Origin of the sequence: Breoghania corrubedonensis (assembly GCF_003053845.1) — a bacterium.
Taxonomy (GTDB): domain Bacteria; phylum Pseudomonadota; class Alphaproteobacteria; order Rhizobiales; family Stappiaceae; genus Breoghania; species Breoghania corrubedonensis.
On sequence record NZ_QAYG01000001.1, the window covers coordinates 56,209 to 286,894 of the forward strand.

The 230,686-nt window shown below is 64.2% G+C and carries 197 protein-coding genes, 5 tRNA genes, 2 pseudogenes and 1 riboswitch (2 of these 205 running past the window's edge); of the genes and pseudogenes, 96 read left to right on the forward strand and 108 right to left on the reverse strand.

Annotation, left to right across the window (positions count from 1 at the left end; genetic code table 11):
- From C8N35_RS00275 to C8N35_RS00375, 21 genes are all read right to left on the reverse strand, one after another.
- Positions 1 to 313, reverse strand: partial view of a GntR family transcriptional regulator gene (locus C8N35_RS00275; RefSeq protein ID WP_107987648.1) — the beginning only. It extends 443 nt beyond the left edge of the window; the window shows 313 of its 756 coding nt (coding positions 1–313); its start codon is at positions 311 to 313; the stop codon falls past the left edge of the window.
- Between the two features lie 630 nt (positions 314 to 943).
- Positions 944 to 1,675 carry an SDR family oxidoreductase gene (locus C8N35_RS00280; protein ID WP_107987649.1) on the reverse strand — a complete coding sequence of 244 codons (732 nt, stop codon included), beginning with the start codon at positions 1,673 to 1,675 and terminating at the stop codon, positions 944 to 946.
- A gap of 20 nt (positions 1,676 to 1,695) precedes the next feature.
- Positions 1,696 to 2,490, reverse strand: coding sequence for an alpha/beta fold hydrolase (locus tag C8N35_RS00285; RefSeq protein WP_107987650.1), 795 nt, complete (start codon positions 2,488 to 2,490; stop codon positions 1,696 to 1,698).
- Between the two features lie 7 nt (positions 2,491 to 2,497).
- Entirely contained in the window at positions 2,498 to 3,433 is a 936-nt protein-coding gene (gene nudC / locus C8N35_RS00290) for an NAD(+) diphosphatase (RefSeq protein ID WP_107987651.1), read from the reverse strand.
- Between the two features lies 1 nt (position 3,434).
- Positions 3,435 to 3,740 carry a YciI family protein gene (locus tag C8N35_RS00295; RefSeq protein WP_107987652.1) on the reverse strand — a complete coding sequence of 102 codons (306 nt, stop codon included), beginning with the start codon at positions 3,738 to 3,740 and terminating at the stop codon, positions 3,435 to 3,437.
- Positions 3,741 to 3,777: 37 nt separating this feature from the next.
- Entirely contained in the window at positions 3,778 to 4,731 is a 954-nt protein-coding gene (locus tag C8N35_RS00300) for a DMT family transporter (RefSeq protein WP_107987653.1), read from the reverse strand.
- Between the two features lie 2 nt (positions 4,732 to 4,733).
- Complete coding sequence (locus C8N35_RS00305) at positions 4,734 to 5,489, reverse strand: HAD family hydrolase (protein ID WP_107987654.1); 756 nt, start codon at positions 5,487 to 5,489, stop codon at positions 4,734 to 4,736.
- Positions 5,490 to 5,494: 5 nt separating this feature from the next.
- A complete protein-coding gene (locus C8N35_RS00310; RefSeq protein ID WP_107987655.1) occupies positions 5,495 to 6,406 on the reverse strand; it encodes a hypothetical protein in 912 nt (303 codons plus the stop codon).
- Positions 6,403 to 7,131, reverse strand: coding sequence for an AfsA-related hotdog domain-containing protein (locus tag C8N35_RS00315; RefSeq protein ID WP_107987656.1), 729 nt, complete (start codon positions 7,129 to 7,131; stop codon positions 6,403 to 6,405). Before C8N35_RS00315 ends, C8N35_RS00310 begins: the two co-directional genes overlap by 4 nt.
- Positions 7,132 to 7,143: 12 nt before the next feature.
- Positions 7,144 to 7,536, reverse strand: a complete 393-nt coding sequence (locus tag C8N35_RS00320; RefSeq protein ID WP_107987657.1) for a carboxymuconolactone decarboxylase family protein — start codon at positions 7,534 to 7,536, stop codon at positions 7,144 to 7,146.
- Complete coding sequence (locus C8N35_RS00325) at positions 7,533 to 8,183, reverse strand: hypothetical protein (RefSeq protein WP_107987658.1); 651 nt, start codon at positions 8,181 to 8,183, stop codon at positions 7,533 to 7,535. Before C8N35_RS00325 ends, C8N35_RS00320 begins: the two co-directional genes overlap by 4 nt.
- A gap of 75 nt (positions 8,184 to 8,258) precedes the next feature.
- Positions 8,259 to 8,534: an acyl carrier protein gene (locus C8N35_RS00330; protein WP_107987659.1), complete on the reverse strand. Its 276-nt coding sequence runs from the start codon at positions 8,532 to 8,534 to the stop codon at positions 8,259 to 8,261.
- Complete coding sequence (locus C8N35_RS00335; RefSeq protein ID WP_210203341.1) at positions 8,528 to 9,328, reverse strand: SDR family NAD(P)-dependent oxidoreductase; 801 nt, start codon at positions 9,326 to 9,328, stop codon at positions 8,528 to 8,530. The genes C8N35_RS00330 and C8N35_RS00335 overlap by 7 nt, the downstream gene beginning before the upstream one ends.
- Positions 9,328 to 10,662 (reverse strand): class I adenylate-forming enzyme family protein, encoded by a 1,335-nt coding sequence (locus C8N35_RS00340; RefSeq protein WP_342753471.1) that lies wholly within the window; start codon positions 10,660 to 10,662, stop codon positions 9,328 to 9,330. The genes C8N35_RS00335 and C8N35_RS00340 overlap by 1 nt, the downstream gene beginning before the upstream one ends.
- 546 nt (positions 10,663 to 11,208) lie before the next feature.
- A tRNA-Thr gene (locus tag C8N35_RS00345) sits at positions 11,209 to 11,319 on the reverse strand.
- A 327-nt stretch (positions 11,320 to 11,646) separates the two neighbouring features.
- Positions 11,647 to 11,901, reverse strand: a complete 255-nt coding sequence (locus tag C8N35_RS00350) for a hypothetical protein (RefSeq protein ID WP_146177319.1) — start codon at positions 11,899 to 11,901, stop codon at positions 11,647 to 11,649.
- A 125-nt stretch (positions 11,902 to 12,026) separates the two neighbouring features.
- On the reverse strand, positions 12,027 to 12,257 hold the full coding sequence (locus C8N35_RS00355; protein ID WP_107987662.1) for a hypothetical protein: 231 nt from the start codon (positions 12,255 to 12,257) through the stop codon (positions 12,027 to 12,029).
- A 6-nt stretch (positions 12,258 to 12,263) separates the two neighbouring features.
- Complete coding sequence (locus C8N35_RS00360) at positions 12,264 to 12,623, reverse strand: hypothetical protein (protein ID WP_107987663.1); 360 nt, start codon at positions 12,621 to 12,623, stop codon at positions 12,264 to 12,266.
- Between the two features lie 101 nt (positions 12,624 to 12,724).
- A complete protein-coding gene (locus tag C8N35_RS00365) occupies positions 12,725 to 13,288 on the reverse strand; it encodes a glycoside hydrolase family 108 protein (protein WP_107987664.1) in 564 nt (187 codons plus the stop codon).
- 81 nt (positions 13,289 to 13,369) lie between these two features.
- Positions 13,370 to 13,972 carry a DUF4376 domain-containing protein gene (locus C8N35_RS00370; protein WP_107987665.1) on the reverse strand — a complete coding sequence of 201 codons (603 nt, stop codon included), beginning with the start codon at positions 13,970 to 13,972 and terminating at the stop codon, positions 13,370 to 13,372.
- Positions 13,972 to 15,615, reverse strand: coding sequence for a hypothetical protein (locus C8N35_RS00375; protein WP_107987666.1), 1,644 nt, complete (start codon positions 15,613 to 15,615; stop codon positions 13,972 to 13,974). Before C8N35_RS00375 ends, C8N35_RS00370 begins: the two co-directional genes overlap by 1 nt.
- Before the next feature lie 133 nt (positions 15,616 to 15,748).
- Between C8N35_RS00375 and C8N35_RS00380 the strand changes: the two genes are divergently transcribed.
- Entirely contained in the window at positions 15,749 to 16,030 is a 282-nt protein-coding gene (locus C8N35_RS00380) for a type II toxin-antitoxin system RelE/ParE family toxin (protein WP_107988980.1), read from the forward strand.
- A 17-nt stretch (positions 16,031 to 16,047) separates the two neighbouring features.
- The gene (locus tag C8N35_RS00385) at positions 16,048 to 16,350 is read left to right on the forward strand and encodes a HigA family addiction module antitoxin (protein ID WP_107987667.1); all 303 of its coding nucleotides are present in this window, start codon (positions 16,048 to 16,050) and stop codon (positions 16,348 to 16,350) included.
- 45 nt (positions 16,351 to 16,395) lie between these two features.
- Here C8N35_RS00385 and C8N35_RS00390 read toward each other — a convergent pair whose 3' ends face one another.
- The gene (locus C8N35_RS00390) at positions 16,396 to 20,337 is read right to left on the reverse strand and encodes a hypothetical protein (RefSeq protein ID WP_107987668.1); all 3,942 of its coding nucleotides are present in this window, start codon (positions 20,335 to 20,337) and stop codon (positions 16,396 to 16,398) included.
- A 384-nt stretch (positions 20,338 to 20,721) separates the two neighbouring features.
- On the opposite strand from C8N35_RS00390, the gene C8N35_RS00395 reads away from it, so the two are divergent.
- The 6 genes and pseudogenes from C8N35_RS00395 to C8N35_RS00420 all read left to right on the forward strand — a co-directional run bounded on the left by C8N35_RS00395 (position 20,722) and on the right by C8N35_RS00420 (position 25,012).
- Entirely contained in the window at positions 20,722 to 21,015 is a 294-nt protein-coding gene (locus C8N35_RS00395) for a type II toxin-antitoxin system RelE/ParE family toxin (protein ID WP_107987669.1), read from the forward strand.
- Positions 21,015 to 21,332 (forward strand): addiction module antidote protein, encoded by a 318-nt coding sequence (locus C8N35_RS00400; protein WP_107987670.1) that lies wholly within the window; start codon positions 21,015 to 21,017, stop codon positions 21,330 to 21,332. The genes C8N35_RS00395 and C8N35_RS00400 overlap by 1 nt, the downstream gene beginning before the upstream one ends.
- A 58-nt stretch (positions 21,333 to 21,390) precedes the next feature.
- Positions 21,391 to 21,769 (forward strand): annotated as a pseudogene (locus tag C8N35_RS00405) (type II toxin-antitoxin system HicB family antitoxin).
- The gene (locus tag C8N35_RS00410; RefSeq protein WP_211200018.1) at positions 21,759 to 22,004 is read left to right on the forward strand and encodes a type II toxin-antitoxin system HicB family antitoxin; all 246 of its coding nucleotides are present in this window, start codon (positions 21,759 to 21,761) and stop codon (positions 22,002 to 22,004) included. The pseudogene C8N35_RS00405 and the gene C8N35_RS00410 overlap by 11 nt, the downstream one beginning before the upstream one ends.
- A gap of 103 nt (positions 22,005 to 22,107) precedes the next feature.
- A complete protein-coding gene (locus tag C8N35_RS00415) occupies positions 22,108 to 23,967 on the forward strand; it encodes a type II toxin-antitoxin system HipA family toxin (RefSeq protein ID WP_107987672.1) in 1,860 nt (619 codons plus the stop codon).
- 220 nt (positions 23,968 to 24,187) lie between these two features.
- The gene (locus tag C8N35_RS00420) at positions 24,188 to 25,012 is read left to right on the forward strand and encodes an IS5 family transposase (protein ID WP_107987673.1); all 825 of its coding nucleotides are present in this window, start codon (positions 24,188 to 24,190) and stop codon (positions 25,010 to 25,012) included.
- Positions 25,013 to 25,054: 42 nt separating this feature from the next.
- Here C8N35_RS00420 and C8N35_RS00425 read toward each other — a convergent pair whose 3' ends face one another.
- The 5 genes from C8N35_RS00425 to C8N35_RS00445 form a co-directional block, all read right to left on the reverse strand.
- Positions 25,055 to 26,137: a helix-turn-helix domain-containing protein gene (locus tag C8N35_RS00425; RefSeq protein ID WP_107987674.1), complete on the reverse strand. Its 1,083-nt coding sequence runs from the start codon at positions 26,135 to 26,137 to the stop codon at positions 25,055 to 25,057.
- Positions 26,138 to 26,141: 4 nt separating this feature from the next.
- Positions 26,142 to 26,786, reverse strand: a complete 645-nt coding sequence (locus C8N35_RS00430) for a hypothetical protein (RefSeq protein WP_107987675.1) — start codon at positions 26,784 to 26,786, stop codon at positions 26,142 to 26,144.
- 102 nt (positions 26,787 to 26,888) lie between these two features.
- Entirely contained in the window at positions 26,889 to 27,401 is a 513-nt protein-coding gene (nusG, locus tag C8N35_RS00435) for a transcription termination/antitermination protein NusG (RefSeq protein ID WP_107987676.1), read from the reverse strand.
- Between the two features lie 15 nt (positions 27,402 to 27,416).
- On the reverse strand, positions 27,417 to 27,716 hold the full coding sequence (locus C8N35_RS00440) for a hypothetical protein (RefSeq protein WP_107987677.1): 300 nt from the start codon (positions 27,714 to 27,716) through the stop codon (positions 27,417 to 27,419).
- A gap of 13 nt (positions 27,717 to 27,729) precedes the next feature.
- Positions 27,730 to 28,269, reverse strand: coding sequence for a hypothetical protein (locus C8N35_RS00445; RefSeq protein WP_107987678.1), 540 nt, complete (start codon positions 28,267 to 28,269; stop codon positions 27,730 to 27,732).
- Positions 28,270 to 28,571: 302 nt separating this feature from the next.
- Between C8N35_RS00445 and C8N35_RS00450 the strand changes: the two genes are divergently transcribed.
- Together C8N35_RS00450 and C8N35_RS00455 are read left to right on the forward strand one after the other, a co-directional pair.
- Positions 28,572 to 28,946, forward strand: coding sequence for an HNH endonuclease signature motif containing protein (locus C8N35_RS00450; RefSeq protein ID WP_107987679.1), 375 nt, complete (start codon positions 28,572 to 28,574; stop codon positions 28,944 to 28,946).
- A 231-nt stretch (positions 28,947 to 29,177) separates the two neighbouring features.
- The gene (locus tag C8N35_RS00455) at positions 29,178 to 30,239 is read left to right on the forward strand and encodes a site-specific integrase (protein ID WP_107987680.1); all 1,062 of its coding nucleotides are present in this window, start codon (positions 29,178 to 29,180) and stop codon (positions 30,237 to 30,239) included.
- Between the two features lie 4 nt (positions 30,240 to 30,243).
- Here the strand turns inward: C8N35_RS00455 and C8N35_RS00460 are convergent.
- Positions 30,244 to 30,318, reverse strand: a tRNA-Thr gene (locus C8N35_RS00460).
- Between the two features lie 320 nt (positions 30,319 to 30,638).
- On the opposite strand from C8N35_RS00460, the gene C8N35_RS00465 reads away from it, so the two are divergent.
- The 12 genes from C8N35_RS00465 to C8N35_RS00520 all read left to right on the forward strand — a co-directional run bounded on the left by C8N35_RS00465 (position 30,639) and on the right by C8N35_RS00520 (position 42,220).
- Complete coding sequence (locus C8N35_RS00465) at positions 30,639 to 30,884, forward strand: hypothetical protein (RefSeq protein ID WP_107987681.1); 246 nt, start codon at positions 30,639 to 30,641, stop codon at positions 30,882 to 30,884.
- Positions 30,885 to 31,191: 307 nt separating this feature from the next.
- Positions 31,192 to 32,484, forward strand: coding sequence for a UDP-N-acetylglucosamine 1-carboxyvinyltransferase (gene murA, locus C8N35_RS00470; protein ID WP_107987682.1), 1,293 nt, complete (start codon positions 31,192 to 31,194; stop codon positions 32,482 to 32,484).
- A gap of 120 nt (positions 32,485 to 32,604) precedes the next feature.
- Positions 32,605 to 33,045 carry a DUF2948 family protein gene (locus C8N35_RS00475; protein WP_107987683.1) on the forward strand — a complete coding sequence of 147 codons (441 nt, stop codon included), beginning with the start codon at positions 32,605 to 32,607 and terminating at the stop codon, positions 33,043 to 33,045.
- A 45-nt stretch (positions 33,046 to 33,090) separates the two neighbouring features.
- On the forward strand, positions 33,091 to 34,383 hold the full coding sequence (gene hisD / locus C8N35_RS00480; RefSeq protein WP_107987684.1) for a histidinol dehydrogenase: 1,293 nt from the start codon (positions 33,091 to 33,093) through the stop codon (positions 34,381 to 34,383).
- A gap of 175 nt (positions 34,384 to 34,558) precedes the next feature.
- Positions 34,559 to 35,062 carry a UPF0262 family protein gene (locus C8N35_RS00485; protein WP_107987685.1) on the forward strand — a complete coding sequence of 168 codons (504 nt, stop codon included), beginning with the start codon at positions 34,559 to 34,561 and terminating at the stop codon, positions 35,060 to 35,062.
- Positions 35,063 to 35,064: 2 nt separating this feature from the next.
- Positions 35,065 to 35,520: an arsenate-mycothiol transferase ArsC gene (locus C8N35_RS00490; protein ID WP_107987686.1), complete on the forward strand. Its 456-nt coding sequence runs from the start codon at positions 35,065 to 35,067 to the stop codon at positions 35,518 to 35,520.
- 314 nt (positions 35,521 to 35,834) lie between these two features.
- Complete coding sequence (gene infA, locus C8N35_RS00495) at positions 35,835 to 36,053, forward strand: translation initiation factor IF-1 (RefSeq protein ID WP_107987687.1); 219 nt, start codon at positions 35,835 to 35,837, stop codon at positions 36,051 to 36,053.
- A 56-nt stretch (positions 36,054 to 36,109) separates the two neighbouring features.
- Positions 36,110 to 36,745: a Maf-like protein gene (locus tag C8N35_RS00500; protein ID WP_107988981.1), complete on the forward strand. Its 636-nt coding sequence runs from the start codon at positions 36,110 to 36,112 to the stop codon at positions 36,743 to 36,745.
- Positions 36,746 to 36,864: 119 nt separating this feature from the next.
- Entirely contained in the window at positions 36,865 to 37,077 is a 213-nt protein-coding gene (gene yacG, locus C8N35_RS00505) for a DNA gyrase inhibitor YacG (RefSeq protein WP_107987688.1), read from the forward strand.
- A gap of 166 nt (positions 37,078 to 37,243) precedes the next feature.
- Entirely contained in the window at positions 37,244 to 38,629 is a 1,386-nt protein-coding gene (locus C8N35_RS00510; RefSeq protein WP_170121971.1) for a tetratricopeptide repeat protein, read from the forward strand.
- 55 nt (positions 38,630 to 38,684) lie between these two features.
- Positions 38,685 to 41,867 (forward strand): FecR family protein, encoded by a 3,183-nt coding sequence (locus C8N35_RS00515; RefSeq protein WP_107987690.1) that lies wholly within the window; start codon positions 38,685 to 38,687, stop codon positions 41,865 to 41,867.
- Between the two features lie 277 nt (positions 41,868 to 42,144).
- Positions 42,145 to 42,220: transfer RNA gene (locus tag C8N35_RS00520), tRNA-Phe, on the forward strand.
- Positions 42,221 to 42,946: 726 nt separating this feature from the next.
- Here C8N35_RS00520 and C8N35_RS00525 read toward each other — a convergent pair.
- A complete protein-coding gene (locus C8N35_RS00525; protein ID WP_107987691.1) occupies positions 42,947 to 44,278 on the reverse strand; it encodes a sodium-dependent transporter in 1,332 nt (443 codons plus the stop codon).
- Between the two features lie 810 nt (positions 44,279 to 45,088).
- On the opposite strand from C8N35_RS00525, the gene C8N35_RS00530 reads away from it, so the two are divergent.
- The 7 genes from C8N35_RS00530 (at position 45,089) to C8N35_RS00555 (ending at position 54,545) form a co-directional block, all read left to right on the forward strand.
- Positions 45,089 to 46,480 (forward strand): MATE family efflux transporter, encoded by a 1,392-nt coding sequence (locus tag C8N35_RS00530; RefSeq protein ID WP_107987692.1) that lies wholly within the window; start codon positions 45,089 to 45,091, stop codon positions 46,478 to 46,480.
- Positions 46,477 to 46,611, forward strand: coding sequence for a hypothetical protein (locus tag C8N35_RS24335; RefSeq protein WP_281261759.1), 135 nt, complete (start codon positions 46,477 to 46,479; stop codon positions 46,609 to 46,611). The genes C8N35_RS00530 and C8N35_RS24335 overlap by 4 nt, the downstream gene beginning before the upstream one ends.
- A gap of 126 nt (positions 46,612 to 46,737) precedes the next feature.
- A complete protein-coding gene (locus C8N35_RS00535; RefSeq protein WP_107987693.1) occupies positions 46,738 to 48,567 on the forward strand; it encodes a sensor histidine kinase in 1,830 nt (609 codons plus the stop codon).
- Positions 48,557 to 49,168 carry a response regulator transcription factor gene (locus C8N35_RS24340; protein ID WP_107987694.1) on the forward strand — a complete coding sequence of 204 codons (612 nt, stop codon included), beginning with the start codon at positions 48,557 to 48,559 and terminating at the stop codon, positions 49,166 to 49,168. The genes C8N35_RS00535 and C8N35_RS24340 overlap by 11 nt, the downstream gene beginning before the upstream one ends.
- A 414-nt stretch (positions 49,169 to 49,582) precedes the next feature.
- Positions 49,583 to 50,338 carry a sulfate reduction electron transfer complex DsrMKJOP subunit DsrO gene (gene dsrO / locus C8N35_RS00545; protein WP_107987695.1) on the forward strand — a complete coding sequence of 252 codons (756 nt, stop codon included), beginning with the start codon at positions 49,583 to 49,585 and terminating at the stop codon, positions 50,336 to 50,338.
- Entirely contained in the window at positions 50,338 to 51,456 is a 1,119-nt protein-coding gene (gene nrfD, locus C8N35_RS00550) for an NrfD/PsrC family molybdoenzyme membrane anchor subunit (RefSeq protein ID WP_107987696.1), read from the forward strand. Before dsrO ends, nrfD begins: the two co-directional genes overlap by 1 nt.
- A gap of 11 nt (positions 51,457 to 51,467) precedes the next feature.
- Positions 51,468 to 54,545 carry a molybdopterin dinucleotide binding domain-containing protein gene (locus C8N35_RS00555; RefSeq protein WP_107987697.1) on the forward strand — a complete coding sequence of 1,026 codons (3,078 nt, stop codon included), beginning with the start codon at positions 51,468 to 51,470 and terminating at the stop codon, positions 54,543 to 54,545.
- A 287-nt stretch (positions 54,546 to 54,832) separates the two neighbouring features.
- On the opposite strand, the gene C8N35_RS24120 is transcribed toward C8N35_RS00555, so the two are convergent.
- The 4 genes from C8N35_RS24120 to C8N35_RS00575 form a co-directional block, all read right to left on the reverse strand.
- Positions 54,833 to 56,173 carry a threonine/serine exporter family protein gene (locus tag C8N35_RS24120; RefSeq protein ID WP_245926606.1) on the reverse strand — a complete coding sequence of 447 codons (1,341 nt, stop codon included), beginning with the start codon at positions 56,171 to 56,173 and terminating at the stop codon, positions 54,833 to 54,835.
- A gap of 241 nt (positions 56,174 to 56,414) precedes the next feature.
- Positions 56,415 to 57,155: a sulfite exporter TauE/SafE family protein gene (locus tag C8N35_RS00565; RefSeq protein ID WP_107987698.1), complete on the reverse strand. Its 741-nt coding sequence runs from the start codon at positions 57,153 to 57,155 to the stop codon at positions 56,415 to 56,417.
- 287 nt (positions 57,156 to 57,442) lie between these two features.
- Complete coding sequence (locus C8N35_RS00570; RefSeq protein WP_107987699.1) at positions 57,443 to 58,066, reverse strand: bifunctional 4-hydroxy-2-oxoglutarate aldolase/2-dehydro-3-deoxy-phosphogluconate aldolase; 624 nt, start codon at positions 58,064 to 58,066, stop codon at positions 57,443 to 57,445.
- A 311-nt stretch (positions 58,067 to 58,377) separates the two neighbouring features.
- Entirely contained in the window at positions 58,378 to 58,869 is a 492-nt protein-coding gene (locus tag C8N35_RS00575; RefSeq protein WP_107988982.1) for a response regulator, read from the reverse strand.
- A gap of 173 nt (positions 58,870 to 59,042) precedes the next feature.
- On the opposite strand from C8N35_RS00575, the gene hemA reads away from it, so the two are divergent.
- Positions 59,043 to 60,323 (forward strand): 5-aminolevulinate synthase, encoded by a 1,281-nt coding sequence (hemA, locus tag C8N35_RS00580; RefSeq protein WP_107987700.1) that lies wholly within the window; start codon positions 59,043 to 59,045, stop codon positions 60,321 to 60,323.
- 433 nt (positions 60,324 to 60,756) lie between these two features.
- Here the strand turns inward: hemA and ccoS are convergent, their stop codons facing one another.
- The 8 genes from ccoS to ccoN all read right to left on the reverse strand — a co-directional run bounded on the left by ccoS (position 60,757) and on the right by ccoN (position 69,332).
- Entirely contained in the window at positions 60,757 to 60,939 is a 183-nt protein-coding gene (ccoS, locus tag C8N35_RS00585) for a cbb3-type cytochrome oxidase assembly protein CcoS (RefSeq protein ID WP_107987701.1), read from the reverse strand.
- A gap of 32 nt (positions 60,940 to 60,971) precedes the next feature.
- Entirely contained in the window at positions 60,972 to 63,167 is a 2,196-nt protein-coding gene (locus tag C8N35_RS00590) for a heavy metal translocating P-type ATPase (RefSeq protein WP_107988983.1), read from the reverse strand.
- A gap of 520 nt (positions 63,168 to 63,687) precedes the next feature.
- On the reverse strand, positions 63,688 to 64,215 hold the full coding sequence (locus C8N35_RS00595; RefSeq protein WP_107987702.1) for a FixH family protein: 528 nt from the start codon (positions 64,213 to 64,215) through the stop codon (positions 63,688 to 63,690).
- An 8-nt stretch (positions 64,216 to 64,223) separates the two neighbouring features.
- Entirely contained in the window at positions 64,224 to 65,684 is a 1,461-nt protein-coding gene (ccoG, locus tag C8N35_RS00600; RefSeq protein ID WP_210203344.1) for a cytochrome c oxidase accessory protein CcoG, read from the reverse strand.
- 239 nt (positions 65,685 to 65,923) lie between these two features.
- Positions 65,924 to 66,802 (reverse strand): cytochrome-c oxidase, cbb3-type subunit III, encoded by an 879-nt coding sequence (gene ccoP / locus C8N35_RS00605; RefSeq protein ID WP_107987703.1) that lies wholly within the window; start codon positions 66,800 to 66,802, stop codon positions 65,924 to 65,926.
- Positions 66,803 to 66,805: 3 nt separating this feature from the next.
- Positions 66,806 to 66,958: a cbb3-type cytochrome c oxidase subunit 3 gene (locus C8N35_RS00610; RefSeq protein WP_107987704.1), complete on the reverse strand. Its 153-nt coding sequence runs from the start codon at positions 66,956 to 66,958 to the stop codon at positions 66,806 to 66,808.
- A 12-nt stretch (positions 66,959 to 66,970) separates the two neighbouring features.
- On the reverse strand, positions 66,971 to 67,705 hold the full coding sequence (ccoO, locus tag C8N35_RS00615; RefSeq protein WP_107987705.1) for a cytochrome-c oxidase, cbb3-type subunit II: 735 nt from the start codon (positions 67,703 to 67,705) through the stop codon (positions 66,971 to 66,973).
- Between the two features lie 13 nt (positions 67,706 to 67,718).
- Entirely contained in the window at positions 67,719 to 69,332 is a 1,614-nt protein-coding gene (ccoN, locus tag C8N35_RS00620; RefSeq protein ID WP_428977093.1) for a cytochrome-c oxidase, cbb3-type subunit I, read from the reverse strand.
- A 941-nt stretch (positions 69,333 to 70,273) separates the two neighbouring features.
- Here ccoN and hemN point away from each other — a divergent pair.
- Positions 70,274 to 71,620 (forward strand): oxygen-independent coproporphyrinogen III oxidase, encoded by a 1,347-nt coding sequence (gene hemN / locus C8N35_RS00630; RefSeq protein WP_107987708.1) that lies wholly within the window; start codon positions 70,274 to 70,276, stop codon positions 71,618 to 71,620.
- Between the two features lie 127 nt (positions 71,621 to 71,747).
- Here hemN and C8N35_RS00635 read toward each other — a convergent pair whose 3' ends face one another.
- The 4 genes from C8N35_RS00635 to C8N35_RS00650 form a co-directional block, all read right to left on the reverse strand.
- Entirely contained in the window at positions 71,748 to 72,467 is a 720-nt protein-coding gene (locus tag C8N35_RS00635) for a Crp/Fnr family transcriptional regulator (RefSeq protein WP_107987709.1), read from the reverse strand.
- A gap of 348 nt (positions 72,468 to 72,815) precedes the next feature.
- Complete coding sequence (locus C8N35_RS00640; RefSeq protein ID WP_170121972.1) at positions 72,816 to 73,214, reverse strand: response regulator; 399 nt, start codon at positions 73,212 to 73,214, stop codon at positions 72,816 to 72,818.
- Positions 73,215 to 73,508: 294 nt separating this feature from the next.
- Positions 73,509 to 74,123, reverse strand: coding sequence for a response regulator transcription factor (locus C8N35_RS00645; protein ID WP_107987711.1), 615 nt, complete (start codon positions 74,121 to 74,123; stop codon positions 73,509 to 73,511).
- Positions 74,124 to 74,199: 76 nt separating this feature from the next.
- Positions 74,200 to 75,360, reverse strand: a complete 1,161-nt coding sequence (locus C8N35_RS00650; protein ID WP_210203345.1) for a two-component system sensor histidine kinase NtrB — start codon at positions 75,358 to 75,360, stop codon at positions 74,200 to 74,202.
- Between the two features lie 543 nt (positions 75,361 to 75,903).
- On the opposite strand from C8N35_RS00650, the gene C8N35_RS00655 reads away from it, so the two are divergent.
- Entirely contained in the window at positions 75,904 to 79,452 is a 3,549-nt protein-coding gene (locus tag C8N35_RS00655) for a NahK/ErcS family hybrid sensor histidine kinase/response regulator (RefSeq protein WP_107987712.1), read from the forward strand.
- A gap of 220 nt (positions 79,453 to 79,672) precedes the next feature.
- Here C8N35_RS00655 and C8N35_RS00660 read toward each other — a convergent pair whose 3' ends face one another.
- A complete protein-coding gene (locus C8N35_RS00660; RefSeq protein ID WP_107987713.1) occupies positions 79,673 to 80,338 on the reverse strand; it encodes a response regulator transcription factor in 666 nt (221 codons plus the stop codon).
- A gap of 627 nt (positions 80,339 to 80,965) precedes the next feature.
- Between C8N35_RS00660 and C8N35_RS00665 the strand changes: the two genes are divergently transcribed.
- The 3 genes from C8N35_RS00665 (at position 80,966) to C8N35_RS00675 (ending at position 84,931) form a co-directional block, all read left to right on the forward strand.
- Entirely contained in the window at positions 80,966 to 82,894 is a 1,929-nt protein-coding gene (locus C8N35_RS00665) for a VC_2705 family sodium/solute symporter (RefSeq protein WP_170121973.1), read from the forward strand.
- Between the two features lie 135 nt (positions 82,895 to 83,029).
- A complete protein-coding gene (locus C8N35_RS00670; RefSeq protein ID WP_107987715.1) occupies positions 83,030 to 83,989 on the forward strand; it encodes an alpha/beta hydrolase in 960 nt (319 codons plus the stop codon).
- Positions 83,990 to 84,061: 72 nt separating this feature from the next.
- Complete coding sequence (locus tag C8N35_RS00675) at positions 84,062 to 84,931, forward strand: thioesterase family protein (protein ID WP_107987716.1); 870 nt, start codon at positions 84,062 to 84,064, stop codon at positions 84,929 to 84,931.
- Positions 84,932 to 85,150: 219 nt separating this feature from the next.
- On the opposite strand, the gene C8N35_RS00680 is transcribed toward C8N35_RS00675, so the two are convergent.
- A complete protein-coding gene (locus tag C8N35_RS00680) occupies positions 85,151 to 85,771 on the reverse strand; it encodes a 2-hydroxychromene-2-carboxylate isomerase (protein ID WP_107987717.1) in 621 nt (206 codons plus the stop codon).
- Positions 85,772 to 85,922: 151 nt separating this feature from the next.
- On the reverse strand, positions 85,923 to 86,318 hold the full coding sequence (locus tag C8N35_RS00685) for a DUF6841 family protein (RefSeq protein WP_107987718.1): 396 nt from the start codon (positions 86,316 to 86,318) through the stop codon (positions 85,923 to 85,925).
- Between the two features lie 402 nt (positions 86,319 to 86,720).
- Here C8N35_RS00685 and C8N35_RS00690 point away from each other — a divergent pair, with 402 nt between their 5' ends.
- Together C8N35_RS00690 and pdeM are read left to right on the forward strand one after the other, a co-directional pair.
- Positions 86,721 to 89,252, forward strand: coding sequence for a ligase-associated DNA damage response DEXH box helicase (locus C8N35_RS00690; RefSeq protein ID WP_107987719.1), 2,532 nt, complete (start codon positions 86,721 to 86,723; stop codon positions 89,250 to 89,252).
- The gene (pdeM, locus tag C8N35_RS00695) at positions 89,249 to 89,974 is read left to right on the forward strand and encodes a ligase-associated DNA damage response endonuclease PdeM (protein WP_245926608.1); all 726 of its coding nucleotides are present in this window, start codon (positions 89,249 to 89,251) and stop codon (positions 89,972 to 89,974) included. Before C8N35_RS00690 ends, pdeM begins: the two co-directional genes overlap by 4 nt.
- 16 nt (positions 89,975 to 89,990) lie before the next feature.
- Here the strand turns inward: pdeM and C8N35_RS00700 are convergent, their stop codons facing one another.
- From C8N35_RS00700 to C8N35_RS00715, 4 genes are all read right to left on the reverse strand, one after another.
- Positions 89,991 to 90,788, reverse strand: a complete 798-nt coding sequence (locus tag C8N35_RS00700; protein ID WP_107987720.1) for a TIGR02186 family protein — start codon at positions 90,786 to 90,788, stop codon at positions 89,991 to 89,993.
- Positions 90,785 to 91,714 carry a sulfite exporter TauE/SafE family protein gene (locus tag C8N35_RS00705; protein WP_107987721.1) on the reverse strand — a complete coding sequence of 310 codons (930 nt, stop codon included), beginning with the start codon at positions 91,712 to 91,714 and terminating at the stop codon, positions 90,785 to 90,787. The genes C8N35_RS00700 and C8N35_RS00705 overlap by 4 nt, the downstream gene beginning before the upstream one ends.
- A 203-nt stretch (positions 91,715 to 91,917) precedes the next feature.
- A complete protein-coding gene (locus C8N35_RS00710) occupies positions 91,918 to 95,565 on the reverse strand; it encodes a peptidoglycan-binding protein (protein WP_107987722.1) in 3,648 nt (1,215 codons plus the stop codon).
- Entirely contained in the window at positions 95,537 to 96,367 is an 831-nt protein-coding gene (locus C8N35_RS00715; protein WP_107987723.1) for a hypothetical protein, read from the reverse strand. Before C8N35_RS00715 ends, C8N35_RS00710 begins: the two co-directional genes overlap by 29 nt.
- A 433-nt stretch (positions 96,368 to 96,800) precedes the next feature.
- Here C8N35_RS00715 and C8N35_RS00720 point away from each other — a divergent pair, with 433 nt between their 5' ends.
- The 6 genes from C8N35_RS00720 to C8N35_RS00745 all read left to right on the forward strand — a co-directional run bounded on the left by C8N35_RS00720 (position 96,801) and on the right by C8N35_RS00745 (position 104,791).
- Entirely contained in the window at positions 96,801 to 97,259 is a 459-nt protein-coding gene (locus C8N35_RS00720; protein WP_107987724.1) for a MerR family transcriptional regulator, read from the forward strand.
- Positions 97,260 to 97,436: 177 nt separating this feature from the next.
- The gene (locus tag C8N35_RS00725) at positions 97,437 to 99,233 is read left to right on the forward strand and encodes an acyl-CoA dehydrogenase C-terminal domain-containing protein (RefSeq protein ID WP_107987725.1); all 1,797 of its coding nucleotides are present in this window, start codon (positions 97,437 to 97,439) and stop codon (positions 99,231 to 99,233) included.
- Positions 99,234 to 99,794: 561 nt separating this feature from the next.
- Positions 99,795 to 100,919, forward strand: coding sequence for an acyl-CoA dehydrogenase family protein (locus C8N35_RS00730; protein WP_428977094.1), 1,125 nt, complete (start codon positions 99,795 to 99,797; stop codon positions 100,917 to 100,919).
- Between the two features lie 34 nt (positions 100,920 to 100,953).
- Positions 100,954 to 102,162 (forward strand): acetyl-CoA C-acetyltransferase, encoded by a 1,209-nt coding sequence (locus C8N35_RS00735; RefSeq protein WP_107987727.1) that lies wholly within the window; start codon positions 100,954 to 100,956, stop codon positions 102,160 to 102,162.
- 2 nt (positions 102,163 to 102,164) lie between these two features.
- The gene (locus C8N35_RS00740) at positions 102,165 to 102,548 is read left to right on the forward strand and encodes a cupin domain-containing protein (protein ID WP_107987728.1); all 384 of its coding nucleotides are present in this window, start codon (positions 102,165 to 102,167) and stop codon (positions 102,546 to 102,548) included.
- A 20-nt stretch (positions 102,549 to 102,568) separates the two neighbouring features.
- Positions 102,569 to 104,791 carry a 3-hydroxyacyl-CoA dehydrogenase NAD-binding domain-containing protein gene (locus C8N35_RS00745; RefSeq protein WP_107987729.1) on the forward strand — a complete coding sequence of 741 codons (2,223 nt, stop codon included), beginning with the start codon at positions 102,569 to 102,571 and terminating at the stop codon, positions 104,789 to 104,791.
- A 34-nt stretch (positions 104,792 to 104,825) separates the two neighbouring features.
- Here C8N35_RS00745 and C8N35_RS00750 read toward each other — a convergent pair whose 3' ends face one another.
- From C8N35_RS00750 to C8N35_RS00760, 3 genes are all read right to left on the reverse strand, one after another.
- The gene (locus tag C8N35_RS00750; protein ID WP_107987730.1) at positions 104,826 to 105,899 is read right to left on the reverse strand and encodes a glycosyltransferase family 2 protein; all 1,074 of its coding nucleotides are present in this window, start codon (positions 105,897 to 105,899) and stop codon (positions 104,826 to 104,828) included.
- The gene (locus tag C8N35_RS00755) at positions 105,893 to 106,507 is read right to left on the reverse strand and encodes a dTDP-4-dehydrorhamnose 3,5-epimerase family protein (protein WP_107987731.1); all 615 of its coding nucleotides are present in this window, start codon (positions 106,505 to 106,507) and stop codon (positions 105,893 to 105,895) included. The genes C8N35_RS00750 and C8N35_RS00755 overlap by 7 nt, the downstream gene beginning before the upstream one ends.
- 301 nt (positions 106,508 to 106,808) lie before the next feature.
- Positions 106,809 to 107,201: a hypothetical protein gene (locus tag C8N35_RS00760; protein WP_107987732.1), complete on the reverse strand. Its 393-nt coding sequence runs from the start codon at positions 107,199 to 107,201 to the stop codon at positions 106,809 to 106,811.
- Positions 107,202 to 107,768: 567 nt separating this feature from the next.
- Here C8N35_RS00760 and C8N35_RS00765 point away from each other — a divergent pair.
- On the forward strand, positions 107,769 to 108,047 hold the full coding sequence (locus tag C8N35_RS00765) for a DUF6460 domain-containing protein (RefSeq protein ID WP_107987733.1): 279 nt from the start codon (positions 107,769 to 107,771) through the stop codon (positions 108,045 to 108,047).
- A 7-nt stretch (positions 108,048 to 108,054) separates the two neighbouring features.
- Here C8N35_RS00765 and C8N35_RS00770 read toward each other — a convergent pair whose 3' ends face one another.
- A complete protein-coding gene (locus C8N35_RS00770) occupies positions 108,055 to 108,957 on the reverse strand; it encodes a histone deacetylase family protein (protein ID WP_107987734.1) in 903 nt (300 codons plus the stop codon).
- A gap of 199 nt (positions 108,958 to 109,156) precedes the next feature.
- Between C8N35_RS00770 and C8N35_RS00775 the strand changes: the two genes are divergently transcribed.
- On the forward strand, positions 109,157 to 110,488 hold the full coding sequence (locus C8N35_RS00775; protein ID WP_107987735.1) for an MATE family efflux transporter: 1,332 nt from the start codon (positions 109,157 to 109,159) through the stop codon (positions 110,486 to 110,488).
- Between the two features lie 47 nt (positions 110,489 to 110,535).
- Here the strand turns inward: C8N35_RS00775 and C8N35_RS00780 are convergent, their stop codons facing one another.
- Both C8N35_RS00780 and C8N35_RS00785 read right to left on the reverse strand, forming a co-directional pair.
- Positions 110,536 to 111,633 carry a quinone-dependent dihydroorotate dehydrogenase gene (locus C8N35_RS00780; protein ID WP_107987736.1) on the reverse strand — a complete coding sequence of 366 codons (1,098 nt, stop codon included), beginning with the start codon at positions 111,631 to 111,633 and terminating at the stop codon, positions 110,536 to 110,538.
- Complete coding sequence (locus C8N35_RS00785) at positions 111,630 to 111,974, reverse strand: DUF952 domain-containing protein (protein WP_428977081.1); 345 nt, start codon at positions 111,972 to 111,974, stop codon at positions 111,630 to 111,632. The genes C8N35_RS00780 and C8N35_RS00785 overlap by 4 nt, the downstream gene beginning before the upstream one ends.
- Before the next feature lie 331 nt (positions 111,975 to 112,305).
- On the opposite strand from C8N35_RS00785, the gene C8N35_RS00790 reads away from it, so the two are divergent.
- Positions 112,306 to 112,944 carry a S24 family peptidase gene (locus C8N35_RS00790; RefSeq protein ID WP_107987738.1) on the forward strand — a complete coding sequence of 213 codons (639 nt, stop codon included), beginning with the start codon at positions 112,306 to 112,308 and terminating at the stop codon, positions 112,942 to 112,944.
- Between the two features lie 36 nt (positions 112,945 to 112,980).
- Here the strand turns inward: C8N35_RS00790 and C8N35_RS00795 are convergent, their stop codons facing one another.
- The 3 genes from C8N35_RS00795 to C8N35_RS00805 form a co-directional block, all read right to left on the reverse strand.
- Positions 112,981 to 114,675 (reverse strand): methyl-accepting chemotaxis protein, encoded by a 1,695-nt coding sequence (locus tag C8N35_RS00795; RefSeq protein WP_107987739.1) that lies wholly within the window; start codon positions 114,673 to 114,675, stop codon positions 112,981 to 112,983.
- A 327-nt stretch (positions 114,676 to 115,002) separates the two neighbouring features.
- On the reverse strand, positions 115,003 to 115,743 hold the full coding sequence (locus C8N35_RS00800; RefSeq protein WP_107987740.1) for an SGNH/GDSL hydrolase family protein: 741 nt from the start codon (positions 115,741 to 115,743) through the stop codon (positions 115,003 to 115,005).
- 19 nt (positions 115,744 to 115,762) lie between these two features.
- On the reverse strand, positions 115,763 to 117,418 hold the full coding sequence (locus C8N35_RS00805) for a lysine--tRNA ligase (RefSeq protein WP_107987741.1): 1,656 nt from the start codon (positions 117,416 to 117,418) through the stop codon (positions 115,763 to 115,765).
- 204 nt (positions 117,419 to 117,622) lie between these two features.
- On the opposite strand from C8N35_RS00805, the gene C8N35_RS00810 reads away from it, so the two are divergent.
- Positions 117,623 to 118,036: a tellurite resistance TerB family protein gene (locus C8N35_RS00810; RefSeq protein ID WP_107987742.1), complete on the forward strand. Its 414-nt coding sequence runs from the start codon at positions 117,623 to 117,625 to the stop codon at positions 118,034 to 118,036.
- A 381-nt stretch (positions 118,037 to 118,417) separates the two neighbouring features.
- On the opposite strand, the gene C8N35_RS00815 is transcribed toward C8N35_RS00810, so the two are convergent.
- Complete coding sequence (locus tag C8N35_RS00815) at positions 118,418 to 119,866, reverse strand: TrkH family potassium uptake protein (RefSeq protein ID WP_107987743.1); 1,449 nt, start codon at positions 119,864 to 119,866, stop codon at positions 118,418 to 118,420.
- A 99-nt stretch (positions 119,867 to 119,965) separates the two neighbouring features.
- The gene (gene apaG, locus C8N35_RS00820) at positions 119,966 to 120,358 is read right to left on the reverse strand and encodes a Co2+/Mg2+ efflux protein ApaG (protein WP_107987744.1); all 393 of its coding nucleotides are present in this window, start codon (positions 120,356 to 120,358) and stop codon (positions 119,966 to 119,968) included.
- A 273-nt stretch (positions 120,359 to 120,631) separates the two neighbouring features.
- On the opposite strand from apaG, the gene C8N35_RS00825 reads away from it, so the two are divergent.
- Positions 120,632 to 121,240, forward strand: coding sequence for a CDP-alcohol phosphatidyltransferase family protein (locus C8N35_RS00825; RefSeq protein ID WP_107987745.1), 609 nt, complete (start codon positions 120,632 to 120,634; stop codon positions 121,238 to 121,240).
- A 55-nt stretch (positions 121,241 to 121,295) separates the two neighbouring features.
- Here the strand turns inward: C8N35_RS00825 and C8N35_RS00830 are convergent.
- Together C8N35_RS00830 and C8N35_RS00835 are read right to left on the reverse strand one after the other, a co-directional pair.
- Positions 121,296 to 122,129, reverse strand: a pseudogene (locus C8N35_RS00830) (lytic murein transglycosylase).
- Positions 122,130 to 122,221: 92 nt separating this feature from the next.
- Positions 122,222 to 123,406 carry an O-succinylhomoserine sulfhydrylase gene (locus C8N35_RS00835; protein WP_107987746.1) on the reverse strand — a complete coding sequence of 395 codons (1,185 nt, stop codon included), beginning with the start codon at positions 123,404 to 123,406 and terminating at the stop codon, positions 122,222 to 122,224.
- A gap of 42 nt (positions 123,407 to 123,448) precedes the next feature.
- Positions 123,449 to 123,528, reverse strand: a riboswitch (SAM riboswitch).
- A gap of 119 nt (positions 123,529 to 123,647) precedes the next feature.
- Between C8N35_RS00835 and C8N35_RS00840 the strand changes: the two genes are divergently transcribed.
- On the forward strand, positions 123,648 to 124,748 hold the full coding sequence (locus C8N35_RS00840; protein ID WP_107988987.1) for a 2'-deoxycytidine 5'-triphosphate deaminase: 1,101 nt from the start codon (positions 123,648 to 123,650) through the stop codon (positions 124,746 to 124,748).
- A gap of 272 nt (positions 124,749 to 125,020) precedes the next feature.
- Complete coding sequence (locus C8N35_RS00845) at positions 125,021 to 126,031, forward strand: YihY/virulence factor BrkB family protein (protein ID WP_245926610.1); 1,011 nt, start codon at positions 125,021 to 125,023, stop codon at positions 126,029 to 126,031.
- A gap of 79 nt (positions 126,032 to 126,110) precedes the next feature.
- Here the strand turns inward: C8N35_RS00845 and C8N35_RS00850 are convergent, their stop codons facing one another.
- Positions 126,111 to 126,914 (reverse strand): ion transporter, encoded by an 804-nt coding sequence (locus tag C8N35_RS00850; RefSeq protein WP_107987747.1) that lies wholly within the window; start codon positions 126,912 to 126,914, stop codon positions 126,111 to 126,113.
- 211 nt (positions 126,915 to 127,125) lie between these two features.
- Between C8N35_RS00850 and C8N35_RS00855 the strand changes: the two genes are divergently transcribed.
- A tRNA-Gly gene (locus C8N35_RS00855) sits at positions 127,126 to 127,199 on the forward strand.
- Here C8N35_RS00855 and C8N35_RS00860 read toward each other — a convergent pair.
- The gene (locus tag C8N35_RS00860; RefSeq protein ID WP_146177321.1) at positions 127,165 to 129,351 is read right to left on the reverse strand and encodes a glycosyltransferase; all 2,187 of its coding nucleotides are present in this window, start codon (positions 129,349 to 129,351) and stop codon (positions 127,165 to 127,167) included. The two genes, C8N35_RS00855 and C8N35_RS00860, sit on opposite strands and share 35 nt — an antisense overlap.
- A 181-nt stretch (positions 129,352 to 129,532) precedes the next feature.
- Between C8N35_RS00860 and C8N35_RS00865 the strand changes: the two genes are divergently transcribed.
- Entirely contained in the window at positions 129,533 to 130,420 is an 888-nt protein-coding gene (locus C8N35_RS00865) for a transporter substrate-binding domain-containing protein (RefSeq protein WP_107987749.1), read from the forward strand.
- Here the strand turns inward: C8N35_RS00865 and C8N35_RS00870 are convergent.
- Positions 130,407 to 131,201 (reverse strand): sterol desaturase family protein, encoded by a 795-nt coding sequence (locus C8N35_RS00870; RefSeq protein WP_107988989.1) that lies wholly within the window; start codon positions 131,199 to 131,201, stop codon positions 130,407 to 130,409. The genes C8N35_RS00865 and C8N35_RS00870 overlap by 14 nt on opposite strands.
- A gap of 263 nt (positions 131,202 to 131,464) precedes the next feature.
- On the opposite strand from C8N35_RS00870, the gene C8N35_RS00875 reads away from it, so the two are divergent.
- Entirely contained in the window at positions 131,465 to 132,109 is a 645-nt protein-coding gene (locus C8N35_RS00875) for an alpha/beta family hydrolase (RefSeq protein ID WP_107988990.1), read from the forward strand.
- 44 nt (positions 132,110 to 132,153) lie between these two features.
- Here C8N35_RS00875 and C8N35_RS00880 read toward each other — a convergent pair whose 3' ends face one another.
- From C8N35_RS00880 to C8N35_RS00900, 5 genes are all read right to left on the reverse strand, one after another.
- Complete coding sequence (locus C8N35_RS00880; protein WP_245926611.1) at positions 132,154 to 135,552, reverse strand: efflux RND transporter permease subunit; 3,399 nt, start codon at positions 135,550 to 135,552, stop codon at positions 132,154 to 132,156.
- Entirely contained in the window at positions 135,549 to 137,015 is a 1,467-nt protein-coding gene (locus tag C8N35_RS00885; RefSeq protein ID WP_107987750.1) for an efflux RND transporter periplasmic adaptor subunit, read from the reverse strand. Before C8N35_RS00885 ends, C8N35_RS00880 begins: the two co-directional genes overlap by 4 nt.
- Before the next feature lie 267 nt (positions 137,016 to 137,282).
- Complete coding sequence (locus C8N35_RS00890) at positions 137,283 to 138,302, reverse strand: Hsp33 family molecular chaperone (protein WP_107987751.1); 1,020 nt, start codon at positions 138,300 to 138,302, stop codon at positions 137,283 to 137,285.
- Positions 138,299 to 139,240 carry an ornithine carbamoyltransferase gene (gene argF, locus C8N35_RS00895; protein WP_107987752.1) on the reverse strand — a complete coding sequence of 314 codons (942 nt, stop codon included), beginning with the start codon at positions 139,238 to 139,240 and terminating at the stop codon, positions 138,299 to 138,301. The genes C8N35_RS00890 and argF overlap by 4 nt, the downstream gene beginning before the upstream one ends.
- Complete coding sequence (locus tag C8N35_RS00900) at positions 139,237 to 140,436, reverse strand: aspartate aminotransferase family protein (RefSeq protein WP_107987753.1); 1,200 nt, start codon at positions 140,434 to 140,436, stop codon at positions 139,237 to 139,239. The genes argF and C8N35_RS00900 overlap by 4 nt, the downstream gene beginning before the upstream one ends.
- Positions 140,437 to 140,804: 368 nt before the next feature.
- Between C8N35_RS00900 and C8N35_RS00905 the strand changes: the two genes are divergently transcribed.
- Positions 140,805 to 141,320 (forward strand): GcrA family cell cycle regulator, encoded by a 516-nt coding sequence (locus tag C8N35_RS00905; protein WP_107987754.1) that lies wholly within the window; start codon positions 140,805 to 140,807, stop codon positions 141,318 to 141,320.
- A gap of 432 nt (positions 141,321 to 141,752) precedes the next feature.
- On the opposite strand, the gene phoB is transcribed toward C8N35_RS00905, so the two are convergent.
- From phoB to C8N35_RS00940, 7 genes are all read right to left on the reverse strand, one after another.
- Positions 141,753 to 142,451, reverse strand: coding sequence for a phosphate regulon transcriptional regulator PhoB (gene phoB, locus C8N35_RS00910; RefSeq protein ID WP_107987755.1), 699 nt, complete (start codon positions 142,449 to 142,451; stop codon positions 141,753 to 141,755).
- Between the two features lie 46 nt (positions 142,452 to 142,497).
- A complete protein-coding gene (gene phoU, locus C8N35_RS00915; protein WP_107987756.1) occupies positions 142,498 to 143,211 on the reverse strand; it encodes a phosphate signaling complex protein PhoU in 714 nt (237 codons plus the stop codon).
- Positions 143,212 to 143,281: 70 nt separating this feature from the next.
- Positions 143,282 to 144,085 (reverse strand): phosphate ABC transporter ATP-binding protein PstB, encoded by an 804-nt coding sequence (gene pstB, locus C8N35_RS00920; protein ID WP_107988992.1) that lies wholly within the window; start codon positions 144,083 to 144,085, stop codon positions 143,282 to 143,284.
- Positions 144,086 to 144,191: 106 nt separating this feature from the next.
- Positions 144,192 to 145,523 (reverse strand): phosphate ABC transporter permease PstA, encoded by a 1,332-nt coding sequence (gene pstA, locus C8N35_RS00925; protein ID WP_107987757.1) that lies wholly within the window; start codon positions 145,521 to 145,523, stop codon positions 144,192 to 144,194.
- The gene (gene pstC, locus C8N35_RS00930; protein WP_107987758.1) at positions 145,520 to 147,007 is read right to left on the reverse strand and encodes a phosphate ABC transporter permease subunit PstC; all 1,488 of its coding nucleotides are present in this window, start codon (positions 147,005 to 147,007) and stop codon (positions 145,520 to 145,522) included. Before pstC ends, pstA begins: the two co-directional genes overlap by 4 nt.
- 116 nt (positions 147,008 to 147,123) lie before the next feature.
- Positions 147,124 to 148,158, reverse strand: a complete 1,035-nt coding sequence (locus C8N35_RS00935) for a substrate-binding domain-containing protein (RefSeq protein ID WP_107987759.1) — start codon at positions 148,156 to 148,158, stop codon at positions 147,124 to 147,126.
- A gap of 722 nt (positions 148,159 to 148,880) precedes the next feature.
- Positions 148,881 to 150,344, reverse strand: a complete 1,464-nt coding sequence (locus tag C8N35_RS00940) for an ATP-binding protein (protein WP_245926612.1) — start codon at positions 150,342 to 150,344, stop codon at positions 148,881 to 148,883.
- 355 nt (positions 150,345 to 150,699) lie between these two features.
- On the opposite strand from C8N35_RS00940, the gene ppk2 reads away from it, so the two are divergent.
- Positions 150,700 to 151,542: a polyphosphate kinase 2 gene (gene ppk2, locus C8N35_RS00945; protein WP_107987760.1), complete on the forward strand. Its 843-nt coding sequence runs from the start codon at positions 150,700 to 150,702 to the stop codon at positions 151,540 to 151,542.
- A gap of 14 nt (positions 151,543 to 151,556) precedes the next feature.
- On the opposite strand, the gene C8N35_RS00950 is transcribed toward ppk2, so the two are convergent.
- Positions 151,557 to 152,453, reverse strand: coding sequence for a LysR family transcriptional regulator (locus C8N35_RS00950; RefSeq protein WP_107987761.1), 897 nt, complete (start codon positions 152,451 to 152,453; stop codon positions 151,557 to 151,559).
- A 589-nt stretch (positions 152,454 to 153,042) separates the two neighbouring features.
- On the opposite strand from C8N35_RS00950, the gene C8N35_RS00955 reads away from it, so the two are divergent.
- The 3 genes from C8N35_RS00955 (at position 153,043) to C8N35_RS00965 (ending at position 156,765) form a co-directional block, all read left to right on the forward strand.
- Positions 153,043 to 154,014, forward strand: a complete 972-nt coding sequence (locus tag C8N35_RS00955) for a magnesium transporter CorA family protein (protein ID WP_146177322.1) — start codon at positions 153,043 to 153,045, stop codon at positions 154,012 to 154,014.
- Positions 154,015 to 154,134: 120 nt separating this feature from the next.
- A complete protein-coding gene (locus tag C8N35_RS00960; RefSeq protein WP_107987763.1) occupies positions 154,135 to 155,760 on the forward strand; it encodes a long-chain-fatty-acid--CoA ligase in 1,626 nt (541 codons plus the stop codon).
- 120 nt (positions 155,761 to 155,880) lie between these two features.
- Complete coding sequence (locus C8N35_RS00965) at positions 155,881 to 156,765, forward strand: DUF1499 domain-containing protein (protein ID WP_170121975.1); 885 nt, start codon at positions 155,881 to 155,883, stop codon at positions 156,763 to 156,765.
- A 106-nt stretch (positions 156,766 to 156,871) separates the two neighbouring features.
- Here C8N35_RS00965 and C8N35_RS00970 read toward each other — a convergent pair whose 3' ends face one another.
- The 3 genes from C8N35_RS00970 to pdxH all read right to left on the reverse strand — a co-directional run bounded on the left by C8N35_RS00970 (position 156,872) and on the right by pdxH (position 159,288).
- Positions 156,872 to 157,777, reverse strand: coding sequence for an MBL fold metallo-hydrolase (locus tag C8N35_RS00970; RefSeq protein WP_107988994.1), 906 nt, complete (start codon positions 157,775 to 157,777; stop codon positions 156,872 to 156,874).
- Between the two features lie 330 nt (positions 157,778 to 158,107).
- Positions 158,108 to 158,263 (reverse strand): hypothetical protein, encoded by a 156-nt coding sequence (locus tag C8N35_RS23785; RefSeq protein ID WP_170121976.1) that lies wholly within the window; start codon positions 158,261 to 158,263, stop codon positions 158,108 to 158,110.
- Between the two features lie 386 nt (positions 158,264 to 158,649).
- A complete protein-coding gene (gene pdxH / locus C8N35_RS00975; RefSeq protein ID WP_107987765.1) occupies positions 158,650 to 159,288 on the reverse strand; it encodes a pyridoxamine 5'-phosphate oxidase in 639 nt (212 codons plus the stop codon).
- Positions 159,289 to 159,310: 22 nt separating this feature from the next.
- Between pdxH and C8N35_RS00980 the strand changes: the two genes are divergently transcribed.
- Positions 159,311 to 159,796 (forward strand): RT0821/Lpp0805 family surface protein, encoded by a 486-nt coding sequence (locus tag C8N35_RS00980; RefSeq protein ID WP_107987766.1) that lies wholly within the window; start codon positions 159,311 to 159,313, stop codon positions 159,794 to 159,796.
- A gap of 217 nt (positions 159,797 to 160,013) precedes the next feature.
- Entirely contained in the window at positions 160,014 to 161,036 is a 1,023-nt protein-coding gene (locus tag C8N35_RS00985) for a DnaJ C-terminal domain-containing protein (protein ID WP_107987767.1), read from the forward strand.
- 306 nt (positions 161,037 to 161,342) lie between these two features.
- Here C8N35_RS00985 and C8N35_RS00990 read toward each other — a convergent pair whose 3' ends face one another.
- Genes C8N35_RS00990 through C8N35_RS01000 form a run of 3 tightly spaced genes read right to left on the reverse strand, consistent with a single transcriptional unit; the run spans position 161,343 to position 164,794 of the window.
- Positions 161,343 to 162,194, reverse strand: coding sequence for an SDR family oxidoreductase (locus C8N35_RS00990; RefSeq protein WP_107987768.1), 852 nt, complete (start codon positions 162,192 to 162,194; stop codon positions 161,343 to 161,345).
- A 14-nt stretch (positions 162,195 to 162,208) separates the two neighbouring features.
- A complete protein-coding gene (locus C8N35_RS00995) occupies positions 162,209 to 162,955 on the reverse strand; it encodes a crotonase/enoyl-CoA hydratase family protein (protein WP_107987769.1) in 747 nt (248 codons plus the stop codon).
- A 54-nt stretch (positions 162,956 to 163,009) separates the two neighbouring features.
- The gene (locus C8N35_RS01000; RefSeq protein WP_107987770.1) at positions 163,010 to 164,794 is read right to left on the reverse strand and encodes an acyl-CoA dehydrogenase family protein; all 1,785 of its coding nucleotides are present in this window, start codon (positions 164,792 to 164,794) and stop codon (positions 163,010 to 163,012) included.
- A 159-nt stretch (positions 164,795 to 164,953) separates the two neighbouring features.
- Here C8N35_RS01000 and C8N35_RS01005 point away from each other — a divergent pair, with 159 nt between their 5' ends.
- The 12 genes from C8N35_RS01005 (at position 164,954) to C8N35_RS01060 (ending at position 177,284) form a co-directional block, all read left to right on the forward strand.
- Positions 164,954 to 165,967, forward strand: coding sequence for an L-threonylcarbamoyladenylate synthase (locus tag C8N35_RS01005; protein ID WP_107987771.1), 1,014 nt, complete (start codon positions 164,954 to 164,956; stop codon positions 165,965 to 165,967).
- 422 nt (positions 165,968 to 166,389) lie between these two features.
- Positions 166,390 to 167,316, forward strand: coding sequence for a histone deacetylase family protein (locus tag C8N35_RS01015; RefSeq protein ID WP_210203346.1), 927 nt, complete (start codon positions 166,390 to 166,392; stop codon positions 167,314 to 167,316).
- 190 nt (positions 167,317 to 167,506) lie between these two features.
- Positions 167,507 to 167,758: an exodeoxyribonuclease VII small subunit gene (locus tag C8N35_RS01020; RefSeq protein ID WP_107987773.1), complete on the forward strand. Its 252-nt coding sequence runs from the start codon at positions 167,507 to 167,509 to the stop codon at positions 167,756 to 167,758.
- A gap of 513 nt (positions 167,759 to 168,271) precedes the next feature.
- Positions 168,272 to 170,188 carry a 1-deoxy-D-xylulose-5-phosphate synthase gene (gene dxs / locus C8N35_RS01025; protein ID WP_107987774.1) on the forward strand — a complete coding sequence of 639 codons (1,917 nt, stop codon included), beginning with the start codon at positions 168,272 to 168,274 and terminating at the stop codon, positions 170,186 to 170,188.
- A gap of 358 nt (positions 170,189 to 170,546) precedes the next feature.
- Positions 170,547 to 171,962 (forward strand): MFS transporter, encoded by a 1,416-nt coding sequence (locus C8N35_RS01030; protein WP_107987775.1) that lies wholly within the window; start codon positions 170,547 to 170,549, stop codon positions 171,960 to 171,962.
- A gap of 68 nt (positions 171,963 to 172,030) precedes the next feature.
- Entirely contained in the window at positions 172,031 to 172,435 is a 405-nt protein-coding gene (locus C8N35_RS01035) for a hypothetical protein (protein ID WP_107987776.1), read from the forward strand.
- 91 nt (positions 172,436 to 172,526) lie between these two features.
- Complete coding sequence (locus C8N35_RS01040; RefSeq protein ID WP_107987777.1) at positions 172,527 to 173,153, forward strand: copper chaperone PCu(A)C; 627 nt, start codon at positions 172,527 to 172,529, stop codon at positions 173,151 to 173,153.
- 4 nt (positions 173,154 to 173,157) lie between these two features.
- Positions 173,158 to 173,778, forward strand: coding sequence for an SCO family protein (locus C8N35_RS01045; RefSeq protein ID WP_107987778.1), 621 nt, complete (start codon positions 173,158 to 173,160; stop codon positions 173,776 to 173,778).
- A gap of 87 nt (positions 173,779 to 173,865) precedes the next feature.
- Positions 173,866 to 174,009, forward strand: coding sequence for a hypothetical protein (locus tag C8N35_RS23790; protein ID WP_170121977.1), 144 nt, complete (start codon positions 173,866 to 173,868; stop codon positions 174,007 to 174,009).
- Positions 174,010 to 174,038: 29 nt separating this feature from the next.
- Complete coding sequence (locus tag C8N35_RS01050; RefSeq protein ID WP_107987779.1) at positions 174,039 to 174,788, forward strand: TlyA family RNA methyltransferase; 750 nt, start codon at positions 174,039 to 174,041, stop codon at positions 174,786 to 174,788.
- Positions 174,789 to 174,952: 164 nt separating this feature from the next.
- Positions 174,953 to 176,182, forward strand: a complete 1,230-nt coding sequence (locus tag C8N35_RS01055; protein ID WP_107987780.1) for a class I SAM-dependent RNA methyltransferase — start codon at positions 174,953 to 174,955, stop codon at positions 176,180 to 176,182.
- Positions 176,183 to 176,219: 37 nt separating this feature from the next.
- The gene (locus C8N35_RS01060; protein ID WP_210203347.1) at positions 176,220 to 177,284 is read left to right on the forward strand and encodes a class I SAM-dependent methyltransferase; all 1,065 of its coding nucleotides are present in this window, start codon (positions 176,220 to 176,222) and stop codon (positions 177,282 to 177,284) included.
- Positions 177,285 to 177,525: 241 nt separating this feature from the next.
- Here C8N35_RS01060 and ald read toward each other — a convergent pair whose 3' ends face one another.
- Positions 177,526 to 178,644, reverse strand: a complete 1,119-nt coding sequence (ald, locus tag C8N35_RS01065; RefSeq protein ID WP_107987782.1) for an alanine dehydrogenase — start codon at positions 178,642 to 178,644, stop codon at positions 177,526 to 177,528.
- A gap of 141 nt (positions 178,645 to 178,785) precedes the next feature.
- Here ald and C8N35_RS01070 point away from each other — a divergent pair, with 141 nt between their 5' ends.
- Positions 178,786 to 179,244 carry an Lrp/AsnC family transcriptional regulator gene (locus C8N35_RS01070; RefSeq protein ID WP_107987783.1) on the forward strand — a complete coding sequence of 153 codons (459 nt, stop codon included), beginning with the start codon at positions 178,786 to 178,788 and terminating at the stop codon, positions 179,242 to 179,244.
- Between the two features lie 12 nt (positions 179,245 to 179,256).
- Here C8N35_RS01070 and C8N35_RS01075 read toward each other — a convergent pair whose 3' ends face one another.
- The 3 genes from C8N35_RS01075 to aroC all read right to left on the reverse strand — a co-directional run bounded on the left by C8N35_RS01075 (position 179,257) and on the right by aroC (position 182,565).
- Positions 179,257 to 179,796, reverse strand: a complete 540-nt coding sequence (locus C8N35_RS01075; protein ID WP_107987784.1) for a hypothetical protein — start codon at positions 179,794 to 179,796, stop codon at positions 179,257 to 179,259.
- A gap of 211 nt (positions 179,797 to 180,007) precedes the next feature.
- Positions 180,008 to 181,324 (reverse strand): 3,4-dihydroxy-2-butanone-4-phosphate synthase, encoded by a 1,317-nt coding sequence (ribB, locus tag C8N35_RS01080; RefSeq protein ID WP_107987785.1) that lies wholly within the window; start codon positions 181,322 to 181,324, stop codon positions 180,008 to 180,010.
- Between the two features lie 155 nt (positions 181,325 to 181,479).
- Complete coding sequence (gene aroC, locus C8N35_RS01085) at positions 181,480 to 182,565, reverse strand: chorismate synthase (protein ID WP_107987786.1); 1,086 nt, start codon at positions 182,563 to 182,565, stop codon at positions 181,480 to 181,482.
- A gap of 217 nt (positions 182,566 to 182,782) precedes the next feature.
- On the opposite strand from aroC, the gene C8N35_RS01090 reads away from it, so the two are divergent.
- Positions 182,783 to 184,267: a TrkH family potassium uptake protein gene (locus C8N35_RS01090; RefSeq protein WP_245926613.1), complete on the forward strand. Its 1,485-nt coding sequence runs from the start codon at positions 182,783 to 182,785 to the stop codon at positions 184,265 to 184,267.
- Between the two features lie 22 nt (positions 184,268 to 184,289).
- Here the strand turns inward: C8N35_RS01090 and C8N35_RS01095 are convergent, their stop codons facing one another.
- Positions 184,290 to 185,759, reverse strand: coding sequence for a TrkH family potassium uptake protein (locus C8N35_RS01095; protein ID WP_170121978.1), 1,470 nt, complete (start codon positions 185,757 to 185,759; stop codon positions 184,290 to 184,292).
- Between the two features lie 370 nt (positions 185,760 to 186,129).
- On the opposite strand from C8N35_RS01095, the gene C8N35_RS23795 reads away from it, so the two are divergent.
- Positions 186,130 to 186,387 (forward strand): DUF1344 domain-containing protein, encoded by a 258-nt coding sequence (locus tag C8N35_RS23795; protein ID WP_170121979.1) that lies wholly within the window; start codon positions 186,130 to 186,132, stop codon positions 186,385 to 186,387.
- Between the two features lie 24 nt (positions 186,388 to 186,411).
- Here C8N35_RS23795 and C8N35_RS01105 read toward each other — a convergent pair whose 3' ends face one another.
- From C8N35_RS01105 to fabI, 3 genes are all read right to left on the reverse strand, one after another.
- The gene (locus C8N35_RS01105; protein WP_107987789.1) at positions 186,412 to 187,005 is read right to left on the reverse strand and encodes a histidine phosphatase family protein; all 594 of its coding nucleotides are present in this window, start codon (positions 187,003 to 187,005) and stop codon (positions 186,412 to 186,414) included.
- A gap of 365 nt (positions 187,006 to 187,370) precedes the next feature.
- Entirely contained in the window at positions 187,371 to 189,563 is a 2,193-nt protein-coding gene (locus C8N35_RS01110) for a methyl-accepting chemotaxis protein (protein ID WP_107987790.1), read from the reverse strand.
- Positions 189,564 to 190,090: 527 nt separating this feature from the next.
- Complete coding sequence (fabI, locus tag C8N35_RS01115; protein WP_107987791.1) at positions 190,091 to 190,903, reverse strand: enoyl-ACP reductase FabI; 813 nt, start codon at positions 190,901 to 190,903, stop codon at positions 190,091 to 190,093.
- A gap of 197 nt (positions 190,904 to 191,100) precedes the next feature.
- On the opposite strand from fabI, the gene C8N35_RS01120 reads away from it, so the two are divergent.
- A complete protein-coding gene (locus C8N35_RS01120) occupies positions 191,101 to 192,531 on the forward strand; it encodes an FAD-binding oxidoreductase (RefSeq protein ID WP_107987792.1) in 1,431 nt (476 codons plus the stop codon).
- 104 nt (positions 192,532 to 192,635) lie between these two features.
- Here the strand turns inward: C8N35_RS01120 and C8N35_RS01125 are convergent, their stop codons facing one another.
- A complete protein-coding gene (locus C8N35_RS01125) occupies positions 192,636 to 193,481 on the reverse strand; it encodes a class I SAM-dependent methyltransferase (protein ID WP_107987793.1) in 846 nt (281 codons plus the stop codon).
- Between the two features lie 446 nt (positions 193,482 to 193,927).
- Between C8N35_RS01125 and C8N35_RS01130 the strand changes: the two genes are divergently transcribed.
- Both C8N35_RS01130 and acuI read left to right on the forward strand, forming a co-directional pair.
- Complete coding sequence (locus C8N35_RS01130) at positions 193,928 to 195,172, forward strand: MFS transporter (protein WP_245926614.1); 1,245 nt, start codon at positions 193,928 to 193,930, stop codon at positions 195,170 to 195,172.
- Positions 195,173 to 195,274: 102 nt separating this feature from the next.
- Positions 195,275 to 196,270, forward strand: coding sequence for an acrylyl-CoA reductase (NADPH) (gene acuI / locus C8N35_RS01135; RefSeq protein ID WP_281261760.1), 996 nt, complete (start codon positions 195,275 to 195,277; stop codon positions 196,268 to 196,270).
- A 41-nt stretch (positions 196,271 to 196,311) separates the two neighbouring features.
- Here the strand turns inward: acuI and C8N35_RS01140 are convergent, their stop codons facing one another.
- The 3 genes from C8N35_RS01140 to C8N35_RS01150 form a co-directional block, all read right to left on the reverse strand.
- Complete coding sequence (locus C8N35_RS01140; RefSeq protein WP_107987795.1) at positions 196,312 to 196,923, reverse strand: YfbR-like 5'-deoxynucleotidase; 612 nt, start codon at positions 196,921 to 196,923, stop codon at positions 196,312 to 196,314.
- A gap of 14 nt (positions 196,924 to 196,937) precedes the next feature.
- Positions 196,938 to 197,813: a CAF17-like 4Fe-4S cluster assembly/insertion protein YgfZ gene (ygfZ, locus tag C8N35_RS01145; RefSeq protein WP_107987796.1), complete on the reverse strand. Its 876-nt coding sequence runs from the start codon at positions 197,811 to 197,813 to the stop codon at positions 196,938 to 196,940.
- A gap of 153 nt (positions 197,814 to 197,966) precedes the next feature.
- On the reverse strand, positions 197,967 to 198,668 hold the full coding sequence (locus tag C8N35_RS01150; RefSeq protein WP_210203348.1) for a hypothetical protein: 702 nt from the start codon (positions 198,666 to 198,668) through the stop codon (positions 197,967 to 197,969).
- 350 nt (positions 198,669 to 199,018) lie between these two features.
- Between C8N35_RS01150 and C8N35_RS01160 the strand changes: the two genes are divergently transcribed.
- Complete coding sequence (locus C8N35_RS01160) at positions 199,019 to 199,657, forward strand: LysE family translocator (protein ID WP_210203349.1); 639 nt, start codon at positions 199,019 to 199,021, stop codon at positions 199,655 to 199,657.
- 82 nt (positions 199,658 to 199,739) lie between these two features.
- On the opposite strand, the gene C8N35_RS01165 is transcribed toward C8N35_RS01160, so the two are convergent.
- The 3 genes from C8N35_RS01165 to C8N35_RS01175 all read right to left on the reverse strand — a co-directional run bounded on the left by C8N35_RS01165 (position 199,740) and on the right by C8N35_RS01175 (position 201,349).
- Positions 199,740 to 200,018: a hypothetical protein gene (locus tag C8N35_RS01165; RefSeq protein ID WP_107987799.1), complete on the reverse strand. Its 279-nt coding sequence runs from the start codon at positions 200,016 to 200,018 to the stop codon at positions 199,740 to 199,742.
- A 303-nt stretch (positions 200,019 to 200,321) separates the two neighbouring features.
- The gene (locus tag C8N35_RS01170; protein WP_107988999.1) at positions 200,322 to 200,720 is read right to left on the reverse strand and encodes a TIGR02301 family protein; all 399 of its coding nucleotides are present in this window, start codon (positions 200,718 to 200,720) and stop codon (positions 200,322 to 200,324) included.
- 116 nt (positions 200,721 to 200,836) lie between these two features.
- Positions 200,837 to 201,349 carry a hypothetical protein gene (locus C8N35_RS01175; RefSeq protein ID WP_107987800.1) on the reverse strand — a complete coding sequence of 171 codons (513 nt, stop codon included), beginning with the start codon at positions 201,347 to 201,349 and terminating at the stop codon, positions 200,837 to 200,839.
- A 136-nt stretch (positions 201,350 to 201,485) separates the two neighbouring features.
- Here C8N35_RS01175 and C8N35_RS01180 point away from each other — a divergent pair, with 136 nt between their 5' ends.
- The 4 genes from C8N35_RS01180 to nadC all read left to right on the forward strand — a co-directional run bounded on the left by C8N35_RS01180 (position 201,486) and on the right by nadC (position 206,085).
- Complete coding sequence (locus tag C8N35_RS01180; protein ID WP_245926615.1) at positions 201,486 to 202,223, forward strand: SOS response-associated peptidase; 738 nt, start codon at positions 201,486 to 201,488, stop codon at positions 202,221 to 202,223.
- A 199-nt stretch (positions 202,224 to 202,422) separates the two neighbouring features.
- Positions 202,423 to 203,502 (forward strand): quinolinate synthase NadA, encoded by a 1,080-nt coding sequence (gene nadA / locus C8N35_RS01185; RefSeq protein WP_210203350.1) that lies wholly within the window; start codon positions 202,423 to 202,425, stop codon positions 203,500 to 203,502.
- A gap of 73 nt (positions 203,503 to 203,575) precedes the next feature.
- On the forward strand, positions 203,576 to 205,228 hold the full coding sequence (locus C8N35_RS01190; protein WP_107987803.1) for an L-aspartate oxidase: 1,653 nt from the start codon (positions 203,576 to 203,578) through the stop codon (positions 205,226 to 205,228).
- Complete coding sequence (nadC, locus tag C8N35_RS01195; protein ID WP_107987804.1) at positions 205,225 to 206,085, forward strand: carboxylating nicotinate-nucleotide diphosphorylase; 861 nt, start codon at positions 205,225 to 205,227, stop codon at positions 206,083 to 206,085. Before C8N35_RS01190 ends, nadC begins: the two co-directional genes overlap by 4 nt.
- Before the next feature lie 9 nt (positions 206,086 to 206,094).
- Here nadC and C8N35_RS01200 read toward each other — a convergent pair whose 3' ends face one another.
- The gene (locus C8N35_RS01200; protein WP_107987805.1) at positions 206,095 to 207,249 is read right to left on the reverse strand and encodes a GGDEF domain-containing protein; all 1,155 of its coding nucleotides are present in this window, start codon (positions 207,247 to 207,249) and stop codon (positions 206,095 to 206,097) included.
- Positions 207,250 to 207,501: 252 nt separating this feature from the next.
- Positions 207,502 to 208,689: a cell wall hydrolase gene (locus C8N35_RS01205; RefSeq protein ID WP_210203351.1), complete on the reverse strand. Its 1,188-nt coding sequence runs from the start codon at positions 208,687 to 208,689 to the stop codon at positions 207,502 to 207,504.
- 407 nt (positions 208,690 to 209,096) lie between these two features.
- Here C8N35_RS01205 and C8N35_RS01210 point away from each other — a divergent pair, with 407 nt between their 5' ends.
- The 3 genes from C8N35_RS01210 (at position 209,097) to C8N35_RS01220 (ending at position 211,861) form a co-directional block, all read left to right on the forward strand.
- The gene (locus C8N35_RS01210) at positions 209,097 to 209,948 is read left to right on the forward strand and encodes a S49 family peptidase (protein WP_107987806.1); all 852 of its coding nucleotides are present in this window, start codon (positions 209,097 to 209,099) and stop codon (positions 209,946 to 209,948) included.
- A gap of 18 nt (positions 209,949 to 209,966) precedes the next feature.
- Positions 209,967 to 210,164 carry a hypothetical protein gene (locus C8N35_RS01215; RefSeq protein WP_107987807.1) on the forward strand — a complete coding sequence of 66 codons (198 nt, stop codon included), beginning with the start codon at positions 209,967 to 209,969 and terminating at the stop codon, positions 210,162 to 210,164.
- Between the two features lie 737 nt (positions 210,165 to 210,901).
- Positions 210,902 to 211,861 carry a glycine--tRNA ligase subunit alpha gene (locus C8N35_RS01220; protein ID WP_107987808.1) on the forward strand — a complete coding sequence of 320 codons (960 nt, stop codon included), beginning with the start codon at positions 210,902 to 210,904 and terminating at the stop codon, positions 211,859 to 211,861.
- Positions 211,862 to 211,910: 49 nt separating this feature from the next.
- Here the strand turns inward: C8N35_RS01220 and C8N35_RS01225 are convergent, their stop codons facing one another.
- Positions 211,911 to 212,555 carry a YrbL family protein gene (locus tag C8N35_RS01225; protein ID WP_107987809.1) on the reverse strand — a complete coding sequence of 215 codons (645 nt, stop codon included), beginning with the start codon at positions 212,553 to 212,555 and terminating at the stop codon, positions 211,911 to 211,913.
- A 317-nt stretch (positions 212,556 to 212,872) separates the two neighbouring features.
- Here C8N35_RS01225 and C8N35_RS01230 point away from each other — a divergent pair, with 317 nt between their 5' ends.
- The gene (locus tag C8N35_RS01230) at positions 212,873 to 213,439 is read left to right on the forward strand and encodes a LemA family protein (protein ID WP_107987810.1); all 567 of its coding nucleotides are present in this window, start codon (positions 212,873 to 212,875) and stop codon (positions 213,437 to 213,439) included.
- 4 nt (positions 213,440 to 213,443) lie between these two features.
- A complete protein-coding gene (locus C8N35_RS01235; protein WP_107987811.1) occupies positions 213,444 to 215,462 on the forward strand; it encodes a DUF2207 domain-containing protein in 2,019 nt (672 codons plus the stop codon).
- 21 nt (positions 215,463 to 215,483) lie between these two features.
- Here C8N35_RS01235 and C8N35_RS01240 read toward each other — a convergent pair whose 3' ends face one another.
- Entirely contained in the window at positions 215,484 to 217,070 is a 1,587-nt protein-coding gene (locus C8N35_RS01240; RefSeq protein ID WP_170121981.1) for a putative bifunctional diguanylate cyclase/phosphodiesterase, read from the reverse strand.
- Between the two features lie 330 nt (positions 217,071 to 217,400).
- Between C8N35_RS01240 and glyS the strand changes: the two genes are divergently transcribed.
- On the forward strand, positions 217,401 to 219,479 hold the full coding sequence (gene glyS / locus C8N35_RS01245) for a glycine--tRNA ligase subunit beta (RefSeq protein WP_107987813.1): 2,079 nt from the start codon (positions 217,401 to 217,403) through the stop codon (positions 219,477 to 219,479).
- A 40-nt stretch (positions 219,480 to 219,519) separates the two neighbouring features.
- Here the strand turns inward: glyS and moaB are convergent, their stop codons facing one another.
- Entirely contained in the window at positions 219,520 to 220,077 is a 558-nt protein-coding gene (moaB, locus tag C8N35_RS01250; RefSeq protein WP_107987814.1) for a molybdenum cofactor biosynthesis protein B, read from the reverse strand.
- Positions 220,078 to 220,416: 339 nt separating this feature from the next.
- Between moaB and C8N35_RS01255 the strand changes: the two genes are divergently transcribed.
- Together C8N35_RS01255 and C8N35_RS01260 are read left to right on the forward strand one after the other, a co-directional pair.
- A complete protein-coding gene (locus C8N35_RS01255; protein WP_170121982.1) occupies positions 220,417 to 221,076 on the forward strand; it encodes a ceramidase domain-containing protein in 660 nt (219 codons plus the stop codon).
- Between the two features lie 131 nt (positions 221,077 to 221,207).
- On the forward strand, positions 221,208 to 223,517 hold the full coding sequence (locus C8N35_RS01260) for an NADP-dependent malic enzyme (protein ID WP_107987816.1): 2,310 nt from the start codon (positions 221,208 to 221,210) through the stop codon (positions 223,515 to 223,517).
- A 181-nt stretch (positions 223,518 to 223,698) separates the two neighbouring features.
- Here C8N35_RS01260 and C8N35_RS01265 read toward each other — a convergent pair whose 3' ends face one another.
- Positions 223,699 to 225,378, reverse strand: coding sequence for an electron transfer flavoprotein-ubiquinone oxidoreductase (locus tag C8N35_RS01265; RefSeq protein WP_107987817.1), 1,680 nt, complete (start codon positions 225,376 to 225,378; stop codon positions 223,699 to 223,701).
- 219 nt (positions 225,379 to 225,597) lie between these two features.
- Between C8N35_RS01265 and C8N35_RS01270 the strand changes: the two genes are divergently transcribed.
- From C8N35_RS01270 to C8N35_RS01290, 5 genes are all read left to right on the forward strand, one after another.
- A complete protein-coding gene (locus tag C8N35_RS01270; RefSeq protein ID WP_107987818.1) occupies positions 225,598 to 226,506 on the forward strand; it encodes a uracil-DNA glycosylase in 909 nt (302 codons plus the stop codon).
- Positions 226,507 to 226,773: 267 nt separating this feature from the next.
- Positions 226,774 to 226,840: transfer RNA gene (locus tag C8N35_RS01275), tRNA-Gln, on the forward strand.
- Between the two features lie 456 nt (positions 226,841 to 227,296).
- Complete coding sequence (locus tag C8N35_RS01280) at positions 227,297 to 228,442, forward strand: slipin family protein (protein WP_342753474.1); 1,146 nt, start codon at positions 227,297 to 227,299, stop codon at positions 228,440 to 228,442.
- A 232-nt stretch (positions 228,443 to 228,674) separates the two neighbouring features.
- Positions 228,675 to 229,697 carry an alcohol dehydrogenase AdhP gene (gene adhP / locus C8N35_RS01285; protein WP_107987819.1) on the forward strand — a complete coding sequence of 341 codons (1,023 nt, stop codon included), beginning with the start codon at positions 228,675 to 228,677 and terminating at the stop codon, positions 229,695 to 229,697.
- Positions 229,698 to 229,836: 139 nt separating this feature from the next.
- Positions 229,837 to 230,686: the 5' portion of an MBL fold metallo-hydrolase gene (locus C8N35_RS01290; RefSeq protein WP_107987820.1), read on the forward strand. It continues 152 nt past the right edge of the window; only the first 850 of its 1,002 coding nucleotides appear in the window; it begins with the start codon at positions 229,837 to 229,839; the stop codon falls past the right edge of the window.

Genomic DNA, 230,686 nt, shown 5'->3' on the forward strand with positions numbered 1-230,686 from the left:
GCAGGAAATGCAGGGAACTGACAGCCAGAGAGCCGCGCAGGACCAGCAAATCGGTCAATTCCTCATGGTCGATGGCCCGGTTTTGAAATCCGCGTCCGTTGAGCTGGATGATCAAGCCTTCGTAGAGCAACCGGTTCAAGGCCTCACGCACGGGCGTGACGGAGACGTTCAGGCGATGGGATACGGCCTCTATGAGGATCGGCTGCCCGGGCAGGATCTCATAGTTGATCACCATCTCCTTTAATCGCAAATAGGTCCGGTCGACTGCTTTCAAGGACCGCTTGTCGGGATCAGATTCAAGAATATATTTCATGTACTTATCCACCAAAAATAGCAGCTCCCCCGATTGACTGCGCCAATCGACATCGCCCGCGATCCGAGTTGCAGAGACCAGATCAAATTGATCGTCGCGTGCTCAATTGCACGACCTGACACACTCGGTCTTGAGACGATCTAATAAACATATACCAAGCTGCTGCACTGCAACAAGATGCATAAAGGCCGAGCCGGCCGCATGACGACAGCCGTTGGCATCGCCCGTTCTACCGCGTGCCGCCGCACGGGCGTGTAGAGGAGACGTCGGCTTCGGGTTAAGCGCTGAGGGCACTCGTGCCCCTCCCCCTACGGCGGATGTCCGCATGTCGCCGACCTGCCGGCAGGTTCAGATCCGCGCGACGTCGGGAACAGGATGGGGGCGCCGCTGCAACCGTGTCGATTGCGACAAGGCCGGCCCCGACATTATCGAGGGGAGCACGCCAAGAGGCGGCACGGCCGGCTTGCACGAGCGCGCAAGTTGGCCCGGCGCCTTGAATGCGTGCGTATTCTCGGCAGTCAACCGTCATCACCGGAGCCCGGACCGCGACGGCTCCCTCGCCCCGAGACTTTTCCCGGAAGCCCCCGCGCTCTCTCGCGGAGCGCGGAGCGTTTGCGGGCCGTAAGGCGCCTATTGCAGGCGCCAGGCTTCGAGCGTCAGGCTGGAAACCAGCGCATTCGGCGAGGTCGACAGCATGTAGCGCAGCGCCGCAACCACGTCGACGGGTTGCAGCATGATCGCGCACTGCTCGTCGGTGAAGGTCACATGGTCCTTCATCGCCTCGCGGAACGGCGTATCCACGATGCCGACGATCAGGCTGGAGACCTTGATGCCGCTCGATGCGACATCGGCCCTCAGTGAGGCGGTGAAGCCCTCGACCGCATGCTTCGACGTGGAATAGGCCATCATCTTGGCGTTGCCGCGCACGCCCCAGATCGAAGACACGTTGACGATGCAGCCGGCCCCCGCCTCCTTCATCGCGGGCACGACGGCACGCGCGGCGAGGAAGTAACCCTTCACGTTGGTCGACATGACGCGGTCCCACTCCTCTTCCGGGCAGGTCAGAACGCCGCCGAAGCGGTTGATGCCCGCCAGGTTGACCAGCATGTCGATCCGTCCGAACCGCGCCAGCGCCTCGGACGCGGCGGCTTCCACCGCCTTGCCATCCGTCACGTCATGGGCCTGCAACAGAATGCGCGCGTCATCCCAGCCGCCTTTCGCGGCCTTGGCCCGCAGCCCCTCCAGGTCGGCGCTCTGCAGCACCAGACTGGCCCCCTCGTCGTAGAGACATTGGCTCAAAGCGGCGCCGATACCACCGCCCGCGCCCGTGATCAGGACGATCTTTCCGCTCAGTTCGCTCATGGTTTCCTCGCCTTGTCGCTTCACGCCGCAACCTGGGGAGCGGGCATGTATTCGACGAGAAAATCCTCCATCGCCGCCGCCAGCACCCTGGGCTGCTCGAAATTGGGGATATGCGCGGCTGAGGACAGCTGGATCAATCGGCCGCGCCGGGCCTCAGCCAGCTCCCGGCAAGCCGCAAGCGGCGTCGAGACGTCCGTGTCGCCGACAAGGACGAGCGTTGGCACGCGGGTGTTTTCGGGCTGTCGAAGGTCGGCCCCGGCCAGAGCCTCGGCACAGCCGGCAAAGCCCTCGATGGACGTGCGGCGCAGCATCTGACGCAACCCGTCCGCCTCCACCGTGTCCAGAAAGGCCGGGGTGACCCATCGTGACACGATGCCCTCGACCATGTGGTCGAGACCGCGCTCGCGCACCTCCCTCGCCCGTTCGATCCAGGCTTGCGGCGAGGCGGTGATCAGCGAGGTATCGACAAGGATCATGGACAGGAGCCGGTCCGGCGCCAGGTCGGCGAGCCTCTGGGCGATCATGCCGCCGATCGATACGCCCGCCACAGAGAAGTCGCCGATACCCAGTTTGCCGGTGATCTTCAGGACATCGTGGGCCAGATCGTCCAGAGAAAAGGGAGACGATCCCGCTTCGCTCAGCCCATGGCCGCGCATGTCGAGGCGCAGCAACCGGTAGCGGCGCTTAAGCGCGGCGAGCTGCGGATCCCAAAGATGCAGGCTGGTTCCAAGCGAATGCAGCAGGACCAGTGTCGGCGCGCCGTCGGGCCCCTGGAGATCGACATGAAACGTCAGGTCATCGGTTTTCACGAACATCGCGGTATCACCTCTGGTTGGGGGTAGCGGAGGAGCGCGCCAGCCAGTCGCGGGCGAGCTGATGGGCAAGCGAAATCGCGCCCGGCATCCGCAGCTGTCCGTTTTGCTCCGCACGGTCCAGCATCTCGCCGATCTCTGCGCGCCGGAACCAGCGCACCTCGGCGATCTCGGCGTCGTCGGCGCGTGCGGCCTCCCGGTCGGCGACGTGGCCGATGAACCCGACGGTGACAGCGTGGGGAAACGGCCAGGGCTGCGAGAAGCGGTAATCAAGTGCCGTCAAGGAGACATTGGCTTCCTCAAGGGTTTCGCGCCGCGCCGCCTGTTCCAGCGTCTCCCCCGGCTCGGCGAAGCCGGCAAAGCCGCTGTAGAACCCTTCGGGAAAGCGCGGCTGACGGCCGAGCAGACACCAGTCACCATCGACCGGCAGCGTCATCACCACCAGATCGAGCCGGGGAAAGTGCTCCTGGCCGCACCCCTCGGCCACGCAACGCCGGGCAACGCCGTTTTCGCCGAGAACCGTCGGTGCGCCGCAGATCGGGCAATGCCGGGCCCGGCGATGCCAGTTCAACAGAGCCGCCGCGCGTGCGGCCAACGCCGCCTCGTGAGGAGGAAGCTGGGGGCCGAGCTGGTGCAGACCGACCGCCATGATCCCCTCGACCTCTCCGCCATCGGGTTGCAAGCCGGTACCGAGCAGATGGGCCTGCACACTGGCCTCCTGCGCACGGCTGACAGTGACGGAAATTTCAGGCGGCGGGGCTGGCATCGCAAGCTCCGGCTCCGTCACGAGCCGGGGACCGGATGGCGTGCGCCGCACGAGTGGCGCAATACCTCCGCCCTGGGGGACGAAATAGAGCGATGCGACCACCTCCCGGCCGGCATCCGCGGTCTCTTTGCCGGCGCCACCGCCGGCAAAGATTATGTCGAGAAGAGCAGCGGCCATCATGTCAGCCGACCTCGGCCGCCGTCGAGATCGTCTCGCGCGACATCTTGAAGGCCGAGATCTTGACCTTGGTCCACACACCCGATGTCACGAACGGATCGGATTGCATCTGCTTTTCGACCTGCTCGCGCGTGTCGGCTTCGAAAACCAGCAGACTGCCGGTGCTCTTCTGCCCGTCGTCCGAGATCAGCGGTCCAGCCATGACCATCCGGATCGGCGTGGCATTGAGGTGCTGCGAATGCGCCGAGGAATTCTGGCTTCGCTGTTCGGCGACATCGTCGCCATCTTCACACCAAACGGCCCAATACATGAACTTACTCCCTTTCGTTCGCTGGGGGGCTCCGGGATTATTCCGTAGCACGGGATACTTCGGCTTCCGTGGCAGCCGGCACTTCAACCGAGGGCCCGCTCAGCACCGACCAGAACTTCTTCAAGGCGCCGGAGGATATCATCACACCGGTGATGACGACGACGCCGGCAATGATCTGTTCGACCGTCACCTCCTGGCCGAAAGCGAAGGAGCCTAACACCGCGAAGACCGGCACCAGATGGAAAAACAGGGCCGTGTCGGCGACGCCGATGGCATGGAAGCCGCGGTTCCAGAAAATGTAAGCCAGCACGGAGCCGCAGGCGCCCATGAAGATCAGCGCGGCCCAGATTTCCCAGGAAAGCTGAAGCGTCATCGCGCCCGGCTCGCGCCAGACGGCCAGCACCAGCAGGATCAATCCGCCCATGATGGTGGTGATGCCGGTTGTCGTCAGCGGGGTGCTCTGCTTGACCCAGCGCTTGTTGATGATGCCATAGAGCGCCATGCTGACATTGCCGCCGATGATGAGCAGGTCGCCGACATTGGCTTCGGTCATTCCGCCCCTGGAGCCGAACATGATCAACGCGGCCACGCCTATGAAGCTGATCGTGGTACCGACCTTGTGGTTGCGGCTGATCGGTTCGCCCAGAAAGATGCGCGCGATCAGCGCGGTGACCAGCGGATTGGTCGCCATGATCAGGGCGCCATTGGTGGGTGAGGTGAACTGCATTCCAAAGAAGAAGAAGGCATTGAAGCCGACCACGCCGGCGATCGCCATGCCGAGGAAGGCCCAGAAGTTGCGCGCAAGCGTCGCCGTCCATCCCTTCTGCATGAACAGCAGCAACACGGCCATCAGCACCGCGGCGATACCGAAGCGCATGGCCGCGGTCGTCAGCGGCGGCAGCGAACTGACCGTCAGATGAGCGGCGTTGAAGGTAAGCCCCCAGAACAGGGCGGAGCAGACGAGTTCGAAATAAATCAGCAAATGTCGCATGGTCACAATCCTGAATGATGGTCAAATGGGTCGATATCCGGCTCGATGAAGCCCCAGCCGCGTTCTTCGGCCATTTCCTTCATCAAGGGGTCGCTGGAGACGATATGCGGATGCCCGACTTCCTCGAGCAGCGGCAGATCCGATACGTGATCGCCATAGGCCCAGCACGCCGACGCGTCGGCGCGACGTTCGGCCAGCAGGGCGCGGGCCGCGAACGCCTTGCCGGCTCCGATCATTTGCGGCGGCAGGATCTTGCCGGTGTATTGACCGCCGACGATCTCAAGGCGGGTGGCGAGGATGTGATCCACCGCAAGCTCCTCCGCGATCGGAGCCAGAAGCTCGATGAAGGAGCCGGACACCAGAACAATCGCGGTGCCCTGGCGTTGATGTTCGCGAAGGATTTCGAGCGTGGCCGGAATGTAGATGCCTCCGGGCATCGCCTTCATCTGCTCGAACCAGCGCGCGACGAGCGAGCGGGTCTGTTCCTCGCTCCGGCCGGCGAAACGGCTGTAGTAAAGGGCATTGATGAATTCGCGCGAACGGCCATGTTCGACATAGCGCGTCATCCGGCTCATGAAGCGGCGGTGACGAAGTCCGCCGATCAGGCTTGCGAGAGGTCCCGCATTCCAGCTCCAGAACGCGTCGAACGAGAACATCGACTTGAATTTCACAAGCGTTTCATCGACGTCGAAAAATGCGAACCGCTCACCGATGGCGGTCGCCGTCTCAAGCGACGGAGGGGTGGTCGGGCAGTCCATCGGGCTCAACTCCTCCCCGCGCGGGTGACGAACTCGCCGAAGCCGGGGACCGGCAGCTTCAGCTGGGCATGGACGTCGCCGCCGAGCCCGAACAGGCCGATCGCCCCGCCGTGGCTCATCTGGTAGCTCATCCACAGCAGAATGACGTTGATGACCCGGTTGCGCTTCGTGCCGTCGGGCGCATCCGTTTCGGGAAAGGGATCGGGCAGACGCGCCTGAAAGGAACCGTTGCCGTCACGGTCGGTGATCATGACATTGGGTATGCCGAGCGGGCCCGGACGGGTGGGCGCCTGAGGGTCGAAATCGCGCTCGCGCAGGCTCATGATCGTGTAGAGCGAATTCGGGATCAGCCCCGTGCAGTCCATCTCGAACAGGGCCGAACTGCCGTCGCCATCCACCGTGACCTGCAGGTTGCCTCTGGCCGCGATCCATTCGCCGAGCGTGATCGGGGTCTGCCGCTGCAATCCGTCCTCAGGCCGCAGGTCCGGTATCGGAACGGCGTGCAGCGGATAGCTCGGCCGTGCGCGCATGGCATGCGCGCTCGCCTGATCGGGTGCGAAACGGATCGTGTAGTTGTTTGTCGGAAGCGGGATCGGCAAGGTGCAGAGCGCCATCGCCGCGTCCTCGCGCGTAAGGTTGTCAAGATCAAGCTCGCGGCGGATCCGATAGGGCGCATTGTCCCCGAAGGGCGGCACCGGGCTGTCGGCGGCGACGATCGCCGCCCCCCATTCCGCCGCCGTACCGTGCGCGTGGTGAATTTCGATGTCCACCGGGCCCTCGCCCTTATCGGCCGCCCGCCCCCGGTTGATCCGGCCGATCACGACGAAGTCGCCGTCCTCGTTCATCAGTTCGCTCGGCGGATAGGTCGGCCCCTGGGTCGTGAGGGCGAGTTCGTAACTGCGCAACGTCGCCATCATTCCGCCTCCACCAGCTCCGCCTCGCCAACCGAAAGGAATGCCTCGACGGCCGCCCGGGCCGCAAAGGTCTCCTGGCGATCGTTGATGCGTTCGTCGATGACCCGGTATCTGGCCTCGATCGTCGCCGCGGTCCGGTCCACCTGGGTGACAACGACGCGAACATGGAACACCGACTGCATCGGCGCGCGCGAAACCTCGAGCAACTCAAGCGACAATTCCGCGGGCAGCGGAAAGAGGAAGCTCTCGAAGCTCGAGTTCACACTTTCCAGCACGAAGCGGGTGGGCCGGTCATGGTTCAACAGGAAGGCTTCCGACACGGCCGTCCACGTCTGCCGCGCCGCCTCGATCAGCGCCAGTCCCTGGATGTGCTGACCTGTCTGGTGATCCGCAATCACCTCGTTTTCGTCATCGAGCAGCAGATCGGCGACGAAGCGATCCGCCTCGATGCGGCGCGGAGGGGAGATCATGATGTTCTTGGCGACCCTCTTGTGGGTCAGCGCATGATCCGCGCGCTGTGGCGTCGTGCCGGCCATCGCACATGAGGGCACGACGGTCCCAAGTTCCTCCACTTCCTCCGGCGAGAGGCCCTGGCCCAGGCAGACCCGCTTTTCGACCGGGGCGCCGAGCCGGGTCGTCGCCATGAAGTCGGACAGGCAGAAGACCTCCGGGTTGCGTGCGAAGTTGTCGAAACGGTCCCCGACCAGGATTGCGACATCTTTAGCCATGGTGACGCTCCTTCAATGGGTGTCGGCGGCGGCGGCCTCGGCTTCCGCGCAGACGCGACGCACGACGGCCATCGCGTTGAGCGCGGCCGGGAAACCGGAATAGGCGGCCACGTGGTGAATGATCTCGGTGAGCTCTTCGCGCGTCAGGCCCGCTCTCAGACCGCCGCGCACGTGAATCTCGAGCTGCGGCAACGCAAAACCCATGGCCGCGAGCGCCGAAATGGTGACGATCTGGCGGGTTCGCAGATCGAGTTGCGGGCGCGTGTAGACATCCCCGAAAATGAACTCGACGAGTTGCTCGCCGAAGGCGGGCGCGAATTCGCTCAGCTTGTCGATGACGGCGACGCCATCGGGACCGTTCAGGGCGGTAAGCGCCGCCAGGCCGCGTTCGTAGCGCTCGCTCATGCCGCCACCTCCAGAAGGTCCGCGAAGGCATCGGGTCGCGCGAAGATGCGGCAATCGAGACCGGCCGGACCGCCGGCGATATAGCGCTGGCCGGCCTGTTTGAGGATGTCGGTATAGGACGGCGTCTGGTAGGCGCCCCTGTAGATGGCGGGGTTCACGGAAAAGCCGACGACGAACATCACCCCGGGCCGGGTGCTCATCACCGACTGGTATGAGCGGAAGTCGTCGATCTCGGGCCGCTCGCGCAGATCGGCATAGATCGTGCGCTCGCGCCATGCCCGGTATTCGGAATAGAGCGGTGGCGGCACCTCGATATGGCGCATCTCGACCATCGGCGCCGCCGTGATCGCGCCCTCGCCGGGAACCAGATCCTCGACATGGGCAAGGATTTCGTGACGCCATTCGCCGGCCAGATTCGCGACCGCGGCGCGTTCGGCGTCGGCTCGCTCGGCGAGGACGCCACCGAGCGTGTCGAGGCTTTCGAAGGCGGTGAGTTCCATGACGACATCGTCATCGAGCGCGGCGAAAGTGGCGTGCGCGCGCGAACCGGTACGATCGCGCCCGGCAAGCCGGTTGGCGAGTTCCAGTTTTTGGCCGGATTGCACCGGGACATGAGAATAAAGGAGATATTGCGCGGGACTGGTCATGTTTCCCCTCGTCGGGCTGGCGTGTTGAGCAGGTTTTCGGGGCGCCGGTTTCGCGGCGGCTGGCTCAGGCCTGGCTCAGGCGGTGGCCGGTTCGCAGGTCATGGCGCTGTAGGCGCGCGTCAGATCGGCGATGCTGCGCATGTCGACAATGGAGAAGCGCGTGAGGAAGGGATCGACCTTGAAGTCGTCTTCCAGCGCGATGAAGAGCCCGGCCATTTCCAGCGAATCCAGGCCCAGTCCGTCCGCCAGCGGCTTGTCGGCGGCCAGCCCCTCGGCGGGCTTGTTGCTGGCGAGCAGGATCTGCCTGACGTGCTCGGTGATCCTGTGTTCGATTTCGGTCGCGGTCAGCATGTGTAACCTCCGTCAACAATGAGCGTTTGTCCGGTAATGAAGGCTGAGGCATCCGAGGCCAGGAACATCACCGCATCGGCGACCTGTTCCACGTCCGAAAGCCGGTGCAGTGGCGTGCGGCGGGCGATCCGATCACGCCGGCTCTCGTTGAGCGAGGCCACCAGATCGGTGGCGAAAAAGCCCGGAACGATGGAATTCACCCGGATGTTCAAGGGTCCGAGCTCGCGCGCCATCGAGCGGGTGAACCCGTCCAGTCCGGCCTTGCTGGCGGTGTAGATCGACACTCCCTGGTGGCCGCGCACCGAATTGATCGAGGAGATGTTGATCACCGCACCGCGGCGGTGACGCATCATCGCCTTCACGCATGCCTTGGTGAGCAGGATCGGGCCGGTCAGGTTGACGGCGATCAGCCTTTCGATGTCGCTCTCGCCGGTCATCGCGAGCAGCCCTTCCACCAGCATGCCGGCATTGTTCACCAGCAAGTCGATCCGGCCGAAACGTTCGATGCTGAGCGTCGCGAATTCACGCAGCTGGTCAGCCGAGGCCATGTCGGCGGGATGCCAGAACAAGCGCTCGTCCAGCTCGCCCGCATCCACTCCGATATCCGACGCGGCGACATCGGGCGGCCCGCTGCGGCTGAAGGTGGCGACGTTCCAGCCCTGGCGAAGAAGCCGGCGCACGACCGTGGCGCCGAGCCCGCGGCTGCCGCCGCTGACGACGGCGGTTTGCCCTTTCGCGGCGGCGAGCGCGGCGGTGGACATGTCTCGTGGCAGGGAGGGGGCCGGCATCTGCATCAAACCGCCCTCACCTTCTTCAACCGATCGGAATGCATCGGCCGATCGGTCAGTTCGACCACGACCGGAACCTTGAACGGCTCCAATCGCGTCCCACAATGCGCGCGCACCCGCTCTCGCAGCGTGGCAGCAGGTTCCGGCTCGCTCAGCCGCAGCACGGCACGCACAACCATGCCGGTGATCGCGCTCGGCTTGCCGGAAACGGTCGCTTCGACGACGCCCTCCATTTCCAGCAGGACGCTCTCGACCTCGTTGGGATAGACCTTCTCGCCGCCGACATTGATCAGTTCGGACTTGCGGCCGAGCACCTTGATGTAGTCGCCGTCGATCTCGACCGCGTCCTGGGTGTTGAAGAAGCCGTCATCGTCAAAGGGAGCGGGCGCGTTGAGGTAGCCCAACATCGCCATGTCGGATTTGATCCAGAGGATTCCGTCGAGGATCTTGTGCTCGAAGCCGCGGCTGCCAAGCTTCATCCACAATGAGGAATCGTCCTTCGACATGGTGGGCAGAATGCCGACTTCGGAAAGACCGTAAGTCTGTTTCAGACGGATACCGGGAAGGGTTTCGCAGAGCTTCTTCAATGTCTGCGGCGGCATCGGTTCGGTGCCGTAGGTGATCAGCTTGAGCGCGCTCAGATCGCGCCGGGCGAGTTCGCCCGAAAGGAGGCTCATGGTCAGGAAAGTCGGCGTCGTGGGCAACGTGTCGGCGCCATAGGTCTCGATCGCGGAGAACACCGCCTGCGGCGTGCGTTCCGCCGTGGTGACGACGCAGCCGCCGTGAACCAGCGTGTTCATCAGCGTGTTGATGCCGCCGATATGGTCGAGCGACAGAAAGCCCAGCGTGCGGCGCGGACGCAGCTTGCTGCGGTCGTAATTGGCCAGCAGCTTCGCGAAATCGAGCACCGAAGCCTTGCTGCGCCCCGTGGTGCCGGAGGAAAACAGCACCAGTCCCGGGGCCGCCGCGTCGCGCAGTCTCTGATAGAGAGGATGCCCGGAAATCCGGGCTGTGCGCCGGACCGTGCCATCGCCCAGGATTTGACATTCGACCTCGGCGAAATCCAGAAATTCGGCGCGCTTGGCCTCGGGCCCCGCCGGCAGCGGAACGATGATGCTGCGATTTTCGATCAACGCCACAAGCAAGGCGCATGTCTCGGGCGTATAGACCCCGTCGAAAGCGACCACCTCGCCCGGACGAACCGAATTCGCGGACAAGAAATGCGCCTGCCTGTCAAGCAATTCGGCAAATTCTCTGTAATCGATGGCCCTGTCATGGAAAATTATGACCGGATGATTTTCAAATTCAGTGATAATTTCATGTATATTCATGTTGGCCATAAATAAGCCTCCAATATGATGTAAACATATTGCATCACAAGCTCCGATAGTCCCGTATATTCGAAAATATATTTTCGGAATATTTTCCAGCAGACGACAGACATCGCCCTCTACTTCCAGCGCGGGCGCTGCAATGGGAGGAAGATCACAAAGACGGCGTCCGCGGGCGGGCGTCAGCGTTGGACAGTCGCACGAAGGCGGAGCCGGGAAACCGGGCTGCTCGCAAGCGGGGCCTTGATGGGATGAGAGATCGCTCAGGCGGCGAATGATGGCTTGCTGTCAGCCAGACCTGTCGTCCCCGCAGCCCGTTTGGAGGCGTGCCGGTCCAGGCGTGTCCGCGACCCGCGGATATCAGGAAGAACAACGGCCGGCATGAGAACGGCCGGGCGGTGCCTCGGACAACAGCCAGCAAGCAACAGAGCAGCCTGCCGCCCCGGTGTCACACGCGGCAACCTGCACATTTCCGGACAACGCCAGGCAGAGCACGAGTCACAAATGAAATCGCAGGCAAGGACCGGACTGTCTTTACGATTGTGCGGGAAATGATGGTGCTGCCAGAGAGATTCGAACTCTCGACCTCTCCCTTACCAAGGGAGTTCCTAGAAATGAGCCTGACAAATATAAACCATAAAAAGACGAATAAATTCATATAGATACATGGAGATCCGGCGGGGAGGAATTTCCCTCTATATGCAGTTTTATGCGGAACATATCAGGAGCATACTGAGAACGCGCAAGCCAGCGCGGACAAAACCGGGACAATTTGTTCCATCTATATTCCTACCAACGGTACCCCGCCGACGTCGGAAAACACCCTGAACGCTGCCTTGCGGAGGCTTAGGTTCACCAAGGCCCTTCACCGTCCCCGCTCCGCCTCGATGCGCTCCACGGCCGCCCGCAGGTACTTCAAATCCGACCGGAGTTCCATGAGCAACTCACCTGGCTCACGCGATCCACCTGCCGTTCGCGCTCCTCCTTCTCCCCCTATTTCACCGCCCCCTTGAACCCCGCCCACACAGCCGCGATAACCGCTGTCATCGCGGCCGTCACGAACACGGTGATCATCCTGCCCTTCATGGCTTCGGCGCCTTTCCGGGCCTGTCGCAGGAACAGCATGTCGGCCTGACTGGCGCGCAGGTCGTCAACGTCGATACCCGCGCGCCGCAGCGCTTCGCCCGTCCCTTCCCGGCTCGCCTCTTTCACCAGTTGCCGCATGGCTGCTAAATCGGCCTCATTCATTCCGCGCATCCCCACACAGACTTTCGATTGCTGCGTTCAGCCCGGCGATCTGGCGCCGGGTCTCTCTCGTGTCGTTTCGCGAATAGCGGATCGGCTGCAACACACCGCCGCAGGCATCGGAGACGTCAGTCTCGAAGGTTCGGGTCGCTGTCGTCTGGCACCCCGCCAGAAGCATCAAACCGAGCAATGGCGGCAGCAGACGCAGCCTCGGCCTTGTTCGCGGCATCTTTCGACGCCTCCAGTTGGGCCGCTATCGCCTCCGCCGCCCCGGCATCGAGGAGTTGCCTGTCTCCAAGAAACCCCACGAACTTCCGAAGCAGCGAGAGCGCGGCCAGGATGATCTTGAGCCACGTCATGAGCAGTTAGACGGCCGGGGACGAGCCGGCATCCTCGCCGTTGCCCTTGTTGAGAGCGGCGTTCGCTGCATAGGCGTTGCCGATGGTCGCCACCGCGTCGGCATTGGTGTTCTTGCCGAAGTTGAGGGCCAGGAAATTCAGCACCGCCAGCACATAGCCCCACCACCGGTTATCGCTCTTGGTGGCGGTCGCCGCCGTGATGGCGTTGGCGACCAGAACGAGCGAGGCGAGCACGCTCCAGATCGTCGCCGCGTTGTCGGACCAGAAGCCCGTCACGGTGGAAATCCAGGCGGTATCCGCAGCGAAGGCCGAACCGGAGGTGAGCGCCAGACCGGCAAGGCCGAGAACCACAGAGAAAATGCGCATATCAGTCTCCATCGTCCCTGATCGAGCACAACAAGGCCGCGGCCAGCCAGGGACCAACCGGCGCGGAAAAGGACTGATTGTCGGAAAGGACAGAGCCCGGCTTATCGGGATGCGGCACGGGCGAGCAGGATCGCGCGATCCAGAACGCCGGTATCGCCCGGCTGGAAGCGGGCGCGATAACCTTCGACGCGGTGCGTCCAGCCTCGCCCGAAGGTGGCAAAGGTGGATAGCCGGTGCAGGAATGACATGCGCCGCTTGCAGACGGCAGTGATCAAGGCTTCCGGATCGGCAGTACGGGCAGCGGCAAGCGTGATGTTGCCGATGATCCCGTCTGCGCGCACGCCGATAGCCCGCTGGAGCGTCTTGACCGCCCGGCGCACGCCGGAGTTCACGGCGAAATCGAACACCGCGAAATCCACCCCCGGGGGCACACTGTCGCCCCTGATCGCCTCCCAGTACTGACCACGATAGATCGAGGCGACCTCGTCGGCCGTGATGTGGCTGACGCTTTGCGGGCGCAGTCCCAGGCGTTTGCGATAGGCGGTATAGACGCGCTGCGTAATGCCCCGGTTCGTAGCGCCGCCGGGGTCTTTCGGGTGGTTGATATAGCCGCCCTCGTAGGCCAGCACCCATTCCAGGCACTGGCGGTAGTTCTGAAAGGACATGGGTAATCCTCATACATGCAGGCACAAAAAAGCCCGCTTGGGAGCGGGCAGCGAATGTTCTGATTTTCAGTACTGGTAAGGTCAGCCGCCTCTCGCAGCTTCAAACGCCGCATCGACGGCCTCGCGCGTCGTCACGTCGCCGGCCTTGATCGCAGCCGAGACGGTTTCTTCCGCCGCAAAGCACGCTGCGACATGGGCGAGCACCGCGTCCGACAGCGCGACAATCGCCGCCGCATCGAGGGCGAACCAGCCGTTGAGCGCCTTCCATGTGGTGGAGAACCCGGCTTCCGCGCCAGCCTTCACACGCGCCGCCAGGATCTTGCCTTGACTGTCGCGATCGGTGGCGATTTCCATCGTGTCGACAACGAGCCCGCCGGTTTCCGCATCGAAGCGGATGGACGCGAGATAAGCCTTGAGCTCGTCGGCAGACGGCGCTGGCGCCGGTGGCGCGCTCCACGTCCCGTCATCGCTGCGGACGTATCCGGCGAACACGTCGTCCTCGACCTCCTGCCAGCCATCCGCGATCACCCCGACGACAGCGGCGCGCGCCGGTTGCAGGATGATGGTCTCTCCGTCCGCGTCCGTCTCCGCGATCTCCTCCACCGCCTCTTGCGGCGCCACGGACCACACCGGAACCTTACTGATCGTGCGGGCGATGCCGTCAATGACCAGGGCGTATTTCATCAGGCGATCCTCCGGAAAATGACCTCGGCGAATGTCTCCGGTCCGCCATGCCCAACCGCCACGCCAAGGGCCTGGTCGGCGTTGGTGTTGACGTATTGCTGGAACTCGACCGATGCGGCGGAGGCGAGCACGAAACGCCCGATCACACACAACGTGCCTGCATTGGCTTCTTTTGATCTGGCGTAGTAGGCGGAGCCCTCGCAAAGCGTGACGTCATGCGTCACGTCCTGAAGACGCAACTGCGTGGAACTCGTCGCATAGGTGGCCGCAACGCCGTGAACGAGATACGTGCCGGCGGGAAGCGTCACCCGGTTTTCCGCAAGGCTCGCGGATGGGATGTTGTTCGCCTCGATCGTCTGCAACGGCCGCGCGAACCAGACCTTCGTCGCGTCCGCATAGCCGCCGGCCTCCCCGCTCGGCCGCTCGTCGCGGACCCACAGGATCGCGTCACGCGCCGCGTTGACATAGGCCGTGTTCGCCGCCCGCAGGGAGTTGTCGCCCAGGGTTTGCGTTGGAACCTGGAGCTCCGAATAGACGCGCATGACGGAGCTCGCGCGGTCCACGCCGAAGATCGTCGCCGAGGCGGTTCCGTCGTCATGATAGGAGGACAGGGAGAGATTGGAGCCCGCATCGTCTCCCGTCTCAGGGGTCGCGTTGGCGTGCAAAGACCAGCGGTTGATGCCGCCCGTTAGCCAGCGGAACATCGCGCTCCAGCCGGACGGGGCGTCCGCGTCAATGAAGGCGCTGCCCTTCTCCGAAATCGCCCGCACGCGGGTATTGCCGGCCGATCGGCGCAAGATGAGATCGCCGCCGGCCGAAATCGTCCCGCCGACGGACCAGTTGCCGGCGACGCCAGTGGTTGGGGCCTTATTCTGGTCAAGCACTTCCAGCGCCGCTTGCACGTTGGTGGAACCGATCCCGCCGACAGACGCGACCGAGATAAGCCTTGCCGGCGCCCCCACCGCGCTTTCCGCCTGTTCAGCAAACTTCTGTGCGTCTTGCCGTGCGGCGATCGCCTTTTCTTCCGCCGCTTCAGCTCCGCGTCGGGCCGTCAAAGCCCCCGCCGCGTCGGCCGCCGCATTGCGTTCCGATTGCGCCGCGGCTCTGGCGGAGCCCGCCGAGGAAGTCATGTGGCCCGCAAGAGTTTCCGGATCATAGGCGACCGTCTCAAGGCGTTGGTTCGCCCCCATTCGCGCGACATGCCCCTTCGGCCAGCTCGTCGGCACTTCCAGCACGGGGAGATCCCCTTGCTGAGTGGCCGGGACCGCGATCGATCGGGAGGCACGCGCCTCAACCGCCTGAATGCTCAGCGCCATCTTGTCGAGCGCATTGGAAATGACGGCCGTATCGAGTTTCGATCCGTCGAACGCGTAGCCCTGCGCATAGTCGCTGACGAGCGCGATTGTCAGATAGCAGCCGGCGGGGAGAAGCGACGGATCGAAATGGATCGCGCCGGTGGAGAAGGCGCCGCCGCTCACGGTGAACTGGTCCCCGTGCGTCCAGACTGTATTCCGTCCCTGGGCATCCGTCGCGATGACGGACAGATCGCCGGCATCGTGGAACACAAAGTCGATCTGGGCGGAGCCGGTCACACCGTCGCCCATGACCTGAACCCGTCCCGTCCTGAACGCGGGAATTGTCATGTCTGTTTTCCTGATTGGATGAAGAGCAGTAGGAAGTCAGCAGGCTCGCCCCAGACCCGCTGTATCGCCGCATGATACTTTTTGTTTGACTTCGGTGTGTATCACGCTATGATACATTTCATCAGAGGCGATGATGATACGGTCATTCAAGGACAAGACGACGGAGCGAATTGCAGAAGGTAAAGCTCCAAAGGGCTTCCCTTCAAACTTGGTTCGCTCGGCTGTGCGCAAACTCACAATCCTGGAGAATGCCACGGACCTCAATGATCTGCGGTCCCCGCCGGGAAACCGCCTGGAGGCTCTTCGCGGCGACCGGGAAGGGCAGCACTCCATTCGAATTAACGATCAATGGCGGATCTGTTTCGTCTGGGCAGAGGGCAATGCCCACGATGTCCAGATCGTCGATTATCACTAGGACCAAGGAGAACCGAAATGGCTGCCGTTCTTCCTCCGGTTCATCCCGGAGAAATCCTTCGCGAGGAATACCTTGTTCCGCTTGGCCTGAGTGCCGGTGCGCTCGCTCGCAAGATCGGCGTCCCCCGCACGCGTATTGAGCGCGTTGTGAAGGAGGAAACCGCGATCACGACTGACACGGCGTTGAGGTTAGCCGCACTCTTCCACACGTCGCCGCAATTCTGGATGAACCTTCAGACCAGCTACGATCTCAAGATTGCCGAGAAGAAGCTGGCCGGCGAGTTGCACCGGATCGAGACGGAAGAGCGCCTTGCATCCTGATGGCAAAAACCGTTTGGATTGCTCCACCTGCCCTATTGAGCGAGTTCATTCCACCGCGTTTTCAAGCGCGGGTCTGACCTCAGTATTCAGCAGCGTGCGTGCTCCGGGCAGCGTGCCGCCGGGCACAAGGCGAAGCATCGCCTTCGCCCCCTGCCTGTTGACCTCGCCCCTTGCCACCTGTGAGGCGATCGTCACCAGATCCTGGACGAGCCCCACACTCGGCCCGAAAAGGGCGCCCATGGAATTGCGTGAGGCGTAGCGCGAAACCGTGCCGCCCGTGTCCCGATCGCCGGCCGCTGTCTGCAACGCCGACGTGATCGTGAGCGGGACCGGCCCCACATGACTCACGCCGATCTTGTCCATGGTGTTGGAGATCTGAAACGGGATCGCCAGCAGCCCGGAGCGATCGAGGCCGTTGACGATCCACTCGCCCGGATTGTCCAGCAGCCGCTCGGCCCGGTCGTCGTCGCCGCGCTCCTTGTACTTCGCCCACGAGACGAGCATGCCCAGCGCGGTCGAGAACACCATCTGTTCGGCCAGCCGGTGCGGGCGCTCCTGCAAGCCGGCAATCAACACGCGCTGATGGCTGGCAAGGGCGAAGGACTGGAACTGCGTGACGACCTTGCCCCAGTTGGAATGCGTCCACAGAGGTGTATCGGCCACGCCCTTTGTGACGATCGTCCGATCGACATCCTTGTTCAACGCCGCGGCAAAGGCCCGGCGCGCGACACCATCGTCCCAGGCTTCGACATTGGCGCCGTAGACGTTCTTCTCCCGCACGCCGTGCGAACGAAACTGCGCGGCAACTCGGTGCATCATCTCCTCATCGAAACCCAGATAGGCCATATAGGCCCGCTCTTCTCTCGACATGGCGCCGGGCCGGAGCGCGTTCCGCATGATCCGGTTTTGCGTCATTACCGACGCCATGGTCTTCATGGTGTCGTTCCACGCGCCCAGAAAGGTCAGCCGCGAAAACACGTTGGAGGAATTGGAGAGAAACCGCTCGAACGTGGAGCCGTAGGCATACGGGTCCGTCAGTTCCGCCAATTGCGCCAGCCGCGTCTGCAGCACGGTTTCCGTAACCGCCCCGAGAGCCCGCGCATCGGCCCGGGAGATCTTCGCCGCCTTGAGGCGCGAGACAAGAATGGGCAGCCCGTCCCGCATCGTGGCGCGCACGCCGTGCACGGCGACGGAACGCGACAGGTCCGACAGGCTGGAGAGCGCCACACCGCCCAACAGCCGCATGTAATTGAACGTCAGCGCGGCCCGCGTCAGCCTCCCCCAGTTGGAATTTTGTTCGGCTGAGCGATATGTGCCCCGGATCATGTCGCGAAACGCCGAGAGGTTGAGTTCGTCCCGCTCGAACGCCTTCGTCAGTCTCTTGCGCTCTGCTTCCGTCTTCGCCGCATTGAGCCTCTGATGATATTCATCCTTCAGCGCCTGGAACTGGTCGCGCATGTCGGCCCGGCCAAACTTCGCGGTCAACTCCACCTCGGCCCCGACCGTTCGCGCGTATTGGCGGGTGATGGCGTCCATGTCGTTGACGAGGAAGCCTTCGAGTTCCACGTCGGGGATATGGAGGGTGCGGCCCTTGAGCGGGCCCCGCGTTGCCGGGGTGAGCCATTGCGGCATATCCCCCTGACCGTTGCCCGTGACGTTGTCATAAACCGAGTTGACGATCTCGTTCACGTACTCGTTGAAATCTTCCGGCGAAATGAAATCCAGATCGTCCCCGGCATCCTTGGGCAAATAGGGCTTCAGCTTCTCGACTTTGGCCTCGCCTTTGATAACTCGCCCATCGACACCATTCTTATCGTGCCGGAGCGCACGCAGCTCGGCCGCGATTTCCGGCGTGACCTTGCCTGCGGGAACGGCCTCCAGCTCCTCGATACGCTTGCCCAAACGCGATTGCCGGGCCTTCACCTGCCCCAGCCCTTTCCGGGCGTCGGCATAGTCAACCAGGATAGACACGCGCCGGGAGCCATTGGCGTACTGGCGCACCTCGTTGATCCGCGCTTCAAGCTCGTTCAACTCGTCCGCCAGCTTGTCGGCAGACGCGCCGGCAATTGTCTGTTCTTTAGCGACATCGTCGGTCAGCCGGTCGAAATCCTCCAGGTCGCGGTTCATCGCGGCAATGCGCTTGTCGAGATCCGTTAGCTGATGTTCCGCCCTGACCGCATTGTCGAGGTATTGGCCGACCTCTTTCACACTCGCATTCGGGGACAGCCCGATACTGTCGAGCCAATGCTCGACATTCTGTTCCAGCGCATCCCGAGCCGCCTCTTCCGCCAGTTCATCGCCCTCGCGCAGAGGATTGCCGCCCAACTCGTCCCGGATCGCGGCCAGCACCTCGTCTCGATCGACATAGCCGCTGTCTGGGTCGGACATGCGCGCAAGCAACGGGTCTTCGCCCGCCACGAGATTGTCGATATCGCGCAAGCCCGCCTCCTTGCGCAGAAGGCCCGGCACGGTCTTGTGGGTTACCCCCATATGGCGCAATTCGGCTGCCAGATCGGAATCGGCGCGCACGCCGCCATGCGCCTTCAGGATGCCGAGGATCGGGTACCGGGCGCGCGACGGGCGCGCGCGGCCAACCCGCGCCACATCCTTCATGATCGCGTCGTCATGGCGCATGGACTTCGCCACGTCGAGCACCGAGCGCGGGACTCGATCTTGCAGCACGTCGAACCGCTTGCCCTCCTCCTTGCGGATCAAATCGACCTTTCGTGCGCGCGCGGACTTCCGCTTCGCCAGACGGCCTTCCACGTTCTTCAGGCGCGTGTGAGCGCGCGCAAGCTCGTCATCGAGATCGGTGGCCTTGTTGATGGTCCGCGCGATGCGGATTTCCTCCTGCCGGTCCTGCGCACTGCGAACGGCACCCGAAACATGCCTTCGCACGATCGCCTTGAACTCGGCCGCACGGGCGATGATCTTTGGCCGGTCATAGACACGCGTCAGGTAACTGAGAGCGGTGTCGAGGTGCAGGTTTTCGGGCAGGATGCGCAATTCCTGCATGCGTTTCAGGAGAGGATCAAAGATCTTCTGACGCGCCAGTTGCGCGGCTTGCGTCACGAACTCGTTGCCGTTCGGGTCGGCATCACCACGCCGGGCAGCATAGGCGACGGCCTGCGTGAACTCGCGGCGCCGGCCCTTCCATTGCCCGGCCTTGCGTGCCGCCCGGTAGAGCTTCTTTTCACCGCGCAGATACTCGGCAACCGCGCCGCGCTCATAGTACTTCACCAGGTTCTCGACACTCGCCCCGGTGGACGAGATGTCGCCGCCGTGCGTCAGATCACTGCCGAGCGACCGGCCTTCCATGTTCATTTTCGTGTAGATCGGATTGTCCACGAGACGGGCGTAGGCCGCCCGCGTCGTCTGAAACGGGCTGAACATGGTCTCCACGCCGGGGTTGATCCGGGCCGCAGCCGTTGCGCGCGCAACTGCCTGGGCGGCTTTTGAGCCCCCTACCCCCAGATCCTCAAGCGTGGCCCGTCCGGCCTCCTCAACGGCGGCGGCACCGGCCGAGCGCATCCTGGCTATGACGGCATTGGAAGCCGCGACCGGATCCGCAACCTCTCCCGTCAGGTCCTTCACCAGCTGATCGCCGGCACGCTGGAATTCGCCATGCGACAGCCACCGCGCGGCGCCAGCCCCCAGAAGCCCGCCGAGGATTACCGAACCGCCGATATTGGTCATGCTTTCCGAGGCCGACCGCAAATCCTGCGTGGACTGCAAACCGGCCTCCTGAACAGCGGCGCCAACGCCGGCCGCACCGCTCGCCATGAGCGCGGTTTTCGTCGCGGAGTACCCGAGCTTGCCGCTGCGAACGATGGCGCCGCCGGGGATCAACATGGTGGGATCCAGCACGGCCGCCAGCAGGTCGCCCGTCAGGCTGCCGGCCCAGCCGCTCGCGGCCAGTCGCCTGTTGCGCGCCTCTTCCGCGTCCAGCTGCACCACCTTGGCCCGCGCTTCCTCCACGTTGAACACGTCGTCAAAGGCATCGGGATGGGCTTGCGTCGCCTCGCGGATATCCGGATCGTCGTCAAGGAAGACGTTGTATTCCGGGTCGATCCTGTCGGAGACGCCCCAATGGTAATAGACGCTCGCTCCAGCCGATCCGATATTGTTGTCCCGGATGGGGAAGATAACTCAGGGCGCATTCCCCCTCGCGGCTGGCTCCGCATTCACTGCGTCAAACGGCTATCGCCTGCCAGCGCGACCGGGGCACGAACGCGTCAGCCCTGCAAATCACGAGAACAAAATAGGAATTTAAAGTGATCATGTCAAGAACTGCGGTATAAGAGGAGGTTCTGCCACACCAGCCTGTAGACGCCACTTGCCATGCCAAAACATGTAACTTATATTTCACACATGATCGATGTTCGTCAGCATCCCGAATTCAAAAAGTGGCTTGCGAAGCTCAAGGACCGCTCGGCGATCGCCCGCATTGATGCCCGAATTCGGAAACTGTCGCTCGGCAATTTGGGAGACGTCAAACCCGTTGGCGAAGGCGTAAGCGAAAGCCGGATCCATTACGGCCCAGGCTATCGCCTGTATTTCGTAAAGGCCGGCGAGACATTTATCGTTCTGCTCTGCGGTGGCGACAAGTCAACTCAGTCCGCCGACATCGCGAAGGCAAAACAGCTGAAGAAGGAGCTGGACTGATGGATATGAGAAAAATCGATGCTCTTGAAAAATGGGACGTTCAAAACCGCCTCAACACGCCTGAAGATATCGCCGCCTATCTGGAGGCTGTCTTTGAGGACGGCGACCCCAAGCTCATGACAGCCGCCCTGGGCGATATCGCCAAGTCCAAGGGGATGGCCAACGTTGCACGAGAAGCAGGCGTTACCCGCGAAGCGCTCTATCGAGCCCTCAGCAAGACCGGGGACCCGCGTCTATCAACTCTCCTAGGCGTAATGAAGGCCCTAGGTCTGGAAATCAGCGTGAAGCCCTCCACGAGGAACCCTGAAGCAGCATAAGCACGAAAGACCTTGTCGCGCTTGCACTCAAGGCGTGCAAAACGGGAGCGGTTAGACAATGCAGCTCTATTTCGCTCTTGTCCATCAGGACGAAGGAAGCGCCTTCGGCATTCAGTTTCCGGATCTCCCGGGCTGCTTTTCCGCAGCCGATTCCGAGGAAGACTTGATCACGAATGCGCAAGAGGCCCTGGCACTGTACCTTGAGGACGAGGCAGCGCCTCAGGCTAGGTCCGTCATCGAGATCAACAATGATCCAGAGGTCAAAGCCGAACTGGCAAAGGGCGCTTTCCTTATCGCCGTGCCGTGGCTCACGCTGTCAGGCCGGACAAAAAAGGCAAACATCACCCTGGATGCGGGCCTACTCGATGCTATTGAGGAAGCTGACGCGCTCAGCCTATCTTGCAGACCTTGCGCGGCGTGATCTGAATGCAGCGTGAAGCCCACAACGAGGAACCCCGAGGCAGCATGACCTACAAGGGCTACTCCGCTCACATCGAGTATGACGAAGACGGTATCCTGTTCAGTCAGATAGCCGGCACTCGCGACGGCGTCGGCTTCCATGCCGAGAATGTCGAGACACTGCGGGCAAGCTTCCGTGAAGCCGTGGATGACTATATCGAAACGTGCGGCCGGATCGGGAAGGATCCACAGAGGCCCGTTCCGGCGGAATGAGCGTCCGCAAGATGGGCAGAGAATTCTAACTTTCGCGTATGTGAGATACGGGAAAGTTAGAATTCATTGACACAAGGGTCTCAAAATTCTAACTTTCGCGTATATGAAATACGGGAAAGTTAGAAAATTGCTCTATCTCGTTGGTGAAAACCTCGACAAGGCCCGCGCCCACTATCAGGCCGAAACCGGCAAGGTCGTACAACTCATGCGCGGCATCTATGTCGATGCTGACACCGATGCCGATGCGGATGTTCTCCGCCATGCCATCAGGATCGCCCGCTATCTCTATCCGCGCGCCTACCTCTCCGCAGCCAGTGCCGTCCTTCTCGCCCCGACGCGCGATGGCCGGCTCTTCATCAGCGGGCCGCGCAATCAGCGCACCCGGATAAGAACCCTGGAAATCATCCAGAACGCGGCGCCGGATCATCCCGCCACCTCCACCGCCACCATCGATGACGGCATGGGGGAGTTCCAGGTCAATGTATCATCCATTCGCCAGCGCTTCCTCGAAGCCTTTCGCCAGCGCAGCGAACATGCCGCCTCGATCGATGACGCGATGAGAGCCGACATGTCGCGGCGGCTGATTGCCGAATATGGCGATGCAAAAGCCGCCGCCGACGCGCTCTGGGCGCTTGCGCGTGAGAACCAATGGTACCGAGAAGGCGAGCAGGCCGAGCGCCACTTGCTGCACACCCCGGCAATACACGAAGTACGAAACGCGGCCGCACTTGATTTCATCGTCGCCTGGCACGGAACACACATCGGGCATCTTCTGTATGACGGCTTTGAATGGCGCTGGAAGCAGGATGAAGGGTTCGACCTTCCGCTGATTCAGCAGCGCGTGCCTGGCAAATTGCCCCCCTTCATTCTCTCTCTCTTGCCCGAAGGGTGGCTGGAACGCGTCCTCAAGGGCAATGACGAGCGCACCATTTTGCGCTCCGGCAAGCGCTATATGTCAAACATCACCATCAGCAACAAGGCGGGCGAATTGAACGCATTGCCGGCCGATATTCTGGTCAACCGGCTGGCAAACTTTGAAGAGGATGGCATCTTCACCGGCACCTATGCTGGGCCGAAGCGCGACGATATCGAGCAGAGTTTCGAAGAGAAGCTCGCGCGTCTTTACGCCAGTCCCGACACGCCGCGTCTCTCCGGCGTGCAAATCAAGGCTCCGATGTTCCTCGGCGATGACGGAGCGCTCGTTCCCAGTACCGGGCTGCCATTCACGCATATTCTCAAACCCGCAGGAACAAGCGGATTTCAGGCCCTGCCCGTGATCGAATATCTTGCCATGGCGCTTGGCCCTTATGCCGGGCTTGAGGTCCCGGCGACAGCGTTGACCAGCATGCCGGACGGCATGCCGCCTGCGTTGATTATCGAGCGGTTCGATATCCGCACCTCCGCCGACGACAAACGGCGACTTGTCCTCGAAGATCTATGCTCCGTCCTCGATCTCCCACCCGAAGCGAAGTATGACGGCACGATCGAACGACTTGCACGCGCAGTGCGGCCACTGTCGAGCGATCCAGAAGCCGATCTGCTGCTCGTGCTCAAGCGGGCATTGTTCGCATGGCTTATCGCTGACGGAGACATGCACCTGAAGAATCTCGCGCTGCTCAAGATCGCGCAGCCGGATGCATGCACCTTTGAGACCGTGCGGCTTGCGCCGCTCTATGATGCTGTAACCACGGTCGTGTTTCCCGGCCTCGAACACGACCGCATGGCACTGAAGATCAACGGCAAGGATGATCGCCTGCGTCGCGCCGACTTTCTCAAGATGGCAGCGACCGCAGGTCTGTCCGCGTCAGCCGCGAACCGGGCGATTGACGAGGCGCTTGCGGGCCTGAGCGAAGGCGTCGAGGAAATCAAAATTCCCGACCTGCCGGGTATTGACGACGAAATCGGAGGCAAGGCAGAGAGAATGCTTGCCATCTGCAGCGAGCGGATTGGCAATTTTGCCTGACTGTGATCTCCCGCGAACTCCTCGTCAGACCCCGCCCCCCTGCCATAGCCCCCCCCTATACGTCTCCATCAAATTGAAAAATGCATGGGGGGGTAACGTCATGCGGGATCTCAGGTAGTCTTGGTGTTCAAATCATGGCGACGGGCACGCTGTTAGAGGCTGTTTGGAAAATCGGCGTTCAGGGGTTTCGCGGCGTTCGATGTTATGATTCAAGCTCTTGATGTGGACAGAGCAGAGCCGTGGGCGAATGGTCAAGATCGCCAAAAAGACCAAACGTTACCCTTCCGATCTGACGGACGAGGAATGGGAGCAGATCGCGCCGCTGATGCCCAAGCCCGGCCGTCGCGGGCGTCCGCGTGAGGTTGATTTCCGGGAGGTCATCAACGCCGTGCGCTACCTGGTGCGCTCGGGCTGTGGCTGGCGAATGCTGCCGATCCACTTCGGCCCCTGGCAGACCGTCTACGGCTGGTTCCGCGAACTGGCGCGCCGCTTCCTGTTCCAGACGATCCACGATGTGGCGCTGATGGTCGACCGCGAGCGTTCGGGGCGCGAGGCGAGCCCCACGGCGGGCGTGATCGACAGCCAGTCCGTCAAGGCGCCGCACGCAGAAACAAGGGGGTACGACGCGGGCAAGAAGATCGTTGGGCGCAAGCGCCACATCGCCGTTGACACCGACGGGCGGCTGCTAATGGTCAATCTCACCCCCGCCGACATCTCCGACAGCGCCGGCGCCCAAATGGTCCTCGATGCCATCCGCAAGCGCTGGCCATGGGTGAAGCATCTGTTCGCCGACGGCGCCTACGACCGGCTTAAGCTGATGGACAAGGCGGCCTATCTGGACTTCGTCGTCGAGATCATCCGCCGTTCCGGCGATCAGAAGGGCTTCCAGGTCCTGCCGCGCCGCTGGGTGGTGGAACGCACCTTCGGCTGGATGATCCGCTGGCGCCGCCTCGTGCGAGACTACGAGAAGCGCATCGACGTCTCACATGCCATGATCCTCATCGCAATGGGCGGCAACCTAATCCGAAGAAATGCACATCCGTGAATTTCAAAACGGACTCTTAGATTGAACCATCCCATTGCTATATCAATGTGTTTTTACCTCTTTTAATGTATGCGTCCACTGTTGCTTCTTTGGCATATCGCCGGCTAACTGGAATATCAACCGTTCGACTTCATCGTAGGGAAGGTTTATTTTCTTCGCTAAATCTTCCTTTGTAAGGTGTCTCGCCCAAAGATCTGATAAAATCTTTTGCCAAATAAGAGATTTTTCACGCTCCATCCCCACCTTTTCGCCAGTTCTGTAACCAAGTTTTCCAAGCTCTATGCACAGCGATCGGTATTGCCAGTCAGACAACAAGCCGATTTGGTGGAGCCGAACAGTCAATGCCATTGCCGAAACCTTCCACCGTTTCTTTGCTTCGACAATACGCCGCGCACTAATAAGGCGGCGGGGGATAGCGGCCCGCACATCATGCTCCGGCATTAAGAAAGCGGAAGAGAACCTATTTGCCTCGACCTCAGCTGACTTTGTTGGCTTCGGACCACCATGCTTATGAAGCACCAAATGGCCGAGCTCATGCCCACAGTCAAAAATCGTGTGCTCTGCTGTCTTATAAGTATTTAAAAATACAAATGGATGTCCATCTCTCCAAAACGAATACGCATCTACGTTCGAATTATCTTCCTCAAGAGAAAGAACGCGAATCCCCTTAGACTCGAGGAGATGAAGAACATTGCCAATCGGGCGTTCACCAAGCCCCCAATGTTGGCGTACTGCCCGCGCCGCACTCTCCGCATCAATTTGCCCGCCGAACTCTGGTAAATCCGGATTTGGGAGCTGATATATGCCTTCTATGAGATCGTAAAGTTCCAGCCCCAGTGACCCGGCCCAAAGTGCTGCGTTTTTTTGTTTGGCGCTCATCTTTTTTAGGCTTCGGAAGCTCACAGTATCTGGGTCCAGCTCCTCAGGCGTTTCTCTGTAAAAGAAATCGATCGGATAATTTAAAGCTAGCGCTATTTGGTATACAGTTTCGCTGTCAGGCTGCTTAGTTTGCCCACTTTCAAGACGCGAGATCGTGATAGCTGTCAGCTTGGCCTTCTCGGCTAGCTGAATACCAGTAAGCCCTCGGCGCTCTCGCGCCAAAGTTAAACGCTTCCTATTAAACATGATCTTATTCGCTACGTCTGCGAACCTGCACATCAAAATCATCAACCGGCTGGTCAAGCGGGCCAGATGGAAGCACTTCCTGTGCATCCAAGTCCGCACCGTCCGACACAAACACTCTCTCAATGAAACCGGTGAATTTCTTGTCCTCAATCACAGGGCGAGACACTTCAACAGCCCCGCGATCATCAACCATGATGAAATGAACTGCCGTTCCTGCCTTAGGAGCTCGAATCTTCTTGGGAGTAGAAATGCCGTAGAATTCAAATAGATTCCCCTGACACTCTCGCTCCACTCCCGCCCCCTTTTCCGATCGCGGCTTGGGGTCAATTAGGCGAGAACATGCAACGTCCACATTTTGGAAAACAATCTTGGTATTCTTTTGTGGATTTATGATGGCTTCTATTCCGCCTTCACGGGAAATATCCCAATACTGGCCCAAAAACTGAACGCGCATCTCCAACACGCCATAATGATAGGCGAAAGTGCCGGGCGCGTTGACCGCCATGAGCGGACTACAGTCAATCCTCTGAACGTAAGCCGCATCGCGAACGGCCAGGATGCCCTCTCGGGTGAGATTGTTTTCTGTTAGAAAACTCGCCACCTCATCCGGGTCATCAAGGATTCTGCCTTCAACCAGCTCAGGCCGCATTTGGAATCACCATGTTAATTTTAGCCACCACATTTGTGGCGCAGAAAATTAACAAGGTCAAGCTGCGCGATCAATTATAGACCATATTCACTTTCCCCATAGCTAAGCCGCCTTCTCCACCCCCTCAAAGTCCACCACCACCCGCAAGCCCGTCTCCAGCGACACGCCGATTGTCTTGCTGTTCACGACTTCCACCGTCGCCTCCTGCCCATCCAGCCATCCCGAGCGGATGACGACCCGTTCCCCGATCTCGAACTGCACCCGCTGACGGGCTTTGCGGAAATCGAACATGCCCATGTCCTGGGCGACCTGAAGCGCTTCGACGCGATCCGCGCGGATCTCGACCGGCCGCCCGTGCGCCGCGATGAACTGCGCAACGCCATCGCATTTGCGCGCCGCTCCGAACGCCAGATCATCCGCCGGGAACGCCACGAACACGTATCCGCTGAACAGCGGCATCTCGATATCCTTCGTCCGCCTCTTGCCGCAAATCACCCGCTTGCGGCGAACCCGCTGCATCGGGCAGAAGGCTTCAATTCCGGCCTCTGCGAGTGAGACAATCGCCCGACGCTCGCAGCGCGGATTGGACTGGATGACGTACCAGCGCTTTTCCATGCTTCCCCCTGCCCCCTATGCCGCCCACTCGATACGCCGGCCCATTTCCTCAAAGCGTTGCGCGTTGAAGTGCGCTTCGACCTCTGAGAATGCGGGCGCCGCGTCGTCGTGCATGCGGCCATCGCGCAGGATCTCGATTGCCCGGTCCCGGTGATGATGGAGAGCCCGCCGAAGGAACTCCTCGTCGGCCGCACGGGCTTTCAGCCGCCGCTCGGCATCGCCGGCCAACCAGAGGAATTCCTGCCTCTCATCAAGCGGCTTCGGCTCTGCGTAGCTGCGCCCGTCGATGTACGGCCCTGTTTGTTTGCTGGTCATCTGTGAGCCTTTCTCAAGCGATCATGCGCGGCTGAAACGGGATGATTTCGGATTTGGGCTTCGAGCGCTCAGCGATGATCGACCGGACCTCGGCAACGAGTTCCGGCGGGATCGCGCAGCCCGGCTTGCCCGGTTCTGGACCGAGCTTGTCGGCTGGCCACGATCGGACGCCCGTCAGGGCCTCGAAGACCACGCGCTTGATGCTCTGAGCGGTGTAGGTGCGGCCGTTGAGGGTGACGGCTGCGACTTCGGGCTTGGGCGCCAATCCCGCGTAATCCTGCCAGCGGCGATCAGTAATCCAATTGCTGGCCCGCTTGATGAAGCGCGGCTCGCGACCGCAGCATTCCTCGGCATAGGCTTTCGCCCCAGCGAGGATTTCCTGTTCGCTGAACCCGGCATGGATAGCGCGCCACCAGTTTTTGAACGCCTGCTCCTTCGAGCCGCCCTGCTGGGGAGGAAATGCGTTCCAGAACGTCAGGAAGCCATCGGTGTATTCCTCTGGCGGCTTCGGCGTTCCCGGTTTGCGTGTTTTGGGCTTTTCAGAAACGACCACTGTCTCGCCCCCCGCTTGGGGGGTAAGGGGGGTACTATCTGGTTCTGGTTCTGTATGGTCAGACCGTGGAGATTCTAACCCATTGTTTTTATTGGGTCTCGAACGATTTTCGCGCTGCTTTTCCTGAAATTTCCCGAGACTTTCAAGCTCTTCATCGGCCCGATGATTTCCGAGATAGCCGTCCCTGACCTCAATTTTCCCGGAACCGACCAGCCGGTCGCGAAGCCCATTCCACTTCTTGACGCTGCAACCGAGAAGCCCCGCGATGTAGCGGGCATCAAGCGCAACGCGGGAATGGCGGCATGAGCCGGCGGGAGTTCACAAAGCCGACCAAGCGCGAGGCGCTGCATCGCTCCAAGGGCAAATGCGAGGCGGTCGGCACATGGTACGGACTGCCGGCCGGCCAGCGCTGCGGGCGTGACCTCGCCTATGGTGTCGAGTTCGATCACATCGATCTGGACGCCAACAGCAAGGATAACAGCCTCGCCAATTGCGCCGCCGTCTGCCCGGCCTGTCACCGCTTCAAGACGACCCGGCACGACATTCCGCTGGCGGCAAAGACCGTCCGCCAGCAGGACAAGAACCACGGCATCAGGACGCGCAAGGGCCCCGCCATTCCGGGCAGCCGCGCGTCCGGCTGGAAGCGGAAGATGAACGGGGAAATGGTGAGACGATGAAAAGCCAAGGCAGGGCAACGAAAGAATGACCAGGGATGCACATCACCTGCCACGAACGCTTGAACTCGGCAGGACACCAGCACAATGGGTAGAAACTTTTTCGGAACAGGGCATCAAAATTTCAGAGCGTACCTTGCGCGAACAGGCACGCAAGCTGGGTGCCTACTTTACCCTTGGTCACACCGTGATCCTGACCAACGAACATATCGATCGTATCTTTGAGGCTAAGCAATGCCGCTCAAACTCTTCCAAAGAGGCAATAAATGGTGGATCAGAGGCCGTGTTGACGGCGTTGACGGTTACCTCAAGCGAAGCCTTGGCACATCTGACTGCGCAGTCGCAGAAGCAAAGAAGGCGGAAATCGAAAGGCGTGCGCGGCAACGCGCAATCCTTGGCGACGATGCACCAACAGAAGCGGACGAACTAACGTTCGCCGCCGCGATCATGCTCTACAAGGCAAAGCCGGCAGAGGCCAAATTCCTGATAAAGGTTGTTCCCCACATCGGCGGGATGAAAGTCAAGGCCATCAAGCCGACGTTGATCCGCAACCTTGGGGCAACAATCTATCCCAAAGCTTCCGTTGATACATGGCGCCGACAAGTGGTCACACCGATATGCGCTGTGATCAACAACGCTCACCAATTGGGCAAAGCGAATCCAATCCGGGTCAAGACATACACCAGCCAGGAACGCACCGCCCAGGATGAAGCGCGCGGTAAGCAGAGCCGGCAGGCAAAGACACCCGGCTCATGGGAATGGCTGCTTGCATTCCAGCTGGAGGCAAACCGCTATCTCAGCGCAATGGCGCTTTTTATGTTTACGACCGGCGCTCGCGTCTCGCAGGCTATCGGCGTCAAGCCTAGCGATTTGGACTTTGAAAAGGGCCGCATCTGGATGCCGGCAGCAAAAGGCCATCCGGCACAATGGGTATCGCTTATGCCGGAAATGGTCGAGACGCTGAAGAAACTTCCCGCGCGCAATGGACGTGTCTTCGGATACCAACAGCGCTGGGGCGTTTACAAGGCTTGGAAGTCAGCATGCGCACGAGCTGGTATTGAATACCTCCCCCCACACTCAGCCGGACGCCATGGCTTCGGGACGGAATTGATCGTTCGTCAGGGATTGGATCCACGCACGGTTGCCGATCAAGGGCGCTGGTCTAGTCCGCACGTGCTCCTCGACACTTACACGCATTCCGAGAATGGCACTCTATCTGTCAGGAGCGCTTTTGCACGTGGACGGGGCGCCGCTATGGACAAAACCGGGACAAGCCCAAAACAGAAAAAGTGCTAAGTTATGGTGCTGCCAGAGAGATTCGAACTCTCGACCTCTCCCTTACCAAGGGAGTGCTCTACCCCTGAGCTACGGCAGCACTCTTGTCACATCGGACCCCGGTCTTTCGAAGAAGAACTCTTTCGAAGATCGGTGCGCGGGGTGCGCGTCGCGGGTGAGGCCCGCAAGTCCATCGGACGCGGCGCTTTTGCCATAGGAGGACGGTGGGCGCAAGAGGGCATGGAGCTTCTATGTGCTTTTCCATAAGTCTGTTGATGAATCTGTTCTCCCTCCCGCGCGCCGGCCCACCGCAAAGAGCCCAGACACCCCACCGCCACTGCCGCCCGGCAGGAGCCCTTTTCAGCACAGTTCAGCCGTTTTTCGTTTCCACCCCACCCGTTTGTCCGATAAGAAACCAGCATGAGCGATCCTGACGATACGACACGCGCGCCCTCCTCTTCCCTCAGCGCGAACGATCCTGCGGGAGACCTGAAGAACCCGGGACAGGACAAGCCCCGGCAGGACAAGCGCGTTGCCCGCGAGGAACGGCTGGCCGAGGCGTTGCGCGCCAATCTCAAGCGACGCAAGCAGCAACAGCGCGGTCGGCGCACCGCCGCGACAGATAACGATGATGCCAGGGAAAACGAGACCGACGGCGATTCGTAAGGCGGCCAACGGATCGTTCCGCCGCCCGGCACCGAATGCGCCGGGCGTTCCGGCCAAGCATCGGCCGCCCGGATCTGGCCGGAACACGGGCCGCACAGGGGGACAAGCGGGGCAGCCGCAATGCCTTGTCTCGGCCACAAGCTTGGGCTAGAGCAGCCCTCAACGGGACGGGCCACACCATGAAAGGGCCCTCGGCGTGCGCAAATCGCGCGCTCATCACCAGACCCGCCGTTCGCCTGCCCCGTGCTTGCGCGTTTTTTCGCGGCCGGGCCCGAGCCGGACGGCGTGACGCATATCGGGGCCTTGAATGGACAAGATCAGGATCGTCGGCGGCCATCAACTCAATGGCAGCCTGCCCATCTCCGGCGCAAAGAACGCGGCGCTGCCGCTGATGATCGCCAGCCTGCTCACCGACGAGACGCTGACGCTGGAAAACGTGCCGCGGCTGCGCGACGTCGCCCAGCTTACCCACATCCTGTCGAATCACGGCGTCGACTATTCGGTCAACGGCAAGCGCGTCGGCGAGGACGCGATGACCGGCCAGACCGTGCATCTGAACGCCTCCACCATCGTCGACACCACCGCGCCCTACGAACTGGTCTCGACCATGCGGGCGAGTTTCTGGGTTATCGGGCCGCTTCTGGCGCGCATGGGCCAGGCGCGGGTTTCGCTGCCCGGCGGCTGTGCCATCGGCACGAGGCCGGTCGATTTCTTCATCGACGGGCTGCGGGCACTGGGCGCAGATATCGAGATCGAGGGCGGTTACGTGAACGCGCGTGCCGACAAGGGCCTGATCGGCAACCGGGTGGCCTTTCCGAAGGTTTCCGTCGGCGCGACCCATGTGGTGATGATGGCCGCTGCGCTTGCGCGCGGCGAAACGGTGATCGAGAACGCCGCCCGCGAACCGGAAATCGCCGATCTGGCGGAATGCCTCATCGGCATGGGCGCGAAGATCGAGGGTGCGGGCACCGAGACCATCCACATCCAGGGCGTCGACCGGCTGACCGGCCACACCCACCGCGTCGTTCCCGATCGCATCGAAACCGGCACCTATGCCATGGCGGTCGCGATGACCGGCGGCGATGTGATGCTGGAGGGCGCGCGTGCCGATCTGCTGGAAAGCGCGCTTGAGACATTGCGCGGCACGGGCGCGGAAATCACCGCGACCAATTCCGGTATTCGCGTGAAGCGCAACGGATCCGGCATCGCCCCGGTCGATGTGAGGACCGAGCCGTTTCCCGGCTTTCCCACCGACCTGCAGGCCCAGTTCATGGCGCTGATGACGCGCGCCAAGGGCACCTCGCGCATCACCGAGACAATCTTCGAAAACCGCTTCATGCATGTGCAGGAGCTGGCCCGTCTCGGCGCCGATATCCATCTCGACGGACAGGTCGCGACGGTGACCGGGGTGGAGACGCTGAACGGTGCCCCCGTCATGGCGACGGATCTGCGCGCCTCCGTCTCGCTGGTCATCGCGGGTCTTGCCGCACAGGGCGAGACGACGGTCAACCGCGTCTATCACCTCGATCGCGGCTTCGAGCGGCTTGAGGAAAAGCTGCGCCGCTGTGGCGCCGAGATCGAGCGTATCGCCGCGTCGTGAGCATACGTCGCGCCGGCGCAATACCGCAGACCGTTGCGCTGGAGCCTCGGAGCGACTACCTCTAGCGCGGCGGGCCGCTGACGGCCTGTCGCGTGCGTTCCGTCAAACAGTCATGGTCCGATGTCCGACTTGAAGCTTGTCGCTCTTGACGGCGACGATCTCGCCGTCCTTTCCGCCCATGTGCAGGATGCCGTCCTGAAGATCGGTGATCTGCGCTGGCTCGGTTCTGAAAACCGGTTCGTCCTCGCCATGAACCGCTTCGTGCGCGAAGGCGCGCGCGAGGGCGCGAAGGCGTTCGAGCGCCGGCGCGCCGCGCTCCATTTCGACAGGGTGGAAAAGGTCGCCGTGACGGGTCTGCGTCAGGATGCGAAAGACGCCGTTCTGGTCCTGCTCGCCATTCGGTTCGAGGAAACCGAGGCGCCGGCCGGCCGCATCCTGCTGGATTTCGCAGGCGGCGGGAAGATCCGGCTCGATGTGGAATGCATCGAAGCGCAGCTGGCAGACCTGGGAGCCGCATGGGCGACCCGGAGCGCCCCCAGACACGACCTCGACGAGGCCTGACAAAGCGCCTTGGCGCGCCCCTATCCATTCAGGAGTACACACGCTGTGGCCATCCGCCTGACGTCGGCCGACGAGGATTTCGAACGCCGCTTTTGCGAACTGCTCGCCGCCAAACGCGAGGTTTCCCAAGACGTTGACGATACCGTGCGCGCCATCATCGCGGATGTGCGCAAGCGCGGCGATGCGGCCGTGAAGGACTACACCCTGCGCTTCGACCGGCTCGATCTGGACAAGACCGGCATCGCCATCAGCGTCGCGGAAGTCGATGCCGCCGTGGCCGAAGTGGACGAAGAGACGATGCGGGCGCTGGAGCTCGCGCGCGACCGCATCTGGGCCCACCACGCCCGCCAGATGCCCGAAGACGACCGCTACACCGATCCGATCGGCGTGGAACTCGGTTCCAAGTGGACGGCGGTCGCCTCCGTCGGGCTCTATGTGCCCGGCGGCACGGCTTCCTATCCCAGTTCCGTGCTGATGAACGCGGTTCCGGCCAAGGTCGCGGGCGTGGAACGCATCGTCATGGTGGTGCCGAGCCCCGACGGCGCGCTCAATCCGCTGGTTCTGGCCGCCGCCCGGCTTGCCGGCGTGTCCGAGATCTATCGCATCGGCGGGGCACAGGCCGTCGCCGCGCTCGCCTACGGCACCGAGACGATTTCTCCCGTGGCGAAGATCGTCGGTCCCGGCAATGCCTTCGTTGCGGCTGCAAAGCGCCAGGTGTTCGGCACGGTCGGCATCGACATGATCGCCGGGCCTTCGGAAGTGCTGGTGGTGGCCGACAGCGAGAACGATCCCGACTGGCTGGCGATCGATCTGCTCGCCCAGGCCGAGCACGACGCCTCGGCGCAGTCGATCCTGATCACGGACTCGCCCGACCTCGCGGCAAGCGTGGAACAGGCTGTCGACCGGCAGCTCTCCACCCTGCCGAGGCGCGACATCGCGGGAGCGAGCTGGCGCGACTTTGGAGCAACCATTGTCGTGCGCGACCTGGCCGAGGCCGTGCCGCTGACCGACAGGATCGCGCCCGAGCATCTGGAACTGGCGGTGGCCGATCCGGAAAGCATGCTGGACAAGGTGCGCAACGCCGGCGCGGTGTTCCTTGGCCGGTATACGCCCGAGGCTGTCGGAGATTATGTGGGCGGCACCAATCACGTGCTGCCGACGGCACGCTCCGCGCGGTTTTCCTCCGGGCTTTCGGTGCTCGACTTCGTCAAGCGCACCTCGATCCTGAAATGCTCGGCCGAAACGTTGCGCCAGATCGGACCGGCCGCCATCAGGCTTGCCGAGGAAGAAGGGCTCGATGCGCACGGCCGCTCGGTCGCGGTGCGGCTCAACCTGTAGGTGCCGGCATCGCAGCCGGCTTGATCGAGACACCGTCGCCCCCGATTATGGGGCCTTGCGTGTCGAAAACGCACTGGATTGCACCGGTACGTTCGCAATAGGCTCACGCAGGCTTGGCTTCCGGCCCTGACGCGCAAGGTGCCGCCAGGACCGGCCGTAGCGTGACAGGATTGGCATGACCGAAGAGTGCGCGCAGGAAGAACGTCAGGAGCGAGCCCGCCTCAGTGAGGTGAGGCTCGACGAGACGTCGATCGAGCGGTCCTCGCCCGACATCGAACATGAGCGCGCGGTCGCGATCTTCGACCTGATCGATGACAATTATTTCGAACCGGTCGGCGACGAGGCCGGCGGGCCCTATCACCTGACGCTGGCAGTCATCGAAAAGCGGCTGCATTTCACCGTAACACGGGAGAATGGCGACGCGGTTGTCACCCACGTTCTGTCGCTGGGGCCTTTCCGCCGGATCCTGAAGGACTATTTCCTGATCTGCGAGAGCTACTACGCCGCCATCCGAACCGCCACGCCAAGCCAGATCGAAGCAATCGACATGGGCCGGCGCGGGGTACACGACGAAGGGTCGGTACTGCTGGCGGAGCGACTGACGGGCAAGATCGAGGTCAACCACCAAACGGCGCGCCGGCTGTTCACACTTATCTGCGCGCTCTACCGGAAAGGCTGAAGATGGTGGTGACGCCGGAGCCGTTGCCCAGCGCCATCCTCTTCGTCTGCGGCATGAATGCCGTTCGCTCGCCCATGGCCGCGGCGATCGCGAAGCAGCTCTTTCCCCAGCGCATCTACATCGCCTCCGCCGGCGTGCGCAAAGGCGAGCGCGATCCCTTTGTCGACGCTGTGCTGGCGGAGATCGGACTCGACATCGACAGCCATGAGCCCCATACGGTCAAGGAACTGGAAGACACGAATTTCGATCTGGTGGTTTCGCTGGCTCCCGAGGCCCATCACTGGGCGCTGGAACTGACGCGGACGGAATCACTTGATGTGGAATACTGGCCGACAGCCGATCCGACCGTGGCCACAGGCAGCCGGGAACAGATTCTCGACGCCTATCGCGCGGTGCGCGACCAGCTCGTTGCGCGGATCAAGAAACGCCTGAACTGGCGGCCGACACCGGCCGGCTAGACCATGACGGGCTGACGGAAATCGGGGCGGAAATCGGGGCGAAAACCGGCACAGGAAGGAAGCGAACGGATACACGAGGGATATAGCGGGCGCCGGCCCTGCACGCGTTGCAATGCCGCATTGCTTGAGCAATGTTTATGGCCTGTTCACTTTCCCCATTCAATCCGCTAGGTTCGCGCGCACAAATGCGCTCCAGGGTCGTTCATCGAACCTCGGACGCGCCAACAAAATTGCTTCTTGCAGATCTCGACGAGAACGCCGGTTTCCACTTTTTGCCGGATCTGCACGATCGAACAGGAGAGCCAGGAAACCGCATGGCGAAAGAAGAAGTCTTGGAATTTCCGGGTACGGTCACGGAACTTCTGCCCAACGCGACGTTTCGCGTGAAGCTTGAAAACGACCACGAGATCATTGCCCACACCGCTGGCCGCATGCGCAAGAACCGCATCCGCGTTCTCGCCGGCGACCGCGTGCTCGTCGAAATGACGCCCTACGACCTGACCAAGGGTCGCATCACCTATCGTTTCAAATAAGGTTCGCCCGAAGGCCGCCTCAGTGCGGCCTTTCGCGGCCATGACGGTTGCTGCCGATGACGGATCGCAAAAAGCTCGTTCTCGCATCCGGGTCGCCGCGGCGGCTGGCACTGCTTGAACAGGTCGGCATCAAGCCGGATTATCTGCTTCCCGCCGATATCGACGAAGCGCCAACCCGGGGAGAGACGCCGCGCGCGCTCGCCAACCGGCTTGCGCGCACAAAGGCGGAAGTTGTCCGTCGTTCGCTCGAGGTGGATGCCGACTACGAGGGGGCCATCGTGCTCGCCGCCGATACGGTGGTCGCGGTCGGTCGCCGCATCCTGCCCAAGGCGGAGCTGCGCGACGAGGCGGAAAGCTGCCTGAGACTGCTGTCGGGTCGCGCGCATCGCGTCTATACGGGCGTGTGCGTGGCAACGGCGGGCGGCGGCACGCGCACCAGGCTGGTTGAAACGCGGGTGCGGTTCAAGCGGCTCTCGGAAGCCGAGATCGAGGACTACCTCGCCTCCGGCGAATGGCGCGGAAAGGCGGGCGGCTACGCCATACAGGGCATGGCGGGCGCCTTCGTGGTAAAGCTCGTGGGCTCCCATACCAATGTCGTGGGCCTGCCGGTCTACGAAACGGTTTCGATGCTCGCCGGAGCGGACTATCCGGTACGGCAAAACTGGGCCGATACCCTGGCCCTCACCGAATAGGGGCCGTCGCGATGCCGCGCGCCTCGGGACCGTTCCAGGGGAGCAGCGCATCGCGTGCCCTCTGACCATCAGGCCACAGGGGTACGCACCCCGCAAAACGTCACCAGAGCGAAGAACGCATGACAACCAACCAGAACGACGATGGCCGCGAGGATATGCCCCGGCCGCCGCGCCCCTGTCCCAATTGCAGCAAGCTCTCGATCGAAAAGTACTACCCGTTCTGCTCGAAGCGGTGTGCCGACGTCGACCTCAACCGGTGGTTATCCGGCGGCTATGCCATCCCCGCTGTCGAACTTGACGATGTCGATACCGACGATACGGATACCATATAAAACAGCGGTTTAACCGCTGGCGTTGCCTATTGGCCATGCAACCTGTGTCCGCGAAGACACAAATCGACACAACTTGGCATATATATAAATTCCCTAGCGTCATCCCGATTGACTCTTTGCGCGGCTCATTGGCCTCATGGATGCGTTCCAGCGCAACGAGGTGACCATGATGCAACGGCTAGGGGCGGCCGCGGCAAAGGTTCTATTTCTGGGCATGTTCGCGGCCGGGGTCCTTTGCCTTCCCGCCCTGCCCGTTAATGCGCAATCACCTCAGGCCAACGCACCGAAAATGGGGGATGCCGGCGATCTGGAAGTCCGGCGCCAGCAATTGCTGCGGGCGATGCTGGCCGAACCGGACAATCTCGACATCGCCTTCTCCTATGCGGCGCTTTCCGCAAGGGCCGGCGACTTCGAAGCCGCCATTTCCACGCTGGAACGCATGCTGATCTACGCCCCGGGCCTGCCGCGCGTGCAGCTGGAACTCGGCGTCCTCTATTATCGCCTCGGCGCCTTCGACGTGGCGAAGCAATATTTCGACGCCGCCGTTTCCGCACCCGACGTGCCGCGCGAGGTGCGCGAACGCGTCAACATCTATCAGGCCGGGATCGCGCAGGCGCAGGCGCCCGCCAAGTTCTCCGCCGCCGTCATCGTCGGCGCGCGCTGGCAATCCAATGCCAATGCCGCGCCGGGCGATCGCTCCGTAACGCTGAACGGGCTCGATTTCCTTCTCAACGAAAGCGCTGTCAGCCAGTCTGATTTCAATGCCTACCTGGCCACCACCGCCCATGTTTCCTACGATCTGGCCCGCCAGGGCGACCTGCTGGAAGCGGACCTCCTGTTTTACGGCGCGCGTTACGCGGAGTTGAGCCGCCTTCATACCGAGATCGCCGAGGTAACCGTCGGGCCGTCATTCAACATGGCGCGGTTCGGCTGGGACGAGGCGCGGCTCGGCGTCTATGCCATTCTCGGCGGGGTGCGTCTTGATGAGGCCAACTATTCCGGCACACTCGGCGCCGGCGCACGCCTCGCCTGGCTTCCCCGCATCCGCTCCAGGCTGGAGAGCAAGAGCGAGTTCCGCCGCCGCTGGTTCAACGACAGCCCGACCTATCCGAGCGTTTCCGACCGCAACGGCTACCGGATTTCCAGCCAGCTCGCCTACACCTATTTCCTGACCGCCGGCCTGGCCGTGCGCGGCGCCGTGTCGGGTGCGCGCGAAGACACCAAAACCGACGCTGAGGACTATTTCGAAGCCGGTGTCAGCGCCGGGCTGCGCAAGACATTCGCGTCTCCCCTCAAGGTGGTTGAGCAGGCCTGGTTCGTCGATCTCGACGCCGGCTATGTCGCGCGCTGGTACGACGTGCCCGACAGCGCGATCAATGCCGCCGACTCTCAAAAAGACGACGAATACTGGCTGCGCAGCACGCTGACGGTGCCCGTCGCCGAGGACTGGGCGCTGATGATGACGGGCGAATACCGCCGCGCCGTTTCCAACTATCCCACGGACGACTACGCCAACGGCTCGGTGAGTGTGTCAGTCATGAAGAAGTTCTGAGCGGCGCCCCCCGGTGGAGGCCGGAGGGAACCGCCATGCACGGGAGTGAAATGTGATGAGACCAGCAACCATCCCCACGACCCGGGCGCGCTCCACGGCGCTTTACCCGCTCGCTTCATGCGGCGCGAATGCGAGCATACGCGTCGCGGCGACGGCATTGGTCGGTCTTGCACTTTCCGTCGGCTTCCCGGCCCTTGGAGCACCCGAGGTCGGCGTGACGGCCGCCGTCAACCCGAATGCGCGCGGCACACCGCCGGGTGCTTCCCCCCGCACGCTGGTTCTGGGCGACACCATCATCCACCGCGAGCGCATCCAGACGCAGGGGGCGGGCCTTGTCCAGGTGCTGCTGGTCGACGGCTCCACCTTCACGGTCGGGCCCAACTCCGATCTCGTCATCGACGAATTCGTCTACGACCCGGCCGCCGGCAGCGGAAAACTGGTCGCGAGCTTTTCCAGGGGCGTTGCCCGCTTCGTCGGCGGACGCCTCTCCAAGAAACCGGGCGGCGTTTCCGTCAAGACCCCGGTCGGCACGATTGGCATTCGCGGCGGCATCGCCAACATCAACATGTCGGGTGACACCCCCACCTTCTCGCTGATCTTCGGCGACGAGCTGACCTTTGACGGACCGAACGGCGCGCATGGGCGGATCTTCGCGCGCGGCTACACGATGGAGCCGGGCGGGGGCGACGTGCTGGTGCGCCGCACCCGGCCGCAGGATCTTGGCCGCGTGCAGAGCCAGCTCGTCAGCCGTCCGGGCCAGTCCGGCGGAGCGCACCGCAAGCCCGGCGATGGCGATGTTGCCAAGGGCGTTTCCCGGAACAATTCCGGGCTCGGCTATTCCGCCACCACGCCGCCGCCGAAGCCGAACGTGGTCCTGGCCTCGCGGGCCAACGATGTCGATACCGGCGGCAACGAGACGAACGAAGCCAACAAGGACACGATCAAGCCGCGCATGCCAACCCCGCTCGGCCCCGCGCTCTTTCGCGTGCTGAGCGCAGGGACGAGCTATGTGGTGGGCGGCGCAACGACCTCCGGGGCCGGTACGGCCGATCTTCGCGCAAGCGCCACCACGGTGAGCGATCCGGGACATGACGGCCTTCTGGGGGGCGGCAGCGACACGGACAGGACGCTGACGGTCAACCTGTTCGAGGGGGCGATCTATTCCGGGCTCGGCACGGGAACGGTCGCGACCGCCGCGATCGAGCTCGATGGTGCGTCCTACACGATCCCCGTGGGCCTTGCCGATATCGGCATGGAGCCCTCGACGGGGAGCGCCTTCTGGTTCGTCACGGGACGTTCGGTGGAGGTAGACCCCGCCCCCTGGGCAGCCAATAGCGATACCTTTGCGGGAACCCTGCCGTCGCAGGCGTTCTCGTCCGCAGACGGCATCACCCATGCGGGCTTTCTGTGGAGCGGGCCGCAGCAATTCACATTCGCCGCCCTGTTTCCCGAACAGACCGTGGGCCGCAGCACCGCAAAGCCGGGATCGGCGACAGGCGGGACCTCGGGCCTGAGCTATCTCGACGGCGGAAACCCGATCTATTTCCTGAGCGGAAAGGAAACGGATTTCTCGCAATATTACACTCAGGACGAGGAGGATGCGCATATCCGCACCTACGCGCTTTCCGGCGATCCGCGCGAGATGCTGAACCAGGCGCGTTACGGCACCGACCCGTACGAAAGCAATCTCTTCATGGTGTCGAAGACGACCGTCGACGCGCTGGGAGACGACTTCCTGCGGAAGGTGCATACAAGCGGTCTGATCGTGGTGGAGCCGGACGACATCGCCACCAATAACCCGAAATTCCTGGATGTCTCTTTCCTGATCGATGGAACCGGCGTGACGCAGCAGGCCGCCGCGTCGGTCATCGCCGGCGACATCGCGCAGGAAGACGGCGAAGGCGCATGGAGGCTCACCGGCACGCGGCGCGGCAGCGTGCGGGCGGCGGAAACGGCGGCGACCGCTTCCGCCGGCAGCTTCTCGTCGCTCGCCAACGGCGCGGGCGCGCATATCTTCGGGACGGATGCCGACAATATCGTCCTCGGCTACGACGCCGCCAGTAACGGCGCCTTCGGCGACAGCTCGGCCGATCCCGCAGCCTCTCTCAACGAAGCTTTCGGGACCATCCACGTGGCGAGCCTGAAGACGAAGGCGCTCAAGTCCGACTACGACGCCTATCGCGGCACGGGCACGCTGCTGGGCTATGGCGCCGGCGTACTGGAGAGCAGCGTGACGACGGACGCCACAGCCTTCACCGGAATCGATCCGCTTGATCTCGTCGTCCAGTTCGATGCGACGAACAACACCGTCGGCGCAGAGATTGGTATCCTGGATGCCGGTCTCGCGACCCAGTTTGTCAACACCGCCGGAGGCGGCAGTCCGGAATTCACCGGCATCGGGTCATTCGAATTCGCCTTCGGCCAAGGTGTTCAGTATGAAATCGCGGAGGACACCAATACGCTGAACGGCGGCAACGCCTATATCGACAACGATACCTATGCGGCGGTCGAAAACCCCAATACATCTCGCAACCGACTGAACTACTGGGACACTGATAACTATCTGAACGACACGTCGTATACGCAATCGACCGATTCCGCGTCGCAGAATTACTTCTTTTCCGCGAATGCGGTGTCCGGCGCCGACGCAGCGCTCTTTCACAGCGCCGACAATCCGGGCGCACCGCAAAAGTGCGCCTGCGCCTTCATGCACTGGGGCTACTGGGGCGCGCGGCTGGAAAGCGGCGCGACGGGGGACGATCCGATCGACTTCGGCAGCGACGACAAGCGCCGCGACTACTTCCACCTTGCGACGTGGGTTGCCGGCGACCTGCCGAGCGCGGCCTCCATCAGGGATCTGGGCGACACCTCCGCGACCTATACCGGTCATGCCGTGGGCAACGTCGTCAACACCGCCGGCGGTATCACGTCGAAGTACCTGGCATCCGGCTCGCTGGAGGTGAACTGGAACTTCGCGGCGCGCAACGGAGCCCTTTCCATCAATGACTTCGATGGAGGCCGGTTCTCCGCAACCACCGCGATCGCGGACACCGTGCTCGACGACACGGCGATCAACCGCTTCCAGGGAACGAACACCGCCGGGGGCGCGACATTCACCGCGCACGGCTCCTTCGCCGCAGGCCCGAGCGACGTGGCGGCCGGGGTGCTGGGGGCCTTCTCCTACACCGAGACGAGCGGGGACTACCAGGCGGCCGGTACATTCATGGGCCAGCGCTGACCAGCACCGCGTGAGGCCGGACCGAATCGGCGCTTTTGCGGACTCGCGGCCCCCTTTCCACAGCCTGCCAACAGGCAAGAGAGGCGGCACAAACCTTTCATGTGACATGGAAAATGGCTGTGGCCGGGAAATGGAGCGCGCCGGGATGGCAGGTTTTCGCGGGGCGGCGACGCGAAGGCTTGGAAAATCGCAAGAGCCGGCTGGACAGGCGCGAACGGGTTCTCTATAAAACGCCCACTTTCAGGGCTCCGCCGATTGGCGATCCGGCCCGGGAGAGGCCCAGGTAGCTCAGTTGGTAGAGCAGCGGATTGAAAATCCGCGTGTCGGTGGTTCGATTCCGCCCCTGGGCACCATACATCCCCTTGATAAGTCTAGTTTTCTCGTCTTGCATCATTGCGCAAGCCCCCGGGTTTGACAGCTCTTTCCCGTCCGGTTTGACGACCTTCATTCTGCGGCTGTTCACTTCGGTGGTTCATCCCCGCGCATGCGGGGAACACTCTTCCCAGAGAGAATTGGATTCATTGCATATTTTCAAAGACCGGGCGCGTACCGCCAATTCAGGAGCAAGATGCCTCACCCCAATACGGGCGAACTGCGATGGGCTTCAAGATGCCAGATGTCTCCGACATCCGCCGCTCCACTTCACATGACGCATTATCGTAACCTGCAGCCGGGCATGCCGTCCACGCGATCCCTGTTAGAGAATGCCGGTCCCCGGACATCGATTCCAGGACTGGCACCATTTGCCTTTCCCAGACAGTCCAGCAAAGTCCGACAGAGCCCGAAAAGCCTCTGATTTCACTCGATTTTCCCGGATCTTGCGTCCGAAGGCGTGCGGTTCCGTCCACTGTCATCCGGAAATTTTGCTGGTATCGAGCCTCAGGCACCAACGCCGATACCAACAAATGCCCTCGACAACACGCAAATCCGCCAAATCAAGGCCCACCCCCAAGCCGCAAAAACGGAGCGACGGCGGCGGCCTTTTTTCTCCTCGTCCAACCGACCGGCTCCCGCCTCTGGCGCCTCTCCTCATTGGGGAGCCGGGTCGCGGCCGCCCTCCCGGTGCGGCCGCGACCTCCTTACATCAGGCCATTGATGAGGATCGCCAGGATCGCCAGCGGGGCAACGAAGCGCAGGATGAAGATCCACAGCGTCAAGAGGATGCCGGGATGCTCGCCATCCATCGTCACCTCGTCGGCGGCCCGCGGCCCCATCACCCAGCCGACGAAGATCGCCAGCATCAGGCCGGAGATCGGCAGCATGATGTTGGAGGTCAGGAAATCGAGCAGATCGAGGAAGCTCATGCCGAACAGCTTGAAGTCGGCCCAGACGCCTTGCGACAGCGAGGACGGGATGCCAAGCAGGAAGGTGACGGAACCGATGGCGATGGTCGTGGGCGCGCGCGCGAAACCGCGGTCGCGGAACAAGGCCACGAGCGGCTCGAGCAGCGAGACCGACGAGGTCAGCGCCGCGATCAGCAGCAGAACGAAAAAGGCAGGTCCGAAGATCGCGCCGCCAGGCATTGCCTGGAACACCGTCGGCAAGGTGATGAAGGTCAGTGCGGGGCCGGCCTTCGGGTCGAGGCCGAAGGCAAAGACCGCCGGCAGGATGGCGAGACCGGCCAGCACCGCAACCAGCGTGTCGAGGGAGACGATGTACCAGGCCGAGCGGCCGATGCGGGTCTCACGGTCGATATACGAGCCGTAAGTCAGCATCGCCGACATGCCGATGGAGAGCGAGAAGAAGGCCTGACCAAGGGCTGCCATGAAGACGCTGCCGTTGATCTTGGAAAAATCCGGCGACAGGAAGAAGTCCACGCCGGCTTGTGCGCCCGGCAGGGTGAGCGAACGCGCGACAAGGGCGAGCAGGATCACGAACAGAAGCGGCATCAGGATCTTGCTGACCCGCTCGATGCCGGAGGCGACGCCCTTCAGCACCACAAACACGGTAAGCGCGACAAACACCGCCTGATAGATCAACGGCTGCCAGGGGTCGGAGATGAAGTCGGCGAAGGAGTTTCCGATCCCGCCAATGTCAAGCCCGGTGAAGGCTCCGTCGGCGGACTTGATCACATATGCGATCGTCCAGCCGGCAATGACGGAATAGAAGGACAGGATCAGGAAGGCGACCGAAAGGCCGATTGCGCCGACCACGGTCCACCCCCGGTGGCCGAGCACCTGGAAGGCCGACAGAGCATCGCTCTGGCTGGCACGGCCGACGGCGACCTCAGCCAGCAGCAGGGACAGGCCGAGGGTGAAGACGATCGCCAGATAGAGCAGGAGGAAAGCGGCTCCGCCGTTCTCGCCGGTGATGTAGGGAAACTTCCAGATATTGCCGAGGCCGACGGCGGAGCCGGCAGCGGCGACGATAAATCCGATGCGGGAATGCCACTTTTCTCGCGGAGCGTTCATGAATCGATCCTGTGGGCTTTTGGCGTGCCGAACGGCCCTGTTGGAGCCGAAACGGATGTAGTGGTGTGAATTGGCGCCGGCACAGGGAAAAGATCATCACGTAACCGGCTCGCGCTGGCGGACTAGAAACCCGGTCCGGGACCGAAAGTCGATGACCGAAAGCGAAAAAAATCGCCAATCTGCAATTTTAAGAGGCTTTTTTGTAAGATTGCGACGATTGGAAGCGGCCGTGCCGCAACTTTCCAACAGCCCCCCCGTCTGTTTGAGCTGTGCGAGAGGTCGGGTGCGGAAGGGAACCCGGCACCATTTGCCCTTCCCAAACTGTCCGGCGAAGTCCGGCAGAGCCCTAAAAGTACATGATTTTGCTTGGGTTTCCGGATTTGGCGCCCGAAGGGGTGCGGTTCCTTCCGCCAGAACGGTTCATCCCTGCGCGTGCGGGGAACATTCTTCTCGCAAGAGACCTGGATTCATTGCATATTTTCGAGAACGGGGCGGGCTCCGCCGATTCTGGCGCATGACGCCTCGCCCCAATTCGGGCAGACCGAGGGGACTGTAGAATGCCTCAACGCACCTGATGTCACCGGCGTGGACCGATGCTGCATACCGGTCGCCGTGCCGGCGCCAGACAACGGTTGACCCGATAGCCCCCTTTCGCCTATGAGCTGCGGCCTAGGTTCCGGCACCTGCCGCCTGCGGACGCAAGTCACGGTGAAGCCCGGATCTGCCAGGACGACCTCACCCTCGAAGCATTTCGCGCGGTGGCAACGCAGGCTCCATCCATCTCGAAATGCCTCGCAAGAGGAGTGAGCGATGTCTATGGGGCATGCTGCACAACACGCTAATCCTTTTCTGACCGCCCCTGTCGGGCGGCTGTTTCTTTCCAACGCCGTTCCCATGGCCGTGGTCATGTCGATGGGCGGCATTCTTGCTGTCGTCGATGGTATTTTCGTCGGCCACTTCATCGGCTCCGACGCACTCGCGGCCGTAAGTCTGGCCTTTCCGGTGGTCATGGTGCTTTCGGCGCTGACGACGCTTGCCGGCGGCGGCATGTCGAGCCTGATGGCGCGGCATCTGGGGGCCGGAGAGCGCGCGGCCGCCGGACGCGTCTTTGCCGGGGCGCATGGGCTCGTGCTGGCGATCTCCGTCGCTCTCGCCGTGCTGTGGGCGGTGGTCGGTACCGCGCTCGTCCAGTCCATGGCCGCCGGCAACGCGGACGTCGCCGACCAGGCGCAGGACTACCTGCGGATCATGATCCTTGGCGCGCCGGCGCAACTGGTGCTCGGCCTGCATGCCGACGCCCTGCGCAACGAGGGACGGGCCGGTCTGGTTGCCGTGCTCTCCGTTCTGGTCAATCTGTTCAACATCGGCGCGAACTGGCTGGCAATCGTTGTGCTTGGTCTGGGAATTTCCGGCTCCGCTCTCGGCGCGGTCGCGGCGCAAGCGCTTGGACTGGCGCTGGTTCTTGGCGTGAGGGGACGCAGCAGGAAGCTCCTGCCGCTGTCCGTCTTGCGCAAGCACAGCTGGCTTGAGGCGTGGTCGCGGATCGTTCGCCTTGGCCTGCCGCTGTGCCTCAGTTTCATCGGCATCGCCGTGGTCGCCAGCGCCGTCATGCTGTCGCTGCGGCTTCGGGCCGGGGCGGAATATGCCGCCCTGATCGCTGCCTATGGCGTGGTGACCCGGCTTCTGGGCTTTGCCTTCCTGCCGCAAATGGCAATCGCGCTGGCAACGCAGAGCATTGCCGGCAACAATGCCGGCGCGGGGCGCAACGACAGGGCGCAGGCCGGGTTGCGGCTGGCAATCGGGGCCGCTTTCCTGTGGTGCCTTACGGTGGTTGTGGTGGGCGTGTTTGCGGGAAGCACCCTCGGCGGCTGGTTCAGCAACGACCCCGCGGTGATCTATGCCGTGGCGAAGATACTGCGGCCGATGATGCTTCTCTACGCATCGTCCGGCCCTGTCCTTGTGCTGGCGCTGTATTTCCAGGCTCTCGGTCAGCCGGGGCGAACGGCGGCGCTGACTCTGGTGAAACCGTGGCTGCTGACGCCCTTGATCATATTGACGCTTTCCGCCGTTTTCGGGGTGCGGGGCATCTGGTTCGCCTTCCCGATGGCGGACGCGATCATTCTGACACTCGCCGTGATGATCGGACGCAACGCGCTGCGTATCGATGGCGCGCGGACCTTCGAAGCGGAGAAATCCGCATGACCATTGATGATGTGAAGGCTCAGGCCAAAGCGTTGCGCGCGACGCTTCAGGCGCAGGAAACAGCGATCCGCCGTTCGCCCGTTTGTTCCTTCAAACGGTTGGGCAATGCCTGGGGCACGCGGCGGCCTTGAGACGCGTGCGCCTGAAGGGCCTTTCGTGATATTGCGGTGATGTCGCACAGGCCGTGCGCTTCCTCAAAGCCGACGCGGCGTTTCGCGGCTATCGTGCCGCAGCCGTTTCCCTCTCAATGAGCCGAAATGAACGCCCTTCGCCCGCTCCTTCTCCTGCTCTTGCTGCTTGCCTGGCCGGGACACTTGCGGGCGGCTCCGGCAGAGGCCCCTGCCCCGCTGAAGGTCGGCGTGCTCAACTACATGGGCGAGCGCCAGGCCATTGCCACATGGGCCGACACGATCGCCGTGCTGAACGAGGCCCTGCCCGGGCAGACGTTCGAACTCGTCGCCCTCACAATCCCGGAAATGACCAAGGCTCTGGCGAAGGGCGAGCTCGCCTTCATCATCACCAATCCCGGCCAGTACGCGGTTCTTGAATACGGCTACAAGGTCAGCCGGATCGCCACTTTGGAAAACGGGCCGCCGGTCGCCTCGGCGGTCTTCACCGCTTCGCCCGACATCGCCTCCCTTGCCGATCTCGCCGGCAAGCGGCTTGCCATCAACTCCGTGAACGCCTTCGGCGGCTTCCAGCTGGTGTGGCGGGAACTGCATGCGCTCGGCATCGACCCGCCCGACGGGGTGCGGCTGATGGAGATGGGCAATCCCATGTCCAATGTGGCGGAGGCGGTTCTTGCCGGGAAGGCGGATGCCGGCGTTCTCAGGGGCTGCCTGCTGGAGAGCCTGCAGGCGCAGGCGCCAGACCGCTACGGCGCGCTGCGCGTCATCGGCCTTCGCGAGCAGAGCGAGGTTGCCTGCAAGCTTTCAAGCCGCATCTATCCCAACTGGCCGTTTGCCAAGACAAAGGCCACCGATCCGGCGCTCGCCAAGAAGGTGGCGCAGGTGCTGCTTTCCATTCCCGACGGCGAAGGCCACCGGACATGGACGGTGCCGCTCGACTACCAGCCGGTGCTGGAGGTGTTCCGGGAACTGAGGATAGGCCCCTATGCCCGCACCGGGCGGATCAGCGTGCGCGAATTCTTTGATGATTACCGCGACTGGTTCATCATTGCCGGCGTCGGGCTGTTGTGCTGGGGGCTCTATTTCGTGCGCGTCGAAACGCTGGTGCGCAACCGCACCAGAGCGCTGGCGCAGGCCAACGAAACGCTGCTGCACGAGATGGCCGAGCGCAAGAAGGCGGAAACCAGCGCGCAGCAGCGCCAGCGGGAGCTGGAGCACGTCGCCCGCCTGTCGATCCTCGGCGAAATGGCAACCGCGATCGCCCACGAGCTCAACCAGCCGCTCGGCGCCATCGCCACCTATGGCCAGGGCTGCCTGCTCAGGATCGACAAGGGCACGTTCACGAAGGACGACATGCGCCTGGCGGCCGGGCAGATCGTGGAACAAGCCCAGCGGGCGGCGAAGGTCGTCCAGCGCATCCGCGCCTTCGTGCGCAAGCACCAGAGCGAGCCGGAGGATGTGGACCTCAACCGGCTGGTGGAGGACTGCCAGGTGGTGTTCGGCGCCACGACCTCGCGCGCGGGGATCGCGGTCGAGATCGCGCTTGCCCCCGACCTGCCGATGGTTCTCGCCGACCGGGTGCAGATCGAGCAAGTGGTGTTCAATCTGGTGCAGAACGCGGTCGATGCGCTGAAGGCGCAGGAGGCGGGCAGGACATGCCTGATCCGGATCACGACCACATGGCAGGGGGCGGGCGCGGAGCTTTGCGTGGAGGATACGGCCGGCGGGTTGAGCGACGCGGTTCTGGCGCGTTTCGCCGAGCCGTTCCTGACCACGAAGACCGAAGGCATCGGCCTGGGGCTGGCGCTCAGCCGGTCGATCATGGAGGCCCACGGCGGCCGGCTCTGGGCCGAACGCGTGGCCGGGGGGAGAACGCGCGTTTCCTTCTGGCTGCCGGCGGCGGACGCGGCAGCCCGCGCCGTCGCCGCCTGCAAAGATGGAGAAACCGATGGCGGCTAGCGCAACCATCTACATCGTCGACGACGATCAGGCGGCGCGCGACGGGCTCGCCTTCATGCTCGGCTCGCTCGGGTTGGAGATCCTGAGCTTTGCCGCGCCGGAGACCTTCCTCGCCGAATTCGACGCGGACGTCAGAGGCTGCTGCCTCTTCGACATGCGCATGCCGGGCATGACCGGGCTTGAACTGCTGGACGAGATGAACCGGCGCGGGTGCCTGCTGCCTGTCATCTTCATCACCGGGCACGGCGACGTGCCGCTGACGGTGCGCGCGATGCGGGCGGGTGCCTACGACTTCGTGGAAAAGCCGGTCAACGGCATGGACCTCCTGGAGCGCATCAACGAGGCGCTGCGGCTTTGCGACAGGCGCCAGGCGGAGCAGCGGGCGAAGACGGACGTGGGCTCGCTGGTTGCGAGCCTGACCCCGCGCGAGCGGGAGGTGGCGCGCGCGGTGATGGCCGGCAAGCAGAACAAGATGATCGCCTTCGAGCTCGGCATCTCCATGAAGACCGTGGAGATCCACCGCCACAACGCCATGGAAAAGCTGAACGCCGGCTCGGCGGCGGAATTCGTGCGCAAGCTGATGGAGGCCGGGTGGACGTGACGCTTGCGGGATAAGGGCGGCCCCGTCCGCTCGATTCTGCCCACCATTCGATGTCATCCCCGCGAAAGCGGGGACCCAGTAACCTTTGCCGTTTGCGGTATTGGCCGGGGAGAAAAACCGTCGTGATCGGCCATCCCGCCAAGCCCCGATATCCCGATTACCGGGTCCCGGCTCTCCGCTTGCGCGTCGGCCGGGATGACATCGAGGGAGGCGGGAGAGCTGCGGCTACTTAAGCTGCGGCGGCCGCTTCAGCTCCGGCGGCTGCCGCGGCAACTTCGGCTGCTTCGGCTGACACCACACGCCTTTCCGCCCAAACCTCGGGGTAAACCCCTAATCCGTTAGGGGTGAGAGCCGATTATCTCCTTCGCGCCACCGATCTAGCCTGACACCTGACCGAAATGGGGATCAGATGTCATGGCTACGAACCGACGTGACTTTCTAAGGTCGATCGGCACGGTGACCATGGGGGCCGCCGCCAGTGTGGCGGGTGCCTCCTCGCCCGCCCGTTCTGCCACGGACACCGCTGGCGCTGCAGCCGCAAAGGGGCCGCATCACGGCATGGTCGTGGACTTGCGCAAATGTATCGGCTGCCAGGCCTGCACCGTTGCCTGCATCATGGAAAACGACGTGCCGGAGGGCGCGTTCCGCACCCATGTGTCGGTCTACGAGATCGTGCGCGAAGGCAAGGATCCGGCCATGGCGATGCTGCCGCGGCTGTGCAACCACTGCGACGAGCCGGCCTGCGTGCCCGTCTGCCCGGTGGGCGCGACCTTCAAGCAGGAAGGCACCGGCGAGGTTCTGGTCGATGCCAGCCGCTGCGTGGGCTGCGGCTACTGCGTGCAGGCGTGTCCCTACGATGCGCGCTTCATCAACGAGGAAACCCAGGTCGCGGACAAGTGCACCTTCTGCTTCCACCGCACGTCTGCCGGCCTGCTGCCGGCCTGCGTTGAAACCTGCGTCGGCGGCGCGCGCAATTTCGGCGATCTGAACGATCCCGACAGCGTGGTCTCCAAGCTTCTGGCGGAAAACGCCGTCGCGGTGCTGAGGCCGGAAATGAAGACCCATCCCAATGTCTTCTACATCGGCCTCGATCAGGCGCTGTCGGGGCGGGTTACCGGCGAGGCCGCCTATCACCCGCCGTTCACCCAGCTGGAAGAGGAGAACGCGTGATGGACCTCCAGATCCACGAACTCGTCGGCGCCAACCATGCCGCCGTGTGGCAGCCCTGGGCCGTGCAGTATTTCTTCCTGATCGCAACCAGCGCCACCGCCCTTTTCTTCACGCTGCCGGCCTTCGTGTTGCGGCGCGAAAACCGCCTGCCGCTGGCCCGGCTCGCCATGCTGACGGCAGTGACGACCGGCATCACCGCCCCCATTGCCCTTCTGGCCGACCTGCACGAGCCCAACCGGTTCTGGCATTTCTACGCCTATTTCCAGCCCTCTTCCTGGATGGCCTGGGGCGCCTGGATCGTTCCCTCCTATGTGGCGGCCCTGATCCTCTATGCCTGGGCCGCCTACCGGCCGCAGCTTGCGGAGCTTTCTGAAGGACACTGGCGGTTCGCCTGGCTGTTCCGGCTCCTGAGCCTCAAGGGCAGCGGCAATGCCTTCACGCCCGCGATCGGCGTGGCCGCGGCCCTGCTCGCCCTCGCCGTCATGACCTACACGGGGGCGGAGGTCTTCGTGGTGCGGGCCCGGCCCTTGTGGAACACCCCGCTGCTGCCGCTCCAGTTCCTGGCGACAGGTTTCGTCGCGAGCATCGGCGTCATGCTGGTCCTCAATGCCCTGATGTTGCGGGAGCGGACCATGGAGACGTACCTGAACCGCGCGCTAGTGGCGGCGCTCGCCGTCGTCGGGCTCATCGGCGCGATCTGGTTCGCGCTCGGGCTCACCGGCATCGATCCGGTCATCGCCGAGGCCCTGCAATCGGTCGCGGGCTATCCTGTCTGGCGGCATGTCGCGCTGTGGGCGGTACTCGCCGTTGCCTGTCCCTTCACCATCGCGCTTCTGAAGCCGTCCGGCACAGGGCTCCTCACCGGCCTCATCGCCGTGCACGCGGCCTGGATGTTCCGCTGGACCGTGTTCATGGGCGGACAGTCGGTGCCCAAGGTCGGCAGCGGCCTCTATGACGCGCTGCTGCCGCACGGGCTCGACAGCCTGATGGGCGTGATCGGAACCTTCGGCCTGTGGATATTCCTGATCATCGCCTTCACCACCTTCATCCCCTGGACCCGGGCCGGCACGCCAGAGCGGCACGCCGCCCCCGCCCGCCGCGCAGCCAGCCAGAGCTGAGGAGAAACGCCATGACCTCCCGCCGTACCATTCTCAAGGGTGCTGCCGCCGTCGGCTCGCTGGCTGCCTTCGCAGCCGGATATGCGGAAACAGGCAGGAAGCTCGTCAGCGGCGCCTGGGCCGGCGAGAAGCCGCGCAAGGACCTGACGGGCAACGCGCCGGAACCGGAATACCGGATCGATCCGGCAACGGGCGAGGTGATCCTCAACCCCGACCAGCAGCTCAGCTACGCCCAGTGCATCGGCTGCACCACCCAGTGCGGGGTGCGTGTGCGCATCGACAAGCGGACGGGCAAGGTGCTGCGCGTGGCGGGCAATCCCTACAGCCCGATGAGCACGGACCCCTACCTTCCCTTCGAGACCTCCGTGCGCGACAGCTTCAAGGCGATGGCGCAGGTGGGCGAAAAGGACGGCATGAAGTTCCGCTCCACCGCCTGCGGGCGCGGCAACGCGGTGCTGCAGCAGGTGGACAATCCGCGCCGCGTGCTGAAGCCGCTGAAGCGCGTCGGCCCGCGCGGCAGCGGACAATGGCAGACGATCTCCTTCGACCAGCTCGTCCGGGAAGTGGTCGAGGGCGGCGATCTCTTCGGCGAGGGCAAGGTCGCGGGGCTGAGGGAAATCCGCGACCTGAAGACGCCGATCGACCCGCAAGCGCCCGAGTTCGGCCCGCGCGCCAACCGGCTTGCGCTGATGAACTGCGTCAATGACGGGCGCGACGGGCTGGTGCTCAGGTGGCTGAAGCAGGGCTTCGGCTCCAACAACTTCGTGCGCCACGGCTCCTATTGTGGCGGCGCCTACCGCTCCGGTTCCGGCGCCATGTTTGGCGACTTCAAGGCCATGCCGCATGCCAAGCCCGATTTCGCAGAGGCGGAGTTCATCCTGTTCGTCGGCACCGCACCCGGCAATGCGGGCAATCCGTTCAAGCGGGTCGGCAATCTGGTGGCGTCCGCACGCGCCGACGGCAAGCTGAAATACGTCGTCGTCGATCCGGTCCTCAACAATTCGCAAAGCGAGGCTTCCGGCGAGCGGGTGGACTGGCTGCCGATCCGGCCCGCGACCGACGGCGCGCTCGCCATGGCGCTGATGCGCTGGATGTTCGAGAACGACCGCATCAACACCGATTACCTCGCCCAGCCGAGCCAGAAGGCGGCGGAAAAGGCCGGCGAGGCGAGCTGGACCAACGCCACGCATCTCGTCATCACCGAGCCGGACCATCCGCGCCACGGCCATTTCCTGCATGCCTCCGACATAGGGCTTGCCTTTGACGGCGAGGCCTATGGCGAAGGCGATCCGGTTCTGGTCGCAGGCGATGAAGGCCCCGTGGTTCCGGACGAGGCCCCTGCCCCGCTGTTCTTCGACGATGTGGTCGAGATGCCGGCCGGCGCCGTCCGCGTGGCGACTTCCCTGTCGCTGCTGCGCGCAGAGGCGCTGTCGCGTTCGATGGCCGACTACGCCAACATCACCGGCATTCCCGAGGCGCGGCTGGTGGCACTCGCCACGGAGCTCACCGCTCACGGGCGCAAGGCGGCGGTCAATTCGCACGGCGGCATGATGAACGGTTCGGGCTTCTACAACGCCTATGCGCTGATGATGCTGAACACGCTCATCGGCAACCTGAACCTCAAGGGCGGCACGATGGTTTCGGGCGGCTGGTATCCGGACCAGAAGGGCCCGCGCTACGACCTCGCCAAGTTCCCCGGCATGGTCAAGGCCAAGGGCGTACCCATCGGCCGCAACATTCCCTTCGAAAAGACCTCGGAATTCAAGCGCAAGAAGGCGGCCGGCAAGCCCTATACCGCCGACGGCCCGTGGTATCCGAACGCGCCGGGGCTGGCGACGGAATGGATTTCGACCGCCGTCAACGGCTATCCGTACGCCCTTGAGGCGCTGATCTTTCGCAACACCAATCCGGTCTACGGCATTCCCGGCATCGAGCACCTGATGGACCGGCTGAAGGACCCGAAGGTGATCCCGCTGATCATCTCCATCGACCCGTTCATCAACGAAAGCGGGGCGATCGCCGACTATATCGTGCCGGATTCGGTGATGTACGAGACATGGGGCTTCACCCAGCCGTGGGGCGGTGTGGCCACCAAGGCGACCACCGCGCGCTGGCCGGTGATCCCTTCAAAGGCCGACAAGACCCCGGACGGCCAGCCCATCGGCCTGGAGAGCTTCCTCATCGCCACGGCCAAAGCCATGAACCTGCCGGGCTTCGGCGATGCGGCCATTCCGGATGCGGATGGCAAGCTCCATCCGCTCAACCGGGCGGAGGACTGGTTCCTGCGCGGGGCCGCGAACGTTGCCTATGTGGGCGGCAGCCCGGTGAATGACGCCAGCGACGACGACATTGCCCTGTCCGGCGTGAGCCGGATCGTGGAGGACCTGAAGGCGGTTCTCACCGAGGAGGAATGGCGCAAGGCCGCCACGATCTACGCCAAGGGCGGGCGCTACGAGAATATCGACAAGTCCTACAAGGGCGAGAAGGCCGCCCATCCGTTCAAGGCGCCGATGTTTGTCTACAACGAGACGCTGGGCACGTTCCGCCAGGCGACGACCGGCCGGAAGATGCCGGGGACGCCGGCCTGGCGCGAGCCGGAATTCACCAATGGCGACAAGGTCAGCGCGCACTATCCGGCGGCCGACTGGCCCGTGCAGGTCGTCAGCTTCAAGTCGCCGTTGCAGAACTCCTACTCCATCGGCGCGCCGGCGCTTCGCCGGATCGTGGCCAGCAACCCGGCCCTGGTCGGGACCGGTCTCGCCGCACAAAACGGACTGAAAACCGGAGACCGGGTGCGGCTGACGACACCGGGGGGAAGCCTGGAGACCGTGGTGGTGGTGCGCGACGGGGTGGCTCCGGGCGTGGTCGCGATCATGCACGGCTTCGGCCACCGGGCCTTCGGCGCCAGCGAGATCCGCATCGACGATCAGGTCTGGGAGGCCGACGAAGGCATCGGCGCCGGGGTGCTCTTGAACGATATCGGAATGCTGGACCCCACCCGCACGACGAACCCGGGCGTGTGGGTCGATCCGGTCTCCGGCACGGCCGTGCGTCATGGTCTGCCGGCAAGGCTGACCCGGATCGCGTGAGGAGACATGACAGGGCCGCGCGACACCTGCGCGGCCCTGCCGGCATCGAGGCCATGCCGCAGGTCGAAGCCCCTGATTTCATAGTTTTGCTTCTGTTTTTCGCTTTTCTGCGGGCGATTAGAATTTTCAGAAGCCGTTCAAACGAAATGGCGGATTTCCGCGGTTCCGGTTTTGAATGCAAAGTTATCGTTTTCGAAAATGCAAATGCGCGCGCAGCAAGCGACCGGCGCGGCTATGGCGGGCGGCAGGTGCGCGTCGGGCGACATTATCCCCGGCCTGCCGGCGGTTTATCCCCGCTTCGCGGCGGGAGCCAGCCTTTCGGGAAATTCGGGACGGCGGAACAGCGAGGCGACGATGGTGAGCCCCGCGCCGATCGCCCCGGTGGTGAAGATCACGCGCAGGCCGCTCTGGATCACGGTGAGCAGCAACAGCTCCGAACCGGCCGGATCGAGATGCGTCGTCAACGTGAACAGGCCGAAGATCCATTGCGCGGCCGCGCTGCCGGGGACCATCGGAATGCAGCCGGCCACCGCCAGCGCCTTGCCGGCCTGACAGATGTTGAGGGGAAGCAGGCCGACCACCTCCACGACCAGCGCGACGGCGACGGCGGCACTGAAACAGGCGGCCTCCAGCGACCAGCCGGCCTCCAGCCCCAGCGTGCGCACGCCAAGCGCGATGGCGCCCGCCACACCGGCACACAAGAGATTGCCGTAGCCGAAATTGAACAGAACCCCGAAGCCGGCCGCGGCGATGGCGCCGAACAGCATCTGATGAACGATGCCATAATGGAGCGCATGCACCGCCAGATCGGTGTTGCCAAGCAGGAGCCGCGTGAACCCGACGCCAACGGTGAGAAACACCAGCACCATGGCGACGCTGACCGCCCGCGCGCTGCCCAGCGTGGGGAACCCCTCCATGATATCGCTTTGCGCGTTGATCGCGGGCACACCGGGAACCAGCATCAGCACCGCCGCGCTCATGGCGATGGCGATGGTCGTGCTGCCCAGTCCCGGCGCCAGAACGCCGGCCAGGGCGGAGGAGACGAAGGCGACCAGCGCTGTCATGACGAAGGAATTGACGTCGTGACGCCTCAGACGCAGGCGCAGCCATTGGCCGAGCGTGCCGGCCAGAAGGACAGGCGTGAAGGCCTGCGTGTCTATGCCCAGAAGCTCGCCAAACGCCGCGCACGCAATGCCGGCGGCAAGGCAGACCAGCAAGGGATGGTAGCGCGGCGTGGCGGAAGCCGTCTCGTGAAACGCCTCGACCGTCTCGCGCGGGGTCATGCCGCCATGGCTCACGCGCACGCAGACCTTTCGCAGCGCATGGTTGAGCCGCATGTTCACGCCGTGCTCGCGTACCCCGAGCATGCGGGTGATGGTGCGCGGGCCGGAACCGACCGTGACGGCAATGGAGGCGAAACCGACGCGGATATCGGTCAGGTCCGCCCCGAGACCGCCCGCGATCATGGTCATGCCCTGACGCACGACCCCCGCCTTCGCGCCCGTGGACAGCAGCATCTGCCCCGCTTCCAGCGCGGCCAGCGCAATCGGCTCAAGTTCCAAACGTTTCGACCCCGCCGGGTCCTGATCCTGCGAGGTCGACATCGCAAAAGCCTCAAGTGTTCTCATATTATTGTTTTCGGTGCGATTTTTCGTCTCCCGGGCAAGATTGCCCAGGCGAGAAACGCACCAGTTGCAGTCTGGTCCGGTGACACGCGCAACTTATTTCGCTTGGGCGGTTTGTCGAAGTGGGGTGTCTACATAGGAGCAATGCTCCGCGAGCAGGGCTCACACTGTTTCGACCCTTCATCCATGCAGCAAAGCAGGGCTGCGGTGGGCGGGAATGGCGGAAACCGCAAGGGAAACCGCTTCACACAAGCCCGGCCGCGACAAGCTTGATCGCCAGGATTCCCAGCAGGATCAGGATGATGCGGTCGAACACCGCAGGCGAGAGGGCGCGGGCCAGACGGGTTCCCAGCGGCATGGCGGACAATACCGGCACGACCGCCACCGTGCTGATGAGAATCAGTTTCCAGCTCAACAACCCGGCAGCGGCGAGCGCGGGTATCTGCACGACGACGAAAAGCAGGAACAGCGTGGAGATGGTGGGAATGAACACCGCGCGCTCGAGCCGCATGGCGTTGAGATAGGTGATGGAGACCGGCGCGGAGATGCCGGAGGCGCCCTGCAGGACGCCCGCGATGATGCCGGCGGGAGCAGCACTCGCGGTTCCAGCCCGCTCGCCCAGCTGCCAGTGCGGGTGCAGCAGACGGAAGCCGATATAGATCAGCACGACGACGCCGACCCCGACCTGCAACGTCTGCGCCGAAAGCGCGGCCAGCGCCCAGGTGCCGGCCGCAACGCCAATGACGCCGCCGGCAAGGAACAGCTTCACGAACGGTCTTCTGGGGAGAAAGCTGCGGTATTTCCAGATCTGCCAGGCGTTGGTGAAGAGGTTCGGGATCAGCAGGATGATCACCGCGGTCTTGACGTCGAAGAACATGGCGAGCGCCGGCACGGCGATGACCGGCGTTCCCGCGCCCGTCGCACCCTTCAAGAGCCCGCCTGCCGCAAGGCAGAGGAAGATCACGACGAGTTCGGTGACGGGCATGGACCACCTTGGCGGCAAAAGGGCGGGGGCCGGCGCATACCGGCAGGTGAGAGACGTGCGGTATCAGCAGTAAAGTCTGCCCCGGTCGCATGCAAGAATATGCAATCGCCGACCGTCATCCCGGGCGCGTCGGGCTCAGGTCTTCGCGTCGGGCTCCGGGCTCTTGCTTGTACCTCGCGCTCAAGGCCTCTCTTTCCGTCATCACCCGGCACCCGCTCATCTCGTGTTCGGCGCCCCGGCGGGACGGATGACCTGCGGGTGGCGGCTCGCTCCGGCGCCTCGCCCTGTCAGGCAACCGCGTCCAGCGCCTGACGGGCGGCGGCGCGCACGGCCTCGGCGTCACCGGCGGCGAGCGCCTTTTCATCGACAAGCTTGCCGCCCATGCCGACACAGACCGCGCCCGCATCGAGATAGCTTTTCGCATTGTCGGCGGAGATGCCGCCGGTCGGCATCAGCGCGATATCGGGATAGACGGACCGGATCGCCTTGAGGAAGGCCGGACCGCCGAGCTGGGCGGCGGGGAAGAGCTTCACCCCGGAGGCGCCCATCTCGTGAGCCTCAAGCACCTCGCTCGGCGTGGCGGCGCCCAGAAAGAAAGGCAGAGCCAGATCGCGCGCGACATCGGCGACGCGCGGTCGCAGCGCGGGCGAGACGAGGAAGGCCGCCCCGGCGCCCGCCATGCGCTTCGCCTGTTCGTCGGAAAGCACCGTGCCCGCGCCGATGGTGACGCCCGGACGGCCCGCGAAACGTTCGATGACCGCTTCCGCGTCCGGCACGGTCAGCGTCATTTCGATGATCGGAAAGCCGGCCTCGGCCAGGCATTCGACCGCGAATTCGGCCGTCTTGCGCGTGGCCGTGCGGACGACGGGGACAATACGGGCACGAGCGAATTCGTCGAGGTGGAGAGGCATGCGCTTTTCCTTGATCGAGATCTGCGCAGCCGGTTTAACGCCTATTCGGTGAGATTTGAAGACTTGGCCCGCGCTCGAGGCGCGCGCCTTGGCGGAAAACAAGGAAAGGGGCGGCCACGGTCTCAGGGGGGAGGACACCGGCCGCCGCAAGTCGGTACAAATATCTTTTCTAATTATTGCGTCGCGCTTGCGGACGTTTCCTACTCTAGCACCATGCCCGCGAAAACAGATCACGACAATTACGCATAAGTGGAAGACTTCGCGCATGTACGCGCCAATTCTCAAGATATTAATACGTACAAAATAACGGATCAGGAAGCGCTGGCGGCGTTGGTATCCTGCCAGATCTTCTGGCGATTGCGGATTTCGCGCGGGGCCGGACCGAAATATGTCGGCGTCTTGACGAAATCGCGCGGATGCAGGATCACCGCGGAGACGCGCTGGTAAAGTGCCTTGGCGGAAATCGGCTTGGAGAGCAGCTCGTGGATGCCAAGGCGGCGCGCCTCGATGATGCGGCTGCGCTCGGTGTGGCCCGTCACCATGATGATCGGAATATAGGCGAACGGATTCTGCGGGGTCCGGATCATGCGCACCATGTCCGCGCCGTCGAGAATCGGCATGACCCAGTCCAGAATGAGGATGTCGGGATTCGCGCGCTCCATCGCCTCCAGCCCGGAGGCGCCATCTTCGGCTTCGACAATCCTGCGTGCGCCGAACCCTTGCAGCATGGTGCGCAAGATCGTACGCATGTAAGCGCTGTCTTCAACCAGCAGAAAGGTGAGCGAAGCCAGATCGAGACTCACCGCCAAGGTCCTCCGTATCCGGCGTCGTTGTCACATAAAAAGGTGAACGGAGCGTTAGGCCTGTCGCACAGGTCCGTACAAAACCGAAACTGACCCTACGCGACAAAGTGACATTCGACATGTCGGGAGAACCGCGCTAAGTTTCACCTTAGAATGAATAAAAGGACGGACGAATGGACTATCAGGCCATTTTCGAGACCGCCGTCGACGCGTTGCGGGATGAGAAACGCTATCGTGTTTTCGCCGATCTGGAACGAATTGCCGGAAAATTTCCGCATGCCATCTGGCGCGCGGAAAACGGCCTGGAGCGCGAGATCACCGTTTGGTGCTCCAACGACTATCTGGGTATGGGGCAGAACCCCAAGGTCCTCGAGGCGCTGAAGACCACCGCCGAGCGAATGGGCGCGGGCGCAGGGGGCACGCGCAACATATCCGGCAACACTCATCCGCTGGTTCAGCTGGAAAAGGAACTCGCCGAGCTGCACGGCAAGGAAGCGGCGCTGGTGTTCACCTCCGGCTTCGTCTCCAACGAGGCGGCGATTTCCACGATCGCCAAGCTTCTGCCGGACTGCCTGATCCTGTCCGACCAGCTCAACCACGCGTCGATGATCGCGGGCGTGAAGAACTCGGGCATGCACAAGCAGGTCTGGCGCCACAACGACCTCGAACATCTGGAAGAGTTGTTGAAGGCCGCCGGCACCGAGCGCGCCAAGCTGATCGTGTTCGAATCGGTCTACTCGATGGACGGCGACATCGCCCCGATCGAGGCGATCTGCGATCTCGCCGACAAGTACAACGCGATGACCTATATCGACGAAGTGCACGCGGTGGGCATGTACGGCGAACACGGCGCCGGGATCTGCGAGCGCGACGGCGTGATGGAGCGTCTCGACGTGATCGAGGGCACGCTCGCCAAGGCCTTCGGCGTGATGGGCGGCTATATCGCCGGCTCCACGGCGCTGGTCGATGCGGTGCGCTCCTATGCGCCGGGCTTCATCTTCACCACCTCCATCCCGCCGGGACTGGCGGCGGCCGCGCACACCGCCATCAGCCATCTGCGCGGATCCTGCGCGGAGCGCGAGGCGCAGCAGCGTCAGGCCCAGCGCACCAAGGACGTGCTCAGGGCAGCCGGGTTGCCGGTGATGCCGTCGGAGACGCATATCGTGCCGATTCTGGTGGGCGATCCGGAAAAGTGCAAGCGGGCCAGCGACATCCTGCTCGCCGACCACGGCATCTACATCCAGCCGATCAACTACCCGACCGTTCCGCGCGGCACGGAGCGGCTCCGCGTCACGCCGACGCCGTTCCACAACGACGCGCTGATCGCGCATCTGCGCGATGCGCTGGCCGACGTGTGGCAGCGCCTGGAACTGCCGCTCGGCACCGCCTCCGAAGACGTGACGGCGCGGGCGGAAAATCTCGAGCAGAACATCTTCACCGCCTCGGGCGGCTGACGCGCTTCACGACTTGAAGTGGGAGAGGAAAAGGTCCGTGCCTTCGGCGCGGGCCTTTTTCGTTTTCGATGTTGAGAGCGGGGTGAACGTGAGGGGGCTCGGATTGCCGGACGTTTTCGGGATGCCGCTCGCCCCGGATGCTCTCTCTCCGTCATCACCCGGCTTTGTCCGGGTGATGACGGAGAGAGAGAGCCCTTGAGCGCGACGCGAAGACCCTATCCCGGCTCGCAGTGACGCTTCGCAGATCCGGGATCGACCCTCGGTGCGTGATGATCGAGGTCCCGGGTCTGCACAGCACTGACGTGCTGCGGCGCGCGCGGGATGACGCTGTAAAGACTTGCTGAAATGACACGGTGAAATTGGGCGAAACATCGCTGGACGGCAGTTGCAGCCGGGATTCCGGGGCGACTTCGCGGCCTCGTGCCCCGCCCCCCTACTCCGCCCCGGCGCTCTTTTCCGGCCGCTGGTCCGGCGGCAGGTCGTCGTCGGACAGGACGCGCCACTTGGCGCCTTCCAGGTCGTCGTACTGGCCGCTTTTCAGCGACCACAGGAAGCCCACGAGGCCGAGGCCGCCCAGAAACAGCGCGATCGGGATGAGATAGATCAGAACGTCCATGACTGCGTTACCTATCCACCTTGCGCCAAAGGTCAATCCGCCTTGCCAAAGCGCAGCCGCAGCGAATTGGCGGTCACGATGATCGAGGATGCCGACATGGCGAGCGCGGCGAGCAACGGCGTCACGAAGCCGGCGATGGCGAACGGCACCGCGATGCAGTTGTAGGCCGCCGCAAGCACCAGATTCTGCCGCATCGCGACATGGGCGCGATGCGCCGTCCTGAGCGCCGCCGGCACAGCGGCGAGGCTTTCGCCCAGAAACACCGCATCGGCCGCCGCCTGGCTCAGATGGACCGCGGAGACCGGCGACATGGAGACATGGGCAGCCGCCAGAGCGGGCGCGTCGTTGAGGCCGTCGCCCACCATCAGCACCTTGCGGCCCTCGGCCTTCAGCGCCTCCAGCCGGGCGATCTTGCCGCGCGGATCGAGGCGGGCGGCATAATCGGCAACGCCAAGCTCGTCGGCGACCATGGCGACCGCCGCCTGGTGATCACCGGACAGGATCTCGACATGCAGTCCGCGCCGCTTCAGATCGGCGACGACGGAAACGGCATCCGGGCGCAGCGCCTGACGCACGGCGAAGAGCACGGGCGCCGCCCCCGCGCGCGCCAGCACGATAAGCGACGCATCGGGATGCAGCGCGAGCGCCGCCGCTGCCGCATCTTCGGCGACGTCGCAGAATTTCGGGCTGCCGAGCCGGCATTCCACGCCATCGACGGTCGCCTTGACGCCGGAGCCGGCCGCCTCGCGCGCACCCGTGACGGGATCGCGCGCACCGCTTGCCCGCGCAAGGGCTGCGGCGAGCGGATGGCGGCTTGCAAGCGCCAGCCGTCCGGCAAGCTCCAGATCCTCCGCGCGCACCTCATCGGCGTTGGCGAGGGCCGCGTCGGGCAAGGTCAGCGTGCCGGTCTTGTCGAAGACAACGGTGTCGACGGTCGCGAAGCGTTCCAGGGCATCGCCGGAATTCAGCAGCACGCCCTTGTTGAAGAGAATGCCGCTGGCCACGACCTGCACGGCGGGAATGGCAAGCCCCAGCGCACATGGGCAGGTGATGATCAGCACGGAAATCGCGATGACCAGCGAGGGCTGCCAACCGATGCCGGCGATGAGCCAGCCGATGAAGGCGAGAGCGGCGGCGGTGTGGACGAGCGGCGCGTAAAGGGCTGCGGCGCGGTCGGCCAGGCGGATGTAGCGGGATTTCGCCTGCGAGGCGGTTTCCAGAAGCCGGGTGACTTCATCAAGCAGCGTGCCCTTGGCAGCCGCCGTCACCCGCACCTTGAGGACGCCGGCGGCATTCAGCGTGCCGGCATGGACGCGGTCGCCGAGGCCGACATCGGCAAGCCGCGTCTCGCCCGTCACCAGGCTCTGGTCGATCTCGGAGGTTCCCTCCTCGATCACACCGTCGACGGAGACGCGCTCGCCGGCGGCGACCAGCACCAGCATGCCGGGTTCCACCTGCGACAGCGGGACATCGCCAGTCGAGCCGTCGGGGCGGATAAGGCGGGCGGTTTCGGCGCGAAGCGCGGCGAGGTTTTCGGCGAAAGAGCGCGTGCGCCGGCGCATGTTCTGGTCGAGATAGCGGCCGATCAGCAGGAAGAACAGCAGCATGACGGCGCTGTCGAAATAGACGTCCTCGGCGTGCTGGATGGTTTGCAGCATCGACATCGCGACGGCGAGCGTCACGCCGATGGAGATCGGCACATCCATGTTGAGCGAGCGCGCCTTCAGCGCCGCCCAGGCGCTGACGAAGAACGGCCGGCCGGCATAGGCGACCACGGGAAGCGCGATCAGCGCCGACAGCCAGTGGAAGAAATCGCGGGTTTCCGGCGTGATATCGGTGACATTGCCCGACCAGACCGAAACCGACAGCAGCATGATATTCATGCCGCCGAAGCCGGCCACGGCGAGTGCCCGCAGAAGGTGCCGGCTGGCGGCATCGTCGCGTCCGCGCATTTCGCCGGGATCGAAGGGATGGGCCTTGAAGCCGAGAGATTCCAGCTTGTCCACCACAGCGCCGGCATTGGTGGCGTCGGGCTGCCAGTCGACGGCAAGACGGTGGGTCGTCAGGTTGAGACGGGCATTCTCGACACCGGGAAGCCGGCCCAGCCCCTTCTCGATGCGCGCCATGCAGGCGGCGCAGTGGATGCCTTCCACGGCGAGCTCGATATGGGATGCCCCGCTCGGGGCCTTGGTGACGAAGGCGCTCCAGTCTCGCGAATGCACGTTCATGGCGTCATGGTCCCGGAAACGATCCGCTTGAGCGATCGTGATGGTATTTTCGCGGTTGCGCAACGGACACGTCCTTCGCCCCTCAGCGACACGGACGCGCGGCATACTCCGCCCCCCTCCTTCGTCATTGCCCGGCGCAGTCCGGGCAATCCATTGGCACCCGCGTCGCGCCCGGGGACCTCGGTGGATCCCCCGGACGAAGCCGGGGGATGACGGAGGAGAAATCGAGCCTCGGCGGCGGCTCTCTCCTGTTGTCATCCCCGGCTTCCGCCGTCATTGCCCGGCGTCCGCCGCTTGCGCCCCTCTCCCCCCTTGCGGGGGAGATGTCGGCAAAGCCGACAGAGGGGGGTAACGCCGCTTGCTCCGAACCTGCCGCTTTACCCCCCTCTGTCACGCATTCGCGTGACATCTCCCCCACAAGGGGGGAGAGGGGAGCGTGTCGCCTGCGCTCGGTGTCCGTTGCGCTTTGAACATTCCGGCGAGCGGGCGAACCACCGAGGCGCCGCCGTCCCCTCCCCGCCTATTCGTCCTTCAGAAACAGCCGGTTGCGCGAGCGGAAGACGATGCCTTCGCTGCCTGCACCTTCAAGATGCAGATCCCACTGGCCGGGCTCCAGATCATCCAGCGTGCCGACATAGATACCGGTTTCGCGCTCCGCCAGCGTCAATGTGCGGTCTTCGGCGCGGTGTGTCGGGCGCTCCAGCCGGGCGGTGAAGACGAGACCGGACACGGGGGCGCCGGCCTTGTCCCTCGCCACGACCCGCATCGCCCCGTGGCCGCCGCTGTCGCGGTCGATATGCGCATTCACCTGCCAGCCGCGCGCCGCCTGCCGGGCCGCCTCGTCGAGAACGCCCTGGTAGGCCTGACCGGCCTTGTAGGAGCTTTCGACTTCAAGTCCCGTCCAGCTCGACAGCGCGTAGTAGATGAAAGCGCCGTTGGCGGCGAAGATGACGAGGAAGAAGCCGACCAGCCAGGCGAGGACACCACGGCCGGTCAGCCGCTTTTCAGGCTTTGCATCTGGGATCATGGGATGTGCGATCGTGCTCACGTCGGTTTTCACTCCGCCTTGAAATAGTCGTCCGCGCGCGCCGTGTCACCCGTGCGGGTGTCGACAATGCGGAAGGTGATCGGCGTGGACTTCGGCATGTCCGCGCCCAGCGGCGAGAACAGCAACACGCGGAATTCGCGGGTGCGGTCCGGACCGACGGAAACGATCGGATAGCCGCCGACCTCGCCTTCCGCGCCCACCACCTCGATGCGGGTTCCGAAGGGCATGTGCTCCAGACCGAAGACGAAGTCGCGGGCCAGCGGACGCTTATTGAGGATGCGTATCGTGTAGCCGTTGCGGGTCGTTCCGTCGGACTGCTTGACGTAGATCGGGTTGCGGTCGTGCAGGACGTTGATGCCTTCGAAGGAGCGGGTCACCAGCGCGTAGAGCATGACCGCGCCGATGATGGCGATGAGCGCCGCGTAGACGATCGTGCGCGGCCGCAGAAGCTGGTAGTGCGCCGGCCGTCCTTCCGAGCGTTCCTGCACGTTCTGGTCGTTGTCGTAGCCGATCAGCCCCTTGGGCTTGCCGATCTTCTCCATGACGGCGTCGCAGGCATCGATGCACAGACCGCACTGAATGCAGTCGAGCTGGGTGCCTTTGCGGATGTCGACGCCGGTCGGACAGGAATGCAGACACTGGTAGCAGTCGACGCAATCACCCGCTTTCAGGCCTTCCGCCTGGCGCTTCAACCCCTGCTTGAGCGAGCCGCGCGGCTCGCCGCGATCCCAGCGGTAGGTGACGTTGAGCGCGTATTCATCGGTAAGCGCGGCCTGGATGCGCGGCCACGGGCACATGAAGACGCAGACCTGCTCGCGCATGTGGCCGGCGAGCGCGTAGGTGGTGAATGTCAGGATGCCGATCCAGGCGTAGGCGGCCATCGGCGCCTGCCCTGTCGCCAGATCCTTCACCAATGTCGGCGCGTCGGCGAAATAGAGCACCCAGGCGCCGCCCGTCCACCAGGCGATCATCAGCCACAGGAAGTGCTTGGAGGCCTTGCGGCCAAGCTTACCGGCGCTCCAGGACGCCTTGTCGAGGTTCATGCGCTCGCGCCGGTCGCCTTCCGTCCAGCGCTCGACCGCCATGAACAGGTCGGTCCACACGGTCTGCGGGCAGAGATAGCCGCACCACAGGCGGCCCGCGACGGCGTTCATCAGGAACAGCGCCATCGCCGCGAGGATCAGCAGGCCGGTGAGGTAATAGACTTCCTGCGGCCAGATTTCGATGAAGAACAGATAGGCGCGACGGCCGGCCAGATCGACCATGACCGCCTGGCCCGGCGCATCGGGACCACGGTCCCAGCGCACGAAAGGCAGGAAGTAATACAGGCCGAGCGTCAGGATCAGGATCGTCCACTTGATCTTGCGGAAGCGACCGTGCACGGCCATGGGGTAGATTTTCTTGGAGGCCGCGAACCATTCGTCGCCCGGTTCGCCATGTGCCGGATTTGCGTCTCGATCGATGCGCATGCGCGCTTCCTTCCTGCCCGAAGTGTCTCGCGCCTTGCGCGCGGACGTCTCCAGTCTTTGAACCCGATCACGCCGTGTCCGCGCGACCACGAGAGCATACTCCGACGGGACAGAATCGATCCGTTCGATCTGAAAGCGCTCTGGCGTTCACGCATCGGGTGATCCCGCCGGCCCCGGCTGGATCGGAAGACGGCGGGAAACCCGCCGTCTCCTGTCTTTGTCTACAATGAAGGCACGGCCTATTCGCCGCCACCCAGCGCATGTACGTAGACGGCGAGCGACTTGATGGTGTTCTCGTCGAGCCGGCCGCCCCACGTCGGCATCACGCCGTTGCGCGAGTTGGTGACCTGCGCCTTGATATCGGCGATCGTGCCGCCATAGAGCCACACCGCGTCGGTGAGGTTGGGGGAGCCCAGTTCCTGGTTGCCCTTGCCATCCTCGCCGTGACACACGGCGCAGTTGTCCATGAAGACAGTCTGGCCGGCCGCCACGTCGACACCTTCTTCCGGCTGGCCGCCGGACAGTGTGTGGACGTAGCTCGCGACCTGGGAGATTTCCTCCTTTGAGAGGATCTCGTCACGGCCGAAGGCCGGCATGTCGCCCAGCCGGGTTTCGTCGCCGGTGGAGCGGATGCCGTTCTGGATTGTGTAGTGGATCGCGTCGAGCGAACCACCCCACAGCCAGCTGTCGTCCTGCAGGTTCGGATAACCGGGCGAGCCGGTGGCACCCGAACCGTGGCAGGGCGCGCAGTTGTCACCGAAGGCCGCCCGGCCGTTCGCCATGGCGAACTCCAGCATGCCCGGTGTCGACTGGATCTGCTCCAGCGAGGCGTCGGCGAGGCCGGCGCCCATCTCGTTACGCGCCGCGATGCCGCTGTTCAGCGACTCCAGCGCCTGTTCGCGCTGAGAGGCGCCGAGCATGCCGGTGGTGTAGCTGGAGATGAGCGGCCACGAGGGCATCAGTACCCAGTAGATCACCGACCAGACGATGCAGGCGTAGAAGATGTACAGCCACCAGCGCGGGAGCGGGTTGTTGAGCTCCCTGAGGCCATCCCATTCGTGTCCCGTCGTCTCGACGCCGGAAACCTCGTCGACATGCTTCTTGTGCGTGTCAGCCATCAATCAATCCTCCCTCAGGGGGACATTTGCAGCCTCATCGAACTTCTTGCGATTGCGAGGCCACATGGCGTAGGCGAGAACGCCGAGGAAAATCAGCACAAAATAGAGCAGACCCCAGGTCTGGGCGAAATGTGCAGCTTGAGCATAGTCTTCCATTTTCGCCCTCCCTTACCTGAAGTCGGCCTTGTTATCGTAGACCGAGAAGTCCACGAGCGTGCCGAGCACCTGAAGATACGCGACCAGCGCATCCATCTCGCTGAGCATCTTGGGATTGCCGTCGAAGTCTCGAACGACCGCTTTCGGGTAGCGCTCCAGCAGAGCGTCCACGCCGTCGGCGTCCGGGTTGGCCTGAGCCTCCAGATCGGACTTCGCCGCGGCGATGTCTTCCTCGGAGTAGGGCACGCCGACCATGACCTGCGTCTTCAGGTGGTCTTCGATGCCGCGCTCCTCAAGCTTGGCCTTGAGCAGGAAGGAATAGCCGGGCATGACCGATTCCGGCACGACCGAGCGCGGGTCGCTCAGGTGGTCGCGGTGCCATTCGTCGGAGTACTTGCCGCCGACGCGGGCAAGGTCGGGACCGGTGCGCTTGGAGCCCCACTGGAAGGGGTGGTCGTACATCGATTCCGCCGCGAGGCTGTAATGGCCGTAGCGCTCCAGTTCGTCGCGCATGGGCCGGATCATCTGCGAGTGGCACAGATAGCACCCCTCGCGGATGTAGATGTTGCGTCCCGCCAGTTCGAGCGGGGTGTAGGGCCGCATGCCCGACACCTTCTCGATGGTGCTCTTCAGATAGAAGAGCGGGACGATTTCGACGAGACCGCCGATGGCGACAACCACGAGGATGCCGATCACCAGGACCATCGAATACTTTTCGAAGATCTCGTGTTTTTGCCAAACAGACATTGATCGTTATCCCCTATTCCGCCGGCGCCAGAGCGGGCTCAGCCGCTTCGGCCTCGCCGTGGGTCACGGTCATCCACAGGTTGAAGGCCATGATGATGGCGCCAACCAGGAACAGCCCGCCGCCGAAGGCGCGCAGGACGTAGAACCAGTGCATCGCCGCGACCGTTTCCACGAACGAGTATTCGAGGAAGCCGAGAGCGTCGTAGGCGCGCCACATCAGGCCCTGCAGGATGCCCGACACCCACATCGACGAGATGTAGAAGACGATGCCGATGGTGGAGATCCAGAAGTGCCAGTTGACCAGCTTCAGCGAGTACAGCTGCTTCTTGTTCCACAACCACGGGAACAGGCAGTAGAGCGCGCCGAAGGAGATGTAGCCCACCCAGCCCAGCGCACCGGAATGCACGTGGCCGATGGTCCAGTCGGTGTAGTGCGACAGACCGTTGACCGCGCGCACCGACATCAGCGGACCCTCGAAGGTCGACATGCCGTAGAAGGCGACCGAGACGACCATCATGCGCAGCACCGGATCCGTGCGCAGCTTGTCCCAGGCGCCCGACAACGTCATCAGGCCGTTGATCATGCCGCCCCAGGACGGCATCCACAGCATGATCGAGAAGGTCATGCCGAGCGTCGAGGCCCATTGCGGCAGGGCGGTGTAGTGCAGGTGGTGCGGACCGGCCCAGATGTAGAGGAAGATCAGCGCCCAGAAGTGCACGATCGACAGCCGGTAGGAATAGACCGGCCGCTCGGCCCGCTTGGGCACAAAGTAGTACATGATGGCGAGGAAGCCCGCGGTCAGGAAGAAGCCCACCGCGTTATGGCCGTACCACCATTGCACCATGGCGTCCTGAACGCCCGCCCACACGATGTAGGACTTGGTGCCATAGATCGACACCGGGATCGTCAGGTTGTTGACGATGTGCAGCATCGCGATGGTGATGATGAAGGCCAGGTAGAACCAGTTCGCCACATAGATATGCGGCTCCTTGCGCTTCCACAGCGTGGCCAGGAACACCAGCAGGTAGGCCACCCATACGACCGTCAGCCACAGATCCGCATACCATTCCGGCTCGGCATATTCCTTGGACTGGGTGACACCCAGCAGGTAGCCGGTGCCGGCGATGACGATGAAGGCGTTGTAGCCGATCACCACGAACCACGGCGTGACGATGCCGGGCATGCGCGCCTGGGACGTGCGCTGGACGACGTAGAAGGAGGTCGCCAGCAGAACGTTACCGCCGAAGGCGAAGATCACCGCGGAGGTGTGCAGCGGCCGCAAACGGCCGAAACTGGTCCACGGCAGATCGAAGTTCAGCACCGGGAAGGAGAGCTGAAGCGCAATGATCAGCCCAACCGTGAAGCCGGCGAGCCCCCAGAACATCGCCGCAACGGAACAGAATTTAACCGGCCCCATATTGTAGTTCGGCCGGCCATCAATCTCCTGCGGCGGCACGGCGCCGTCGCTGTCGAAATAGCGTTTCAGAATGAAGAATGCCCCACCGGCAGTCACGAGCGCCCCAAACGCTGCGTGAAAGGCCATGACATTGTCATAGGTCTTGCCGGATACGATCAGGCAGGCAAGTGCCACCACGATCAGAAAGGCGACGTAACCACCCTGCTCCATCGTCAGGTAGCGGGCATGTGTCGGTCGAGCCATGTTGTCAGCCCCAGAGTTTGGACAAGAAATCCGGAAACTCGGGTAGCGCGTTCAAGGCGCACCCTCCGAGCAACAACCCGAGACGTAGATGCGAGACAAGACCATCGCCTTGACCTGCGTCAATATGTTCGGGCTAGACTAATGAAAAACCAGAATTTAAATAATTTTACAATCGGCCGTTATACTGAAAGCGGCGTCGCGCCTGCGGCCTTTTGTCCCCAAAGCGGGGCTATACTGGCGTCGCGAAGCTCAAAAACCGCCAGTCTCCAAGGGGCAGGACGGTTTCCACAACACAGACGTGCAAAAATACAACGTCAGGGAAAACCTTACGACCGCGCCGCCGTTAAGGCAGTCTTACCATATTTCAGACATCGAAACGACTCACACTTGCTTGCAACCTGGCCGCGCAAGTCCTCGGGGATGCACACCTGAGCGGTGGTGCGGAGAACCCCGGGGAAACCTTCCCGCCCCGGCGGTGCCGGCGCTGCCGACCCGCGCAAGGACAGCCATCGCCGATGCGATTGCGAATATCGCTTCACGCAAGAACGCTGACGCAGGTGCGCGGGCACGCTCCACCGCGGCAATCACGCGACCTCCGGCCCTGGTGGCCCGCGCCTGCGGTCTTCCCGGGTGGAAAATCGGCTTCCAGGGTGGACAATCCATGCTGGACAATCGGCGGCTGGCCATCGAGCAGAGCCTGGCGTAGTGTCGGCGCCTTGTTGCGCGCGAACGCGGACGCGATCCGTCGTGTGGTCCCGGCACTGGCGAGTGGCACAGTCAGCCGGTACTGATGGCTGGTACTAACGGCTGACGACTGGCATGGCATCCGGCACCGCACCTTACCCAGGGTTTCCCGGCACTTGACCCACGTCAAGGAAACATCTTCCAATTCAGGTCTAATCCACCCCATGACACCGATCGAAGCGCGCTACGCGAACCGCAACGTCCCCCGTTACACCTCCTACCCGACCGCGCCGCATTTCAGCGCGCAGGTGGATGCGCAGACCTATGCCGGCTGGCTTGCGGAATTGCCGGAAAGGCCCGTCTCGCTGTACCTGCACGTGCCGTTCTGCCGCGAGATCTGCCACTATTGCGGCTGCAACACCAAGGCGAGCCGCAGGGATGGACCGATCGCCGCCTATGGCGAGACGCTGGCCGCCGAAATCCGCCTCGTGCGCGCGCTCATCGGCGCCCCTCGCAAGGTGAGCCACATCCACTGGGGCGGCGGCACGCCGAGCCTGATGCCGCGCACCTCCTTCCTGAGGATCGTGGAGACGGTCTCGCAAGGCTTCGAGATCGCCCCCGATTGCGAGCATGCCATCGAACTCGATCCGCGCACGGTCACGCGGGCGCTTGCCGACACGCTGGCGCTGGCCGGGATAACGCGCACGAGCCTCGGCGTGCAGGATTTCGATCCCACGGTGCAGGAGGCGATCGGCCGGATCCAGCCCTGGGAAACGGTGGCCGCCGCCGTGGATGCGCTGAAGGGCGTCGGCCTCGACGCCATGAACTTCGACCTGATGTACGGCCTGCCGCGGCAGAGCGAGGCCTCCATCCGCCGCACCGCGCAGCGCGCGCTGGAGCTCGCCCCCAGCCGTATCGCGCTGTTCGGCTACGCCCATGTGCCGTGGTTCAAGAAGAACCAGACGCTGATCAGTGAAGCCGACCTGCCGGACGCCTCTGCCCGCCGGATGCTGGCGGAGGCCGCGCGCGACGAGATCACGGCCGCCGGGTACGTGCCGATCGGCCTCGACCATTTCGCGCGCCGCGACGACACCATGGCGATCGCGCTCGCCGATGGCACGCTGCACCGCAACTTCCAGGGCTACACGACCGACAGCGCCGACATGCTGATCGGTTTCGGCGCGTCTTCCATCGGCCGGCTGCCGCAGGGCTACGTTCAGAACGCGCCGGACGTGGCGGGCTGGCAGCGGGCGGTCGACGCCGGCCGGGCTCCGATCGTGCGCGGCGTTGCGCTCGATGCCGACGACCGTGCCCGCGCCGATATCATCGAGGCGCTGATGACCAATTACGAGGTCGACGTCGAGGTGATCGCCCAACGCCACGCGGTGGGGCTCGACACGCTGGCGGACGGGTTCGAGCGGCTGGGCGAACTGGTCGGCGACGGGCTGGTGGAAATCGACGGCTGGCGGGTCACCGTCACCGAGACCGGCCAACCCTTCGTGCGCGTCGCGGCAGCCGCCTTCGACAGCTATCTCGCCGCAGGGCAGGCCCGGCACTCGGTCGCGATTTAGGCGCATCGGCGGGAGGAGCACGACAACCGCATTTGGCGGCGGTTGCCGACCTCGCTCCAAATGAAAAAGCCGCGCACCATCCGGGAGGGGACAGCGGCGGCCTTTGAAGGCGGATATCGGAAAACCGTCAGTGCATGCCGGTCAGCCGGCACAGATTGCAGATCCGCGGGATGAGGATGCGATCCTGCTTCTCGATGCGGATGAGACCACGGCGCTTCAGCTCGGAAATCGCGCGGCTCACGGTCTCGATGGTCAGGCCGAGAAAATCCGCGATCTCCTGGCGTGTCATCGACAGCTCGATCATGCCGTCATCGACTTCGATGTCTTCGGCGGGACCGGTGCAATCGGCGGTTCCCCGCCCCGGCACGAAACGCATCAGGTAGCTCGCGACCCGCTCCATCGCCGACTTGCGGCCGAGCAGCATGGCGTGCTCGTGCAGCGATTCCATCTTGGCGAACATGCGCTCGCCGATGTAGCGCTGCAGACTCAGCGAAACGTCGATATCCCGGCGGTTGAGAGCGCGCAGCTCGACGCCGGAAAGCGTCTCCGCGGTGCAGTCGTAATTGCGCCCGCGCTGGAACCCGAAGAGATCGCCTTCCTTCAGGATCTCGACCACCTGGCGACGACCGTCCGGCAGCAGCTTGTAAAGCATCACCGAGCCGCCGGCCAATTCGTATATGTGGTCGGCAGGATCGCCTTCATAAAAGATCGCCTCGTGCGGCGACAACGAAAGTTTGCGGATTTTCGGACTGTTCACATAGTCGGCCCATACGGCCTCAACGTCCGTAAGCCCGGCGCCGGCTGCCGCCAGATCAAGGGCATCAGACGAATGCTCGACATAAGTCATAGCTCATCCCCTCCATCACCACGATCAGGAAGCGGGTCCGTCCTACCCAATCCCGATCAATCACATAATCACACAGCGCAAAGTGGTTTTTTCCGGCCGGCAAAGGTACTCCGCAAAATGCCGCAGGGCGCGGATTTCCAAAGGAAACTGCCCCAAATACCTCATCGTGCCAGTACATTCGCCTGCGTTACGCACCTGCGCCAACGGCACAAATACCTATTTGGATTGCAACTTCCAACACTTGCCGTTCAGCAAGACGTGTTTTTCTCACGTCGAACGAGCCCCGAGCCTTCGACAAAGGGAAAATGACCCAGCGGCTTGTGTCGCGCACGCCGCAAGGGCACTGGGTCAAGATGAGTGAGAGGTGGAACCGGGCCGCATCGCCGGCGCCACTGGCCGGCCCCGCGCTCGCAGCCAGGGCGTCAGTCGGGCCGTGGTAAACGGCATTCGGATGAGAACGGGCAGATCGAGATCGCAAAGCCGGGCGGCGATCTCGTGGCGCGACTGGCTGGAGATGGCGATCTGCATGGGTGGGGCGTCCAGTTCGCTGGCCCAGCGCAGGATCCGCTCGCCGGCCTCCTCGGGCAGGCTCAGGTCAACGAGAATCGTATCCTCGGGACCGGGCGAACGGCTGGTGAAGAACGCCGCGCCGCTCTCGAACGCGGCAACATCGTGCCCGAGCTGCTCCAGCACCAGAACAAGCGCATCCCGCACCCCGGCGTCGCTGACAATCACGTAGACAGTCAATTTCCACATCCTCAAAAAGCTACTGGCCGGGACAGGGAATCGCATGGCCGCAGCGAACCGAAGCCCCGGCTCAAATGCAATCATCAAGGGGCGCGAGGCAGGCCGCAGTCAACAAAAGCCCGCAGTCAAAAGAAAGGGAGGCATCCCGGGCTCGACGTTTCCCGGGATGTCCCTGATTGTCAGGGCCGCCGTGCCGCAAGGTCAAGCCGGCGGCGGCGACGGGAATCCTGCCCGGATCCGCGGCGGCGCGGATACGCGGGCCACATGGTTCGTGCCGGGATCAGGTGGAGCGGATCACTCCGACTTTTCTCCCGTCAGCACGATGCGCACGAGGTCGGCGGCATTGCGCGCGCCGAGCTTTTCCATGATGCGGGCGCGATGGACCTCGATGGTGCGCGGGCTGATGCCGAGCGTGCGGCCGGCCTCCTTGTTGGAAGCGCCGCCGGTGATCTCTTCCAGCACCTCGCGCTCGCGGGGCGTCAGAGTTTCCGCCCCGGGGAAGTTGCGCATCCGGTCGCCGGGGTCCTGCCGACGGGCCATGGCGTCGATGGCATCGCGCACGCGCTGGACCACGGTGTCGGCGTCGAACGGCTTCTCGATGAAGTCGAAGGCGCCCTGCTTGATGGCGTTCACCGCCATGGGGATATCGCCCTGGCCGGAAATGATGAACACGGGGGCCGGATACTCTTCCGCGTTCAGACCCTTGAGGATGTCGATGCCGGAGCGGCCGGGCATGTGGACATCGAGAATGACGCAAGCGGGTTCCTTGCGCGCGGCCGCCATCAGGAAAGCGTCGCCATTGTCGAAGGACTCCACCCGGAAGTTCTCCATGTCGAAGACGATGGACAAGGCATCGCGCACGGAGGGATCGTCATCAACGATGTAAATCAGGTTCGATTCGTCTGCCATTCCAGGTTTCCTCGCTCTCAAGACTCAAGCGGCATCCGCTCCGCCCCCTTGCGAAGGCGGAATGCCGTCGGGCTTTTCAGATTTCCGCCGGCAGCGGGGCGCCGCGGTCCAACGGAAGCTTCAACGTGAAAATCGCGCCGCGACCATCGCCGCCCGCATCGACGGACAGATCGCCGCCATGGCTCTGGGCGATCGACTTGGAGATCGCCAGGCCGAGTCCCAGCCCCTTTTTCTTGGTGCTGGAAAAGGCGCGGAAGAGATTGCGCAGATTGGCGGGCGGAATGCCCGGCCCGCTGTCGGCGACCTCGACCACCACGTCATCGCCGTCCTGCCTGGACGAAATGCGGATCCAGCGTTCGTCGGCGTTCTTCACGACCTCAAGCGCGTTGCGGATGAGATTGACCAGGATCTGCTGGATCTGCACGGGGTCGACATCGACGGGCGGGATGCCATCCTCGTCGTCGCGCACGACGCTGACCGACAGCGTGTACTGGCCGAGCAGGACCAGTTCGAGCGCCTCGTCGATCAACTCGCCGACACTGGCGCTGCGCCGCTCCGCCTCGCGGTTTTCCACGAACTGGCGCATGCGCTGGATGATCTGGCCGGCGCGCTGCGCCTCGCGCACCGCCTTGCCGAGAATTTCGACGAGCTTTTCGTCGAGTACCCCCTCCTGCGTGCGGGCCTTGCGCGAGATCGCCTGCAGGTAGAGCATGACCGCCGTCAACGGCTGGTTGAGTTCGTGCGCGATCGCCGCGCCCATCTCGTCCATGGCGTTGACCCGAGCGAAATGCACGAGCTGCGACTGCATCCGGTTCAGCCGCTCCTCCTGGATCTTGCGCGGCCTCAGATCGCGCATGATGCCGACGAACTGCCGCCCCTCCTCCGTCTTCACCTCGCCGACGGACAGCTCCATGGGAAATTCGCGACCGTTCTTGTGGCGCGCGACGACCTCGCGGCCGTAGCCGATGACCTTTGGATCGCCGCCTTCCAGATATTGGTTGATGAAATCGTCATGTCTGGCGGCAAGGGCGGTCGGCATGATGAGCCGGACGTTCTCGCCCACCGCCTCCGCCACCGTGTAACCGAAAAGCCGCTCGCATGCCCGGTTCAGCGTGAGGATCCGGCCGGTCTCGTCGATGACGCATATCCCGTCGACAGCCGTGTCGAGAATACTCAGAAACCGCGCCTCGGTGACCATCGGATCGCTGGCGGTGATGCCGGTCAGATCTTGCCGCATACAAATCTCCAGATTTGCCAACTCTCCATACTCACCGGCCGCTCCGGCTCCCGACAACGGGTCCGGCCGCCACCGCAGTCGTCGCTCCAGGACACATGCCAATGCGGCACCTTCCGAGAGGTATTCGTGTATTCACTTACTAGGCTTCTCTGCCTTTTCTCAGATTTGCGATCAATTCTACCGCGGATATTTCAATTTCATGCGTCATGTTTGCAGACTAACAGGCAACAGGACGGGTGAGAAGCCCTTAAGAACAATTGAGACATTGCAATAAGTGACAATTTCTCCTTACCATCCGTGGTGCCGGACACGGCGTACAACCACGGCGAAGGGGACAGAAGCCGGCTGGCGCTTGCCTCACCACACCATACGCTACGTCAGAAATGACGATTCGCATGGCCTCCGCGACCTCGTCCCCAACGACATCCCGAACGCTCGACGGCGTGGCCGGACAGAGCGCACCGACATGGACATAGCAATGCAACTGTGCTCCGATCCCTTCAAGGAATAAAGGAAAACGGCGCGAAAGGCCGATGAGGGTGGATGCTGCAAGGCTGGGTCGTCGTCGTTTCCGCGCTGGTCTATATCGGATTGCTGTTCGCGGTCGCGAGCTACGGTGACCGCGTGGCGCGCAAGAAGCGACGCACACGCGGACGACCGCTGATCTACGCCCTGTCACTCGCCGTCTACTGCACGTCGTGGACCTTTTTCGGCTCGGTCGGCCTTGCCAGCCAGAGCGGCTTCCAGTTCCTGACGATCTATATCGGTCCGGCCATCCTCATCGCGCTCGGCTTTCCGCTGCTGCGCCGTATCGTGCGGCTCGCCAAGGCCGAGCGCATCACCTCCATCGCCGACTTCATCGCCGCGCGCTACGGCAAGAACCAGGCGGTCGCCGCCGTCGTCACCATCATCGCGGTGTGCGGCACGATCCCCTACATCGCGCTGCAGCTGAAAGCCGTGTCGCTGTCGACGACAACGCTCTTCATGCGTACGGGTTCCTCCGGCGGGCTCGCCACGGACTGGGTGATCGGCGACGTCGCGCTGCTGGTCGCGCTCGGCATGGCGGTCTTCGCCGTTTTGTTCGGCACCCGCCACATCGATGCGACCGAGCATCAGGAAGGACTGATGCTGGCGGTGGCGGCCGAATCCATCGTCAAGCTGATCGCCTTCCTCGCCGTCGGGCTCTATGTCACGTTCGGTTTGTTCGACGGACCGGGCGAGTTGCTCAAAGCGGCCAGCGCCGCGCCCGCGGTGACCGACGTCTTCACCGCACCACTCAACCGGGACCCCTGGGTGGTGATGACGACACTGTCGCTGTTTGCGGCGATCCTGCTGCCGCGCCAGTTCCACGTCATGGTGACGGAAAACAACAACCAGGGCGAGCTGCGGCTGGCACGCTGGACGTTCCCGCTCTACCTCATCCTGATCAATCTCTTCGTCGTGCCGATCGCGGCGGCCGGCATGTTGCGCTTCGGCGGCGCGGTCGACGCCGACATCTTCGTGCTGGCGTTGCCGATGACGGCCGACCAGCCGATCTTCACCATGCTCGCCTTCATCGGCGGGCTTTCCGCCGCCACGGCGATGGTGATCGTCGCCTGCGTGGCGCTGGCGATCATGATCTCCAACGACCTCGTGATCCCGCTGGTGCTGCGCCGCCGGCTTGATGACGCGGGCGAGATGCAGGACATGGGCCGCTTCCTGCTGCATGTGCGGCGGACCGCCATCTTCGCCACGCTGCTGCTGGCCTATGCCTATTATCGCGCGGCCGGCGACAGCGCCGCGCTCGCCTCCATCGGGCTTCTGTCCTTCGCGGCCATCGCGCAGTTCGCCCCGGCCTTTTTCGGCGGACTGTTCTGGCGGCGCGCCACCGCGCGCGGCGCCATCGCCGGCATGGTCTGCGGCTTTGCGGTGTGGTGCTACACGCTGCTGCTGCCGACCTTCGCCGATTCCGGCCTGCTGCCGCGCACCTGGCTTACCGACGGCCCGCTCGGGCTCGTGTTCCTGAGGCCGCAGGCGCTCTTCGGCATCCAGGCCGATCCGCTCGTGCATGGTTTCGCCTGGGCGATGGCGGTCAACATCGCCGCCTACATCATCGGCTCGCTCAGCCGCATGCCCGAACCGATCGAACGGTTGCAGGCCAACATCTTCCTGCCCGACGACTTCTCCCCCTCGCCCTCGCTCAAGCTGTGGCGCACGGCGGTGACCATCGACGACCTGCGCCTCACCGTGGCGCGCTATCTGGGGTCGGAACGCACCGACCGCTCCTTCGACCGTTTCGCGCGCGAACATCAGGTCTCGCTCGCACCCAACGACCCGGTCGACGCGCGCACCTTGCGCTTTGCCGAACAGCTTCTGGCAAGCGCCATCGGCGCGGCGTCGTCGCGGCTGGTGCTGTCGCTGCTGGTCAAGCGGCGCGACCCCGCGACCAAGGGCGCGATGAAGCTGCTCGACGACGCCTCCGCCGCCATCCAGTACAACCGCGACCTGCTGCAGACCGCGCTCGACCAGGTGCGCCAGGGGATCTCGGTCTTCGACCAGGACCTGAGGCTGATCTGCTGGAACCGGCAGTTCCGCGAACTCCTCGGCCTGCCGCCGGAATACGGCCAGGTGGGAACGCCGCTCGACGCCATCCTGCGCTACAACGCGGAACGCGGGGAATTCGGTCTGGCGCCGGTGGAGACGCTGGTCAACGAACGGCTGGAGGCGCTGGCCGTGCGCATGGACATGTTCCAGGACCGCATCGCCTCCACCCAGACCGTGCTGGAGGTGCGCACCAGCCCGATGCCCGGCGGCGGCATCGTCACCACCTACACCGACATCACCGAGCGGGTGCATGCCGAACACGCGCTGGCGCGTGCCAACGAAACGCTGGAACGCCGCGTGCGCGAGCGCACCGAGGAACTGACCCACGTCAACGACGCGCTGGTGCGCGCCAAGCGCGAAGCCGACGAGGCCAATCTCGGCAAGACGCGCTTCCTGGCCGCGGCCGGCCACGACATCCTGCAACCGCTCAACGCCGCGCGGCTTTATGCCTCCAGCCTGACGGAACGCTTCGAGGCGGCGCGCGGACGCGACTACGATCTCGTGCGCAACGTCGAACGCTCGCTGGATTCGGTGGAGGAGATCATCGGCGCGGTGCTCGATATCTCCCGCCTCGATACCGGCCGCATGCAGCCGGAGATCACCAGCTTCCGCATCGATGAGATCCTCAACCAGCTCCGGCTGGAATTCGAACCGGTGGCGCGGGAGAAGAACCTCGACTTCAGGATCCTGAAAACCTCGCTGTCGGTGCGTTCAGACCGCCGGCTGTTGCGCCGGCTGCTGCAGAACCTCGTTTCCAATGCCATCAAGTACACGCGGCACGGGCGCGTTCTTGTCGGCTGCCGGCGCCAGCGCAACCGCGTAAGCGTGGAGGTTCTGGACACCGGCATCGGCATTCCCGCCTCCAAGCGCAAGGCGATCTTCGAGGAGTTCCACCGGCTCGATGACGGCGCCAAGGTGGCGCGCGGGCTGGGGCTGGGGCTTTCGATCGTCGACCGCATTTCGCGCGTCCTCGACCATCCGGTATCGATCGTCTCGGGGGTCAATGGCGGTTCGCGGTTCACCGTGCAGTTGCCGCCGGCCCCGACGCTGCCGGCCGAGCAGGCCCATTCCAGCGCCCCGACGCCGCGCAATTCAAGTCTCCACGGCATGCTGGTTCTTTCCCTCGACAACGAGGCCAGCATTCTGGCGGGCATGGAGGCGTTGCTCGCGGGGTGGCAATGCCGGGTGCTGACGGCGCTGGACCCGAGCGAGGCGGCGATGAAGATCGCCGATGTCGGCGAGGTGCCGGAGGCGCTTCTGGTCGACTATCACCTGGACCAGGGCAACGGTATCGACGCGGTGGTGCAGCTTCGCTGGAAGTTCGGCCACGACATTCCCGCCATCCTGATCACGGCGGACCGCACGCCCGAGGTACGCCGTGACGCGGCCGAGCGTGATATTCACATGCTCAACAAGCCGTTGAAACCGGCGGCGCTGAGGGCCTATCTGACGCGGCTGCGCTCGGAGGCGGGAAAGACCGTCACGGCCCCGGAACCTGCGGCGGAGTGACCGGGCGACATCTCTCCCTGCACGGGAATGACACCCCCTATCCTGCCCCTGCCGCCTGTCATTGCCCCCCGCAGCGATCTCTTCGGCGTCATCGCGGGCGCGCGGCGGGCGGCGGTACGTCAGTACTGCCGCGCTGAACCGGGATCTCGCGCGGGCCGGGACAGATGTGTAAAGCCTCCCGGGCGTTGCCGGGGAGGACGAAGAACGGATCGCAGCTTCGTCAGCCGCTGACGGCGGCCTGCCACTGGCCGTTTTCGATCTTGGAGGCCGCGATCACCGCCTGGGTGCGGCTTTCCACGCCGAGCTTTTGCAGGATGGCGGAGACATGCGCCTTCACCGTCGCCTCCGAGACGCTGAGCTCGTAGGCGATCTGCTTGTTGAGCAGACCCTCGCTCAGCATCATCAGCACACGCACCTGCTGCGGGGTCAGGGTGGAGAGGCGCTGGACGAGGCCGACCGTTTCGTCGACGCAAGTGAGGTCCACGTCCGGCGGCGACCAGGTCTCGCCGGCCATGACGGCGGCAACGGCAGCGCGCATCACATCGATCCCCAGCGATTTCGGAATGAACCCGGAGGCGCCGAATTCCATGCAATTGCGGATCGCGCCCGGTTCCTCGTTGGCTGAGACGATGACGACCGGAATGCCGGGATATTGCGCGCGCAGAAACATCAATCCGGAATACCCGCGCATGCCGGGCATGGTCAGATCGAGCAGGATGAGATCCACATCGTCGGACGCCTCGAGCCTGGCCGAAACGCTTTCCAGCGCGCCAGCCTCCACGATTCCAGCGCCGGGATACATGCTCTCGATCGCCTGTCGCAATGCGCCGCGGAAAAGCGGATGATCGTCAGCAATGATGAAATTAAACGATGGCTTTTCGGCCAAACCGAACGTCCTCCCTTACCCCCAACTCAACCACGCGACAGGAAGCTCCGCAGCGGAAACGTTCGCCATGCCGACTTGCCCGGACATAACCCTACGGAACCTCTCAACGTGTCGACCCCGGGCATGCGCCGGAACGCGCCTCGGGTCTCGCCGGATTTCCGTTGTTGTCATCTTTAAAACCGGCGCGCCATTATTGATAGGCTTTCGCACGCTAACAGGCAAATGCGCGTTTTCCGCGTAGCCACGGCGTCTTGCCGCAGGTGATTGTACCGACGAACCAAGTCTGGAAAAACGAAAGAGTAAACCCGGCGACCACCCTCGGCAACGGTAAATCCTTTTCCGGCTCCAAAGAGGCGCGACAGAGATGGCATCCGAAACGTTCATCTGCCGCAGCAAAATCGCCGTAATACTGGCAAGGGGCGCCGGATCTGCTTTGTCGCGCGTTCGTACGTCGCTCTCAAAGTCCCCCTCGTGCCATCGAAGAACTGCCGGATTTCGAGGCCTCGACGAAATTCCGCCTCGCCAGGAGGCGTCATCGCCTTCCGCAGATCGCCGCGCCTCGCGCACCGCGCGCCCCAGGGGTGCGAATCGGCCATGATGGGGAAACAGCAACCGAAGCCCGGGAAGATGCACAAGCCAGCCGCAGCCCCCCAATCGCCGCCCAGGCCGCAACCGGTGCCGTCGTCGGGCCATACGGTCGGTCACGTCGGCCCCGTCGCGTCAACACGCCGGCGCGGATGGGCCTTCGCCATCCTTGCCGGCGGTCTCGTCTTCGTCCTCACCTCGCTCGCGATCCTGGAACGGCTGGGGCTGCCGGAAACGGTCATCGACCTTGTGGTTCCCGCCGCCGTCGCCGCGGCCATCCTGGTGCTGGGGCTCACGTCGCGCACGATGCGGATTTCGGAGTTCTATCTCGCGGGCCGCCGGGTTCCGGCAGTGCCGAACGGCATGGCGCTCGCCGCCGACTGGATTTCCGGCGCGCTCTTTGTCGGCCTCGCGGGAACGCTCTTTGTGATCGGCGGCGCGGGCTGGAGCGTTGCGGGCTGGAACATCGCCGGGTGGAGCATTGCCGGATGGACGGGCGGCTTCGTGCTGATGGCGATGCTGTTCGCGCCCTGTCTCGACCGCTCAGGCGCGCTGACCGTTCCCGACTTCCTCGCCGCGCGCTATGGCGGCAGGCTGGTGCGGGTGATGGGGATGGCGGTGCTCGTTGCGGTGTCCTTCCTGCTGCTGGCCGGAGAACTCGCGGTGATCGGGTTCGTCGCGTCGCGCTTTCTGGGCATCGGCGCGCACACGGCCATTGTCGGCGCGCTCGCGGTGATGGTGGTGTGCTCGCTCGCCGGCGGCATGCGGGCCCTGACCTGGACGCAGGCCGCGCTTTACCTGGTGCTCGCCGCCGCCTTCCTGACCCCGCTTGTGCTGCTGTCGATGGAAAGCACCGCCATGCCGGTGCCGCAGATCGCGTTGGCCGACGCGCTCGCGGACTTGCGCGAGCTGCTGGCCGGCTGGCCGGGCGCGCCTTTCGCGCAAGCGGGGAATTCGGGCGTGGCGGCAGCGGCGGCCGGCGGGCCGTGGGATCTGGCAACGCTCGTCATATGCCTGATGATCGGCACGGCCTCGCTGCCGCACCTGCTGGCCCGCTTCTTCACCGCGCCATCTCCCGGCGAGGCACGCCGGGCGGCGGGCTGGGGGCTCGTCTTCGTCGCCCTCGTGCTCTCCGCCGTGCCGGTCTATGTCGTTTTCGCCAAGCTGGAAATCGTCGGTTCCATCGCCTCCGCGGAGATCGACGCGCTGCCCGAGTGGGTCATGCGGCTTGGGGCGCAGGGGCTCGTGCGGATCTGCGGCGCGGACGCTGTATCGCTGGAGGCGATCCGCCAGGCGTGTACGGGGCTCGATCTCTATTACCGCAATCTCGCGCCCGCCGATTTCGCGCTGGCGCCCGAGGCCGTCGTGCTCGCCCTGCCGCAGATCGCCGGGATGGCGGTGACTTTGGCGGCCTTCCTCGCGACGGGCGCCCTCGCGGCGGCGCTCGCGACCGCCAACGGCCTGCTGCTCGCCATCGCCAATTCGCTCGCCCATGACGGCTTCCATCGCCTCGCCGCGCCATCGGCGACCGCCGCGCGTCGTCTCTTCGCGGCCCGGCTCATGCTGCTCGTGGTGGCGACCCTTGCCGGATATGCCGCTCTCGGCGGCGTGACGACCCTGCCGGGTGCGTTGACGATCGCGCTGGGGCTGGCGGCGGCGGGCAACTTTCCCGCTCTCGTTCTCGGCATCTGGTGGCCGCGTGCCACCGCACCGGGTGCCGTGGCCGGCATGGCGGCAGGGATCGCGGTGGCGCTGTTCTTCATGCTCGCCAACACGGACGGCGAGGCCGCATCGGCTTTCGGACTTGGTCTGGAGGGCCTGCCGGGCACACTTTACGGTGTGGCGACAGGTTTTGTCGTGACGTTCGCGGTCAGCCTCTTCACCGCGCCGCCAGGCGAGGTGAACCGGGCCTTTGTCGAGACGATCCACCGGCGGGGAAGCGGCGTGGCGATCAGGGACCGCGCCGTCTAGAACGCGCGCCGTGTCGGATCTGGCCCGCAAGACACGATCGGCGGATCCCGCGCTTTGCCGGGCAAGGGTCTTGGCAGCGTGGCGGCGGGCAGGTAGCGTGCCGCGCGACTCCCGGAAACCGGAACCCTGACAGCCATGCATCTCGACCCAGCCCTGTTCCGCGACGACGCCATCAGCGACGAGACCCGTCGTTTCAACACCGAAAAGACCGCTGAACTCACCGCTCTGCCCGACAGCTGGAGCGTGCCGCCGGCCGAGATACGCAAGCTCAGAGACAAGGGGCTCGGCGCCTTTCCGTTGCCGCCCAGGTGCCCGCGCGCGACGACGATCACCATCGACGGCCCGCACGGCGCGATCGAGATCCGCCAGATCCTGCCCGAAACCGGCACCCCGCGCGGGGTTTACCTGCATATCCATGGCGGCGGCTGGACCTTCGGCGCGGCGGATTACCAGGATGACCGGCTGGAGGAGATCACGCGTACGACGGGCGCTGCGGCGCTTTCGCTCGACTACCGGCTGGCGCCGGAGCACCCGTATCCGCAAGGACCGGACGATTGCGAGGCGGCGGCGCTGTGGCTCGTGCGCCAGTCGCCGTTCCGCGACCTGCCGCTCGTCATCGGCGGGGAATCCGCCGGGGCGCACCTTTCGGTGGTGACGCTGATCCGCCTGCGCGACAAACACGAACTGACGCCTTTTGCGGGCGCGGCGCTGACCGCGGGCTGCTATGATCTCGCCCTGACCCCCAGCGCACGCAACTGGGGCACGGAGAAGCTGATCCTGACAACCCGCGACATCACGCTGTTCGCGCGCTCGTTCCTCGGCGAGGACTGCGATGCGACCTCCGCCGACATCTCGCCCATCCGGGCCGATCTCGCGGGCCTGCCGCCAGCCCTGTTTTCGGTCGGCACGCGCGATGCGCTTCTCGACGACAGCCTGTTCATGGCCGCCCGCTGGATGGCGGCGGGCAACGGAGCCGAGATTTCAGTCCACCCGGGCGGCTGTCATGTCTTTCAGGCTTTTCCGCTGGAGATTTCGCGCAAGAGCAACGCCGAGATCGACGCCTTCATCAACGCCGCCTTCGACCGGGCGAGCTGACGCTTCGACGCGCGGGCCGGAAACACCGGCGGCGCGAAACCGAAGCCAACCATCACACGAAACGGAAACGGAATGTCCGCACTCGAAACGCTTAAGTCCTTCGTCAATACCTGGGAGTGCGATGAGAACGACCATCTCAACGTGCAGTTCTATCTCGCCAAGTTCGAGGAAGCCGATCGTCAGTTCCGCAGTCTGACAGGCTTCAGCGAGGCGCATGCCGGGCCGCGTCGTGTCCGCCACATTCGCTACCACGGCGAGCTTTTCGCAGGCGCGCTGGTGAACGTGACCTCGCATGCCGCCTTCGACGGGCCGTACATGCTCGCCATCGTCCATGTCATGCGCGACACCTCGACCGGCCGCATCTCCGCCACAGCGCTCGACGGCTACGCCCCTTCCGAGCGCGCGTTGAAGGACCTGCGCAAGCGTCTGAGCGAGGCTGGTGACGCCATGCCGGCGGAGGCCGCGCCACGCAGCTTCGAACCCGGTCCGGCGGCGCTTGACGTGAAGCAAGCCGATCTCGTCGCGTCCGGCGCCATCCCCGTCCACCGCGCCACCGTGCTGCCGCGCGATTGCGGGCTCGACTCCGCCGCCGACGACCGCTTCCTGCTCTCCTGCTTCTCCGATGGCGCGCCGCACCTCTGGGAGCGCGTCGGGCTGACGCGGCCATGGCTGGAAAAAAAGGACTACGGCCGTATCGCACTGGAAATGAAGCTGACGAGCGGGCTGCCGGCACGGCTCGGCACGTCGCTTCTCGTGCTGTCGTGTCTGACCGGGGTCGGCGACAAGACCTTCACCTTCCGCCATCACATGTTCGACAGCGCCGCCGGCCGACTGGTCGCCACTCTCGACGCGACCAGCATGATCATGGACCTCGAGACACGCAAGCCCGTGCCGCTGCCGGCAGCCGCGCGCAAGGAAATCGAGACGCTGATCGCGGGGTAAGCCGGAGCGGCGTCGAATCCTCCCCCGGGCTTCGGGCGTTTGCTTGTGCCTCCCTCTCATACCCCTCGTCCGTCATTGCACGGCGAAGTCCGGGCAATCCATCGCCGGCCTCGGCATACGCGGCAAGCGCTGGATCACCCGGACAGAGCCGGGTGATGACGATGGTGGGAGCGGAGCGCTCGGGCGGAGGACGACAGCAGCACGCTCATGGCGATCCTCTCACAAGGGGCGGTAGGGCGCGCGGCCGCTCGCCAGCGCCTGATCCAGCAGGTCCAGCCTGTCCTGCCCCCAGAAGACCTCGCCGTTGAGAACATAGACCGGCGAGCCGAAGGCGCCGGCTTCCGACGCCTGACGGGCATGGTCGGCGTAGATCGACCTGACCTCCTCGGAGCGGGCGGAAGCCAGAATGTTGCCCTTGTACTCGCCCAGATCGTCCAGAATGCCGGAAATGACATGTTCATCGGCGATGTCACGGTCGAGTTCCCAGCAGGCGCGAAAGGCGCGATGGGCGAAATCCGCGACCCGGCCACCCGACTGCGCCAGAACGATCGCCGTGCAATCGGCCAGTGTCGGATCGGTCGGGAAATGGGCGGGGCGCAGGTTGAGCGGGCGCTCGCGCACCTCGCGCCAGCGCTGCAGCTCCAGCCAGCGATAGGCCTGACGGGCGGGATGGCGCTGGGGCAGCGGCAGGCCGCCAGTCTTTGAAAAGACCGCGCCCAGATTGACGGGATAATAACGGATGCCGGCACCGCGCTTTTCCGCGATTTCCAGCAGCACGTCGTGCCCCAGATAGGCGAATGGCGAAATCAGGGTAAAATAGTAATCGATCGTCACCGTCACGCTGAACCCTCCCCCGCCGGGCCCATATTGTCATTTCCACCCCGGCCCGACGACAATGAAGGGCCGGGACGCACGGGGCAAGCGCCGACATGCGATGTCGCGCGAAACCCCGGCACGCTCCTTTGAAACCTCAGGCGTTCTCGTTGAAGCCTCAAACGTTCTCGTTGAAAATGGAAGCGATCAGCCACTCGTCCTCGATGTTGACGAGGTGATAGTGACAGGTGAAGGCGAGCGCGACCTCACCGTCCGCGCGCTTCTGGCGCCACGAAACGCTGGCGAGCGCGGTGGGACCGGACACGGACAGCGCATTGACCTCATGGTCGGATTGCACGACGCCCTCGCTGTCGAGCACCTTCAGCAGCGCGTCGATGTTCTCCATCAGGTCCTCGTCGTCCTCGAACATGTTGCCGCGGTCGAACTGCCAGATCACCACCGGATAGGCGAAAAGATCTGCAATCGCATCGGCATCGAAGTCGTCGAACGCGGCGGCGTAGGTCGCGAACAGCTCGCGGATGGCGTTCGTATCCTGGTCGGTCTTCATCGACATGGCTCTTCCGTTCTTCTCGAAGGCACGCGCTGCCCAGACTGCCTATCTTTTCGGCCACGTCAATTCGTGATCCAGCCGAGATGCGTGCGGACGTGATCATGACGCATATACCGCGACGCACGGCGTAAGGCGATGGGGGATGAGAGATCGTGCGGACGAACTCACAGCGCGACGTGGACGCATCCCCTCTCCCATGGGGAGAGGTCAGGGTGAGGGGTGTCGAACTCTCGTGGAGACAGATAACCCGATCCCCCTCACCCGGACCTGCGGTCCGACCTCTCCCCATGGGAGAGGTTATTGGAGCGGCACGCGCGCGCGGCAACATGGCCCGCCTTGCCAGAGACACCGTCGCGGGGATAGGACGGAAGAGGCGTCTCCCATCACCTCGCGGGTTTCAAGCGATTGCAGCACGATGCGCATCAGGGCCGGGCGGCCCTGCTCCCTCCCCTCTTCCGCGACTGGTTTTCGGCACGCGGATGGTCGGTGCGCGGGCATCAGCTCGACCTTCTCGAACATGCCGCCGATCAACGCTCCGTTCTGCTGATCGCACCCACCGGCGCGGGCAAGACGCTGGCTGGCTTCCTGCCGAGCCTCATCGCGCTCGCCAACCCGGAGCGCAACACCGGACGGCGCGACACGAAACGGCGCGGCGTCCACACGCTCTACATCTCGCCGCTGAAGGCGCTGGCCGTCGATATCGCCCGCAATCTGGAGGCGCCGGTCGCGGAGATGAAGCTCGATCTCGCCATCGAGACGCGCACCGGCGACACCCCCGCCCACAAGCGCCAGCGCCAGAAGCTCAATCCGCCCGATATCCTGTTGACGACGCCCGAACAGCTCGCGCTGCTGATCGCCTCGCCGGAAGCCGACAGCTTCTTTGACGGGCTGACCACGGTCATCCTTGACGAGCTGCATGCGCTGGTGACCTCAAAGCGCGGGGACCTGCTGTCGCTGGGGCTTGCCCGGCTCAGGCGGCTGGCACCCGGCATGCGCGCCATCGGCCTTTCCGCAACCGTGGCCGAACCCGACGACCTGCGCGCCTGGCTGGTGCCGCAGTCAGGGAGCGAGGACAGGGCGCTCGCCGATCTGGTGACGGCGAGCGAGGGCGCGGCGCCCGACATCACCATCCTGCCGTCCGAGGCGCGCATTCCGTGGTCGGGGCATTCCGCGCGCTATGCGCTGCCGGAGATCTACGAGGAGATCCGGGCGCACCGCACGGTGCTGGTTTTCGTCAACACCCGCAGCCAGGCGGAACTGCTGTTCCAGGAGCTGTGGCGGATCAACGACGACAATCTGGCGATCGCGCTGCACCACGGCTCGCTCGATGCCGGCCAGCGGCGCAAGGTGGAGGCCGCGATGACCGCAGGCCGCCTTCGCGCGGTGGTGTGTACCTCCTCGCTCGATCTCGGCATCGACTGGGGCGATGTCGATCTCGTCATCAATGTCGGCGCGCCGAAGGGGGCGAGCCGGCTTTCCCAGCGCATCGGACGGGCCAACCACCGCATGGACGAGCCCTCGAAGGCGCTGCTGGTGCCGGCCAACCGCTTCGAGGTGCTGGAATGCCGGGCCGCGCTGGAAGCCTCCAAGGCCGGCGTGCAGGACACGCCGCCACCGCGCACCGGCGGGCTCGACGTGCTCGCCCAGCACATTCTGGGCCGCGCCGCCGCCGGCCCGTTCGACGAGGCGGAGATGTTTGCGGAGGTGACGAGCGCCGCGCCCTATCGCGCGCTCGATGCGCAGACGTTTTCGCGCTGCATCGATTTCGTCGCGACCGGCGGCTACGCGCTGCGTGCCTATGACCGCTACGCCCGGCTGAAGAAGCGATCCGATGGACTGTGGCGGATCGCCAATCCGACCTTCGCCCAGCAGTACCGGCTGAATGTCGGCACCATCGTGGAGGCGCCGATGCTGAAAGTCCGGCTGGCGCGCTCAAGCGCAAAGGGTCGGCGCGGGCCGGTCGGGCGTGGTGGCAGGGTGCTCGGCCAGGTGGAGGAATGGTTCGTCGAGCAGCTGGAGCCCGGCGACACGTTCGTCTTTGCCGGCGAGATCGTGCGCTTCGAAGGCTTGAGGGAGAACGAGGCGCATGTCTCGCGTGCCCATGCGGAGGCGCCGAAGGTGCCCTCATACATGGGCGGCAAGTTTCCGCTCTCCACCTACCTCGCCGCCGGCGTGCGCGCGATGCTGGCGGAGCCCGAGCACTGGCGGGCGCTGCCCGGCCAGGTGCGCGAATGGCTGGAGCTCCAGCGCGAGAAGTCGCTGCTGCCGGCGCGCGAGGGAATGCTGGTTGAGACGTTTCCGCGCAACAACAAGTCCTACATGGTGTGCTATCCCTTCGAGGGTCGGCTTGCGCACCAGACGCTGGGCATGCTGCTGACGCGACGGCTGGAGCGCGCGCGCATGCGGCCCATGGGGTTCGTCGCCAACGACTATGCGCTTGCGGTATGGGGGCTTTCCGACATGGGTGCGGCGATCACGCAAGGCACGCTGTCGCTCGATCAGCTCTTCGACGAGGACATGCTGGGCGATGATCTGGATGCGTGGCTTGCGGGCTCCGCACTCTTGAAACGGACCTTCCGGAACTGCGCCGTAATCGCCGGACTGATCGAGCGCCGGCACCCGGGTCAGGAGAAAACCGGACGGCAAATCACGATCTCCTCCGACCTTATTTATGACGTTTTGCGCGCTCATGAACCCGACCACATTCTGCTCCAGGCAACCTGGGCGGATGCGGCAACCGGTCTTCTGGATATTTCGCGGTTGGGCGCACTTTTGCGCCGGATTCGCCAACGAATCACGCATACTGGCCTGAGTTGCGTATCGCCGCTCGCCGTGCCGGTCATGCTCGAGATCGGCCGCGAGCCCATTTACGGCGAGGCCAACGAGACCCTCCTCGCCGAATTCGCTGACGATCTCATCGCGGAGGCCATGACGTGAATCTCGGTGCGAGTGCTCTTTGGCGGCATACGCCTCATGTCGACTGGCATGAAATATACGTCGCGGGCGAACTTCTGACGCTTCATCTGTCGGGTGCCGTATGGTGGGAGGCGGAACGCACGCTGATCGTTTCCGACCTGCACCTGGAAAAGGCATCCTCCTACGCCACTCGCGGCGTGATGCTGCCGCCCTACGACACCGCCGTGACGCTGGACCGGCTGGCCGCCGTCATCGACCATTTCGAGCCTGCCCGCGTGATCTCGCTGGGCGACAGCTTCCACGACGGGGAAGCGGCGGCGCGCATGTCGATGGTCAACAAGACCCGGCTGGCGATGATGCAACTCGGGCGCGAATGGATCTGGATTTCCGGCAACCACGACCCGGAGGCGAGCGCGGGACTTTTCGGCGAGCACACCGACGAGGCCGATTTCGGCGCGCTGGTCTTCCGCCACGAGCCGCTGGCCGACATGGTGCTGGGCGAGATCGCCGGCCACCTGCATCCCGCCGGGCGTATCCGCCGGCACGGCCGCTCCATCCGCCGACCCTGTTTCGCCGGCGACCACACCCGGCTGGTGATGCCGGCCTTCGGCGCGCTGACCGGCGGGCTCAATGTGCTGGAAGAGCCGTGGGACCCGCTTTTCGACGATCTCGGCTTCACCGCCTACATGCTCGGCGAGGACCGTATCTACCCGATCCCGGCACACAAGCTGCGCGAGGACTGAGGACGGGCCCCCGCCCCTATTCCTTGCGGAACATAACCCCGGCGAGCCAGCCGGTGCCCAGGGCCATCAGCACCGTCGCCAGACCGTAGACGAGCGCGTTGGTATGGGCCATCGAATAGGTGAACTGCTCGAATCCCGCCTTGGCGATGCGCAGCTTCTGCTGTTCCGACGTCAACAGCGCGCCGCCGCGAAAGAGCGACACCGTCACCTTGTAGTTGCCGTGCGGCACGTTGGCGGGCAGCGGAATGTTGGTGCGGAAAAGCGATGGCGACAGGAACCCCACCGCCGAGGAGCGCTGGGCGTAGAGCCCTTCCTGAAGCTTCAGCCGCAAGAGCGCATCGCGGAACGTGGCGATGCGCTCCGCACTGTCGTTCACGCCGGCTTCGGCGCGCATCTCCAGATTGGCGGCGCCGATACCGCGATCGCGCAGCACCTTCTCGTCGGCGATCTCGTTCAGGCGGCGGGTACTGTGCAGCGCGTAGAAAGACGGAATGTCCATGAAGCGTACCGCCTCGTTGTTCACCCACACGCCAAAGACCCGGTCCTTGCGCCGGGTGACGACGGTTTCCGTGGGGCCGGAGACGGTGACGACGATGTCGTAGGCGTCGGGGCGCTCCACCGTCGTGGCATCGCGTTCCACGGTGCCGAAGACCACGATCTCCGCACCAGTGAAGTTGGAGGTTATCTTGACGGTCGGCTCCGACAGGGCGGTGACGAGCGTTTCGGCACTGCCTTCACGGGCAAGGCACAGGAGAGAGACAAGCGCCAGCAGCGCACGGGCCAGAAGGCCGCTGTTCGCCGCGACACCGCTCATTGTCCGCCCCCCGACAGGACCGAGAACGAGTAGAGATCGACCGGTTCCAGCACCAGATCGATGGCAAAGCGCAGGCCGACGGAGAGCACCACGAGGGCCAGCAGCGCGCGCAGCTGTTCGCCACGAAGATGCTGGCCGACGCGGGCGCCGAACTGCGCGCCGATGACGCCGCCCACCATCAGGATCAGCGCCAGCAGCGCATCGACCGACTGGTTGGTGACCGCGTGCAGCACGGTGGCGACCGCCATGGTCGCCAGGATCTGAACGAGCGAGGTGCCGATCACCACGTTGGTGGGCACGCGCAGCAGATAGATCAGCGCCGGCACCATAATGAAGCCGCCGCCGATGCCCAGCACCGCGCCCAGAAAGCCGATGGTGATGCCGAGAACCGCGATCGGTATGACGGAGACGTAGAGCCTGGAGCGGCGAAAGCGCATCTTGAAGGGAAGACCGTGTACCCAGTTGTGCTGGCCGGGACGGCGCAGACTGACCGGCTTTCCCGAGCGACTGCGCAGCATGGCGCGCACGGACTCGATCAGCATAAGCCCGCCGATCAGGCTGAGGAACGAGACATAGGCGATCGAGATCGTCAGATCGAGCTGGCCGACCGCCTGCAACAGGGAGAACAGCCAGACGCCGACGGCAGAACCCGCGATGCCGCCGCACAGCAGCACGAAGGCGAGCGGAAAATCGATCGACTTGCGCCGCCAGTAGGTGAGCACGCCGGAGAACGAGGAGGCGACGACCTGCGTCGTGACGGTGGCCACCGCCACGGCCGGGGTGATGCCGGTGAAAATCAGCAGCGGGGTCAGCAGAAAGCCGCCGCCAATGCCGAACATGCCGGAAAGAAAGCCGACAGCGCCCCCCATCGACAGGATCATGAAGATGTTGACCGGAAGCTCGGCGATGGGAAGGTAAATCTGCAACGGTCCGGTCCGGTGCTCGGGAGTGCGGGGTGACGTCGTCACTGTTTCGCACCGCAAACAAAGCCGTTTAAAGCGCCCTCTGCCGGGCGCTGTCAATCGACCTTTCGCGGCTGTGGTTCACTTTCGGTTCACTGCGCAGCCCGGTGGCATTACCGCCGAACGCAGGGGGCAGCCTTTCCCGGCCTGCCCCGGCGGCCGGCCGCTCAGATCGAGCGTCCCGCCAGGGCCCGGATCAGCTTGCGGTCAATCGCACCATCGACCGGCAAGCCTGCCTGAATCTGGAACGTGCGCACCGCGTCCACGGTCTTGGGACCGATCACGCCGTCGCTGGGACCGGGATCGAAGCCGAGATGGGTGAGCAGAAGCTGCGCCTGCTTGACCAGCTCCTGGCTCATATCGGCGGCATCGCCCGGCTTTTCCTTCCAGGCGTCGTCCGGCTTCACGGTGTTTGCGGCGTCGTCGGCGTTCCTCTGTTTCCAGGAGCTGACCGCCTTGCGCGCTTCGGCAAGCTGGGCTTCGGGCAGCGAATTGGCGATCTCGTCACGCTTGGTCGCCGCGTCGTTGTCACCGAGCTTGGCTGCGATGGCGAACCACTTGTAGGAGGCGGCGAGATCCTTCTTCACGCCCAGACCGCGCGCATAGAGCACACCGAGATTGAACTGGCTGTCGCGCACGCCGTGTTCGGCCGCCTTCTCGAACCACCGCGCGGCTCCGGCGAAATCGGGCTTGCCGAGACTGCCATCGGCGAGCAGCACGGCCATGTTGTGCATCGCCTTGACGTTGCCTTGATCGGCGGCGCGCTGATACCACTTGCGCGCCTCGGCCAGGTTCTTCTGAACGCCACGGCCCTTTTCGTAGAAACTGCCAAGGCGATACTGGGCCGGCGCAAGACCGCCTTCGGCGGCGCGCTTGTACCATTCGGCGGCCTTCACGAGATCCGCCGGAACGCCCTTGCCCTCGGTATAGCGAAGGGCGATCTCGAACTGGGCGCGCGGATTGCCGTTATTGGCCGCCATGCGCAGGGCCAGCGGACCCGCCGCCTCGTCGGGCGCGGGGGCGGACGGGACAGAATCCCGGGGAGCGGGCTGTTCACCGCGCGGGGCCACAGAGGCCTGCGGCGCGGTGGAAGGTTGTGTGCGGGGGGCCCCGGAGAGCTCGGCGTTTTCACGGCCCGCCGCCTGCGGGGTGGAACCGGACTCGAACTCGCCGAAGGGCTGAACGGTGCCCGGCGCCTCGAAGCTTCCCGGTTGCGCGGCCGGCTGCTGGAAGGTGACCGCCTTGTCCGGGGTGCTCGACGGGGCGGGCGGAACCGCACGCGTATCGGCACCTGGCTGGTTGGCGGCGACCTTCGCGCCCTGCGTACCATTGTCGGCGACCGGCGCCGGTTCTTGCGGCGTGACGTCGAGGATCGTGGAAACCTTGAGGGCGCCGATGGTCAGGATCACGGCGGCGGCGGCATAGACCAGCGGACGGCGCAGACGGGATGTGGATCCCGAAGCCGAGCCGGAGGCCTTGGCCTCGGAGCCCTGATCCTTCTTCTTCTTCGCCTTCTTTTCGGCGCGGGTCATTCCGCGTTCGGCGGCCTCATCGGGAGAGACGGGCGCGACCTTGGCATCGTCGCGCGAGCGCTTCAGCTTGTCGCGAAGCCAGGCGCCGCGATCCTTCGTCTGCGCACCAGCGCCGTCCTCGTCGGCAGCGACCTCTGCCGCCGCCGCCTGTGCGGCACGGCGGGCCGCCGCGATGAAGTCTGCCTTGCGATCACCGCCGGCGATCTGGCCCCGCCCCTCGGCGGCCTGCGCCCGCAGCATCGCCGCGAGGTCCGGCTTGCCACTGCCGGGCTCAAGCGGAAGATCCTCGACGGTCGAGAGATCGGGCAGTTCGCCCTCCTCCGTCTCGTCGTGGTCGGAGGCATCGGTGTGACGGCCGGAAGCCGGCTGCCGGCCGGAGGGATGTCTGGGAGCATGGGGCGGGCGGCCCATGGAGACGCGATGCCCGCCACCGCCGGCGGCGACGGCGACATCGGCGAAGCCGACCTCCTCCAGCGCCTGGGAATCGTCTTCCAGTGCGGCAAGGCGCGCGACGATATCGTTCAGGACCTTCTGGACCTGATCGATGGAATCATCCGTTTCGCGGCGATTGTCCTGTGCCGCTTCGAAAAGACGGGCCAGATCGCCGCGCAGGCCGTTGATCGCCGCATCCGAGGCCCCGCCCCCCGCGCCCGAGGACGCGGCGGCTTCGCCTTGAGCGCCCTGCGCCCGGCCGGAAAGGGAGGCGTCGATCCGCTCCAGCGTGGCCTCGATGTCGCCAAGGCCGGACAGCCGGTCCTCGGTCGCGTCGAGCTGGCCGGCGATGACGGCGATCTGCTGTTCGATGCGCTGCAGCTTGGCGTCGTCCGGCGCGCCGCCGGAATCGGTGACCAGCGAGTGCGCGAGTTGCTGGATCTGCGGTTCGATGGCCGCGACCAGCGTCTCGTTGTGGGTCAGTTCGTTGCGCAGCGCGCTGACGTCCTGACGCAGCGCCACAAGCTCGCCGCCGTCATGGCCGCCACCTTCGCCAAGCGCACGCACGATCCCGGCGAGCTGGTCCTGAAGCTCGGCGATACGCTCCGCGCCGATCTTGTCGGCGGCGGCATCGATGCGCGAGATCGCATGGTCCAGCGAGCCCGCGTCAAGCGGCATGCCGTCGATCGTGTCGAGCTTGTTCGTAAGGCTCTCGATCCGCTTTTCCAGAAGCGAGAGGGTCTTTTCGAAGTCGCCGGGGTTGAAGTCGGCCGAAGCGCCGCCCTGGCGTTCGATCCTGTCCAGCCGGCCGAGGATCTCGCTGAGCCGCTCGTCGACGCGCTCCGACGTGCCGCCCGCGGAGGCGCGATCTTCCGCCAGCATGGAGGAGATGCGCTCCATGCGGTGGTTCAGCGCATCGAGGATATCGCGGTCGGGCAGCCTCTCCTCAAAGGCGGCGAGACGGTCGTGCAGATCGCCGGGCAGGACGTGCGCCATCTCGTCCATGCGGGCGCCGAGATCGCGGAGCTGGCTGTCGACGCTGCGCACCAGGTCGGCGACGTCGAGTTCGCCGATGGCCGCGCGCAGACCGCGCATTTCGTCTTCCAGATGATCGAGCCCCTGAAGGCCGCCGCGCATGGCGAGATCGTGCAGCCGGCCGGCCATGTCGTCGAGCCGGTCGTCGAAGCCGGCGAAACTCGTGGCACGCGGAATGTCGGCAAGGCCCTGCTCGATGTCGTCGAGCCGCTGCTCCAGCACGGACAGGGTATGCGGGTCCTGGATCTGGCGGCGCATGTCATCGAGCCGTTCGACGATATGGGCGTAACCCGATTCCAGCGTCTTCATCGTGCCGTCGATGTTCTGGCTCATCACCAGATCGCGCAGGTCGGCGATTTCGGCGCGCACATCCCCGGCGAGCTGGGGATCGTGCCCCTCACGCCGCATGCGCTCCACCGCATCCGTCAACCGGGCGATCTCGTCGAGATCGCGGTCGCTCATGCCGTCGCGCTCACGCCGTTCGACGGAGCGGCGCAGTTCCACGATTTCGTCGCGCAGGCCGGCGAAGGCGCCTTGCGGCTCGCGCAGGGAATCGATGCGGTCGGCCAGATCGCGGAAATGCCGTTCGAAGTCGACGGATTGCGCGGAGCGGCGTTCGGCGAAGACGGCGGGCTGCTCGCGGCCGGACATGGTTTCCTGTGCCCGCAAGCGCGGGGCGGGTTCGTGGCGCGCGGGCGGATCGCGGTCGTCGTGGAAGACGGCCTGCTCACGCTCTTCAAGGCGCGCGGCGCGGCGGCGCTCGATGCCGCCGGGAGGTTGCGCGCGCTCATCGGCGCTCGTACCGGGACGGAACATGTCGGCCTGACGGCGCGACCCCTGGCGCCGATCCTGAGACCACTCCCGGGGCTGATCCGAATAGGACGAGGCTTCCTGATAAGAGGGTTCGGGAAGGGGGACGGGGCGCGACCCGCTCCGAGGTACGGACGGGGGTATCGGCGGGGGCACGGGCCGTTTCGCGCGCGGCCGGTTCGGGCCCGGGTGCCTCGCCACGCGGTGCGACGGAGGAGAGCGAACGCACGCGCTCGTCAAGCTTGCCGAGGGCGGCAAGGACGCGTTCGACGCGGTGCGAGCGTTCCTCAGGCGAAATTCCGGGCACCGACTTGCCGGTAGCGGCGCGGCCCGTATCGCCAAAGCGATCACGTGAGCGATCAGAGGAGCGATCGGGGGCGCGGTCTCGGGTCCGGCCGGCAGCGGTGGACGTACGGGAACGCGAGCGCGGCTCGGGCGTGGAACGGGAACGCCCGGCGTCGTCGCGGGAATTTTCCGCAAGCAGCCGGTCGAGCGCGCTGGCGATCTCGGAGATGTTGTCCTTGTCGACAGCGCGTGATGCCGAGGCGGGAGCCGGAGCGGAACTGGAGCGCAAACGCTCGCCGCGTTCCCTCAGGCTCGACTCGCGCAATGGCGCACGCTCTCCATCGCGCCGTTCAGGCGCGGTGAATTCCCGCGAGGTGCGTCCAGCGGTTTCCTGCGACAGGTCCTGCGATCCGGCACGGATCAGGGAACCGAGCCATTCATCGACTGTCATGCCTGCACGTTCGGCGGCCACGGCCGCCTTTTCCCGAGCATCGTTGTCCAGGTCACGAATGCTCCACGACATGAGCAGTCCCCGCTATCCGTCATTCTGTCGGGTACTGGCAGGGTTTCACGGCTGAGTGTTCCTGCAAACCGACGGGTGAACGCCATTTTCGACGCGTCATTTCTTCGCCAATTTCCTCCTTTCAGGGTAAACGCCCGGTTAATGCGCGCGAATGTGCGCAACACCACGGTCAAATTCGGTTAACCATGGGTGCTCTTCGACCGTGAAAATACGCAATGTCGGCGTGTTTGCCGGAACCCGCCTCACGGCAGCGAACGCACGGGAAGGCATGTTAATTTTGCGGAGGACCTGCGGCTGTCACTGGACGTTTACGCAAACGTAAGCTATCACGGACGCCAAACCGAATGCGAAGCGGCCGACGGGTGCCGGGACGGCCCCGCAACACGCATGCACCGCCGTTCCAGCCGGGGCCGCTGCAACAAGAGATACTGCCATGAGCGAAGCACTTTCGATGGAAGGCGACATCGTTTCCGCGATGACCGCCACCGACGAACCGGGCAACAAGAAAACGGTATTCACCATCGGCGAGCTCGCCAAGGAGTTCGGCGTCACCTTGCGCACGCTGCGCTTCTACGAGGACAAGGGGCTCATCAACCCCAAGCGCGACGGGCAGAACCGGCTCTACAACCGGCGCGACCGGGCGCGGCTGAAGCTGGTGCTGATGGGCAAGCAGGTCGGCTTTTCGCTCAACGAGATCTGCGACATGCTCGATCTCTACGACCTGCGCGACGGACAGGTGGTGCAACTGCGCGTGGCGCTGGACAAGTTCAACGAGCAGATCGACGTGCTGAAGCAGCAGAAGAGCCACATCGAGCAGGCGATCGACGAGCTTTCGCGCACGGTGGAGGTCGTGTCCGGCATGCTGAAGCAGAAGGAATCGGCCGAAAGGTAGCCCGCATTGGGAGGAGCCGCCGGAGGCGCGGGGGCGCGCACCGGGGGATGAAGAAAGGACGCACGGACCGCGTTTGAGGGAGTTGACGTTTACGCAAACGTAATGTTACGTGCAGGCAACTGTGACGGCTCGCCGGCAAGACTGCGTGCGGCGGGCCAGCCTCGGGAGGAACGAGTTTTGCCAAGCTATCGCGCTCCGGTCGAAGATACCCTTTTCCTGCTGAACGACGTGTTCGGCATGGACCGCTATTCCAACCTGCCCGGCTTTGCCGACGCCACGCCCGATCTCGTCGAGGCGATCCTCAACGAGGGCGCCAGGCTTTGCGAGGAAGTCGTCCAGCCGCTCAACCAGTCGGGCGACCGCGAGGGCTGCACCCGCGCCGACGACGGCTCGGTGACCACGCCCAAGGGCTTCCGCGAGGCGTTTTCCCAGTTCGCCGAGGGCGGCTGGATCGGGCTTTCGGCCGATGCCGACTATGGCGGACAGGGCCTGCCGCACACGCTCACCGTGGCGATGAACGAGTTCCTGTGTTCCGCCAACATGGCGTTTTCCATGTATCCGGGCCTGACGCAGGGCGCGATCGCAGCCCTTCAGGTGCATGGCTCGGATGAACAGAAGCAGCAATACCTGCCGAACATGATGTCGGGCGCGTGGTGCGGCACGATGAACCTGACCGAGCCCCATTGCGGCACGGATCTGGGTCTCATCCGCACCAAGGCCGTGCCGAACGGCGACGGTTCCTACGCCATTTCCGGCACCAAGATCTTCATTTCCGCCGGCGAGCACGACCTGTCGGAAAACATCATCCACCTGGTTCTCGCCCGCATTGAGGGCGCGCCGGAAGGCACCAAGGGCATCTCGCTGTTCGTCGTGCCGAAGTTCATGATCGGCGAGGACGGATCGCTCGGGAGCCGCAACGGCGTGATGTGCGGCTCTCTGGAAGAGAAGATGGGCATCCACGGCAACTCGACCTGCGTCATGAACTATGACGGGGCGACGGGCTGGCTCGTCGGCGAGGAGAACAAGGGGCTGCGCGCCATGTTCACGATGATGAACGAAGCGCGGCTCGGCGTCGCCGTTCAGGGGCTGTCGCAGTCGGAGGTCGCCTACCAGAACGCCGTCGTTTACGCGAAGGACCGGTTGCAGGGCCGCGCGCTGTCGGGGCCCAAGGCGCCCGACAAGGCGGCCGATCCGATCATCGTGCACCCGGACGTGCGCCGGGCGCTTCTCTCCATCCGCGCCTTCAACGAGGCGGCGCGCGCGCTGGTTCTGTGGACCTCGCTCAACGGCGACGTCTCGCACCGCTCCGACGACGAGAAGGCCCGTCAGGCCGGCGACGACATGATGGGGCTGATGACGCCGGTGCTGAAGGGCGTGCTCACCGACAAGGGCTTCGACAACGCGGTCGTCGCCCAGCAGATGTTCGGCGGGCACGGCTACATCGCGGAATGGGGCATGGAGCAGTTCGTGCGCGATGCCCGCATCTCGATGATCTACGAGGGCGCCAACGGCATTCAGGCGCTGGACCTCGTCGGCCGCAAGCTGCCGGCCAATGGCGGGCGCGCGGTGATGGGCTTCTTCAACGAGGTCGGCACCTTTCTGCAGGAGGCCGGCGGGGACGAAAAGCTGGCGCCGCTCGTCACGTCTTTGAAATCCGGCCTTGAGGACCTGCAGAAGGCCACCATGTGGTTCATGCAGAACGCCATGGCCAAGCCCGACAACGCCGGCGCCGGCTCGACCGACTACATGCACCTCTTCGGCCTCGTCGCCATGGGCTACATGTGGGCGAAGATCGCCCGCGTGGCGGAAGGAAAGCTTGCTGAAGGCGCCGGTGGCAAGGAGGATTTCTACAAGACCAAGCTGGTGCTCGCGCGCTTCTACATGGAACGAATGATGCCGGAAACCACGACCCGTCTCGCCCGCATTCAGGCAGGCGCGGACACGGTGATGGAGCTGCCGGCGGAGGCGTTCTGAGGGGGCTGGCATGCCCATGAAAGAACCGCTTGCTCCCCTCTCCCCCCCTTGTGGGGGAGATGTCACGCTCTTCGCGTGACAGAGGGGGGGTGAGGCGGCAGGTTCGGAGCAAGCGGCGTTACCCCCCTCTGTCGGCCTTTGGCCGACATCTCCCCCGCAAGGGGGAGAGGGGAGCAAGGTGCGGGGGCACGGGAGACGGCCAAGGCCGGGGAATTGATCTTAGGCGGAGTGCCGCGGCTGCCTGTGAAAGGACCACACTCTCCCCCCCGTGTGGGGGAGATGTCACGCCCTTCGCGTGACAGAGGGGGGTGAGGCGGCAGGTTCGGAGCAAGCGGCCCTGCCCCCCTCTGTCGGCCAAAGCCGACATCTCCCCCGCAAGGGGGGAGAGGGGCGCAAGCGGTGGGGGCACGGGAGGCGGCCACGGCCTGAAAGGAAGTGAGGTGCAAACGCGCGACGCGCATCATGGAACCGGCGAGGAGGCCGATTTCGCCGGGTCGTTTGACATGCTGATCGGGAGGAAAATGCCGAATGAGTGCTATCGAGGTTCCACGTCCGGACTGGATGGATGAAGACCTGATCCTGCTCGACGCCGCCACACGGCGGTTTCTCGAACAGGAAATCGCGCCCGACTACGAGGATTTCGTCGCCAACGGCAGCGTGACCCGCGAGGCCTGGAAGAAGACGGGCAATGCAGGCCTTCTGTGCGCCGAGATCGACGAGGCCTATGGCGGTGCCGGCGGAACGTTCGCCCATGACGCGGTGATCGCGCAGGTTCTGGGCGAAACCGGGCTCGACCATTTCGGCGTGCCGCTGCACTCCACCATCGTCGCCCCCTATATCGCCCACTACGGTTCCGAAGACCAGAAGCAGCGCTGGCTGCCCAAGCTCGTCTCCGGCGACTATATTGGCGCCATCGCCATGACGGAGCCGGCCGCCGGTTCCGACCTCCAGGGTGTGCGCACCACGGCGGTGAAGGACGGCAACCACTACGTGCTGAACGGTCAGAAGACCTTCATCACCAACGGCCAGCTCGCCAACCTGATCATCGTGGTGGCCAAGACCGACCCTTCGATGGGCGCCAAGGGCACCTCGCTTTTCGTGGTGGAGACGGATGAGGTCAGCGGCTTCAGGCGCGGGCGCAACCTCGACAAGATCGGGCTCAAGGGCAACGACACCTCCGAGCTGTTCTTCGACGACGTGCGGGTGCCGGCGGACGCGCTGCTCGGCCCCGAGGAGGGCCGCGGCTTCTATCAGCTGATGGAGCAGCTGCCGCAGGAGAGGCTGCTCGTCGCCATTCAGGCGATGGCGATGATCGAGCGGGCGCTCTCCGTGACCATCGACTACGTCAAGGAGCGCAAGGCCTTCGGCAAGCGCATCCTCGATTTCCAGAACACCCAGTTCAAGCTCGCCGAATTGAAGAGCGAGGCGACCATCGGCCGGGTCTTCGTCGATCACTGCATCTCGCGCCATATCAAGGGCGAACTGGATCCGACGACGGCCTCGATGGCCAAGTACTGGACGACCGATCTTCAGGGCAAGGTCGTCGACGAGTGCCTGCAGCTGCACGGCGGCTACGGCTACATGAACGAATACCCGATCGCCCGCATGTACCAGGACGCGCGCATCCAGCGCATCTACGCGGGCACCAACGAAATCATGAAGGTCCTGATCGCACGCAGCCTTTGAGGCTCGCGCAAGATCTTAAAAACGGGAGAGATCCATGCCCGAAGCTTACATCTACGATCATGTCCGCACCCCGCGCGGACGCGGCAAGAAGGACGGCGCGCTGCATGAGGTGCCCGCCGTGCGGCTGGCGGCCTCCACGCTTGAAGCGATCGAGGACCGCAACGACCTCGACACGAGCCTCATCGACGACGTGATCCTCGGCTGCGTCGATCCGATCGGCGAGGCCGGCGGCGACATCGCGCGCGCCGCCGTGTTCACGGCCGGATACAGGAACTCCGTGCCCGGCATGCAGATCAACCGCTTCTGCGCCTCCGGCCTCGACGCGGTGAACATGGGCGCGAGCCAGGTCATGTCCGGCAACCACGATCTGGTCATTTCCGGCGGCGTGGAGAGCATGAGCCGCATCGGGCTGGGTGCCTCGGGCGGCGCCTGGGCGGTGGACCCGCAGGTGGCCCTGCCCTCCTACTTCATGCCGCAGGGCGTCTCCGCCGATCTCATCGCCTCCAAGTACGGATTTTCGCGCGACGACGTCGATGCCTACGCGGTGGAAAGCCAGAAGCGCGCCGCGCATGCCTGGAAGAAGGGCTACTTCAAGCACTCCGTCGTGCCGGTGAAGGACATCAACGGCATCACGTTGCTCGACCATGACGAACACATGCGGCCCGACACCGACATGCAGTCGCTGGCCTCGCTCAACGCCTCGTTCGAGCTGATGGGCTCGATGGGCGGGTTCGACGCGGTCGCCGTGCAGGCGCATCCCGAGGTGGAAACCGTCACCCATATCCACCACGCGGGCAATTCGTCGGGCATCGTGGACGGTGCATCGGCGGTGCTGATCGGCAACCGCAAGGGGGGCAAGGCGGCCGGCCTGAAGCCGCGCGCGCGCATCCGTGCGTTCGCCAATATCGGCTCCGATCCGGCGCTGATGCTGACCGGGCCGGTGGACGTGACCGAGAAGCTGCTGAAGCGCGCGAAGATGTCGGTCAAGGACATCGATCTGTTCGAGATCAACGAGGCGTTTGCATCCGTCGTGCTGCGCTACCGTCAGGCGTTCGACCTCGATGAGGATATCGTCAACGTCAATGGCGGCGCGATCGCCATGGGCCATCCGCTGGGAGCCACCGGCGCGATGATCCTCGGCACGGTGCTGGATGAACTGGAGCGGCGCGACCTCAACGTGGCGCTCGTGACCCTGTGCATCGGCGCCGGCATGGGCACCGCCACGATCATCGAGCGGGTGTAGCCATGACGGTCAGCATCGAGGAGGAATTTGCCCGCATCACCGAGCACTGGTCGCCGCGCATCATCGCCGACGCCAACGGTCAGTCGGTCAAGCTCGCGAAGGTGAAGGGAGAGTTCGTCTGGCACGATCATGCGGGCGAAGACGAGCTGTTCTTCATCGTCAAGGGCAGCCTGACAATCCGCTACCGGGATCGCGCCGACGCGGTGCTGAAGGCTGGCGACATCCATGTCGTGCCGCGTGGCGTCGAGCACAACCCGATCGCCGAAGAGGAATGCTGGCTGATGCTGTTCGAGCCGGCGGAAACCAGGCACACCGGCGATGTTGACGCCGGTCTCACCAAATCCGCTGCCGAACAGCGCGCCCACCTGCAACCGGCCGACGACTGAAGCCGGGAGGAGACAGATTGATGGCTTACAAGAACTTCACGTTTGAAACCGATGCCGACGGCATCGCGCTGGTCACCTGGGACATGCCGGGCAAGTCGATGAACGTCTTCGACATGCAGGTGATGGACGAGCTGGAAGCGATCCTGAAGGCGGTCGTTGCCGATGACGGGGTCAAGGGCGTCGTCGTGACGTCGGGCAAGGAAGGGAGCTTTTCCGGCGGTGCGGACCTGACCATGCTGGAAGGCCTGCTGCGGCAGTTCCACGCCACGCGGGCCAAGCACCCGGAAGCGGCGGCACGAGAGCTTTTCGAGAAGTCGCGGCGCATGTCGCTTCTCTACCGGGCGATCGAGACCTGCGGCAAGCCGTGGGTGGCGGCGATCAACGGCACCTGCATGGGCGGGGCGACGGAGCTGGCACTGACCTGCCACGCCCGCATCGCGGCAGACGCGAACGAGGTCAAGATCGCCCTGCCGGAGGTCAAGGTCGGGCTCTTTCCCGGTGCCGGCGGCACGCAGCGCGTGATGCGCATGGCGGACGCGCAGGCCGGCCTCCAGTTCCTCCTCCAGGGCCGCACGCTGGACGCCAAGAAAGCGCTCGGCATGGGGCTCCTTGACGAGGTCGCGCCGAAGAAGAAACTCATTGAGGCCGCGAAGAAGAGGCTGAAAGGCGGCGTCGATCCGGTCAAGCCGTGGGACAGGAAGGGCTTCAAGCTGCCGTCCGGGCCGATCTATTCCCCGCAAGGGTTTCAGTTCTGGCCGGCGGCGAACGCCATCTACCGGCGCGAGACGGCCGACAACTACCCCGGCGCGCGCGGCATTCTGCAGTCGGTTTACGAGGGCCTGCAGCTGCCGATGGATCAGGCGCTGACGGTGGAAAGCCGCTACTTCGCCCATGTCCTGCAAACCCGCGAAGCGGCCGCGATGATCCGCTCGCTGTTCGTCTCCATGCAGGAGCTGAACAAGGGCGCGCGGCGGCCCGAGGGCCAGCGGCCGAACAGGATCAAGACCGTCGGCATTCTGGGCGCGGGCTTCATGGGCGCCGGCATCGCCTATGTCACCGCCAGGGCCGGCATCGACGTGATCCTGCTCGACCGCGACATCGCGGCGGCCGAAAAGGGCAAGGCCCATTCCGACGGGCTGATGTCGAAGGCGGTCAAGCGCGGCAAGGCAACGGCCGACGACAAGGACAAGCTGCTGGCCCGCATCACGCCGACGGCGGATTACGCGGACCTTGAGCCCTGCGACCTGATCATCGAGGCGGTGTTCGAAGATCGCGACATCAAGAAGGGCGTGACGGAAGCGACCGAAGCGGTGATCAAGCCGCGCGCGGTCTATGCGTCCAACACCTCCACGCTGCCGATCAGCTCGCTTGCCGAGGCCTCCAAGCGGCCGAAGAACTTCATCGGCATTCACTTCTTCTCACCCGTCGACAAGATGATGCTGGTGGAAGTGATCATGGGCAAGAAGACCGGCGATAAGGCGCTCGCCATGGCGCTCGACTATATCCGCGCCATCAAGAAGACGCCGATCGTGGTCAACGACAGCCGCGGCTTCTACACCTCGCGCGTGGTGATGACCTACATCCGCGAAGGCCTGATGATGCTGGGCGACGGGGTGCCGGCGGCGATGATCGAGAATGTCGGCCGCATGGCCGGGATGCCGGTCGGACCGCTGTCGCTGGCCGACGAAGTGGCGCTCGATCTCGCCTGGAAGATCGTTGCCGCCACCCGCAAGGACATGGGCGACAAGTACGTGGCCGGACCGCTCGACAACATCCTGGAAGAGATGGTGATCAAGCGGGAACGCTTCGGGCGCAAGAACGCCAAGGGCTTCTACGATTACCCCGAAGGCGGCAAGAAGCAGCTGTGGCCGGGCATTCCCGACGTCGCCGGCAAGCCGAAATCGGCCGACGCCTTCGACGTGGAGGAACTGAAGCAGCGGCTTCTCGTCATCCAGGCGCTGGAGACGGCACGATGCTTTGAGGAGAAGGTGCTCACCGACGTGCGCGAGGCGGATGTCGGCTCCATCCTCGGCTTCGGCTTCGCGCCCTATTCCGGCGGCACGCTCTCCTACATCGACGGCATGGGAGCGGAGGCCTTCGTGGAGCTTTGCAAGAAGTTCACGAAGAAATGGGGCCCACGCTTCAAGCCGAACAGGCTTTTGAGGGAAATGGCGAAGAACGGCGAGACCTTCTACGCCCGCTTCGCCCCCGAGCGGCCGGACGAGAAGAAAGAAGCCGCCTGACGGGCGCAAGGAGCACATGGCAAAAAGGCGGTTCTCAGGCGCCGCCTTTTTCGTCCACCTCGTCGCCGGCTTCCCCTGACACGACGCCGCCATCGCCTACCTCGGTCGCGGAAGCGGATCCGGGTTTGCGGAAAAGCGAGGCGACCTCGCGTGCCAGGGTGCGTCCGGTCACGAGGTCGAGCCGGCGGCGCCATGAATCACGCTGGGCCCGCAGATCGTCACGCTGGTCGCGCAGGACGTCGCGCGTCGCTTTGAGCGCATCATAGGCGGCGTTCATCCGCTCGTACTTGGCCTGCTCGTCGGCAAGCATCCTGCGCGACCGCTCGAACCACGTCCGCATCGCCGCCGCCCGCAGCGCCGCGCGGCCGTCCTCGCTGGCGATGCGCCCGGCCATGCGCCGCGTCTCAGCACACCGTTCATCCAGGCTCATATGCCCGCGAACGTTGGCCGCCACCTTCAGACACTGGATCGAAAAGCGGGTCGCAAAGACGAGATCCGCGGCCATGAGGAACTTGCGCCACATGTGGAGATCCGACCAGACGTCTACCGGCGCCGGGGTCCAGCCTTCGGGCAGCGCGCGGTAGGCGCTCAGCCGATAGCTCGCCACCGGCGGCCCGAAGAAATTCCACTTGGAGTTGATCATCCGCTCGCGTGTGTCGGTGTCGCTCAGATCGCCGGCAAGGACGTGAAGGCCGCCGTCCGTCGTCAGTTCCACCTGCAGCAGATTGCCGAAATCCGCCACCTCGAGCATGCGGGCGGCCTCCGCGAGATATTCCGGGAACCAGAGATCGTCGTCGCCCAGCTGAGCGACGAAGAGGGCGCTCGATCCCTCCAGCACCGCCGCGCGATGCGCCTCGCCGTAACGGGCGCCCTTTTCGAAGGCGAAAACCCTGACGCGTGGGTCCGCGGCGGCGTAGCGCTCGGCGCAGGCGACCGTTTCCGCCGGCGCCCCATCGCAGACGATGCAGAGCTCGAAATCCGCCTCCGTCTGCGTGATCACGCTTTCGATCGCGTAGGGAAGCAGCGTCGGCGGGCGCACGATAGGCAGCAGGATGGTGAAGAGCGTCTTCGCCCGCGTCTCGCCTGCCGGCCGCGCCCCGCTCAGCATGGCACACCGGGGTATAGTTCGTCCCACCGCTTGCGGAATGCCGTCCGCATCTCCTCATAGGTACCGGCCGCCGCGTCGCGCTCCGACAGGATCGGGTCGCGGGCCGGCCAGTCGAGCCGCAATTGCGGGCAATCGAATCGGCAGCCGATTTCCTCGTCGGGATCCCAGTATTCCGACATCGCATAGATATGCGTGGTTTCGACGGGATAATAGAAGCCGTGGCAGACGCCCGGCGGGATGGTGACGGCCTGCGGCCGGGCGCCTTCGATCTCGATCAGCGTGCTTTGACCGGCGGTCGCGGAGCTTTCGCGAAGATCATGAAGCCCGAGCAGGAGAATGCCGGATACCGGCATCAGGTAATCGATGTGCATCGCGTGGACGTGGACCCCGCGCAGAACATTTGGGCGGCTGTGAACCACGTTCCACTGCACCGGGTGGCAGCCGACGTCCCACTCGCCCCGGAATATTTCGGCGAACACGCCGCGCCCATCCTCGTGGGGACGCAGGCGCCGAAGTGAAACGCCGGCGGGCACGGACACTCCTGCTCCCAAGACTTCCCTTTCCCTGCGTTGGCGGCCAATGGGTTCCGCTACGGCAATTACGGGCATCTTAAGGGCAGCGACGCCAGACGCAAACACCCAAGCCGTCAGGAGCAATCCTCCTGAAGATGCCGCCCAACCGGCGCACGAGCGCCCGGCCTGTCAGGAGGTCGAGCCGACGGCGATGATCGAGCATGTGGACCGCATGGCCGGCATGCCGGTGGCCCCCCTTCGAGACGCCCGCTGATGCGGGTTTCTCAGGATGGTGTTGTGTAGGTTGAAGCCTTCGCTGAAACAGCAACAAACACAAGTCCTCCTGAGAAGTGCGGACTGCCCGCCCCGAAGGATGAGACGTCTCGAAGGATATGCTCTACCGTCGCAGGGGGAAGTTCTGCACGCAGCGCGCGGCGACGAGGATGAAGACCAGGTTGGCGGTCAGCCAGCAGGCGAGCACCGCCTCGACGGCGCCGAAGCCGAGCCAGATCGAGACGAAGACGGCAAGGATGCAGCTCGCCATCGTGGCGACGACGAAACCGAGCATGCCGGTGCCGCGGCGGTGGAGAAGATCGACAAGTTCGAGGCGTCTTTCGACCTGGGCCAGGGCGCGACGGCTCGCATCCGCCTCGGCCTCGCCGATCCAGCCGCCAAGACCGGCGCGGCTGGCGTGGGGAGACAGGGGCCGGTCGTCTGAACCGCCTTCTGGCCTGTCTTCCTGCCCGTCTGGCGACCCGGCATGTTCACACTTCGCCCACCAGTCATCCACAGGTTTTTCACCTGCGTGCTGCCCTGTCCTTGTGCAAAAGTGCGCGCCAGCCCTCAGGCGCTCTAACGGATAGCTCACTTCTTACTTTCCGCCCTGGCCTTTTTTGCTGAGAATCAACTGCGTCGAAGCAGCTTTCAGCCGCTATAGACGCCCCTAAAACTCAATTCAATTGGCCCCATCCGCGGCCAGTTGGGGATGGGTTAACCGATTGATTACAATTTTAACTTTTTCAAAACGCAACGTCGGACCGGTATCTGCGCGGGGCGAGGCCAATGACGCTGCGGTCCCAGCGGCGTGCGCGGACGGGGGGATCGGCGGGGGAGCTTGCGGGTTCCGCACATCGCCGCTTCTGCCCGCCCCGCTTTTGCACAGCCTGATTTTGCACAGCCCGCTTTTCCGGCCCGCCCGCCATCGCGCCCGGGCCAGATCGCCCTTGCGCAAGGCGCTTGGGAAACCCAATTATCTCGCTCAGGCCCGCGGCTTCGCCGGGCGCGGCGATCCGGTTCGGGTCCCCGCCGGCGGCGCGGCATCACGACGACCCGACCAACCGCGAACGGAAACACGCCCATGCGCCCCGACACGCTTCACCGGTTCTTCGGCGGCTCGCCGGGCCATGTCATCCTGCGGCTCGTCGTCATCTCCTTCGTGGTCGGCATCATCCTGTCGGCGATCGATCTCGACCTGATGGGCCTCGTCTACTGGATCGAGGACGTGGTCAGGGGGATCTGGAACATGGGCTTTGACGCCATCCGGCGGCTCGGCGGCTACTTCCTGATGGGCGCCGTGATCGTGGTGCCGCTGTGGGCGATCGGCCGGCTCCTGAAGATCGGCCGCGGCGAGCCGTGAGGTTCGCTCACACGAATTCGCTCGCCACCCGGTAGAGCATGGTGTGGCGGCGGGCGAGCGCCTCGATATCCGTCGAGTAGCCGCCGCCCATGACACCGGCCAGCGGCACGCCCGCTTCGCGCACGGTCTCGATCACCAGCCGGTCGCGCGCGATCAGGCCCTCATCCGACAGCGCCAGCCGGCCGAGCCGATCCTCGCGGTGCGGATCGACGCCCGCATTGAAGAACACGAGATCGGGCCGGAAATTCTCCAGTCGGTCCTTGAGCACACCTTTCAGCGTCGCGAGATAGGCCTCGTCGCCGGTTTCATCGGCAAGCGGGATATCGAGATCGGAGGCGCGCTTGCGGACCGGGTAATTGCGCTCCGCGTGAACCGACAGGGTGAAGACAGCATCATCGCCCGCAAAGATCGCGGCGGTGCCGTCGCCCTGGTGGACGTCGAGATCGATGACCATGGCGCGCTCCACCGCGCCATCCGCCTGCAACACGCGGATCGCCACTGCGACATCGTTGAAGACGCAGAAGCCGGCACCATGCTCGAAGCGGGCATGGTGGCTGCCGCCGGCGGTGTTGCAGGCAATGCCCTCCTCCAGCGCAAGACGCCCCGTCAGCAGCGTGCCGGCGGACGCGCAGCGCGCGCGGCGCGCCACCGTCTCGATCATCGGAAAGCCGATCTCGCGCGCGATGGCGGCCGGCACCTGGCCGTTGAAGACCTGATCGACATAGGTGCGCGCATGGGCGAGCGCGATCCAGTCCGCCGGGGCGGCGACGGGCATATGGAAGGTGCCGGGGGCGGCGAGCCCCTCCTCCACCAGCAGTTCCGCCACCCGCCGGAACTTGGCAATGGGAAAACGGTGACCGTCAGGCAGGTCGGCGTTGTAGTCCGGGTTGTGCACGATCGCGAGCGCCATGAGGCCAACTCTATGCCGTGACGCCGGCGGGAACCAGATCGCAGGGACCCCATTGCGGGCCCTGCCAAGTTGGGCAACTGGCGAGGCCGGTTTTCGCGCGACAGGAGAACTTTGTTCTCGTTTCTCCCCTGCGAAACGGTATGATCCGGTGGCAAGGGTGCGCCTCCCGCAGCCTCGTTTTCTCCTGAGAGATCTCCGAATGCCTCGTGATCAGCGTCCCTTCGACGTGACCAACAGGTCCGTTCTCGCCCTCGCGATCCCGATGACGCTCGCCTATCTGTCGACGCCGATCCTGGGCGTGGTGGATACGGCGGTGATCGGGCAGCTGGGCTCGGCCGCGCTTGTCGGCGGGATCGCGGTCGGCGGCATCATTTTCGATCTCGGCTTCACCACTTTCAATTTCCTGCGCTCCGGCACGACCGGCATGACCGCCCAGGCGATGGGATCGGGCGAACACAGGGAAGTGCGCGCCGTGCTGTTGCGCGCGCTCATCATCGCGTTTGCCGCCGGCCTCGCGATGATCGTGCTGCAATGGCCGATCCGCGAAATCGGTATCGCGCTTCTGGGCGGCAGCGACGAGGTGCAGGCGGCGACGCGCACCTATTTCACCTGGCGGATCTATTCCGCGCCCTTTGCGCTTGCCAACTACGCGGTGCTGGGCTGGCTGCTGGGACAGGGGCGCGCCGGAACAGGGCTTTTCCTCCAGACGTTTCTCAACGGCGTCAATATCGCGCTGTCTGTCTATTTCGTGATGGGGCTCGGCTGGGGGGTCAGCGGCGTCGCATTGTCGACCCTGATGGCGGAAGCCTTTACAAGCGCGACAGGCGGGCTGATCGTCTGGCGTTCCTTTGCAGGAAAGCGGCCGCCGTCGCTGCAGCGGGTCTTCAACGCCAAGCGCTTTGCCAAGATGGCGGGCGTCAACCGCGACATCATGATCCGGTCCTTCACGCTACTCTTCGCCTTCGCCTTCTTCACCGCGCGCGGCGCGGCACAGGGCGATGTGACTCTGGCGGCCAATTCCATCCTGGAAAAGCTCTTCATGGTCGCGAGTTATTTCCTCGACGGCTTCGCCAGCGCGGCGGAACAGATCGTCGGGCGTTCGCTCGGGGCGCGCTACCGCCCCGCCTATGACCGGGCCGTCCGGCTGACCATGCTGTGGGGCTTCGGCCTCGCCGGCACCGCAGCTTGCATCTTCTGGTTCGGCGGCCCGTGGCTGATCGATTTCATGACCACCAGCACACCGGTACGAGACGAGGCGCGCGTCTTTCTCGTGTGGGCCGCGCTCACACCTTTGTTCGGCGTCATGGCGTTTCAGATGGATGGCGTTTTCATCGGCGCGACGTGGTCACGCGACATGCGCAACATGATGCTTCTGTCGCTGGCGCTCTATCTGGCAGCCTACGCGGTGCTGTTTCCGGCCTTCGGCAATCACGGGCTGTGGCTGTCGCTGGAGATCTTCCTCGGCGTGCGCGGCATCTCGCTCGGCTTCATGAGCCGCATTCGCGCACGCGAGACGTTCGGGACGGCGTGAGGGCGACGACGGGTGCCCTGAGCGGTTCGGCCGCGTTTGTGGCCCGCTCATGCGCTTCCCCGCTCCGCCCAGGCATCCAGCTCGCAGCCGACCGCCTCGGCGAGGGAGCCGAAGCCCTTCTCATCGAGCTTTTCGGCGAGGTGATCGAGAATACGGCCGATCAGTTCCGGACCCTCGTAGATGAAGCCGGTGTAGATCTGGATGAGATCGGCGCCGGCCGCGATCTTGGCCCAGGCGGTCTCGCCGCTGTCGATGCCGCCGACGCCGATGAGCGGCAGATCGGGGCCGACAAGACGACGGGTGCGGGCCAGCATGGCGGTGGATTTTTGGAAAAGCGGCCGCCCCGAAAGCCCGCCCGCCTCGCGCGCCACGGCCGGATCGCTCACCCCCTCGCGCGAAAGCGTGGTGTTGGAGACGATCAGGCCGTCGACCTCGCGTTCGACAATTTCCGCGCAGATGTCCTCAAGCCCCGAAGCATCCACATCGGGTGCGATCTTGACGACGACGGGCACGCGCCGGCCGATGCGCGTGGTGGCCGCATCGCGGGCTGCGAGCGTGTGTTCCAGCAGCACCGACAGCGCGTCGCGGGCCTGGAGATCGCGCAGGCCCGGTGTGTTGGGCGAGGAAATGTTGATGGTGAAGAACGACGCGAGATCGGCGAAGGCCTCGATGCCGGCGACATAGTCGGCGACGCGGTCATCGGACGTCTTGTTGGCGCCGATATTGACGGCGACGAGACCGCCGCGCGCGCGCCTGCGCTCCAGCCGGCGGCGCATGGCGGCGTGACCGTCATTGTTGAAGCCCATGCGGTTGATGAGCGCGCGATCGGCCGGAGAGCGGAAGATGCGCGGGCTCGGATTGCCAGGCTGGGGCTTCGGCGTGACGGTGCCGACCTCGACGAAGCCGAACCCTTGCGCCAGCAGCGCGTCGGCCACCTCGCCGTTCTTGTCGAAGCCTGCGGCAAGCCCAAGCGGATTGGGAAAATCGAGCCCCAGCACGGCGCAGCGCAGCTTCGCATCGACCTTGCGCGGACAGGCCGGCACGAGACCGGTGGAAAGCGCACGGATCGTCAGATGATGCGCGGTTTCGGGCGCGAGCCGCAGCATCGCCTGGCGGCCGAACCGGTTGACGAGAGAACCGATCATGCTTCGAGCTCCGGAAAGAGGTGGGCGCCGTCCGACCCGAGCGGAAGCGGCTTCACCCAGACGGCGAGAGCCGGATCGAGGGGGGCGTGGAGATGCGGGAACAGCGCGCCGCCGCGCGAAACCTCCCATTTCAGCGCCTCGCCCAACGCTTCGGCGGGGACCGCGACGAGAACGAGATCGGCCACGCCGGCGAAGTGCTTCGCGGCGGTTTCAGCAACCTGTTCGGCGGTCGAGAAATGGATGAAGCCGTCCTTCAGATCGACCGGGGCGCCGGCGAAGGTGCCAGAGGCAACCGCCGCCTCCCACTCGCTGCGGGGGCTGATCTTGTAGATCGTGGTCACGCGGTTCTCCGTCTTGCGTGCCCTGAAGCCTTTTGCCGGCCGTTCGGGCGGGTGGCAGGGAATCATCCCTTCCTGCCCTGTCTTCCTAGCGCAGTTTCGGGGCAAGTGGGAGCGCAGGGAAACGCCAGCGCACGACGGCCGCCCCTTGCGCAAACCGGGCCACGACGGTGCCGCAGTCGTGCGGGATCATGACCGGCGGTGAAACGCGCCATGCGCACCCGGCTACCGCCCCGGAAATGCGGGATTAAAAGGAATATATACCGGGTCAGGCTTGATTGAAGGTATAAATTCCTTCAGGCTGCCCCCTCGAAAATCAACCGGAGGCCGGTCGATGCTCTCCCATGATCGGGTCTGGGCGGCCATTGATACGCTCGCGAAGATCAACGGCATGTCCCCCTCCGGGCTTGCCCGACGCGCCGGGCTTGACCCCACGACATTCAACCGTTCCAAGCGCATTGCCGGCGATGGCAGGCCGCGCTGGCCTTCGACGGAGTCCATCTCCAAGGTGCTGGAGGCCACAGGCACGGCAATCGGCGATTTCGTCATGCTGATGACGCCTCCAGCGATGAAGGACAGGCTCGGCGGCACGGCGGCCGCCACGCCGCTGCTGCAGACGCCGGGCAACGGAAACGGCTTCGACGAGGACGGCCTGCCGGCGAGCGGACGTTGGGACGAGGTGCCTTTTCCCGGCAGCCGCGAGGACGGGATTTTCGCGCTGGAGGTTTCCGGCAACTCGATGCTGCCGCACTATCGCGACGGCGACACCATCATCGTCTCGCCCAACAGCCCGATCCGGCGCGGCGACAGGGTGGTGGTACGCACGCGCGCGGGCGACGTCGCCCCCTGGATCCTGTACCGGCGGACCACACGAACGATCGAACTCCATCCGATCGGGCACGAGCGCACAAAGCGGGTCGTGCCGATCGACGAGATCGACTGGATCTCGCGGATAACCTGGGCAAGCCAGTAGAGCCACACAACGATAGCCAGCCCCGCGGCAAGCAGATCAGGCGGCCTGGATCTCCCTGATGAAGTCCGTGACCTGGGCGTTCAGCCGCTCGCTCTTGTCGGCAACGGAACGGGCGGTGGCGAGAACCTGAGTGGTCGCCGCACTGCTGGTTTCCGCCGCTTCGTTCAGCGAAACGACGTTGCGCGAGACCTCACCCGTGCCCCTCGCCGCTTCGTTGACATTGCGGGCGATCTCCTCCGTGGTGCTCGCCTGCTCTTCGGCAGCGGAGGCCACGGCCGCAGAGATTTCGCTCAGATTGCCGATGACGTGAGCGATCGTCTCGATCATCGGAACCGTCGACTGGACGTCCTCCTGCATCTTGCTGATCTGGGTGGTGATCTCCTCCGTCGCCTTGGAGGTCTGGTTGGCGAGTTCCTTCACCTCCGCCGCGACAACCGCAAAGCCCCGACCCGCTTCGCCCGCCCGTGCGGCCTCTATGGTGGCATTCAGCGCCAGGAGATTTGTCTGCTCGGCGATCGAGCTGATCAGGCTGATGACCTCGCCGATCGCTTCCGCCCCCGTGTTCAGGGAGGAGACCCGTCCGGTGGCGGAGGACACGTGGGTGCGTGCGCTCCCGGCGAGTTCCGACGTCTTGAGAACCTGGGAGCTCACCTCCTTGATGGAGGCGGTCATCTCCTCCGCGGCGGAGGCAACCGTTTCCACGTTCGAGGACGCCTGCGAGGACGCTGCGGCGACGGAAGAACTCTGATTGGCCGTTTCCTCCGCCGTCGCCGCCAGAGATTGAGCCGTTGCTTCCAGTTCGGTGGATGCGGAACTGAGAACGTTCAAGGATTCATCGACTTCCCCGCGAAAACGCGCGGTCAGGTTCGCTATCCGCTCCGCGCGCTCCGCCTTGACGTGCATCTCGGCTTCCTGCTCCGCCCGCAGTTTCTGGCGTTCCAGAGCATTTTCCTTGAAGACCAGCATCGCCTTGGCGATATCGCCGATCTCGTCCTCCCGCTCCACGTAGTCGATCGACAACTCGAAGTCACCGGCGGCCAGACGCTTGAGCCCGGCGACCAGCCGCGTTACCGGCGCCACGACGAACCGGCGGGATACGAAAATCGCCAGGGCGAACCCGCCGACAACGCCGGCCGCCGCAAGCAAGACAACAGCCGCGCTGGCGAATGACGAGGTGTCGGCGGCATCCCGGGAGGCCCGCTCGCCCTTGGTGTCGTTATAGCTCACGAAAGCCGCCAGACGCGACCGCATGTCCGTAACAAGACTGCGGTTCTCCGCAACGCGCTGTGCCAGACGGTCCCGCAGGGCGGCGACATCCTCGTTCGACGCATCGCGCGCCAGCGACAGTGTTTCCTCCAGCTTTTCCGTATAGCGGTCAAACGCGCTGCGCGCTTCGTCCAGCAGCTGCCGCTGTCGTGCGCCGGCGTCTTTCATCGCTCGTTCGTAGCGATCCAGAAAGGATGCCTTGCTCCGAGCCACAGCGGCGCTCACCTCATCGAGCGCGTCCGGTTCCGCCGCGATACGGTATTCCGAACGGCTCAATTCAAGAGCATCCTGGTTCATGCGCGCGCCCATCCGGACCTGACCGGCGGTTTCGTCGACAGAGACAACCGCCCCGCCGACCCGATTCAGAAACACGAAACCGATCACGCTGTTCGCAATCGAGAAGACGCTGATCAGCGCGACAATCACGACGATCTTCCTGGAAATCGACATATTCGCCAAAGACATGAGATGCCCCTTATATTCAAGGCCGCCCGACCCCAATAGTCAACAGTGACATCCCGAAAAGAAGCAATATAACCTCATTCAAAAGACACCACCTCGCATATGAATATATTCATCGCACAATTGTTAAACGTAAGTTTATTCAAGAATGCGGATTTATTACGATATAATTGCCGCAAACGTGAGAATTTATTTGATATGATAGCCGTTATGCCGAGGCGTTACTTCTCATTCTGCACTCAATACGCGGTATCATGGTATTTAAACTCTGGCGGGAGAACGCGACTTACCCGCATTTCGCCCACACGCCCGTGAGGAGGCCGGACTGGCTCAGGGGGCCTCGGGCAGGTGCATATGGTCCACCACGTGCTCGCCCCAGTCCGCCATGCCTGCGGCGGAGGGATGAAAACCGTCTTCGCAGAAGGCGTCGGGGCCGAAGTCCAGCATGCGCGGAATGGCGGTCGCGCCGCGTTCGGCGCACAGCGTGTTGCCGATCATGTTGATGAGGGCGGCGCGGCGCTCCAGAATGCGGCCGAGCGTGGGCGGAAGCGCGGGCACGCGGTCCATCGGCATGATGTTCGGCCAGTAGAGCGCGGCCTGCGGAAAGCGGGCGCGCAGCGCATATAGAAGGCCACCGAACCCCTTCTTCCAGCCTTTCCCGGTCCGGAAATTCTTGATGTCGTTGGTGCCGATGGAAATGATCACGTGCGTCCAGTCGCGCGGCTCGATATGCGCCATGACGTGGTCGCGGATCTCGTTGGAGATCGCGGAGTTGAAGCCGGCCGTGCGGTAGGACACCGCGCGGCCGGTGCGTTCGTTGAGGATGCGGGCGACCTGGGCGGCCAGCCCTTCCTCGATATGATCGATCCCGACACCCGCGGCGGACGAGTCGCCCACGACAAGCAGCCTCAGATCGGTGCCTTCGCCTGCGATACGGCCGCTTGGCTCTCCGGGTGCCGGCAGGAGACGGCGGACGGTGAGCCGGACGCCGATGCCCTGCCAGGCGTAGACGGGAAAGGCGAGCCAGCTCGCCAGCGCGGCAAGCCGGATGGCTGCACTCCCCTGCCCCATTCACATCCTCCCGGCTACGTCAGCCCAGCTCACCCTTGAGACATTTGGCAATGAGCGCGCGGGTCTCGTCAATGCCGTAGAGCGCCACGAAGGAGCCGAAACGCGGGCCCTTTTCCTGACCCAGCAGGCACTGATAGATCGTCTGGAACCACACGACCGAGACGCCGGGGCCGCCGTCGGGGCCCTTCTTGTTCGCGTCCTGATAGCGCTCGATGGCACGGCCGATATCGAGGATCGCATCCTGGATCGTCGCGCCGTCCGCATCGGCCGGCAGCGCCGCGAGCTTGGCGTCGAGACCGGCGAGCGCCTGACGCTCCACCTCGTCCGGTGCCTTGAACGATTTCGCCGGCTTGACGAAGTCGTCGAAGTAACGGATCGCATAGCCGACGAGGCGGTCGAGTTCGGGGTTCGTCTCCGGCGTCTCGCCCGGCGCATAGCGCGAGATGAAGGCCCACAGCACATCCTTGTTCTCCGCATTCGAGGCGGAGACGAGGTTCAAGAGCATGGCGAAGGGCACAGGCATGTCGATCGCCGGCACCTTGCCGGAATGGATGTGCCACACCGGGTTGCCGAGTTTCTGCATCACCGGCATGTCGGCGTATTTCTGGAGGAAGGTGTAATATTCGTCCACCGCCTTCGGAATGACGTCGAAATAGAGCTTCTTGGCGCTCTTGGGCTTCTGGAACATGTAGAGCGCGAGGCTCTCGGTCGGCGCGTAGGTCAGCCACTCGTCGATGGTGAGGCCGTTGCCCTTCGACTTGGAGATCTTCTCGCCGTTCTCGTCCAGGAACAGCTCGTAGACGAAATGCTCCGGCGGGGTGCCGCCCATGACCTGGCAGATCCTGTCGTAGACGCCCATGTTGGGGCCGTGGTCCTTGCCGAACATCTCGAAATCGACGCCGAGCGCCGCCCAGCGGGCGCCGAAATCGGGCTTCCACTGCAGCTTCACCCGGCCGCCCGTCACGTCCAGCGTGACGTCGTCGCCATCCTCGTCGGTATAGGTGATGGTGCCGGCCTTCGCATCCACCGCCTTCATCGGCACGTAGAGAACGCGGCCGGTCTTGGGCGAGATCGGCAGGAAGGGCGAATAGGTCGCCTGGCGTTCCTCGCCCAGCGTCGGCAGCATCACCTTCATGATGTCGTCGTAGCGTTCCAGCGCCTTCAGCAGCGTCTCGTCGAGCTTGCCGGACTTGTAGTATTCGGTCGCACTCGCGAACTCATAGTCGAAACCGAACGTGTCGAGGAAGCGGCGCAGCATCGCGTTGTTATGCGCGCCGAAGCTCGCGTAATCGCCGCCGAAGGGATTCGGCACGACGGTCAGCGGCATGTGCAGGTACGGCTCCAGCGCGGCCTTGTCGGGCACGCTGTCGGGGATCTTGCGCATCCCGTCCATGTCGTCGGAGAAACACAGCAGCCGGGTCGGGATCTTGTCCTCGGTCAGCAACCGGAAGGCGGTGCGCACCATGGTCGTGCGCGCGACCTCGCCGAAGGTGCCGATATGCGGCAGGCCGGACGGGCCGTAGCCTGTCTCGAACAACACCGGTTTGTCGTATCCCCGCTTCTCGATCCGTTTGACCAGTTTGCGCGCCTCTTCGAACGGCCAGGCTTTGGAAGCCCGGGCCGCCTCGATAAATTCAGGCGACAGGTCAAGCGGGGGCAGGGATTGCTCGGTCATTTTCCGGTTTGTTCCATTGAAATCGTGATGAAGCGCCGTTCGCGGCGCGCCGGGACACTAGAACAAGCAGCGTACGGATGGAATTGCGGAATACGATAAAAGTGAAGCAAAATTCGCCACGTCAGCCTTATGCTTGCGGAGGGGTATGGGAATGCCTACCTTCGCCCCGCAGACTAAACATTGCTCAGGAAACCTGTTCATCCCATGACCGACCCGGTGTCTCCCCAGAAAGCCCTGATCTACACGATGGTGACGATTTCGGCCGCCGACAGCACGATGACCGACTCCGAACTGCTGAAAATCGGCGAGATCGTTCAGACACTTCCCGTTTTCCGCGAATTCGACGCCGACAAGCTCGTGCAGGTCGCGGAGGAATGCGGTGCGCTGCTGGAGGGCGATGACGGGCTCGACACCGTGCTGGAAGTGATCGCCGGCGCGCTGCCGGAAAAGCTCTACAAGACGGCCTATGCGCTGGCGGTGGAGGTGGCCGCGGCCGATCTCGTCGTCGAGCAGGAGGAGCTGCGCTTCCTGGCGCTGCTGCGCGACCGGCTGCACCTCGACAAGCTCACCGTCGCCGCGATCGAGCTCAGCGCAAGGGTGCGCAACCGGGTGGTTTGAGGCTTCACGGGGCGTGGGGTGGGGCGGTCGCCCATCCTGCGGGACGGCCTTGTCCGGCCCCCTTTGTCGTGGTCCTCGCCCCGTGGACCTCGCTCCGTGGTCCTCGCCCCGTGGACCTCGCTCCGTGATCCTCGCCAGGGTCCGCGCGACGTTCTCCCGAACCACCTCGCCGTAAGCTCTCCACCGTCATTGTCCGGCGCAGTCCGGGCAATCCAGTGTCGGTCCCCGCATGCCCGGATAGACCAATAAATTCCCCGGACAAAGCCGGGGGATGATGGTGGAAAGAGCGCAGCGCGGGAAAATGTCACCGGTCGGCCGGTTTCCGCTTCTTCTCCAACTGAGTTTATGGCACTCGGCGGCGCAAGGATCCCTCGCCCGCCCCTACCCCCGCCAGAAGCGCGGGATGAACAGCACCAGCACCGTCAGCAGTTCCAGCCTTCCCAAGAGCATGCCGAAGGAAAGAACCCATTTGGCCGGATCGTTGAGCGACTGGAAGGTGCCGGCAGGGCCAATGATCTCGCCAAGCCCGGGGCCGACGTTGGAAATCGCCGTGGCTGCGCCCGAAAGGGCGGTCAGGTCGTCGAGGCCGGTCATGTTCAATGCGATCGCCAGGCCCGCGAAGCTGCAGATGTAGAGAAAGAAGAAGCTCTGCACCGCGGCGACGACGTTGTCGTCGATCGGCCGGCCGTTGAAACGCGGCACGAAGATGCCGTTGGGATAGACGCTGCGGTTGAAATGCTGGCCGAGGCTCGCCCACAGCACCTGAAGGCGGAAGACCTTGATGCCGCAGGACGTCGAGCCCGCGCAGCCGCCGATGAACATGATGATGAAGAACAGCCCGGCCGAGAACGGCCCCCAGGCATTGTAGTCGGCGTTGGCGTAGCCCGTTCCCGTCATCACCGAGACGACGTTGAAGGCCGCGTAGCGCAGGCCCTCGATCCCGTCATGAATGCCGCTGTGGTGCTGGAAGAGCCAGATGATCAGAATGAAGATCGCCAGCAGCATGAAGAACGTGCGCACCTGCGTGTCGCGCAGCAGGGCGCGCGGCTCGCCACGCAGGAGCTTGATGTAGAGCAGGAAGGGCAGTGAGCCGATACACATGAAGGCGACGGCGATCCAGTCGATGGCGGCGCTGTCGAAATGGCCGAGCGAGGCGTCCTTAGTCGAGAAGCCGCCGGTCGCCACCGTCGTCATGGCATGCATGATCGCATCGTCCAGCGCCATGCCGGCGAGGTGGTAGAGGATCGCGCAGGTCCCGGTCAGGCCGATGAAGATCAGCGTCATGATGCCGGAGATCTGCGTGGCGCGCGGCAGGATCTTTTCCGGCGCGTCGAAGGCCTCGGCCTTGAAGAGCTGCATGCCGCCGACCTTCAGCATCGGAAGCACCGCGAGCGCCATGACGATGATGCCGAGCCCGCCCAGCCATTGCAGGATGGCGCGCCAGAACAGCACGCCGGGTGCGGCATGGTCGAGCCCGACGATGACGGTCGCCCCGGTGGTGGTGAGGCCGGACATCGCCTCGAAGAAGGCGTCCGTGTAGGTCGGCACACTGCCCGACCACAGCAGCGGCAGCGCCCCGAAGGCCGACAGCACGATCCAGACAAGGCATGTCATGACGAAGGCCTGGCGCAGGCCCATGGAGCCGGGCGAGCCGCGCGAGGACAGCCACAGCGCAAGGCCGATCATCATCGTCAGCAGCGATGAGGCGGCGAAGATGCGCCAGTCGTCGTTCTCGGCCGCAAGATCGACCAGCGCCGGCACCATCATGGCGACGCCCAGCGTGGCGAGCAGCACCCCAGTGACAAGCAGGATGGGCCGAAGGTCAAGCAAGTATGGGGCCTCGGACGATCATTTGACGTGAAGCTGGACTGTCGTGCAGCGGCAAGGGGGCGTCAACGCGGTATCGCATCGTCCGGGCCGCGATGCACGTCAATTCAGGACCCGGGGCAGATCGGGAATATCGAGCGGAAAGGCCGGAATGGCGACAGCGAAGACATCGCCATCCCTTGTCTGCATCTGGTAGGAGCCGACCATGATGCCCGATGTCGTGGCGAGCGGGCAGCCGGACGTGTACTGGTAGCTGGCGCCGGGCCTGAGAACCGGCTGCTCGCCGACCACTCCAGCACCACGCACCTCCTGCACGCGGCCCGAGGCGTCGGTGATCTTCCAGTGGCGGGACAGAAGCTGCACGGTGTCGTCGCTCTGGTTGACGATGCGCACGGTGTAGGCCCAGAAATAGTGGTCGTCCGACGGGGCCGACTGGTCCGCCAGATAGGTCGGCTCGACCACAACCTCGATACCCCGCGTCTCTTCGCTGTACATTTTCCTGTTCCGTGAAAGGCGCGCAGAGCCTTCGGGCGCTGCGGTTGAGGTCGGCATTCTCGCTTCATTCTAAATCAAGCCGCGGCAAAGGTGAATCGCATTCGCGCCCAGACCGGCCTCATTCGGTCCCCGGACGCGTTCATATCTTCTTGAACCGACAGGACAAAGCCTTCGCGCTGTTGACCGGACGCCTCGCCTCAACGCAGGGTAGGAGCAGGAACTTGCCTCAACCCTTCGCCTTCCCCTCTCCAATACCAGCTTCGTTTCAGGCCCATGCTCGACGCCTATCTCCGCCCCAGGATCGATCGCCCGCTCAACGCGGCAGGCCGTGTGCTGGCGCGTTTCGGCATCGGCGCGGATGCGGTGACCTTCACCGGCCTTGCGCTCGGGCTGGCGGGGGCGGCGGCCATCGCCCTTCATCGTCCCCTCGTTGCGCTTGTCCTCATTCTCGCCAGCCGGCTCGCGGACGGGCTCGACGGTGCGGTGGCGCGCGCGACCCGGCTTACCGACGCCGGCGGCTATCTCGATATCGTGTGCGATTTCCTGTTCTACGGGGCGGTCCCGCTCGCCTTCGTCATCGCCGATCCCGCCGCGAACGGGTTTGCCGGGGCGGCCTTGCTGGCGAGCTTCTACGCCTCCGGCACGACATTCCTGGCGTTTGCCGCTATCGCGCAAAAGCGCGGGCTTTCGACATCGGCGCAAGGGGTGAAGTCGCTCTACTATCTCGGCGGCATCGCGGAAGGGACGGAGACGATCGCCTTCTTCGTGGCGATCTGCCTGTGGCCAGCCCATTTCGCAGTGCTGGCGTGGGTGTTCGCGGGCGTGTGTTACTTTTCCGCGATCATGCGGATGATCAACGGCGCGTTGATGCTGCGCGAGTGAGTGCGGGCGACGGAATGTGCGGAACGACGGCGCGCTGGATAGCGAGGTTGCGGCCCTACCGTCCCGCCATCTTCTCCGCCATGGCGGAGATCGTCTGCACGTAGACGTCTGCCTTGTTCCAGCCGCGCAGCGCCTTGTAGTTGGCCGTTCCCGGGCCCCAGGGCTGGCCGGGCCGCCAGCCGTAGGCCTTGAGGTAGTTGGCGGTCGAGGCCAACACGTCCGGTACGGAGCGGATGAGATCGCGGTGGCCGTTATGGTCGTAGTCGACTGCGTATTTCATGTAGTTGGAGGCGAGAAACTGGGTCTGGCCGATTTCGCCCGCCCAGGCGCCACGCATCTGCGAGGGGGCCATGTCGCCGCGCGCGACGATCTTCAGCGCGCTGTCGAGTTCGTTGGTGAAGAAGGCGGACCGACGGCAGTCGAAGGCAAGGGTGGCCAGCGAGCGCATGACCGGCATGGAACCGCTATTGGCGCCGAAACCGGTCTCGAGCCCTCAGATGGAGACGATGATTTCCGGTGGCACGCCGAAGTCGCGTTCGATGCGATCAAAAAGCCGGCGGTTGTTGCCGATATAGGACCGCCCCCGGCTGATCATCGCGTTGGAAACGCGGCGGCGGTAAAACTGGTTGAAGCTCAGCTTGAAAGACTTCTGAGAGCGATCGAGGCGGACGACCCTGGGATCGTAGCGCACACCGGACAGCGCGCTCTCGATAACGCCGCGCGAGGCGACGCGCCGGGCGGCGGCATCGCTCTTGTAAGCGGCAAGCCAGGCATCGAAGCCAGACCCGTCATTGCCGCACGACGCCGCACCCGCGGCCCCCGAGAACGCGAGCGAGCCCAGCAGGACCGCCGCGACACGCAAAAACCCGACCCCGCCCCTGAACCGCATCATCGCCTCCGGCATGACAGCAACATGGCGGTTACTATTGCCATGCCGGAGGAGATAGGCAATCGGCCTTTTGCCGGTCGGATGATGGCGGCTCAGATGACGGCCAGCGCCTCGTCGATATCGGCGAGCAGGTCGTCCACATGCTCCAGGCCGACGGAGAAGCGCAGCATGCCGCCGGTGATCCCCATTTCCAGCCGCGCCTCTTCGGCGACACTCTGGTGGGTCGTTGTGGCCGGATGGCAGATGATGCTCTTGGCGTCGCCCAGATTGTTGGAGATCTTGATGATGTCGAGCGCGTTGCAGAAGGAGAAGGCCGCTTCCTTGCCGCCGGCGAGCTCGAAGGCGACGAGGGTGGAACCGCCCGTCATCTGCTTCTTCACGATGTCCGCCTGGGGGTGATCCGCGCGGCCAGGATAGATCAGCTTCGAGACGGCCTTGTGGTCGGCCAGGAAATCGGCGATGCGGCCGGCACTCTCGGTCTGGCGCTCGATGCGCAGCGGCAGGGTCTCCAGCCCCTTCAGCATCACCCAGGCATTGAACGGCGACATGCTCGGCCCGGTGTGCTTGAAGAACGGATGGAATTCCTCCTCGATCCATTCTTCGTCCGACAGAACGATACCGCCCAGACACCGGCCCTGGCCGTCAATGTGCTTGGTGGCGGAATAGACGACGGTGTCGGCGCCGAGCTTCAGCGGCGACTGCCACAGCGCGGTGGCGAAGACGTTGTCGACGACGAGGCGGGCGCCGGCTTCATGCGCGATGTCGGCGACGGCGGCGATATCGACCACGCTCAGCGTCGGGTTGGTCGGGGATTCCAGGAACATCACGCGGGTGTTGGGCCTGACCGCCGCCTTCCATTCCTCGATCTTCGTGCCGTCGACCAGCGTCGCTTCCACGCCGAAGCGCGGCAACACGGTTTCGGCGATATAGCGGCACGAGCCGAACAGCGCCTTGGCCGCGACGATGTGCTCTCCGGCGCGCACCGAGGCCAACAGCGCGGCGGTGACGGCGGCCATGCCGCTGGCGGTCGCCCGCGCGGCGCCCGCGCCTTCCAGCTCGCACATGCGCGTTTCGAACATGTCGACAGTGGGATTGGCATAGCGTGAATAGACGAAGCCCGGATCGTCGCCGTTGAAGCGCGCCTCGGCCTTCTCCGCGCTCGGATAGACGAAGCCTTGCGTCAGGAAGAGCGCTTCGGAGGTTTCGTTGAACGGACTACGCAATGCGCCGCCATGCACCAGTCTGGTTGCCGGACGCCAGTCTTTCTCGTTCGTCATTCGATGCTCCAGATACAAAAAAACCCGGTCGCAGATGGCCGGGCTCCAAAGCACCCGGTCTTTTTAGCGACTTATTTAACGTGGCTGCAAGCCGACCGGCCCAAATCACCACGGGATCGTTGACCTGAATACGTCAAGAGCGGCTTGGCGTCAATGCGGGGATCGGTTAAGGGGGTACCGGATAAGGCGAGGGGCCCGGCAAGGGCGACAGGCCAGATCAGCGCGAAAGGCGATGAACGACATGACAGACGCACCGGCCGGCATCCTGCCGGCGCACATGATCGAGGCGCTTTTCGCAAGTGGCGGCATCGTGGCGGACCGGACGTTCGATGACGATCAGATCCAGCCGGCGAGCCTCGACCTGAGACTTGGCAAGATCGCCTGGCGGGTGCGCGCCTCCTTTCTGCCCGGGCCCGGCAAGTCGGTCGCCAGCAAGCTCGACCGGCTGAAGCTGCACGAATTCGACCTGACCGGCGGCGCCGTTCTGGAGACGGGCTGCGTCTATATCGTGCCGCTGCTGGAAGAACTGGACCTGCCCGCCGATGTCGCGGCCGCGACCAATCCGAAAAGTTCCACCGGCCGGCTCGACGTGTTCACGCGGGTGATCACCGATGAGGGCCAGGAATTCGACACGGTGCCGGCGGGATACAGCGGCGCGCTCTATGCCGAAATCAGCCCGAAGACCTTCCCCGTGCTGGTGCGCACGGGCACGCGGCTTTCGCAGATCCGGTTCCGGCGCGGGCATCCGACGGTTTCCGACGAGGAACTGACCGGCATCGACGCGGCGGCGGAACTGATCACCGGCGGCCATGCGCGTATCGGCGGCGGGCTTCAGCTTTCCATCGATCTCGCCGGCACGGGCAAGGACAGGCTCGTCGGGTTTCGCGCCAAGCGGCACACCGGCGTCATCGACATGGACGTGAAGGCGGCGCACGATCCGCTCGATTTCTGGGAGCCGATCCACCGGCGCGGGGCGGCGGAACTCATTCTCGATCCGAACGAATTCTATATCCTCGTCTCGCGCGAGGCGGTGCACGTGCCGCCCGATCTGGCGGCCGAAATGGTGCCGTTCGATCCGCTTGTGGGCGAATTCCGGGTCCATTACGCCGGCTTCTTCGATCCCGGCTTCGGGCATTCGGAGATCGGCGGGGCCGGCTCGCGCGCCGTGCTGGAGGTGCGCTCGCACGACGTGCCCTTCATGCTCGACCACGGCCAGACCGTGGGCAGGCTCGTCTACGAGCGCATGGCGGAGCGGCCGAGGACGCTCTACGGCGAGGGCATCGGCTCCAACTACCAGGGCCAGGCGCTGAAGCTGTCGAAGCATTTCAGGGCGATGGAGTAGCCGGCGCCGATCGGCCACGGGGCCAGTCCGGAACTTTTCGCGGAACAAGGCCTTTCACCAGAGCGACGGGTGTTGGAGGTTTCTGGACAGGCGGTCAATTGGATGGCCGGGTTGCGTCGTATGCGAGCGACACATTCGGTTGTCATCCCCGCGCAGGCGGGGAACCAGTGACCCCGGGCGCTTCTATCCGGGCACGGAAGTTGGGCCTCTGGAATGCTGGATCCCCGCCTGCGCGGGGATGACAATCGAGAGCGGTGGAGCAAGGGGGAGGCGTGAGGGAAACGAGCGACAGCGACGCCATCGATGACGAGGCGGCGGCCTGCCACAACGCCGAACCCGGCCGCGGCCGGTCGGCGTCAAGACCCTCGCAGATCCCCCTGCGCGGACTTCTCGACGTCCTCTGGCGGGTCGCTCACCAGATCGTCATCGACCGGGTGATGCTGGTGGCCGCCGGCGCCACCTATTATTTCCTGCTGGCGCTGTTTCCCGGCCTTGCCGCCTTCGTGGCGCTTTACGGGCTCGTCGCCAATCCGCTGACCATCGCCGATCACGTGCAGGCGCTGGAGGGCATCGCCCCGGCGGCGGCCATCGGCCTCATCCACGCCCAGCTGGAGGCGCTCGCCTCCCAGACCCGCAACACGCTCAATTTCGCCTTTTACGGCGGCCTCGCCGTATCGCTGTGGAGCGTGAACGCGGCGATCAAGGCGCTGTTCGAGGCGATGAACATCGCCTACAACGAAGCGGAGAAGCGCAGTATCCTGCGGCTGAACCTGATTTCGCTGGGTTTCACGATGGGGGCGATCTTCACCGGCGCGCTTCTTGTCCTTGCCATCGGCGTGATCCCGACGGTACTTGCCTTCGTCGATCTCGGCGACTTGGCGGGTCGGCTGATCGGGCTCACCCGCTGGCCGGTGCTGTTGGCGGTGATCGGCTTCGGCATCACGCTGATCTACCGCTTCGGTCCGAGCCGGGAGCGGGCGAAATGGCGCTGGCTCAGCTGGGGCGGACTGCTGGCCACCCCGCTGTGGCTCGCCGCCTCCTTCGCGTTTTCCTACTACATCGAGAATTTCGCCGACTACAACGCCACCTACGGCACGCTGGGTGCGGTCATCGGCCTGATGGTGTGGATCTGGATTTCCGTGGTCATCCTTATCGTGGGCGCGGAACTCAACGCCGAACTGGAGCACCAGACGGCCCGCGATTCCACCACCGGCACGCCCCTGCCGATGGGCGAACGCGGCGCGATGGTCGCCGACACGTTGGGGAGGGCCCGCAAGGGGTAGCGCTGGATCACCCGGACTGCGCCGGGTGATGACGGCGGAGCGATTGAAGGATGGGTCGCTTGCCGCCCCCCGCCTCGCCTCAACCCTGCGCCTCGGCCTCCACGCTGCGGCGCAACTCCGCCAGTTCGCGGCGCAGCGCCCTCACCTCCTCCAGCACGATGCCGGTTTCCGAATGGATCGCCTGACGGTCGGCCTCCGCGATCTGGTCGTGCTCCTCCTGCATGGCGGAGACGATGATACCGATGAAGAGGTTGAGCACGGTGAAGGCGGTGGCCAGGATAAAGGGCAGGAAGAAGATCCAGGCAAGCGGATGCGCCTCCATGACGGGACGCACGATGCCCATCGACCAGCTTTCCAGCGTCATGATCTGGAACAGCGTGTAGGCCGAGGCGCCGAGCGAGCCGAACCATTCGGGAAACGTCTCGCCATAGAGGTTCGTCGCCATGACAGAGAAGATGTAGAAGACCAGGCTCATCAGGAGCACGATGGAGCCGAGGCCGGGGAGCGCTGCGATCAGCCCGCCGATGACGCGTTGCAGCGATGGCACGGCGGAGACGAGCCTCAGTACCCGAAGAACGCGCAGCGCCCGCAGCACCGACAGAGCACCGGTCGCCGGCACCAGCGCGACCGCGACGACGAAAAAGTCGAACAGGCTCCACGGCCGGCGGAAGAACGAGAGCCGGAAGACGAAGATCCGCAGCGCGATCTCGACCACGAAGATGGCGATGACAGCATGGTCGACGGCACTCAGCAGGCCGCCGATCGCACCGGTGATGGTGGGGCTTGTTTCCAGCCCGAGCGTCACCGCATTGAGGACGATGATGGAGATGATCGTCCATTCCCACGGCCTTGACTGGACGATTTCCCGCAGCCTGTCACGCATGTTCACCCCGGTTCCCAAAGGCGGCCCTCACGGCCGCGGTTTGCCGATGCGATGTAGGTGGAGATACGGGGTCTGCCAAGGGCTGATGCCGCAAAGACAGTTCGCGAGGCGGAGCGCGCTCCTCCTGTTGAAAGCCTGGGGCCTGCGCCTCCGCGCCCACGCTATTCCGCTTGACAGGACGGGTCCGGACACGGAAAAGAGACAGTGCTTCGCGGGTGTAGCTCAATGGTAGAGCAGAAGCTTCCCAAGCTTACGACGAGGGTTCGATTCCCTTCACCCGCTCCACCCCCTCCCCCCTTTCATTCGTGCGTCTTGCACCGCTGGTTCCGGCTTCCTTCGACCGCCGCCGCCTGGCAAGGCCATGGTTCGTCTTGCGCCAATGGAACGGGCGAAGAACGAGTTCCACCACCGCGACGGCGAAGGCTGCGCTCATCATCAGCCAGTAGAGCGGAAGGCCCGCCCAGTCGAGCGGCCGAATGCGCAGCCGCCGGCGCCGCGCGGCCCGCAACATCGCGAACGCGGATGCGCCATAGCCGGCGATCAGGCACGCCGTGCCGGCACCCATAACCGTTGCATCGGCGAGACCGCGCAGGCGCGGTACCAGCGTATCGTCGAACGCGTAAAGCGCGATGACGGCGAGAAAGGCGGGGTGAGCGACGAGGGCCAGCGCGGTTCCCGCAAACAGCAACACGGTGACGGCGAAGTTGACGGGGCCCAGATCCCGCCAGAGTTGACGCGGGCTTTGGGTGTGGACGAGCCATGTCTGCAGCCAGCCCTTGTGCCAGCGCACCCGCTGGTTCAACCACGCGGAAAAGGTGAGCGGCGCCTCCTCCCATGTGGTGGATTCCACCGTGACGATGCGCCAGCCATCGCGCACCAGACGGATGCCGATATCGATGTCCTCGGTGACGTTGTGCGGGTCCCAGCCGCCGCAATCCTCCAGCGCGCGCCTGCGAAAATGGTTCGAGGTCCCGCCCAGTGGCAAAAGCAGATCGCGCCCCGCCATCCAGGGCAGCAGGATGTCGAACAATGTCGCGTATTCCAGCGCGAACTGGCGGGTGAAGAAGGTCTCTTCCGCATGGTCGATGGCAAGGCGCGCCTGAACGCAGCCGACCGATGGCGGGGCGGAGGCAAAGAGCCGGGCGCATTTCACGAGTTGATCCGGCTCCGGCCTGTCCTCCGCATCGTAGACCGTGACGAGATCGCCGCGCGCGAACCGCATGGCATAGGAAAGCGCCTTGGGCTTGGTGCGCGGGCCCTTGGCGGGCACGACGAGGATTTCGAAGGGGGGACCGGGAATGGCGCGGGCAAGGGCTGCGCGGGTTTCGGCGTCGTCCTCTTCCACCAGGAACTTGATGTCGAGGCGCGAACGCGGATAGGCGAGCCGCGCCATAGCGGCAACGAGATCCCCGGCGACGGCGGCTTCCCGGTAGAGCGGGATCAACACCGTGTAGAGCGGCCAGTCGGGCCCGCGCGGCATGCGCCCGCGGCGCAGCGGATGTTCCACGCCATCGAAGAGCCCCGCACAAAAGCGCGCGGTGCTGCCTGCGAGAAAGAACAGGCCCGCAAGGGCCATCAGCAGACCGGGAGCGAAGAAGGCGGCCGCCAGAACCGGGGCGAAAAGCGCCACGGCGCGCAAGGTGGAGGCCGCGCTGGCGAACAGGCGGGTATGGGCGGCGGAATATTCCGGCCGGGCGACGGCCAGCCCATGGACGGCGGAATGGATGGCGGCGGCGCGGGCGAGGCTTTCCGGCGTGGTGATGGCGATGCGGGACGCGACCCGGGGATCGCGACGCACCCGCGCGATAACCTCCCCCACGCTGGCAGGGCGCGGCGCCAGGGCAACGGTCTTGCCTTCGGCCGCGCGTTCCCCGTCACCACTCCCGACACCTTCGCTTTTTCCCTGCCCGTCCAGCGCCAGCACCGCGAGCCGGGCCGGATCGGCACGCACGAGCGATGGCGCCAGCCGTGGATCCGGCCTCAGGGCGGAGAACTCCAGAAAGCGCACACCAAGCGTGGCCGCCAGATGACGGTAATAGGCCTCACGCGAAAGAAGGCCGCGCGCAAGAAGGAGGTCCGCCGCGCAGGCGCCGCGCGTGTCGGCTTCCAGCGCCGCGGCGGCAAGAATGCTCACCGACACGCCATGATGCGCAAGGAAACGGATATCGTCGGGAAGTTCGGGCGTCTGTGGCGGGCGAAACGGCTCGGGAGCGGTTGGATCGGGAAAGTCGGGATCGGGAAAGGCCCGCTTCACGGCGATGTGGGCACGTGGAGCGTGCAGGAAGGCTGCCTCCCCGATATCGCTCAAACCGCCATGACTTGTACCGCTATCACCAGACCCGGTATCACCAGACCCGATATCACCAGACCCGATATCGCTGAAGCCGGCACGAGACGGCTCGTGATAATCGGCACGGTCGTCCGACCACGTACTCAACGGCTTCCCCCCGGCCCCGCAATAAACTAATGTCCGCACAAGGATGCGGACAGCGGGTCAACGGAGCCGATCCTTGGCATAACAATGCCACGCAGGGCCGGTCGCTCGGCAAGAATACAGTATCTGCCGAATAAACTTCCCCAAGGATCTTTAACAACACAATGAATGAGTTTCGTCTTAAATGAGACTTATTGGTATACTGATACTTTCTCTGGTATCATTCCTGACAATAACTGTCGATAGTGTTTCCGCGACCGAGCCTGGTCCGGTCATCCCCAATTTCTGGGATGCCCGCGTTCGACTGGACAAGCCGACGGAAACACAGAGAACCATCCGTTTTCTTGCAAGCGATGACTTCCCGCCCTTCGCCTTCCGTGATCCGGCCGGGCGGCTGACCGGGTTCGACATCGATCTCGCCCGCGCGATCTGCGAAGAGCTGGAGGCGATCTGCACCCTGCGTGTGGAACCCTTCGATGACCTGCTGCGCTCGCTCGCCAGCGGCGAAGGCGATGCGGTGATTGCCGGTCTGGAACCTGGCGCAGGCGACACCGGCAAGGCCGAAGCGAGCGGCGACGGCACGCCGGGCGCCAAGGCGTCGGTGATCTATTCCGCGCCCTACCTGAAGCTGCCGGCCCGCTTCGTCGTGCGCAAGCACGACGCCACGGATGCGCCGCTGCTGCCGGAAACGATGGCGGGCAAATGGATATCGGTTGCCGACGGCACAACCCACGCCGCGTTTTTGCAGAAGTTCTTTCCGCAAAGCCGCATCGCCACCTATCCGGATGAGGAAAAGGCGCGCGATGCGCTGAGGCGGGGCGAGGTCGATGCGCATTTCGGCGACGGGATGGCCCTGAGCTACTGGTTGCAGGGCACGAGTTCGGTCAACTGCTGCGCCTTCGCGCCGGGACCGTGGCTTGAGCCGGGCTATTTCGACCACGGGCTTTCCATCGCGGTCAGGGCGAAGAACGAAAACCTGCGCGCCGCCATCAACTACGCCTTGCAGCAGGTGAATGACGACGGCCGCTTCGGCGAACTTTATCTGCGCTACTTCCCGATCAGCTTCTATTGACCGGTTCGGTCGGCGCCTGACGCTCTTCCTGTTCGTCGCCGTCGGCGGTGTTTTCGCGAAACGGCAGCAGCAGCGACCAGACGATACCGGTGGGCGCCGCGCTCTGGAACGAGGAAAGCCCGATCGTCATGCCCTCGTGGCCGCGCTGCGGCTGGGCAACGTAGGTACGGCAGAGCCTGTCCCAGAACGAAAAGTTGAAACCGTAATTGGAATCCGTCTCGCAGCCGATGACGGAATGGTGGACGCGGTGCATGTCGGGCGTGACGACGACGGGCCTCAGCGCCGCCTCCAGCCAGCCGGGCAGGCGCACGTTGGAATGATTGAACATCGCCCCGCCGTTCAGCACCGCCTCGAAGACCAGAACCGCGAGCGCCGGCGCGCCGAGCGCCACGACGATCGCCGCCTTCCAGACCATCGAGATGAGGATTTCCAGCGGGTGGAAACGCAGGGCCGTGGTCAGGTCGATGTCCGGATCGGCGTGGTGCATCCGATGGATGCGCCACAGGACGGGCAGCTTGTGGGAGACGAGATGTTCGAACCAGACCGCGAAATCGAGCACCACGAAGGCGATCACGCTGGCCACGAGCGGCGGCACGCCGAGGGCGGGAAAGAGCCCGTAGCCGCGTGTCTGCGCCCACAACGCGGCGCCGACGGCCGCCATCGGAAAGACGACGCGCAGGATAGCGGAATCGATGACGACGATGGCGAGATTGGTCACCCAGCGCCGGCCGCGCCCGTAGCGCAAGGGGCGGCGCGGGGCCAGCACCTCGAAGAGCGCCATGCCCGCGAATATGGCGGCGAAGATCACTATCCGGATCGTCAGTTCGCTCAAGGTGCGGTGTCTCCGTTTCGTTGGGATGGCGATGCGGGTTCGGGGCGCGGCGGTCGGAGTTTGGAATTCCGGTTTTGGAGCCCATCGTTCGAAACGCCCGCAGGATGGGCCACAGGTTCCACCCCGCCTCTTTCGCGAACGTTGACGATGGTCACGCGGGCGGGCCACATGCAAGTCACGAGCGCGCGATTCCCGCGCAAGGAATGGGCGAGATGACCGACTTTCTCTGGACGAGACCCGACACGACGCCCGTGGCGACGCTGCTGCTGGCGCACGGCTCCGGCGCGCCGATGGATTCTCCGTTCATGGAGAAGTTCGCTAAATTCGCGGTCCAACAGGAGATCGCCGTCGTCCGCTTCGAGTTTCCCTACATGGCCGATCGCCGGAGAACCGGCAAGAAGCGGCCCCCGCCCCGGGCCGACAAGCTGATCGATACCTATCTCGGAGCGATTTCGGAAATTGCGGGCGAAGCGCAAAGGCCGCTGCTGATCGGCGGCAAGTCGCTGGGCGGCCGCGTCGCGGCGATGGCGGCGGGTGATCCGGCGCTCGATGCCCATGTGGCGGGTGTCGTGTGCCTGGGCTACCCGTTCCACCCCACGGCAAAGCCGGATGACACGCGGCTGGAGCCATTGCAGGCCCTGCCGCTGCCCTGCCTGATCGCGCAAGGCGAACGCGATCCCTTCGGCAACCGCGACGAGGTCGCTGGCTACGGCCTGCCCGACACGATCGAGGTACTGGTGATGGAGGACGGCAGCCACGATCTCGCCCCGCGCGGTGCATCGCCGGCCACCTGGGACGGCAACCTGAAGATCGCGGCCGAGGCCGTGCGCCGGTTCGCGGAAAGGTTCGCCGGGTAGGAAGCGGAGCCCGGGAATAATATGCCGGGGGCCTGCCACACGGTTTACTCGGCCGCAGCCGGCCCCCTGCCCCCATGGCCGCCGTGATGGCCGTAGATCCCGCGATAGGTGGCGCGGATGTCGCCGCCGATGCCGAGAAGTGCTGGGATCAGGAACAGCACCAGCAGCGTTGCCACCGCCAGACCGAAGACGATGGTCACCGCCATCGGCAACAGGAACTTCGCCTGGATGGAGGGCTCGAACAGCAGCGGCGTCAGACCGCCGATGGTCGTCAGCGAGGTCAGCAGCACCGCGCGCAGGCGGTCCTGGCTGGCGCCGACCGCCGCTTCCATCATCCCCTCGCCCCCTTCCCGGCGCTCGTCGAAGCGCGAGACGAGAATGATGGAATCGTTGACCAGGATGCCCGACAGGCCAAGCAGGCTGATCAGCGACAGGATGGTGAGCTGGAAGCCGAAGATGTAGTGGCCGAAGACCGCGCCGACGATGCCGAAGGGAATGATCGCCATGACGGCGAGCGGCGAGAAGTAGCTGGCGAAGACCCAGGCGAGGATCAGGTAGATGGCGCCGAGCGCGATCAGCGTGCCGAGCTGCAAATCGGTGAAGGATTCCGCACGCTCCTCCTGCCGGCCGGAGAAACGGTAGTCGAGCCCGTGCCGGGCGGCGATTTCCGCCAAGGGGCCGGCGTCGAGCCGCGCGACGATGGCCGCGTTGGAGGTGACCTCGTAATCAACATCGGCGGTGACGGAGACGGTGGCCTTGCCGTCGCGCCTGAGGATGGTGGAGAAGCCCTGGCGGTCGGTCAGCGTCACCACCTCGCCGAGCGGCACGTATTCGCCCGAAGGCGCGCGCAGCGTGAGATTGCGCAGGCTGCCGGCGCCCATGCCGTCCTCCTGGCCCTGACGCACGCGCAGCGTGACCTCCTCGTCGCCATCGGCGAAGCGGCGGGCGATGGCGCCCTCGAACGCGTTGCGGATCTGGCGGCCGACAGAAGCAACCGTGAAGCCCAGCGCCTTGCCGCGCGAGGTCAGCTCCATCACCAGTTCCGGCTTGCCGTAAGGCAGATCGTCTGCAACCCCGCTCACCCCCGGAAAACCGGTCAGGAGCTTCTGGACCTCCAGCGAGGCGGCTTTCAGCGCGACGGGTTCGCCGCCGCGAAGGCGGATATCGAGATCGCGGCCCGGAGGGCCGCCCCGACGCTCGTAGATCGCGACCCGCTCGATGCCGGCGATGTCGGGTATCTCGCGGCGCCACGCCTTGACGATGTCGGGTGTGCGGATGCTGCGAACCTCGGAATCGGTGAGCTGCACGTCGATGCCGGCGACATTGTCGCCCCTGTTGCGGCCGGCCTCGCCAAGCGTGACATAGGAGGCGACGACAAGATCCTGCGGTGCGGCGTGGGTCAGCCGCTTTTCCGCCATGCGCAGGGCATTCTCGATGCGCGCCAGCGCCGCGACCGCCTCTTCCTCCGGAATGCCGGCGTTGAAGTGGACCGTGGCGCGGATGTTCTCCGCTTCCGGCGAGGAGAAGAAGACGAAGCCGACCCGCCCGCCCGCCAGGAAGCCGGCCGCCACGATCAGCGTGGCGACGGCGACTGCGACGGTGACATAGCGCCAGCGGAAGGCGAGCGTGACGAACGCGCGGAACGGCCCGTCGCGAAAGCCGGAAAAGCCGGCGTCGAGCCTGCGTCTGAGCCAGGAGGGTTCGGCCGTTTCGTCGCCCTTGCCGTTGCGGTCGAGCAACTGCAGGCCGGCCTCGATCGCCCCGGCGATGACGAAGGCGACCGCGACGACGAGAAGATCGAAGGGAAGCGCGCCGAGGCCCGCGCGCAAGCTCCGGCAGAGGCCGGCGAGCCCGTCGAGCGCCGGCGTCACCTCGATGTCGGGACGCAGCGACAGGCCGATGACGAACAGCGCCATGGCGCCGGCCAGGATGCCGTGCCGCCACCAGTGCCAGCGCCGGCGCGGGCTTGGCCGCAGCGAATGCGCGAGGTGGCCGGGCAGCACGGTGAAGCACTCGACGAGACTGGCGACGATCACCGCGATGACGACGAGCGGCATCGCCGACATGATCTGGCCGATGGCGCCGCGCACCAGAAAGATCGGCGCGAAAGCCGCGATGGTGGTGAGGCTGGCGGCGAAAACCGGCGCGATCATCCGCCCCGCGCCGACCTCGGCCGCGATATCGGGCGGATCGCCGAGCGCGAAACGCGTCGCGGTGTGCTCGCCCACCACGATGGCGTCATCGACGATGACACCGAGCATCATGATCAGCGCGAACAGCGACATCATGTTGATGGTCTGGCCCGACATCCACATGATGCCGAGCGTCGCCATTGTGGCGACGGGAATGCCGGCCGCTACCCACAGCGCGATGCGGGCATTGAGGAAGATGTAGAGAACGAGGACGACGAGGATCAGCCCGGACAGGCCGTTGCGCACCAGAAGACCAATGCGGGCCTTCAGCGCGTCGGAGCGGATCTCGTATTCCACGATCTTAAGCGTCGGCGGCAGTTGCGGGCGGATCTCGGCGAGATAGTCGTCGAGGATCTTCGCCGTCTTCAGGCTGTCGGCCGATGCCGGGCGCTCGACGGTGAGCTCGATGGCGCGCTGGCCGTCGGAAAAGCCGCGCACCGCGTCCTTGTCGAATTCGCGCGTGACCGTGCCGACGTCGCGGATGCGCACCTTTTCGCCCGTCGCATAGGTCTTGATGTCGATGCGGCCGATGTCCTCCGGCGCGGTGCCGGGCGCGACGGTGCGGATCTGGCGCTCCACGCCGCCCTCGACATTGCCGGACGGCAGGTCGCGGGTATTGGCTGCGACCCGGTCGGCGACGTCGGCGACCGTCATGTCGAGACGGCGCAGCTCGCGCTCGGGCAGACGGGCGACGTATTCCTCCGAGCGCAGGCCGGAAAACGACACCCGGTCGATGCCCCGGTCGATCAGGTCGTCGCGGATGCGGCGGGCGAAATCCTTCAAGGAGCGTTCTGGAAAATCGCCGGTGATGGCGATGCGGGCGACACGGTCGTACCATTGCCGGTAGCTGACCGTCGGCGTCTCGGCGTCCTCGGGAAGGGTCGTGACCGTCTTGACGGCCTGTTCCACATCGGAGAGCGCCTTGCGCATCTCCGCGCCCTCGACGAATTCCAGATGGAAGCTGCCGACGCCCTCGCGCGCATAGGAGATGATTTCGTCGAGCCCGTCGATGAAGCGCACCTCCGGCTCGATCGCCTGGAGAATGTTCGCCTCCACGTCCTCCGCGCTGGCGCCGGGCCATTCGACGGTGATGGAGATGCGGTTGGTCTCAACCGTGGGGAAGAACTGGGTATTGAGCTGAACGAGGCCGTAGGCGCCGAACAGGATCATCATCGCCATCACGAGATTGGCGGCATTGGGATGGCGGACGAAGAAACCTGCCACGCTGGTGGCGCTGTCGAGCCGCTTCACGAGGGCGCCCCCGCGGGCTTGGGGGCGGCCGTGGTGGTGTTTCCGGGCTTGGCATTGCCGGGGGCCGACAGTCCGGGAACGGCGCTCTCGGGCGGGCCGCGATCCCGTGGCATGGCCCCCTCCTCGCGCACCAGCAGGCCGCTTCCGACCTCGGAAATCTGCGTCGCCAGCACCGTTTCGCCGTCGGCGATCTCGCCGCGCACGATGACATCACTGCCGTCATAGGCGATCACGTCCACATCGCGGCGGTTCAACCGGTCATCGATCACGGCATAGATGTGCTTGCCGCCGTAAAGCGCCGTCTCCGGCAGACGGGCGACGCCGCGATAGAGCTTGTCGGGCACCTTCAGTTCCACGAAGGCGCCGGGGCGCAGCGGAACTTCGGCGCCGGTGCCGAGAATGCGGGCATAGACATCGACGCCTCCGCGTTCCGACGCCACGTCCGCACCGACGCGCACGACCTCCGCCTCAAAGGTGATGGGCTCGGAGCCGATGGTCCAGACGACCTCGACCTTGCGGCCGAACAGCGTTCCGCTTTCCCCCAGAAGCCGGCCGTACTGGTTGTCGGAGAGCGTGAAGCGGGCATCCAGCGCGTTTCGGTCGTAGAGAACAGCGATCACGTCGTTGACGTTGACGAGACGACCGACCGCGGCGGCCTCGGAGCGCACGACCGCATCGAAGGGCACCTTCAGCGTGGTGTCGGCGAGCGCCTGCTCCGCCTCCTGAAGCTTCCACTCCAGCCGCTCGATGGCCGCCTTCTGTTGTTCCACGCGCGCTTCCTGGACGGCGAGCGCGGAGCGGCGCTGGTCGAGCTGTTGGCGGCGCTGGGAGACGATGAGGCCGCGGTCGTCGATCGTGCGCTCGGTGGCGGAGCCGCGCGCCAGAAGCTGGCGGCCGCGCTCCAGATCGCGTTCGGCGAAGGCGAGTTGCTCGCGCGCGAAATCGACATTGGCGCGTTCCAGCGCCAGTCCGCCCTCGGCCTCGATGAGCTTGGCGCGGGCCTCCGCCAGATTGGCCTTGGCCTCCACCACCGCGCCCTCATAGGCGAAGCGGTCGATCTCCACCAGGGTGGCGCCGGCATCTATGGGCGCGCCAGCCTGAAGATTGTCGCTGACCTTCACCACCTTGCCGGCGACCAGCGCGCGCAGATCGACAGTGCGCGCCGCCATCACCTCGCCGTAGAGCGACAGCATCGGCCGCTCGTCGGTGATCGCGGCGGGAACGGTGTGGACGACATAGACCTGTTCGCGCGGCGGGCGCGAGGGAATGCTCTCGCGGGTTTCGACCAGATGAAAATAGGCGAAGACCGCACCGGCCAGAATGCCGCCGGCGATGGCTGTCTGGAGGATGGCGCGTGCGACGGCCGCCACCGGTCGCGCCTGCGCGCGCGAACCGCTGTCCGGTCGCGCGCCGGCGGCGGCATCATCTGATGTAGCGGCCACGGTCTCGATCGATTTCAGCACTCCGGGGCATCTCCAAATCCGCCATACGTTCCATCATTCCATGACAGAAAACGCGCGCGGCGCACAGCCCGTTTTACGTAGGAGCACAATGCAACGGAATCAGGGCCGGTTGGATTAAATTTACGTTAGGGAGGGCTGGCGGTGGAGATACACGGTTCGGTCGCCGGGAGGATCACGGACCGAGCCACATCCGAAGTTCGTGTCCCCTCTCCCATGGGGAGAGGCGAACCGGCCGCGCGTTTTCCTTCCGCGCGCCGTCCCCTGCCCCTAGGACGTTTCGCCGCCGTCGAACTCGGCGGGATCGAAGTGGTAGGTCGAGTTGCAGAACTCGCATGTCACCTCGATCTGCCCGTCCACCGTCATGTGGTCGATATCGTCGGCGGAAAAGCCGCGCAGCATCTCGCCGACGCGCTCGTGCGAGCAGCGACAGCGGTCATGGAGCGGACGGGGGTCGAAAACACGTACGCCACGCTCGTGGAACAGCCGGATGAGAAGCCGTTCCGCGGCCATGGCCGGGTCGGTCAGTTCCACGTCCTTGATGGTGTCGACGAGGACCTGCGCCTCGACCCAGGCGTCGTCGACCTCACCGCCGGCGTCCGGCAGGTCGACGTCCTCAGGCGCATCGCCGGGGTGCAGGTCCGGCTTGCGCATGCGTTCGGGGCTTTCGGGCAGGAATTGCACGATGAGGCCGCCGGCCCGCCAGGCGTGGCTCGGCGTCTCGCCCGGCTGGCGCTCGAGCACTTCGGCGACCGCCAGACGCACCCGGGTCGGGATCTGTTCCGACTGCGCGAAATACTGGTGCGCGACATCTTCCAGCGAGCCGCCGTCGAGCGCAACCACGCCCTGGTAGCGGTTCATGTGGCGCCCCTGGTCGATGGTCATGGCCAGCGTTCCGGAGCCCAGAAGCTCGGCCGACGAGGTGCGCCCGGCGGCGACAGCCTCGGCCACCGCCTCGTCCTTGAACTTCGCGCAGGCGCGGATGGCATCGGGCGTCTCGAAATCGACCACCAGCATGGAGACGGGACCATCGGTCTGCGTCTGCAGGATGAAGCGGCCATCGAACTTGAGCGAGGTGCCGAGCAGCGCGGTCAGCACGATGGCCTCGCCGAGCAGGCGCGAGACGGCGGGCGGATAGGCGTGGCGCTGAAGGATCGCGTCGACCGTGTCGCCCAGATAGACGACACGACCGCGCACGTCGAGCGGCTCGACGGCGAAGGGCAGCACCGCGTCGTCGCCCGCCAGATCGATCGGTCCGGCGTCGGTTGCGGCTTGTCTTTCGGACGTCATGAGTTCGGTATCGCTCCCAGGCACCAGGCCAGAACGCCCTTCTGGGCATGAAGACGGTTTTCCGCCTCGTCGAAGACGACGGATTGCGGGCCGTCCATGACCTCGGACGTCACTTCCTCGCCGCGGTGGGCGGGCAGGCAATGCATGAAGATGGCATCGCTTTTCGCCTTGCCCATCAGCCGGGTGTTGACCTGATAGGGCTTCAGGAGGTTGTGGCGGGTCGCCTCTTCCTCGTCGTCGCCCATCGAGACCCAGCAGTCGGTGACGATGCAGTCGGCATCCTCGACGGCTTCTTCCGCCGAGTTGCTCAGCATGATGTTGGCGCCGGCGGAGCGGATCTTCTCCACCTGCTCCATGTCGGGCGCCAGTTCCGGCGGCGTGGCAACGCGCAGCTCGAAGTCGAAGCGTTCCGCCGCCTGCATCCAGGAATGCAGGACATTGTTGGAATCCCCCACCCAGGCGACACGCTTGCCGGCGATGGAGCCCTTGTGCTCCTCGTAGGTCATGATGTCGGCCATGAGCTGGCAGGGATGGGAGACCTTGGTCAGCCCGTTGATCACCGGAACGGTGGCGTATTCGGCCAGCTCCAGCAGATCCTCGTGGGAGAGGATGCGGATCATGATGGCATCGACGAAGCGCGAAAGCACGCGCGCGGTGTCGGGAATGCTCTCGCCGCGACCGAGCTGCATCTCGTGCCCGGTCAGCATCAACGGCTCGCCACCGAGCTCGCGCATACCCACATCGAAGGAGATGCGGGTACGCGTGGACGGCTGCTCGAAGATCATCGCCAGAACCTTGCCCGCGAGCGGACCCTGGCCGCGAAGCGCACCATTGCGCACGCTCTTCAGGCGCACGGCCTCGGCGAGGATCGTCTTCAGTTCGGTAGTCGGGACCTCGCTCAGGTCCAGAAAATCGCGTGTTGCGCCGTTCTTCTTCACGCGCTCGTCTCCTTCGCGATTGCGCCCTCCACCGCAGCGGCGGCGGCGTCGAGACGGCTCACCGCCTCATCCATGTCTTCTTCGCTGATCGTCAGCGGCGGCAGGAAGCGAACCACGTTGTCCCCGGCAGGCACCGAAAGCAGCCCCTGCGCGCGGCCGGCAAGAACGACCTCGCTCACCGGGACGCGGCACTTGAGGCCGAGCATCAGCCCCTCGCCCCGCACCGTCTCGAAGACATGCGGGTGCGTATCGATCACCGAGGCGATCTTCTGCTTGAGCGACAGGCCCTTGCGCGCCACCCCGTCGATAAAGCCGTCTGCCAGGACGACATCGAGCACGGCATTGCCGACCGCCATGGCGAGCGGATTGCCGCCGAACGTCGTGCCGTGCGTGCCCGGCACCATGCAGGCGGACGCCTCCTCGGTGGCAAGGCAGGCGCCCATCGGGAAGCCGCCGCCGATGCCCTTGGCGATGCCCATGAGATCCGGCGTGATGCCCGACCATTCGTGCGCGAAGAACTTGCCCGTGCGCCCGACCCCGGTCTGCACCTCGTCGAAGATCAGCAGCAGGCCATGCGTATCGCACAGCGTGCGCAACGCACGCAGAAAATCATGCGGGACGGGGCGAATGCCGCCTTCGCCCTGGATCGGTTCGATCAGGATCGCGGCCGTCGTCTCGTCGATGGCGGCCTTGAGCGCGTCAAGATCACCGAAAGGCACCTGCGTGAAGCCCGGCGCCTTGGGGCCGAAGCCTTCCAGATACTTGGCCTGGCCACCGGCGGCGATCGTCGCCAGGGTGCGGCCGTGGAAGGCGCCCTCGAAGGTGATGATGCCATAGCGCTCCGGCGAGCCGTTCGCATACTGGTAGCGGCGCGCGGTCTTGATGCAGGCTTCCATCGCCTCCGCACCGGAGTTGGTGAAGAAGACGCGATCGGCGAACGTCGCCTCGATGAGCCGTCTGCCGAGCCGCTCCTGGCCCGGAACCGTGTACAGATTTGAGACGTGCCACAGTTTCGCCGCCTGTTCCTGCAGAACAGTGACGAGATGGGGATGGGCATGTCCCAGGGAATTCACGGCGATGCCGGCGGCAAAATCGAGGAATCGTCGCCCGTCGGCCGTTTCCAGCCAGCAGCCTTCGCCTTTTACGAAAGCCAGTTCACTACGCGCGTACGTTCCGAAAAGTGCCGACGAATTCATCGCCCGATCCCCAAAAAAACAGGGCCAGAAACAAAGCGTGCCGCCAATGTGGCGGCACGACAGCGAAGGCTCTATATACACCCGCGTGGCGACCGAGTGTCAATGCAAAGCTTGACCATCTCCTATGCTCGAAATTGGCAAATCGTCACCCCTGCTAATCTGGGGAAAACTACGGATTTCTGCCGTTTTTGCATGGCACAGGGTTGCGAGCGCTTTCCGCCATATTGTATGGTCACGGCACTCAGACACGATATCTCGTGCGGCGGACCCAGTTCGTAACCAATCTGTTAATACTGACAGACGTCACGCGACGGCTGAGTAAAAAGTATATCCGTTGAGAAGCGGCTATCCGGCGGAGTTGTTATATAATGTCCTGGACAACTGAACGCGTCGACCTTCTGAAGAAGCTTTGGTCAGAAGGCTTGAGCGCAAGTCAAATCGCCACCGAACTTGGTGGCGTTACTCGAAACGCGGTTATCGGCAAGGTTCACAGGCTCGGTCTTTCCGGGCGTGCGAAGACCGCCACCGCTCCTGCGAAACCGCGCCGCACCCGCCCCGCGACCTCCGCGCCCGCCCGCCCTGCCGCATCTGCGGCACCGCGTACGATCGGCGCGACCGCGCTGAAAGCGGAACCGACTCCTGTTGCCGCTGTGGCGACGCAGCCGGCCCCGGTGGCGGAACTCGTCATTCCGCAAGAGCAGCGGGCCACGATCCTTCAGCTCAACGAGCGCACCTGCAAGTGGCCGATCGGCGACCCGAGCACCGACGACTTCTACTTCTGCGGCCGCAATTCGGATCCGGGCGTGCCCTACTGTGCGCACCATTGCCGGATCGCCTATCAGCCGATGAACGACCGTCGCCGCGACAAGCGCGCCCGCGGATAGGTTTCGCCATCACTGCCCGTGTTTCAGAGAAACGGTCGCCCCCGGGCGGCCGTTTTCGTTTTGGGGCGAAGGGTTCGCGGACCCCGGGTGCCGGAAACCCATTTGAGGCGAATGCCGCGAGACACCGCTGCCGGCCGGTTTCGCATTTATCTCCCGGCTCAATTTCAGCGTTGTCATCCCGGACGCGATGCGGCACGTCAGTGACGCTTCGCAGATCCGGGATCGAGGCACGGCGTCTGCCGCTCGAGGTCCCGGTTCTGCGCAGCAACGCTTCACGTTGCAGCGCGCCCGGGATGACGCTGGAGGGTTCTTTCAGGAAAGCGGCAATGGCGGGTAGGATGGGCCGGGGCCGCCACCATGCGGGCAACGGCGTCCGCAGGGCGGCCGGCCGGCCAGGAACATGCAGACAAGTCCGAGCTGCGCAGCGTCCGCTTACGAGGCCACCGCGAACTGGTCGTTGAAAGCGTAACCGGAACCGCGCACCGTGCGGATCGGGTCCTTCACCTTGCCGCGGTTGATGGCCTTGCGCAGGCGACCGACATGGACGTCCACCGTGCGTTCGTCCACATAGACGTCGTGCCCCCACACCCCATCGAGCAACTGCTCGCGGGAGAAGACCCGACCCGGCGCCTGCATCAGGAATTCGAGCAGGCGAAACTCGGTCGGCCCCAGATGGATTTCACGGCCCGAGCGATAGACGCGGCGGGTTTCGCGGTCGAGCTCGATATCGCCGGAGCGCAGTTGCGAGGAAACCACCTCGGGCTTGGAACGGCGCAGGATAGCGGCCACGCGGGCAACCAGTTCAGGAACCGAGAACGGCTTGACGACGTAGTCGTCGGCTCCCGTGGACAGCCCCCGGATGCGTTCGGCTTCCTCGCCGCGCGCGGTGAGCAGGATGATCGGCAGGCGGCTCGATTCCTCGCGCGCCCGGAGCCGCCGGCACAGCTCGATGCCGGACAGCCCCGGCAGCATCCAGTCGAGCAACAACAGGTCGGGCTGCGCCTCGCGCAACATCACCTCGGCCTCGTCCCCGCGCGCGCAGGTCGCGACCGAATACCCTTCCGCTTCCAGATTGTATTGCAGAAGCAGTCTGAGCGGTTCCTCATCCTCTACGATCAGAACCTTCGGCATTCCAAGCTACTCCAGCCTTGTTCTTCTGTCGGCCACCGGCCTTGTCTCAATTGTCGCTATCGAAGTCGGCGAGTTCGATCTCGTCCGAGCGCGGGCGCTCGTCGGTGAGCTGCTGGCCGGTGATCATGTAGTGGACGTTTTCGGCGATGTTGGTCGCATGGTCGCCGATGCGCTCGATGTTCTTGGCGCAGAACAGAAGATGCGCGCAGAAGGTGATGTTGCGCGGATCTTCCATCATGTAGGTCAGAAGCTCGCGGAACAGCGAGGTGTAGAGACGATCGATTTCCTCGTCGCGCTCACGCACCAACTTGGCGGTTTCCGCATCCGCCTGGGTGTAGGCGTCAAGCACGGTCTTGAGCTGGACCATGGCAAGTTCGGCCATGTGCTCCACGCCGATCGCGAGCTTCTTGGAGCGCAGTTCGCCACCGATGGCGATGACGCGCTTGGCGATGTTCTTGGCGAGGTCACCGACGCGCTCCAGCTCGTTGCAGGTGCGCATGGCGGCCACGATCTGACGCAGGTCGCCGGCCATCGGCTGGCGGCGCGCGATCATCAGCACGGACTGATCCTCGATGTGAAACTGCAGCGCGTCGAGACGGCGGTCAGCCTGGATCACGGACTGCGCGAGCTCGCCATCCATGCGCATGAGCGCCGTGATGCTGTCATTGACGATGGTCTCCGCCAGACCACCCATCTCGGCGATCTTGCCGGCGAGCTGCTTCAGATCCTGATCGAACGCGGTGACGATATGTTCGGACATTCAAATTTCCTCTCGTACGAGCGACGGCCTGGCGCGGGCGAGCCGGGCGCGTGACCGTGCCGCCTGCGCGCTACCCGAAGCGTCCGGTGATGTAATCCTGCGTGCGCTTGTCCTGCGGACTGGTGAAGATGTCGTCCGTCGGCCCTTCCTCGACAAGATTGCCGAGATGGAAAAAGGCCGTGCGCTGCGAGACGCGGGCAGCCTGCTGCATGGAGTGGGTGACGATGACGATCGTGTAGTTCTCGCGCAGTTCGTCGATCAGTTCCTCCACGCGGGCGGTGGCGATGGGATCGAGCGCGGAGCACGGTTCGTCCATGAGGATGACCTCGGGGCTCACCGCGATGGCGCGGGCGATGCACAGACGCTGCTGCTGGCCGCCGGAAAGGCCGGTGCCGGGCTCGTCGAGCCGGTCCTTGACCTCCTCGAAGAGGCCCGCCTTCTGAAGGCTGGTGGCAACGATCTCCTCCATTTCGGCCTTCGTCTTCGCCAGACCGTGGATGCGGGGACCGTAGGCGATGTTCTCGAAGATCGACTTGGGAAACGGGTTCGGCTTCTGGAAGACCATGCCGACAGACGCACGCAGCTCGACCACATCCACCTTGGGATCGTAGATGTCGGCGCCCTGAAGCGTGATCTTTCCCTTCACGCGGCAGCCGTCGATGGTGTCGTTCATGCGGTTGAGGCAGCGCAGGAAGGTCGACTTGCCGCAGCCCGAAGGGCCGATCAGCGCCGTGACCTCGTTGGCGCGCACGTCCAGATCGACGCCGAAGAGCGCCTGCTTTTCGCCGTAGAAGACGCAGACGTCGCGCCCGCGCATCATGACAGGTTTGGCCCCCGCCTGGGCCGCGGCGGCGGTGTCTTCCGCCATTTCCATCGTATCGCTCATTGTCAAAACCCTTTCAGCGGTTTCCCGTGCCGGCCCGCTAGCCCGGGCTCGCACGGTCTCGCATATTCCTTCGTCCCTCGCGCGGCGCGGCCGGTTACCAACGGCGCTCGAACCGGCGCCGCAGGATGATCGCGGTGATGTTCATCGCGGCAAGGAACATCAGCAGGATGATGATCGCCCCGGAGGTGCGCTCGACGAACGCCCGTTCGGCTTCGTTCGCCCACATGTAGATCTGGACCGGCAGCGCCGTGGCCGGGTCCATCGGCGTGGCGGGAAAATCAGCCACGAAGGCGACCATGCCGATGAGCAGCAGCGGCGCCGTCTCGCCCAGCGCCTGGGCAAGCCCGATGATGGTGCCGGTCAGGATACCGGGGGCGGCAAGCGGCAGCACGTGATGAAAGACCATCTGCATCTTGGAGGCGCCGATACCGAGCGCGGCGGCGCGGATCGAGGGCGGCACCGCCTTCAGCGCGGCGCGCGTTGCGATGATGATGGTGGGCAGCGTCATCAGCGACAGCACCAGCCCGCCGACGAGCGAGGCCGAGCGCGGAAGTCCCGCGAAGTTGATGAAGACCGCGAGCCCGAGCAGACCGAAGACGATGGAGGGCACCGCGGCGAGATTGTTGATGTTGACCTCGATGAGATCGGTCCACCGGTTCTTCGGCGCGAACTCCTCCAGATAGATGGAGGCCGCCACACCGATCGGCAGGGCCAGCACCAGCACGATCGCCATCATGTACATGGAGCCGATCATCGCCACGCCCATGCCCGCCGTCTCGGGACGGCTGGAGGCGCCGTTCAAGAAGATGCCGGTATTGAAGCGGCCCGTCAGGATGCCCTCGCCCGCAAGCTTGTTCATCCATTCGACCTGCTGGTCATTGACCTTGCGGCGCGACTGGTCCACCGACAGATCGATCTGGCCCTTGTAGGCCGAATCCACATCCGCTGCCGCCAGAACCCAGATGGTCCGTGTCTTGCCGATGATCGCCACGTCGTTGAGGACCATGTCGCGCAACTGGGTGCGCACACCGTTGGAGATCATGCCGGAAAGCTCGCGGCGCACCTTGCGGTCGCTCTCGTCGACGCCGAGCGTCTTGGCGAGCGCGCGGGTCGCCAGCAACGGATAGTTGGCCATGAGCAGGACACGGTTGTTGCTCGTCGCCTGCCCCTGGGGGTCGATGATTTTCTTGTCGAAAGTGATGTCGAGCCGGATCGAGGTTTGCTGAAAGGCGGTGTAGCCCTTCGAAACCACGGAAAACAGCAGCATCGCCAGGCAGGCAAGACCGATCAGCACGGCAACGAGGCCATAGGTCTTGAAACGACGCTCGGCGGCGTAACGGCGCTTGATGCCGATGTCGCGCCACACACGCTTTTCGGGCATTTGCGATGCCTCCGGAGCCGATCCGCTAACGGTCATATCCGTCATTCGTACTGCTCCCGGTATTTGCGCACGATGTAAAGGGCATAGATATTGAGGCCCAGCGTGATGAAGAACAACGTCAGACCGAGCGCGAAGGCGACCAGGGTCTGGGGCGAGTTGAATTCAAGATCACCCGTGAGCTGGTTGACGATCTTGACCGTCACGGTCGTCATCGGCTCGAACGGGTTGATGGTGAGCCGCGCGGCCACGCCGGCGGCCAGAACCACGATCATGGTCTCGCCGATGGCGCGCGAGGCGGTGAGCAGCAGCGCGCCGACGATGCCGGGCAGCGCAGCGGGAAGGATCACCTTGCGCATCGTTTCGGAACGGGTGGCGCCCAGGCCCAGCGAGCCGTCGCGCATGGCGCGCGGCACGGCGGTGATGATGTCGTCGGACAGCGAGGACACGAAGGGGATGAGCATGATCCCCATGACGAGGCCGGCGGTCAGCACGCTCTGCGCCTGGATGAAGGAGGTGGCGTTGCCGGTGACGATGCCGCTGATGTCGGCCGACAGGTCACGCAGGAACGGACCGACGGTGACGAGCGCGAAGAAGCCGTAAACGATGGTGGGGATGCCGGCCAGCACCTCGATCAGCGGCTTGGCGAACGCGCGGAATTTCGGCCCCGCGTATTCGGCGAGATACGTCGCCGCGAAGAGCCCGATCGGCACCGCGAAGAGCATGGCCACGAAGGCGATGTAGACGGTGCCGGCCAGGAGCGGGATCAGGCCGAACTGGCCGTCGCTCGACGTGGTGCCGACGGTTGCCGCGAAGCGCGGGTCCCAGACCGTGCCGAAGAAGAATTCCATCGCAGGGACGGAGCGGAAGAAGGAAATGGTCTCCGACAGCATCGACAGGACGATGCCGATGGTGGTCAGGATGGCGATGGCCGAAGCGCCGATGAGAGCGACGAGAACCGCGCGCTCGACCGAGTTGCGCGCCCTCACCTCCGGCCGGATCCGCCACACCGCATAGAGCAGGCCGGCAAGGGCGAGGCCGATGACACAGATCGTCATCCACAGCCGGCTGGCGTCGCTCCAGCCGTTCAACTGGATGGCGGCGTCGATCATGTAGTCCTCGCCGTCACCGGCGAGCGCGACCCCCTTGGAGGCAAGCACCGGACGCAGCGCGGAGAAGCCGGCCGTGACCCGGGTCATCTCCTGCTCGTCGAGCCGGCGCAGGCCGCGGGCGATGGAATCCACCATACCCATGGCAAGGCCCTGGGTGGCCTGCGTTTCGGCCTTCACGTGTTCGGGGAAGCTGTCGCGCACCGCCGTGTCGATCACGGCGGGACTGACAAGCAGCCAGACCGCAAGCAGGACCAGCGAGGGAATGATCGTCCACAAAAGCGCGAAGGAACCGTAATAGCCTTCGCGGGAGTGGAGCCTTGTGCCGCTGGCAGCGGCACGCCTCTTTGCGGTGGTGCGGCCCAGAACATAGGCCACCACGGCCAGGACCAGAACGATCGACAGGATGGTCGTGGTACTCATCTCTATCCCAAGTGAACCGGGGTCCAGGAGAACCGCAGGAAAAAGGCGTGCCGGCGCGAGCGCCGGGCGAGAGAAGAGGAGCGCGGCGGAAACCGCCGCGCTCCGTCAGGCGGACTTTAGAGAGTCTTGCCCGATTCGAAAGCCTTGCGAACCGCGTCGCGCTCGGCATCCGGAGCCGGCACGAGGCCGTAGTTGGCGAGCGGGCTGTCCGGGCCGATCATCTGGTCGGAGACGAAGAACTCGACATATTCCTTCAGGCCCGGGATCACGCCGAGATGCGCCTTCTTGACGTAGAACTGCAGCGGACGGGAAACCGGGTACTCGCCGGCGGCGATGGTCTCGACCGACGGGGTCACGCCCGACATGGTAGCGACCTTCAGCTTGTCGGCGTTGTTCTCGTAGAAGGACAGACCGAACACACCCACGCCCTGCTTGTTGGCGTCGATGCGGGCCAGCGTCTCGGTGTAGTCGCCATCGATGTCGACCGCGGCGCCGTCCTTGCGGACAGCCATGCAGTCCTTGCCGGCGGCCTTCTTGTCCATACCGGACTTGATGCGGGCTTCCAGATCGCCAGCGGCCTCACAGCCGGCTTCCAGAACCTTCTCTTCGAAGACTTCACGCGTGCCGTGCTTCTCGCCGGGGATGTAGGCGGCGATGTTCCACTTCGGGAAGTCCGGGTTCACTTCGTTCCAGGTCTTGTAGGGATTGTCGACGAGCTTGCCGTCGACAACGACCTTGGCGGCCAGCGCCTTGTAGAGGTCGACCGGCTCCAGAGCGAAATCCGGGCCGTTGATGTCGGAGGCGAAGACGATGCCGTCATAACCGATGCGGATTTCCTCGATCTCGGAAACGCCGTTGGCCTTGCAGGCCTCGACTTCACTCGGCTTGATGCGGCGCGAGGCATTGGCGATGTCGATGGTGTTCTCGCCAACGCCCTTGCAGAATTCCTTCAGGCCAGCGGAGGAACCGCCGGACTCGACGACGGGCGTCGGAAAGTCCGGGAAGGTCTCGCCGAAGTTCTCGGCGACGATCTTGGCGTAGGGCAGAACGGTCGAGGAACCGGCGATCTGGACCTGATCACGGGCCTGCGCACCGGTGGCGGCGATGATGAGAGCACCGGCGGCAACGCTAGCGAGATGGATGGCTTTCACGGAATTTCTCCATTTTTGACGTCGAAGAGAATGCGATCTGGTGTGGTTGAGAATGCGGTTTTCTGTGTCAGGAAGCCCGATTTGCGGCCGGACACACACAATGCCGGGCCGAATTTTCCGAGGCCCTTCGATACTTGGACGGCCTCGTTCTTAGGAAGACGATGTAACGTTGTAATGACACCACTTAGCCTTTGAAATCATTCGACTATCCGCATCATTTGCGAATCTGCCGGATCGTTTGCCGCGCCGTTGGGGACGTGGCAGTACCGTATTGGGGCAAGGCGGGTCGGCATCATTGGTCGCTTTCGTCACCCGACATCTCTCCGGACGAATGTTTCGCTCGCGAACTTGCGGGCGGACCGAAACATCCCCCATCCGCGCCACGTGAAGTTCCCCATGGCTTCTCTGCGGATGCGCAACGAACCTAGTCACGCTGTATGTGACTCATATGACACTTCAGTATCAGTTATATGACATTATAAGATATTGTTTTTATTTGATTTTTTATGTTATCGTCAAAATGACGCGGTCAGCGGGAGAGCCTTTCGCGACAGTCCTCCCCGGCTTTCGGGCCGGGCCTGTCCCCGGACCTGTTCAATGAGTCCGCACGATCGTGCCCGCGGCGCGGATCGACGGCCTGACATATTCGGGTCGCGGGAGGTGGCGCTGTCGTGAAGGGGGCTCACGATGGACGGGTCGTCGTCCTCAAGCCTTGAACGGCTTTAGAGGGCCGGCTCGACCGGGGCGTCTTCATCGACCGCGCGGATACAGACGGTGAAGGTCGCGCCATGGCCCGGCTCGCTTTGCACTTCCAGACGCGCACGGTGGCGGTTCAGGATGTGCTTGACGATGGCAAGGCCGAGACCGGTGCCCTTCATCTGGCGGCTGGCGGTGGCATCAACCCGGTAGAAGCGCTCCGTCAGGCGTGGCAGGTGTTCCGCCGGGATGCCGGGGCCCCAGTCGCGTACCGATAATCGCCATTCCGACCCGTTCCGGCCAACCGCCGCGCGGGCACAGGAAATCAGCACGCGTTCACCGGAAGAGCCGTATTTCAGGGCGTTCTCCGCGAGGTTGCCCATGACCTGAACCAGTTCGTCCCGTTCGCCCGCGACCATCATCGGCTCATCGGGGAGATCGGTCTGAAGCTCGACATCGAGTTCGCGCGCGAGCGGCGATAGCGCGTCCACGACATCGCGCACGACATCGCCCAGTTCCACCCGCGCATCGGGACGGACATTGACCTTCAGCTCGATGCGCGAGAGCGACAGCAGATCATCGATCAGCCGGCCCATGCGGCTCGCCTGTTCCAGCATGATCGCCAGGAAACGTTCGCGGGCGGCGGGATCGTCACGCGCGGCGCCTTGCAGGGTTTCCACAAAACCGGTGAGCGAGGCGAGCGGGGTGCGCAGCTCGTGGCTGGCATTGGCGACGAAATCGGCGCGCATGCGCTCCAGCCGGTGCTGCTCGGTCAGGTCCTGCACGGAAACGAGCACAAAATCCGGGCGGGCGCCGCCAGCCTTGTAACCCGCCTTGGCGCTGGCCCTGTGAGCGGCGGGCAAACGTACCGGCGCGATATAGGCCTCGAACCAGGATTCGGTCGGCACCTTTTCCGACCACGAGATCCGCTCGGCCGGACCGCCCCCCGTCACCCGATCAAGCGCCTCCAGAAGCGCGGGTGGACGCAGACCGAAGGAGAGCGGATCGCCGGGCTTGACCGATGCAAACTGCCGGCCCGCCACCATGTTCACATAGCGGGTGATGCCGCGCCGGTCGACGATGAAGCAAGGCTGGGCCAGCGCATCGACGGCGATCTTCATGCCCGTATCCGGCCAGGCCGTGCCGGTGGCCAGCGTGCGCCCCGCGGACAATGACGTGGCACGGCGCTGGGGCAGCACCGCCGCAAGCATCACGACGATCGCGAAGGCCAGCGCGGCGTACCATGGCGGCACCTGATGGACCACGACGGCCGCCGCGAGCATGAGCGCTATCGCCACGAACAGCCATCGCAGAGCGATCAGCCGGCGCATCGGCGAAATCGAGATCAGGTCGCCCAACAGTTCCCCGTCCCGCGCATCCCGAACACCCTTGTCCGTGCCGGCCATTTCCGGAGCAGCCGTCTCCCGGGCCACCCGTTCCGGGGCGGTCGTGTCGGAGGCATCCGGCGGTGTGCTTTTCAGGTCGCTCATTGTCGAACAGCTTTAACGTTTTTCCCGCCAATGGCTACAAGCCGGCGCAATCGGAACAGTCGCGCAAACGCGACATCGGCGACGAAAATTACATTCCCCTTGCACCACCCGGGGCATTCGAGCGTTTTAGCGCAAGAGGAGCGCTGATAGCATACCGGTTGTGACATTCACACGACGTGGGCACACGACATGGGCACACGACATGGGCACACGACGCGGACACACGACGCGGACACATGGCCGGCGCGCAACATGTGGGCGAACGACGGAACCGACGATATGGCGCGGGATTCAGAGGGCCGACACGCAAGTGTCGCGCACGTCACGGGTTCCGCCAGGCAAGGACAGCGATTTTATGAGCGAATTCGATCTCGAGAACCCCGTTCTGCCCCGGGCCATCCGGCGCGCGTCGCTGCCGTCGGGCGACTACCCCTACTCTTCCAGGATGAAACGCAAGCCCTACGAGAAAAAGCTGCGGGACCTGCAGATCGAGCTCGTCAAAGCGCAACGCAGCGTGCGCGAGAAGGGCCAACGGATCGTCGTGATCTTCGAGGGGCGCGATGCGGCGGGAAAGGGCGGAACGATCTTCAATTTCCGCCAGAACATGAACCCGCGCTACGCCCGGGTCGTCGCCCTGTCCAAACCCAGCAGCACCGAGGCCGGGCAATGGTATTTCCAGCGCTACGTGACCCAGCTGCCGACGGCGGGCGAGATCGTCCTGTTCGACCGCTCCTGGTACAACCGCGCCGTGGTGGAACGGGTCAACGGCTTCTGCACGCGCGAGGAGAGCGAGGAATTTCTGGACGAGGTGCCCCGTTTCGAGCAGATGCTGGTCGATGGCGGGCTGACGCTTTTCAAGATCTGGCTGAACATCGGCCGAGAGATGCAGATGAAGCGCTTCCACGACCGCCGTCACGATCCGCTGAAAATCTGGAAGCTGTCGCCGATCGACGTGGCGGCGCTGGCGAAATGGGACGACTACACGGCCGCCCGCGACCGGATGTTCGCCCGCTCCCACACCGCCGGCACGCCCTGGACGATCGTGCGCTCCAACGACAAGCGCCGCGCCAGGCTCAACGCCATGCGCCACGTCCTCTCCCACATCGACTATGAGGACAAGGACTGGGACGCGATCGGCGCGATCGATCCGCTCATCCTGGGGTCGTCGCCGGACATTCTGAGCGGCGAGAACGAGTAGCGGCAGCCCCTCTCCTACACCTTGCTGCCGCGCGGCTTGGTATCGGCAAGTTCACGCGCGACCGAAAGAAAGGCCGCGATGCTGCGGCGGCGGGAATGAAGCCGGAGGCAGAAGACATCCTCCACCACATGGTCCGGGATCTCGACGATCGGCACATGCACGATGCCGTCAATCTGCACCGTGGTCCCCGAAAACATGATGCCGATACCAATTCCGGCGGAAACCGCCATCAGCATGGTCTCGCGCGTTTCAACCACCAGCACCGGATCGAGCGTCAGGCCGTGCATCAGCAGCGCATCCGAGAAGGCGCGATGGCTCCCGGAATCCGCCATGCGGTAGACCACGGGTTCATCCAGCAGTTCACTCAGCTTCACCATCGCCCGGGCGGCGAAACGATGGCTGCGGGGCACCAGCGCCGTCAGACGGTGATGGCGGAAGGGGATCGTCGTGAACCGCTCGCCACGCGGCGAGTTGGTCATGACGGCCACGTCGGCCTTGCGCTCGTCGATCGCCTGAATGACGGCGCCGTCATCTCCATTGCGCGCCGTGATCCGCACGCCGGGATACCGATTGGCGAAGACGGAAATGATATCGACCATCGACGGGGTGGCATTGCTGATCACCCGCAATTCGCCCCTCTCCAGGCCGTGGAGCGTGGTCAGGATCTCTTCCGCGTCGCGCTCCACGTCATCCACCCGCTCCGTGGTCGCAAAAAGCGTGCGGGCGAGTTCGGTCGAGACAAGCTTTTTGGAGCTGCGCTCGAAGAGCTGGACGTCGTAGGTTTCCTCGATGGCCTTGATCTGGGCGGTGACCGCCGGCTGGGAAACCCCCAGTTCGCGGGCGGCGGCCGTGAAACTACCTTCACGCACCACAGCATTGAAGGTGCGTATCTGGGCGTAGGTGAGCGGCATCCTAATGGTTCCGAACGGTTCGTCGCTTATTCATACAATCAATGAGTTCGGCCGTATTCCCGTTCATCCGGGTCACCCGGCGCGGGGCCGCGGTCTGCGACGATATATTTGATATATCAATTTATTCGTTGGAACGACAAATCCGTAAAATTCGACTTCACTTCTCTCCCAACGACACACACCGGAACCTCCCGTTTCGCCAGCAATTTGACGTATCGAGCACTGCGGGATCTGCACGCGCCCATGTCGACACCCGCATTCGGACTCACAACTGAAACTTAACAAATATTTCAATCCGAGGCCATCCGGGAAAACGGGTGACGGGAAAGACGTTCTCTTCGTACAATGAGCTCAAATCCGCCTGCTCTCTACCTGCAACTTTCTTGGTTTTTTCTTTTTTGCACTCCGCCACAATATTCCTCCGAATTGCGTACCATGCGCATGGTCATTGCGGATTGATCCGCGTCGGTGCCATCCTGCGCTCAAGCCCCTGTGCGGTGCCCTCATTGTCGCCGGCCCGCTCACGTACAAACGCCGCAATGCGCCGCGCCCGCGGCACAGCAAACCGGAAAAAGCAAAGAGGCATTTCGTGATCTCGGTCTTTGTCCCTGGTCCGTCCGGGCTCGTCGCTGTCGAGCCATCTCCGAAAACGCTGCCCCAAAACGTGGTCTGGATGGACCTGAACCGCCCCGACGAGGCGGAGGAGGCTCTGGTGGAGGCCTTTCTCGACATCGACGTGCCGACGCATGAGGAGCGGGTGGAGATCGAGACATCGAGCCGGCTCTACGAGGAAGATGGCGCGCTCATCATGTCGGCGACGATCCTGTGCGGAATGCAGGCGGGCCGGCCGGAAACGACGGTTGCCACCTTCATTCTCAAGGGAACGCGGCTGGTCTCGGTGCGCTACGACGACCCCACCGCCTTCACGATCGCCCGCCAGCGTGCGCTGAAGGGGGGAAGCGCCGTGCACCAGGGCAAAGGCATGCTGATCATCATGCTGGACGCCATCGTCGACCGGATCGCCGACTTGCTGGAAATGGCGGGGGCGGAGGCCGACCGGCTGTCGCGCGATATCTTCGATATCCAGAAGCCAAGCGAACCGGTGCTCGACTATGACGGGATCATCCGTTCGCTCGGCAGACTCGGAACCCGGCTTTCCAAGATCCACGAAAGTCTGGTCAGCCTGTCCCGGCTCTTTCAGTTCCTCAGCACGCGGGAAAAGAAGGTCGCCCTTTCGGCGGCCGACAAGGCGCAGGTGAAATCGCTCACCCGGGACACACGATCACTCTACGAATTCGCCGCCTCGCTCGACAACAAGGTCGGCTTCCTGCTGGAAGCGACACTCGGCCTCGTCAACCTGCAGCAGAACCAGACGATCAAGATCTTCTCGGTTCTGGCGGTCGTGTTCCTGCCGCCAACGCTCATCGCCTCGCTCTACGGCATGAATTTCGACCTGATGCCGGAGCTGCACTGGACATGGGGCTACCCGCTCGCGGTTCTCGCCATGGTTGCATCTGCTTTCGGCACCTGGGGCTTCTTTCGATGGAAGCGCTGGCTGTAGCGTCAAGCGGAGGCTTTACACTATCGTTCAGCTTGTCTTTAATCCCTGGAAAACATGACAAATTGCGCCAGATATCTCGCTCTGACGCACCCCGCGAATGGCTCTACTGGGAGGAACGCCATGCTCGGTCTGATGCAGGACTGGCCACTTCTTTGCACAAAAATTCTCGACCACGCCGCGATCTATCACGGCAATCGCGGGGTCATTTCACGCTCGATTGAAGGACCGATCGAGCGCGTGACCTATGGCGAACTGCGCCACCGCGCCCTCAAGGTCGCCCAGCGGCTGGAGCGCGACGGCATCAAACTCGGCGACCGTTGCGCGACGCTCGCCTGGAACACTGCACGGCATATGGAAGTCTGGTACGGCCTTCTCGGCATCGGCGCCATCTACCATACGGTCAATCCCCGGCTGTTTCCCGAGCAGATCGCCTGGATCATCAATCACGCGGAAGACCGGTTCCTGTTCGTCGATCTCACCTTCCTGCCGATCATCGAAAAGATCCGCGATCAATTGACGACGATCGAGAAGATCATCGTTTTGACCGATGCCGCCCACATGCCCGAAACGACGCTGGACGTGGTGGCCTACGAGGAGTGGCTCGGGCAAGCCGACGGCGATTTCGTCTGGAAACAGTTCGACGAGAACACGGCCGCCGGCATCTGCTACACGTCGGGCACGACAGGCAATCCCAAGGGCGTGGTCTATTCCCACCGTTCCAACGTCCTGCACGCGATGATGGCGATGCAGGTGGACATGCTGGGCCTGTCCAGCCGCGACAGGGTGATGCCCGTCGTCCCGCTCTTCCATGCCAACGGCTGGTCGCTCGCCTTTTCCGCTCCGATGGTGGGCGCGGCAATGGTGATGCCCGGCGGCCGCATGGACGGCGAAGCGATATGGGAACTTCTGGACACGGAGAAGGTCACTTTCACCGCCGCCGTGCCGACCGTTTGGCTGATGCTGCTGGAATATCTGGAGAGGACGGGCAAGACCCTGCCCTATCTGGAGCGTGTGGTCATCGGCGGTTCCGCCTGTCCGCGCGCGATGACGAAGAAGTTCGAGGACATCTACGACGTGCGCGTCATCCACGCCTGGGGCATGACGGAGATGAGCCCGCTCGGCTCGGTGTGCACGCTGAAGCCGGAATACGCCTCGCTTGAGGGAGACGCGCGGCTCGATATTCAGGAAAAGCAGGGCCATCCGCCGTTTACCATCGAGATGAAGGTGACGGATGACGCGGGAGCCGACCTGCCGTGGGACGGCAAGACCTTTGGCCGTCTGAAGGTGCGCGGACCTGCCGTCACCGGCGCCTACTTCAAGGGCGAGGGCGGCGCGGTGCTGGACGAGGACGGCTTTTTCGATACTGGCGACGTCGCCCATATCGACCCCTGCGGCTACATGCAGATCACCGACCGCGCCAAGGACGTGATCAAGTCCGGCGGCGAGTGGATTTCCACCATCGACCTGGAGAACATCGCCGTCGGCCACCCCGACGTGACGGAAGCGGCAGCCATCGGCATCGCCCACCCGAAATGGGATGAACGACCGCTACTTGTCATCGTCGCCAAGGAGGGCACGCATCCCACGCGCGAAGATATCATCGCCTACATGGAGGGCAAGATCGCCAAGTGGTGGATGCCGGACGATGTGGTCATCGTCGACGAGATCCCGCACACGGCGACGGGCAAGATCAAGAAGACGACCTTGCGCGAGACCTTCGCCGACTACCGGCTGCCGACGATCTGAACGAATGCGGATAGCCGCCCGGGCCGGTTTGCCAGCCCGCCCGGGCGTGCTATGGCTTTGCAGCAGAAGGCCGGCGCGTGTTGCGTTTTCCCGGCACCGCCACTTATTTCCGACAGGTCCATGCGCAAGCGTCTTCCGATCCGCCGTTCACGCGCGGCCACATTCAGCCGTTTCGCCGGCGTCGTGGCGATCCCCGTGGTCGTCATCGGGGCGCTTTTGCATCGCGGCGGGCATATCGATTCCACCGCTCTCTTCGCGATCCTGGCCGTCGGCTTCGCGCTGGCACTCGTTGCCGTCGCGGCGGGCGTGGGTGCACTCGCGGCGGTCTGGCGCGATGGGGCCAGGGGAACGGGCGCGGCGATACGCGGGCTTTTTTTCGGCCTGATCGCCCTGTCGCCGGCCATCGTGGTGGCGGGAGCGGCAATCTACTATCCGCGGCTGACGGATGTCTCCACGGATCTTGAAACTCCGCCCAAGCTCGCTCTTTCCAAGGGCGACACGAAACCGGGCGGGCACCTGAGACCGCAAGTGCAGCGTGCCGCCTATCCCGATATCGTACCGCGGCGTTTTCCTGTCGGCACGGCCCAGCTTTACCGGGCCGTCGAGCAGGTCATCAAGGAGCGCGGCTGGACAATCGCCGCCCATCTCGCACCGGCGATGAACGACGACCCGGCCGCCATCCAGATTGAAACCCACAGTCTGGTGCTGGGTTTTGTCGATGACGTGACGGTGCGCATTCTGCCCGATCCGATCGGCGCACGGCTGGACATCCGCTCCGCCTCGCGCACCGGCGCGCATGATCTTGGGGTCAACGCCCGGCGCATCCGCGATCTTCTCGCCTCCGTGGACGCGGTGCTGACCGAGGCCTACGGCATAACGGAAGTGCAGGAGAGCGACACCGCGCCGGTGGAAGTGCTGCCGGACGACTTCGACAAGCCGGCGGAGCCCGAAATTCCCGTACCCGGCGACAAGCCGCAATCCGGAGATCCCGCCGTCAGCGGGTAGCAAGAGAGATTGCATCCAGACCGCGCCACGGTCTGCGAACAATCCTGACAGGCGAGCCGGCCGGACGGTTCTCGAACAGGCCCGTGCCGACGCGGCGACGCTTCCCTTACGCCAGTTCGTAGTGCGCCGTCAGCGAAGGCGGCCCCTCGCACAGCACCGCGCCACGCGCCACCAGATCCTCGACATGGGCGAGGACCGACAGCGCGGCCGGACCGTGCAGAACCGGGTCGACGTCGCGATAGATGATCCTGACCATGGCCGGGATGGTGCCATCGCCCGCCTTGATGCGCTCCAGCACCGCCGCTTCACGCGCCAGTCGATGTGCCTTCAGGGCGGCGACGTAGCCTTGCGCCTCTTCCACCGTACCGCCGTGGCCGGGGTAGTAACGCGCTTCCGCGCGCGCCATCAAGGTTTCGAGCGAGGCCATGTAATCGGCCATCGATCCATCGGGGGGCGCGACGATGGAGGTGGACCAGGCCATGACGTGATCGCCGGAAAAAAGCGTGCCTTCCCCGCCCAGCGCGAAGGCCAGATGATTCGCGGTATGGCCGGGCGTTTCCACCGCTTCAAGCGTCCAGCCGTCGCCTTCCAGCGCCTCGCCATGGCTCAGCACGCGGTCGGCAACGTGCTCGCAATCGCCGCCGGCATCGAGCGGATTGATCTCACCGATATTGAGGGGACGGGCCGGCCGGTGCGCATCGGCGCCGACGATCGGAGCATCGACATGCGCTTTCAGCAGCCGGGCGCCCGGGGAATGATCGCGGTGGGTGTGTGTCACGACGATATGGGAAATCCTGCGCCCCTCGGCGGCAGCGAGGATCGCGCGGACATGGGCCTCGTCCGCAGGGCCCGGATCGATGACGGCGAGGTCTCCCTCGCCGATCAGATAGGTGTTGGTACCGTAAAAGGTGAAAGGGCTCGCGTTCGGCGCCGTCAGTCGTGCGACCAGCGGGGAAAGCCTGACGGCCTCGCCATAACGCGGCTCGAAGGTACGATCATGGATGAGAGGCAGGACAGAACGCTCCGCTTTGCGCCCCTTGCCGGGGCCATCGGACGGATCACGCACCGCGTTCGCGCACGCTCCGAAATCATGCCGCCGAAAGTGGCCGGCACGAAAGGATGCGAGCCAACGCACACCGATCCGCCGACAGCAGACATGGCGTACGCGTTATCCGTCTTGCAGCAGAGATAAGGCCTTTGACGTAAGGATACAAACAATACCGAACAGGCGTGCCAGTGCGGCATTCCCGATCAGGCAAGCCCCGAAGGCCCTGCCCGACCCGTCCGTAATCCCGTCAGCCTTGTCGCAAACGCAATGGTGCGACCAGCCCTGGAAGCCCGCTCAGTAGCCGCGCTTGGCCGCCTTCTTGCGCTGCTCCATTTCCTTGAAGCACACCGTTGCGGCCGAAATCGCCTGGATCCCGACGGGCTTGTACAGCTTGTCGAGATCCGGCTTTTGGTCGGCGTCTTGTTGATTGTCGTTGGCTTCCTTGCTCATCGCTCTCATCCGCATCGCTATAAAATCGGGTCCTATCGGGACCAAGGTTCCGCACTTATCGTTACGATTGCGTCACTTTCAGGATCACAGCATGTCGTTTACATGGCCAGTCACTTTAAGCGACAACATGTAATCTTTCGCGAATGACTGAAGTAACGTCAACGATGCGAAGCGTATCGGGTGTGCGACATTAGCGCTGGGCCATAAATGCATGAGCCCAATGCAGAAATGGATGTGCTACCCCACCGGCGGGAGCTTACGTAGCGGCGAAAAGGAAACCCCGCGACGCGACCGCGGAGCTTCGACGCGGGGGGCACGGCGTCCCGAAATTTTCCACAACACCCCGCGCCGGGCCTTGTCAAGCGCCCGATGCAGGCCGTGCGCAGTCAGGGATAGAGCCGCTGCGTGCTCCAGGGCGTGTCGGCGTTTTCGCGGCGGAACCGAAGCCGGTCGTGCAGTCGGAAGGGCCGATCCTGCCAGAATTCGATCTCGACAGGCTCAAGTCGAAAACCCGACCAGTGCGGCGGGCGCGGGATTTCGCCGAAGCCGAACTTGGCGGTGAATTTCGCCACTTCCTTTTCCAGTGCAAAACGGCTTTCCAGCGGACGCGACTGCTTGGAAGCCCAGGCGCCGATACGGCTTCCACGGGCACGCGAGGCGTAATAGGTGTCCGCTTCCTCGCCGGAAACCGGAGTGACTGGCCCCCGCACGCGCACCTGGCGGCGCAGGCTCTTCCAGTGGAAGCAAAGCGCCGCCTTGCCCTGGCCGAGCAGTTCGCGGCCTTTCGCGCTTTCGTAATTGGTGTAGAAAACGAACCCGCGCGGATCGACGTCCTTCAGCAGGACCATACGGACATTCGGCAGGCCGGTTTCATCCACAGACGCAAGTGACATAGCGTTAGGATCGTTGATCTCCGCCGCCTCGGCGTCTACAAACCATTCTGAAAAAATACGAAACGGATCCGTAGACTCCGCGGACTTACCCTTTGTTAACTCTTCAAAGGGATCTTTGACTGTCTCAGACATACGGGGTGCTTTCAGGTTCGGCATGAGTGTTCACCGCACGACGTTCTATACCGATCGCACTGGCTGGCGCCAGTGGCGCGTCGCACTGGTATCCGTCGCTCTTCTCGGCCTGGCCGGGTGCGGTCATATCTCGTTCCCCATGGGCAAGAGCAGCGAAAGCGACGCCTCTTCCATCAATACCGGATCCGTCGCCAGCATGAGCGACCCGCGAACCGACCGTGACGTCGCGGTGACCGATCGCGGCATCATCGCCTCCACCCTCGCCACCGCGCCCGAAACGCAGGAACCGACGCCGACCCAGCTCGCCTGGGCCAATCCGGAGACCGGCAACCAGGGCACGATCTTCGAGGTCGTCGATGCCGACCCGAAGGCCGCGGGCAGCTGCCGAAGGTTCTCGACCACCGCCAATACCATTGACGGCGTGCGCGCCTATTCCGGCATCGCATGTCCCGACAGCTTCGACAAGTGGCACGTGACCGTGCTACAGCCTGCCGACGCTGGCGCCTGAGGCCCGGCCCGCTCTCGATCCCTGATCGCTGCAAGTCCCGCGAAACGGCGCATTCAAGCTCCACGCAAGCGGTTGCACGGCAAATCGGCTGCGGGCCTGTCTACCTCTGGATTTTATTCCTACGAAACCCCATATCGGCGATGAATGGACGTCGGGGCGACGTCCGCTTACCATCGCCACGCTCGTGAGTGAGCGTTCTTCAACCACGGACCTGATCATGCGCGATCCGTACCAAGTTCTTGGCCTGACAAAATCCGCGAGCGAGGCGGACATCAAGCGTGCCTACCGCAAGCTCGCCAAGAAGTACCATCCCGATCAGCATCCTGACGACAAGAGCGCGCAGGACAGGTTCTCGGAGGTCAATCAGGCCTACGAGATCATCGGCGACAAGGCCAAGCGCGCGCAGTTCGACCGCGGCGAGATCGATGCCGAGGGCAAGCAGCGGTTCCAGGGGTTTGAAGGCTTTCAGGGCGCGCAAGGCGGCGGACGGCCCGGCGGCTGGCACTTCCGCCAGGGCGGCGGGGGGCCCGGAGGGGCGGCGGGTGCCGGCGGGTTCGATGACATCCTGAACGAGATTTTCGGCAGTTTCGGCGGCGGCGCACGTGCGCGTGGTGCCAGTGCCGGTGCCGGTGGAGGCCCAGGAGCCGGCGGCCCCGGATTGGGCGGCGCCGGCATGGGAGCGGGTGCCGGCACGCGCACACGGCCCCAACAGGGCGAGGACGTGACGATCGTCACCCGCGTCACGCTGGAAGAACTGGCCCATGGCGGCAAGGCCCGCGTGACATTGCCCAACGGCAAGACGCTGTCCGTCACCGTTCCGGCCGGCACGCAGTCGGGAGACCAGATCCGCCTGAAGGGCCAGGGCAACCCCGGCCCCGCCGGCGGGCCGGCAGGCGATGCCTGGGTGACGGTGCAGTTTTCTCCGCACCCCCATTTCACGCCCGAGGGCAGCAATCTGAGACTGAACCTTCCGCTGACGCTCTACGAAGCGGTGCTGGGCGCCAAGGTCCGCGTGCCGACGCTCGACAGCGCGGTGGAGATGACGATCCCCGCCAATTCATCGGGCGGGCGCACATTGCGGTTGAAGGGCAAGGGCCTGCCGACCAAGGAAGGCGGACATGGCGATCTTCTGGTGTCGCTGCGCCTCACGCTGCCCGAGGGCGGCGATGCCGATCTGGAAAAGCTCATGCGCGTGTGGCAGAGCACCAAACCCTACAGCCCACGCTCCGGCATGGAGTAAGACGGGGAAGGTCTGCCGGAGTTCCGTGACGGCGGAGCCTTCTTCACGTGCTTGGCGGCACGTCCTAAGAGGCGTCCCTTCGGGCCTGCTCACAATCTGGCCGGCGATTGGTGTCGGGCAGCCCGCACCACTCTCCGCTCGTCATCCCTGCCTGCGACCGGCAATGACGGGGACAGTTTTGCGAACTGCGACCCAACACCACTTGCCGACCCTCCCTTGCGGAGGCCTGAAGCGCCTCCTCAAGGAATCGGACGCACGTACGTTCTTCCATGCATCCGCACCTGCGCGGCAAGTGCAGCTTGCCGCCTATCCCATGCCAGCCGGCGCCGGGATGTCGTCGGGCACGAAGAAGTCGGGTGCCAGCGCCACGTCGGGGTCCATCCGGTACTGATCGAAATCGGTCCAGCCCTCGCCCGCGAGAAAGGTGTCATCGATCAGGAAATTGCCGGTGAACTCGCGCGACGGCTTTGCGAAGATCGCGGCGGCCGCATCGGCCAGGATTTCGGGCTTGCGGCTGGCGTGCATCATGGCATCGCCGCCCAGCAGGTTCTTGACCGCCGCCGTGGCGATGACCGTGCGCGGCCACAGCGCGTTGACCGCGATGCCGGCGCTGCGCAGTTCGCCCGCAAGGCCCAGCACCACAAGGCTCATGCCGTATTTCGCGATCGAATAGGGCGTGTGGCCGGCGAACCACTTCTCCTTCATGTCGAGCGGCGGCGAGAGCATCAGGATGTGCGGGTTCTCCGCCTTTTCCAGATGCGGGATGGCGTATTTGGAGGTCATCAACGTGCCGCGCGTGTTGATCTGATGCATCAGATCGAAGCGCTTCATGTCCGTCTTCTGGACGTTGGTCAGCTGGATCGCGCTGGCGTTGTTGACCACGATATCCAGCCCGCCGAACGTCTCCACGGTCGCCGCGATGGCCTCCTTCACGCTTTCCTCGTCACGCACGTCGACGACGAGCGGCAGCGCCTTGCCGCCGGCCGCTTCGATCTCGTCCGCCGCGGTGTAGATCGTCCCCTCCAGCTTGGGATGGGGTTCCGCGGTCTTGGCCGCGATTGTGACGTTGGCTCCCTCGCGGGCTGCCTTGAGCGCGATCGTGAGACCGATGCCACGCGAGGCACCGGTGATGAAAAGCGTCTTTCCGGCCAGGCTCATGTTTCTCTCCCAGTTCAACCCTTGCTGCGCGCCATGAAGGCGGCGAATGCGGCACGCGCCTCGTCCGATTGCAGACGGGCGCGAAAGGCGGCGGATTCCTCATCGATGCGGGCGATGATCGCCTCCCGGTCGCCACGCAGGAACCGCCTCGCGATGGCGAGCGCGGCCGGCGGCTTGGCGGCGATGGTGCGCGCGGCGGCCAGCGCCGTCTCCTCCAGCGCCCCCTCCTCCACCACGTGATTGACGAGCCCGGCCCGGAATGCGGCCTCGGCATCCAGCGGCGCCCCCAGACACAACAGTTCGAAGGCCCGCTGCGGCCCCATGATGGCGGGGGCCAGCAACGTGGAAGCAGCTTCCGGCACCAGCCCCAGATCAAGGAAAGGGGTGCGGATCGTCGCGCGCGGCGAAGCGAAGACCATGTCGCAATGCATCAGCATGGTGGCGCCGACACCGATGGCGAGGCCATCCACGGCGGCAAGCACCGGCTTTTGCGATGCCGCGATGGCCTTCAGGAAACGGATCACCTCCGTTCCCAGCCCCTGCCCGGTTTCCGCGACCTTCATGAAGTCTGCGATGTCGTTGCCGGCGGTGAAGGCGCCGGGTCCCCCCAGGATCAGCGAGACGCGAACATCCTCCGCCATATCCGCGTCTTCGAGGGCCTCGGCCATCGCCTCGTACATGGTCCCGGTCAGCGCGTTCTTCTTTTCCGGACGATCCATGCGGATCGTCCGGATACCGTTATTCGTCTCAGTGCGGATCATGATCCCCCCTGCTCCCTCGTTCTCGTCGTATTCAAGGTTCGGCCCGGTATCGGATCAGCCAGCCATCAACGCGGCATCGGCCGTCAGCAGGCTGGCGGAACCATCCGTCACCGTGAAACGCAGGGATGCGGTTTCGCCGATCAGATTGCCGGCGAAATAGCGCGCGACATGGATGCGAAGCGCATCGGCCGGGGCTTCCACGCCGATGCGGGCGGTCGCCAGCGCACCTTGCACCAGCAGCGCGCCACCGGCGGCAAGACCGAACAGCCGGAGAAAGGGCGTGGCGCCGGCAAGCGCCTCTTCCATGCGGCCGTCCTTCTGAGCCTCCAGCATCCAGTCGGTCGCGGCGGCGAGGTCATCGAGCGCGGTACCGACCTTGCCGGCCATTTCGGCAAAGCCGTCATGGTTCTGCGTCGCCGCCTCGTTGACGATGGCACGCATCTCCTCGATGAAACCACGCACCTCGCCGCTGCCCGAGAGCGGCAGCTTGCGGGTGACGAGGTCGATCGCCTGGATGCCGTTGGTGCCCTCGTAGATCGGGGCGATGCGCGCATCGCGCAGGAACTGGGCCGCGCCCGTCTCCTCAATATAGCCCATGCCGCCGTGGATCTGGACGCCGAGCGAGGCGACCTCGACACCGATATCGGTGGGCACGGCCTTGGCGAGCGGGGTGAGGAGTGCGGCGCGCTCCGCCCAGCTCTTTTTCTCCGCGCCCTCGGACTTGTGGGCCATGTCGATGGCCGCCGCGCAGCGGTAACACAGCGCCCGGGCAACACTTGTGAGCGCGCGCATGGTCATCAGGTTGCGGCGGATATCGGGATGGGCGGAGATCGGGCTCATGCCCTCGCCCGACCAGCCCGGCGCCTTGCCCTGACGGCGTTCATTGGCATAGGCGAGCGCATGCTGGAGGGCGGCTTCCGCGACGCCAAGCCCCTGCACGCCGACGGCAAGCCGGGCGTTGTTCATCATCGTGAACATGCAGGCGAGCCCCTTGTGCTCCTCGCCGACGAGCCAGCCCTTCGCGCCGCCCTTGTCGCCATAGACCATGGTGCAGGTGGGCGAGCCGTGGATGCCGAGCTTGTGTTCGACGCTGGCGCAATGGACGTCGTTGCGCTCGCCCAGGGTGCCATCCTCGTTGACGAGGAATTTCGGCACCAGGAAAAGCGAGATGCCGCGCGTTCCAGCCGGCGCATCGGGCAGGCGGGCAAGCACCAGATGGACGATGTTGTCGGTCAGGTCGTGTTCGCCGTAGGTGATGAAGATCTTCTGGCCGAAAACGGAGTAGGTGCCGTCTTCGTTGCGGTCGGCGCGCGAGCGCAGGGCACCGAGATCGGAGCCGGCCTGCGGCTCCGTCAGGTTCATCGTCGCCATCCATTCGCCGGAGACGAGCTTGGCAAGATAGGTCTTTTTCAGGTCGTCGCTGGCGTGGGCGATCAATGCCTCGATGGCGCCGGCGGTCAGTGTCGGGCCGATGGCGAAGGACATGGAGGCGGAATTCCACATCTCGTAGGTCGCGACCTGCAGCATCGTGGGCAGATCCTGGCCGCCATAGGCCGCCGGCGCGGTCAGGCCGTTCCAGCCGCCTTCCGCCCAGCCACTATATGCCTCGCGCCAGCCCGGCGGTGTCGTCACCTCGCCGTTGTCCCAAGGGGTGCCAAAACGGTCGGCGATCTTGTTGAGCGGCGCGATCTCCTCCGCCGCGAAACGTCCCGCCTCGCCGAGGATCGCCTCAACAAGGTCCTCGCTCAATTCGTCGCCGCCGAACGCATCGGCGATGCGGTCGAATTCCGCGACATGCCGCAGCATGAATCCGATTTCGGATACGGGAGCGCTATACATGAAAGTCATCCTCACCCTTGACCTTGACGTGGGGCAGCTGGTTGCGCAAAACGCATGCGCCTCCTGATTGAAGACGACTCTGCCTCCTCCGCAATCGCCTTCCGGGGCGACAGTAGCGCGCCTGACCATGCCGTCAACGATGCCGCTAGGGAAACACCGATGACTATCTGGCGGATCGATCCGACAAGCGACGACTTCATGGTCCATGAGGGCTTCCGCCGTGCGGTGGATGCGATCCTTGCCGGCGACCTCGTCGCCGTGCCGACGGAAACGGTCTATGGCCTTGCCGCGGACGCGACGAACGCCGAGGCCTGCGCGCGCATCTATGCCGCCAAGGGCCGACCGCGGTTCAATCCGCTCATCAGCCATCTCCCCGACATGGAAGCAGCACTGCGGATCGGCGTCTTCGACGCGCGCGCGCAGGCGCTGGCCGATGCCTTCTGGCCCGGCCCGATGACCCTCGTCGTGCCGCGCCGGCCGGGAGCGCCGGTTTGCGATCTTGCGACGGCGGGGCTCGACACGATCGCCCTGCGGGTTCCCGATGCCCCGATCATGCAGGCGCTGGCGCGCGAAAGCGGACGCCCGCTCGCAGCGCCCAGCGCCAACCGTTCGGGGCGAATCAGTCCGACCACGGCGCAAGCGGTGAACGAGGATCTCGGCGAACGCGTTCCGGTCATTCTCGATGCGGGCCTGACGCGGGTGGGCGTGGAATCAACCATCGTCGCTCTACTGGAGGGAGAAGCCCGGCTGTTGCGCCCCGGCGGCATCGCGCGCGAGGATCTGGAGCGCGTTCTCGGCCGCCCTCTCGCAGCCCCCGCCGCCGCAAGCGCGGACACCCCGGCCGGGCCGGGCATGCTGAAATCCCACTACGCGCCCCGCGCAAGGGTGCGGCTGGAGGCCGACGACATCGCCCCCGGCGAGGCCTATCTCGGGTTTGGACCGGTGCCCGATGCGATTGCCCGCAAGGCCAGCATCGCTCGAACCCTCAGCGAGAAAGGCGACGTAGAGGAAGCTGCCGCTCGTCTTTTCTCAGATCTTCGAGCCCTCGATGCCACGGGCGTGGCCTCCATAGCCGTGGCTCCCATACCGAAAACCGGGCTCGGCGAGGCGATCAACGACCGTTTGGGTCGCGCCGCCGCCGACCGGACGGGCCCCGGCGCGCGCGAGGACTGACAGCGTAATACAATCTTCTTCGTTTCGAACACACCACATATAAACGACCTGTTTAGATTTATAAGTAAATTCCACTAAGATTCGTCTCTATAAGTATTTTCTATTTCGACTATTCCTATTTTATTCTTGCCGCCCTCGGCCACTTCTGGCATAAAGCTTCTCGGAACCCCTGGTGATGCAGCGGACCTCCCAACCCCGGGCAAGACTCCTCCCATTTGCCCGCACCTTTCCGGCGACAGTTATTCTCATAACTGTCGCTTTCTTTTTTTTCTCCCACGTCATTTGCGCGCCTCTCCGCCATCTCCTTGACGCGATACTGACGTCAGGGCTCCAAATGCCGGGCTTTCCCGATAAGGCGGATTGACAGGAAATGCCCGGGCGCGTCTGATCGGCGGATTGACAAACATTCATCGGGGTCCGACTTGGCGACGCTGTTGCTGCATCATCCTTGTTTTCTCGAACACCACACACCGCTTGGGCATCCGGAAAGACCGGACCGGATGCGCGTGGTCGACAGGATCCTTGAGCACGAACGGTTCCAGACCCTGGAACGCGACGTCGCCCCCATGGGCGAGATCGAAGCCGTCGAGCTGGCTCATCCGGCCAGGCATGTGGAGATGATCCGCAAGAACATGCCGATGGAAGGTCTTGCGCGCCTCGATGCGGATACCACCGTCTCGGCGGGAAGCTGGGAGGCGGCGCTGCGCGCCGTGGGTGCGGGGTGTCAGGCGGTCGACGAGGTGATGGAAGGCAAGGTCAAGAACGCCTTCTGCGCGATCCGTCCGCCCGGCCACCATGCCGAGCACGAACGGGCCATGGGCTTCTGCCTGTTCAACAACATCGCCATCGCCGCCCGCCACGCGCAGAAGCGGCACGGGGCAGAGCGTGTCGCGATCATCGATTTCGACGTCCACCACGGCAACGGCACCCAGGATATCTTCTGGGACGATCCGAGCGTCATGTACTGCTCCACCCACCAGATGCCGCTGTTTCCCGGAACCGGCGCGGCCAACGAGACGGGCGCCGGCAATATCGTCAACGCACCGCTGATGGCAGGTGACGGCAGCGCGCAGTTTCAGGAAGCGGTGGAGGTGATGCTGCTGCCCCGGCTGACGGACTTCAGGCCGGATCTCGTCCTCATCTCCGCCGGCTTCGACGCTCACAAGCGCGATCCGCTGGCGAACATCAACCTGCTGGAGGACGACTTCGCCTGGATCACCGCCAAGCTGATGGACATCGCCGATCAGAGCTGCGGCGGTCGCGTCGTCTCCATGCTGGAAGGCGGATACGACCTGGAGGGGCTGGCCCGTTCCGTCGCCGCCCATGTGATGACGCTGATGGACGCATGAACGCCGACCACCTGAAAACACGCGGCTGAAAACACGCGGCTGAACGCCCGGCTTCCGTTCCTCTCCCGATTTCGCAACTCTCCTTACCTTGCGTATGTGAAGTGCGCACGCGTTGAGGCTTGACGCGGGCGGGCGAGCACCCGACCCTGCCGCCAACCGAATCCCGGAACCGAACGGACGCGCCGAGGCCATGACCGAACCCCAACCCAAACCCGTCGTCGAGATGAGCTTCGAGGAAGCCCTGCGCGAACTGGAAACGATCGTGCAGAGGCTGGAGCGCGGCGACGTGCCGCTGCAGGAAAGCATCTCCCAGTACGAGCGCGGCGACAAACTTCGTGCCCACTGCGACAAATTGCTTCAGGCGGCAGAAGCCAAGGTGGAAAAGATTCGTCGCGGCAACGACGCCACCGCCAGCGGCACGGAACCCCTCGACGTGGAATAATCCACGCCAGGCGCAGGTAGTATCGCATCTGCCGCAGGGACACACTTCGTAACGGAACGGAACGATCGATTTCGCACGGCGCACCCGACCGAAGGTCTCCTTGCGCCGTAACGGTATTGCGAAACACGAGCGACCCGAGTTACGTAACATCACAATTATTAGAATTGGAATAGTCGGGCCACCGGAGACAGCAGAGCTGGCCAGGACGGGGTACGTATACTCCCCACGCACAGAAAAAAGGGCCGCGGCGAACCGCGGCCCAAGTCGTTCACTGTGCACGTGGCCCCATCGACCACGCGAGTTTTATATTCTGTTTCTCGGTAAAAATCATCACCCTAATCAATATGAGTTAGCATTTTTAGGTTTTGGGGAGATCGTCGCTACGGAATCCCTGGGAAACGGCGGATTACGCATCTGCGGAACGCTGCCCCCTGCTTCGCTTCAATTGCGCGCGTCGGCGACGTGGTGTAAGCGTGCCCTTTCCCTCGAACCCAGCAGGCACATATTCGTGCGATGACGCAGCTCGCCACACCTCTTCTCGACACGATCAGCAAACCCGAAGATCTACGGGGCCTTGAGCCTCACGACCTTCGCCAGCTCGCGGACGAACTGCGGGCTGAAATGATCGATGCCGTCTCGCAAACCGGCGGCCATCTCGGCGCCGGACTGGGCGTCGTCGAACTGACCGTGGCCCTGCATTACGTGTTCAACACGCCCGACGACCGTCTGATCTGGGATGTCGGCCACCAGGCCTATCCTCACAAGATTTTGACCGGCCGGCGCGACCGAATCCGCACGCTTCGCCAGCCGGGCGGGCTCTCCGGTTTCACCAAAAGAACCGAATCCCCCTACGATCCGTTCGGCACGGCGCATTCCTCCACCTCCATCTCCGCCGGGCTCGGCATGGCGGTCGCGCGCGATCTCGACCATCGCGACAACAACGTGGTGGCGGTGATCGGCGACGGGGCGATGTCGGCCGGCATGGCCTACGAGGCGATGAACAATGCGGGGGCGCTGAAGTCGCGCCTGGTGGTGGTGCTGAACGACAACGACATGTCGATCGCCCCGCCCGTCGGCGCCATGTCTGGCTATCTCGCCAAGCTTGTTTCCGGGCGCACCTATCACTCGCTGCGCGAGATCGCCAAGAGCGTCGCCAAGGCGCTGCCCGACCCGCTGCAGAAGGGTGCGGCGCGGGCGGAGGAATACGCGCGCGGCTTCTTCACCGGCGGCACGCTGTTCGAGGAACTCGGCTTCTACTATGTCGGCCCGATCGACGGCCACAATCTCGACCACCTGCTGCCGGTCCTGAAGAACGTGCGCGACACGCGGGAAGGGCCTGTGCTGGTCCATGTCGTCACACAGAAGGGCAAGGGCTACGAGCCGGCGGAGAATTCCTCCGACAAGTATCACGGCGTTGCCAGATTCGACGTGGTCACCGGCAAGCAGGCCAAGCCGACGCCGAATGCGCCGAGCTACACGCGCGTCTTCGGCGAAAGCCTTGCACAGGAGGCGCGCGAGGACGACCGGATCGTGGCAGTCACCGCCGCCATGCCATCGGGCACGGGCGTTGATATCTTCGGCAAGGAATTCCCCGAGCGCACTTTCGACGTCGGCATCGCCGAGCAGCACGCCGTGACCTTCGCGGCCGGACTTGCGACGGAAGGCTTCAAGCCGTTCACGGCGATCTACTCGACCTTCCTGCAGCGCGCCTACGATCAGGTCGTGCACGACGTCGCAATCCAGCACCTGCCGGTGCGCTTCGCGATCGATCGTGCCGGCTTCGTCGGCGCCGACGGGCCGACCCATGCCGGCTCGTTCGATATCGGCTACCTCTCCGCGCTGCCCGGCTTTACCGTGATGGCCGCGGCCGACGAGGCGGAGCTGAAGCACATGGTGGCCACGGCGGCGGCCTTCGACGAGGGCCCTATCGCCTTCCGCTATCCGCGCGGTGAAGGCGTCGGTGTGGAGATGCCGGAACGCGGCATACCGCTGGAGATCGGTCGTGGCCGGGTCGTGCGCGAGGGCACCAAGGTCGCCCTTCTCTCGCTCGGCACCCGTCTTGCCGCCTGCATCGAGGCTGCGGAGATGCTGGAGGCAGGCGGCCTGTCGACGACGGTCGCCGATGCGCGCTTCGTCAAGCCGCTCGACACAGATCTCGTGCGCCGGCTCGCCACGCAGCACGAGGTGCTGATCACGGTGGAGGAAGGTTCGATCGGCGGCTTCGCCGCCCATGTCGCCCAGTTCCTCATCGACGAGGGACTGCTCGACGGCCACGTGAAACTTCGCACCATGATGATGCCGGACAGTTTCGTCGACCACAACAAGCCTGATGCGATGTATGCGGGCGCCGGCCTCGATGCCACCGGAATCGTCACCCGCGTCTTCGAGGCGCTGGGGCGCGATACAGCGGAAGTCGGCCGGCTCGCGTAAAACGGCATTAAATCCATTTTCACCATCGCTTTGCTAGGCTATGTCCGCGCCTCGGGAGCGATAACGGGGATCGTCCGGCTCGCCGTAATTCCGCCGCGTTCAGGAACCAAGCGGGAGAATGGATCGGCAAGTCGCGGTCCTGCCCTTAAGACGCAGTCAATCCGGCGGCCGGATATGTCGCGCCTCGTCGGCTCCAATGTCACCAAACACCCCGCGTCCAGCGATTGCGGGTGACCGAGCGGTCCGGAATGACACCCTTTTCCCCCGTATCAGACGCCGCTTTTCAAGGCGGCCAGCGCGCCCGGCTTGCTGAGCCTTTGCGAACGCGCGCCCTGCCTCCTCCCGCAGGCTGAGCCCCATGGCCAAAACACTCAATCCGATAGCCGCCCTCCTGCTCTCGGTCGCGCTCATGCTGCTCGGCCACGGTCTGCAGGCGACATTGCTGCCCGTGCGCGCGGACCTCGAAGGCTTCTCGGCGATCGCCATCGGCGGCATGTCGTCGGCCTATTTCGGAGGGTTCGTGCTCGGCTGCGTGCTGGCGCCCTATGCGGTGCTGCGCGCCGGCCACATCCGCGCCTTCGCAGCCCTCGTCTCGCTCGGCTCGGCCAGTGCGATCCTGTATCCCGTGCTCAACGAGCCGATCGCCTGGGCCCTGATCCGCGGCTCCTACGGCTTCACGCTGGCCGGCTTCTACCTGATCGTGGAAAGCTGGCTGAACGAACGGGCGACGAACGAGAACCGTGGCGCGCTGATGTCGACCTACATCATCGTCAACCTGGCCGCGATCACCGGCGGACAGCTGTTGCTGACGGTGATCAATCCGGAAGGCTTCACAGCCTTCGTGCTGGCTTCCGTCGCCGTGTCGCTCGCCGTTGTGCCGATCTCGCTGACGCGCTCGCAACAGCCCGCCCCCATCACCTTCGTCCGCTTTCGTCCGATGGCGCTGTACCGTGTCTCGCCGGCGGCGATCGTCGGGAGCCTGTTCATCGGGCTGGCCAATGGCACGAACTGGACGCTCGCGCCGCTCTATGCCCGCCAGATCGGCTTCGACAAGGCGGACGTCGCCTATTTCGCTTCCGCCATCATCTTCGGCGGTGCGCTGGCGCAATGGCCAATCGGCCGACTGTCGGACCGCATGGACCGCCGCTATGTGCTGATCGGACTGGCACTCGCATCGGGCACGATCGCGGGGCTCATCGCCGGCTTCGAACCGACGTCCGCACCGCTGGCCATCGCGACCGCCGGTCTTCTCGGATTCGCCTCGCAGCCCGCCTATTCGATCGCCGCCGCCCACGCCTTCGACCACGTCGAATCGGATGGCTTCGTGGAAACCTCATCCGGCCTGCTGCTCGCCAACGGCATCGGGTCGACCATCGGGCCGTTCGCCGCCTCCCTGCTGATGACGCAGATGGGGCCGAGCGGGCTCTACGCGATGATCTCGGTCGTGATGTTCGTGCTCGCGGCTTACATCATCTTCCGTATGCAGGTGCGCGAACGTCCCTCCGCGCGCCTGCACACCGAATTCGATCTGGCCGGTACCGCACAGGTTGGCGGCGTGCTGACGCCGGAACTGCTCGATGAGAGCAGCCCGCACGTGGTGGTGCCCGAATTCTCGCCCGTGCCGCACGTGACGCCGGATGCGGAGGCGGTCGCGGAGGCTTGGGAGACTGCCTGGGAGGGCGATCTGCCGGACGACATCGATATCACGCAGAGCGAGGCGGACGAAGACGCGAATGCGCTGGGGGATGCGGGGATGGACGACAAGGCCCGCTGAGGACAAATGTTGCCGTTGGGAGATGCGCTCTCGACGGCTGCACGCTTATGAAGCATAGTCCACCCGCGATGAGAAACCGGACGGGCTTTCTTCACCTGCTCAGAACAGAACGCAAGGCGCTGTCGATGCTGGCAGCCGCCGGCATGCTGGCGCGTGTGTTCATCGGCCTGATCGGGCTTGCGCTCGCACCGTCCGACGCGCTGGCGACCAGTTCCGTTCTCATCATCTGCTCGGGAACCACCGGCGGCGCGCAGCCGGTCAAGGGCGTGCCTTGGGCCGCGTTCCAGTGCCCCTGTGCGGCCTGTCACCATACAGGCTGCGCCGTTGCCTGCACCCCACCGGCCGGAGCCGTTGCCCTGCCCTTGCCACAACCGGCACATTCGCATGTGCTGGCCGTGCCCCTCGGCGCCCGGCATGCCGCGCAAAGAACTGGCGACCACACCCGCATCCGCGCTCCTCCCCTGAACGGCTGAACCCCGCATTCACGTTTTCCAGGCGAGGCCCAGCCTCGCACCGTTCATGCGCATGGTCAGACGGTTAAGCCGCCATGCCGAGGAGTTATCCATGAAGACCCTGTTTTCGCTTGCGGCAGCCGCCGCCCTTTCCGCGTCTCTGGCCGTCTCGATGGCGTTTTCCGCCCAGGCCCATCCGAAATCGGTCACCGTGGGCGATCTGAAGATCGACCTGCCGTGGACGCGGGCGACTCCCGGCAAGGCCGCGGCCGGCGGCGGTTTCCTCAAGATCACCAACGAGGGCAAGGAAGCGGACCGGCTCGTCGGCGCCTCCTCGCCGCGGGCAAAACGCACCGAAATCCACGAAATGTCCGTCAAGGACGGCATCATGGTGATGCGTCAGGTCAAGGGCGGGCTCGAGGTTCCGGCCGGCGGCGTGCTGGAACTGAAGCCGGGCAGCTACCATGTCATGTTCATGGGCCTTCCCGCCCCCTTCAAGGAAGGCGAGATGATCCCGGTCACGTTGACCTTCGAGAAGGCAGGCAGCGTCGAGGTCGAGCTGACGGTCGAGAAGCCGGGCGCGAAGGATCCGGCCAACGCCATGAGCATGGGCCACGACATGCCGGCGAAAGACATGCCGGCGAAAGACATGCCGGCGAAAGACATGCCGGCGAAAGACATGGCCAAGGACGGCAAGCCGATGAAAATGGACCATGGCAACCACGACATGAAACAGTGAGATCATGAGCGCAGGAAAGATCATTCGCTACGGGGCGTGGGCGGCGGTAGCCGCCCTCGTTCTCGTCGTCGGCGGAATTGCGGCCTGGAGCTACCTCGGCAAGGGTGACGGCAAGAGCCTGATCGCCCCCGTCGCCACCATTGGCGGGCCGTTCACCCTGGAAAACGGCAAGGGCGAGACCGTCACCGAGGCCGATCTGAAGGACAAGCCGACGGTGATGTTCTTCGGCTACACCTTCTGCCCCGACGTGTGCCCGACGACACTCGCCGAACTTCAGGGCTGGATCGAGCAGCTGGGACCGGATGCGGACAAGCTCCATTATGTGTTCGTGACCGTCGATCCAGAACGCGACACGCCCGACGTGATGGCCTCCTACGTCGCGGCCTTCGACGACCACATCATGCCGCTGACGGGCACGCGCGAGCAGGTCGACAAGATGATCAAGGCCTACCGCGTCTACGCCCGCAAGGTGCCGCTTGATGATGGCGGGTACGCGATGGACCACTCTGCCGGGCTCTACCTGTTCAACGCGAACGGCCACTTCGTCGGAACGATCGCCTATGGCGAGGATACGGACGTCGCCATGCAGAAGCTGAAGCGGCTGATTACAAAAGCGGAAAGCTGACCCGCCTGGCCCAGATTGCGGCGGGTGGCTGACGCCCCCCGCCGTTTGCGCTATAATTGGCGCCTTCGAAGGAAGGATCTGAACGAAATGACCGCCACACCCGTCACATGGGCCGTGATCGGAACGCTGGGAGCTATCGTGTTCGCGGCAACGATCGCGCTGTGGGCACGCTACGGCGAGCTGATCTTCGTCCAGTCCCTCCTCAACGGAATTGCCGGCTGCTTCGGCTGACGGCTCGCTTTTCAAAGACACAACGGCACATGACGAAAACGACGGCGAAGCTGCGGCTGGACCAGTTGCTGGTCGAACGCGGCCTGGCGGAGAGCCGCGCGCGGGCGCGCGACGCCATCCTGCGCGGGCACGTGCTGATCAACGGGCAGGCGGCCTCCAAGCCCGGCCAGACGGTTGCGGGCGATGCGGAAATCGCCATCGATGATCCAGCCGCCGGCTACGTCTCGCGCGCGGCGCTCAAGTTGATCGCCGGGCTGGATGCCTTCGCAATCGATGTCGATGGATGCCGGTGCCTCGATATCGGCGCTTCGACCGGCGGCTTCACGCAGGTGCTGCTTGCGCGAGGGGCGGCGAGCGTCGATGCGATCGATGTCGGTCACGACCAGTTGCATCCATCGCTGGCGGCCGATCCGCGCGTTCATTCGCTGGAAGGCGTCAATGCGCGGGCGCTGGGCTTGGACCACCTCACCGGCGCGCCCGAAATCGTGGTGTCCGACGTGAGTTTCATCTCGCTGAAGCTGGCCCTGCCTCCGGCATTGGGCCTCGCCGCGCCCGGCGCGCGGGCGCTGTTTCTGGTCAAGCCGCAGTTCGAGGCCGGCAAGGAACGGATCGGCAAGGGCGGGCTGGTCGATCCGGAGGTGGCCGAAACGGTGGCCGATGACATTCGCCACTGGCTCGCCATACAGCCCGGCTGGCGTGTCCTCGGCATGGTCCCCTCGCCGATCAAGGGCGGCGACGGGAACGGAGAATACCTGCTGGGGGCGGTGAAGGAGAAATAGTCGCCATATTATTTTGGGAAGGCTACGCGTCTCGTGCGAAATGGCGACGTTCTTCGCAGCCCTGCGGTAAAACACCGGTTCGCGCCCCGCTCCCGATCTCCCATTTCCATGGCCTTGCAGGCCGCAATCCTGTAAGCCCGGCACAACGCCAGCAGGACGCCCGCATGACAGATACCGTTACCATCGACCACCTCGCCCACCGCGGCGACGGGGTCGCCTCCATGAACAGCAAGCCGGTCTTCATCCCGTTCACCCTTCCCGGTGAGCAGGTCGAGATCGAGCGCAACGGCGAACGGGCGCGGCTGGTTTCGATTGTGACCCCCTCGCCCTCGCGCATCGAGCCGATGTGCCGGCATTTCGGCACCTGCGGCGGTTGTGCCCTGCAGCACCTGGAAGGCGGGGCCTACCGGGCATGGAAAGAGGAGCAGGTCGCGGCGGCGCTCGCCTCGCGCGGGCTGGAGGCGGAGATTTCGCCCATCGTTCCCGCATCGCCGGGCACGCGGCGGCGGGCCGTTCTGACCGCGGTCAGGGCTGGCGGGCGTGTGCTCGTCGGCTATCACGAGCGCATGGCCAACCGGCTCGTGGCGATTACGGAATGCGCCGTCGCCACGCCGCGCATCGTGTCCGCTCTTCCCGATCTCACGCGCCTGGCCGATCGGCTGGCACCGCGCAAGGGCGAGTTGCGGCTCACCGTGCTTGACACCACGTCCGGCCTCGACGTGGCCGCCGAAGGCGCCAACGGCAAGGCCGCGCGCGATTTTCCCGGCCTCGGCCGGCTGGCCGCCGAAGCGGACTTCGCGAGGCTTTCCGTCGATGGCGAAGTGGTCATCGAAATCCGCCCGCCGGCGCTCAATTTCGGCGGCGCGGCCATGGTGCCGCCCCCCGGCGGTTTCGTGCAGGCAAGCGCGGAGGCAGAGGCCGCGATGGCGGACGCCGTGCTGAAGGCAATTACCGGCACAAAGCGGGTTGCCGACCTTTTCGCCGGATCCGGCACCTTCGCGCTCAGGATCGCACGCGACGCGCTGGTCCATGCGGTCGAAGGCGACAAGGCCGCGATTGGCGCGCTCGATCGCGCCTGGCGGCAGGCACCGGGCCTGAAGACAATCACGCAGGAAGTCCGCGACCTCTTCCGCAGTCCGCTGCGGCCGGGGGAGCTTGAGAGCTTCGATGCGGTGGTCTTCGATCCGCCGCGTGCGGGTGCCAAGGAACAGGTCGCCCAGCTCGCGGCGAGCGCGGTCGCGCATATCGTGGCCGTCTCCTGCAATCCGGCGACGCTGGCGCGCGATCTGCGCATCCTCATCGATGGCGGCTACCGGCTTTGCTCCGTCCAGCCGGTGGACCAGTTCCTGTTCTCGCCCCACATAGAGGTGGTCGCCCATCTGAAACGGGGCTAGCGCGCGTCGCATGGCCCAACTCAAGGAGGAGGGAGCCATGGCCGGGACACTTGAACGACCGCAATCGCTTTCCGGCTGGGCGCGCCGCGCGCGTTTTGCGACCCGAAGCATAGGCCGGCTCGCCTGGTACGGCGCCCACCGCTACGCCACGCGCCGCATCGACGGACGGATCGGCGCGGATTACCCCGAGTACCGCATCGCGCCGCCGCAAGGCCCGGTGCCGAGCGAACGGCGCATCCTCGCCGACATCGCCCGGCTGCAGGCAAGCGACCTCGCCAATGTGGAGGCCGGGCACTACCCCATGCCGGCGGGCGAGCCGGATGGCCTTGTCGGACTTCTGCGCCGGGCCCGGAAGTTCTACGCCGACGTGCCCGATGCCGCACACCGGCGACGACGCGCCGAGGACGGCGAAGGGGCAGCCGCGAACGAGCCCTATTACATGCAGGATTTCCATTTCCAGGCGGACGGCTGGATGTCGGAGGCGTCCGCCGATCTCTACGATTTCCAGGTGGAGGTGCTGTTCAACGGATCGGCCGCGGCCATGCGACGGCAGGGACTGGTACCGCTCGCCCGGCTGGTGCGCACCAGGGACCAGCGCACGCTGCAATTCGCCGACATCGCCTGCGGCACGGGCAACATGCTGCGCGAGGTGACGCGCGCCTTTCCGCGTCTGCCGGCCATCGGTATCGATGTGTCCGAACCTTACCTGCGCCATGGGGCAAGGCGTGTGCGCCGGGCGCGGGACCGGAGGTTCGCCGCAGCGCTCGCCGAGGCATTGCCGCTTGCCGATGAAAGCCTTGATGCGGCGAGCGTCGTCTATCTCTTCCACGAACTGCCGCCGGAAGCGCGCAGGGCCGTGGCCGGCGAACTTGGCCGGGTGCTCAAGCCGGACGGTGTGCTCGTCTTCATCGACACGCTGCAAATGGGCGACGAGCCGGACTATGACGGCCTGCTGGAGCTTTTCCCGCAGCTCTTCAAGGAGCCCTATTACGAGGGCTTCGTGCACGAGGATCTCGACGCGCTCTTCGCCCCGCACGGATTGCGCCGCGAGGACGCGTGGAACGCCTACGTCTCGCGGGTGAGCGTGTTTCGCAAAGGCTGAGCGGGGCGCGCTGCTCCCCCTGTCTCTCCGTCATTGCCAGATTCAATCTCTCCAGCGTCATCCCGGGCGCGATGCGGCACGCCAGTGACGCTTCGCAGACCCGGGATCGAGGCACCGTGTCTGCCGCCCGGGATGACACCGGAAGAAATGGCGCTGGGAGAGGCGCACCTGAGGGCTCCGGAGAGCTTCGCTCGAGACGCGCGGAGCGCCCTTCCCGGAGCGCGCCGCGCATTTCGCCTACCTACGCCGCGAGCGCCTTATCGGCCTCGACATAGGCGTGGCCGAGGGCTTCCGACACGGCCTTGTAGGTGATGCGGCCGCCCTGGACGTTGAGGCCCGCCTTCAGGTGCGCATCGTCGGCGAGTGCCGTCTTCCAGCCCTTGTCGGCAAGCGCGAGCGCGTAGGGCAGCGTCGCGTTGGCAAGCGCGAAGGTGGAGGTACGCGCCACGCCGCCCGGCATGTTGGCCACACAATAATGCACCACGCCATCGACCACGTAGGTGGGTTCGGAATGGGTCGTGGCGTGGCTCGTCTCGGTGCAGCCGCCCTGGTCGATGGCGACATCAACGATGGCCGAGCCCTTGCGCATGGTGGACAGCATGTCCCGCGTGATGAGCTTGGGCGCGGACGCACCCGGGATCAGCACCGTGCCGATGACGAGTTCGGCGTTGGCGACGAGTTCGGCCAGCGTATGGGCGTTGGAATAGGCGGTCTTAACCGCCGTGCCGAACTGGGCGTTCAAGCGGCGCAGCACGTCGGCGGAACGGTCGACCACGGTGACGCTGGCGCCAAGGCCCAGCGCCATCTGCGTGGCATGCGTTCCCGCCATGCCTCCGCCCAGAACAAGCACGTCAGCGGGCGGCACGCCCGGCACGCCGCCCAGCAGCATGCCGCAGCCACCTTGCGCGTTCTCAAGGCAATGGGCGCCGGCCTGGATGGACATGCGGCCGGCGACTTCCGACATCGGCATCAAGAGCGGCAGACCGCCGGCGGCGTTCGTCACCGTCTCGTAGGCGATGCAGGTCGCGCCGGATGCCATCAGGTCCAGGGTCTGTTCGGGATCGGGAGCGAGGTGGAGATAGGTGAAGAGGATGTGATCCTCGCGCAGACGCTTGCGCTCCACCGCCTGCGGCTCCTTCACCTTCACGATCATGTCGCTTTCGGCGAAGACCGTTTCCGCATCGGGCGCGATCTTCGCGCCGGCGGCGACATAGGCATCGTCTGAGAGCCCCGCACCCAGCCCGGCGCCCGTTTCGACCAGCACCGAATGGCCATGGACGACAAATTCCTGCACGCCAGCGGGGATGACGCTCACCCGGTCTTCGTGGTTCTTTATTTCCTTCGGGATTCCAATTCGCATGAGGTTATCCTTTTCATCTGTTCCCGTGGCACAGACTGAACCTCCTTTCCGTCAATTTTCTCGCGATTTGACGTGTCGTTATGGCCAATGATCGCATAGTCTGCGAAAATGGACCGTAAATTCCGCAAATAGAAATCGCATATGAAATTTGATACCCGCGACAAGGCCATCCTGCGCGCGCTTCAGGACAATGGACGCCTGACGAACGCGGAACTGGCGGAGATGGTGAACCTGTCGCCCTCAGCCTGCCTGCGCCGCACAAAGATGCTGGAGGAAGCCGGCATCATCGCCGGCTACGCGATGCTGCTGAACGCCAAGGCGGTGGGGCTCGCCGGAACGGCCTTCGTGCAGGTGACGCTGAAAGGCCAGCGGCGCGAGGAACTCGACCGCTTCGAGAAGGCTGTGGCGAATATTCCGGAAATCCTGGAGTGCTACCTGCTCGCCGGTCAATATGATTACATGCTGCGCATCGCCTATCGCGACGCGGAAGATCTGGAGCGCATGCACAAGGACACGCTGACCGGCCTGCCGGGCGTGGACCGCGTGCAATCGATGCTGACGCTCAGGACAGTCAAGCGGACGACGAAGCTGCCGGTGTGAGATCGAACCGGGCTACCGCCCGCCTGCCCGATACGCCCGCAAACGCCCCAAAATGTCCTCCGGCCGGCCCTTCATCGGATGGAGCGGCACCTCGATGCGGGTTTTGCTCTTGCGCCGGTATGCGCGCGTCATCAGGTTTCTGTACCAGACAGCCTTTTCCGGCTTGGCCACAGCCTCTTCAAGCGGGCGATGAAGCGTGACGATCAGCGTCGAGAGCAGGATCTGGCGTACGGCCGTGTTGAAAAGTTCGAGATGCGCAATCTCCGCCCAGGCGATGAAGCCGATGCCGGCGATGAAGAGGCCGTCATCGTTGGCGCCAAGCTGCGGGCGGCGGAGTTCCACCAGCGGGAAGAAGTAGAACGACAGGATGAGCGCCAGAATGGTGAGGACATAGAGCCGGGGATCGCCCCAATAGGCCGCGAGGAACCCGGTCAGCACCGCGCCGGCAAGCCCGCCATAGACGGGGCCTTCACCGCTCCCGCTGCGATAGCCGGTCGCGAAGGGGCGCGGACCCGTGTCCTCGAAGGGATCGTGCGGCAGTTGCGTTTCCATGCGCGTCCCGGCGGCTGTTGAGATCCGCCATACTAGAGCATATTCCGATCAGATTGAATCGGTCCGATCGACACGAATACGCTCAAGGTATTGATCCGGGGCGTTTTCCTGCCGCGCAAGGTCGGCAACGCCATCGCTCCCCGCGCCCAAGGCGGATGGAGCGTGCGGTGCGGCGGGGTCCGGAAAGGATCGCACCGCACCGGACGCGATTTCAACCGTCGATGATCTCGGTCGACTCGATGTGGATGCCGAAACCTTCCAGGCCGACATAGTGGCGCTCGCGCGAGGCCAGCAGGCGGATCGAGGCGACGCCGAGGTCCTTGAGGATCTGCGCGCCGAGGCCGATTTCACGCCAGGAATCGGAGCGGGCCTGTGCGGAGGCATGCTCTTCCGCATCGCGGGCAAGCTCGTCACGGGCGCGGCGCGACTGGCGGGCGACGCCGACGGAGCCTTCACGCAGATAGACGACAACACCACGGCCCCGTTCGGCCAGCCCCTTCATGATGCCGTCCAGCGCCTGAGCGCGGCCGAAGACATCGTCGATGACCGATTCCAGATGGAGGCGAACCGGCACGTTGCGCCCGTCGAGGATATCACCGTAGACGACGGCAAGATGATCCATCGGATCGTAGGGCGTGGAATAGGTGATGGCGTAGGCCGGGCCGGCCATCGTCTCGATCGTCTGTTCGTAGACGCGCTCGACCAGCGTTTCCTTACGCTGGCGCCAGGCGATGAGATCGGCGACGGAGACCTGCTTCAGCCCGTGCTTGTTGGCGAATTCCGTCACCTGGGGGCCGCGCGTCACCGTGCCGTCGTCATTGACCATCTCGCAGATGACGCCGACTTCAGGAAGACCCGCCAGCCGGCAGAGATCGACCGCGGCTTCCGTATGACCGGAACGCATCAGCACGCCGCCATCCTTGGCGATCAGCGGAAAGACATGGCCGGGACGGACGAAGTCGGCAGCCCCGGAATTCGGATTGGCGAGGCCACGCACGGCCGCGGTGCGATCCTCGGCGGAAATGCCCGTCGTGGTGCCGTGCTTGTAGTCGATGGAAATGGTGAAGGCGGTGGAATGCGGCGCATCGTTGTCGCTGACCATCGGGTCGAGACGCAGCTTGCGGGCGAGTTCCTTGGTGATCGGGGCGCAGACGATGCCGGAGGTGTGGCGGATGATGAAGGCCAGTTTTTCCGGGGTGGCGTGGGCGGCGGCGAGGATCAGATCGCCTTCGTTCTCACGGTCGTCATCGTCGGTCACGACAACGATCTCGCCGTTCTCGAATGCGCGGATGGCTTCCGCGACGCGGGACTGGGACATGTCGGTTTCCTTTGCGGGCCTCAGCCCGAGAAAGTCGTTGGGCGTGACGGCGCCGTCCGTGGCGTTCGCGATGCGCGTCCCCATCTCGCGCGAGATCCAGACATTGGGATCATTGCACAAGGCGGTGACGGCCGCCGGCGAGAGGCCGGCGCGACGGGCAAAGGCGGAACGGGTTTCCTTGGCTTGGACAAGCCATTCGTCGAGACGCATGCGCGTAATATAAAGCCGCAAATTTCAGTATCAATGAAAAATGAAATAAATTTCAGTATCGCTGAAAACACCTGCGATCAGCGCGATCATCATAGTCTCCGAACCGGGGCCGGGGCAATCCGCAGGATGCCCCGGAGACCTCCCGGCCTTCCGCCCTACCCAACCTGCGCCCGGTTTCTCAGGAAATGATCGGCCAGCACGCAGGCCATCATCGCCTCGCCGACGGGAACCGCGCGGATGCCGACGCAGGGGTCGTGGCGGCCCTTGGTCATCACGTCGACCTCCTCGCCCGTGCGGGTGACCGACTTGCGCGGCGTCAGGATCGACGAGGTCGGCTTGACGGCGAAGCGCACCACCACCGGCTCGCCCGACGAAATCCCGCCCAGAACGCCACCGGCATTGTTGGACAGGAAGATCGGCGTTTTTCCCTGACCGATGCGCATCTCGTCGGCGTTTTCCTCGCCGGTGAGCGAGGCAGCCTCGAAGCCGTTGCCGATCTCCACGCCCTTGACGGCGTTGATCGACATCATCGCGGCGGCAAGGTCCGCGTCGAGCTTGCCGTAGATCGGCGCTCCGAGGCCGACCGGCACGTCTTCCGCGATCACCTCCACCACGGCCCCGACAGAGGAGCCGGATTTGCGGATACCGTCGAGATAGTCCGCCCATTCGCCCGCCGCTTGCCGGTCGGGACAGAAGAAGGGGTTGTTGTCGATCTCGGCCCAGTCCCAGCGGCTGCGATCTATCTTGTGCGGCCCAATCTGGACGAGCGCACCGCGAATGCGGATTCCGGGGATCACCTTGCGGGCCACACCGCCGGCGGCCACGCGCGCAGCGGTTTCGCGCGCCGAGGAACGTCCGCCACCACGATAGTCGCGGATGCCGTACTTCGCGTCATAGGTGTAATCGGCATGACCGGGCCGGAAGCGTTCCTTGATCTCGGAATAGTCCTTGGAGCGCTGGTCCGTATTCTGGATCTCAAGCGAGATCGGCGTGCCCGTGGTCTTCTGCACGCCATCGCCATCGACCATGACGCCGGAGAGAATGCGGACCTCGTCCGCCTCGCGCCGCTGGGTGGTGTATTTCGACTGCCCCGGCTTGCGCTTTTCCAGCCAGCCCTGAAGATCGGTCTCGGTGAGCGGGATCAGCGGCGGGCAGCCATCGACCACGCAGCCGATCGCGGGTCCGTGGCTTTCGCCCCAGGTGGTGACGCGGAAGAGATGACCGAAGGTATTGTGCGACATGGGGCCCCGGGTGCTTGCTTGGCTGTGGGCCGGTTCTAGTCGCTTGCCTGGAATAAGAAAAGAGCCTCGCTGCGGCGGCGGCCACATCAACGACGGCCTAGCGGGTGGTATCGGAGGTGACAAAGCTTGACGAGGGCGGATACTGCGGCATATGAGCGAGCGCCCTCGCCGGGGCATCCCGCCGGTTATCCGGAAGCTGCCACGGAGGGTCTCCGCCTTGCAGCCAGTTCGTGATGTTGCGCCCAAGGTCTCGCTCGGGCAATCGATCCGCTTTGTCCTGTTCGTCAACGGCATGCTGTTGCTGTTGCTGGCCGCCGCCATGCTGGTGCCGATGCTCATCGACCTGGCGAGCGACAGTATCGACTGGCACGTCTTCGCCCTGTCGGCGATGGTGACGGGCTTTGTCGGCGCCGCCCTGGTGGCCGCCATGCGCCAGCGCGAACCGCAGATCGAAATGCGCACCGGTTTCCTGCTCACGGTCACGAGCTGGACCGTGCTGTGCGCTTTCGCGACCCTGCCGCTGGCTTTCTCTTCGCTGCATCTGAGTTTCACCGACGCGTTTTTCGAGACCATGTCGGCGCTGACGACGACAGGCTCCACCGTGCTGTCGGGCCTCGACACCATGCCCTGGGGGCTGTTGTTGTGGCGCTCGCTGCTGCAATGGCTGGGCGGTATCGGCATCGTCGTCATGGCGATCGTCATCCTGCCCTTTCTGCGCATCGGCGGCATGCAGCTTTTCAGAACCGAATCCTCCGATATCTCCGGCAAGCCGGTGGCGCGCGTGGTGCAAATGACGGAGCTGACGGTTGCCGTCTATGTCGGGCTCACGGCGGCCTGCGCGATCGGCTTCATCGTCGCGGGCATGCCGAGCTTCGATGCGGTCAACCACGCGATGACGACGATCGCCACGGGCGGACTGTCGATCAAGGATGCTTCGCTCGGCTACTACCATTCGCTGCCGATCGAACTGGTCGCCATCGTCTTCATGACGGCGGGTGCCCTGCCGCTGATCTGGTATGCGGAATTGCTGCGCGACCGGAGCAAGGCGCTTCAGGAAACGCAGGTGCGCGTCTTCATCGCGGTGCTGTGCGCCGCCATCGTGCTGATGACGACATGGAACATGGTCGCCAACACCATGGACATCCGCACCGCCTTGCGGCTGTCGGCCTTCAACGTCACCTCCGTCCTCACCGACACAGGCTTCGCCACCACCGACTTCTCCGCCTGGGGCGGGTTCGCCGTCGGGCTGTTCTTCCTGTTGATGCTCGTCGGCGGATGCGCGGGTTCCACCTCCGGCGCCATCAAGATCTTCCGCTGGCAGATCCTGTTCTCCAGCCTTGGCGCGCAACTCAAGCAGGCCATCTCGCCCCACCGCGTGGTGGTGACGCGTTACGCGGGAAGGACCGTCGACAGCGAGATGGTCGACAGCGTGCGCAATTTCTTCTTCATGTACGTGATCACGCTGCTTGTCCTCTCGCTTCTGGTGATGGCGACGGGACCGGACTTCCTCTCCGCCACCAGCGCAGTCGCCCAGGCGATGGCCAACGCAGGGCCGGGACTATCGCCCGCCATCGGCCCGGCCGGCAATTTCGCGGGGATGAGCGATCCGGCCAAATGGCTGCTCGCGCTCGCCATGCTGCTGGGACGGCTGGAGCTTTCCACGGTCTACATCCTGCTTCTCGTGGATTACTGGCGGCGCTGAGACCGGGGCGCCGCGAGCCGGCTCAGCGATAGAAGGCCGGCACCACCAGCACGAACACGGTCATGATCTCAAGCCGGCCGATCAGCATGGCGGCGGAAAGGATCCATTTCGCGGCATCGGGCAGCGAGGCGAAATTGCCGGCGGGGCCAATGACAGCGCCTATGCCGGGGCCGACGTTGGACAGCGCCGTAATGGAGCCTGACAGCGCCGTCATCGGATCGACGCCGGCGAGCTGCAAAAGCAGCGACACGGCGAGCCAGGTCGCGATGTAGAGAAAGAAGAAGACGCAGACCGAGGCCACTTCCTCATCGGACAAGGCGCGCGCGCCGTAACGCGGCACGATGATGGCGTGGGGAAAGCTCTGGCGGGTCATCAGCTGACTGATCATGCGCGACAGCACCTGAAAGCGGAAGATCTTGATGCCTCCCGCCGTGGAGCCCGTGCAGCCGCCGACAAAGGTGAGCAGAAAGAACATGCCGGCCACCGGCGTTCCCCAGGCCAGATAGTCCTGCGTCGCGTAGCCCGTCGTGGTGACGACGGAAACCACGTTGAAGGCGGACTGCGTCAGGGCGGACGCAAACGGAATGCCATCGACGATGACAAGCCAGAGCGCGATGGCGAAGCTGACGACGGAGAGAAACAGCAGAAAGCCGACGACCTGCGTCTCCACGCGACTGGAAGACTGGGCGCGCCGGGCAAGGCGGACATAGGTCAGGAACGGAATGCCCGATGCCGCCATGAAGAAGACCGACGCCCAGTCGATGAAGGCGTTGTCGAAATAGCCCATCGAGGCATCGTGGGTCGAGAACCCGCCGGTGCATACGGTGGTAAAGGCGTGGTTGAGGGCATCGAACCAGCTCATTCCGCCGATCCGGTAGGCGAGGATGCAGGCGGCCGTGATCAGCATGTAGATGGCAAAGATCGCGAAGGCGAGCTGGCCCGACCGGTAGAAGAGCTTTTCCGAGCGGTCGGAAGATTCCAGCTTGAAGAGCTGCATGCCGCCAAGACGCAGGAAAGGAAAGATCACCAGCGCCATGCCGATGATGCCGATCCCGCCGACCCACTGCATGAGCGAACGCCAGAGCAGGACCGTCTCAGGCTGGTTGTCGAGCCCGCTCATGACCGTGGAACCGGTGGTGGTCACGGCCGAGACGGTCTCGAAATAGGCATCGGCGACCGACAACCCCTCCGGCGACAGCATCAGGGGGACCGCGGCCACGAATGGCACCACGACCCAGGCCGTTGTTACGAACAGCACCGCCTGGCGGAAATCCATTCCGTATCGGGTCGGCGTGAAGGTGACGATGATCGCCACACCCAGCATGAAGGTGCCGACAGAGGAAACCAGGAAGGCCTGTGCCTCGCCATCAAGCAGCGACATCGAAACCATGACCAGCAGCATTTCGGCGAGCGCGATCACGATCAGCAGCCAGCCGATCGGAAAGATCACCAGATTCCGGCGATCGGCGGCCGAATGGCCTTTCGCAGTCACGCCATGTTCCGTCACAAAGAAGCTCTTCGCGGGATCGAAAACGGCGCTCGGCGCCGATCAGGACACGTGTTTTGATCCAGGCCCGGACGTCGTCGGGGAGGTTCAGGGCCCGGCAGCCGGAACCGTCTTCCGGTGTCTGTCGAATAGACCATTTCCAGCGCACGCGAAAGCACTTGACGAAATCGCGAACATGGATGAAATGGCGATCGTCCCGCATGGCCAAGCACGTGCCCGGCCGGCAGATCCAACAAGACAGGATCCCAGCCCGCCGCAGCGCCCAGAAGACGCCCGGAGGCGGCGCAACCGGCGGGGCGTTCGTCATTTTCAAACTTCGGCCGCACATGACGGCCTGCTTTCAAGGAATACCCCGATGGCTTCCTTTGTCCGGGCAGCGCTCGCGCTCGCCTTCATGACGTTCGCCACCGTCTCCGCCTTCGCAGACGAGGCGCGCGGCAAGATCGCGTCTATCGACCCCGAAAACTACGTGCTGGTGCTCGACGGCAACCGCACCTTCGCCATCCCCGAGGAGTTCTACGTCGAGGATCTGGAACCCGGCATGACCGTCGTGATCCAGTTCGAGGTCGTGGAAGGCGAAAACGTCATCACCGATCTGGAGATCGGCGAGTAAACCCGGCTCGACAACACGGACCTGTCAGAGCCAGGTGCCCAGGCGGCCCTGTACGACGAGAACCCGGTCCTGATCGATCGGGCGAACCGGCAAGCAGCCGCTGGGTGCCGAAAACAGCAGTCCCCGCAACACCCGAAGGACGCCGCCGTGGGTCACCACGACGGCGTCTCCCTCCATCGTCTCAAGCCAGCCGGCGATGCGTCGCGAGAGCCCCGCGTAACTCTCTCCGCCCGGCGGAACAAAGCCCCATTTGTCGGCCCGACGCGCACGCACCAACCGACGGTTTTGCGCCTTCAGTTCCTTGAGGGTGGACCCTTCCCACTCTCCAAACGTCAATTCCCTCAAGACATCGCGCCGCTCGAAGGCCGTCGGATCGAGGCCGATCTCGGTACGCACGAGCCGCATCGTCTCGCAGGTTCGCCGCATCGGCGACGCAAGATACGCAAAGCTCTCCGGATCGCGGCCAGAGGCCTCGAAATAGGCTTTCACGGCACGTCCGTTACGACGCGCCTGGTCGCGGCCGACATCGCTCATATCGACCTCGCGCTGCCCCTGAAGGCGGCCTTCGACATTCCAGGGCGTTTCACCATGGCGAATGAAAATCATCGTGGGAGACATGTGCGATCCGGCGCAGGCGAGCAGGAGGGAGTGCTGGCGCGACTATGGCCGCCCGGATGGCGTGGAGCAAGCGGCGCGGCAACAAAACCGCCTGACGGCGCGAAACCTTCGCATAACGGACAAGGCTCGGCGGAAGCCTGTTTTCACAATTGAACGCGGCTGCGTCGAGGATACGCGGGGAGATTGCCGAGACGAACGAGACCGATTGGCCGGATCGGAAACGCACCGGACAGGGCGGCTCGCCGAGCGTTACCGACGATTTCGCCAATGTCATCTACCGGATTTCATTCGGAGACGGAGCGGCGACAAAAAAGGGGAAGCAGGCCAGATGCCGGCTTCCCCTTTTCCTTCAATCGAGCAAGCAATCAGGCGGCACGGACGGTCTTGAGGAACTCATCCATCACCCGGCGCAACGTCGTGGACTGCGAACTCAGTTCGTCCACGGCGGCCTGAACGTCGCCCGCCGCACTCGTCGCGTCGGAGGCGGCGGCTGTGATGCCGCGGATATTCTCCGAAACCTGGGAGGACCCTTGCGAAGCCTGCACCACGGAGTAGGAGATTTCCTGCGTTGCCGTGCCCTGCTCGGACACCGCCTCCGCGATCGCCGCCGAAACCTGGTTGATCTGTTCGATCACCTGGGTGATGCCGACGATCGCCGTCGCGGATTCCTGAGTGGAGTTCTGGATCTCGCCGATCTGGGTGGCGATTTCCGAAGTCGCTTTCGAGGTCTGCTCGGCCAGCTGCTTGACCTCTGCCGCCACCACCGCGAAGCCCTTGCCGGCCTCGCCGGCGCGCGCCGCCTCGATGGTCGCATTGAGCGCCAGAAGATTGGTCTGGTTCGCGATCGTGTCGATGAGATCGATCACGTCGCCGATGCGGGTGGCAGCACTCGACAGCTCGCGGACCTTATCAGCGGTCTGTTCGGCATCCGTTGCCGCCTGACCGACGACGCGGGCCGACTCGTCGACCTGCCGCTTGATCTCGCCGATCGAGGCGGAAAGCTCTTCCGCAGCGGAGGCCACCGTCTGAACATTGCTTGAGGCTTCGCTGGAGGCGGAGGACGCGGATTCCGATTCGGAAGCCACTTTCTTCGTCACCGAGTTCATGACGCTGGAGGCGCCCTTCAGCTTGTCGGACGCGCCGACCACGCCCGTGACAACGGCTGCCATGGACCGTTCGAACTCGTCGGCCAGCTGCATCATGGTGCTGCGGCGCTCCTCTTCCTGACGCGCGCGGTTGGCCGCATCCGTTTCCGCCTTGCGCTTGGCCTCCTGTTCGGCAGCGACCCGGATCTGATCGACGGCGCGGGCGATGTCGCCGATCTCGTCGCGCCGGTCGGCTCCGGCGATTTCATCCAGCGTCTCGCCTGTCGCCAGCTTGCGCAGGGCGGCGGTCAGTCTGGCGATGGGCGAGGAAATTCCGCTCGCCAGGAAAGCCATGCAGAGCGTCGCGACCACGGCAATCGCCAGGCCCGTGATGACTTGCCAGCTCATCTCGCTGGAACTGCGTTCGCTCAGCGACTTGGACAGTTCCGTCGCCTCCGCCATGACGACCGTGCGGGGAACGGTGATCAGAACGGACCAGGCCTGCCCGGTACGTCCGAGAGCGACGGGAGAGAAGACCTGGAGCTTATCGGTGTTCGGGTCGAGCTGAACCGTCGCGGTGCCGTTGCGAAGGATATCCTGCTGCTTGGCCGCTTCCGGATCGACCTGATCGAGAGGGCCACCGACGGCAGCCGGCATCTGCGAGGAGGCGACGACGAGCCCGTCGCTGGAAACGATGGTGACATCGCCGCGCCCGCCATAGACGCGCTGTTTCACCTCTTCAGCGAGTGTCTGAACGAAATCGAGGTTGAAATCGGCGCCCGCGACACCGGCGAACTTGCCGTCCACCATGATCGGCACCGACAAGGTCGCCAGAAAAACCGACTTGCCCTGAACAATGTAGGGCAACGGTGCCAGAACGCTTTCCTTGCCGGTGGTCTGCGGGCCAATGAACCACCCCCCCTTCATGACACCGTTAGGATGAAGGGCGGTGCTGTCATATTCGACCAGCGGCTGCAGGGCGATATTGCCGTCCGCATCGCGTGTCCAGTACGGCAGGGCACGGCCGGTCTTGTCGGATCCGACGCCCTTGTTGCCGACGAATGCCGCGTCGTTGCCGTCGAGCGCGTTCGGCATCCAGGCACTGTAGGTGCCGTTGAAACGCGGGTTGTCCTTCAAGACGCCAAGCAGAATCGCGTTGAGCTGGGCGCGCCGCTTGTCGGGCTCGGTCGCATCCGCACCAGCCCCGGCGACGACTTCGAGAGCCCGCGCCATGTTGCGCGCGGCGTTGAAGGCGGTCGTCACCTCGTTTCCGATCACACTCGCCTGAGATGCGGCAAGGCGCTGAAGCGATTGTCGGCTGCTGGTGTCGAGGAGTTCTTCGACATTCGTTGCAACGTAGCGGGAAGTCCTCTCAACCGAGTAGATGTTGAAGCCCACCAAAGTGCCGATCGCGGCCAGAACGCAGAAGGTGGATACGGCCACGATCTTGACTTTTACTGAATGCAAATTCATGCGGAAACCCCCACCGAGCCAGCGGCATGTAGTTGAAACCAAGACGCACTTCACCCGCAAGCAACACGCATGCGCATAACTCGTCTAACATTATTTGTATTTATCCAGCATTAAATAATCATTACTTTAGACGGTAGGTAATAATACTAATATTTCAATCAATAATTATAACTATTAATAACTAAAAATGCTTATATACTTGAGTTTCTGAGCCAAGAAAACGAGCGGAGCCCCAACACACGCACTTCGTCTTTTTGGAGAAATTGCCTTCGCTCGCACGACGCAGCGCCGGAACGCGGGGAGCGTTCATCACGGGAGCACGACGTCGCGATGCAGGGCGTACGGATATCGGAGGACAGCAAGCGCTCCGGACAGATCCACCCGGCAACGACGCTTCAAACCCGGCCGACGCAAAATGCAGGCGCTGTCACGCGAAAACGGGCGCGAAGGAGTCGCGCCCGCTGGTAACCCGCAAGACAAAGCCGGCAGCAGGTGGCGGCTGAATTCTGGCGTGCCGTACGGCGCGCTCAGACCGTGGTGATGTCCGGCGCGTCGACGTTCTTCATGCCGACGACGTGGTAGCCGGAATCGACGTGCGTCACTTCACCGGTGATGCCCCGAGCGAGATCGGAAACCAGGAACATGGCCGCATCGCCGACCTCATCGATCGTGGTGTTGCGGCGCAGCGGCGAATTGTATTCGTTCCACTTCAGGATATAGCGGAAATCGCCGATGCCGGAGGCCGCCAACGTCTTGATCGGACCGGCGGAAATCGCGTTGACGCGAACGTTGTTGGGGCCGAGGTCGACAGCGAGATAACGCACGCTCGCCTCCAGCGCGGCCTTGGCGACGCCCATGACATTGTAGTTCGGCATCACGCGCTCTGCGCCAAAATAGGTCAGTGTCAGGATCGCGCCGCCGTCCGTCATCAACTTCTCCGCGCGGCGCGCGATCGTCGTCAGCGAGTAGCAGGAGATCAGCATCGTCCTGGAGAAGTTCTCCGGCGTCGTATCGACATAGCGGCCGGTCAGCTCATCCTTGTCGGAAAACGCGATGGCGTGGATCAGAAAATCAATCTTGCCCCACTGCTTCTCGACCTCGGCAAAAACCGCGTCGATGGTGGCTTCGTCGGTGACATCGCAATGGCCGACGACAATGCCGCCCAGTTCGGCCGCAAGCGGCTCGACACGCTTCTTCAGGGCATCGCCCTGGTAGGTGAACGCGAGTTCCGCACCGGCATCCCTCAACGCCTTCGCAATGCCCCAGGCAATTGACCGATTATTCGCAATGCCCATGATAAGGCCGCGCTTGCCCTTCATCAGTCCGCCTGTTTCCGCCATCGTCATCCCCTAAAACAAAAGCCCTGTAAACGCCCGCGCGCACCAAACCAGCGCGGAGATCGGGCCGGCCTCCTATCGCACACCCCCCTTGAAGCTTCAAGACACGCCATCTCCATGTTGGCAAAATCCGTTCACGGCTTTAAACGACTGGGGAGACTTCTCCCAAGCGCCCCAAACTCGCATCGAGACAGCGCCAGATGACAAAACCTCTTGCCAAGCCTTCCACCGATCTCGTCGCACGCTTCGCCGCCATCGTCGGTGAAAAGAACGCCCTGACGAAGGACGCCGACACCGCGTCCTACCTGGTCGAGCCGCGCGAACTCTATCCGGGCAAGACAGCGCTGGTGCTTCGGCCGGGCTCCACACAGGAGGTGTCACAGATCCTGGCGCTGGCCAACGCGGAAGGCATCGCGGTCGTGCCGCAGGGCGGCAACACCGGGCTCGTCGGTGGCCAGATCCCCGACGTTTCGGGGGATCAGATCATCATCTCGCTGTCGCGCATGAACCGCATCCGCGAAATCGACGAGAGTGGAAACACCATGACGGTGGATGCCGGCGTTGTCCTGGAGACGATCCATCGGGAAGCCGAAAAGATCGGCCGGATCTTTCCGCTGACGCTCGGCGCGCAGGGCTCGTGCGAGATCGGCGGCAACCTCTCGACCAATGCCGGCGGCACGGCCGTGCTGGCCTATGGCAACACCCGCGAGCTCATTCTCGGGCTCGAGGTCGTGCTGCCCGACGGACGCGTCTGGGAGGGTCTGAGGAAACTTCGCAAGGACAATACAGGTTACGATCTGAAACAATTGTTTATCGGTGCGGAGGGCACCCTGGGGATAGTCACGGCCGCCGTTCTGAAGCTGTTCCCGGCCCCCAAGGCGCAGGAAGTGGCTTTTGCGGGACTCACCGATCCGGAAGGGGCACTTAAGCTCTTCAACATGGCGCGTGCGCGGGCCGGATCCATGCTGACCGGCTTTGAACTGATGCCGCGCATCGGCATCGAGTTCACACTGAAGCACCTGGACGGCGCGCGCGATCCGCTGATGGCGCCGCATCCCTGGTACGTGCTGATGGAGCTTTCCTCGGGCAGCGATGCGGAAGCCGCGCGCGCGCTGATGGAACTGATCTTCGAAGACGCCTTCGAGCACGGACTGGTGGACGATGCGGCGCTCGCCGAAAGCGTCGCCCACCGCGAGTCCTTCTGGCGCCTGCGCCACGGCATGTCGGAGGTCCAGAAGGCGGAAGGCGGCTCGATCAAGCACGACGTGTCGGTGCCGGTCGCCAGAATTCCGGAATTCCTGGAACGGGCCACGAAGGCGATCGAGGAAGCGATCCCCGGCTGCCGCCCCTGCCCCTTTGGCCACATGGGCGACGGCAACATCCACTACAATGTCTCGCAGCCGGTGGATGGCGACAAGGCGGCGTTCCTGGCGCGCTGGGACGAGGCGAACAATATCGTCCATGCGATCGTCGACGAACTTGGCGGCTCGATCTCGGCCGAGCACGGCATCGGCATCCAGAAACGACACCTGCTGCCGAAGGTGAAGAGCGACGTCGAGCTCGACATGATGCGCGCGCTCAAGGCGACTTTCGACCCGAACGGGATCATGAACCCGGGCAAGATGCTCTAGGTATTGATCCGGAGAGTTTCCTATCGACCAAGCGATTCCGCTTCGTCGGAAAGTGCTCGAGGGTATGGACCCGTGCCGATTGCGGCAAGGGCCCGCAAGGGCACTCAGCCCTTGCGGGCGATCACCAGGTGGCCCGGCACAGGGACGCCCTTCTCCGCGCGCACGGTGATGTCGTCCATCGCGAGCACGGTGAAGCCGTGCGCCTCCAGCGTGGAGCGAACATAGCCGCCCGACTGGGCATAGCGGCGGCTGTCGCCCAGAATGTAGGGCTTGCCGGCAAACGACGCCGCGTCCAGCGTTTCAGTGGAAAAGGCGAACACGCCGCCGGCGTTCAGCCTGTCCGCGGCAGCGGCCACGATCGCCTCGATCGCCCCCAGATAGGGAAAGACATCAGTGGCGACGATCAGGTCCCAGCTCGGGCGGCTGTCGTCCTCTTCCTCGAATTCCTGCAGGAACTCCACCGCCTCGCCGGTGTAGAGATCGGCATAGACGCCGCGATCGAAGGCGATCTCCACCATGCGTTCGGAAAGATCGACCCCCGTCATCGCATCGCAGATGTCGGAAAGCGCCAGGCCGGACAGACCTGTGCCACAACCGAGATCGAGAGCGCGCGGATGGGGGCCGGGCGCATGAGCCCGCAACGCGTCGTGCAAAAGAAGCGGCACGCAATAGCCGAGTTGGTCGACCAGGATCTCTTCGAAATCATCCGCGTGCTGATCGAAGAGCGTGGCGACATAGGCGTCCGGCATCTTCTCGGGCGCCTCGCCCCTGCCCATCGCGGCAAGGCGGATGGTGATACCGCAATGGTCGGCGGGATCAATCTTCAGCGCTTCTCGATAGGCGGCAACCGCCGCCGGCACGTCTCCGTCGCGTTCCAGTTGCAGGCCGCGGTTGTAGGCCTCCGCCAGAGCCTCTTCGTCGAAACCGGCCTCTTCTTCGAAATCGTCCATGACACGCGCCTTCTTTCAGCAAGGTGAGCCCTGATAGGCACAGGCACGAGGGATGGCAAGAGGCCGAGGCGCAGCCATCGCTTTCCGGCGCAGGTCAGGCTCCGATCGCCGGTCCGTCTCTTTCCGGTTCCGCTTGAAATCGAGGAAGAAATTCCGGCATGTGTCGACGTGCGGGACCACATCGCATCTGCGGAAGCCTCAGGCGTATTTTCCGTTTCATCAGAATGTTTGATATAGGCCATGAATAGTTTTGACTTATCAACATGGACGCACGGTCCTATAGCCAAGATATGTCCGGGAAAGAACTGAGCCTGTTGCCGCGCGGCTGAGGGGCATGCGTGGAAGTGCGCGTCGCGATATCTTTTATCGGGAAAGGCCGTTTGGTTGAGGCAATCGCGATGGGCGCGTCGCGCGGGCGAGCAGGCCATATGGAGGGGAGCAGACCTTTGAGCCAATCGAGTACCGCAGGTGCCGCAACGCCGTTCTGGCGTGCGCTTCCCTTCATCATCGCTTGCGGCGGTCTCGTCGCAATGGCTTCTTTCGGGCCGCGTTCCTCGATGGGGCTCTTTCTCACGCCGATGACGGAAGCGCGCGGCTGGAGCCGGGAAACCTTCGCGTTTGCCATCGCCGTCCAGAACCTCATCTGGGGCATCGGCCAGCCGTTCGCCGGCGCCTTTGCCGACCGGTACGGCACCACACGCGTGCTGATAGCAGGCGCACTCCTGTGCGGCGGCGGGATGATGCTCATGGCCTGGGCACCGACGCCGCTCTGGCTGCATATCTCCGCCGGCCTGTTGTTCGGCGTGGGCCTGTCCGCTTCGTCCTTCTCCATCGTCCTTGCCGCCTACGGCCGGATCGTGTCGCCCGAAAAGCGCTCCATCGCGTTTGGCATCGGCACGGCGGCGGGTTCCTTCGGCCAGTTCCTTTTCGCCCCGCTCGGCCAGGCGCTCATCGACGTTTATGGCTGGCAGATGGCGCTTCTCGGCCTGGGTGGACTGACATTCATCCTCATCTCCATCTTCTCCCTTCCGCTCAAGGGCAAGCCGACGTCGCATCCTTCCCAGTTCGGCGGCCGCGACCAGACCATCCGGGAAGCCCTGTCGGAGGCTTTCAGCCACCCGAGCTACCTGTTGCTCGTCGCCGGCTTTTTCGTCTGCGGTTTCCACCTTGCGTTCATCACGGTGCACCTGCCGGCCTATATTGTCGACAAGGGGCTGGATCCGTCCTGGGGCGGCTGGTCGATCGCGCTCATCGGTCTTTTCAACGTCGTCGGGTCACTGGTCGCCGGCTCGCTCGGTCAACGCCACCCCAAGCAGATCATGCTGGTCGCGATCTATCTGGCGCGCTCGGCAATCATCGTGTTCTTCGTGATGCTGCCGATGACACCCGTCACGCTGATGATCTTCTCCGCCTCCATGGGCCTGCTGTGGCTTGCGACCGTGCCGCCGACCTCCGGCCTCGTCGCGGTGATGTTCGGGCCGCGCTATATGGGAACGCTGTTCGGCGTCGTCTTCCTGTCCCACCAGATCGGCTCGTTCATCGGCGTGTGGCTTGGCGGGCTGCTCTATGACACCACCGGATCCTATGACGTGGTGTGGTGGATCAGCGTCGGCCTGGGCGTCTTCGCCGCGGTCGTGCATTGGCCGATCAAGGACCAGGCGATCGAGCGCATAATGCCTGCCGCCGAATAGGCGGCAAGGCGCCGCGGCGGCGGCGGGCGCATTCGACCTTGTTCGTCGCACGCTGTCCTGCAACAAGTTCCCCCAATGAAATTCTCAAGGGGAGAACGCGACGTGGAACGTTTCAACGCGATCTGGATCACCCGCGAAGAGGGTGCGAAGAAGCAGAATCCGGCTGAAGTCCGGGAAATCTCGCTTGATGATCTCATGCCCGGCGATGTCACGGTCCGGGTGAAATACACCACCATGAACTACAAGGATGCGCTCGCTATCACCGGGCGCAATCCGGTCGTGCGCACCTTCCCGATGATCCCCGGCATCGATCTCGCGGGCGAGGTGGTCGCCTCCGACAGCGTGAAATTCAAGCCCGGCGACAAGGTCCTGCTAAACGGCTTCGGCGTCGGCGAGACACATATGGGCGCCTATGCGGAGATGGCCCGGCTCAACGCCGACTGGCTGATTGCGATGCCTGCCGGTTTGAGCGGCTGGCAGGCGATGGCCATCGGGACGGCGGGCTACACGGCGATGCTCTGCGTGATGGCGCTGGAACGCGCAGGCCTTGTCCCGGATGCCGGCCCGATCCTGGTGACCGGAGCGTCCGGCGGCGTTGGATCGGTTGCCACAGCCATTCTGTCGCGCCTCGGCTTCGAAGTCATCGCCTCCACCGGGAAATCGTCCGAAGAGGCATACCTGAAGCGCCTCGGCGCATCTTCGATCATCGACCGGGGCGAACTATCGGCCCCCGGCCGCCCGCTCGGCAAGGAGCGCTGGGCCGGCGCCATCGATGTCGCGGGGAGCTTTACGCTCGCCAACGTGCTCGCGCAGACGCGCTATGGTGGCGCGGTCGCGGCCTGCGGTCTGGCGCAGGGCATGGACCTGCCGGGTTCCGTCGCCCCCTTCATCCTGCGCGGCGTGACGCTTTGCGGAATCGATTCGGTCATGGCGCCGATCCCGCGCCGCATCGAAGCCTATGAGCGGCTGGTGAGGGATCTCGACAAGAACCTTCTCACCGAAATCAGCACCGAGATCGGTTTCGACGACCTCATCGGCAAGGCCGACGAACTGCTCGACGGCAAGGTGCGCGGCAGGCTCGTGGTGAAGATGGGCTGAGGAATGGCAAGAGGAGCGCCTTCGCCGCGCTCTTTTTTCCTTCAACCTTTCGAGATCGCCGCCTCCAGTTCCGCGAACCTTTCGAGAAACCGCGTCTGTGCCTGCGCCGCCGGCCACGGCTTCAACCCCAGCGGAGAGAAACCGCGCGGACGGCCGAAGATGCGCGCGGCCTCCGCGGCGTCGAAACCGGCCAGTTCGACCGCCTCGAAATAGGCGGAGACGATATCGGCCCGCTTGGCGAGCTTCTTGATCTTTTCCGGCAGTTTTTGGGGAAGGGAGAAGCGCAGGTGGATGGCCGCCTGCAGACGCGCCTCAACCACCTTGTAATCGCCGCCCATCACCGTCTTGAACGGCGAGATCATGTCGCCGATGACGTATTCCGGCGCATCGTGCAGCAGCATGGCAAGCCGCCATTTCGGCTCCAGATCCTCGACCATGCGGCACGCCAGGTCTTCCACCACGATGGAGTGCTGGGCAACGGAAAAGGCATGGTCGCCCACCGTCTGACCGTTCCAACGCGCCACACGCGCCAGCCCGTGCGCGATGTCGGAAATCTCAACATCGAGCGGAGAGGGATCGAGAAGATCGAGCCGGCGGCCGGACAGCATTCGCTGCCAGGCGCGCGCGGCGTTGCCGGCCTTGTCCGCCGCCATGCGTCAGACCACCCTCATGCGCCGGCCTCGCCGGCTTCGGCATCCGCCGGCCACGCGAACTGCGCCCAGTCCGGTATCTTCGGCGTGACCGCAATGCCGCCGGCCGTGACGGGCGCGCCTTCCTTCAATGCTGTGCCGATACGGTCGATACGCACGAGCGCGAGGCCGCGCCGGCCCGCGACCGACCCGAGCGTGCCCGCCGCCTTGCCTGCGGCCGTGATTTCGCTGCCCGTCTGCGGCAGATCGCTCTCCGCGCTCACCTCGACGATCCGCCGCCGTGCGGTGCCGCGATGGCGCATGCGCGAGACGACTTCCTGGCCGACATAACAGCCCTTGTCGAAGGCGACGCCTGCCAGCTGGTCCATGTCGGCATCGTGGGGAAAGGTCTGCCCGTACTCGAAATCGATACCGCCTGCGGGTACGGCGAGCGCGATGCGATGCGTGTCCCATGCGGCTTCGTCCGTTTCGATGAAGCCGGCGGGCGGCGTCGCCTCGCGGGGCAGGATGAGCCGGAAGCCGAGATCGACGTGGCGCGGATCGGCAAAGGCGCCGTCCGGCATTTCCGCCTCCCCCCAGATCGCCAGCACCTGATGGGTCTCGCTCAGGTTCGCGATCTCCACCTTGGCGCGCAGCTTGTAGAGCGTCATCCGCTTGACAAAATCGGCGACGAGCGCGGCCGGCAGATCGAACCGGAAGGCCCCCTCGCGACGTTCAACGAGAAAGTCGAACAGGATCTTGCCCTGCGGCGTCAGCAGCCCGCCGTAGCGCGCGGCACCTTCCTCAAGTCCCGCGACATCGCAGGTGATGAGCCCTTGCAGGAAATGCTCCGCCCCCTCCCCCCCGATCCCGACCACGGCGCGCGATGGAAGTGGGGCGATACAAGCGGTCATGAATAAGGCTCCGGAATGATGCCGATGATCTTCAAGGCGACATAGGAAAGTTGAGCCGGCAGGGCAAGACAATCACCGCTTCCAGGCCCCCGATATTCGGCACCTGGCGCGCGGCGCGTTCGTCGAAACGGCGACGCGCGAAGGGTTCGCTCTTCAGTCGCCGGCCACGAAATAGTGCCACGTTCCGTCCGGGCCGATGCCGACGCGGTAGAAGATGTAGGCACCGAAATCCTGCATCTCCTCCACGTCCGCCGCCGTCAGGATACGGTATAGCTCCACCTCCTGAGGCGGGGTCAGCTTGTTGACCGGATAGCGCGCGAAGTAGGGCCAGATATACATCTCCTGCGGCGTACCCACGTCGACATGAACCCAGCCGGCCTCCAGAATTTCGGTCAGAATGGCGAGCAGTTCACGGCCATTGGGGTCCCCGGAGGACTGCTTCAGAAAATCGATGGGATCGTTGATCTGCGACAGGGACAGCGTCGGCGGCATCTCGTTTGATTCAAGAACAGGGCGAAGGCGTTCCACATCGCCCGTACGCGCGGCATCGAGAATCTGTTCGCGAAGCCGCATCACCGGCTTGGGCAGACCGGTCGCGCCGTAGTGGATCTCGGGAAGCGGCGTGGCGCCCGTGTCCACGCCCGTAACCAGCCCCTCGTCCGGCATGGACTGGGGGGCCGCCTGCTCGCCTTGCGTCCCTGGTTCGCCGTCGCGGGGAATCGTCGCCCCCGGGGCCTGGCTTTCCGCGCCCGCAGGAATTTCGATGCGTTGCGTCGTCACCTTTGCGGCCTCGGCCGGCGCGGCAAGGATCATTGCCGCCGCAAGCACCGCCAGTGCCGGAAAGGGTGTCGTCATGAATGAGCTCCCGATCGATGAGGTGGGACGGCGCGCATACGCGTCCCTGCGACAGGCGCGCACTATGCGCTGCCCGTCGTCGCCGTTCAATGGCATGACGGGTGACATCCGTGGACGGCAGGCGGCCCATGACATTCGCGCTGAAACACCCGCCCTGGTGCCTGCGACGAGTACCGCAGTTGCCCGTCAGGAACATATTGCGTATGGCTGACACCGCATCGCGGACACTATCCTGCCGGTGCCCTCGCGGGATGCACGAGGCCCGGGACCGGAGTATCGGCGGGCCTGTTCCCGACCAGGTCCGCGGAGCCGGATCGCGACTGACTTGGCCGTGGCCGAAGGAGACCCGCTTGTTGTTTTTCGTCACCGGTATCGGGATTGGGCTGATCGTTTCCGCCCCCGTTGGACCGGTCAACCTGATGACGATCCAGCGAGCCTTCAAGAACGGCTTCGGCGCCGGTTTTGCGGCCGGTATCGGCGCGGTTCTCGCCGATACTCTCTATGCCGCCATCGCCGCATTCGGGATTTCGACGATCGCGCATTTCCTGTCAGGCCACAAACTGACCATCCAGGCGGTGGGCGGCCTGTTGCTGATTGGCTTCGGCTGGCTGACGGTGCGCACCCACCCTCATCTCGACACAATGGCCGGCCCGCGCGCGGATGTCGGAGCAGGCTTCCTGGCGAGCCTTCTCGCCGCCTTCGCGATGACCCTGACCAATCCGGGCGCGGTTTTGGGGTTTCTGGCGATCTTCGGGTCGCTCGGGGAGCTGACGCCGGAACATGACGATTATGCGGGAGCGTTGATGCTGGTGGCGGGCGTCGCCGTCGGCGCGCTGGCGTGGTGGGCCGGGATAGCCGCGCTGGTGACCCACCTGCGCGGCCGAATGAACGACCGCTGGCTGGACCGCATCAATTTCGGCGCCGGAGGACTTTTGATGCTGTTCGGCATCATTATCCTCTCCGGTACGCTCTACCAGTTGAACGTCTGACCGGGCCGCATTTCGATCGCTCCCGGGGCGGCATGGCGAGCCACCCGGGGAAAACTGCCGCGCGTTGCGGCGGGGAGCGCGGCTATTGCAGCGTTCTGTTGACGGTGTACTCGCCTTCCAGAATGCGGCGCGGCAGGCCTTCGGCCAGTTCGGCAACAGCCGTTTCGCCATAAGCCGCCACAAGATCGATCAGCGCGGTAAAGAGCGCAGCATGCGCCACCGCATCAGCGTCGACTCCATCGGCGATCGCGTCAGCCCATGCGTCGCTGATATAGCCCATCGCAAGGCGGCGTTCGTCCTCGGGACGAATGCCTTCTTCAGCTTCTTCGCTCAGGATCTCGTCTTTTTCGTCAATAATCATAAAGATTTGCCACCGCTGCGGAACCGCGGCACATCCTTTGATGGCCTTCGATCCGAATCAGAAGGTAACACGTCTTGGCGGCCGGAACATCGGTAAGGTTGAGCAAGTGTTAATAACTAATGAGAAATTCAACAGGAAAGGTTAACCTTGTGTCCCGCGACGGCACATCTTCCGTAGGGAACAACCTGAAATATAGCCGGAAAAACAACACATTGGCCAAGGATTGCGGCGACAGTCCACAATTGCGGGCAAAGGCGGCGCCGAATCAAGGCGTTGGCGGCAGGCCTTGAAGGTCGTTTCGCCTCAACGACTGTAGCGCGCGCTGATTTCGGCGGCCAGTTCCGCCCCTTCCGCCATGTAACTTTCGACGGCGCGGCGCGCGGACGGGGTGCATTCACGGTAAACGGAAGCAAAAGCCCGATAGCCGCGATTGAAGCGCTCCACCAGTTTGCGGCGTCTGTCCTCGTCGCTTCCTTCGGCTTTCACCAGCGCATCCATCTCGTCGCGCCAGCGGCTGCCGTCCTTGGCTCCGCAAAGCGCGCGCAGGTAGTGGATCGATCCCAGGAGTTCCGAAAGGCGCAGGAGCTGCGGCTCATAGGGCGCCGTTTCCGCGGATGCGGCGGGACGAGCGGTCGCCGCGAAGGCGGACAGCATGAGAACGACAAGGAAAGGGGTGCGCGCCCGGCGAAGCATCTTGATCATGGCGGGGATAATGGTCGTGGCGACAACGCCATGCAAGCGGCAACACCGCGCAATTCAGCGTCTTGTCGGCACTCACGGGGCCAGACCTCGAGCCCGGCCTCCGGCACGCAAACGCTTCAGGCGAACAAGGCGTCGATATCGGCCTGCGAGGATTCGCTTTCCGCTTCGCCTTCCGACGACGGCGTGGTGTCATTTCCGTGGATCACACCGCCGGCTTCCGCGATCAGCGGCTTCAGACGGTTTGCCACCTCTGTTGCTATCTCGCCGACCTGGTCCGGTTCCGCCTCCTCCAGTTCGCACTGGGCAGCATGAATCTCGGAATTCATCTCCGCAGTGATGGTGTCGAAGGTTCCGCGTTCCGCCGTCGGCGCGGCGTTGTAGGCGCGCACCGCCAGTTCCTTGGCGGCGAAATTGGAGTTCATGAAGTGATCGGCGTAGCTCAGCGGCTGCCAGGCGAGCACGTCGGGAATGCACTCCGGCATGTCGCAAAGCAGCTCGAGCAGCATCACCACTTCATTGAAATGATTCAGATAATCGGTGGCGAGACCGGTCTTTGGATTGATATTGGCTTCCACCAGCTTCTCGTGGCCGAGGTCGCCGTGGCCGATCGTCTCGCGTTCGTCCAACATCACCGGTACTTTCCTTCTAGAAATCGGCGAGATTCTATAAAGAGTGTCTTGCCAATTGCTTACCTCAAGCCATCAGGAAAAAGACATAGTGTGTGGACGATACAGCCTGACCGCGACACCGGAAGAAGTACAGGCGATGTTCGCGTACGCAGACAGGCCGAACTTCCCGCCACGCTACAATATCGCCCCGACCCAGCCGATCGCGATCGTCCGGATCGAGCTGGGAGAACGGCGCTTTGCGCTTGTTCGCTGGGGCCTTTTGCCCGGCTGGGTGAAGGACCCTTCGCAGTTCTCGCTGCTGATCAACGCACGTGCGGAGACAGCGGCCGAAAAGCCGGCATTTCGCGGATCCATGCGTCACAATCGTTGCCTCATCCCGGCCAGCGGCTTCTATGAATGGCGCAAGGTCGGGGACGGCCCCAAGCAACCCTACTGGATCGCGCCGAAGGACGGTGGGCTCGTGGCCTTTGCCGGCCTTTGGTCGGACTGGGGGAGCGCCGATGGCAGCCAGGTCGACACCGCCGCCATCCTGACGACAAACGCCAACGCCACGCTGAAGCCTATCCATCACCGCATGCCCGTTGTCATCGCACCGGGTGATTTCGAGCGCTGGCTGGATACCTCTCACACCGAGCCGCGCGACGTGAAGGACCTGTTGTCCCCTCCCCCGGACGACCTGTTCACCGCTGTCCCCGTTTCCACCCGGGTCAATGCCGTACGCAACGACGATGGAGACTTGCACAAGCCGGTGGAAGAGCCCGCGCCCGCGCTGTCGGCCGGGAAGCCGAACACAAATGCGGGCCGGAAGGAAACGAAGAGGACACCGGCCCAAAAGCGCCCCGACGCCAATGACGATCAATTCGATCTCTTCTGACTGGCTGCGCCCGACGTCCAACCGATGGCGGATTTGCGCGGATCCGGTCCCCCTTTGAAAATCAGCGCTGGCGATTTCCGGCGGAAACGCCTATAAAGGCTCAAACTGAGCATAAGTGGGAAGAGCGGCCGGCACATTGCCGGTTATTCATGTGACCCATTTATGCTCAATATGAGTATAAATGTGGAAGGAGGTCCCCATGCCCGTCCTGCAACAGCAACGGCACTCCGAAACCGCGCACCGGCAGCGCGTGTCTTCGGCAAAGTTCCAGCCTTTGGCGATGCCCGCGCTCGACTATACGGGGGAGGTCGCGGAGGCGACGGCGGAGGCCTACGAAAAGGTCCGGCACGTCATCCCGGCCATCGAGTGGCCCGCCTACGCGCCCTACATCAAGGCGATCAACGACCTGAAACGGCAGCGCAACGCGGTCATCCTGGCGCACAACTACATGACGCCGGAGATCTTCCACGGCGTGGCCGACATTGTCGGCGACAGCCTTCAGCTCGCCAAGGAGGCGGCGACATCGCAGGCCGATGTCATCGTTCAGTGCGGCGTGCACTTCATGGCGGAGACGTCGAAGATCCTCAACCCGGACAAGACCATCCTGATGCCGGATATGGCGGCGGGCTGCTCGCTGGCCCAGTCCATCACCGGCGCGGACGTGCGCGCGCTTCGCCAGAAGCATCCCGGAGTGCCGATCGTCACCTATGTGAACACGTCGGCCGACGTGAAGGCGGAGTGCGATATCTGCTGCACCTCGTCCAATGCGGTGGAGGTGGTCGAGTCTCTCGGCGCACCGCGCGTTCTGCTGGTTCCCGACAAGTATCTCGCCGCCAACGTGGCGTTGCGCACGACTGTCGAGATCCTGACATGGGAGGGCGCCTGCGTCGTCCATCAGCGCTTCACCGGCGCGGAAATGCGCGAGTACCGCAACTCGGTGCCGGGCGTGAAGATCATCGCCCATCCCGAATGCCCGACGGACGTGACGGCGGAGGCCGACTATACCGGCTCCACCGCCGGCATGATCAACTGGCTCAAGGAGAACAGCCCGAAGAAGGCGCTGCTCGTCACCGAATGCTCGATGGCCGACAATGTCGCGTCTCAGGCGCCGGGCGTCGACTTCGTGCGGCCCTGCAATCTCTGCCCCTACATGAAAATGATCACGCTGCCGAAGATCCTCGAAAGCCTCGTTCACATGCGTGCCGAGGTAACCGTCGATCCGGCCATCGCCGCGCGCGCCCGCACGGCCGTGGAGCGGATGATCAGCCTGAAGAGCTGAGGGACGCCACGCGCCGTCCCGCCCCGGCTCTGCGCACGAGTGGCGCCCCTCTCCCGTTGAAGGGAAAACCATCATGACCGACGATCTTCTTTCCGCCCTCAACCGGGGCGATCGCTCCACCGCCACACCGGCCGGTCCCGGCCCGGATGACGTCATCGTTCTGGGCGGCGGTCTGGCCGGACTTTTCTGTGCATTGAAACTCAGCCCGCGGCCCGTGACGGTTCTCACCGCCGCGCCCATCGGCGAGGGCGCCTCGTCCGCCTGGGCGCAAGGCGGCATCGCGGCCGCAGTCAGCGAAGGCGACACGGCCGAGGCGCACGCGAATGACACGATCGCGGTCGGAGGTGGCATCTGCGACGAGGACATCGTCAGGGCCATGACGGGAGAAGCGGCGGAGCGCATCGCCGATCTGCTGAGCTACGGCGTGCCCTTCGACAAGGATCTGGAGGGAAGACTGCGGCTTTCGCGCGAGGCGGCCCATTCTCAGCGCCGCGTGGTGCGCGTCGGCGGAGACAGGGCCGGGCGCGCGATCATGGATGCGGTTGTCGCCACCGTCAGGAACACACCCTCAATCCGCGTGATCGAGGGCTTTACAGGCGAAAGCCTGATCATGGAGACAGGCACCGTCAGCGGCATTGTCGCGCGCCGCAATGCGGACGGACGACGCTTCTCGTTCAGCGCCCGCGCCGTGGTGCTGGCTTCAGGCGGAACCGGTCATCTCTATGAGGTGACCACCAATCCGCCGGAGGCGTGCGGACAGGGTATCGCCATGGCCGCCCGTGCGGGCGCCGTGATTGCGGATGCGGAATTCGTTCAGTTCCACCCGACCGCCATCGATATCGGCCGGGATCCGGCACCGCTCGCCACCGAGGCTTTGCGCGGCGAGGGATCGAGGCTCATCAACCGCGCCGGCGAGCGCTTCATGGAAGCCGCCCACCCGCTGAAGGAACTCGCTCCGCGCGACATCGTCGCGCGCGCCATTCACCGCGAGGTCGCGGCCGGACGGGGGGCGTTTCTCGACACGCGCGAGGCTGTCGGCACGGCCTTTCCCGAGCGCTACCCGACCGTCAACGGCAGCTGCCGCGAGGCGGGCATCGATCCGGTTCGCGAGCCGATCCCCGTCCGTCCGGCGGCCCATTATCACATGGGCGGAGTGTGGACCGACGAACGCGGACGGACTTCACTCGACGGACTGTGGGCGGCCGGCGAGGTCTCCTCCACCGGCGCGCACGGCGCCAACCGCCTTGCCTCCAACTCTCTTCTGGAAGCGGTGGTCTTTGCCGCCCGGATCGCCGAAGACGTGGCCCGGGTGGTGCCGGCAGGCGCTGCTCCGCAATGGCGAGCGCTACCCGCCATCGACGGCCAAGCGGATGCCAGCGATACGGATGCCGCCACGATCGCACGACTGCGCCGGACGATGGCCGAAAAGGTCGGCGTGGTGCGCGATGGCGCGGGCCTGCGCGCGGCGTTGTCCGAGATAGCCGCCCTTTCGGCCGAATGCGACGGTATCGATTGCGCCAACATGATCGTGACCGCCAGGCTTATCGCCGCGGCGGCCTACGCGCGGCTCGAAAGCCGGGGCGCTCATTGCCGGTCCGATTTCCCGCACGAAGACACGACCCTGGCGCGCAGAAGCCGGATGACGCTTGCCGACGCCGATGCCATTCTGCGTGATGCGCTCGCCACGCAGATCACCCCCGCCCCGATGCTGGAAGATGCCCGATGACACTCAACATTCCCGACCTTGCGCGCCTGATGATCGATGATGCGGTGAAGGCCGCGCTGCTGGAGGACTGGGGACGCGCCGGAGATATCACCACGCAGGCGACCATCCCCGGGGATGCCCGCGCCCGCGCCGCGATCGCGTCGCGCAAGGAAGGGCGGCTTGCCGGGACCGGCTTCGTCGAAAGCGCCTGCCGGCTGACGGATCCCGCCATCCGTGTCGAGCTGCTTGCCCATGACGGCGACGTACTGCAGCCAGGCACGGCAGTCGCCAGGCTTTCCGGCCCAGCGCGCTCGATCCTCGCGTGCGAGCGCGCTGGGCTCAACTATCTCGGCCATCTGAGCGGCATCGCGACGGCGACGTCCCTCTTCGTCGCCCGCGTCGCCCACACGAAAGCATCGATCGTCTGTACGAGAAAGACGACGCCGGGGCTCAGGGCTTTCGAGAAATACGCCGTGCGGTGCGGTGGCGGTGCAAACCACCGTTTCGGGCTCGATGATGCGGTGCTGATCAAGGACAACCACATCGCGGTTGCCGGCGGGGTGGTTCGGGCCATCGAGCGGGCCAAGGCCCATGCCGGGCACATGGTGAAGATCGAGGTCGAGGTCGACACGCTGGAGCAGCTGCGCGAGGCGATGAGCGCCGCACCCGACGCGGTGCTGCTCGACAACATGGGACCGGAAAGCCTGAGGAGCGCGGTTGACATCGTCGCCGGGCGGGCGCTGACCGAGGCCTCCGGCGGCATCGAGCTCGGGACCGTGGCGGCGATCGCGGAAGCGGGGGTGGACCTCATCTCGACCGGCTGGATCACCCATTCCGCACCGGTGCTCGATCTGGGGCTGGATATCGAGATCGACTGATAGTCCGGCTCAGGCGGCCATTTCGTCGTCAAAGCGGCAGACGCGATTGCGGCCGGCCTTTTTCGCCGCGTAAAGAGCGGTATCGGCCGCGTCGAACATCGCACCGATCGCGATCTCCTCGCCCGGCGGACAGCCACAGACGCCTGCGCTCACCGTGCAGCGGATCAGTTGCGCCGCGCAGAAGATCTTCTGGCGCGCAAAGCGCAGGCGGATGCGGTTCGCCACGACCAGGGCGCGTTCGGGGGTGCAATCGGTAAGAACGACCGCAAATTCCTCACCGCCGATACGAGCTGCGACATCCTGCTTTCTCAGGCTTGCGCTGCACACAGAGGCAAAGCGCCGGAGCACGGCATCGCCAAAGGCATGTCCGTAATCGTCGTTCAAGACCTTGAAGCGATCGAGATCGAAAATGATGATGGCCATGTTGCCCTGGGGCGAACGGGCGATCACCAGATCATCGAAGGCGCGACGATTGAGCAGGCCTGTCAGTGCGTCGGTGCGCGCTTCCACCTTGTGGTCACGCGCCACCCGTTCCTGGTTGATGGCAAGCGACAAGCCGCCGATCCCGGTCACGCCGATGATGGAAACGAGGGCGTTGAAGGTTTCCGCCCAGTTTTGCGGCGCGTGATCGAGCTCGAACGGACTTTCGATGACCAGCATGACGGCGCAGCAGGCGAAGGAAAAGGCCTCGAGCAGATAAAGCCCGGCCAGCCATTTCAGCGAGGCGAGGTTTTCAGTTCGTGCAAGCCAGTATTCCGTGGCGGTTGCAACCAGAAGCCCGGTTGAGGCCACATTCATCGCGATGAGCATCGTTCCCACGAGCCCCGCCCAATGGAAGGCGAGTTGCAACATGATCGCGAGGGCCGCCAAGATGCCGACTTCGCAAAGCGGCAGTCGGTTGCAACGGAACTGACGTGAAGCTCCCCAGCAAATGACGAAGCCGATCAGGATGAACGAGGTTCCGACCGCTGCGGGAATTTGCGTCGGATACGCGGCGTAGTACCCGAAGGCAGCCGAACCGACGACCAGCACCATGGCGGCGCACGACCAGGTCAGGAGGAACGTGTCGCGACGGTTCGCAGCCCAAGAGACCGCCAGGGTCAAACTCGCGGCGACGCAACTGACCGAAACGGCCAACAAGAGTGAACTGTACTGCAAGGTCATGAACCAAAGTCGCCGAACCTATTGGTTACGAACGCACGAGGATCCTGACCGCCCAAATCTTAATTTGGAGTTCACCGTCACTTCAAGCAATGCTCAAATTCTCCGAACCAAACCGGGATACCGCGCCCGACATCGATCGTTTCCTTCGTCAGGGCTGACATTCCACGCAAGTGGTGCGGCACATATTGTCGCATGCCATGTGCAAGCCGCCCCGGTCGGATAACCGCGTTCAGTTGCAAAGGCACATCCGCCTCAGCCCCAGCCGCCACCATAGGTCTGGTAGAAGACGTGACGGCCGATCTTGCCGAGGCGTTTCATCTTGCGCGCCCAGCGCGGACGCACGTAAGTGGCGTGATAGTGGGTGGAGGCGCCGATCTTTTCCGACCAGTGTTTGCCGGCCACGATCTCGCGGGCAAGCCTTTGCGCGACTTCCCAGGACTCCTTGGAGACGATGCGTTCGGGCAGACCATCGCAGGCGAAGGAAAACTGGCAGGAATTTCGCTGCGTCCGGTTCTGATAGACAACCTTGCAGATGGTCGCCGGATAGGCCGGGTTCTTGACGCGGTTGAGAACCACCTGGGCGACGGCCGCCTGACCGGATTCCGGTTCGCCGCGCGCCTCGAAATAGATCGCCTCGGCAAGACAACGCTGTTCCTTGGGCAGGATGACGTTTGCCGGCAACGGATTGGACACCCACCAGTGCGGGTTCTCGCGGTCGACAGCCTCTTCCTCCGGCGTCGGTCCCGGGGGCATGCCGAAGAGGGCGGCGAACGGCAGGGACGTGTCCTCGACCGCGCTCGGCGCATAGGCGGAGAGCGAGGAGAACCCCGCTGCCGCAGCGGCGCGCGCCATCAGCATCTTGTTGAGATTGAGCGGTTTGCCGTCGCTTCGTGTTGCCTGGTTGGCGGAGGCCACCATGCGGTTCTGCGGCATGGCCTGGGGCTGAACGAAGGCAACGCGCGGCAGGCTCTGGCGCGGCTCCGCGCCGATCAGGCTGCCCATGTAGTAGACGGACCCGGCCGACTGGTCGACCATCTGGCGGTCGGGAGCCACGGAGACAAGCCGATTGCCCTTGGAGGCACGGTTTGTGCGCACTTCCTCCGGCACCTGGACAATGCCGCGGCCGTAAACGTCCGCACTGATGCCCGTCACGATGGCGGCCCGACCGTTTCTTGTTCTTGTCGTGATCTGATAACTCGGCCCGCTGGCGGCATCGGCCGAGGCGAGCGTCAGTGTCGGCTGGGCGGAAGACGTTTCCCCCGTTGCCTGGATCGCGGCCAGCCAGCGCGTGGAGGATCTCTCCTCGCGCTGCATGAGGCTCAGCGTATCCTGAAAGGCAAACGTTTCGGGAAACCCGAAATAGATTGCAAGCCCGAGAAGGACGGACCTCGAGCACGTGCCGGCGACGCGGCTGATCTTCAACGCAGACAGGCCGGACATACCTGTTACTCCACAAAACCCAATTCGGCCCTGCCGGTCTTGCCGGCCTTTGTGGCTGGACGTCCGCTCCCTATCCCATGCTTACTCGTCATGGGTCCAAGCGGCCGTCCGGCCCCGCCGATACGCGGTGTCGCTTCCTCAGCGACGGTCACCATGAAACGCGTTTAACCTTGAAAGAGGGTTAACCGACCAAAGAAGCCCGGATTATTGCGCACTTTGCGGTGCCAGCCCCGGCATTAAGGTTAAGCTGGACATGCGCGTAAGGCTGCCGCGCAAGCCGAATGGACCTGCGCGCAACGCGGGCCGAACACCATTGGCACAATGCGGGGAGGTGGCCTATATGAGAGCGGAAGCTACCGCCGCTCGCGCGGAAAAACAGGGAGTTACGCTTGTCCGTCCTCACCCGAATGCGCAAATGGCTGCCCGGCAAGCTCGGCCAGGTTCCGCCTCTCCTTCCCGTGGTGCGTCTGCAGGGCACGATCGGGCTCGCTTCGCCGTTGCGCCCGGGACTGACACTGGCGGGCTGCGCCTCAAGCCTGGAAAAAGCCTTCCGCTTCGACGGCGTGCCGGCGGTTGCCATCATTGTCAATTCGCCCGGCGGCTCGCCCGTGCAGGCACGGCTGATCTACCAGCGCATCCGCCAGCTCGCCAAGGAGCACGAAAAGCAGGTGCTCGTGTTCGTGGAGGACGTGGCGGCGTCCGGCGGCTACATGATCGCCATTGCCGGCGACGAGATCATCGCCGACCCTTCCTCCATCGTCGGCTCGATCGGGGTGATCTCTGCGGGCTTCGGTTTCGTCGACCTGCTGGAAAAGGTCGGCGTGGAACGACGCATGCACACGTCGGGCACGCGCAAGGGCATTCTCGATCCCTTCCAGCCGGAAAATCCGGATGACGTGACCCATCTGGAAACGTTGCAGCAGGAGATCCATGAGGTCTTCATCGAGATGGTTCGCGCGCGTCGCGGCGATGTGCTCAGCGACGATCCGGATCTCTTCTCCGGCCTGTTCTGGGTGGGAGAGACCGCCCGCTCGCTCGGCCTGATCGACGACCTTGGCGATCTGCGTCAGGTTGCTCAGGCACGTTACGGCGACAAGGTGCAGCTCCGCCTGATCGGAGCCGAGCGCTCCATTTGGCCGAAGCGTTCGGGCGTCGGGATAGAAGCGATGGCAGGAGCCCTCGATGGCCGCAACGGGCTGGCGCGCGATCTCGTCGCCGCGCTGGAAGAACGCAGTCTCTGGTCGCGATACGGGCTGTAGTCAGGAAGGAAAAGTCGGGTGCTTGGGAAATTCGGCGTGCTGATCGTCGCGTTGGGTGTGGTCTTCCTGATCGCACGCGTGCTTTCCGAACAGGGCCGGCGCGTGGAGCGGACGCTTTCGAAATCCGCCCGTCGCAGCCAGAACAATGCCGCGAAGACCCTCGTGCGAGATCCCGAGACCGGCAAGTACCGGGCCCGGGATGATCGCGAGGCATAGGCATTCACGAACGCGGCGACCTTACCTGGTCTGGTTCTCTCCGCAATACCTCAGATAGATCGCACCGCGACCATGGCCGACCTGCTGATAGCTGCAATGCGGGTCGCGCGCCGACAGGATACGAACAGGCCTCGGGCGATTGGGGTACCCGTGCGTCGGCGGAGCACCAGGTGCTCCGGGAAAGGCTGTCGTGCCAATGGGTTGGGGCTTGGCTATCTTGCCGTCTCCGCCATGGCTGCCGCCACTCGTGGCGCCCGCACTTCCACCGCCGCCGCCATTTCCGCCACCGCTCGTCTGAGCCGCGGTACCGTTGATCACGGCAAGCGACGTCAATGCTGATATCGCCGCAGCCAGAAAGATCTTTCTTGTTGTCATGCAAGTCATTTCAAATCTCCCATTACGTTTCGGAAATACTGATCCGCGAAAGACGCCTTCGCGAAACCCTCATACTTTTCCATCTTCCTTGTTTTGCGTCTGGGATTAAAATATTACTATCTTTCATTTCTATACGTAATGTAGATCACAGATTGACGTTACCGCCGAAAAACACAGCAGGATCCCGAAGGAGATTCCGATCAATTACTTGAGATCCATGAAATTTCGCGGCCCGCTCCATCCGCAGTCCATTGCGCCGCGCGCCCTTGACCGGGTGCGGGCCCGCCGATAGTGTCCGCGCGCCGTCTGCGCATTCATCGGCGCATTCAATACCATCCGGCATTCTCAGGATTATCGACGCCATGCCTATGGACACCGGGGCGATGGAAATTGCCGCCCATCTCAGCCCGCAACGCTCGTTCCAGGGGCTCATCCTCACGCTTCAGAGGTTCTGGGCGGACCAGGGCTGCGTGATCCTGCAGCCCTACGACATGGAAGTGGGGGCGGGCACCTTTCACCCGGCGACCACGCTGCGCTCGCTCGGGCCGCGCCCCTGGAAGGCGGCCTATGTCCAGCCCTCGCGCCGACCGACCGACGGACGCTACGGCGAGAACCCGAACCGGCTGCAGCACTACTACCAGTTCCAGGCGATCCTGAAGCCGTCGCCGGAGAACCTGCAGGAACTCTACCTCGCCTCGCTGGCCGCCATCGGCCTCGACCCGTCAGTCCATGACATCCGCTTTGTCGAGGACGACTGGGAAAGCCCGACGCTGGGCGCCTGGGGGCTTGGCTGGGAGTGCTGGTGCGACGGCATGGAAGTTTCCCAGTTCACCTACTTCCAGCAGGTGGCCGGCTTCGAATGCGCGCCTGTCGCGGGCGAGCTCACCTACGGGCTGGAACGTCTCGCCATGTACGTGCAGGGCGTCGACAACGTCTACGACCTCAATTTCAACGGCCGCGAGGGCGACGAAAAGGTCACATATGGCGACGTCTTCCTGCAGGCAGAGCAGGAATATTCGCGCCACAACTTCGAATATGCCGATACGGAAATGCTCTTTCGCCACTTCCGCGATGCGGAGGGGGAGTGCAAGGCGCTTCTTGCGGCAGGCGAGAAGGCCATGGATGAGGCCGGCGACGGCATCCACAAGGTGGTGTTCCCGGCCTACGACCAGTGCATCAAGGCCTCGCACTGCTTCAATCTGCTGGATGCGCGCGGCGTGATCTCGGTGACGGAGCGCCAGTCCTACATCCTGCGGGTGCGCGAGCTTGCCAAGGCCTGTGGCGCCGCCTTCCTCAAGACGCGGGCCGGCGGCGCGGAGTAAGCTCCGCGGGCATCGCCCGGCAGCGCAGCAAAGGGCCGGCGACCGCCGTTCAGGCGTTACCGGCCCGGCCAAGGCTTTCCGCCAACGGCTCGAACAGGCGCTCGAAGCGTCGTTGCACCTTGCGCCGGCGCACGCTGGAAAACAGTGTCGAGATCGGTATGAACTCCTTGTTCAGCCGGAACTTCAGGTCGTAGGCGACGAGACGGTATCCCTCACCGTCGCGCACGAAGCCGATATTGCCCGGTTCATCGCAGGACGCGAGGATCGCATAGCGCTGGCAGAAGCAGGCAAATTCGGTAACCTCGCGAAGCACCGCATCGGCCTCCAGATCGACCGGCCCCTCCCCCTTCATGATCTTCAGAAGGCTAACGGGAGCATCACCCTCACTGCCGCGCACGAGATCGAAGCACAGGCCCTGGCCAAGGTCGGTATCCATCGGCCCGTACATCCTCGGGAAATATCGCTCCAATGGCACGCTCGCCGCGGCGAGGTGAAGGTAGTGGTCATACTCGCGCCGATTGGAGTCGACCGCGCCGCGCCTGAAGAACCGCTCAATGCGGCCATGATGGCGCGTGTCTTTCCGCCTCTTGAGAACCTTGATGCACTTTTCAGGGTCTTCAGGATGGAGATAACAATGCCGGAAATCGCCCGTAGAAAGCGGCGTTCGGTCGCTTAACACTATCATTTTTTTCATTTTTTTGACTTCGCGGACACCAAATTGTCATTTTAAATGACAAAAAGATGACAACACGCGCGACCGCCGAAGTCAATAATGCGGCACAGTGTCGCGCAGCCGCCTTGTCGGGAGCCATCACGTCCGGAATCGTCGCACGAACCGCGGTCGGGGCCGCGAAGGACCCCTTTTCGCCACGGATGCCGGTTCTTTACGACCGCAGGCTGAAAAGCGTCCAATTGTTATCCAGATCACATGACAATGAATGCCGAACTGGGTAGCGTCGGCTTCGCCAAACCGACATTTCCCTTGGCCTTGGCCCATTGGAGAGCCTCTTCATGACCACTTGGATCGTCCTCGCCGTCATCGTGGCGATCGCCGTCTATGTCATATCCCTCTACAATCGCCTGGTGCGCCAGAGGCAGATGGTACGTGAGGGCTGGAGCGGCATCGACGTTCAGCTCAAACGCCGTTTTGACCTGATCCCGAACCTGGTGGAGACGGTGAAGGGGTACATGACGCACGAGCGCGACACGCTCGCTGCGGTCACCGAGATGCGGGCGCAGGCGGGCAACGTTCCCTCCGGCGACGTTACGGCGCGGGCCCAGGCCGAAGGCATGCTGGGAGCGGCGCTCGGCAGACTGCTCGCGGTTGCCGAAAGCTACCCCGACCTCAAGGCGTCCAACAATTTCCTGGAATTGCAAAACACGCTGGAAAAGGTCGAACACGAGCTCCAGATGGCGCGGCGCTATTACAACGGCGCGGTACGCGATCTGAACGTGATGGTGGAGTCCTTTCCCTCGAATCTCGTGGCCGGCCAGTTCGGCTTCTCCAAGGAGGACTATTTCGAGATCGAGGACGCCAGCGAGCGCGCGACCCCTCAAGTCAGCTTCGGCAGCAGGTAGCACAATGCCTTTTTCCCAACTCCGCCGGCCGGGGCGACTGCGCGCCCTGGGCAGCCTTTGTGCCACCTTGCTCGTGCTGCTGGGCGGCACCCTGGCGATCGCGGCGGGCCCGGCCCGGGCCGAGGAACGGATCACCGACTACACCAGCACCATCCGGGTGAAACCGGATGGAACGCTTCTTGTCACCGAGACCATCACGGCCAATGCGGAAGGCGACCAGATCAGGCGCGGCATCTACCGCGACTTTCCATTGGTGTTTGAAGACGCGGCCGGCGCGCGCCACAAGGCCGGCTTTCATCTGGTGTCGATAAAGCGCGACGGGCATGACGAGGAATACAAGGAAAACCGGAACGGCGACGGCATCCGCATCTATATCGGAGATCCGAACGCGACCCTCGCCAACCGTGCTCACACCTTCGAGATAACCTACGAAACGACGCGCCAGATCCGCTTCTTCGAGGATCACGACGAACTCTACTGGAATGTCACGGGGCAGGAATGGGCCTTTCCGATTGACCAGGCCACGGCGCGCGTCATGCTTCCGGACGGAGTGGCAGCCACGAAGTGGACGGCCTTTACCGGGCGCTACGGCGAAAAGGGCACCGACTGGACAGCCTCGCCGGAAGACGGCGGCAAGACGCTGGTCTTCTCCACAACGCGCCGGCTTGCGGCTACCGAAGGTTTCTCCGTCGTCGTCGCCCTGCCGAAGGGAAGCATCGCAAGGCCGACGGCAAGCGACAGGGCGGGCTTTTTTTTTCTCGATCACCGTGACGAAATTCTCGCCATCGGCGGGTTCACCCTCGTCGTGATCTATTTCGTCTGGGCGTGGCTGCGCGTTGGCCGCGATCCGCGCGCGGGTACGATCATCCCGCTCTTCGAGGCGCCGGAAGGCGTCTCTCCGGCTTTGGCGGACTACATTCACAATCTCGGCTTTTCCGGTGCCGGCTGGCGAGCCTTGTCGGCCGCAAGCATCAGTCTGGCCGTGAAAGGCTATCTGGAACTCGTGGCCGAAGGCCGGTTGGAGCAGTTTGGCATTGGTTCCAGGCTCACGTTGAGGCCGACAGGCAAGAAGGACGGGATCGAACACCTGCCCCCCGGCGAAGCCGCGATCATGAAGGTCCTGGGCAACAGGCCACTCACGCTTTCCAAGAAGAACGGCGCCAGGGTCCAGACACTGGGCTCCCGGTTCCGCGCCGCGATTGCCGCGGAAAACCGCAACCGTTTTTTCAAGGCCAATGTGGCGCACTGGCTGCCGGGCCTTGGCCTCAGTATCCTGGCTGTCCTCCTGATCGTGGTATTCGGCGATCTCGCGGAACCGGACCTCGTCTTTCTGGCGATCGTTACGATCGTTGTAACGGTGCTCACGATCACCGTTGTGCGGATCGGTATCGACGTCATCCGCAACCGGTCCGTCGCGGGGGCGCTCCAGTTCATCCTTATCGGCGCCATGGTCGTCATCTTCATGAGCGGTGTCGGCGCGCAGATCTTCAGCATTGCTTTCACGATGGGCGGAACGCCGCTGGTGATCGTCGCCATCGTCGCGCTGCTCTGCGTGAATGTCCTGTTCTATTATCTCATGAGCGCACCCACCGCGCATGGCAGGGCGATGATGGACCAGCTTGAAGGCTTGAAGCTCTATCTTTCGGTGGCCGAGCGGGAACGTCTCAACATGAATGAGGTGCCCGAAATGTCGCCGACGCGGTTCGAGACCCTGCTGCCCTATGCGGTGGCGCTGAAGGTCGAAAAGCCGTGGTCGGAAGCCTTTCAGAACTGGCTGACAAGTGCCGCGGCGGCCACAACTGCAAGCGCCGCCTACAGCCCGCTCTGGTATCACGGACACAGCTTCGCACCGGAAACCTTCGGCGCCACCATGACCAACACGGTCAACGCGATGTCGCAGTCGTTCACCTCATCGCTGCCGACACCGAAATCTTCTTCCTCCGGGTTTTCCGGTGGAGGCGGCGGCGGTGGTGGCGGTGGTGCAGGCGGCGGCGGCGGCGGCGGAGGTGGCGGCGGCTGGTAACGAGGCTTTCACAATGCCGCGTCAGGCGCTCAGGCGCTGGCGTTGATACTCCGCCTGTCCCTGCAGGTAGCCGGCGACAGCCTCTGCAGGCATCGGTCTGCCGATGAGGTAGCCCTGTCCGAAATCGCAGCCCAGACGCTTGAGCGCGAGCATCTGGGCTTCGTCCTCGATGCCCTCCGCCGTGGCGGTGATACCCATACCGTGCGCGAGGCCAAGCACGGCGGAAATGATCTGCTCGCTTTCGAAACGCTTGCACATGGTGCGCACGAAGGACTGGTCGATCTTGAGCTTGTGGATCGGGAAGTCGCAGATGTAGCGCAGGCTCGAATGCCCCGTGCCGAAATCGTCCAGCGCGACACGAACGCCCGTGCTGGAGAGGATATCCAGGCTTTCGCGCGCCACCGGAACATCGCGCACGAGGGCCGTTTCGGTGATTTCCAGTTCCAGCCGGGCCGGATTGAATCCCAGTTCCCCCAACACGGACAGGATATCGAGGCCGAGCGAGCGTTCGCGAAGCTGCAAACCGGATATGTTGAAGGACAAGCTGATATCTTTCGGCCAACCGCGTGCCGCGGCGCACGCCTTGCGCAAAAGGCGGTCGCTCAGCCGTCCGATCTGTCCACTCTCCTCGGCAAGCGAGATGAACCTGTCGGGACGCACCCATCCCAATTCGGGGTCGTTCCAGCGGGCAAGGCACTCGAAAGCAATCGTACGCCCGGTTTCAAGATCCTGAATAGGCTGGAAGTAGGGAACGATCCGGTCTTGTGAAATCGCCGTGCGCAGGGCGCTTTCCATGCGTGCAAAATCCGTGATCGCGCGCTCCATCCGCTCTTCGAAAAGCGCATAGTGAGAGCGCCCCTTGCCCTTCTGCTTGCGCCTTGCCACATCCGCCCGGCGAAGGAGCTGTGGCGACGTACGCCCATCCAGCGGATAGCGCGCGACACCGATACTGACGGAGATCATCACCTCGTTGCCCAGTACCCGGAAAGGATCCTCCATCGTCAGGATCAGATGCTGAACCAACCGGGATATGTCGATTTCGTGCTGGAGCGGCTTCGTCACGAGAGCGAATTCGTTCGCCCCGATCCGCGCGACAACGCCCTCTGCGCCGATTGCCATTTCGAGGCGGCCTGCCACCGCCAGAAGCAGATTGTCGCCGACCGCATGGCCGTAGGTGTCGTTCACGTGATTGAACGCGTCGACCTTGAGAACCATGACCGCACGCGGGCTCTCGGCGACTTCGCGAATGGCGGCCGCGAAAAGCCGCTCGAACTTGTAGCGGTTGGGCAACCCCGTCAGCGCATCGTGCAGGGTCAGGCGTACCACGGCACTCTCTGCCGCACGGCGCAGGCGGATTTCCGTCCTGAGATCGGCCACGCGCCTTGCCGCGTAGATCACTGCGGCGAGACCGACCACAAAACCTGCGGACAACAACTCGTCGAGCTGCCAGGCTTCATGCGTGCGCGTGTACCAGAAGAGCAGATCGAACAAGTCGAAATAGGCCGCCGCGATCAGCAGCGGAATGCTCACGATCACGAGAACGATTGCATCGCGCAATGCCCGTGACGCGAAACGAACGACATAGAAATAGCGCTTGAATCGCAGCATGGCCTTACTTCGATCTGTCATTGATAATCGCGGCACATCAACACATATAAGGAAATCGTTTTACATGTGTAAATTCATAATAATAGGTATCATTACTATCAATTTCGAATAGTTGTTTATACTTACTGACGCAAGACACTGAATCGAGACGCATTTCGAAGTGAAATCGCCCGTTCCCCAAACGCGGGCATACCAGTGCATGACCGGCCACGCGCGGCCAGTTTTGATACGGCTTTCACGCAAGCGGGCCGAGAGACGTGACAAGGCGAGCGCAACTTGCTAACCGACTGTCCTTGAATTCTCATTCATCGTGCCCCGAAAGCGAACCCGATGTCCGATCTCCTCCTCGAACTGTTCTGCGAGGAAATCCCGGCGCGCATGCAACGTCGCGCCGCGGAAGACCTGAAGTCCATGGTCACCAACGCGCTTGTTGATGCGGGTCTTGTCTATGAAGGCGCAAAGGCCTTCGCCACACCGCGCCGACTGGCGTTGCAGGTGGCCGGATTGCCGACACGCTCTCCGCAAACGCGTGAGGAACGCAAGGGCCCTCGTGTGGGTGCTCCGGAAAAGGCGCTTGAGGGATTTCTGCGCGGCGCCGGGCTCTCCTCCATCGACGAGGCCAAGGTCGTCTCCGACCCGAAGAAGGGCGACTTCTATGTCGCCGTCATCGAGAAGCCCGGTCGTGAAGCGGCCGAGGTGATCTCGACGATCGTCGCCGAGACGATCCGCAAGTTCCCCTGGCCGAAATCGATGCGCTGGGGCGCGGCCTCGAGCGAACCGGGCTCCTTGCGCTGGGTGCGGCCGCTTCACTCGATCCTTTGTACTTTCGGGCCGGAAACGGAAGAGCCTGACGTCATCACGGTCGATATCGAAGGGGTTTCCAGCGGCAACACGACCAAAGGCCATCGTTTCCTGGCGCCCGACGCCTTTGAGGTGCGCCGTTTCGACGATTACGTGCCGAAGCTGGAGAAGGCGAAGGTCGTGCTCGATGCGGATCGGCGCAAGGACATCATCGCCCACGATGCGCGCGACCGGGCGCTCGCGCTGGGGCTGGAACTGGTGGAGGACGCCGGGCTGCTGGACGAGGTCGCGGGACTTGTCGAATGGCCGGTGGTTCTGGTCGGCTCCTTCGACGAGGCTTTCCTCGAGGTCCCCGACGAGGTGATCCGCGCCACGATCCGTGCCAACCAGAAATGCTTCGTGATGAAGGACCCAGCGACGGGGCGCCTCGCCAATTGCTTCGTGCTGGGTTCCAATCTGGAGGCCGCCGACGGGGGAGCCGCGATCATCGCGGGCAACGAAAAGGTGATCCGCGCCCGGTTGTCGGACGCCAAGTTCTTCTGGGACAGTGACCTGAAGACCCGGCTGGCGGACAACGTGGCGAAGCTGGAAAGCATCGTCTTCCACGAAAAGCTCGGAACGCTAGGCGCGCGCGTCAAGCGCATGGAAGCGCTGAGCGCGGCGATCGCGCCGCGGGTGGGAGCGGACGCCGACAAGGCGACGCGCGCCGCCCATCTCTCCAAAGCCGATCTCGTCAGCCACATGGTCTACGAGTTCCCGGAAGTGCAGGGCCTGATGGGGCGCTACTACGCCACCCACCAGGGCGAGGACGCGGCGGTCGCCAACGCCATCGAGCAGCACTACAAGCCGCAGGGGCCGTCCGACGAGGTGCCCGTCGATCCGGTGGCGATCGCGGTGGCGCTCGCCGACAAGCTTGATCTTCTCACCGGTTTCTGGGCGATCGACGAAAAGCCGACCGGCTCCAAGGACCCTTACGCGCTGCGCCGCGCCGCGCTGGGCGTGATCCGCATCGTGCTGGCAAACGGGCTGCGACTGCCGCTTCTCAAGATCTTTGAAAAGGCCCGGCCTGATTTCGCCGAGGCGGGAGATCTTCTCTCCTTCTTCGCCGACCGGCTGAAGGTGCACCTGCGCGAGGAAGGCGCACGGCACGATCTGATCGACGCCGTGTTCGCCCTGCCCGGCCAGGACGACCTGCTGATGGTCGTCAAGCGGGTGGAGGCGCTCGGCCACTTCCTGGAAACGGAAGATGGCGCTTCGCTTCTCGCCGGCACCAAGCGGGCGACGAACATTCTGCGGATTGAGGAAAAGAAGTTCGAGAAGACCTACTCGGGCAAGCCGCACGCCGATCATCTCGTCGAACAGGCAGAGATCGACCTCGCCGCCGCGGTCGATGCCGCACGCGCGGAAGCCGAGCAGGCAGTGAAGCACGAGGATTTCGCCGCCGCCATGACGGCGCTCGCCAAGCTGCGCGCGCCTGTCGACCGGTTCTTCGAAGAAATCCTCGTCAACGCCGAAGACATGACGGTTCGCGAGAACCGGCTGAAGCTCCTGAACGAGATCCGCGAAGCCACGATGACGGTGGCCGATTTCTCCCGGATCGAGGGTTAAAGAGCCCAGGCGAGGGCGCCGCGCGCCTTCGCCTCACGCCTCACGCCTCACGCAGCTTGCCGCGCTTCAGATGCTCATCAAGGCGCGGCATGATCTCCACGAAATTGCACGGCATGTGACGATAATCGAGCTGGGCCTTGAGAATGCCGTCCCAGGCGTCCTTGCAGGCGCCGGGAGAGCCGGGCAGCACGAAGATGTAGGTCGCGTTCGCCACCCCGCCGGTCGCCCTCGACTGCACGGTGGATGTGCCGATCTTGTCGTAGGAAATGCGGTGGAAGACCTGCGAGAAGCCGTCCATGCGCTTCTCGAACAGCGGCTCGATCGCTTCCGGCGTCACGTCACGGCCGGTGAAGCCCGTTCCACCGGTGGTGATGATCACGTCGATCCCCTCGTCGGCAATCCAGGTCTTCACGATCGCGCTAATAGCGCCGATCTCGTCTTGCACGATATCGCGGGTCGTAAGCACATGGCCGGCCTCCACGATCCTCGCGGCAAGTGCAGCGCCGGAGCGATCCTCATCAAGGGATCGGGTGTCGGAGACCGTCAGCACCGCAATGCGCACAGGGATGAAAGGACGGCTTTCGTCGAGATGATTCATGGAATTCCGGTTTTTCCGTATCAGAACTGAGCTTGCCGCCTTCGCGACCTTAAACCCGCCGCGACGGCAGGCAGCATACCGTCTACCACCGGCAGGCCGCCATCCCGGCGCGGAAAAAGCGGCTCACAAGCGCCATCGCAGTGAATACCTCCCCCATGCGACGAAATCTCCTGAGAGAGAGCTTGTCAGCTTTGCTGCCAACGGCGCAAAATGGCCCCTTGGAAAACAATAAGGGACGCTTGGCGTCAATAGTAGCGCGCGCATGGACTTTCGTTCCTTTTCAGAACGATTTCCGGCGTGACGGTCATGGCGCGAAGATTTCCAGCGGGAAAGTGTCGAATGAATCCGGGGCTGAGGGTCAGCGAGTATTGCGAGCGCATCGACGCTTCGTTCTGGGCCGAGCCCGCCAATGCCGTTTCAAACATTGCCTTCATCGCGACGGCGATCGGTATTTTTTGGCTCTTGCCGCGCAAGGGCCCGCGTGACTATCCGGTTCTGCTGCTCATCGCGCTCACTGTCCTGATGGGCATCGGTTCGTTCCTGTACCACACCACCCCTTCGCGTCTGACCGCCATCGCCGACGTTCTGCCGATCGGCCTGTTCATTTATGCGAGCTTCTTCATCGCAATCATGCGGTTCCTGGCATTGCGCCTCATCACCACGATCTGGGTGACAGCGGCTTTCATCGCCGTTTCGCTTGCGGTCTCGATGAGCCTGCAACACGTCATCGGCACGTCGGCCGGCTATGCGCCCGCGCTCCTCGCGCTGTTCGGCGTCGGCCTCGTCACTCTCCCGTACCGCCGCAAGATCGGTACCGGCATGATCATGACGGGGCTGATGTTCACGCTCTCGCTGAGCTTGCGAACGATGGATTACGCGGTCTGCGACTGGTTTCCGATCGGCACGCATTTCATGTGGCACGCACTCAATTCGGTCGTCGCCTACATGCTGCTTCGCCTGATCGTTCATGCCCGCCGGCCCGGCACATTCGAGCACTGAAGCATCCGCCCCAGGCGCGGACGCCGAAAAACCACTTCGTTTTCGGCATTTTGCGTGATGCCTCCGTTTCCATAGCGCGGCAGCTTGTTCTAAGGTGCGGCAAAATTCCCGCATAACGAAGCAGGCACGTCATGGATCAATCGCCCACGCAGATCAGCGAGCTCGAAGAGGCTGCGCTTTTCTATCACCGCTATCCGCGTCCCGGGAAACTCGAGATCCAGGCAACCAAGCCGCTCGGCAACCAGCGGGATCTGGCGCTCGCCTATTCGCCGGGCGTCGCCGCCCCCTGCCGGGCGATCGCAGACAATCCGGACCTGGCTGCCGACTTCACCAGTCGGGGCAATCTCGTCGCCGTCGTTTCCAACGGCACGGCGGTGCTCGGTCTGGGTTCGATCGGCCCGTTGGCCTCCAAGCCGGTGATGGAAGGCAAGGCGGTCCTGTTCAAGAAATTCGCCGGCATCGATGTCTTCGACATCGAGATCGACGCCAAGGAGGTCGACCGAATGGTCGACGTCATCTCCGCTCTGGAGCCGACCTTCGGCGGCATCAACCTTGAGGACATCAAGGCGCCGGAATGCTTCCAGGTCGAGGCACGCCTGCGCGAGAAGATGAACATTCCGGTCTTCCACGACGACCAGCACGGAACGGCGATCATCGTGGCGGCGGCCGTGCGCAACGCCATGGAATTCACCGGCAAGGACATTTCCAAGGTCAAGATCGTCGCCTCGGGCGCCGGTGCGGCGGCGCTCGCCTGCCTGAACCTGCTGGTGTCGCTGGGCGCAAGTCTTGAGAACATCTGGGTCACGGATCTGGCCGGCGTCGTCTACGAGGGCCGTGCCGAGCTCATGGACGAATGGAAATCGAAGTTCGTGCGCAAGACCGACAAGCGCAAACTCGGCGAAGTGATCGACGGAGCGGACATCTTCCTCGGCGTTTCCGCCGGCGGCGTGCTGAAGCCCGACATGGTGGCGCGCATGGCGGACAGGCCGCTTATCCTGGCGCTTGCCAACCCGAACCCGGAAATCATGCCGGAACAGGTCGCAGAGGTGCGCGACGATGCCATGATGTGCACCGGGCGTTCCGACTACCCCAACCAGGTGAACAACGTCCTGTGTTTTCCGCACATCTTCCGCGGGGCGCTCGATGTGGGCGCAACGACGATCAACGAGGAAATGAAGCTCGCCGCCGCTACCGCGATCGCGGAGCTTGCCAAGGAAGAGCCTTCGGAAGCCGCCGCCCAGGCCTATGGCGGCAACACGCCAGTCTTCGGACCGACCTACCTGATCCCCTCCCCCTTCGACCAGCGCCTCATCCTGCGGATCGCGCCGGCTGTAGCGAAGGCCGCGATGGAAAGCGGCGTGGCGCGCCGGCCGATCGAGGATTTCGAGGCCTATCTCGATCAGCTCAACCGCTTCGTCTTCCGTTCCGGGCTGATCATGAAGCCGGTATTTGCCGCCGCCAAGCTGGACGCCAAGCGCGTCATTTATGCCGATGGCGAAGACGAACGCGTGCTGCGTGCGGCCCAGGTATTGATCGAGGACGGAACCGCCAAGCCGATCCTGATCGGGCGGCCGAGCGTTCTTGCCACGCGCTGCGAGCGGTTCGGCCTGCACATTCGTCCCGGCGCGGATTTCGACTTCATCAACCCGGAGGACGATCCGCGCTATCGGGACTATGTGGACGAGCTGCTTTGCTGCGTCGGCCGCAAGGGCGTGACGCCCGAAGGCGCGCGACGGCTCGTGCGCGGCAACACCACCGCCATCGGTGCGCTGGCGGTGCGCCGTGGAGATGCCGACGCACTGATCTGCGGCCTCGACGGGCGGTTCGACCGACACCGCATGATGATCGAACAGGTCATCGGCCGAGCGGCCGGTGTACGCGCGCTCTCCACCATGTCGCTGCTGATCAACGCCAGCGGCGCCTACTTCCTGACCGACACCTATGTCACCGACAATCCGACGGCGGAGGAAGTGGCGGAGATGACGCTGCTTGCGGCCGGCCAGATCGCCCGTTTCGGAATCACGCCGAAGGTCGCGCTGCTGTCCAGCTCGAATTTCGGATCGCGCAATTGCGACTCGTCGAAGAAGATGCGCGCGGCCGTCGATCTGCTGTGGAACGTGGCGCCGGATCTGGAAGTGGACGGCGAGATGCACGGCGATGCGGCGTTGTCGGAGGAGCTGCGCGCTCGCGTCGTGTCGGATTCGAAGCTGGAAGGCGCCGCGAACCTTCTTGTCTTCCCCTCGCTGGAAGCCGCCAACATCGCCCTCAACCTGCTGAAGGTGATGACCGACGCGCTCCATGTCGGCCCGATCCTGCTCGGCGGCGCGAGGCCCGCGCACATTCTCACGCCGTCGGTCACCTCGCGCGGCGTCGTTAACATGTCGGCTTTTGCCGCAGTGGAAGCACAGGCGATCGGGAACGCGGAGCAGGCAGCCGAGTAGGCAGCCAGCCGCAAGCCCGCTCCGCAGGGAAAGAACACCCGGACAATCATTTTTTTCTGCATTGAATTCCGCGAGATCCAGTAGCGGACCTTTACCCACAACAGACAAGAAAGCCCCACCGGCAAACCGGCGGGGCTTGTGGATCCGGAGAGGACCATTCGCGGCTCGCGACGCGCGCCTCTCACATATTCGGGTAGTTCGGTCCGCCTCCGCCTTCCGGCACCGTCCAGGTGATGTTCTGGTTCGGATCCTTGATGTCGCAGGTCTTGCAGTGGACGCAGTTCTGCGCGTTGATCTGGAAGCGCGGCGCGTCCGCGCCTTCCTCGATCCACTCGTAGACGCCGGCCGGGCAATAGCGGTTGGACGGACCGGCATAGACGTCGTGTTCCGAGGCCTTCTGCAATTCCATGTCCTTCACCTTGAGGTGGATCGGCTGGTCCTCCTCATGGTTGGTATTGGACAGGAACACCGAGGAGAGCTTGTCGAAGCTGATCACGCCATCGGGCTTGGGATAGTCGATCGGCTTGCACTCCGCCGCCGGCTTCAGGGTCGCTGAGTCCGGCTTGCCGTGGCTCAGCGTGCCAAAGAACGAGAAACCGAACAGCGTGTTGGTCCACATGTCGAGCCCGCCAAGGCCGATGCCGATCCAGGTTCCGAGCTTCGACCACAGGGGCTTGACGTTCCTGACCGTCTTCAGGTCCTTGCCGATATCGCCGTCGCGCCATTCGCTCTCGAACTCGGCAAGTTCGTCGTTCGCGCGGCCTTCCTTGAGCGCCGCGAACGCCTTCTCCGCCGCCAGCATGCCCGACAGCATCGCATTGTGCGTGCCCTTGATGCGCGGCACGTTCAGGAAACCGGCCGCACAGCCGAGAAGCACGCCGCCGGGGAAGCAGACCTTCGGCACCGACTGCCAGCCGCCTTCGGAAATGGCACGCGCGCCGTAGGAGATGCGCTTGCCTCCCTCGAAGACCTCGCGGATCGCCGGGTGCGTCTTGAAACGCTGGAACTCGTCAAAGGGCGACAGGTACGGGTTCTGGTAGTTGAGGTGGAGGACGAAACCGACCGCGACCTGATTGTCCTCCAGATGATAGAGGAACGATCCGCCGCCGGTCCGCGAATCGAGCGGCCAGCCGAAGGTGTGCTGGACGAGGCCCTGCTGGTGCTTTTCCGGCGCGACCTGCCAGAGCTCCTTGAGGCCGATGCCGAACTTCCCCGGATCGCGCCCCTTGTCGAGTTCGTACTTCGCGATGAGCTGCTTGGCGAGCGAGCCGCGCACACCTTCGCCGATGAAGACGTACTTGCCCAGCAGCGCCATGCCGCGCGTGTAGTTGGGGCCTTGCTCGCCCTCGCGGGTCACCCCCATGTCGCCGGTCGCGACGCCGATGACGCGGCCTTCGTCGTCATAGAGCACTTCGGAGGCGGCAAAGCCCGGGTAGATCTCGACGCCCAGTTCCTCCGCCTTGCCGGCGAGCCAGCGGCACACGTTCCCGAGCGAAACGATGTAGGCGCCGTGATTGTTCATCAGCGGCGGCATCATGAAATTGGGAAGGCTCATCGCACCGGCCGGCCCCAGCACCATGAACTTGTCCTTGGTGACGGGGGTCTTGAGCGGGGCGCTGTCATCGTCGCGCCAACCCGGAATCAGTCGGTCGATGGCGATAGGATCCACGACCGCGCCGGAGAGGATGTGGGCGCCAACCTCGGACCCCTTTTCCAGAACGACCACCGAAAGCTCTTCGCCGGCTTCCATGGAAAGCTGTTTGAGGCGGATCGCGGCCGAAAGCCCCGCAGGCCCCGCCCCCACGATCACCACGTCGAATTCCATGCTTTCGCGTTCTGGCAGAGCTTCGCCATCGGCCATGTCTGTCACCTCCGGTCCGGTCGTTGCCGGACTTCCCCTGTTTGTCTTTCCGCCCCTGTTTAAATGACCGCAACGGGGGCTGCAATGCGCTCAGTTGACCTCGCTGGACAACGATTTTTCCATGCGGTTCAGGCCGTTTGCGCCGTGACTTTACAATAGAACACACCTGCCGCAGGGACAGCCTTGCCTTATGCCGTGCGCTGCGTCATTAAAACCGGGATGAGCGCCACCCCGACCTCCGCCGATCTGGAAGCCCTGCTCGACTTTTATGTCGCGGCCGGCGTCGATTGCGCGCTTTGCGACGAACCGATCGACCGTTTCGAGGAAACGGCAAAGGCCGCGGCGAGACCCAAGCCCCGGGCAGCCCCCCTACCTGCAGCCGGACAGCGCCCGGCAGCGGCAGGCCGCCCTGGGGAACAAGCGGCACAGGCTTCCCCCTCGTCCCCGCGCCTTGCGCGGCCGACGCCCAGTCAACTGCCTGTAGCGCCGATCACGCCCACCGCCGGAGCCACGATTCCGGGGGACGAGGCGATCATGGCTGCGAGGGAGAAGGCGGCCGAAGCCGAGACGCTTGAGGACCTGCGCACGAACCTCGCCGGTTTTGAAGGTTGCAACCTGCGCCTTACCGCAAAGAATCTGGTCTTCGCGGACGGAAACCCCCAGGCGCGACTGATGTTCGTCGGCGAGGCGCCGGGCCGCGAGGAAGATGCGCAGGGACTGCCCTTCGTCGGACGTTCCGGCAAACTGCTGGACCGCATGCTGACCGCTATCGGGCTTGAACGAACGGACGTCTATATCGCCAACGTCGTGCCCTGGCGGCCGCCGGGCAACCGAACGCCCAGCCCGCAGGAAGCGGAAATCTGCAAGCCTTTCATCCGCCGGCAGATCGAACTTGTCGATCCGGACGTGCTGGTCTTCCTCGGCGGCGCCTCGGCGAAGCTTCTGGCGGGAACGAACGACGGCATCCTGCGGCTTCGTGGCAAGTGGCTGAGCTACGACACGGGCACGCGACAGATCAAGGCGATCGCCACGCTGCACCCCGCCTACCTTCTCAGGACGCCGATACAGAAGCGGCTGGCCTGGCGGGATTTTCTGAAAATCAAGGCGGCGCTCGACGAGCGGTCGTAACGATCCACCCAGCTCGGATACTATTGTTGGGCGCATGCCTCACTTGTTGCAAATATGCACCATGTCTCAGCGTAAAGTGACAATTTCTCTGTAATAACTTGCAATGCGACCGGCGCGGCCATAAAAGCCGCCCTCCGTTCACCTGCCACGGCACGACAGCGGTTCAGGCTCTCGCCTGACCGGCGCGGTCGGCTCTGCCGTTCCCGTGTACCGACGGCCGCTGGCGTGAATGGATGAGAGTGTGCCCCACACGGCAACATGTCTCGCTGGATAGCTCAACTGGTAGAGCAGCAAACTCTGAATTTGCGTGTCGGGGGTTCGATTCCCCCTCCAACCCGGTACGGCGAAAGCCAAGCAGGTTCGAGTCCTGCAACACCCTGTAACGGTGTTCCTGAAACAGCGGCCCGGGGGCCGATCTGTGACCGTCGGTCGGACCTTTCGCAAGCGCCGCAAGGCGCGGGCGGGAGCGAGGAGCGGCAGTCACCTTCGCCGGAGGCCGGCCTGCGGCTGACGGCAGATGCGCTTTAGCGCCGGGCGGAGAACCCATTGTTCCGAGCCCCGCGCAGGAGCCACGTCTGCCCGCTCGTCGCGGCCCGCCTTCGACCGATGTCGACCGGCCTTCGGGTCCATTTCATTTCGCCCTCGCGCACAAGCACGAGCGGCAATCCCCATTCCGCCGCGACCAAAACCGGCGGGGTATCCGTCCGTCCGGCAATGGTGCCGGCGGCAGACAGACGAAAGGACGTTGCAGCGCATGTCTTAGCGATGCTGACGACGAAGGAGAGTACCCATGGTTATGAAGCTGATTGAGAGGCTGCTCGGTTTCGAGCGGCGTATCCTGACCGAGAGCCAGCGCGCCGTCGTGCTGTACAAGGGTCGGTTCATGGGGATCTACGGGCCGGGCGAACACCGGCTGCCGAACCGGGCGAACCGGTTGGTGGTCGAACTGCATGATCTCGCCCGGTCGGCATTCGTCTCCGCATATGACAAAGCGCTGTTTCGCGGGCGTCCCGAACTGGCTGATGAGCACCTTCTGGAGGTGCGCACGGGCGCGGACGAAGTCGCTCTCATCCTGCGTGACGGCCAGTTCTACGGCATCCAGAAGCCGGATGCCCGAATGGTCGTATGGCGCGATTGCGGGCCGTGGCATGTGGATCACCTCGACGTGAGCGAGAGCCTCGTCGTGCCGAAGGGCACCGCACGACACGTGCTGGCGGCAGGCAAGTCCGCGCCCGTCAGCACCTTTGAGGTGGCACAGGGCCAGTGCGGCCTGCTCTTCATCGAGGGCGCCTACGTCGAGACGCTGTCGCCGGGGACTCACCTCTACTGGGACGTCGGCCGGAAGGTGCGTGCGTCGATCATCGACCTGCGTCGTCAGGCGCTGGACGTCGCGGGTCAGGAGATCCTGACCAAGGATCGCGTGTCGATCCGCATCAACCTGATGGCGGAATACACCGTCACCGATCCGGTGAAGGCGGCGACCTCGGTCAGCGACTTCACGGCCGCGCTGTACCGCACCCTGCAGCTTGCCTTTCGCAAGGTGCTGGGCGCCCAGACCCTCGACCAGATCCTGGCCACGAAGGCGGCGGTCGACGCCGAGGTGTTGGAAAAGGTGCGGCACGACATGGCTGAAATCGGCCTCAAGGTCGGCGAGATCGCGATCAAGGACGTGATCCTGCCGGGCGAGATGCGCGAGATCCTCAACCAGGTCGTCGCGGCCGAGAAGCAGGCGGAGGCCAACGTCATCCGCCGGCGCGAGGAGACGAACGCGACGCGCTCGCTGCTCAACACCGCCAAGGTGATGGCCGAAAACCCGGTCATGCTGCGGCTGAAGGAGCTGGAGGCACTGGAAGGGATCGCCGGTAAGGTGAAGAGCCTGACGATCCACAACGGCACTCAGGGGCTGATGAACGACCTCGTCAGCCTGACCGAGTGAGATTGCGTTTCGCACATTACCTGCACCCCGATGGTGCTGACAAAGCAAAAGAAGGCCGCTTACCCTTGAGGATAGGCGGCCTTTCTCATTCCGGCGTGAAATTCCGCCTCAAGGTGACTATAATTCAAAGGCCCGATATATGGGTAAATATTGACGTTGCCGTTGCGGATCATCAGTCTCCAGGTCGGATGCCTCCGCAATCCAGTAATTGCGAAGTCGCAGGAGATACGAGATGCCGCGAACGATGAAAGCCGCCGTCGTCACCGCTTTCAACAAGCCATTGTCCATCGAGGAGATGCCGGTGCCGGAAATCGGACCGGACCAGATCCTGATGAAGGTCGAGGCGAGCGGGGTCTGCCATACCGATCTGCATGCCGCGCGCGGGGACTGGCCGGTCAAACCGCAGCCGCCGTTCATTCCTGGCCACGAAGGCGTCGGGTTCGTCGCGGCGGTGGGCAAGAACGTCAAGGGCATCCGGGAAGGCGACCGCATCGGCGTGCCGTGGTTGCACACGGCCTGCGGCCACTGCCCGCATTGCCGTACCGGCTGGGAAACACTGTGTCACGAGCAGCAGAACACCGGCTACTCGGTCAATGGCGGCTTCGCCGAATATGTCGCGGCCGACCCGGCCTATGTCGGCCAGCTGCCCGACACGCTGGATTTCGGCCCGGCCGCGCCGATCCTGTGTGCGGGCGTCACCGTCTACAAGGGGCTGAAGGAAACGGAGGTCAAGCCCGGCGAATGGGTGGCTGTGTCCGGCATCGGCGGGCTCGGCCATCTGGCTGTGCAATACGCCAAGGCCATGGGCATGCATTGCGCCGCCATCGACGTGCATCCGCAAAAGCTGGAACTCGCGAGGAAACTCGGCGCGGATATCACGATCAACGCCGCGCAAGAAGATCCCGGCGAAGTCCTGAAGCGCGAAGTCGGCGGGGTCCACGGCGCACTGGTGACGGCCGTGTCCCCCAAAGCGTTCTCGCAGGCGATCGGCATGCTGCGGCGGCGCGGAACCATGGTACTCAACGGCCTGCCTCCCGGAGACTTTCCGCTTCCCATCTTCCAGACCGTACTCAACCGCATCACCGTGCGCGGATCCATCGTCGGCACGCGCCAGGATCTGGCCGAATGCCTGGAGTTCGCCGGCGAAGGCAAGGTCGCGACCCACTTTTCGTGGGAGCCGCTGGAAGCGATCAACGACATCTTCCATCGCATGGAACAGGAAGCGATCGACGGGCGCATCGTGTTGCAAATCTGAAGCGGTGCATCGCGGAATGACCGGGGCGGACGCTCGCGATCTCCTCACGACAATGTTGGCGGGAGTTGATCACGGCGAAATACCCGTAGACGCAGCGTAAGGATAGGGTGAAATCCTCTTTCACAGGGAGGATTTCACCATGCCCGTTTTCCGCAAACCGCACGTATCCCGTCGCTCGATGCTGCAACTTGGCCTTTTTACGGGAGGCGCGGTCCTTGCCGCACCTTTCGTCCTTCGCGCCGCATCCGGGCCGGCGCGTGCCGAAGCGCCCCTGCTCGGCACTGCCCGGCCGGCCTTCAATCGCTTCAAGCTCGGCGCCTTCGAGATCACCACTGTCTTCGACGGCGGGATGGCACTCGACGGGCCGCATCCTATCTTCGGACAGGACCAGCCGGCGGGCGCGGTCGAGGCGCTGGCGGCGGAAAACCACCTGCCGCCCAAACGCATGGAGATCGGCTTCACGCCGGTCATCGTCAACACCGGAAACGAACTGATCGTCTTCGATACCGGCAACGGAGCGGGCCGGCGGCCGGCGGCCGGAAACTTCAGTGCGGCGCTGCGCGCGGCAGGTTACCGGCCCGAACAGGTGGATACGGTCGTCATCACCCACATGCATCCCGACCATATCGGCGGGATCATGGAAAACGGGGGTCCGCTCTTTCCCAATGCACGTTATGTGACAGGCGCGCGCGAATACGATTTCTGGAGCTCCGACGACCGGCTCTCAGGGCCCACCGAAGGCGCTGCACGGCTGGTGCGCAGCAACGTGATGCCGCATGCCGACAAGATGACATTCCTGCAACCCGAAAGCGACGTCGCCACCGGCATAACCGCTGTGGAGGCCTATGGCCATACGCCGGGACACATGGCCTATCATCTGGAAAGCGAAGGCAAACGCCTGTTGCTGTGGGCGGATACCGCAAACCATTTCGTGGTGTCCATCCAGAAGCCGGACTGGCACGTGCGTTTTGACATGGACAAGGAGCAGG

Coding starts and splice junctions, on each gene's coding strand:
- C8N35_RS00305 (WP_107987654.1), bottom strand. CDS start 5,489: ATGGACTGCCCGACCACCCCTCCGTCGCTTGAGACGGCGACCGCCATC.
- dxs (WP_107987774.1), top strand. CDS start 168,272: ATGACGCAGCTCGCCACACCTCTTCTCGACACGATCAGCAAACCCGAA.
- nudC (WP_107987651.1), bottom strand. CDS start 3,433: ATGATGGCCGCTGCTCTTCTCGACATAATCTTTGCCGGCGGTGGCGCC.
- C8N35_RS00765 (WP_107987733.1), top strand. CDS start 107,769: ATGCGCCCCGACACGCTTCACCGGTTCTTCGGCGGCTCGCCGGGCCAT.
- C8N35_RS01260 (WP_107987816.1), top strand. CDS start 221,208: ATGGATCAATCGCCCACGCAGATCAGCGAGCTCGAAGAGGCTGCGCTT.
- C8N35_RS01030 (WP_107987775.1), top strand. CDS start 170,547: ATGGCCAAAACACTCAATCCGATAGCCGCCCTCCTGCTCTCGGTCGCG.
- C8N35_RS00840 (WP_107988987.1), top strand. CDS start 123,648: ATGACAGACGCACCGGCCGGCATCCTGCCGGCGCACATGATCGAGGCG.
- C8N35_RS01210 (WP_107987806.1), top strand. CDS start 209,097: ATGCGCAAATGGCTGCCCGGCAAGCTCGGCCAGGTTCCGCCTCTCCTT.
- C8N35_RS00565 (WP_107987698.1), bottom strand. CDS start 57,155: ATGCCCGTCACCGAACTCGTCGTGATCTTCCTCTGCCTTGCGGCAGGC.
- C8N35_RS01040 (WP_107987777.1), top strand. CDS start 172,527: ATGAAGACCCTGTTTTCGCTTGCGGCAGCCGCCGCCCTTTCCGCGTCT.
- C8N35_RS01045 (WP_107987778.1), top strand. CDS start 173,158: ATGAGCGCAGGAAAGATCATTCGCTACGGGGCGTGGGCGGCGGTAGCC.
- C8N35_RS00645 (WP_107987711.1), bottom strand. CDS start 74,123: ATGGCAGACGAATCGAACCTGATTTACATCGTTGATGACGATCCCTCC.
- yacG (WP_107987688.1), top strand. CDS start 36,865: ATGACAACCAACCAGAACGACGATGGCCGCGAGGATATGCCCCGGCCG.
- ribB (WP_107987785.1), bottom strand. CDS start 181,324: ATGCGTCTCGACGAATGGCTTGTCCAAGCCAAGGAAACCCGTTCCGCC.
- C8N35_RS00990 (WP_107987768.1), bottom strand. CDS start 162,194: ATGAGCCTGGCCGGAAAGACGCTTTTCATCACCGGTGCCTCGCGTGGC.
- C8N35_RS01190 (WP_107987803.1), top strand. CDS start 203,576: ATGACCGACGATCTTCTTTCCGCCCTCAACCGGGGCGATCGCTCCACC.
- C8N35_RS00950 (WP_107987761.1), bottom strand. CDS start 152,453: ATGCCGCTCACCTACGCCCAGATACGCACCTTCAATGCTGTGGTGCGT.
- C8N35_RS00475 (WP_107987683.1), top strand. CDS start 32,605: ATGTCCGACTTGAAGCTTGTCGCTCTTGACGGCGACGATCTCGCCGTC.
- C8N35_RS00455 (WP_107987680.1), top strand. CDS start 29,178: ATGCCGCTCAAACTCTTCCAAAGAGGCAATAAATGGTGGATCAGAGGC.
- C8N35_RS24335 (WP_281261759.1), top strand. CDS start 46,477: ATGACCATTGATGATGTGAAGGCTCAGGCCAAAGCGTTGCGCGCGACG.
- C8N35_RS01255 (WP_170121982.1), top strand. CDS start 220,417: ATGAATCCGGGGCTGAGGGTCAGCGAGTATTGCGAGCGCATCGACGCT.
- C8N35_RS00985 (WP_107987767.1), top strand. CDS start 160,014: ATGCGCGATCCGTACCAAGTTCTTGGCCTGACAAAATCCGCGAGCGAG.
- C8N35_RS00340 (WP_342753471.1), bottom strand. CDS start 10,662: ATGGCCAACATGAATATACATGAAATTATCACTGAATTTGAAAATCAT.
- C8N35_RS01280 (WP_342753474.1), top strand. CDS start 227,297: ATGGTTATGAAGCTGATTGAGAGGCTGCTCGGTTTCGAGCGGCGTATC.
- C8N35_RS00905 (WP_107987754.1), top strand. CDS start 140,805: ATGTCCTGGACAACTGAACGCGTCGACCTTCTGAAGAAGCTTTGGTCA.
- C8N35_RS00960 (WP_107987763.1), top strand. CDS start 154,135: ATGCTCGGTCTGATGCAGGACTGGCCACTTCTTTGCACAAAAATTCTC.
- C8N35_RS01075 (WP_107987784.1), bottom strand. CDS start 179,796: ATGGAAACGCAACTGCCGCACGATCCCTTCGAGGACACGGGTCCGCGC.
- C8N35_RS01170 (WP_107988999.1), bottom strand. CDS start 200,720: ATGATCAAGATGCTTCGCCGGGCGCGCACCCCTTTCCTTGTCGTTCTC.
- C8N35_RS01125 (WP_107987793.1), bottom strand. CDS start 193,481: ATGGACGATTTCGAAGAAGAGGCCGGTTTCGACGAAGAGGCTCTGGCG.
- pstC (WP_107987758.1), bottom strand. CDS start 147,007: ATGAGTACCACGACCATCCTGTCGATCGTTCTGGTCCTGGCCGTGGTG.
- C8N35_RS00465 (WP_107987681.1), top strand. CDS start 30,639: ATGAGCGATCCTGACGATACGACACGCGCGCCCTCCTCTTCCCTCAGC.
- pdxH (WP_107987765.1), bottom strand. CDS start 159,288: ATGTCTGAGACAGTCAAAGATCCCTTTGAAGAGTTAACAAAGGGTAAG.
- C8N35_RS01150 (WP_210203348.1), bottom strand. CDS start 198,668: ATGACGACACCCTTTCCGGCACTGGCGGTGCTTGCGGCGGCAATGATC.
- C8N35_RS00795 (WP_107987739.1), bottom strand. CDS start 114,675: ATGTCTTTGGCGAATATGTCGATTTCCAGGAAGATCGTCGTGATTGTC.
- C8N35_RS00635 (WP_107987709.1), bottom strand. CDS start 72,467: ATGACTTATGTCGAGCATTCGTCTGATGCCCTTGATCTGGCGGCAGCC.
- pstB (WP_107988992.1), bottom strand. CDS start 144,085: ATGGAAATGGCGGAAGACACCGCCGCCGCGGCCCAGGCGGGGGCCAAA.
- C8N35_RS00750 (WP_107987730.1), bottom strand. CDS start 105,899: ATGCTGAGCGGGGCGCGGCCGGCAGGCGAGACGCGGGCGAAGACGCTC.
- nrfD (WP_107987696.1), top strand. CDS start 50,338: ATGGACCTCCAGATCCACGAACTCGTCGGCGCCAACCATGCCGCCGTG.
- C8N35_RS00490 (WP_107987686.1), top strand. CDS start 35,065: ATGGTGGTGACGCCGGAGCCGTTGCCCAGCGCCATCCTCTTCGTCTGC.
- C8N35_RS00730 (WP_428977094.1), top strand. CDS start 99,795: ATGGATGAAGACCTGATCCTGCTCGACGCCGCCACACGGCGGTTTCTC.
- C8N35_RS24340 (WP_107987694.1), top strand. CDS start 48,557: ATGGCGGCTAGCGCAACCATCTACATCGTCGACGACGATCAGGCGGCG.
- C8N35_RS00285 (WP_107987650.1), bottom strand. CDS start 2,490: ATGTTCGTGAAAACCGATGACCTGACGTTTCATGTCGATCTCCAGGGG.
- murA (WP_107987682.1), top strand. CDS start 31,192: ATGGACAAGATCAGGATCGTCGGCGGCCATCAACTCAATGGCAGCCTG.
- moaB (WP_107987814.1), bottom strand. CDS start 220,077: ATGAATCATCTCGACGAAAGCCGTCCTTTCATCCCTGTGCGCATTGCG.
- C8N35_RS24120 (WP_245926606.1), bottom strand. CDS start 56,173: ATGAGAACACTTGAGGCTTTTGCGATGTCGACCTCGCAGGATCAGGAC.
- C8N35_RS00530 (WP_107987692.1), top strand. CDS start 45,089: ATGTCTATGGGGCATGCTGCACAACACGCTAATCCTTTTCTGACCGCC.
- infA (WP_107987687.1), top strand. CDS start 35,835: ATGGCGAAAGAAGAAGTCTTGGAATTTCCGGGTACGGTCACGGAACTT.
- C8N35_RS00295 (WP_107987652.1), bottom strand. CDS start 3,740: ATGTATTGGGCCGTTTGGTGTGAAGATGGCGACGATGTCGCCGAACAG.
- C8N35_RS01050 (WP_107987779.1), top strand. CDS start 174,039: ATGACGAAAACGACGGCGAAGCTGCGGCTGGACCAGTTGCTGGTCGAA.
- C8N35_RS00590 (WP_107988983.1), bottom strand. CDS start 63,167: ATGAACGTGCATTCGCGAGACTGGAGCGCCTTCGTCACCAAGGCCCCG.
- C8N35_RS00965 (WP_170121975.1), top strand. CDS start 155,881: ATGCGCAAGCGTCTTCCGATCCGCCGTTCACGCGCGGCCACATTCAGC.
- C8N35_RS00800 (WP_107987740.1), bottom strand. CDS start 115,743: ATGGGGCAGGGGAGTGCAGCCATCCGGCTTGCCGCGCTGGCGAGCTGG.
- C8N35_RS00805 (WP_107987741.1), bottom strand. CDS start 117,418: ATGACCGAGCAATCCCTGCCCCCGCTTGACCTGTCGCCTGAATTTATC.
- C8N35_RS01055 (WP_107987780.1), top strand. CDS start 174,953: ATGACAGATACCGTTACCATCGACCACCTCGCCCACCGCGGCGACGGG.
- C8N35_RS00810 (WP_107987742.1), top strand. CDS start 117,623: ATGACCGACCCGGTGTCTCCCCAGAAAGCCCTGATCTACACGATGGTG.
- C8N35_RS00410 (WP_211200018.1), top strand. CDS start 21,759: ATGCAGCGTGAAGCCCACAACGAGGAACCCCGAGGCAGCATGACCTAC.
- C8N35_RS00720 (WP_107987724.1), top strand. CDS start 96,801: ATGAGCGAAGCACTTTCGATGGAAGGCGACATCGTTTCCGCGATGACC.
- C8N35_RS00995 (WP_107987769.1), bottom strand. CDS start 162,955: ATGATCCGCACTGAGACGAATAACGGTATCCGGACGATCCGCATGGAT.
- C8N35_RS00980 (WP_107987766.1), top strand. CDS start 159,311: ATGAGTGTTCACCGCACGACGTTCTATACCGATCGCACTGGCTGGCGC.
- C8N35_RS00650 (WP_210203345.1), bottom strand. CDS start 75,360: ATGCGGCAAGATCTGACCGGCATCACCGCCAGCGATCCGATGGTCACC.
- ccoN (WP_428977093.1), bottom strand. CDS start 69,332: ATGGAGCAGGGTGGTTACGTCGCCTTTCTGATCGTGGTGGCACTTGCC.
- C8N35_RS00735 (WP_107987727.1), top strand. CDS start 100,954: ATGCCCGAAGCTTACATCTACGATCATGTCCGCACCCCGCGCGGACGC.
- C8N35_RS01020 (WP_107987773.1), top strand. CDS start 167,507: ATGACCGAACCCCAACCCAAACCCGTCGTCGAGATGAGCTTCGAGGAA.
- C8N35_RS01005 (WP_107987771.1), top strand. CDS start 164,954: ATGACTATCTGGCGGATCGATCCGACAAGCGACGACTTCATGGTCCAT.
- C8N35_RS01180 (WP_245926615.1), top strand. CDS start 201,486: ATGTTCGCGTACGCAGACAGGCCGAACTTCCCGCCACGCTACAATATC.
- C8N35_RS23790 (WP_170121977.1), top strand. CDS start 173,866: ATGACCGCCACACCCGTCACATGGGCCGTGATCGGAACGCTGGGAGCT.
- C8N35_RS00570 (WP_107987699.1), bottom strand. CDS start 58,066: ATGCCTCTCCACCTCGACGAATTCGCTCGTGCCCGTATTGTCCCCGTC.
- C8N35_RS01225 (WP_107987809.1), bottom strand. CDS start 212,555: ATGAAAAAAATGATAGTGTTAAGCGACCGAACGCCGCTTTCTACGGGC.
- C8N35_RS00535 (WP_107987693.1), top strand. CDS start 46,738: ATGAACGCCCTTCGCCCGCTCCTTCTCCTGCTCTTGCTGCTTGCCTGG.
- C8N35_RS00835 (WP_107987746.1), bottom strand. CDS start 123,406: ATGACGAACGAGAAAGACTGGCGTCCGGCAACCAGACTGGTGCATGGC.
- C8N35_RS00320 (WP_107987657.1), bottom strand. CDS start 7,536: ATGAGCGAGCGCTACGAACGCGGCCTGGCGGCGCTTACCGCCCTGAAC.
- C8N35_RS00710 (WP_107987722.1), bottom strand. CDS start 95,565: ATGTTCCGTCCCGGTACGAGCGCCGATGAGCGCGCGCAACCTCCCGGC.
- C8N35_RS00875 (WP_107988990.1), top strand. CDS start 131,465: ATGACCGACTTTCTCTGGACGAGACCCGACACGACGCCCGTGGCGACG.
- ccoP (WP_107987703.1), bottom strand. CDS start 66,802: ATGGCTGACACGCACAAGAAGCATGTCGACGAGGTTTCCGGCGTCGAG.
- aroC (WP_107987786.1), bottom strand. CDS start 182,565: ATGTCGCACAATACCTTCGGTCATCTCTTCCGCGTCACCACCTGGGGC.
- C8N35_RS00370 (WP_107987665.1), bottom strand. CDS start 13,972: ATGAAATACGCCCTGGTCATTGACGGCATCGCCCGCACGATCAGTAAG.
- C8N35_RS00850 (WP_107987747.1), bottom strand. CDS start 126,914: ATGCGTGACAGGCTGCGGGAAATCGTCCAGTCAAGGCCGTGGGAATGG.
- C8N35_RS00360 (WP_107987663.1), bottom strand. CDS start 12,623: ATGCGCATTTTCTCTGTGGTTCTCGGCCTTGCCGGTCTGGCGCTCACC.
- C8N35_RS00400 (WP_107987670.1), top strand. CDS start 21,015: ATGGATATGAGAAAAATCGATGCTCTTGAAAAATGGGACGTTCAAAAC.
- C8N35_RS00525 (WP_107987691.1), bottom strand. CDS start 44,278: ATGAACGCTCCGCGAGAAAAGTGGCATTCCCGCATCGGATTTATCGTC.
- C8N35_RS00415 (WP_107987672.1), top strand. CDS start 22,108: ATGAAATACGGGAAAGTTAGAAAATTGCTCTATCTCGTTGGTGAAAAC.
- C8N35_RS01230 (WP_107987810.1), top strand. CDS start 212,873: ATGACCACTTGGATCGTCCTCGCCGTCATCGTGGCGATCGCCGTCTAT.
- hemN (WP_107987708.1), top strand. CDS start 70,274: ATGACACCGATCGAAGCGCGCTACGCGAACCGCAACGTCCCCCGTTAC.
- C8N35_RS00300 (WP_107987653.1), bottom strand. CDS start 4,731: ATGCGACATTTGCTGATTTATTTCGAACTCGTCTGCTCCGCCCTGTTC.
- C8N35_RS01240 (WP_170121981.1), bottom strand. CDS start 217,070: ATGCTGCGATTCAAGCGCTATTTCTATGTCGTTCGTTTCGCGTCACGG.
- C8N35_RS01120 (WP_107987792.1), top strand. CDS start 191,101: ATGACAAAACCTCTTGCCAAGCCTTCCACCGATCTCGTCGCACGCTTC.
- C8N35_RS01205 (WP_210203351.1), bottom strand. CDS start 208,689: ATGTCCGGCCTGTCTGCGTTGAAGATCAGCCGCGTCGCCGGCACGTGC.
- C8N35_RS01035 (WP_107987776.1), top strand. CDS start 172,031: ATGAGAAACCGGACGGGCTTTCTTCACCTGCTCAGAACAGAACGCAAG.
- C8N35_RS00780 (WP_107987736.1), bottom strand. CDS start 111,633: ATGATCGGTTCTCTCGTCAACCGGTTCGGCCGCCAGGCGATGCTGCGG.
- C8N35_RS00770 (WP_107987734.1), bottom strand. CDS start 108,957: ATGGCGCTCGCGATCGTGCACAACCCGGACTACAACGCCGACCTGCCT.
- C8N35_RS00380 (WP_107988980.1), top strand. CDS start 15,749: ATGATACGGTCATTCAAGGACAAGACGACGGAGCGAATTGCAGAAGGT.
- ald (WP_107987782.1), bottom strand. CDS start 178,644: ATGCGAATTGGAATCCCGAAGGAAATAAAGAACCACGAAGACCGGGTG.
- C8N35_RS00375 (WP_107987666.1), bottom strand. CDS start 15,615: ATGACAATTCCCGCGTTCAGGACGGGACGGGTTCAGGTCATGGGCGAC.
- C8N35_RS01175 (WP_107987800.1), bottom strand. CDS start 201,349: ATGTTGGACGAACGCGAGACGATCGGCCACGGCGACCTCGGCCACGAG.
- C8N35_RS00440 (WP_107987677.1), bottom strand. CDS start 27,716: ATGACCAGCAAACAAACAGGGCCGTACATCGACGGGCGCAGCTACGCA.
- C8N35_RS00385 (WP_107987667.1), top strand. CDS start 16,048: ATGGCTGCCGTTCTTCCTCCGGTTCATCCCGGAGAAATCCTTCGCGAG.
- C8N35_RS23785 (WP_170121976.1), bottom strand. CDS start 158,263: ATGAGCAAGGAAGCCAACGACAATCAACAAGACGCCGACCAAAAGCCG.
- C8N35_RS01060 (WP_210203347.1), top strand. CDS start 176,220: ATGGCCGGGACACTTGAACGACCGCAATCGCTTTCCGGCTGGGCGCGC.
- C8N35_RS00900 (WP_107987753.1), bottom strand. CDS start 140,436: ATGAATTCGTCGGCACTTTTCGGAACGTACGCGCGTAGTGAACTGGCT.
- C8N35_RS01200 (WP_107987805.1), bottom strand. CDS start 207,249: ATGACCTTGCAGTACAGTTCACTCTTGTTGGCCGTTTCGGTCAGTTGC.
- C8N35_RS01140 (WP_107987795.1), bottom strand. CDS start 196,923: ATGGCGGCGGACAAGGCCGGCAACGCCGCGCGCGCCTGGCAGCGAATG.
- C8N35_RS00715 (WP_107987723.1), bottom strand. CDS start 96,367: ATGTCGTGGAGCATTCGTGACCTGGACAACGATGCTCGGGAAAAGGCG.
- C8N35_RS00355 (WP_107987662.1), bottom strand. CDS start 12,257: ATGACGTGGCTCAAGATCATCCTGGCCGCGCTCTCGCTGCTTCGGAAG.
- pstA (WP_107987757.1), bottom strand. CDS start 145,523: ATGACGGATATGACCGTTAGCGGATCGGCTCCGGAGGCATCGCAAATG.
- ppk2 (WP_107987760.1), top strand. CDS start 150,700: ATGAGCGAATTCGATCTCGAGAACCCCGTTCTGCCCCGGGCCATCCGG.
- C8N35_RS00395 (WP_107987669.1), top strand. CDS start 20,722: ATGATCGATGTTCGTCAGCATCCCGAATTCAAAAAGTGGCTTGCGAAG.
- ygfZ (WP_107987796.1), bottom strand. CDS start 197,813: ATGACCGCTTGTATCGCCCCACTTCCATCGCGCGCCGTGGTCGGGATC.
- C8N35_RS00700 (WP_107987720.1), bottom strand. CDS start 90,788: ATGAGCGGTGTCGCGGCGAACAGCGGCCTTCTGGCCCGTGCGCTGCTG.
- C8N35_RS01265 (WP_107987817.1), bottom strand. CDS start 225,378: ATGGCCGATGGCGAAGCTCTGCCAGAACGCGAAAGCATGGAATTCGAC.
- C8N35_RS00510 (WP_170121971.1), top strand. CDS start 37,244: ATGATGCAACGGCTAGGGGCGGCCGCGGCAAAGGTTCTATTTCTGGGC.
- C8N35_RS00865 (WP_107987749.1), top strand. CDS start 129,533: ATGAGACTTATTGGTATACTGATACTTTCTCTGGTATCATTCCTGACA.
- C8N35_RS00790 (WP_107987738.1), top strand. CDS start 112,306: ATGCTCTCCCATGATCGGGTCTGGGCGGCCATTGATACGCTCGCGAAG.
- C8N35_RS00310 (WP_107987655.1), bottom strand. CDS start 6,406: ATGATGGCGACGTTGCGCAGTTACGAACTCGCCCTCACGACCCAGGGG.
- C8N35_RS00330 (WP_107987659.1), bottom strand. CDS start 8,534: ATGCTGACCGCGACCGAAATCGAACACAGGATCACCGAGCACGTCAGG.
- C8N35_RS00335 (WP_210203341.1), bottom strand. CDS start 9,328: ATGCAGATGCCGGCCCCCTCCCTGCCACGAGACATGTCCACCGCCGCG.
- C8N35_RS00325 (WP_107987658.1), bottom strand. CDS start 8,183: ATGACCAGTCCCGCGCAATATCTCCTTTATTCTCATGTCCCGGTGCAA.
- ccoS (WP_107987701.1), bottom strand. CDS start 60,939: ATGGACGTTCTGATCTATCTCATCCCGATCGCGCTGTTTCTGGGCGGC.
- C8N35_RS00665 (WP_170121973.1), top strand. CDS start 80,966: ATGCACAAGCCAGCCGCAGCCCCCCAATCGCCGCCCAGGCCGCAACCG.
- C8N35_RS01105 (WP_107987789.1), bottom strand. CDS start 187,005: ATGTCTCCCACGATGATTTTCATTCGCCATGGTGAAACGCCCTGGAAT.
- C8N35_RS00685 (WP_107987718.1), bottom strand. CDS start 86,318: ATGTCGATGAAGACCGACCAGGATACGAACGCCATCCGCGAGCTGTTC.
- C8N35_RS00430 (WP_107987675.1), bottom strand. CDS start 26,786: ATGCGGCCTGAGCTGGTTGAAGGCAGAATCCTTGATGACCCGGATGAG.
- C8N35_RS01165 (WP_107987799.1), bottom strand. CDS start 200,018: ATGATTATTGACGAAAAAGACGAGATCCTGAGCGAAGAAGCTGAAGAA.
- C8N35_RS00315 (WP_107987656.1), bottom strand. CDS start 7,131: ATGGCTAAAGATGTCGCAATCCTGGTCGGGGACCGTTTCGACAACTTC.
- C8N35_RS23795 (WP_170121979.1), top strand. CDS start 186,130: ATGGCTTCCTTTGTCCGGGCAGCGCTCGCGCTCGCCTTCATGACGTTC.
- C8N35_RS00425 (WP_107987674.1), bottom strand. CDS start 26,137: ATGTTTAATAGGAAGCGTTTAACTTTGGCGCGAGAGCGCCGAGGGCTT.
- adhP (WP_107987819.1), top strand. CDS start 228,675: ATGCCGCGAACGATGAAAGCCGCCGTCGTCACCGCTTTCAACAAGCCA.
- C8N35_RS00450 (WP_107987679.1), top strand. CDS start 28,572: ATGAGCCGGCGGGAGTTCACAAAGCCGACCAAGCGCGAGGCGCTGCAT.
- C8N35_RS00825 (WP_107987745.1), top strand. CDS start 120,632: ATGCTCGACGCCTATCTCCGCCCCAGGATCGATCGCCCGCTCAACGCG.
- nadA (WP_210203350.1), top strand. CDS start 202,423: ATGCCCGTCCTGCAACAGCAACGGCACTCCGAAACCGCGCACCGGCAG.
- C8N35_RS00670 (WP_107987715.1), top strand. CDS start 83,030: ATGCATCTCGACCCAGCCCTGTTCCGCGACGACGCCATCAGCGACGAG.
- C8N35_RS00280 (WP_107987649.1), bottom strand. CDS start 1,675: ATGAGCGAACTGAGCGGAAAGATCGTCCTGATCACGGGCGCGGGCGGT.
- C8N35_RS00870 (WP_107988989.1), bottom strand. CDS start 131,201: ATGGCGCTCTTCGAGGTGCTGGCCCCGCGCCGCCCCTTGCGCTACGGG.
- C8N35_RS01220 (WP_107987808.1), top strand. CDS start 210,902: ATGCCTATGGACACCGGGGCGATGGAAATTGCCGCCCATCTCAGCCCG.
- C8N35_RS00655 (WP_107987712.1), top strand. CDS start 75,904: ATGCTGCAAGGCTGGGTCGTCGTCGTTTCCGCGCTGGTCTATATCGGA.
- ccoG (WP_210203344.1), bottom strand. CDS start 65,684: ATGCGCATCGATCGAGACGCAAATCCGGCACATGGCGAACCGGGCGAC.
- C8N35_RS00740 (WP_107987728.1), top strand. CDS start 102,165: ATGACGGTCAGCATCGAGGAGGAATTTGCCCGCATCACCGAGCACTGG.
- glyS (WP_107987813.1), top strand. CDS start 217,401: ATGTCCGATCTCCTCCTCGAACTGTTCTGCGAGGAAATCCCGGCGCGC.
- C8N35_RS00890 (WP_107987751.1), bottom strand. CDS start 138,302: ATGACGTCCGAAAGACAAGCCGCAACCGACGCCGGACCGATCGATCTG.
- C8N35_RS01235 (WP_107987811.1), top strand. CDS start 213,444: ATGCCTTTTTCCCAACTCCGCCGGCCGGGGCGACTGCGCGCCCTGGGC.
- C8N35_RS00675 (WP_107987716.1), top strand. CDS start 84,062: ATGTCCGCACTCGAAACGCTTAAGTCCTTCGTCAATACCTGGGAGTGC.
- ccoO (WP_107987705.1), bottom strand. CDS start 67,705: ATGTCTGTTTGGCAAAAACACGAGATCTTCGAAAAGTATTCGATGGTC.
- C8N35_RS00940 (WP_245926612.1), bottom strand. CDS start 150,344: ATGAGCGACCTGAAAAGCACACCGCCGGATGCCTCCGACACGACCGCC.
- C8N35_RS01110 (WP_107987790.1), bottom strand. CDS start 189,563: ATGAATTTGCATTCAGTAAAAGTCAAGATCGTGGCCGTATCCACCTTC.
- C8N35_RS01000 (WP_107987770.1), bottom strand. CDS start 164,794: ATGTATAGCGCTCCCGTATCCGAAATCGGATTCATGCTGCGGCATGTC.
- C8N35_RS00500 (WP_107988981.1), top strand. CDS start 36,110: ATGACGGATCGCAAAAAGCTCGTTCTCGCATCCGGGTCGCCGCGGCGG.
- C8N35_RS00555 (WP_107987697.1), top strand. CDS start 51,468: ATGACCTCCCGCCGTACCATTCTCAAGGGTGCTGCCGCCGTCGGCTCG.
- C8N35_RS00515 (WP_107987690.1), top strand. CDS start 38,685: ATGAGACCAGCAACCATCCCCACGACCCGGGCGCGCTCCACGGCGCTT.
- C8N35_RS00350 (WP_146177319.1), bottom strand. CDS start 11,901: ATGAATGAGGCCGATTTAGCAGCCATGCGGCAACTGGTGAAAGAGGCG.
- nusG (WP_107987676.1), bottom strand. CDS start 27,401: ATGGAAAAGCGCTGGTACGTCATCCAGTCCAATCCGCGCTGCGAGCGT.
- apaG (WP_107987744.1), bottom strand. CDS start 120,358: ATGTACAGCGAAGAGACGCGGGGTATCGAGGTTGTGGTCGAGCCGACC.
- C8N35_RS00485 (WP_107987685.1), top strand. CDS start 34,559: ATGACCGAAGAGTGCGCGCAGGAAGAACGTCAGGAGCGAGCCCGCCTC.
- C8N35_RS00420 (WP_107987673.1), top strand. CDS start 24,188: ATGTGGACAGAGCAGAGCCGTGGGCGAATGGTCAAGATCGCCAAAAAG.
- nadC (WP_107987804.1), top strand. CDS start 205,225: ATGACACTCAACATTCCCGACCTTGCGCGCCTGATGATCGATGATGCG.
- C8N35_RS00745 (WP_107987729.1), top strand. CDS start 102,569: ATGGCTTACAAGAACTTCACGTTTGAAACCGATGCCGACGGCATCGCG.
- fabI (WP_107987791.1), bottom strand. CDS start 190,903: ATGGCGGAAACAGGCGGACTGATGAAGGGCAAGCGCGGCCTTATCATG.
- phoB (WP_107987755.1), bottom strand. CDS start 142,451: ATGCCGAAGGTTCTGATCGTAGAGGATGAGGAACCGCTCAGACTGCTT.
- hemA (WP_107987700.1), top strand. CDS start 59,043: ATGGACTATCAGGCCATTTTCGAGACCGCCGTCGACGCGTTGCGGGAT.
- C8N35_RS00365 (WP_107987664.1), bottom strand. CDS start 13,288: ATGTCCTTTCAGAACTACCGCCAGTGCCTGGAATGGGTGCTGGCCTAC.
- C8N35_RS00610 (WP_107987704.1), bottom strand. CDS start 66,958: ATGGAAGACTATGCTCAAGCTGCACATTTCGCCCAGACCTGGGGTCTG.
- C8N35_RS01270 (WP_107987818.1), top strand. CDS start 225,598: ATGAGCGCCACCCCGACCTCCGCCGATCTGGAAGCCCTGCTCGACTTT.
- C8N35_RS01070 (WP_107987783.1), top strand. CDS start 178,786: ATGAAATTTGATACCCGCGACAAGGCCATCCTGCGCGCGCTTCAGGAC.
- C8N35_RS00755 (WP_107987731.1), bottom strand. CDS start 106,507: ATGCCCGTAATTGCCGTAGCGGAACCCATTGGCCGCCAACGCAGGGAA.
- C8N35_RS00775 (WP_107987735.1), top strand. CDS start 109,157: ATGCCTCGTGATCAGCGTCCCTTCGACGTGACCAACAGGTCCGTTCTC.
- dsrO (WP_107987695.1), top strand. CDS start 49,583: ATGGCTACGAACCGACGTGACTTTCTAAGGTCGATCGGCACGGTGACC.
- phoU (WP_107987756.1), bottom strand. CDS start 143,211: ATGTCCGAACATATCGTCACCGCGTTCGATCAGGATCTGAAGCAGCTC.